Genomic DNA, 165,175 nt, shown 5'->3' on the forward strand with positions numbered 1-165,175 from the left:
GTTAAATAACGGATGAAAATTTAAAAATTCGTAAATTACTTTATATAAACCCTGTTATATGATAAAAACGTTGAATTTTGAATTTGGTGAAATACGGGTTTTTAAAAACTTCGTTGTGGTTGTCATGAATGAGGGAATTACGGTTAAACCCGAATATAATGATGACTTGATTGCTATTTCAGAAAATTATTTTAGGGACAGACCATTTGGATATATAACGTATCGAAAAAATTCCTATTCGGTTAATCCTATGGTTTATTTAAAAACTTCCAAAATCGAAAATTTAATAGCATTTGCAGTTGTGTCGGATGATGCCCTTAGAATCAGGAATCTTGAGGTGGAAAGAAGATTTCTAACTAAGCCTTTTGAACATTTCAATAATCTAGATGACGCAAAAGATTGGGTCAACAAAATGATTAAGGATTTATCTCCTAAACTTTAAAAATTTATTATTTTAAAAGATTTTTTGCTATCCCCCAATCCATTTACTAAAAGAATATACATACCGTTTTGATAATTTGATAAATCAACATTAATTGACTTTTGATTATCATTGGTTATTAATTTAAGTTGTTTCCCAGACAGGTTGAAAATTTTAACACTCTTCACGTTTTGTGCATTACTTAAAACACAAATGCCAGTATTGTTCTGTTTTGAAATTACTACTTCATCTAAATTATGTTTTTTTACATTCAGATGGATCGGTATGCAGTCATTGATAGAATCTAAATTTGCATAAAAAATTTCGGTGTTTTTAAAAAAACAACTTAAGTGGCCGGCACCATTAATATCGGGATTACCTCCGGGGGCATTAATTATAGATAAAGACCCAGCTCCTTCTACCCAAACAGAATTTTCGGTACTTATTGTATTTCCTGGCGCAGGTGAAAAATAAAAATGCCTGTATTCATTACCATCCGCTAAAGGCCTTTCAATTATTGAATCAAGTACAAAATTACCTCCATCCTGCGGAAAGGGGCTATAGGGGTTTAGCATATTGAATGTATCTCCTTCATTCAACGAAAAATCATAAAGCAGAAATTCTTCATTTTGGCCCTGAGCTACAAAATTCAAAAAAACTTTTTTGTTGTTAACCTCTTCGCGAAGCAAAAAAGTACGGGAGATATAATGAAAGCCGTCTAAAATTTTATAATTCTTACCATCAACAATTGTATCTCCGTTTGTATAATAAACGTCTGTCAAACAGCCCGAAAAACATGAAGTTACGTGCCATTCATTCAAATTGTCCAACAATGGTTTGTATGCTTGCGCATAAATACTAAAGCTAAAAAAAGTAAAAATTGAAAATAGTAAAATTCTTTTCATAAGCTGTATTATAAAAATTATCCAAATAATATTTCTGAATCTATATCTAAAGATTGTAAAAATGCTACACTCGCGTGAATATCATCAGCCAAGATTCTATCGTTCTCTATAAATGAAACTACCGAACGGTAAGGCTTTAAAAACGATTCAACAAATGGTGAAGATTTTTTTTCGGTTCTAAAGCTAAGTGCCTGAGAGGCGTTCATTAATTCAATAGATAAAATTGTTTCTATATTGTCAATAACACGTAAACACTTTGTAGCTCCGTTAGCGCCCATACTCACGTGGTCTTCCTGCCCATTTGAAGAAACAATGGAATCTACTGAAGCTGGAGTAGCCAACTGTTTGTTCTGGCTAACAATGCTTGCAGCGGTATATTGTGGAATCATAAACCCACTGTTTAAACCGGGATTATTTACTAAAAAAGCTGGTAAATCACGGAGTCCCGAAACAAGTTGATAGGTTCTTCTTTCTGAAATATTACCCAATTCGGCCATCGCAATCGCTAAATAATCTAATGCGAGCGCCAGAGGTTGTCCGTGAAAATTTCCACCAGAAATAATAAGGTCTTCTTTTACAAATATGTTGGGATTGTCTGTTACTGAATTGATTTCTGTCTTAAATGTTTTATGTACAAAATGCAAGGTGTCTTTTGTTGCCCCATGAACTTGTGGAATGCACCGAAAAGAATAGGGATCCTGAACATTTTTCTTTTCGGAAAGACCCAACTCGCTTCCTTCCAGAAATTCTAAAATCTGCTCGGCAGTTTTTACCTGACCTCTGTGCGGTCGCACTAAATGTACCAAAGCATTATAGGGGCTCATATTACAATCAAAAGCATCTATTGAAATTGCACCAACTAGATCTGCCAAGTAGGATAGCTTATAACTTTTCAAAAGGCAATAAACTCCATAAGCACTCATAAATTGAGTACCATTCAGCAATGCCAATCCTTCTTTTGCTTGTAGCTTAATGGGTTCCCAATTAAAATTTTTCAACATTTTTTCTGAAGAAATTCTTTGGCCGCCAGAATAAACTTCGCCTTTCCCAATAAGGGGTAAAGAAAGATGGGCCAATGGAGCCAAATCGCCCGAAGCGCCTAAACTTCCTTGCGAATATATTACCGGTAAAATATCGTTATTGTAAAAATCAATTAACCTTTGCACAGTTTCAATCTGTACCCCGCTGTATCCATAACTTAGCGATTGTATTTTTAACAAAAGCATCAATTTAATAATGGGTTTTGGAACAAATTCACCTGTGCCACAAGCGTGAGACATTACTAGGTTTTCTTGTAACTGGGAAAGGTTTTCGGTTGAAATTTTCACATTGCACAAAGAGCCAAAGCCTGTGTTTATTCCATACACAGGAGTTTCGTTGTCCTTCATTTTATGAACAAGATATTCTCTCGATTTTTTTATATTTAATTGTGCTTCTTCAGATAGCTCCAGAGTTTTGTGTTTATCAACAATATCTTTAACGGAAGACAAGTCCAAAATTTCTGAACTTATGTAATGAGTTTCTTGCATTTGGAAGGTAAGATTTCCACAAAAATAGTATTTTTTAGTTGTCAGCCACTCTTTCTTTCACCCAAAAGCACTCTGTTTAATTTCTACTAAAATAGGTTCAACAACAAAATTATATCGAAAAATTAACAATGCGTAATGGAAAGAAATATTTACGCTATATGTAATTTTACACTAATCAATTAAAATTTAAAAAGTAATGAAAAAATTGAGTTTAATCGTTTTGGTTTTATTTATCATTTCCTGCAAACAGGAAGAAAAACCACCGTATTCTATAATTAATGGAACTGTTCAAAATAATATCGCTCAGACCGTTTTTGTTCGCGGAAATAATTTTGAATCCCGTATTCAGATTGGTGAAAATGGAACATTTGCAGATACCCTTCGTATAAGTGAAGATGGTTTTTATGAGATGTATGTGGGGCGTGAGCGTACTGGCATCTATCTTGAAAAGGGAAAAAATCTTTCCGTAAATTTAAATGCAGATGAATTTGACGAAACACTTAAATATTCTGGAGATTTAGCTAACATCAATAATTTTTTAGCGGCAAAATATCTTTGGAACGAAACAAATCTTGACTTTAAAGAAGTATTCTCTATGGATGAAGAAAACTTTTTAAAGCAACTGAACAGCAATCAGACAAGTATTGATAGTCTTTATTCAGCAAGCAAAATCTCCAATGATGATTTTAAGAATAAGCTTGCGGAAGAAGACAATTATACGCGTGCAATTATGTTAGAAAATTATAAAGACGCACATCGCTATTATATAGGAGATCAAAGTTTTAGGGTTTCCAGCGATTTTTATGATGAATTGAAAAACATAAATTATAAAGATACTCTTGCATATAGAAATTCAGTAGCTTACCAGAGTTTACTGGATGCACATTTTACTAGGTTAGTAAACGAAGAAACTTTCGAAAGCGGAAATAATAACCAAACCGTAATGTATCTAAAAAAGGTAAATGAAACATTGCCAAATGGATATGCGAAAGATAAAATAATGAGTTCTTATTTACAGTTTTCTTTAAAACCAGATAGTTCTCTTAATGAAGCATATAACATCTATAAGAATAGCAATCCAAATCCTGAAAATCTCGCAAAGATTACAGAACACTACAACAAGTTGAAAGAAATTACGGAAGGAAGCCCCTCTCCTACTTTCAATTACGAAAACCACAAAGGTGGAACCACTTCATTGGCCGACTTAAAAGGCAAATATATTTATATAGATGTTTGGGCCACTTGGTGTGGACCTTGTCTTCGAGAAATACCCTCACTGAAAGAAGTTGAAAAAGATTACAATAATAAAAATGTTCAATTTGTGAGCATTTCCATAGATGAAGCCAAAGATTATGATAAATGGAAAGCTATGGTTGCTGAAAAGCAATTAGGTGGAATACAGTTAATGGCAGATAGCAATTGGAAATCAAAATTTGTAGAAGACTACGCCATAATGGGAATTCCACGATTTATATTGATAGATCCTAAGGGAAATATAGTTTCTGCCGATGCGCCGAGACCTTCAGACCCTGAGTTGAGAAAAACTTTTGATGGGTTGATGTAATCAGCTTTTAGATTAATTTTTTAGCCACGAATTCACGAAGAAATCATTCGTGAATTCGTGGCTAACTTTTTAAATTAATTATTTGTTTATTCTTCATGTTCTTCTCTTGCAAATAGATCTAAATATGCTTCTGCAATACTTTCTATAATATCACCCGCCATTATAGCTTCATGTCCCATCTGCCCCGCAGCAATATCGCCCGCAAGACCGTGCATATAAACCCCAAAAACCGATGCAAGTAAAGGATCGTACCCTTGGGAAAGCAAACCAGTAATTACACCGCTCAACGCATCGCCACTTCCGGCCGTTGCCATTCCAGGATTTCCAGAGGAATTTACATAGAGCTTATCGCCATAAACTGTGATTGTATAAGCACCTTTTATGATCACTACAACTTGATGTTTATCTGAGAACTTCTTTACTTTTTCAAGTTTGTCATAATCGTTTTTCCATGCTCCAATAAGTCGTTTCAACTCGCCAGGATGTGGTGTTAAAATGGAGTTTTTTGGCAGTAATTTTAGCAGTTCTTTATTTTCAGAAATATTGTTTAGTGCATCTGCGTCTATTACAAAAGGAACTTTGCTGTCTTTGAATAGGCTCTTCAAAGCTTCCACTGTAGCTTTATTTTTTCCGATCCCCATGCCAATTCCAATAGCGGAAGGTTCAAAATCCACTGCAACTTTACTTATAAATTCTTCCTCTTTATCTGTAATTACCATCGCTTCCGGAATAGTGGTTTGCAGAATATTGTAGCCACATTTCGGAACAAAAGCCGTTACCATTCCAGCACCAATCCTGAAAGCAGCGGTTGTTGAAAGTACAGCAGCACCAATTTTTCCATAACTTCCCGCAACTATAAATGCGTGACCATAGTTTCCTTTGTGTCCAAATTTTTCTCGTGGTTGATAAAATCGCTGCGCTTCCGATTTTGAAATTATTTGAGCCAAAGGTTCTGTTTTTTGAAAGTATTCTATGTCTAAACCAATTTCCAAAACATCAAAATTTGAAACGAAACTAGCTGTTTCAGGCAAAAAGAATGCGAGTTTTGGCGCTTGAAAAGTCAAGGTGTGATTTGCTTTTAAAACTGCTTCTTTATCTTTCAAAGGCGAATTGGAAAAAAGACCACTGGGAATATCAATCGCCAATTTAAAGGCTTTGCTTTCATTAAGATATTGTATCAATTTTTTTACCCAACCTGAGGGGCACCGATTCAATCCTATTCCAAAAATTCCATCTACAATTATATCTTCACTATTTATCTCTGGAAAATCCGCTTCGCTTTTCATCAAAATGGGCCATTTCTTGGTCACATTTTTAATTTTATCATAATTGAGCAGAAAGTTTTTGGAACGCTTGTCGCTACAATTTACAACGTACACAATCACGTTATAGCCATGTTCAATCAGCAGCCTTCCAAGAACCAATCCATCACCTCCATTATCGCCAATACCACAGAAAATGCGGATGGGCACAGGTGCGCCCTTTAGCCGTTGGTGCAGCCATTGGAATATTTGCGTAGCCGCGCGTTCCATCAATGCTTCTGAAGTGATTTGTTGTTTTTCAACGGTGGCCTTGTCGGCTTCATAGAATTGTTCTGCAGAAAATATTTTCATCTATAACTTATTTTAAAAATTCATTATAATAATTTCAAATTGGCAGGTTTGTTGTTCATTAAGTCAAAGATAACATTCCCTCGCTTTGTTGAAAAGAAGGTTTATAACTAATTGTTCATCCTTCGAAAACACCATAGATAATTTATAATTTTAAAAAAAATACATAATGGAAACAAGAGATAGTATACTTCTTAGTATGCGCCCCGAAATCCCTTCCGCCAAAATCACAACAAATATGTCTGCCGATGAATGTTTTCAAAATAAAACATTACGGCCAGTTGTAAAACTGCAGAAAAATTTATTGTTGGCGGCTTTTAGAAACTACATTGCGAAGCATAAGAATGTATTTTATGATCTTAATGTTGAAAAGAAGTTGGATTATATTGAAAATGCGATTCAAAAGGATATTAAGTTTAGAAATTCGCTAAAAGGAATTATCATTGGGCATTTTACAATTGATGAATTTGAAATTTACATTCAAAATTCATCTGCATTAAACAAAAGGATGATGGATATTGTTAAAGAACGATTAAAAGATAATTTGCTATACTTGGACAGCGTTAATTTATTAATCGCTCAGTAAGAGGAGTCTACAAACCTCAGTGTTTATAAGGGTTTGTTAAATGTTTTGTAAAGTCCGTCTATCATTTGGGCACATTTATATTTGTAGGTACTTTCGCCAAAAAAACCTACAAATATGAAAAAATTAGTACTTCCTTTATTACTTTTAAGCGCTTATTTTCTTTCTGCTCAGGAAGAAAAAAATTATGATTTCAATAAATGGTCTATTGAAGTTTCAGGTGGATTCCACAAACCTTCAAGACCGTTTGCAGATAACTATTATTCAGATACACCAAGTTTTGGACAAGTGAGTGTAGGAACACGGTATATGTTCAACAATCGCTTCGGTCTTAAATTAGATTTTGGGTACAGCACCCTAAAAGAAGGAGATAACAGCCTTCCTTATGAAGCCAATTATTACCGCGGCTCTCTTCAGGGAGTTGCTAATCTTGGCTCTATTATGAAATTTGAAAGCTGGACCAACACTATCGGACTTCTATTTCATGCCGGGGGTGGATATTCACAATTGAGCCCTAAAAAACCCTTTGAGCTTGACGATAATGACGGTATGATGAACATTATTGCCGGTATTACTCCACAAATTAAACTTGGTAACCGCGTTGCTTTGAACACAGACCTTTCCGTTATTGGTAATGTTGGCCAAAATTATACTTGGGATGGAACCCAATCTACCACAAATCGAGGTTTTGATGGAATGATAGTTAATTTTTCGGCTGGACTAACTTTTTATCTTGGTGCAAATGAAAAACACGCTGATTGGTCTCCACAGGAAGATATTTTGAAAGAAAGACTTGTTGATCTTGAAGAACGATTGGTAAAACTGGAAACAGATCTTATAGATTCTGACCAAGATGGTGTGCCAGATTATCTGGACCGCGAACCAAACACTATGTCTGGTGTAGCTGTTGACAGTAAAGGTGTGGCCGTAGATAAAAATAAAAATGGTATTCCTGATGAAATTGAAGCTCCTTTAGATAATCGTTACTTGAAAAAAGGTGATGTAGCGAATCAAAATAACAGTGTAGAAGAACTTTTAAATAAAGGATATGTAAACGTTTATTTCAAGTTTAATAGTGATAAGCCAGAAACCTACTCTTTGGAAGCTATCAATTATTTAATGAAATATATGAAAGATAATGCTTCTGCAAAAGCTGAATTAATTGGCTATGCCGATGAACTTGGTAATCCGGAATACAACCAAACACTTTCAGAAAAAAGAGCAAAAAGAGTTTATGACATCTTAATTGCATCTGGAATTTCCGAAAGTAGATTGACTTACCGTGGAGGCGGTGAAGATTCTACCGTTGATAAATCTTCATCTCCTGCAAGACAGTTGGTGCGCAGAGTAACTTTCAGATTGAAATAGAAAATTTAGAATATTAACAAAAGTAAGAGCCTCCAAATTGGAGGCTCTTTTTATATTTCAGTATTATTATACTTATTCTAGAAGTGAGACACCATTTAAATCTGTAGTCAATACATCGCTCATGTAATTGAAAAACGGGCGTAGAAGTTGATAATGATAAATTAAGTTATCTTTAAAATCTGCGGCAAATACTTCTTCATCGGTGAACTTATGGTTTACAAAAAAACTTTTAAGTCGTATTAAATCAATATTTTGATTTTCTTTACTGAATCCTTTTGGGGCTGTCTTCACGGCATATTCCTGATTGAAATTTCCGAAGGACTCTTTAAATTCTTTTTGAGCTAAAATCGCTCTTATTTCAGAACTATCCATTTCAAATTCTTTACGGATTCTGAGTAAATCCAAAGCATTTGGATCAAAAAAACCTCCAGCCATATAACTATTTCCCGATTCCAAACGCAAGTAATAACCTCCGCGTCTTTGTGCTCCTGTCCTGCTAAAGCTAACGCTTCTGTGAACGTTATAAGGTGTTTTATCATTGCTGAAACGAATGTCTCGGTTTATTCGAAATATTTTTGTTTGGCCAATCTCATCAGTTCTGCTTAAACCATTTTCAACAGCTGCATAAAATTCTTTTAATGCTTTTTCATTCGCCAAATATTCCTTTTTGTGTTCTTGCATCCACTCGCGGTTGTTATTCTTTTTTAGTTTTAAAAGGAATTGAAATGCTGATTTAGGAATGGTAGAATTCATCTTTTTTTAGTAAATATAAAGGTTAATGTGCTAAAGGAAAAGAGAGACTCTAAATTAACTTTCTTTCCTCATCCAGACTTTTTAGTTAGCTTTTAATAAAATCCTGAAAAGTAAATTTTGATAACATTTGAAATAATGAGCTTAATAGAAATCTGTCAGGATTTCATTTATATTATATTGTATATTTATAACAACAACCGTAAAACCAATATATTATGAATGCAACAACAAAACCAAACACGGCATTTTGGATAATCACTGTGCTCGCACTATTATGGAACATAGTAGGCGTTATTTTCTGGTTAATGGAACATTTTTTCATGACCGAAGAATTGAAAGCTGCCTATCCTCCTGAAGAACTTGAATTAATAAACAGTGCCCCATCTTGGGGAATCTATGTTTATGGAATTGCTGTTTTTGGTGGTTTATTGGCAAGTATATTGCTTTTGATTCGCAAAAAAATAGCTGTGGGTATTTTTGGAATTTCATTATTGGCCATTCTGCTTCTCCAAGGTTACTGGATTTTTGGTATGGACATCGTCGGCGTTATGGGCCCAGGATCAATGATTATGCCTATTATTGTTATTGCCATTGCTATTTTTGAATATTTCTATAGCAAAGGAGCTGCACGAAATGGGTGGCTACAATAATTTAAAGGAACAGCATAAAGAAAGCTTTGGAGAAACAAAATTAGTGTCTATCCAAAGCTTTTTATCTGTGCTATTGATTCATAAAATATTAAGCCATAACATTATTTGACTCCAAGACAGTAATATTTGCATTGGGATCAATTTTGTAGATTATATTTTTTACTACTTCTAGCTTCTTGGTATTTCGGGTTACCAAAATCATCTTTTCATTGCTGTCGTGGTGAATCAGTTTTAAGATTCCATCAGTACTTTTCTTGTTTAGCAGAATCTCTTCCTGTATTAACAGGTTTTTGTTTGAAAACACCAAGATGGTTTTATTTTGAACAGATTTCTTCATAAAATATTCAATAGTTTTACTGATGGCAACAATGGCAACAATACTATAAGCCGCCATAGTAAAATCTGCAAAAACAACCGTTCCTAAAAGAATTACAATACCATCAACAATCAAGATAAGTTGATTGTATGGCAACCTTATTTTAGTTGAAAGAATACGCACTAAAATGTCGTTTCCGCCTGTAGTTGCACCTGCATTCATCACAATAGACACAGCCACACCTATGATTACACCCCCAAAGACAGAAGACATCAAAACATCATTTATAAATACTTTTCCTCCAGTTATGGAGCTTATAATATCTATATAGAATGAAACCAAGATCATAGAGAACAGGGTTTTCAATCCTGTTTTGGTTCCCAAAACCCTTGTTCCCCAAAGTAATAATGGAATATTAATCAACAGCGCAATCCAGCCTACAGAAATGCCCGTAAGTTCTTTGATAACAATACTTAAACCTAAAATACCCCCAGGCACGATGTGATGCGGAATAATGAGCAAAGCGTAGGCAACCGATAATAATAAAGAACCCAGAAACACATAGGTATAACTTGTTAGCTCTGTGAGCACAATTTGTTTTTCTAACTTGATGGAGAAAACTCTTTTCATCTTGATTATATTATAAAAAAAAGTCCCTTTAATTTTGTATTTATCAAAGGGACTTTAAAACGGTTATTATGTTTTATCATTCACTTTGAGGTATGGGTATATGCTTGCGACTACGCTTATGCATACGACAATTAAAATAAATTGAATGTGTTGTATTTTTCATTTTTTAATATGTGTTATATAAAAAAAGCGTTCCTCTTTGGGGAGGAACGCTTTTTTATATTTTTTATAATACAATCGCCCTATACCCCGGAAGTTTCTCCGTGCATCTTACAAATATTATATGAGCGAAATTGTTTCATAATTATAAGGGCAAATCTATGACAAAATATTTTAGGTCTAAATATGCTTTGGGAAAAGTTTTTGATTTTTTATTATCTCGTTAAAAAGATTGATTTCAAATTGCCCTGGAAGTGCTTTTAAGCATTCTCCATAGTGCGTTTAGATTTTCTATAAAGATAATTTGGATAAATAGTACGCTTTGCAAAACGGTTCAGCTTATCGCTGTTTACCATTTTTATATAAATTTGTCTGGTTACACCAAAGTATTCATAGGTGTTACCATCTAAATAAGTAATCTCTAAAAGCATTCCTTTGTGCTGAAAGTCGGCAATGCCTGAGTTCGTGATAGTCTCCGTGTATTGTTCAAGATTAGCTTCTTTTGTTTCAGGCGCAATGCTTACCAGAAAATGGTAGCCATCTATAATCTTGCGGCTATTCACCTCAGCTTCTTCACGCATTTCATCACCATCTTGGAACTTGTCGGGGTGCCACTCTTTAACCAAATTTCTATAACTGGTTTTTAGGGCTTTTAACTCTATGTCTTTTTCAACACCAAAGAGTTTTTTGTATTCATTAATGCGTTTCATAAGCGTGTATCTTTTGCGGCCGCGAAAGTAATGTTTAATATTGAAGAAAGAACTATTTTTATAGCTCTATTATTTGAAATTCCTATTGCGTTAAACATTTTGGGTGCTAGTAAAATAAAAAGACCACCTGTTAAGATGGTCTTTTGGTTGTTTACGTTAAGCGTAATTATGTTATAGTAACCTTACTTTTACAGCGCTAAGACCTTTGTCTCCTTGCTCCACATCAAATTGTACTTTGTCATCCTCACGAATATTGTCAATTAAATTTGTAGAATGCACAAAAATATCTTGATCTGTGTCCTTTACTTTTATAAAACCAAAGCCTTTTGCTTCATTGAAAAATTTTACTGTACCTTCTTTCATTACATTTACTTTTTTAGTATTTATTAATTTATTTATAAATTTCTTAAACATTGTTTCTGTATTTTATATAAAAATTGTTGTTTGCTATTTATGGGGTTACCACCGTATGTTTTTTTCCCAATAATTGAAGCATCTTAATATGGTCCACTATAGCTTGGCCAAAGTTTTTTTTCACATGATATTCCATCCCGTACTCTTCAGCAGTTTCTGCAACAATCTTAGTTAGTTGCTTATAATGTATATGGCATACATCTGGCAATATGTGGTGTTCCACTTGGTAGTTTAAGCCACCAATCATCCACGATAAAAAGTTGCTTCTAGGTGAAAAATTTGTAGTTGTCTTAAATTGATGGCTGTACCAATCGTCACTCATATGTCCTTCCCCATTGGGAAGTGGAAATTCATTTTCAGGCATAATATGGGCTACTTGAAAAACTGTACTTACCAAAAGACCGGTAACAAAATGCATGCTAAAAAATGCCAGCAGTATTAACCACCAATCCTGGGGAACCATTATCATTGGTAATACTAATGCGTAAGTATAATATAGCAACTTCCACCCTATCATAGCGCTAAGCACTTTTTTGAATTCATTTTTTTTATTAAAGAACCCCATATTCTTATAGCGTATAAGTCGCACAAAATCTTTTGTGGTAATCCACGATATGGTAGATATCCCGTAAAAAAACCAGATATAAATATGCTGAAAACGGTGCAGCCAATAATGCTTTGCATGAGGTGAAAATCGTAAAAAGAATGGTGCGTTAATATCGTCATCTGCGTGCTCTATGTTTGTATAACTGTGATGTAATACATTGTGCTGTACTTTCCACACCGCATCATTTGCACCAATAAGGTTAAAAGTATAGCCTAAGAGAGTGTTCACCTTTTTATTTCTGGAATAGGAACCATGTATCGCGTCGTGCATAATACCCATTCCAATGCCAGACATGCCAAGGCCTGCTATTAAATAGGCTGCAAAAAGTAACCATACAGATGTAATTAAACCCGTAGATAGAAGTATGATTGGGACAAAAAAGAAAGAAAGCATAACCACAGTCTTGGTTACCATATTTGTATTAGCGTTCCTGCTGATGTCATTTTTTTTAAAATAGGCATTAACCCTACTCCTCAGGGTTTTTGAAAAGGTGGCATTCTGCTCCCTCGAAAATTTTGGGTTATTTATCTTCTTACTCATGGATTCAATTGCTAACATTCCGAAGCTAAGAATAAGTCCTAGAAATATAGGGTCTTAGCATTTATTAATGAATGGTGCAGTGTTCAGGAAATTGTATATGAAGAAACCTTTTGAAGAGAACCATTGTAATTAATCCTACTGGTTTTAACCATAAAACACCTGTTGCACTACGACTGTTAAAGTATAGTAGAAAGCGAAGGATTAATTAAAATTCGGTGGAGATTAAAAAAAGATAAGCTGACTAAATCGTCTATAGTTACAAATGTAGACTAAATTAACAGGCACGCTCTATTTTATATGTTAAAGAATTGATTTTCATACAAATAATCATTGAAAACATTGTGAAGTAAAAACGACTGTCTGTACTCAGCGCAGTCCATATGAGTAAATTGAAAATTCGACTTATTTAATCTCCCAAGGCGGAATTCCCATCATAGCAAACAGCTCCATTTGATTGCCACGCGGGCTCATAATGACGGTTAGTAACTAAAGGATATAAATTCGCACTTTCTTCTTTTTAAGACGGCTATTGTTAAGTTTACCAACCAATTGATTGGCAAGTGCTAACGGCACAGCAACAAACGCACAATCCTGTTTTAGCTCTATAGAACCCAATTGTTCATTTGTAATATTTCCTTGCTTAATAAATAAGCCTGCAATATCGCCTTTAGAAATCTTATCTTTTCTTCCACCCGAAATGAAGAGCGTTTCCCAATATTGAGACACCAATGGCGCTGCTTCGGGAATTTCTATTGGTTCTGTTTTTTCAATAAACTCTGGCAACAACTGGTTTTTCCATTTCAGCACATAGGCAGTACCTTTCTCGTTAACGCGCGCTGTTCGGCCATTTCTGTGCGTAAATTCTACTGCCGAATGAGGCAGCTCGTAATGGATAATAAATTTTAATTCGGGAATGTCAATTCCTCTAGCGGCAAGATCAGTGGCCACTAATATCTGGCTAGTGCCATTTCTAAATTTTATAAGAGCCCGTTCTCTATCTTTCTGTTCCATTCCACCTGAAAAACAGGTATGGCTTATCTTGTTTTTATTCAAAAAATCACTCACCATTTCAATACTGTCTCTAAAATTGCAAAAGATAATTCCAGGTTGATTGCCGAGGTAATGAACAAGTTTCAACAAGGTTTCTAACTTGTCCTTATCAGGAGAAATAATTATTTTAATTGCCAGTTTAGGATCTATCTTTTCAGATAAATAATCGAGTACTGTTGGGCTTTCTAATTTTACAAATTTTGGAATCCCAACTCCTTGTGTTGCAGATGTTAATATGCGCTTACTTACACCTGACAATTCAACAAGTATTTCACTCATTTCACTTTCAAAACCTATCTCTAAAGACTTGTCATATTCATCAAGCACCAAAGTCTTTATACTCGCTTTTGAAAACCGGTCATCGTCAAAATGATCTAAAATTCTTCCTGGAGTACCTATCAAAATAGCTGGAGTATGTTTTAATTCAATCTTGTCTTTGCTCTTAGCTCTTCCACCATATACGGCATTCACTTTAAATCCCGAACCCATATTTCTAATTACCTGTTCTATCTGTATAGCAAGTTCGCGTGTGGGAACCACAATCAAAGCTTGTACTTCTGGATTATCTATATCTAAACTTTTAATTATAGGCAACAGAAAAGCCAATGTTTTACCCGTTCCCGTTGGGGATAACAGGATTGTGTTTGCTGTTTTTCCAATTAAGGCAATAGCTTCCTCTTGCATAGGGTTTAATGCCGCTATGTTGAGCTTTGCTAAAATATCCTGTTGATCTTTTATCTCGTTTGCCATTACTTTTGTTTCTTCTTTTTCTTTATAGGCTTTACTAACTCTTCCACTTTTGGCGGTACAGCAGTAGTTTGTGCTAATTGGTACGCTAATATTTTATCTATAAGTTCGTCTTTAGTCAAATGGTGGAATACTGTACTTATTTGTTCCTTAAACTCCGCTGAAATAGTTCTATTCGGTTTTGTTTTAAATATTTTCTTTGCCCATAGCAGCGTATTATTTTCTTCCGTGCTTTGGGCGTCGGGTTTTTTCATTTCTTTAAAAATAATACCTAACTCTTCTTCAAATTCTGGTATTTCAAAAACCTCTTCTTGTTGAAGAATAGTTACCGAAAGCCCCGTGGCTCCTGCCCTAGCCGTTCGACCGCTTCGGTGCACATACGTTTCATAGGTATCTGGCAAGTGATAATTGATTACATAACTGATTTCCTTAACATCCAGTCCCCGCGCGGCAAGGTCTGTTGCTACAAGTATGTCTATATTTCCTTCCCGAAACTGCCCCATCACCCTATCACGAATGGCTTGAGTTAAACTACCATGGATGGCACCGGAAGAAAATTTATTGATAGCTAGATTTTTTGCCAGTTTATTGACGGCAGCTTTCGTTTTACAGAAAATAATACCTCGTTCCCCTTCCTTACTACTTAAAAAATGTAGCAGCACCTCAAGCTTTTCAATGGGGTCTACCACCATAAATTGATGGTCAATGCCTTGATGGCCCATCGTTTCCATGTTTGCTTCTATATGCAACACATGCTTGCTCATATAGTTTTGCACCAATTGTTTTATCGTGCCGGGCATGGTAGCGGTAAATAGAAGCGTTCTTCTACTTTTTGGAATCTCCCCAATAATGCTATCCAAATCAGTTTTTAGGGCAGTTACCATTTCATCCGCCTCGTCCAGCACCAAATAGGCTACGTTTTTCAGGTCAATAGCGTTTCGGTTTATTAAATCTACCAAACGTCCTGGCGTAGCAACAACTATATGGGTAGTGTTTTTTAACCTTTCTATCTGAGGTTTTATAGGGATACCGCCACAAAGTGAAGCGATGCGTATTTCTGGACTGTGGGTGGCAAAAGCCTCTAAATTGGCGTGTATTTGCTGGCCAAGTTCGCGCGTAGGCGCTAGAATTATGGCTTTTATATTAGTGTTCTTAGGATCAATAAGCTGTAGGAGCGGCAAGCCAAAGGCAGCCGTTTTCCCACTTCCAGTTTTTGCTAATGCAACAACATCCGTGGTTTGAGTTAGAATGATTGGAATTGTTTTTTCTTGAATGTCCGTTGGTACAGCAATGTTTAATTCGGTTAAACTTTGTTGTAATTGGGTATTGATTCCTAAATGTGAAAAGGTATTGGGCATAAAATGATTTTCGGCAAAGATAGTTAGGCTTTTGGTGGTAAAAGTTAAATGTGGCAGGAACTTAACACAGTAACAAGAGGGTTTTTATTAGTTTTTCTATAAAATTTTAACCTCTTGTATTTTTTTTATAGCTTTTCAATATTACTTTTTCAAAACAAAATCTAAGTGAACTTCCCTGATAAGAGTAGTTCGTTCTTCTTGATAAATCAAATTTTTTTAAATTTTCTGCCTATAATTGATTTTTATCATAAAATTTATAATCATACCTCCTTAAATTTGTTTATAAACAGATAGATAATGAAAAAATTAATTATTCTAGGAGCAGGTACTTCGGGTACAATGATGGCCAATCATCTGGTTTCTAAGCTGGATAAAAAGGATTGGAATATCACGATTGTTGATCAGTACGAAACGCATTACTACCAACCCGGTTTTTTATTTTTACCCTTTGATATTTACACTACCAAACAAGTAAAAAAGAAAGGTAAAAAGTTCATTCCGAAGGGCGTAAACTATGTACAGGAGAAAATTGAACTCATCTTGCCGGCCGAGAACAAAGTGACGCTGGAAAGTGGTAAAGACCTCAACTATGATATTTTAATTGTAGCCACGGGTACTAAAACTGCACCAGACGAAACTGAAGGTATGGATGGTCCCGAATGGTACAAAAGCATCTTTGATTTCTATACCTATGAAGGTGCAAAAGCTTTAAGGGATAAATTACGCAAATGGGAAGGTGGTAAATTGGTGATTCATATTACTGAAATGCCTATTAAATGCCCCGTAGCTCCTTTAGAATTTGCTTTCTTGGCTGATTCATTTTTTAAACACAAAGGCATGCGCGACAAGGTAGATATCACTTTTGTTACTCCTCTGGATGGTGCATTTACAAAACCGAAAGCAACAGCTGCACTTCATTATTTATTGGAAGAAAAGAACATTAAGGAAGTAACCAATTTCAATATTGAACGCGTGGATTATGAAAACAACAAGATTATAGATTACGCAGATACTGAAGTTGAATACGATTTGTTGGTCACTGTTCCCACTAATATGGGCGATGCTTTAATAGAACGCTCTGGGATGGGAGACGATCTCAATTATATTCCAACTAATAAAGCAACGCTTCAATCTATTGACAATGAGAATATTTTTGCCATTGGAGATGCTACTAATTTACCAGCGTCAAAGGCAGGCTCTGTAGCTCATTTTGAAGCTGAAATATTAACCGATAATATTCTTCGCTATATAAATGGAGAACCCTTAAAAGAGGAATTTGATGGTCATGCCAACTGTTTTATTGAAACAGGAAACGGGAAAGCGCTTTTAATTGATTTTAATTATACCCACGAACCGGTGGAAGGTACATTTCCTTTCCCAGGCGTTGGTCCCTTGAGTTTATTAAAAGAAAGCAGAACCAACCATATGGGGAAAATGGCATTCCGGTGGATTTACTGGAATATGCTAATTAAAGGCATACACATTCCCTTTGTTTCAGCAACAATGACTGAAAAAGGAAAAAATTATGAAGAAGCTAAATAAATTGAACCTAAATTTTTAAACGATGAAAAAAGTATTAGCAAACAAGGAAATTGATGTAAACGAAGAGGGATACCTTCTAGATTTCACACAATGGAATAAAGAAGTTGGAAATAGTCTTGCTGAAGAGTGCGATATTGTTTTAACCCCTAGACACTGGGAGTTTATTGAATACATTCACGATAAATACAATAAAGAAGAGCCATTGTCTATTCGCGGCATTAAGAAAAGTGGGGAATTTGATGTAAAAGAATTTTACGCCCTGTTCCCCGGAGGCCCATTAAAAAAAGCGACCCTTATCGCTGGAATTCCGAAACCTAAAAGTTGTATTTAAACCTTTAAACTAAAATAAAATGGCTACAAAAGTTAGAAAAATGCTTTTCATATTATCGAAAGCAACGATTGAGAATGCATATGCAGCCTTCATAATGGCAAATGGCGCTCGTATGGAGGGCATAGAGTCAGAAATATTCTTCACGTTTTTTGGGTTGGAGGTAATTCAAAAGAAAAAACTAGCACATTTACATGTAGCAACGGTTGGTAATCCTGCTATGCATATACCTACCATGTTGGGAGGCTTACCCGGTATGGAAGCCATGGCAACCAAAATGATGAAGAAAGAAATGGAGAAACTGGATATGCCACCCATTGGTGAATTTTTAGAGATTCTTTCCGATTCTGGCTGTAAGCTATGGGGATGCAAGTTGGCTGTGGATATGTTTCACCTTGAAAGAAAAGATCTAATTGATGAACTAGATGGCATCTTAACCATTGGTGATTTCTACAATAGAGCCGATCAAGAAGGTTGTCAGTTAGTGTTTATTTAAACCTAAAAAATACTTTTTTTTACAAGTAAAAGAATGTTAAAAATCCGGTATGTGGTATTAACCCTGCATCCCGGATTTTAGCAATTTGGTGAAACTAATTCTGTCAACATATTCTGAACGTTTATTGCTCATTTTTTTTTTGAAGAAATAATCTATTTAGCCCTATGGTACTTCCTATCTGCTTAAAATGATGGACTTACTTCCATATTTTATAATTTATAACCAGCTTCTTTGTTTGAATCAGTTTTCTCCAGTCTATAAATAACAGACAGAAAAGAAGTACTAAGCTTAGTACAAAACTTGCAATTGATTGCCAAGAAAACGTGTTCTCTATTAAATTATCTATATTTTCGGATGCGTATTTACCTAGATGTAATGCAGCTGTATCACTTGTAAATTTACCAATAATAAAAGCTGGTATAATATAAATGGGTTTTAATCTGGAGATGCCACCCCATAAAAAAAGCGGTGTAGTAGGCAATGGCAACAATGAATAGGCAAGAATTATAACTTGTCCCTTCCATTTATTTTCTTTCATTTTAGCACCAAGAAACTGAATATCGTTATTCTTTGATTCTTTTAAATATTTAGTAGCCAATAGTGGCGCATACAAAAGTAAAATATATCTACCCAGTACAGAACCAGCTACTCCTACCAAAATAACAGCCCAAACATTTAGTTCGTAAATGATCTGAAAAAACATCATTATCGTAAACGCAGGTGGGAAAGGAAAAGGTACTATATCAAACAATAAAGCACCTAAAAAAACTAATATATATTGCCACCACATGTTATATTTTTCTTTTACTTGAAATTTCTATTTAATAAGCACCTAAAATATTCTATATAAATAGTTTCATAATAGCCGAAAGATAGCAAATCGTATGAGATTCCGAGTCAATGAAGGAATTAAAAGCCAATAATTTACAGGATAACCTCATAATAAAGAAAACATGGCTGTCTGCCCTGAGCTCTTTCGAGGTTGCTCCATTTGACAGGGTGCAGCTTTAAGTATGATAAAAAGTAGCTTCATGAAATTGCTGCGTTTTATTCGCAATGATTTGTTGTTTCTAAAAAAAAAATTAGACTTCTATTTGTAAACTTATCTTCCTTGTATATATTTCCTTCTGCCCTTAATTAAACCGAACCTAAAATCGTCATAAAAGAGGCTTGCCAATAAAATAACCGCAGCCAGAATTAAAGTGTTGGCCTTCAAACCTATCCCCGAATAAAGAAATCCAGCCGTGATTCCTCCGCAAAAGAAAAAGGAAATAATGAAAATACGAAGTTTAATTGTCGCTTTAATTTTATCAATGTTAGGATGTGTGTGGGGGAAAAACAGTTGCGATAGCTCAATTCCCAAATCTGTAAAAAGTCCTGTTAAGTGGGTAGTACGAACGACCGCGTTAGAAATTTTGGTGACAAATGAGTTTTGTAGTCCCATTGCGAAAAGCAACGAACAAGCTATTACTGCTGGATAGCTGACTCCCGTAATATTATAAAATACAGTAACCGCCAATAAAATGGCAACTTCAAGTAAGGTGGGCAAAACAAAAACATTCAATCGTTTGGTTTCTTTGAACTTTTCTATCAAAAAACTCGAAGCAAAAGAACCAAAGAGGAATGACAGAATAAACAGTAAATATATGGCAGCCTTCCAAAATTTAAAATTCTCAAAGTCAAATATAAAAAGAGCGAAATGCCCTGTAACATTTGTAGTTAATTGTTGGATGGCTAAAAAGCCGGTTACGTTTACAATTCCCGCAACGAAAGATAATACGGTAGCAATTCGTAGATTGTGCTTTAATGTTCTACTTTTTCCTTGATGTCTAAACATACATTTTCATTTGGATAAAGTTTGATCATTGTAAAGATATGTGCGAGAAAGAGAAATACTACTTATTCCTTCAAAGGTATTTAAAAATCAGTTTGGTGAAAGTTTTAGGCGTATTAAAAAAATAAATATCTTCTTCCTTTTTTCTACCTAATCAATATGAGAGTAGTTCGATTATCATAGTCTATAATCCTCTTAAGTAATTAAAAATAAAAACACCTCAAAAATTATTTATATAAATAATTTTTGGGGTGTTAATTTACTTGCTTTCTAAAAGTTTAACTTCTAATTTTTAAGTGAAGCCATATCAATTACAAAGCGATATTTAACATCTGCTTTTATCACTCTCTCATAGGCATCATTTATATATTTGATGTCTATAAGTTCAATATCAGAAACAATGTTGTGTTTCCCACAAAAGTCGAGCATTTCCTGTGTTTCTTTAATACCACCAATTAAAGATCCAGCAATGCGCTTACGTCCCATAATAATACCACCGCCATTAAATGGTTCTAAAGGCTCTATTGCTCCAACAAGCACCATTGTGGCATCAACTTTTAAAAGGCCAATATATGGATCCATCTTGTGACCAACGGGTATAGTGTTTAAAATAAAATCGAAGGTACCATTGTGTTTTGCCATTTCTTCTTCGTTCTTACTAATAAGTACTTCGTGGGCTCCAAGTTTCTTAGCATCCTCTGCTTTAGATGGTGAGGTGGTAATCATAACAACATGAGCACCCAACGCATTTGCAAACTTAACGCCCATGTGACCCAGACCACCCAAACCAATAACGCCAACTTTATCACCTTTATTAACGTTCCAATTGCTAAGTGGAGACCAAGTGGTTATACCTGCACACAATAAAGGTGCTGCGCCAGCTTCATCCAAGTTCTTCGGAATATTAAGAATAAATTCTTGATTCACTACAACACTTGTTGAATATCCCCCAAATGTTTGTTGTCCCTTTATATGCTTATCTTCACTATTGTATGTAAAGGTTGCGCCTTTTTCACAGAACTGCTCTAAATTGTTTTTACATTGGGCACATTCTTGGCAGGAATCTACCATACACCCTACTCCTACCACATCGCCTTCTTTAAAATTTTTCACATTTTTCCCAACGGAAGTAACATGACCAATTATTTCATGTCCAGGAACTACCGGATATGTGGAACCGCCCCATTCATTTCTAGCTGTGTGGATATCGCTATGGCAAACGCCGCAATAGGTAATGTCAATTTTTACATCATCATCGCCTACATCCCTACGCTGGATGTCCATGGGTTTTAAATTGTCTTTTTCGCTTTTTACGCCGTATGCTTTTGTGCTTGTAGCCATCTATCTTTTGTATTTTTTTATTAAATTTCGTAGGGATTAATAAATGTCCCCACAAGTTTTTTGATTTATGTAAAGATATTAAGTTACCTATCCAATTCGGGTTAAGGGTCTGTTAATAACTTGGGAACTCTTTATGATTAATTCTAAATAGAATCACAAAAAACCATTTGAGCTACTTTTATTTTCATATCAGTTAAATACATATCGAATAAAAAATTAAATTCACGCAACTAATAACTTAAACAAAAAAACAATGGGAAACATTTTATGGTTAATTGTAGTCTTACTCATCTTGGGTTGGCTATTCGGTTTTTTTCTATTTCCAGCAATAGGTGGTATAATCCACATACTCTTGGTAATAGCTGTAATTATGATAATTTATAAATTGCTTACTGGAAGACGTCTTTAGTTTTTTCCTATTTTCAAAATTCCAAGGCTTTCAATATGTAATTGAAAGCCTTTTTTATGCGCTTTATGTTGGTGTTGGTTAATACGGCAACTATTCTTTAGGTATTTTAAATAATAAAAACAAAATATCGCCCTATAGTGAAACTGTTGAGAATTATAAAATTAAAGATTTTTTGCTACTAGACGATACTAACAATACAGATCTTGCCATATTCAGTGAAATTTTTCGGCACGAATTGATGGAGGCTCTTATGAGAACTGCCCCAGAAACAACGACAAATATTTTAACTATGAAAAACAGATGTATAGTTCTTTTAGGACGGGTCACAGCCACGGATACTCCATAGCAAAGTCATAGCAAAGTCATGAAAATGTAAGAAAACGTCCTTTTTTTTCTGCAAAATTAATATCCCGCTAGATATTAATCAAATTGAAGGCTTATTCCCTTTTTTTATTCTTCCAGAAAACCGGGGAATTGTAAGTGTAGTTTTGGTAGTATTGATAAAATAAACCCCAGTTAAAAGAATTGCTGCAGCTATTATTGATTGTAGAGTAATTTGCTCATTTAAGATGTAATACCCCAAAATTAGAGCAATAATAGGATTAACATAAGTAGAAGTAGCAACCTTATCTGGCGAAACTGTCTTTAGCAAATAATTGAAGGAAGTGAAGGCCACTATACTTCCAAAGAGAATCAACAGAACCATACTCAACTGTACGGGTTGGCCCCAATTATTTGGTGCAATCCATTCTTCACCAAAAATCAAGCTTGCAAGTGCTAGTGTTATTCCAGCGGTAAACATTTGATAACCCGTGTTGACAAAGAAATTTTTGGGCAGATCTGCTTTTCCCACAAAAAGACTGCCGTAAGCCCAACTTAACATACAGGCAAATATCATTATCATTCCCATAACGGTACCTTCTTTAGTGATAAGCTGTTTTTGGGCGACGAGAAGAAAAATCCCCACAATGCCAAAACCAACACCCACTAAAGACATAGGCTTAATACGTTTACCCTGCAAGAGCCACATTAGTAATAAAACTACCAAAGGTTGTGCAGAAATCTCCAATGCCGCAAAACCACTGTCTACATATTTAAGTGCCCAGACAATCATGCCATTCCCGAAAGATAGAAATAGCACACCCACTATAAAAGCATTTATAAACTGTTTTCGAGTAATGGCAAGACTCTTTCCCATTGCTTTGGAAATTATAAATATTAACAAACCTGCACTGGTAAAACGTATGGATGCTAAAAAGAAAGGTGGCAATTCGCCCACGGACACTTTATTAAGCATATAGGTTGATCCCCAAATAACGTAGATGGAGAAAAAAGCAAGGATTATTAGACTCGTATTTTTGGTTACTTTCATCCAGATTGAGCATGTAATTTTGAAGTTGTGAAGATAGAAATTTTGGACTTTTTATATGCCATTTATAAATTCATAATAAAAATAGATTTTTTCTAGCTTAGTGTACCTTAATAATCTCTTTACTTCTTTTTTAGCATTAATATTAGGATTTTATTGGAAATGAGACAGATAAATAGCTGACAATTTGTAAATTAGTGCAAATATTAGTCTATCCTCACTACACTTTGGGCCAATTTTATTATAACTAAAAGGATATACTATGGCATTAATTCCCGGATATGAATATGATATTTTCATCAGCTATGTGCACGCTGATAATGAATCTGAAACCTTTGAGGAAGAAGGGTGGATAGATCAATTTTATAAATATCTAGATACTAAACTCAACAAACACTCCAAAAACATTAAAATTTGGTGGGATTCAAATAATCTCGATCGCAGCGAGGTTTTTGACAATTCCATAGCAGAGGCAATAGATAAATCTGCTATTATGATCTGTCTGTATTCCAGACTCTATCCTCAATCTGAATATTGCAAAAAAGAATTGGACCACTTCTATAAAAAGGTAACGAAAGAAAAAGTAGGCTTAACAGTGGGTAACCGTTCACGTATTATTCCTGTGTTTATGTCGAATATACCACATACTGACTGGCTGGATAAACTTACCGGCACTAGCGGTTTTCCTTTTCACGACAATGATGATTACGGCGATCCCTTAAAAAACACCAGTCCAGAATTTAGTACTCAGATGATCCAGCTGCGTAATGCCCTAGTGAGAATTTTTGATGATTTCTCAAAAGAAATTACCCCCGTAGAAGAACAAAAAATACTTCCTAAAGAAGAAAAAAAAGATAATGACTTCACTATTTTTATGGCTGAAGTGAATGATTCTCTCATAGACAGACGTGATGGAATTATTGCTGATTTAAAAGAAAAAGGATATAAAATTATAACAGGCGATCCTTCTACCAGCGATGCTGAAACCCATGATAGCTTAACAAAAGAAGCTATTGACCAATCACAATTTTCAGTACATATTTTAGGAAACTTCCCGGGCCGTAAAATTTCTGGAGAAACTGAAGCGCGCTACATTCAAAGACAGACAGAAATAGGTTTAGAATCTGCAACTCCACAGTTAATTTGGGTCTCAAGAGGTACAGATTTCAATAAAACAGAAAATAAGGAATATCAGCAGTTTCTTAGAGGCTTGGAAAATGCAACGCTCTCATCTAAAAAATATGAATTTGTACGTGGTAACGAAGGTGAATTGGCAATGCTGATTGATGACTATGCCAAACAGGTACAACAAGCACATTTACAAAAAATTTCAGAGCAAAAAAATTCAAAGGGAGCTCCTATAAAAGTATTGCTGGACACGCATACCGATGATTTTAAACAAGCCTTTAATCTGAAAAAAATCTTGAACGATTATAATGTAGATTTAATCTTTAATCCAGAGGATGGTGATCCGCAAGAGAATATTAAATCATTATACTCAAATATTAGCGAAGCCAAAAAATTTATTTTTTTATATGGGAATGAAACCCATAAAGATTGGGTAGATATTCGAGTTAAGAATACACTGAAAAAATTAATGGATTACGATCGCTACGGACAAGACATTTTTATATACGTAACCCCTCCCGAAAAAGATATGGAATCTATTAAAGTAGCCCAAAACCCGATGGTGAAATTGGTAGACCATAGTCATAATGCACCCATTGATCAGTCAATATTGGAAGCTTTTTTAAACGACCTAAAAGCTGAGAATCTATGAGTAATTCCTTTAATCCTTATGTGGGACTTAGACCTTTTCGAGATGATGAAAACTTATTATTTTTCGGAAGAGACGAGCAGACTCTAGAATTATTACAGCGTCTACATGCCAACCGTTTTGTTGCAGTAGTAGGAAGTTCGGGCAGCGGAAAGTCTTCTTTGATAAGAGCAGGGTTAATTCCTGCATTAAAAGGTGGTTTTCTTGTGGAAAATAGTAGCCAATGGTTAATAGCAATTATGAAACCGGGACAAAACCCGATGTATAACTTGGCTGCAACTATTATACAACAAATTAATCCTAAAATAGAAATTGCAGAAATCCAGAAATTCGTCAAACGAATTAAAAAAGAAGGTGTTTCTGCTATTTTAGATTTTATAGAACCACTTCGGAAAACTAAAAATTCCAATTTCTTTTTATTGGTAGATCAGTTTGAAGAACTCTTTCGCTTTTCCTTAAAACAAAAGGATCCTTCCTATAAAAACGAAGCTATAGATTTTGTAAATATAATTTTAAAGCTTTCAGAACAAAAACGTATTCCCTTTTACGTAGTACTAACAATGCGTTCCGATTTTATTGGCGACTGCGCACAATTTTTCGGCCTTCCAGAAGCCTTGAATAGAAGTCAATATTTGGTGCCTCGATTAAATAGATTGGAACTTAAAAAAGTGATTGAAGGTCCCGCAAAATTATATGGAGGTAAATTCAATACTGCGCTAACTTCTCAGCTCATAAACGATTTAGGTGAAGTAAAGGATGAACTGCCTTTGGTTCAACACGCCTTAATGAGAATGTGGGAATATGAAAACGAAACAGATAAAAGTGGAGAACTCGATCTACATGATTATAAGCAAATTGGCGGAATAGAAAATGCGCTTTCAATGCATGCTGATGAAGCTCTAAAAGAATTGAAAATTGATGAATTGCCACTGGCTAAAGCACTTTTTCAAGCCCTAACTACCATTGATGAAAACGGCAGAAAAATACGCAGGCCTGCAAAAATGAGCGATTTATTGGAATTGACCAACGCCAATGAAGAAAAGCTATTGGGCGTAATAAATAACTTTATAAAGAAAAACCGTTCCTTTTTAATTATTGACAGCATAGCCGATTCTGACGATAAACTTATAGACATATCTCACGAAAGCCTCATTAGGCATTGGAAAACCCTAAACATTTGGGTTGACGAGGAAAGTGAAGCAGCTCTCCAGTACATGCGTCTTTGCGATGCCTATGTAGCCCACAAGGAGAATAGGAAAGATTTATTGTCTGGAAGGGAATTTGAAATTGCTCAAGAATGGTTTGAAAAATTTAAACCCACAAAAACCTGGGCGGCTCGCTATAATGATAATTTTGATGAAGGAATGAAATATCTTTCAGATAGCGCGCGTGTTTACAACGTTAAAAAGCGAAATGCGAAAAACGTAAAGCGAATTAAAAAAATTACTCTTTACACGGTAATCGCTTTTGCTTTTATTGGCCTTTTTTATTATTTCGCATTACCCAGTGAAGATGAAAAGGCTTGGAAAGTGGCCAATTCAGAATATACAATTGAAAGTTATACCGCGTATTTAGATAGCTATCCTCGTGGAATCTACGCGCTAACAGCAAAAGATTCGCTCGATTCAATGAAATATTTAAAAAGTTTAGAGCTTGCTTGGATTGATGCCAAAAGCCAGGATAATGTAAAAGGTTATGAAAATTATTTAAATCTTGCCGCAATTGAAAAGGATTCTACCAATAAAATCCTTGAATATTCTAAAATGGCGAAAGATACCTTGACTGCCCTAAAAAAAATAGATTCACTGAAATTAAAAGGAAACAATTCAAAACTTGACGAAGCGGCTTGGATAAAAGCAACTGCTGAAAATAGCGTTACTTCTTATTTGGAATACATTCGGAATGAAAAAATTACAGGCGATTATGATATGTTAGCTTTTGTAAAACTTCACGAAATAGGCAAAACAGGCTTTTTGTACTGTGGAAAAATACAAGGAACAAAAATAATCGAACCGGTATTCGATCTGGTTTATAGAAATGAAAGTGGCTTCAAGAATGATGATATTCTCCGCGCAAATGACATTGTAAGAGCCCTGAAAACAAGATATATTTATAGTGATCTTTCAGTAACCAGAAAATCTGGCCATACACTTAAAATAAATGAAACCTATTTAATAAAAAGCGTTGTATTACAGGCAAACGCTGTATTTGTTGAGATTATTTACGATCCGTAAATTTTATTTTCCCTTTTTTCTTTTGTTGTAATTTTTATCTCCTCGCGTTTTGGGCTTCTTGTATTTCTGCTTTATAATACGCTTATACGAACCACCTTGATTTTCCTTTCTGTTCTTTTCTTTCTTTTCATGAAAAGCAGGACCTACTTCCTCTAAGTTATTGGGGTTGTTTATCTCTATAATTTGCGGTTGTTCGTCATAGGTGAGTTGTGTTGCTATTTCAACTTCTTTTGGAAAATCAATGGCTTTAATTTTTAAATCCATCAAGGTTTCTATAGCTTCTTTAGCTTCTTTTTCCTTTTCAGTATATAGTAAAATAGCGGTTCCCTCCTGCTCTGCTCTTCCTGTTCTACCAATTCGGTGCATATAGTTTTCTGGAAATACAGGTGTGTCAAAATTGATTACATGACTAATCTGGTCTAAATCCAAACCCCGCGCCATGACATCTGTAGTTACAAGAATTCTCGTTTTTTCTGCATTAAAGTTTTCTATGGAACGTATTCGATAATTCTGTGTTTTGTTTGAATGGATTACCGCAACTTCACTTCCGAAGAATTCATCCAATATATCAAAAAGCATATCGGCACTTTTCTTATTTGGAACAAAAACCAACACTTTCTTAAAATCACTTTCATTCTGAAGCAAATGTTTTAGTAGATTGGCTTTTGTATAAAAATTAGGAACCGCGTACGCAAATTGCGAAATATTTTCTAAAGGCGTTCCACTAACCGCCACAGAAACGGTGGTTGGTGCAACGAAAAAATCATGAATAAAAACATTCACATCATCGGTCATTGTTGCCGAAAACATAATATTTTGTCGTTTCGCGGGAAGCAGCTCTAAAATGTTTGTAAGCTGAAATCGGAAACCCAAATCGAGCATTACATCTACTTCATCAATTACAACTTTTTTTATGGTTTTCAATTGAATGGCTCGGCTGATTATCAAGTCATATAAACGTCCCGGAGTAGCAACGATTATATCAGTACCTTGCGCAACAGCTTCCTTTTGATTATTGATATTTGTACCTCCATAAATCCCTACTACACGAACTGAAGAGTATTTTCCAAATTTTTCTATTTCTTCTACTACCTGCAAAACCAATTCACGTGTTGGTACTAATACCATCACTCGTGGATGAACTTGTTTTGAAAACTTCAAATCCTGCAAAATAGGAAGCATATACGCAAAAGTCTTCCCGGTTCCGGTTTGGGCAATCCCAACCATATCGGTTCCCGACATAATTACCGAAAAAGACTGTGCTTGTATAGGCGTAGGCTTTTCAAAACCCAAATCTGCAATGGCATATTGCAGTTGTTTGGATATATTAAGCTCATTGAATGATTCCATGCTTGTTTTTATTTACTGCAAAAGTAGCGTTTCAAGCACTAATAATCCACATTTATGTACTTATTGATTCTATAAGTCTTTATCTCCGTTCATTTTTCCTAAAATTTATAGTTACGGGACAGCTTCTTAAAACTTAACGTTTTTAGGTTGTCAGCACAGCTTTAAAATTTGGTTGTTTATTATACAGCGCTCGGGTTCATCTTTTTTAAAGCATCGATTGCATAATTGGAACCAAAGTTAGCGTCAAGGTTTAGTGACTCTTCTCTACCCAAAGTATAGAGCACATGATCCACTCCGGGCTTAGAATAACATACTATCAAATCTGCCAAAATATTATAGGCTCCTTTTGTTTTTTTGGATGAAGTGTTTAGCTCACTGTAAGCTGAAGAAGCAAATTTTGAACAATCCACAAACTGATTTTGATTATTGATATAATTTTTACCAGCAATCACTTGACATCCCGCCGACCAATTAGAGGTGCCAACTCCAGACCAATGGATGTTAATGCTGTTATTTACTTCCAAACTGTTATTACCTCTAATTTTTAAGTCGTTAGGTGTTAAAGCATTGTCCCTGTCTAAGTCCCTTAAAATGATTACTCCTGATGGATCATAAGGTTTTAATGCGCGATAGATCTTTTTTTCTTCAGATATTTTGTGCCAGCCAAATCTATATTTATGTTGCCCTTCTACGAGTGATGGAGGAATATTATTTTTAACCATATTCTTACTTGGATCTGTAGAGCCCCAAAATTTAAATACCATACCATTTACCAGTAAAACAAAAAGGTCATCATTAGCGCGACGTACATCAGCTCTAGCGTCTTGTTTACGACGTATTCCTATTAAATGAATTTCATCTGTTGAAAAATTCCAGTCGTTTACCTTTATGGTTGAATATGTTTTGGGAAGAGCGTTCACGGCCTGCATGATGGGCCCTGGGTTTGCTTTGTAGTGTGCTTTAGCTTGATTTAGCAGTTTTATCCAATCATTGTATTCCTTTGTTGAATTGGCGGTAGATGACTTACCCCAATCTGCTACTTTTCCTTGGCTTTTCCAGCGTTGTACGTGTTGCATTGTTCCATTACCTACTATTCCGTCTGGAACCATGGTTTTATCACCTTCTGGATCCATCGTGCGAATATATTCTTGAAACAGTCTGGCGGCTGCTTGTGTTACATAATCAAAAACTCCATCAATAACCCCTCTAGGCATAAATCCAGCTTTAAAAAGAAATTGTTGTAGTTCTGCTACTTCACTTGTTTCACCTGCCCTAAACGAACGCCAAGTAGTTCTATCGTCATCCCTAAAGGATACTGCAGAAGATGTTAATCCATCTTTATGATATGGAGAAAGAAATTTTTTGCGGTCTGCAGGTACTTTGCCTACATCACAACTACCTAAAAAAAGTGTGCTCATAAAATTATTTTTTAAATTAATATTCAAATAGACCTGAACTTATAGTAAGTCAGATTAATTAAAAGTTTATACTAATCTTGGAAATAATCTAGTGAGGAAAAAAACTGAGTTTTCAATAATAAATGTCCTACTAACTGTAAATCATTTTATTATAGATATATTTTCAGTTTTAAATTTAATAAATTACAATGAGAAAAGAGCTATTATTATAAATTATAGCGAAAAAAAAAGATAAAATTAAATATCATCAAGTCGAAAATCTAATCTTTTGGGGGATGACCGTGGATTTCTTCAAAAACTTCATCAAAATTATCGCGTAGATAACTACGAAGTTTTAAACGATAATCGTCCTTTAACCAACTTATAAAATTGTGGGTGCTTTTGCTGATACATTGCGAATATTTTTCGATGCGGTGATCAATATCATCGCCAAGCATTTTTGCCAAGCCCAAAGCATCGTAAACATCTTCGCTATTTTCAATGCAAATATAAGCGTGATGCGCAATGGAACGCTCTAACACTACTTTTGAAGATTCACCCCGAAATGTTGCTTCTTGATATGTAGATTTTATGTCAAAATAAACCTCTTTGCTTTTTGCGAATTCCGCGCGAAGTTCTTCGGGCATCTCATAACGGAAATTGCTTTCCAGATCTTCATCTGTAAGCAATCTGTCCATGTAATAATCTGGAGATCTAAAAATTGCTTGCCAATCTAATGGTGCTTCCCATGGCCCAAAACGTTGGTAATTGTTCCCCAAATCAATTACAGAGAATCTTGATTTGTTGTTCAAAATTCGAGATCCACGACCAATCATCTGAAAATAAAGGGTTAAGGAACGCGTTGCTCGGTTAAGAATAATAGTATCAATGGTTGGTTCGTCAAAACCTGTAGTCAAAATACTCACGGAAGTCAAGACAGCATCTGGAGTTTCGTGGAACCATCTTAATATTTGTTTTCGTTGTTTTTTTGTAGCTGTATTATCCAAGTGCATAATGGGCAATCCTTCAGCTTTTAAATGATAATATACCTGGATAGAAGTATTTATCCCATTGTTGAAAATCAATGTTTTCTTTCCCTTGGAATGGTTCAAATACGCTTGGTACAATTGATCCAGCATTCCCACTGCTGAATACAGATCATCTGAAGATTTCACGGTATAATCGCCATTGGAGCCGATCTCCAAGGACGTTAACCCCATATTGTACTGAAAAACTTCAACCTCAGCCAAAAATTCGTTTTCAATCAAAGACTGAATACTTTCACCCACAATTAGCTCATTGTAATTGTCCTTCATAGGAAGGTTTCTGTTAGAACTTAGCGGCGTTGCGGTTACACCGAGAATAAAAGATTTCTCAAAAAATTTAAAAAGTTTGGTGAAAGAATTATAGTGAGCTTCATCAATAATAACCAACCCAATATCTGAAATATCAAGTTTGTTATCATTAAGGCGATTGTTCAAGGTTTCAACCATCGCCACAAAACAGCTGTATTTTGCTTGATCTGAAAGGTTTGCGGTACTGTTTACTACTTTGTTAACTACCCCAAAGCTACTAAGCATATCTGAAGTTTGTTTGCAAAGCTCCACACGGTGGGTCATTACAAGCACTTTTTTATTGTGGTGCTTTAAATATTGACGGACTATTTCAGAAAAAATAACGGTTTTTCCACCTCCGGTTGGAAGTTGGTAAAGCAAATGATAATCATCAGGGGCTGTTTCAAATTTCTCAAAAATCCTGTCAATAGCTCCTTTTTGGTAGCTATACAGTTCTTTGTCAGTCTTTTTTTCTTGTATCGCGTCTTTAGCCTCAGTCATAAAATCCCCATTTGTGAAGGTTTGCAAAACTACGTCCTTTTGTAGGTTTTGGACGAATAAATGGAAGATTTATTACGAACGAATTTTCTGATGTTTTATTTGGACTTAGTTTTTAGATAAAGTTGCTCCACTTTTTCACGCGCCCAAGGAGTTTTCCGAAGAAAAGTGAGACTAGATTTTATTGATGGATTACTGTTAAAAGAATTTATTCTAATCTTTTCACCCAGAGTTTCCCACCCGTAATAATCCACAAGATATTCCATTATATCTGCAAGTTTAATACCGTGTAAAGGATTGTTGAGTTGTTCGCTATTCATACTTCTTTTTTTAAAGTCTTTTTTCTTTATTCCTTCAGGTCTATTCTCTGAAAACTACCAATCAATAGGTCTATAATCTTTTAAAAACTTTCCGCTCCAATGTTTTCCAGTGTTTATTCCATCAATTAATGGATCCATAACCCGGGCAGCTCCATCAACAATATCCAAAGGTGGTTGAAAGTCATGAAGCTCCATTTTGCGTTTTGCTAGTTCTATTGGGTCTTCATCGGTTACCCAGCCGGTATCTACGGCATTTATATAAATTCCTTCTTTTGCAAGACTTCCCGCAGCTGTGTGCGTCAACATATTGAGTGCTGCCTTTGCCATATTTGTATGTGGATGACGATCTTCCTTAAAGAATCTGTGAAATTTCCCTTCCATAGCCGAGACGTTTATAATGTGTTTCTTTCCTGTATTTTCCTTCTTCATAATCTCACCTAACCGATTACAAAGTACAAAAGGTGCGATTGAGTTTACTAGTTGAACCTCAATCATTTCAGTTGTTTCAATTTCACCAAGCCTTAAACGCCAACTATTTGTTTTCCGAAGATCAACTTGTTGCAAATCTGCATCCAATTTTCCTTCTGGAAATACCTCTTTCGCGCTTAAGGAGTTATCAAAACTATATGGAATTTGTGAAAGTTTAGCTGAAGCACGAATACCTATTCCAGGTTCAGAACCATGCCAAGTTACAGGTAAATTCTTGTTTGGATTTTTGCCAATATCAGCTGTGAGGGTTTTCAATTCCTGCAAGCAATTTATATGATCGTGCAATAAATCTTTCACAAACTGCGGATGTTCTTCAAAAGGCATTTCCTCCTTCGCCATTAAATGCTGATAAAATCCTGCGGGTCTTCTAACAGTTTGTGCTGCGTTATTTATGAGAATATCGAGATTTTTATATTTCTGCTCTATATAATTACAGAAAATTTCCACACTTGGAATATGCCGAAGGTCTAAACCGTGAATTTTTAAACGATCTGCCCATTGGTGAAAATCTTCCTCTTGTGCAAAACGATACGCCGAATCTGCGGGGAATCGTGTTGTAGCAACAACAGTGGCGCCCGCACGAAGTAACATTAAAGAAATATGATAACCAATTTTTAAGCGGGAGCCTGTCATAATAGCTACTTGACCCGTTAAATCTGTAGTTTGAAAACGTTTAGCATAATTGAAATCACCACACTCAATACACATAGTATCGTAAAAATGGTGAAGTTTTGTAAAAAGGGTTTTGCAAACATAACAGTTACGCGGGGTTTCGAGCTCAAGTTCTTTTTTAGAAGAGTGTTCTGAAGTTTGAAGTAATTTGGGAGCTACAAACACCACATTTTCACGTGCGCTTCTAATCCCAGTTTCTTTTCGCGCAGTTCTATCTTTGTTTGCCTGCTTACGCTTTACTGCTTTCTTTGCATCTTTTTTTCTGCGTGAAAACTCATCGCGATCAGGTCTTGAAAGTTGTCCGGAAGCTTTTATCAAAGCTGTACGCTGTTCTTTGGGAATTTCAAAAATTTGATCGGTATTGGTGTTCAAGTATTCAAGAATAGCAATACATTTCGCTATTTCTTCGGAATTGATTTCTTTGTTTTCAATACTTGGTATATTCTGCTTTGAATTAACCCCTTCTTCCCGCTCGGAAGTTTCCTTTTCAGAAACCTGCTGTGACATAAAAAATATTTTGGCAAATATAGTGACAGTTTGAACGTGCGAAAAATTTATTACAAATCATTCTTATTTGCCAATCCGATCAATAAAAACAAAAAAATGTATATTTATTAAAATTTAACCAATGAAAAAAATACTAACCTCACAAAAGCCTAAACCATACAGCGGTAAATTTTTATTATTAATTCTTTTATTTATTGGAAATACTACCATTGCTCAATGTTGGACGAAAATAGAAAAAGGAGCTTGGCATGCAGTCGCTATTCAAGAAGATGGAAAGCTGTTTAGTTGGGGTCTTAATGAAAAAGGTCAATTGGGAATTGGTAACCTTACTGATATGCTAGCACCCATTCAAGTAGGAACGGACAGCGACTGGAAGTTTGCAGCAGGGGGGCTTTATCACACAGTTGCTCTTAAAAACGATAATACACTTTGGGCTTGGGGTTCAAATGTTCAGGGACAATTAGGAGACGGAACAAACATAGATACTACTGTGCCAATCAAAATAAATACTGATATAGACTGGCAAGCTGTAGGTGTAGGGAATTTTTTTACGGTTGCATTAAAAAATGATGGAACCTTGTGGAGCTGGGGCTTAAACGATCATGGACAATTGGGCGACAATACCATAAATGATAGAAATGCGCCTGAACAAATAGGATTGGATAATGATTGGGAAAGCTTTTCAGTAGGTTTATTTCATGTACTCGCAATAAAAACAGACGGTACCCTTTGGGCTTGGGGCTTAAACGGTTATGGACAATTTGGAGACGGTTCTACCACCAACCAGTTAACTCCAACACAAGTTGCTACAGGTAATGATTGGGAAAAAGTAAATGCTAGCTGGGACCATACGCTTGCACTTAAAAATGACGGTACACTATGGGCGTGGGGGCGCAATGATAAATCACAATTAGGAAATGGCACCTCTAGCCAAACCCTTACACTTTTGCCTATACAGATTGGTGCAGATACTGATTGGAAGAATATAAAAACCTATTATCACCACAATTTTGCACAAAAGATTGATAACACGTTGTGGACGTGGGGATATAATAATTTTGGACAATTAGGGAACGGAACCTTAGACAATATTTTAGAACCTACTCTTTTTGATACCAATACTAACTGGGAAACCACAGCATTGGGTGCTTACAATACCTTTGTAATAAACGATGAAAATATTTTGTCTTCTTGTGGTAGAAATCAATTTGGAGAACTGGGTGATGGAACTACAATAGACCGACTGGAACCTGTTCAAATTGCGTGTCCTTTATTGGCAATTGAAGATTTTGGAATAAGAAATCAAGTACAAGTTTATCCAAATCCTGCAGAAGAAAGCATTCAGATTATTTCACCCCAAAAAGTAACTATTGAGAAAATCAGCATCATTGATCTTTCTGGAAAGTTTGTTATAAAAGACCAACAAATTAGTAATGGAGAATTTAATACACAATTCTTAGATCCCGGAACGTATATTTTGCAAATAGTAGTTGACGGAGAAATCTATAATACGAAATTGATAAAAAAATAAACTTATTTCAATATAACTTTGAGCGTTGCGCTTTTTGTTTCAGATTTTAAGGTTATGAAATAGAGTCCCGATGCTAATTTCGTTCCAGTTTCTGAAGTTCCGTTCCATAATATTTTTTGTTTCCAGGACACAATTTCATCCAGCAATGTGTTAAGCTTTCTACCCCGAACATCAAATACCTCTATCAGTACCTTTTCAGAATTTATTAATGTAAACTCTAAGGATATCTTATCAGTAAAAGGATTGGGATAACTTATTAATTGAAAGTTATTAACCGCTATAGTTTCCACATTCAGTATACCTGAGGGTGATATGCGGGTATAATAAACATCTTGTCCACCATTAAGAGTATTAGCCCAAGCCAGATGGACATATTCGTCATCACTAACCATATCAAAATAGTCTCCCATTTTGTTTTGCTGCGGATAACCAACAGAAGGATCAAAAATTTCAGAAATAGACTCGTTCTCAGACCAGGTTTCTCCTTCATCTTCAGAAAAAGAATAATAGAGCTCTGAATCAATTCCGTTGGTTGCATTGCGTGTATCCAGCCAAACTACATCAATACGACCATTTGGTGCAACCGCCATAGTTCCAAACCATTGATAAGCTTCCGTTCCCGAATCTGTATTAATTCTAACAGGGGGCAGAAATGTATTACCACCATCTGTGCTTTTTGCAAACATAACATCACCAGGATCATTATTTGAAAAACGAAATACCGAAGCAGCCACATAGACATTTCCTTGCCCTGATCCATTAGAAACATCGACGTCTACCCAAGCTTGCCCCATTAATCCCTCTGGATTTACAGGTCTTCGAAATCTTAAATCTCCATCCAGATCTACCTGTGTAACCATATCCCACATAACATTGCTGGACGGATCTTTAGCTGATGTGGATTTTACAAGAATAATTCCTAAATTTGAAGTTCCTGTTAAATATAGTGCCCCTTCAGCATCTACCGCCAGTGTTCCCCAAACAGGATCATCATCAATAAAAATACAATCCTCAAAAGTTTCACTGCCGTCTGTGGAACGCGTAAAGGCACCAATGCAATTTGAAAAGTTTCCATTCCAGTAAGAATAATTATTTGCTTCCCCAATACCATCTGTGCGGTCTATACGCATCCATTGCTTGTCTCCTCCTCTAGCAGACACAGGCGACCCCCAATCATTACCTCCATCTGTTATTTTGTAAACTTCACAGGTAAAATCACCTGTCAGACTATTGTAATAAAAATTACCGTCTTTATCAAAATCAAGCACAGGGTCTGAACGGAATATTCCTGGGTCTAATACACCAGGAAAAGTCCAGCTTAATCCCCCATCTAAAGAATACCCATTACCCGCTTGTCTAAAATTGCTAGTTACGGAATCAAATTGACGCCAACCAATTACTATCCTATTTGGGTTTGTGGGGTCAACAGCAATAGAAGTTTCATTACCAGCATCGCCAACTATATTATTTCCGTTTTCATCCACATTTACTTGACGGGTAAAATAATTAGGCCCTTGTATGTTATATGCCGAATTTCTTTCCATGGATGATGAGTTAACTTGGATATACGGATCATCTAGAATTTCATGATATCTCTCTCTAAAATTTTGACCAAATATAGGTGGGCAGATTATTAAATTTATTAGAAAAATATAGCAAATACATTTTTGCTTGAGAGTATTTTTTTGCATTTCTGAAGTGCTTATTAAAAATGTTTCTTAAATTTACAATAAATTGATTAGAAATAAGATACAAGCAAATACTTAAATTAAAGTAGGTTTCTAAAGAAAAAAAATTGGGAATACTTTTTAAAACTTCATCCTTTAGTATTAAATAAATATTAAAGTCACTTTAGAATTATTCAAGAGGCGACGAAAACCGTACCTTCACATAAACTAAAAAAAAACAACATGAACAATAAAGGAAAAGGATTATTAGCTCTGCTAGGTATAGCAGGTGGCGCATTTGCATTTTGGAAATATAAAAATATGTCGCCAGAAGAAAAACAAAATTTAAAAGATAAAGCAAACGAAACTGGCCGAAAGTTAAAAGAAAAAGCCGGAGAAGTTGAAGGTACAATTTCAGACAAATATGATCAGCTTAAAAATGCTGCAAAAAGAGAAGCAACAGATCTTAAAAATCAAGCAAGCGATCTAACAAAATAGATATTGATTTGGTTAAAAAAAAATCCCGCAATTGCGGGATTTTTTTTATATAAAAACGATGTCTAGATTTTTGTAACCTTCACGGCATTCATTCCGCGCTGGCCTTTTTCAAGTTCAAAAGAAACGTTGTCGTTTTCTGCAATTTCGTCAATGATTCCACTAACGTGGGTAAAATATTTTTCGCTGTTCTCATTATCTACGATAAAGCCAAAACCTTTCGAAGAATCATAAAACGAAACCTTTCCTTTTCTAACAGGATCAAAAGCTTCACGATCACCCTCTTCTTGTTTAGGTATTCCTAATACAATATCTTCCGCGTCAACTTCTACTTTCATAGAAGGATCTGGCGGAGTGTCAACTAAATTTCCATTATAGTCTACATAAACAAAATCAATACCCGGTGTTTTTTCAGATTTTCGGGCTTCCTTTTTCTTTTGTTTTTCTTCACGCTTTTTAATCTTAGCTTTCTCTTTTTCTTTCTTACTGTATGTCTGTTGCGACTTTGCCATTTGTTTTTTTTTGAATAAAAAAAGCCATCCACGGTAGGCGGATGACTTTTGAATTAGTTATATGTTACTTGTAGTTTTATTGGTGTACCTAGGTGGATTTTAATTGTAATTCATCCGAGTTGGTCAAAGGTACAGAAAATTAAATACTTAAAATCATAAAAATGGTTAAAGTAAAGGAATAATAACATTTTATATCACTTTTGCCAGCTAAAATAAAATTTTAAGCCTTTGAAGTTTAATAGTTATTGCAATTTTATCATATTTCAGAAGTGATCATATTATTACTATAATTGATAAATTATAAAATAAATAGAAATTCAAAAAGGATAATTATTCTAATAAAACCTTCCTAGAAAAACTTTCAAGCACTACTAAAATTGAAAAAGTATTTAATCTTGCTTAATAAATTTTAAGGCTGCGGAATTCATGCAATACCTTAAACCTGTTGGTTCAGGTCCATCATTAAAAACGTGACCTAAGTGTAATCCAGTGGATTTTTCAACAATTTCATCTCTGGTCATTCCTAGACTGTTATCTTTTACCCAAATAACCGCATCATCATTAATAGGTTTTGAAAACGAAGGCCATCCTGTTCCAGATTCAAATTTATCATCACTACTAAACAATGGTTCGCCAGTTGCAGCACTCACATAAATACCTTTTTCGTGATTATCATTGTATGCATTGTTGAAAGGAGTTTCAGTTCCTTTTTTTACCATTACCTCATATTGATTAGGTGTAAGTTCTTTTTTCCATTCGGCATCTGACTTTGCTTTTGGAAATTCCGTATTCATAGCCATTTCCTTTGATGAATCCATTAATTCCTCTGTATTGTTCATTACTTTATCAGCATCTTTTTTTTCTTTATTTTGACAGGAAACCTGTGAAAGCCCTACCAATAATCCAAAAGATACCGTAATCGTTTTTAATAAATAGCTCTTCATAATTTTTTTGGTTTATTTTAAAATAATATATTTTTAATACATAATATATACGCACAATATGTCGGTATGGTTTCTATATACTTTCTTAAAAGCTTCACAAAGTTGCCACGTATTTTATTAATAAAAACAGAGCATATTTAATTCTACTGTTCGGTATTTTTAAAAATTTGGCATTTCAAATAAATATTTTTTGAATTCCCCTTGAAATTTATATCTTCGGAAACCATAAAAACATTTCTCAATGCTCAAAAGATTACTCTTCGCACTTGTTATTTTAACTAGCTGCACTCCCCTATTTTCACAAGAAAGACAAATAGAAATTGTTGAAGAAACAAAAGCAAATCGTTTATTTCTTTATGCTTTGAATAAAAATGAACAAGATTTGGATGTTATGATAACCGTAGAGGGAACTAACTTCCGTCAAAGTAAGAGTAAGCCACGATTGATACGCGTTCCTGCAGCTTCTAAAGTATTGCTTACTAATTTGTTTGTGGATAGAGGAAAAAAAGCAAACTATACGTATAATTTGGAAGTTAATGATAGCCTTTCGCGCCGAGCTTTACCACGAGAATCTGAACCTATAAAAATAGAGCCTAAAAAGAAAGTGATTGTATATATACCAGAAAATTGTGTTACTTGCGACAGCCTTATTTCAAATCTTGACAAAAGCAGCTATTTATATTCCTCCTATCGCTTTTCTGAAAAACCTGAATTGAAAAGCCAACTTGCTCCAGCATTTGTAAATTCTACAGTAAAAATAGATTCGTTAACTACACCAATCATTAGCTTGGGCGGTGTTCTTCATGTAAAAATTGAAGATTACGATCAATTACTAGAAGAACTTAACAAATAAAAAACCTATTCTTCGTTAAAAAGGATAGCCAATTCCAAAATTAAAGACGGTTTCGTTTATGTCAAAATTGAAATTTTGCGAATCTGCAGGATCATGGAAAGGCGCCGCAAAGTCAAACCGAATAACAAATCCTTGAACGTCCACACGTAGTCCTACCCCTGCTCCCATTCCTAATTCATTAATAAAATTGGAAGTAAATTTGTCTTTACCATCATAAGATGGATTTGCCTTTGAATTCCAAATATTCCCAGCATCTGCAAAAACAGCTCCTTTAAAAAAGGAAATAATTGGAAAGCGGTATTCAATATTCGCCTCTAAACGTATGTTTCCGGTTTGGTCAAAATAGTTACTATCGGGATTGTTCTCATCATTGTAAGTTCCAGGCCCCAGTGAACGAATCCTAAAAGCTCGCACACTATAAGGTCCGCCAGAAAAATATTGTTTCACATACGGCATTACTTCTGAATTGCCATAGGGAACCCCATAACCACCAAAAAGTCTTGTGGCAATAACTTGTTCTTTTCCAAAATTAAAATGATATCTTAAATCTATATCTGCTTTGGCATATTGTGCATATTCGAGGCCTAAAAACTCTTTTGTACCAGTACCATTATCTTTCCCAAAAATGCTCACGCTATTCCCTGCAATATCCAGTGTGGTGTTCACAAAAAACTGATTTGTTTTTGTGGCATCAACCATCCCATTGTAGGTAAAGGAATAGTTGAGCCCGGAAATAAACTGTTGCTCAAAACTGCGTTTCAAAAATGAATTAGCTTCCAAAATGGCATCAAACTCGGGAGTTGTATTTGAGAGGTTTGTATAGTTTATAGAAATTGGTATTATTTCGTGGGTAACATAACGATTGGCCTGCCACAAATATCCAAAATGTGCCGTTCCGGAAAGCAGTGCATAAAGTTTCGTTCTACTTAAATAATCGATACTTACACTAGTTTTTGTTTTCGGAATAGCATACTCAAAAAAGTTATTGTTTATTTTTAATGGAAAAATTACACGAGGAAAAATAAGTTCCGATTTTAAACCCAGATCGATACTTGTTTTACCACTATTACCGCTACCTCCGGCCTGAACTTCATATCCAACATTTGCAGTGGTATTTATTGTTTCACCCCCATTAAATAAATTTCGGTTGCTTAAAGTGAAGGCCAATCCCGGCCCAGCAAAATTATTAGACTTGGATACTGCATGCAATTCCGCTCGTATGGCTCGCTTATTTAACGGTGAAAGAAAAATATTGGCTTCTAATATTCCCAAGCTATCAGAAAGTAATGAATCTTGCTCTTTGTACTGAATATTTACAAATTTATAGGCACCAATAGAGGAAAGCCTTCTAGCGGTATTCTTTGAATTTTCAGGGCTGTAATACTGTCCTTCTTCTAAGGTGATAAACGGGTCAAGATATTTCGGTTTGAAAAAGTCTTCGCTATTTATATAATTCTTTTGGTTAAAACGTACGGTATCATTTTCTGTAGAATCCTGCACATCATAATTGGCATAAACATTTATTTTTGAAATTTTGTAGGGAACAATTGATTTTTTAGGAACTTCATCTTTCAATCGAAGAAAAAGATCAAATTGTTTTTTATCGTATTGATTGGTGTCGGCCTCAAAAATTAAAAAACTTGGGTTGAAGTTGTAATAGCCATTATTCTTTAAATCGCTATCAATTCGTTCGCGCTCCATTTTCATATTTGAAAGATCAAAACGCATTCCTTTGGAAAGCTTTGTTTGGGAAACACTTTTTTGTATTTCAGAATAAATAGGTTGTGGTAGGGTATCTAATTGATATTGTGCAATTGTATACGGTGATGGTGCAGTAACAACATATTTTGCAGAAGCTTTCTTTTCCTTTTCATCAAATTCTGAGGTTGCATCACTGTAAAAAAAACCTCTGTTTTCCATTCTATTTACTAATATTTCCTCAACTTCATAAGGCTTTACATCACTTTTGTAAACTGGCTCCTCTCCCAATTTTTTATATAGAAACCGATTTATAAAACCTGGATTTTCTTGTTGCATTTTATAATAATAATGAAGACCTAAGCGCATTCCCAAAAATTTCTTATTAGGTTTTGGCCGCAAAGCTTCTTCTAGGACCGATTTCAATTGATCTACATTCTGAATAACGGAATCAGATTTTATTTCTACCGTTGCTCCAGTGTATAATTTTTCTCCTTCTGAAATGTATTTATCTATTGCACAGGACTGCAACAACATAAAAATTGTTGAACAAATAATACCGATTTTATATGTAAATTTCACTCTAATTTTTCTTTATATATTACCTGCAACTATCACTTTTTTAGGCTAAATGACTACTTCTGTTATTTCGTTTCTATAACAGAATCCTTCTTTTTTACTTGCTCAATTTTTTCACTTTCCTTCTTCTGCTCTTCTTGTGCTTTTTTCTCTTTCATTTTTTCGTCGGCCTCTTTTCTAGCTGCTTTTTCCTTTTCTGTTTCACCCCGAAGAATGGCTTGCCACAAGTCATCAAATTTGTTGAATTCCTGTGTAAAAATAAGTGCTATTCCACTAACGATTGTCTGACCGTCAATAACATTTTCAAACTCATTTCTCCTAAATCCTTTTAACCTATACCTGCCATTTTCTGTTAGTAAGTATTCCAGACTCACGTTGCCAATTAGTGGTGCCGGTTCATCTGTGGAGCTGCTTCCCTGTAAATCTACTTCGCTGCCCACACGCACAATCAACCTGTCATCAAACAGTTTTTTCTGTGCTGCAATATCAAGCTGGGTGCGTTCTTGCGGAGATTCACCTTGATAATCAGTGTAACTATCCAAACCAAAATCTAATTCTACACCAGAACTTCCCAAAAGCTTATTCGAAAAAGTATTTAATTGATCGGAAAGCGCGTCGTTCAAATTATCACGAGCTACCGTTGCAAAACCGCCGCCACTACCGTCACTTCCGGGTTCTGGATAAAAACGATTCAATACCAAAAGTGAAAAAACTTGTCTGTTTAATTCGCCTTCCTGTTGGTTTACTTGTTGTAATCTACCATAAACCTGTCCGCCAATCGCCCCCTGTTCATCCTTAGGCATATCAAGATCAAAGGAAATTACAGGTTTGGTAAGTTCCCCATCTACATTTAAATACACGTAAAATGGCAATACTTGGCGATATTTACTTTTTACGGAAGGATCTGATCCAGAACTAATAGGTGCCATCAGCGCAGACGCGGAGGCTTCAACTTTATAAATCGCTTTTATATCCAGCTTGGCATCAAAAGGATCTCCAGACCAACTAACGCGGCTTCCTTCAGAAAGTTCAAAACGGCGATTTACTAGACTATAAAGAGTCATTTCGTAATGTCCGCCAGCAATATCATACACTCCGCTCAACGACATTCTTCCATTCGGATTCATTGTAAAATCAAACTCGCCATCTCCAAAAACTTCAAAATTATCACCAGTTTCCTGATCAATAATAATAGTAACTTTTGCTTTTTTTCCTATTTTAAGAAGTGCATTTACATCAAATCCACTGAGAGTAGCGGTTTCTTGTTTTGTTCGTGTTAAAATAGCGTCTGGATTCTCTCTATTTACAAAAACTACTATTCCGTCACGCTCTTCAATTGCAACTGCAGATGAAGGTAAAATATAAGTAATATCTGTGTTATCGTTAACAGTAATTTTCGCATCCAACTTTGGAATATCTAGATCGCCAGTTAAAGTAGCATTTGCGTTAAATGACGCTGTACCGTATAGAAAATCATTATCATCTTTTGTGGCATTCAACACTTGAAATTTTTCCGCATTTATCTTTAAATCAAATGTTGGATTTATGAAACTTTCCGTGCCAACTTTTCCAGATAGTACCAATTCATTACTATTTTCATCTTGAACGGTAAAGTTGTCCATGTAAAGCCCTTGATTATCTATTCTCAAGGTTTCGCTTGCCAATGTGAAAGGCGCATTGAGTTTTGTTACAGTAAAATCTGCATTGCTAAACTTTAAATTACCTTCATATTTTGGTTTAGTGGGACTTCCGGAGACATCGAATTTTCCAGAAAAACTACCATCAGCATCTTTTATTTCGCCTAAAGAAAGTCCTTCAAGTGCTCGCATTTTAAATTCGTTTATATTCAAATCCAAATTGAGCTGTGCTACAGTTGAAGTAGCGATGTAATCACCGGTAAGATCTAAATCTATATCACCTTCCTTTAAAGCTAAATCAAAATCATAACTATTCCCTCCCTTTGATTTTGCATCAACCGTAAGTTTCCCCATATCTGTATCTAGTAAATTAAATTTTTCAACAGTAAGATCTGCTAAAAGCCCAGAATTTCCGAAGGGTTCAACAACAGTAAGACTTCCATTCAAATTTCCGTGTGCCAATTCTTTTTCCGGATTTAAATAATTTAAAATCTCACTTAATTTGAAATTTTCAAAAGTAATTGCCGCGTGGTTTTGCGAAACGCCTATGAGTTTATGTGTCAATTCCACTACTGAATTATTTCTGCTAAACCGAAAATCAGTAAATTCAATAGTATTTTTTGTTATTAAAACTTCATTGCTTTCGGGAGTTTCCCAAAGATTTCTATCCAATATTAGATCCTCGGGTAAAATATGAAAACGAAGTGCTTCCGAAGTGCCGCTAATCTGTGATTGAATATTAATTAAAGTACTGTCTTTATAAGTGGAATTGAAGCTCAAACTAAGCTCATTGTTTTGCTGGTTTCCAGTAATTTTTGTTTTCGGAATATCCAAAGGGCCGCCTTTTAGATTGTTGAAACCCAAATCGAAAACAAATTTTTCTTTGTCTGTATTCATCGTGAATGCCAAACTATCCAACTCATTTCCTCCATAAACAATTTTGGGCGCGCGGATGTCTGCCTGTAATTTTCGGGCAGCTTCATTAAAATTTACAGCAATTTTTACGGTATCGAGCTTTTTCACATTAACTAAAAACACATCATTTAAAACTGGGGATTCAACAATTTTACCACGTATATCTAGTTTTACGGGACGTTTTATACTATCGGGAAGTTTTGTGTTTTTAGAAAAATAACTGGAAACGTGGCGTTGAACGGCTGTACTGAAAGTTGCAGGATCTGTATTACTTTCCAAACTAAGTTGCACCATTTTATTATCGAGCCAAATAGAAGTGGTATCGCTCCTAACGTGTGCGGTAGCCAAAACATCGCCAAGTAAATAAGTTTTATCATCATAAACCACAACTCCATCGCCGATGGTTGAAATAACGTCAAAGCCATCTTTATTACCTTCAAAATCGGCATCCAATTTTAGGGCCGTTCGCACATCGCGATCTATTAATCCCAATGATTGCAGATTTGCGCCAATGATGTTTAAATGTGCGCTCACTTTTGGAGAAACAGAATCTAAAATTACATCGGCTTTCAAATCTAAATTTAGATTTTGATCTTTATATTTTGAAACCACATCGCCCTTTCCTTCTTTTATTTTTCCGTTTATCGCCAAATCTTTAATGGCATAATTATTAAACTGAAAACTGGAAATATTTGCATCCAAAGTAGCATCCAAGGTATTTATGTCGTTTCCAGAACCATTTGTTTTTAAGATTAAACTCAATGTGCCGAGTTGATCATTTTTCAGCAGTTCATTCAACTTATATTCCTTTATTTCAATATCGGCATCAAAAGCAATTTGCGAATCGTTTTTGAAATGGCCATCAATTGTTGCGATTCCCTGTGAGGTTGTTAAATTCGCTTTTGCATAAACATCTTTCAAGTCTCCTTTTGCACTTCCTTTAAGTGAAACGTCTTGTGGCAAACTGACGCCTAAATCTTTTTCACTTACAAACTGTGTAAGATCGTTTCGCTTGGTTTGTGCGGAAAAACGGGGAATATTAAATTTTAAATTATCAGGATTTGTAGCATTCTGAATAAATCCATTTGCGGAAATGCGCGTTGTATTTCCCCAGCGAATATTCAAATCTGGAATTTCTATTGCAGACAAATAGCCCGAAGCTTCCACATTTCCGGAAACATATTTTTTACTGAGGGTTCTTAAATATTCATTCTTTTTAAGCTCTGGCTGAAATTTGAAAATTTCCTTTAAATCCAATTGAAAGGAAGGAAAGTCTAAAGCAATTTTTGATTGGTCTGGCGTTTCAATTAAATTGGCCAATGCTGAGTAATCCAACCGCGCTTTGCCATTAAGCTGGTTGTTATTTAGTGCAATTTTTAAATCATTTACTTCCAGAAAACTATCTGTAACCTCAAGATTCAGAGCCATTTCTTTCAAATTCAATCCAGAACCTTCTTCAAAAGTTAATGCATCCAATTGCAAACCTGCTTTTTTATCTTTTAGAAAAACATCATTCGCTTTCAAGATAAAGTTTTGAAGTGAAATAGCATTTGGGTTAAAAACGTCCTTTTTCACTTCATTCTTCCCAACAAAATAGCTAATATTATTCCCCTCCAAATTAATATTTGCAACACCAATATTGAAGTTTGGCCACTCAAATTTTTGAATATCCTCTTTTACTTTATCCTTTACTTCTTCCGCTTTTTGAGTAATACCGTTAGTTTCGGTTTCTGTATTTATTTTGATAATTGAATTCTTCAAACGGAAATCACCAATTTCAATATCGTTATTTGTTAAATCTGCTTTCGGCAATTCAAGGTATAAATCTGAAACCTCCAGGTTTGCAGCAATTCTATCCCCATAAGATTGATAGTCAACAAATACATTTTTTAGAGAAAGTTCATCCAAAGCCAAATATGGCAAAGGTGTATCTTCCTTTGGCGTTGGCGGCACGGGAGATTGAATATACTTAATGCGGGCGTTGGCAATGGAAGCTTCGGAAGCGCGGAAATCCATGTTTTCCAAATCGGTTTTCTTCATTTGGAGTCCGAGTCTGCCTATTTGAAATTGGCTATCAATACCCAAAACCGCATCGTTAAAAACAATATTAAAATCCTTAAAATTAACTTCGCCCAAAATAATTTTCATAGGCGTCGAAGTATTATCTGTTGCAACCGTTGTAGTATCTGCTGAAGCAAAAGCGTCAATTAAGAATTGAAAATTATAACCATGTATGGAATCCTTCCGAATTATGTTGGCGCGCAAACCTTGCCAATCCAGATAATTCACACCAATTCCGTTCCCGCGAATAATAGGAAGCAAAGGCACATCTGCTTCCAAAGATTTTGAATAAATTAAAGTATCGCCTTTTTTGTCTTCCAAGTAAAGACCATTCAGCATAATATTTCCGTCGAATGTAATGAAGAGTTTATCTATCTCAACTTTGGTTTGGGTTTTTCCAGAAACATAATTTACGACGCGCTGCACAATAATATCTTGCCCCCAAGGGCTGCGGATGAAAAGCACAAGCAAAATGAACAGGATTATAAGAACCGCGAAAATCCTCGCAATGATTCTTAAAAACCTGTACTTTCTCGATTTTGATTTTTTTTCTTCTTTTTTTTCCAACGCAATTTTTGGTAGTCTTCAAAAGTATGAAAATTCCTTTATACTCTATTCTGCGATACGTTTAAGTAATTGCTCATTTGCCATAAACTTCTGTTAAAAACTATCAGTTAAAAAATCATTGCAAATTTTTAAAATCGAATTTTATATTGAAAATTAAATTTCTGAAATTGAGCACATTTCATTTCTTAACATACATCAATGCGAGACTTTATTCTGAACCATAAATTTGCAGTGTAAATAATTAATAACTTAAAATTTAAAGATATGGAAAACACAAAAACAACTTGGAATATTGATACTACGCATTCCGAAATCAATTTTAAAGTAAAACACATGATGATTTCTACCGTAAGCGGTAGTTTTGAGAAGTTCGAAGGAAAAGTAGAAACTACCAACGATGATTTCAAAAATGGAGCTTTTTCATTTTCTGCAGATATTGACTCGGTCAATACCAATAATAAAGATCGTGACAATCATTTAAAGAGTGATGATTTTTTTGGAGCTGAAAAGAATCCAAAACTAATCTTCAAATCTAAATCTTTTGACGGTGAAAAAATAGTTGGCGATTTGACTATAAAAGGCATTACAAGAGAAGTAACCTTGGACACCGAATACAATGGAACTGCTGTAGATCCTTACGGACAAACAAAAGCTGGTTTTGAATTTGAGGGTCAAATAAACCGAAAAGACTTCGATCTTACTTGGAGCGCAGTTACCGAGGCAGGAAATGTTGTTGTAAGTGATAAAGTGAAGTTAATTGCTTCGCTTCAGTTTATAAAACAATAATTTTAAAATTCAGTACTCCCCTTTTAAGAATCGAGAGCTATATTAATTTAAATATAGATCTCGATTTTTTTTATCGGTCTAATCACTCTTTTCGAATTTTAGTTCACCAATAAACTTCTTATCATACATCAATGTAAAACAGCAATTTACAATGTAATTTTACAGTATAAATAAAAATAATTAAAAATGAAAACACGACAAATAGAACGCGTATTGACACCTCCCCGACCCCACATGGTTGGAGATGGTTTTAGGGTACATCAATATATTCCTTCCGGAATAGAGGAAGGTTTTGAACGGATGGATCCTTTTATAATGATGGATTATAACAGTAAGTTTTACTTTCCTCCTACTGATCAGCCTCGTGGGGTGGGCGTGCATCCACACAGAGGTTTTGAAACCGTTACTATTGCATATAAAGGAAGCGTAGCTCATCACGACAGCGCTGGTAATAGCGGTGTGATTGGTGAAGGCGATGTGCAATGGATGACGGCTGCTTCGGGAATTCTTCACAAAGAATATCACGAAGAAGAATTTAGTAAAGCTGGGGGATATTTTCAGATGGTTCAATTGTGGATAAATCTTCCGGCAAAAGACAAAATGAGCGCACCAAAATATCAGGGTATAACAAATGCTCAAATGAAAAAAGTTCAACTCCCCGATAACGCTGGCATTATTGAAGTAATTGCAGGTGATTATAAGGGAGAAAAAGGACCCGCTTTTACTTTTACTCCAGTTAACATGCTAAATGCAAAGTTGAACAATGGCGGAAAAGCAACTTTCAGTTTTCCTGAGAGCTACAATACCACAGTTTTAGTGATTGAAGGAAATATAAAAGTGAACAATAAAGATGAAATAAAAACTGATAGTTTGGGTCTGCTTGCAAATAAAGGAGAAGAATTTACCATTGAAGCAACAGATGATGCAGTGGTTTTAATACTTAGCGGCGAACCCATAAATGAACCGATTGCTGCCCAAGGGCCATTTGTAATGAACACTCGTGGCGAACTTGCACAGGCTATAAGTGATTTCAACATGGGTAAATTTGGATATTTAGAATAAAAAAGTAATTATCTTAGAGGATGTTTTTGACAAGTCTAGCCCAGTCTAGACCTACCAAAACATCCTTTTTAAATTTAAAACTATGTCAAACCTTAAAACAATAATTCCAGAACGCGCCGCCAACATTGGTAACTTTATGGTTGGTAGGTTGTTGCCTTTCCGCGAAAAAAGAATGGTTGGTCCATTCGCATTTATAGATCATATGGGCCCTGTAAGAATGGATGAAACTCAAAATCTTGATGTTCCCCCACATCCCCATATCGGGCTATCTACTTTAACCTATCTTTTTGAAGGCAGTATTATGCATCGCGACAGTTTAGGATCAGAAGTGGAAATTACACCGGGCGCAGTAAATTGGATGACAGCTGGCAAGGGCGTTGTTCATTCTGAAAGAACTCCGGTAAGTCTTAGGAGAACAAAAAAAACACTTCATGGATTACAAATTTGGGTGGCGCTTCCGAAGCACTTGGAACAAATGGAACCTTCATTTCATCACACTAATAAGCAGGAAATCCCACATTTTGAAAAAGATGGTGTTTCCATAAAGGTTATTGCTGGGGAAGTATTTGGCAAAAAATCGCCCGTTCCCGTTCACAGCAATTTGTATTTTCTTGAACTGAAAAGTGGAAAAAAACGGAAAGTACGTATTGGGGACTATTTGTTTGGCGAAAGCGGTCTTTATATTTTGGAAGGAAATATTTATAGTGAGGGAATTACATACCAACCCAAACAAATTTTAGTGGCAAATGATAGTAAACTCTGCGAATTTGAAATGGCAGAAAATACTACAGTTTACATTTTCGGAGGCGATCCTTTTCCCGAAGAACGCCATATTCACTGGAATTTTGTAGCTTCTGAAAAAGAAACTATTGAAAAAGCGAGAGAGGATTGGAAAGCGCAACGATTTTCAAAAGTACCCGGAGAAACAGAATTTGTACCCCTTCCCGACTAACTTGGTTTAAAGTTTTTATGAGCTAATTCCTTACGAACACGACTCAAACTTTCGGGTGTAATTCCTAAATAGGAAGCGATCATCCATTGCGGTACGCGAAGCAATAAATCTGGGTACATTTCAATAAAACTGAGGTATCTCTTTTCAGCAGTGGCTCCTAATAATAGATTGATACGTTTTTGCATTTGCCGAATGTGGTTATGCAATAACTTATCATTATAACGTCCAAATATAGAACTCACCGTGGCTGCATGGCACATAAAATCTTCACCAATAAAAACAACTTCAGTATCTTCAATCGCTTCAATATAGCTTTCGGAAGGATCATTAAAATAAACGCTGCTTCTATCTACAATAAACCAATTCTCGGGAGCAAACTGTATTACGTGTTCCTTACCCTCCTCGTCCAGCATATAGGATCTTAGAAGGCCTTTTTCAACAAAAAAAGAATGCTTGCAGACATCTCCTCTTTTTAAGAGAATGCTTCCTTTTTTATAGTGCATTCGCTTTAGCGGAAATGACAATTCCTCCGCCTCAGATTTTGGTAAACCACCATTAGTCATCAAATAGGAAATGAAATCTTTTGGGGCTGTATGACTTTCGGTCTTTATCATTTATAAAAGGTTGAAAAGTTTAAAATTACCATTAATCTTTTATTTTTTTGATAATTAAATTATTAATTGATTTTTTTTCATCTCATTAATTTAGAAATTAAATATTTTAACATTTATATCAATTAATTGGTATTTTTACGATAATAAGCGCTTTAATTCCGATTAAATACAAAATTTAACAATAATTAATGGTTACTATTCAAATTAGTGTATAGATTTGTGACCCAAATCTGTATGAAATGACCTACAACACATATTTTTTCCTAGGGTTATTGATGTGCGCTTTTTGTAAAGTTCATTCGCAAGTAGGTATAAATACAACATCACCGCGTAAAGCCTTAGAGGTTGCCGGGAATATGAAAATTTCTGATTCCATAGAAATTTATGAAATCAATGCGCTCAAAGACTTAGATACCTCTACATTTTTAATTCAAGATAATCAACAATTTTTTAAAACACTGGATGTAAGTAATCCCACAGGTACTGCTTTGGGGTATATACAAGTATATTTAATTGAAAACCCAAACCTAGATTGGGTATTGGATTTTGATACTAGGGTAAATGCCAATGATTATGTATTAAATACTATTTCAGCCCATTTTAATAGGGAGCTTATTATGAATACAAACCAAGGGCGCAACTCCAGCATACCATATACCTCGGCTTTTATAAAAAATGGAACTTGGCATATTATTGCGGACTACCCTTCTGCAAATAATAAAAACCCCTCGGAAATTGGTACTTGGACAATAACCACTCTCATTTATTCAAAAGATCTTTCTAAACAATTTGGAACAGTAAACATACCTATGAATAATGGTTCTAACGGAAGTGCAAGCACTCCAATTATAAATTGAACAATATGGATAAAATTACATTTCTACTTCTTTTTATTATAAATATCGGCTTTGCTCAAGTAGGCGTTGGTACGTTAAATCCACAAGCCGAATTAGATATTAATGGTTCCCTTTTAGTACAGAAAGAATTTAAAACTGGGCTTTTACCTACGGTGAAAATCACTGACGAGAACTTTAAATTGTTGACACGTCTTACAAATTCATCTCCAGTTGGGGAAATTACTGTACTCAACGTAGATTCACTTACCGTAGCCCCTATTAATGTAGTTAATTATAAATTCGACAACATACATTTAGATAATCTTACCGATGTAGATTTACAGTTTGATGCCAATAAATATATTGTTGGTGTAGCAAATTTTAGATATTTGGGTGATGCTGTAAAGAAAACCCCAACTGGTTCTACCAACTCAATAGGAGCTTTTGTAACGAGAACTTTTATACAAAATGGCACTTGGCATTTAGAGATTCGAAACAGATTTCTAGATTTTACAAATAATTCCCAAGGAATAAAGTATCATGTAACGTTTATTATTTATGATAAATCTTATTTCAGAAACCTGCCTGTCATAACAACAAATCTGAATGGATCAAATACAGGCGTAGCATCCTCAATACCTAACTTATAAGTAAACATGATGCTTAAAATTAACTGTTTTCTGCTATTTTTTTGTCTGCTGAATAGCGCCATTATAATAGCACAAGTAGGTATTAACAATCCAAACCCTTCTGCTATGCTTGATGTAACGGGAAGCGTTTTGGTGGGAAAGAAGTTGTATTTGGAAAATCCTGGAGATTATCCCGAAATTAGAGGATCTAAACTACTGATTAAAAAAACAGATGAGCAAATTGTTAAATATGATATTGATCAAAGTAAATATGGTCCCATAAATTATGTTCAGTTCGTATTTAAAAATACCAATGCAATTGGACTTCAAAATTATGATTCCAAAATTTCAGCAAATGATTATCTAGTTACTGTACAGGGATTTTATTTTTTAGTGACAGGAACAAACGATACTAATATTACAATCCATAGTAATTTGGCTGAAAGTAATATTGAGGGATATCAAATCTACGCATATATAGATAATACTACTCAAACCTGGCATATAAAAGGCTTTATAAATGACAGCACATTTAGAAATAATGCAGATGTTGACACAGCTATTGATCTTTATATAAATTTGATTATTTTCAGAAATGGATTTATTGCTAAATCCTTGGAAGATGTAAGTGTAGATATGAACAATCAAGAAACCAAAACGGTTCCTCCTCCTTCAGGTTTTTAAATTTTTTATAATAAAATCATCACTTCTTTTACTTGAACTATTCAAATAATTCTTTTAATAGTTTTCTTTATTGAATTAGGAAATTCTCAAAACTATCTTATTGTGGCACTTTTATTGTTTTCTGAAAAGAGAACACAAAAACCATTTTAATTATGAGAAATTCTAACATGCCCTCCGTAAACGCCGGTAGTATGGCCGACATCGCTTTTTTACTTTTGATTTTCTTTTTAGTAACCTCAATGATTCCTAATGATAAAGGAATCGCAAGTAACCTTCCTCAACCTTGTCCGCCCGGTGCTGATTGTAATATTCTCATAAAACAGAATAATATTTTTGCCATCAGCGTAAATGAAAAAGGTGAAATCATGGCTAATGAAACCTATATAACTCTCGAAGAGCTAAAAGATGCCCTAAAAGTTTTCATCGATAATAATGCCGATAACTCTTGTTTATATTGTAATGGCAGAAAGCTTCCAACTTTCTCAGACAATTCTAAAAAAGCTTCTATTTCTTTATCAATCCACCGTGAAGTGCCCTATCAAGAATTCATTTCCGTACAGGATGAAATTGCGAAAGCATATTTTGAGTTGCGTGAAAAATATGTTTCAGAAGTTTTAAAAATCACTGCAAAGGAAATTACTGAAAAAGATTTGAAAAAAATGAAGGAAGCATATCCTTTAAGGATTATTGAATCGACTTTATAATTTTTTTAAAATGAACTATTTAAGTATTACTTTTAAGAAAATTAATACTTTCAATGAGTAACATAAACTGGATATTCGAAAATTTCAAGCCAGCACTCGATGGGTTGACACCACAAGTAAAACAAAAAGCTTTAGAAATTGCACAGCAGTTAATGAAGAAAGGGGGCATTTCAGAAGAAAAAGCTATACAGCAGGCAATTGTAGAGGCTGAGGAATGGTTCTATGATTCAGAAGGTTGATTTTTTTATACATTAAAAAAAAAATGCTTAAATACCGTTGCTAAAATTATTTACATTTTATCTATCACAACGGCGTGGAATCCTATTATGGGGGAAGAGATTTTCGAGGATCGCTGCGAGTTTAACTTTTAAGAAAAATAATTTACGGAACTAATTGGTATTACTCCCTCTCGTGCTCTTCCAAATCCTTTCTTAAATCAAGGTTTCGCAGCTTTGGAAAATATGCGCCAGTACCTAATACGGTAAGTATTGTCATTCCACCGCCAAAAACAACAGCTGTTACGGTTCCCATTAATTTTGCGGTAAGCCCACTTTCAAAAGCCCCCAATTCATTAGAAGAACCAACAAACATAGAATTTACAGAAGCTACACGGCCACGCATAGCGTCTGGAGTTCTAAGCTGTAAAATTGTAGAGCGGATAACCATTGAAATGCCATCTGTAGCACCGCTTAAAAAAAGTGCTATTACAGAAACCCAAAACCACGTTGAAACGCCAAATATTATAATACAGATACCAAATCCCAAAATCGCTGCGAGTAGTTTCAATCCAGCATTTTTATTAAGTGGAAAATGTGCTGAGGTAAACATAATTACCAATGCACCAACTGCCGGAGCAGCTCTAAGTATTCCAAAACCTTCAGGGCCTACTTTAAGAATGTCCTGTGCATAAATAGGCAATAAAGCCACTGCTCCTCCAAATAACACTGCAAACATATCTAAAGTAAGAGCTCCCAAAATCACCCTCGTATTCATAACAAATTTAATTCCCTCTTTCAAACTTTTCATTATTGGTTCTCCAATATTCGGATTTAAAATAGGCTTCTTCGGAATCTGCAATAACAGCAATAAAGCCATTAATGAAAAAGCAAAAACAAAGCACATAGACCAATGTACACCAATCCAATGAATAAAGAAACCTCCCGCTGCAGGACCAACTACAGATCCCATTTGCCATGCAGAACTACTCCAAGTAGCGGCATTTGGATACACTTTTTTTGGAACCAATAAAGAAAATAGTGAAAAGATAGTTGGCCCTAAAAAAGCCCGAACAATTCCGCCAAGAAAAACCAAAAAATAAACCGCATAAAGCACTGTATTAGTTGAAAGGTCACCAACCACCTTGGGCCAAGTAAGCAAGAAAAGTCCAAGACTCACTACAGAAAAACCAAAAATACATTTAAACAACAAACCTCGTTTTTCACGTTGATCCACTATGTGACCAGCAAAAAGAGCCATCGAGACTGCAGGAATAACTTCCATCAAACCAATTATCCCTAAAGAAAGTGGATTTTTAGTGATACTATATACTTCCCATTCAATTACGACAAACTGCATGCTCCATGCAAACACCATCGCAAAACGAACCAAAAGAAAAATATTAAACTCCCGAAATCTTAATGCAGCGTAGGGATCGTTTTTCTTCATTTAAAAGAAATTGGAATTTTAAAAATATAAAGATTTAACATCCAGAGCAAGCTGCTTTGGAATACCAAAAGTACTATAGCAAACTGAATATGGCAATGGCATAAAGGTAAAACCTCACAAAACGAAGCAAACCAAACAATAAATAATTTCTAAATTTATAATGAATGGTGCCTGCCGCCATACTAGTTATGGAATATGGAATGGGCAATAATGCGCCAACAACAATAAGAAAACCACCCCATTTGCGTATTTGCTTCAGATGTTTCTTCATTTTTCCTTCCATATAGGCATAAACACGAGGAATAGTAAAAATCCATTTTCCAATAAAGTAGGAAATAATTCCACCTATATAAGATAAAGTTGCTAAGAGAGACAAATAAAGTATAGGTTCCGGCATCTTATCGCTCCAAGCGATAAATATTTCTGGTGGAACTAGACCCAATAATGATTCAGAAGCAAGAAAAACTAACAGAATATTTATTGGCGCATAGGTTTTAGTAATATAAGTGAAGAGATTACTGAAATCCACAACGTAGAGATCCAGAACTATTAATGCAACAATAACCAAAACTATAGGAATAATAGCTTTTTTAAGACTTTGTCCCACAAAGGAATAGAACCCAGTGTATTTATAATACAAATGGGCACGCTTCAATTTATTTGTTTCGGATTTTCTAATGGTATTCATTGAGATTTTGGGTAATAAAACTTTAATATGGCTGCAAATATATGATGAAACCACCTACCCTGCAACCAATTGGCAACGCTTTAGGGGTTAATGGTATGTTAAACATTTATTCCCATTACTTTATCCCAAAAAATTTTATAAAAGTTAATGTTTCGTTAAATCATTACTTTGTATTGCATAGTACTGTAACAAATATAAAACTCTTGCGTCTTTTAAGTATAACCCAATAAATCAAATTACAATGAGAACTTTAGACAGCAACCTTTTAACTGAAAAAATGAAAACTTCAAAAGCGTATTCTTGGAATATGAAAAGAAGATATCGCTAAAAATAATCCTAAACAATTAAAAATTAAAATATTGAGAACATTGGACAACAACGAAAAACAGCACAGACCAAATAATTCCAAAGCGTATAATTGGAATTTAAAAAGGCGTTTTAAATAACACCATTTCTTAAAACCAAATACAATTAATTATGAAAACCTTACGAAATATTCAAAAGAGAATTAAATGTGGATCGCAAAAACAGCATACATTAAGCTATTTAAACGGAAATCATCATCTGTTTGAAGATCCTACAATCAGAAAAACATGCAGATACGTGTATTAAAAATTAAGACCCCGAAAAGTGAATGAAGCTGAATTAAAGAAATTTAATTCAGCTTTTTTATTTTTTAGGATTGGGGTTATATTTACGAATAGGTTTGGGTTTGGGTTTGTCCTGAACTTTACTTGTCTTCTTTTCTGGCATTGGCCCCCGCAAATGAATCACTAAACCATTTAAGAAATTACGAAGAAACTGATCGCCACATTCCATGTATTTTTCATGGTTTTCATTTCTAAAAATTGCACCTAACTCGCTTTTAGTCACTGCAAAATCCACCAGTGAACATATCTTTACAATGTCCTCATCGCGTAGTTTGTGGGCCACGCGTAGTTTTTTCATTATATCATTATTGGTTAAAGCCATACTTTGTTTTTAAAATGAAACGTTCTGTTCGCGAAGGTATCAATTTAAGCCATAATCCTTAAATACCTGTTATTTTTTATTTAACATGTGTTAAATAGATCCCGGTTTTTTATTATTTCAAATATCTTTAAATTATAAACCTTTTAAAAATATTAATATATGAAAACTTCAGAAAAATCAGAAAAAAACGTTTCAAATAAAAAATCTAAAGAGGAAAAACTTCCTTATAATCCTAATGTGACAGAACACGATAAAGATATGCTTTCCCAAACAAACATTCACGGAGATGGTGGTGACGATCAACAACTTCGGGACCGTAATGAAAAAGTTGACTTTGAAGGAAAAGATTTAGATGTTCCGGGGAGAAACCAGGCAAAAAAATCTAATGGAAATGGTCTGCGTGACGAAGAAAATAAACTTTTCAGCCAAGGTGGAGAAGACAATGAAAATTTAGAGCAGGATAAACCGCTGTAAAGAATACTAAATTTTAGATTATTTTCCCGTTGGTACCATATAAACTGGAATCTTTGTATGCTCTAAAACACTTGAAGCAACTGTGCCCAAGAATATTTTTTCCAGCGTTCCGTGACTGTGGGTTCCCATAACAATTAAATCTGCTTTCCATTCTTCAGCGTATTCCAAAATCGTTTTTGCAGTGTCGCCTTCTGCCAAATGGGTTGAAATATTGTTTCCGTTATTTAAATGCTGTTTAGTTTTTTCAAGATAATCTTGGGCTACTTTCACAAATTCTTCTTGAATTCTATAATCAACAGGAAAAGCATACCCTTCGTAACCCATAAAAGGTTCATATTGCATTCCATAATATCTCACTTCTGAAAGTACGTGAAATAAACAGATTTCAGCATTCATTAGTTTGGAAAGTTCATAACCCATATTCACAACTTTTTCAGAATCTGGATTATAGTCGAGAGTAATCAATACTTTTTTCATTGTAAATTTGTTTAGGTTCAGTAAGCGTTATATATTTCTTTTAGAAATTTTCCCTTCACTATTGTAGGGTAAATTTCTTCGTAGCATTTTATTTCAGTTTCTACTTGCTTAAAGATATAACTTCTATTCAAATCTGAAAGGGTTTTACAACCTGCAGCTGCAAAAAGTTCCAAAAATTCCTTTACCGTTTGACCCTGATAGTTTTTAACACGTTTCCATTTGTCTTCCACCACCAAACCGCGCATCAAGCTTGGGTTGTTTGTGGTTACACCTGTTGGACATTTGTTAGTGTCGCATCTTAAAGCCTGTATGCACCCCAAAGCAAGCATCATTCCGCGTGCCGAATTACAAATGTCAGCACCAATGCAGAGTGCTTTAAAAATATCAAAGGAGGTGAATATTTTTGTGGCTGTAACAATTTTAATGTCCTCCTTCAAACCATACCCGTTTAATGTGTCTACAACAAAAACAAGCGCTTTTTCCCAAGGCATTCCCACATAATTTGAAAAATCTATGGGAGCGGCTCCTGTTCCACCTTCTGAACCATCAACAGTTATAAAATCTGGTTTTATACCCGTTTCAACCATTTTTTCGCAAATGTCAATAAATTCCTGCTTGCTGCCTATGCATAGTTTAAAACCTATAGGTTTTCCATCACTCAGCTCACGCATTTGTTTTACGAATTTTAAAAGTCCTTCGGCATCACTGAACGCACTGTGTCCGGGAGGCGATAACACTGTTGTATGTGGTTTTACACCTCTTATTTCGGCTATTTCCTCATTGTTTTTTACCGCAGGCAAAACACCACCATGTCCAGGTTTTGCACCTTGCGATATTTTAATTTCAATCATTTTTACATTTGGAAGTGCTGCCTTTTCCTTAAATTTTTCAGGAGAAAATTTTCCATCCTCCGTTCTACAGCCAAAATAACCCGTGCCCACTTCATACACCAAATCGCCACCTTTTAAATGGTATTCTGCAATTCCGCCTTCGCCTGTATCGTGAAAAAAGTTTCCAGCTTTAGCTCCTAGATTGAGTGCCATTACAGCATTTTTACTCAACGCTCCATAGCTCATTGCTGAAATATTAAAGATACTCGCGCTGTATGGCTGCTTACAATCTGGTCCACCAACAAGAACTCGTGGTGATTCTTCCAGAAGTTTTGATGGATAAATACTGTGTTTCATCCATTTATAATTTTCGGCTTCCACGTTCAGTTCAGTTCCAAAAGGATGGGTTTCATTTTGAAGTTTTGCCCGCTCGTAAATATAGGTTCTGTGATTTCTGTCTATCGGCTTTCCGTCTGTATCATCTTCCACAAAATATTGATGGATTTCAGGCCCAATCATTTCCAAAAGAAAACGCATATGTCCCAGAACGGGAAAATTTCTGAGAATAGAATGTTTCTTTTGAAACAGATCGTAAATACCAATTCCGAAGATTAAAGCCGCTAAAATAGAAAAACCGTAAATTGGCCAAATGGCGGTGAAAGTGATTATTGCAATTATTATTAAAACTATAAATGTAAATTGGATTGCTTCTCTCATTTTGTAAAGTATGTTTAATTTATTTTGAATTGTGAAAGAATGCTTTTATTTCATCCATCAAATTATTTTTTTGATTTTTATCGCCTTTTACAGAAAGTAGAATTTCCTTCACTTTTGATTTCCCAAAGCCCCAAGCTTCATCAAATGTAATATGAGGCGGTAATGAAAGTTCTCCAGGATTTGTAACGGCATCAATAATAAATGGTTTGGTCGAAGCGAGAGCCATATCAAAAGCTTTATCAATATCTTCTGCTTTTTCTACTCTTATTCCATCGCCTCCACAAAGTTTAGCGTATTCTGCAAAATTTGGGTTTTGAAGATTTAGGGCTTCATCAGACATTGCATAGCCCGCTTCTTCCATTTCAATTTTCACGAAACCGAGTTGACTGTTATTGTAAACTAAAATCTTTACGGGCCAATTATAACGAACTGCGGTAATAAAATCATTCATACACATCCCGAAAGCCCCATCGCCAACTATAGCCCAAACCTGCCTGCCAGGATTTACAGATTGAATACCCATTGCTGCGGGAAAACCGACGGCCATTGAACCGTGATTAAAGGATCCTAACAGTCTTCGCCTTCCATGAAGCGTTAAATGATGCGCTACCCAAATAGCGCTTTCGCCAACGTCAACGGTAAAGCATGCATCATTTGAAGCTTTTCGGTTTAAAACATTCATAAAAAGTTGAGGGTGCAAAGGCTCTTCGTTATTTTTTAAACTACTGCTTTCCTCCTTTTGCTTTTTCCATTTATTAAAGTTCTCAAGCAGATTATCCAAAAATTCAGAATTTTTCTTTGGTAGAATTTTAGAATCTAATTTCTGAAGTGTTGCCAAACAATCCCCTTGAACACCAATGTCAACTTTAGCGCGATTACCAATATTTTCTATGCGTTTGTCAATTTGAATTACTTTTGAATCCTCAGGCAAGAAATTACTGTACGGAAAGTCAGTTCCCAACATCAATAGTACATCTGCTTTCATCACTGCGTGATAACCCGATGGATTTCCAATAAGTCCCGTAAGTCCCACCACATTTTTGTCATAATTATGAATTACGTCCGATGAACGAAGTGTATGTACTATTGGTGCTTTTATTTTTTCTGAAAGTGCTAAGACTTCCTCCCTACTGTTTCTGCAACCAGCACCAGCAAGAATTGTTATTTTTTCAGCTTCGTTTATAGCATTTGCAATTTTATTAACATCTTCATCAGATGGAACCAAGATTGCATTTCCGCGAAATACTGGATGTGTGTAATGATCACCTTTTGCTTCCTCTATCGCAATGTCTACTGGGATTTCAACCCTAACAACTGCACGCTGTTCCAAAGCGATTTGTATGGCTTTCAAAACAACTCTAGGTGCTTCTTCAGCCGATCGTATTACGGCTTGATACTCACACACATCGTCAAATATTTTCGTGAGTCCTACTTCTTGAAAATAGTTAGTTCCAATATTTACACGAGCTACTTGTCCGCTTATTGCCAGCACTGGGACGCGTTCTTTTTTAGCATTGTACAAACCATTAATTAGATGAAGTGTTCCCGGTCCAACTGTTCCTGCACAAACAGCGAGATTATCCGTCATTTGGGCTTCAGCACAGGCTGCAAATGCCCCATTTTCTTCATGACGCACTGCGTTCCATTTTATTTGGTCATCACCCCGAAGAGCATCTGTAAATGTGTTTAAGGCATCGCCAGTTACACCCCAAATCTGAGTTACGCCAACGTCTTTAAGGATTTCGAGTATTTGTTGAGAAACATTCATAAAGCTGTTATTTTCCATAAAATTACAGCGCTTCAAAAGAAATTTAAAGGATATGTAGAGTTATTTCAGTTTAATTAAGGGAAATTTAACTGAGCCGAAAACTAATAATTTAAAAATCGGTTATAAAATATAAGCTGGTTAATCTTTTTCTTCAAGTTTAAAAAAATCATTTACTGGTTTATTGAAAAGCTTTGACAACTTAAGGGATAAAAGAGTTGAAGGAATGTATCGATTTGTCTCAATTGAATTAATTGTTTGTCTGGAGACTCCAATTTCCTTAGCAAGTTCATCCTGTGTTAGATTGAGAATAGCACGTTCTACTTTTAAAGTGTTTTTCATGAGTTTCTCCTTTTTAATGACCAAAATGCCGTTAAATAAACAACCAGAAGGAACCACAGGATTTGAAAATCACCCAAATCCTCATAATTTGTATTCTCAGATTGTAGTATAAGCGATACAAAATAATTTACCACAGGTTGAGCTAACACATAAATAACCCCCAATATAAAAGCCAATGTAAAGGATTTGCTTCTTAGACTTTCAATGAATTCATCTTCAATTTTTTCGCTTGAAATTGTAACAATCAAAAGGCCAATTAGCATTGACTTTTTTAAGATGTTTTTCAGCAAATCAAAATCATCATTTAGAAATTTTATAAATAGAATTAAAGCAAGAGATACAAACAGAATACTCCAGCCTATCTTTTTCCAATAATTAGGCAATTTAAAATTAATGAGCCAGTTTAATCTGCGTTCTTCCGCTTCACAAAATTTTTGTTTGTTCATAGTATTGGGTTTTTTATTAATGTAAGTTTACTTAACAATATGACAAACATACTATTTATTTTGTAAAATACACTTTACATCATAAAAAATTAATTTACATCATTATTTTGAAGTTAAAAGTTTGTGGGATTTATTGCTTAACTAAAATTGCAGTGGCTTTATTACCTGTGAGAAGATTCCATTCATAAGAAGCCAAAAGAGTGCCTATTTCGTCGTAAATATTGAGCTGGGCAGTGTTGGGCCCAGAAGAACCCTGATTTAATGCTTCAAAATCTATTTTATTGAAACCTGATTTCAAAGGAAGGTCAAAACCTCTAAAACTACCCTCTAATCTGGCTTGGGGTATTACAATATCGCCATTAACATATACACGAATCATATCTCCATCCACAAACTCGTGATCGCGGTACATGAAAGTCGCCGTTTTTGCAGTTGTTTTAAAATCTCCAAGATATTGGTCTTTTCCATATTCGGGTTTTTCTTCTTTATCTTTTGTGAAATACTTCGGAGCCTTGTTAGTTCCTGTATACTCCAACAATCCATCCCCATTCTCCATGTCAATCTGCTTTTCTTTTTCTTTTCCAAGATCTGAATTATTCGACGTGTTTGGATTTTTTGTATTAGAAAGTGATGGAGCTTTTACTGCAGGAATTTCAAAACCTGTAGTATTTTCTATATTAGATTCGGAGGAATCAAAACGAACAGAGCTATTAGATAAGTCTATTTGGGAAAATGCAGTTCCGCAAATTATATAAAAACCAAGAGCAACAAAATGCTTCACCATAATATGAAATTTAATAATTGGAGTTACAACAATTGCACCAAAAATAGTAGCAAAAAAGATAAGTTGCTGTTAAATAATTTAAAAGATTATTTATTTGTTTTATTTCTTTTTCCGCGCCAAATAAAGAAAAATAACACGGCACACAATGGCAAAACTATATATATAATTACATCTGCGGGATTACCTAAATCAATTGGTTTTTCGCTTGGTTTAGGAACTTCTGTCGGTTTTTGAGCATAACATGTAGTTATTAGAAGTGTAAATAATACAAAAAGTATATTTTTCATAAATTTCATTTTCATTTTTTCTTGAAAATAGTTAAAATTATTTGGACTATCAAATTTTAACAACTTGTGTTAACTATTTGGAAATTAAAACAAAATGTCTTACTATGCCGTGTTATTATTAAAAACATAAAGAATATATGAGACAACTTAAGATCACGAAGCAAGTAACCAACCGAGAAACCAAATCTTTAAACAGTTATCTACAGGATGTTAGCAAAATAGATTTGATAACGGCCGAAGAAGAAGTTGAGTTGGCCCAACGAATTCGTGAAGGAGATCAAGCTGCTCTAAATAAATTGAGCAGGGCAAATTTACGATTTGTGATTTCCGTGGCAAAACAATACCAAAACCAAGGCCTTAGTCTTCCTGACCTTATTAACGAAGGAAACGTTGGTTTAGTAAAAGCTGCAAAAAGATTTGATGAAACCAGAGGGTTTAAATTTATATCTTATGCTGTTTGGTGGATCCGTCAAGCTATTTTGCAAGCTATTGCAGAGCAGTCACGTGTGGTTCGGTTGCCGTTGAACAAAATTGGTGATATAAATAAAATAAAAAAGGCTTCAATCCATTTGGAGCAAAAATTTGAAAGGATCCCAACTGCTGCTGAAATTGCCAAAGAGCTTGATTTCAGTGAGTCTAAAGTGAAAAGTTCGCTTAAAAACTCTACGAGAAGTCTTTCCATGGACGCCCCTTTTCAAGAAGGAGAGAACGACAACAATTTATATGATGTTCTTAGTTCCGGCGAAAGCCCTAATCCAGACAAAAATTTGTTGCACGAATCTTTGCGCATCGAAATAAACCGTGCGCTTGATACCTTGGCACCTAGAGAAGCAGATGTGGTAAAATTAAATTTTGGCCTTTGTGGACAACCGCCAATGACTTTGCAAGAAATAGGTGATACTTTTGATTTGAGCCGTGAGCGCGTTCGTCAGATTCGTGAAAAAGCGATTCGCAGGTTACGTCAAACCTCAAAAAGCCACATATTGAAGAAATATCTTGGATAAACAAAAAAGTTAAAATATTGAACAGGTCAATATTTTATGAATTTCTTAGGAACGGGTTTTATTTCTGCGGTTATCTTTATAAGATCAACCATCAACCAAAATGACCACAGAAATAATACTCGTTTTTTCTATTCTCTTTATAACTATTATTCTATTTGCTTTTGAAGTCTTTTCAGTAGACAAAATAGCGATGCTGATTATTGCCTCATTAGCCTTAACGGGTTTGGTGAAACCTGAAGAAGCAATTTCAGGTTTTTCAAACACAGCAACAATCACAGTACTTTCCCTAATGATTATTGCCCTAGCGCTAGAAGACAATGGTGTAATAGCTTCGCTGGCGCGTTTTCTTAAAAATCTTCATATTCTCCCCCTCTTTCTATTATTGCCTATCCTTATGTTTATTACGGGTGGTATATCTGCATTTATAAATACTACGGCGGTGGTAATTGTTTTTATAAAAATCATTTCAGAATTATCTAAGCGATTTAATCTTCCCCAATCAAAATTACTTTTACCCATCTCTTTCGCGGGAATCTTAGGAGGAAGTTGCACACTGATGGGAACTTCTACAAACCTTATTGTAAATTCAGTTGCAAAAGATTTGGGCGCGGAACGTTTCAGCTTTTTTGAATTTTCATTCTTTGGGCTTATCTTTCTAATTGTTGGAATAATTGTGGTAACCATTGCCTCAAGATGGCTTCCGAATGATTCTAAGGAAAATTTGCAAGAAGCTTATGATTTGGAAAACTATGTAACAACGGTAGTAATCAATAAAGACTCAGATTTAATAGATAAAAAAATTGAGGACACATTCCTCTATACTAATCCTGAAATTTCTATACTAAAACTAACAAGAAATAAGCAAAATACTAATGCTCCCGGAAGATATATTACTTTAAAGGAAAATGATAAATTAGTACTTATGTGCGATTTAGAAAATTTATCAAAACTTAACGATTCACAAGGATTGAGCATACATAAAACGCAAGAAGATATAGATAAAAGCCAACTTTTAAATGAAGAAGAAACAGAAATACAAAAAAAATCAGAAGATTGGGGTTTTGTTGAAGTACTTATTCTTCCAGGATCAATTTTAATAGGTAAAACATTAAAACAATTAAGGAAACAAACGTTTCAAAATGCATTACCTATAGCCATTAAAAAAAGAAGAAATATTAGAAATACAAAAGAACGACTTATCCGTAAAAACATAAACCAAATAACGCTTAAACCGGGAGACAGATTACTGGTAGAAATTCCAAAAAATGAAATTGGCCAACTCTATGAAATGGAGAACGTAGCCATTTTAAGGGAACACAAAACCAAATCAGTAAATATCAAAAAAAGAACTATCTCCTTCGCTATATTGATTTTGGTTGTTGCATTGGCCGCAAGCGGAATTCTAACTATTTTAATTAGCGCGCTTACAGGTGTCTGTCTTTTACTGCTAACGCGTTGCTTAGATTTAAATGATGTGTATCATCGCATTAATTGGCAAGTAATCTTTCTACTTGCGGGAATGATTCCACTTGGAATAGCAATGAATAATACAGGAGCAGACAAATGGATCTCAGACCATTTACTCAACATACTGAGCGGCCAATCAAACCTTATTGTTATTGGTTTAATATTTTTAATAACAATGTTAATGAGTAGTGTAGTGAGCAACAACGCTACGGCAATTATAATGACCCCAATTGCCATTGCTGTTGCCGTAGGTCTCGATTTAGCCATGAAACCGTTTATTCTATCGGTTTTGTTCGGTGCCAACTTTAGCTTTTTCACCCCAATGGGTTATCAAACAAACACTTTAATATATGGAATGGGCTTTTATAAGTTCAAACATTTTTTTATAATTGGAGGCATTCTTTCCCTGATTCTTTGGGTTTTGGGTACTTTTATGCTTTCCACTCTTTTTTAAATAATATAATATGTCAGAAAAATTTTCAGTAAACGATTCAATTTCAAATTTATGGAACAAGCTTGACGGTTGGCTTGATGCCATCATTCTAAAACTTCCCAACTTCGCTGTGGCAGTATTGGTAATGGTTATATTTTATTTTATTGCCAAAGGATTAAAAAGACTTTCATATAAAATACTTTTTAGGAAAATAGTAGATGAATCCGTAAAACAGATGCTTGCGAAAATAGTAAAGGCTGTGGTTATTCTCATTGGCTTTTTTGTGGCCTTGGGTGTAATGCAGCTGGACAAAATACTTACCTCTGTTCTTGCCGGTGCGGGTGTAGTTGGGCTGGCTATTGGTTTAGCTTTGCAGGGAACACTTAGCAACACTTTTTCGGGACTTATGCTTTCCTTTTTGCCCAAAGTTCGAATTGGAGATTTTATTGATGCACAAGGAAAAAGCGGTTATGTTGATGAAATAAATCTTAGAAATGTAACAATTCGCCAAACGGATAATGAGTATGTTGTAATTCCCAATTCAGTTTTTATAGAAAACCCCTTTACCAATTATTCATGGTCACATCGTTCACGAGTAGATGTAAGCTGCGGTGTAGGTTATGAAAGTAATTTACAAGAGGTAGAGGATTTGGTGGTAAAAGCTATGTCTGAGAATTTTGAGCAAAAGGAAAATGAGGGCGTGGAATTCTTTTTTACTGAATTTGGTGATAGTTCGATAAACTTCGTAACTCGTTTTTGGGTTGAAAGCACTAAACCAAAGCCAAAATTAGAAGCACAACACAAAGCCATAAAACTTATTAAAAAGAATTTTGATGAAGCTGGAATCAACATTCCTTTCCCTATCCGCACTTTGGATTTCGGAAAAAACAAATTGCAGATGGCTCCACGGGAAGAATCTTCAAGTGTTACTTCTGCTAATAAAGAATAAATTGTTAAATCAACCATAAACTATAATTATGAAAAAATTGCTCAGGATATTGCTTGCCGGTTGGGGCGCCAAAAAAATTGGTGGTGGAAAATGCGGCTGTATTGGAACCATAGTGGTATTTATTATACTCTATTGGCTTTTGGGATACGTTTTTAAACTTTTCTGAAGAATTTCTTTTAACAAAACAATAGCATCCATTAACTAATTTTTTGGTGAGGTAGGCGGTTATATTTGCATAACAAACCTTTAAAACTTAAGTATTATGAAAAAAGCTATTGCACTAACCCTGCTGGCAGGAGCACTTTTTGCTACTTCGTGTGTATCAAAAAAGAAGTATGTAGAACTGGAAAATCAATACAATGATACCCGCTCTACACTCTCTAAAACCCAGCTTGAAAAAGAAGAAATTGAAGCCAAATACGCCAAGATTGAAGAGCGCGTTGCTAGCTACAATTCAAAGATTCAATCGTTAACTGACAGTAATAACAGCCGCCTGCAAGAAATTGAAGGTGTTGTAATTTCAGAAAACGATAAAGAGAAAATGAGGAAAGCCCTTGCCAATGTAGATCCCCAAGAATTGGCACAAGCTAAAACCCTTAAAGATTCAATGAATCTTATTGTTTCGCACAATCTTAAAAAGAATCTCGACAGCAGTTTAGTTGGCGAAGGTGAAGAAGATGATATCAAAATTGATATTGATGAAACTGTGGTAATGATTACCATTTCTGATAAATTATTGTTTAAATCAGGAAGTGCAAGTGTTAACTCTAAAGCTAATCCCCTTTTAGAGCGTCTTGCAAATGTAATCAACAGCGAACCTGCTTTGGAAGTTATGGTTGAAGGTCATACCGATAGCCAAACTGTAAAGCCAGGTGCCTATATTAAAGACAACTGGGAGTTGAGTGTTGATCGTTCAACAGCCGTTATCCGTATATTACAAGATAAATATGGCGTGGCTCCTGAAAAGTTGATTGCAGCTGGACGTAGTAGTTTTCATCCATTAACGGAAAATGAAACCAAAGAAGGTCGTGCCTCAAACAGAAGAACACGTATTGTAATTTTGCCAAATCTTGACAAATTTTTGGCCTTGCTTTCTGCAAACTAAAAATAGAGAGTAAATAACTATGGTAAAAAGGCGATTCATTTTAAAATGAATCGCCTTTTTTATACGCTATTTTTAAATATGTAATTTATTTTGAAGGAGGCATAGTTGGTCGCACTTCTATCTTGCTTGGTAGCGTGCGCGGGTTCATTTTCAGTAAATCAACTATTAATTCACCAATATCTTCCTTTTGTATTTTCCAAGCACCTTTCTCATCGGGCTCATTACCAGCAAAATGAGTTGAAACCGAACCAGGCATAATTGTACTCACCTTTATCCCATAATCGCGAAGATCTAGCATTGCAGCTTGTGTAAAACCTGTTAAACCAAATTTACTCGCGTTGTACGCACTTCCACCTTTAAAGAAATTGGTTCCCGCCAAACTGGAGATACTTATAAAATACCCTTTATTTTTTTTCAGTTGGTCAATACTCGCTTTCAAAGAATAGAATGGTCCAGAAAGATTCGTGTCTATGGTCTCCTTCCATTCTTCTATAGTAATATCTTCAACAGAGCCAAAATGTCCCAATCCAGCATTTGCAATTACAATATCAACTCCTCCAAATTTATCAACAGCGTCTTTAACTGCTTTTTGCTGACTTTCATAACTACGGACGTCTGCTTCCAAACCAATGGCTTGTGCCCTATCATTTCCATTGGCGTTTAATTGTTTTGCGGCTTCATCAGCTGTTTCTTTTGTTCTTCCGGTTATAGCAACGTTAATGCCCTCTTTTAGCAAAGCTTCGGCAATTCCATAACCTATTCCTTTTGTACCGCCTGTAACCAGTGCGGATTTTTTTCCTAAATCATTCATGTTTTTTCGTTTTTACCAAAGTTACAAATAGCGAAAGCGAATGTTATTAAATTCTGCTTAAATTTGAGAAATGAAATTGCTAATTATTCTACTTTTCACGGTTTTGCTATTCAGTTTTTCTTCGGAAGAAAAATCTCAAGCCCCCTTGGTCAATCTTGAAACACTTTCAACTGAATTTAACTATGAAATACGCTACGCCACTCCAAACAATTTTATAGGTGAAACCCTGTATGACTGTCCAAAGTGTCTGCTCCAGCCTGACGTTGCAGAAGCTCTTTTACAAGCCAATCAATATTTTTGCAAAAAAGGCTACAGAATAAAATTATATGACTGCTATCGTCCGTTGGACGTGCAAAAAAAGATGTGGGCTAAAGTTCCACGACCAACTTATGTTGGGAATCCTTATGGAAACGGATCTATTCATAATAAAGGTGCGGCCGTAGATATTACCCTGGAAACTTTAGATGGGTGTTATGTTGAAATGGGCAGTGATTATGATTATTTTGGAAAGGAAGCGCATATTGATAATTACAATTTTTCAAAAGATATTTTAGAAAACCGAAAATTGCTTTTTGAAGGCATGCGCAAATTTGGGTTTAATACCATTCGAACTGAATGGTGGCATTTCAGTTTCCGAAAAAACTGGAGCTATAAAACGTTGAATGTACCTCTTCCGTGCGATTAAATTAATTTTCCTTTTTCGGAAGTTCCTTTTTAACTTCTTTGCTCATTCTAAATGGAATTTCGGGCGTGTTTTTATAAAGTTTTAATTCAATAACATCTGATGGAAGATTGAAATCTTTAGCGGCTAAAGCCTCTTTTACTTCTTTGATTACCAAACCACGTAAAACTCTTGAAGCGCGTCGATAGTCAACCGTATCAACCCAAAAATAGACTTTTAAATTTACGGTACTTGCAGCAAGTTCATCTTCAATAACGAAGTTTTCATGAAACTCATCCCTAATAATTTCCTTATTGCTATCCAAAATTACTTGTATCACATTTTTAGCCGCTTCTATATCGTCTTCATAGCCAATACCCACAGTAAAATCTACTCTGTAAAAACCATCTGCTGTATAATTTTCAACCGGTTTTGTAAGTACATCACTATTGGGAATGTAAATATCGCGACCATCAAATGTTTTTATGTGGGAATACCGAAAACTCAAAGCCTTCACTTTTCCGAAGATATCATCAACCTTAATGGTATCGTTAATATTAAAAGGTCTATTGAAAGCAAGAATAACTCCTGCTAAAAAATTCTTCCCAATATCCTGAAAGGCAAATCCCAAAATTATTGCCCCGCCGCCAACTGCTGTTAAAAGCCCCGTGGCAATTCCATCCAATCCTGCTATTCGCAATGCGAGCATAATTGCAATAATAATAAGCACGATTTTTACTGCTTGCGCCAAAAATCTGGACATTAAAGGGTCTTCAGATTTTTTCTGAAATTGTTTTTTATAAAAATTGGTCAATACCTGAGCCAGCAAAACGCCCAAAATTATAACCAATATTGCCAATGCAACACGTGGAAGTATCTTTAAAAATTCATCGTAATAGTTTTCTATAGAATTTTGGATTGTTTCTGTAGGCGATTGTAGCAATGCGAGCATTTTTTTCTTTTAAAGATAATCATTCTTCCCAAAAGAAATCTTCGTTTAAATTAATCTTAAAGTTTAGCAGACAAATATGCAAGGTGTATCTTTGCCAAAAACCAAAAAACATTGGAACTTTCAATAAAATCATTTCGATTAATCAGCACCTTAGAGGCTATATCTTTTCTTGTACTTTTAGGTATTGCAATGCCTTTAAAATATATTTGGAATATGCCGCAAATGGTTCAGATTGTGGGGATGGCTCACGGTGTTTTATTTGTGCTTTACGTTGGTGGCGCAATTTATATGTTCAATAAATTGAAATGGTCAATTAAAGATTTAATCATTGTTATTATGTGCTCTGTACTGCCATTTGGTCCATTTTATGTAGAACGTAAATATCTATAATGAATACAGAAAAGATACAGAAATACAGTTGTTTACTTCAAGAGTATCTTATTGGTGAGGGAATGACTCTTGAATGGGCTATTTTTCTTAATGTAGTTGTAAACTGTATTATAGTTTTTATTGGTGTTTTTATTCTTGATATCGTTTTTAGAAAATTCATCATAGAATCTTTCAAGGCATTTAGCAATAAAACCAAAACTACTTTTGACGATTATCTTGTGAAAAGCAATTTTCCGAGATTTGTTGCCCATATTGTGCCTTTGATCATTTTGTGGCACTTGATTCCAATAATTTTTATTGAGTCACCATTAATGACAAATCTTTTGTTGATTATAGCAAAAGTTTTTTCGGTCATCCTTTTTATCTATATTTTTCGAAGTATTCTGCGAAGCACCCGCAAATTTCTTGAAGAAAGCGAAAGGTTTAAAGATAAACCAATGGAAAGCTATGTGCAGGTGATGATGATTTTTGCTTGGGGCGTAGGTATCTTTTGGATAATTCAACTTCTTACAGGATTTTCAATTGTAAGTCTTACAACACTTGGAGCAGCTTCGGCAGTAATTTTGTTAATTTTTAAAGATACTATCCTTGGCTTTGTAGCAAGTATTCAAGTTTCAGTGAATGATATTGTGCGTATTGGAGATTGGATCACGTTCAGTAAATTTGGTGCAGATGGCTATGTAACCGAAATAAATCTGGCAACAGTTCGCGTCCAGAATTTCGACAATACTTTTACAACTATTCCCACTTACAGTTTAATAGCAGATTCTTTCCAAAACTGGCGTGGAATGCAGGAAAGCGATGGAAGAAGAATAAAACGTGCTATATTTATTAAACAATCTTCCATTCATTTTCTTTCTGAAGAAGATATCGATAAATTAAAGAAAATCCAATTGATTAAGCCTTATTTGGAGCATCGCCAAAAAGATGTGATCAAGTTCAATACGAAAAATGAAATTGATAAAGAATTATTGATAAACGGCAGAAATCAAACAAACCTTGGAGTTTTCCGCTATTATGCAGATGCATTTTTAAATGAAAACTCTGCCATCAATAAAGATCTATTTTTAATGGTGCGCCACTTAGCACCTACTGATAAAGGAATTCCGATTGAAATATTCTGCTATAGTAAAGATAAGAGTTGGGTAAACTACGAACACATTCAGGCAGATATTTTTGACCATTTATTGGCTGCTATCCCTTATTTTGACTTGGAAATTTTTGAGCTGCCCACAGGAAAAGACATTCAAGCTTTGGCATAATGTTATTTTGCCAATCGGTCCTTTACAAATTCAATTTCCATTTTACCATGTGGCAATGGATTTCCAGCCTCATCTAAGCTTACCATTATAATTTTATCGATACTAACAATAACTTCGTGGGTCATTTTGTTTCGAACTTCACAGGCAAGTGTCAAAGAAGTTCTACCAAAATTTATAACTTCTAAACCTATTTCAATTATATCTCCCTTTTTCGCAGAGCTTCTAAAGTTTATTTCACTCATAAATTTAGTTACCGTTCGCGGGTTTTCTATTTGAATAATTGAATAAAGCGCTGCTTCTTCGTCAATCCATTCCAGCAACCGGCCGCCAAAAAGTGTTTCGTTGGGATTTAAATCTTCGGGTTTAATCCATTTTCTTGTGTGAAAATTCATTTAAAATAAAGTATTTGGGTTATCCATTTGTGGAATATGAAGGTCCGTTCCAAACCGTTCATTCGCTTTTTTTATAAAATGTGCCGAAAGCAAAGGGGAAGCTTTTTCAACATTTTGATGTACAAAAAAATAAATGTTCTGCAAACCCTCATCAATCCAAGTTTCCAATCTGTCAATCCAATCATCAAGACGTGTGTAATCACTTCCGTGGTTGGCACCGTTATAGCGAATAAAAGCTGTTGGAGTTGTTAACCGCATATGAAGCAAATCACGCCTTCCGGCAGAATCAACTATGGCGTTTGTAATTTTATATTTCTCAAGAATTTTATAAAGCTCCTCTGCAACTTCTTCATTATTGAACCAGTCTGTATGTCGAAATTCAATTGCAGGTTTTATATCTTTTGGAAGCATTTTGAAAAACGGTTCAAGCCTGTCAATATTTTTTGGTCCAAAATTGTCCGGAAGCTGAACAAAAGGCATTTCCAGCTTTTCTTTCAAATTTGAAGCGTTTAAAATATATTCATTCAAAGTATCTGCACAATCCTGAAGTCTTTTCCAATGTGATATTCCCTGAAAAAATTTCGGGAAAAACCTGAAATCTTCGGGTGTTTTTTCATACCAACCCGCAAAGGTATCAGCTGAAAAAATTCTATAAAATGTGGCGTTCAGTTCAATACTGTTAAACTGTGTTGAATAATAGGTCAATTCATCTTTTGTGCCTCGCGGATAAAATCCTTTTAAGTCAGCTTTGTTCCATTTTGCGCAGCCTACATAAAGATTTGGTTTTTCAGCCTTCTTATGTTTTAAGAGAATTTTCTTAGTTCCGGGATGATCTTTTGGGAGGGTAAAATCTATGTTTTCAGGATGATCAACTTTTCCAAATTTCATATTTATTTATGTTTAAGTAAAGATAACTCTTAAAATTTATCTTCAAAAAATTAAATTGCTGTAACTTTTATATATGCTGTTAGTCTTATCTTTACTAAAACTTAAAATTTTATTTATGAAAATCTTAAAAACACTTACCATCGTATTTTTATTAATTGCTATTTCGCCAGTATCAGCCCAGACGGCAGATGAAATAATAAGCAATTATCTTGAAAACACAGGCGGCAAAGCTGCTTGGGAAAAACTACAAGGTGTAAAAATGACCGCTACTGCAAATGCCCAAGGAATGGAAATTCCAGTTGAAATTTATCAAACTAATGACGGTAAACAGTTGGTTAAAATTAATTTTCAAGGACAGGAAATAACCCAACTTGCATTTGACGGAAACACAATGTGGACAACTAACTTTATGACTATGGCTCCAGAAAAAAGTGATGCAGAAACTACAGAGAATATGAAAAAGCAAATGAAGGATTTTCCAACTCCTTTTATGAATTACAAAGAAAAAGGGTTTGCTGTTGAAATGATGGGCAAAGAAACCAAAGAAGGTACTGAAACTTACAAAATAAAACTTACCCAATCACCTATTATGGTTGATGGAATTGAGCAGCCAAATGTTTCATATTATTACTTTGATACAGAAAATTATGTGCCAATTGTAACTGAGAGCGAAATCAAACAAGGTCCAATGAAAGGCCAAATGAATGTGAGCACTATGAGTGATTATCAAGAGGTTGATGGTTTATACTTCCCTTTTGCCCTTTCAATGGCTGGACAAGGAATTCAATTAAAGGAAGTGGTATTAAATCCTGAAATAAATGAGGCAATGTTTGCTTTTCCCGCTACTGAAACCGATTCAGTAAAGAAAGAATAACAATATTACATATGAAAAAAATCCCTGCTCGCTCGGGGATTTTTTTTTAAATGATTTCTGCCATTTCAACTGAATAACCAAAAACCGACCATTATGAAAACCTCTATTATTACATTTCTTGCAATTGTTTCATCACTAACTTTTGTTCATGCTCAAGAAAACTCTTTAAAAGGAAAAGAGCTCTTTGGCAATATGAAAGCCCGGCATATAGGTCCAGCACTTATGAGTGGCCGTGTTAACGACATTGAAAACCATCCCACAAATGCTCGTATACTTTATATTGGCGCAGCTGGTGGTGGCGTTTGGAAATCTGGCGACGGCGGTGCTACCTTCGCTCCTATTTTTGATGAACACGCACAATCTATTGGCGCTGTAAAATTAGATCCTAAAAATCCGGACGAAGTTATTTGGGTTGGTACAGGCGAGACTTGGACTAGAAACTCAGTGTCTGTTGGAAATGGACTCTATAAATCTACCGATGGTGGTAACAATTGGAAAGAAATTCCAGGTTTTGAAAATTCGGAAAGAATTGCATCTATTGTTATTAATCCAAACAATACAGATGAAGTTTATGTAGGCGTTCTGGGAGCACTTTGGAGCGATAGTGAAGATCGTGGTGTTTATAAAACTACAGACGGCGGAAAAACTTGGGATAAAATTCTATATGTAGGTCCATCAACGGGTGTTTCAGATATTTTGATGGATCCTAAAAACCCAAATGTTTTGCTTGCTTCTATGTGGCAATTCCGTAGAACTGCCTGGGGATTCAATTCTGGAGGAGAAAATAGCGCAATCTACAAATCTACAGACGGTGGAAAAACTTGGAATAAATTGACAAAAGATCTTCCAAAAGGTAATTTAGGAAGAATTGGAATTGCAATGGCACCAAGCGATAGCAAAATAATTTACGCCGTAATTGAAACAGGAGAAAAAAACACTAACGGTCTTTGGAAATCTAACGATGCCGGAAATTCCTGGGAACATTTAAATAGTGATTTTGGACTGACTGTGCGTCCTTTTTATTTTTCAAGAATTACAATCGATCCCAAAAATCCAGACATTATTGCCAAAGGTGGACTTACAGGCTCCATAAGTCGTGACGGCGGAAAGACCTTCAAGAATCTCGGAAATATGCATAGCGACATTCACGATATTGTTTTTGATATTAATAATAGTGATATTATATATTCTGCAACTGACGGTGGCATATACCGTTCTTGGAATGGCGGTTCAACTTTTGAAATAGTTGAAAACCTTCCACTTTCACAATTCTACCACATAAGTGTAGATGACGCTGAACCTTATAATGTTTACGGAGGTTTACAGGATAATGGCTGTTGGTATGGTCCTTCTTCTGCTCCAGGCGGTGTAACTGCACGCGATTGGAATAGTGTTGGCTATGGTGATGGCTTTAGGGTTTTGAAGCATCCTACAAAAAATATTATCTATTCCGAAATGCAGGGTGCGGCAAATGTTTGGCGCTATGATGTAGATCGAAATAGAACAACAACCGTTCAACCACAACCGAAAAAGGGAGACCCTGAATTACGTTTTAACTGGAATGCGCCAATGGCCGTGAGCAACTTCGCTCCAGATAGGTTTTATATGGGAAGTCAATTTGTGCATCGATCAGACGATATGGGAGATAGTTGGACAATTATTTCACCAGATTTAACTACAAACGATAAAACGAAACAGGATCAAGCCAATTCCGGTGGTCTTTCCGTTGATAATAGCGGAGCAGAAAAATATACTACGATTTTTACGATTGCAGAATCGCCTTTGGATCAAAACATAATTTGGGTTGGAACAGACGACGGAAACGTTCAGCTTACAACCGATGGTGGAAAAACTTGGACAAACCTTACCGAAAACCTGGTAGGTATTCCAAAAAACACATGGGTTTATCACATTGAAGCTAGTATTCATGGTAAAGGAACAGCTTATGCGGTTTTTGAAGGACACAGTTCGGGTGATATGAAACCATATGCTTTAAAAACTACTGATTACGGTAAAACTTGGAAATCAATTATTTCAGCAGATATCGATTCAAAATCCTTCGTGAGAAATATTCAAGAAGATTATGTGAATGAAGATTTACTATTCCTCGGAACAGAATTCGGTCTTTATATAACTATTGACGGCGGAAAAAACTGGTCTCAATTCACTAACAATATGCCTCCTGTCGCCGTACATTTCATTGATCTTCAAAAACGCACTAATGATTTAGTGATGGGTACCCACGGGCGTGGCGTTATTATAATTGATAATATAAGCCCATTGCGGGAACTAACTCCAGAAATTTTAAATGAAGAAGTTCACTTTTTTGAAACCAAACCTTTCACAATGACTGAAGATAGCGGCTTCAGCGGAAGTTTTGGCGCAGAAACACAGTTTGTTGGAGAAAATAAAAATACCGATGCCCAAATTGTTTACTATTTGAAAAAACGTCACACTTTTGGAAAGATGGAAATGGAAATCCAAGATATGAATGGAAATAGAATCACTTCCATTGCTCCTGGAAAATCTAAAGGGATCAATATTGTTTCTTGGAATTTCACCGGGACAAATCCAAAAGTTGCGCAAGCTAAAACCCTTGCCTACGGTGGTTTTGCATCTCCAAGAGTTCCTGCTGGAAAGTACAAAGTTGTAATGACGAAGGGAAAAGAAACCTACAGTCACGAGATTGATGTGAAGTACGATGAAAAATCCATCACCACTTTGGAACAACGTAAAGAGCAGGAAGCACTCACCAAAAAACTTTATGATATGGTTGAAGATTTGGCCTATATGGTTTATGAAATAAACGAAACCCAAGAAAAAGCTAATGAAGTAATGGAAAACAATCCTAAAGGAAAAAAAGATGCACAAAAATTATTCAATGCATTGGAAAACCTTCGGAAAGATTTGGTAATTACAACAGGTGATAACTATGTAGCATCAGCTGATCCTGAACTACGGGAAAAAATGGCAGATCTTTATAGCAACATTGCTTCAAATTTCAATAAAGTTTCTGGCGCCTCAAAAGCCAATTTTGAATTGATTACCGACAATTTTTCAAAAGAGAAAAAGAACTACTCCGAAATCATGGAAAAAGAAGGGAAGAAATTCAATTTGTTTTTAGAAAAAAACAATATCCAAAAAGTTGAACTTCAAACTAAAGAAGATTTTTTGAAGAAAGGATAAAAATTGTCTAGTTAAACGCAGTCGAGAAATAAATTTAGAATTTATATCTAAAAATTCTCGACTGCGTTATAGCGGACAAAAATATATTTGTATCTATTTATTGATAAAAACAGTTTTCCTGTTCAGAAATTCATGGATTCCATGTTCACTAAGCTCACGCCCGTAGCCACTTTCCTTGGTTCCTCCAAAAGGTAAACGTGGATCGCTTTTTACTAATTCATTTATAAAAACGGCACCATCGTCAAATTGGAAGGCAAGTTTCTCCGCTTCTTCAATGTTTTTAGTAAAGATGGAAACTCCCAATCCAAATTTTGAATTGTTGGATAGTTCAACGGCCTCTTCTACTGTTTTAAAAGTTGTTACAGAAAGTGCAGGACCAAAGGTTTCTTCTTTAAAAACAACCATTTTTTCGGAAACATTTGTCAATACCGTTGGTTCAAAATAAGCCCTTTGTCGCTTTCCTCCTATTGCCAATTTTGCGCCAGCTTTTATCGAAGCGGTTACTTGCATTTCTAAATCTTTCGCCAAATCTTCCCGAGCTAAAGTTCCAATATATGTTTCCTCATCCATTGGATCCCCGCTTTTTAGTTCGCGCACTTTTACAAGCAATTTTTCAACAAATTCTTCCGAAATGGATTCATCAATTATCAAACGCTTTCCCGCAATGCAGCTCTGCCCCGTATTTTGAAAACGCGCCTGTAAGCAGGTTGCTATGGTTTTGTCCATATCACAATCTTTCATTACAACCAAGGCATTATTTCCACCCAATTCCAAAACAGTTTTTTTTATATTTTTCCCAGCAATGGAAGCTACGGAAGAACCTGCGGGACCACTACCGGTAAGTGTCACGGCTTTTACTTTTTCGTTTTTAATAACTTCTTCCACGACATCACTCCCAATCAATAATGTAGTAAAGCAATTATCTGGAAATCCAGCTCTTTTAAAAACTTTTTCAATATTTAAAGCACTTCCAAAAACGTTTGAAGCATGTTTCAAAACACCAATATTTCCCGCCATAAGTGCTGGAACTGCAAAACGGAAAACTTGCCAAAAGGGATAGTTCCAAGGCATAATTGCGAGCACAACTCCTAAAGGCTCGTAACTCACATAACTTTTATAGGCATCAGTTTTTATCTCTTCATTTCGAAGTTGCTTTTCGGCATTTTCGGCGTAATATTCACACACCCAAGCACATTTTTCCACCTCTGCAATAGCTTGAGAAATTGGTTTACCCATTTCTAAAGTCATCGTTTCGGCGTATTCTTTTTTATTTTTCTTTAATTCTGAAGCAGCAGCAAGCATCAACTTTTTCCGCTCAACAAATGAGGTTTCTCGCCAGCTATAAAAGCGTTTATCGGCTTTATCTATAATTTCCGGAACTTCTTTCTTTGTATGGTTTTTATAGCTTTTAAGTTCCTCGCCTGTATAGGGATTCATTGAGATTGTAGTTGCCATCGTTTTTCTTTTAAAAGTATTGAAAACATTGAGAACAGCGAAGGCGATTAAGATGATTTTAACGTGAAAATTGTTGAAAATAATCCTTTGAAACAATCGTTAACTTTTAAGTATTGTAATACATTTGCGAAAATCTTATTAAAATGAAAAATACAGCACTTTCAAATATACACGAACAATTAGGCGCCAAGATGGTTCCGTTTGCAGGTTATAATATGCCCGTTTCATACGAAGGGGTAAATGCTGAACACGAAACCGTCCGAAGAGATGTAGGCGTTTTTGATGTTTCGCATATGGGAGAATTTTTGGTTACTGGACCAAAAGCGTTGGATTTACTACAAAAAGTATGTAGTAACGATGTCTCAAAAATTGTTAATGGGCAGGCACAGTACAACTGTCTTCCCAACGAAACAGGAGGTATTGTTGACGATTTGATTGTGTACCGTCTGGAAGCTGAAAAATGGTTGCTAGTTGTAAATGCTTCAAATATTGATAAAGACTGGGATTGGATTTCTAAATATAACACCATGGGTGCAGAAATGCGTAATCTTTCAGAAGATTATTCATTACTAGCCATTCAAGGTCCAAAAGCTATAGAGGCCATGCAATCAATAACTTCTGAAGATTTAAGCGCCATAAAATTCTATCATTTTAAAGTTGCTGATTTCGGAGGAATTGATCACGTAATTATAAGCGCAACTGGCTATACCGGAAGTGGTGGTTTCGAGATTTATTGCAAAAACAGCGAAGTAGAGCAAGTTTGGAACAAAGTGATGGAGGCCGGAAAAGAGTTTGGCATTAAGCCGATTGGACTGGCTGCACGCGATACACTTAGACTTGAAATGGGCTTCTGTCTTTACGGAAATGATATAAATGATACTACTTCTCCTTTGGAAGCAGGTTTGGGCTGGATTACAAAGTTCACTAAGGATTTTGTCAATTCAGAGAATCTGAAAAAGCAAAAAGAAGAAGGCGTAAAAAGAAAACTCATCGGTTTCGAACTTAACGAACGTGGAATACCGAGACATGATTACGAAATTGCAGATAAAGACGGCAACAATATTGGTGTTGTTACCAGTGGAACAATGGCACCTTCATTGAACAAAGGAATCGGGATGGGCTATGTTACCAATGAAAACAGCGCTCCAGGCACTGAAATTTTCATTCAGATAAGAAACAAACCCGTTGCGGCAACAGTGGTGAAAACCCCATTTTACAAAGGTTAATGTTGGATTACCAAGCTATATTAGAAGAAATTCACGAGTCACTTAAAAAAGTTGAAAATACGGGGGAAGTTGCATCTTATATTCCAGAATTGGCAAATGTACCCAAAGATAAATTCGGAATACATTTACACCTAATTACTGGCGAAAATTACTCGGTTGGCGATGCTTCGGAAAAATTGTCCATTCAAAGTATTTCAAAAGTACTGTCGCTTGCCAAAGCATTTCAGCTAGTGGGCAATGATTTGCTGGAACGTGTTGATGTGGAACCTTCGGGACACCCTTTCAACCAACTTTCACTTTTGGAACTAGAAGATGGAATTCCAAGAAACCCGCTGATTAATTCTGGAGCCATTGTAATTGCTGATATTTTGCTTTCACATCTTAAAAACCCAAAAGAAGATTTTTTGAACTTTGTGAGGGAATTGGCCCACGACGAAACCATTTCTTATAGTGAAAAAGTAGCCGAATCAGAAAGATTGACTGGTTTCAACAATTACGCTGCCGCCAATCTTTTAAAGGCTTATGGAAATCTTCACAATGATGTGGAAGATGTTTTAGAATTCTATTTCCATCAATGTTCAATAATGATGGATTGCAGGCAACTTACCAACGCTTTTTTCGTTTTTGCAAATAGGGGAAAGTGTTTAAAACATATTCAACACTTAACAGCCAGCCAAGTAAAACGAATTAATGCAATAATGCTAACCTGCGGTTTCTATGACGAAGCCGGTGAGTTTGCCTTTGAAGTGGGTTTGCCTGGAAAAAGTGGCGTTGGTGGAGGAATTGTAGCTTTATTGCCACATTGTTTTACCATTGCAACCTGGGCGCCAGCACTAAACCCAAAAGGAAATTCATATTTAGGTATGCAGGCTTTGGAGCAATTTACTACCAAAACAAAGTTATCCATATTTTAAAAGTTAGGAACTGATTTTAATGAGGAAGAAAGTAGAAAAGCAACGGGTTTTAATTCTGGGCGGTAGTGGCTTTATTGGCAATGCTATTTATAAAGAGCTTCTCTCCTATTTTGAAGTTCACTGTACCTACTGTAAACAATACGGCGCTTTTTCGGAAAATCAAGTTTTCCATAATTTTTGTGTGGAAGAAGATTCGATGCTTTTATTGCTTAACAAAATCCAACCTACAATTATAATTTCGGCAATTAACGGAGATTATAAAAGTCAATTTGAAGCGTATCAACAAATAGTTAATTATGCATTGATAAATGCGGGTTGTTCGGTGCTTTATATTTCTTCTTCAGAAGTATTTGATGGGAAGTTTAGATATCCTTCGTATGAAAATGATATAACATTATCTGAGACTGCTTCTGGGAAATTTAAAATTTCAGTCGAAAAATTATTGTTGGAAACTATTCCCCAACAAACAGCAATTATAAGGCTACCAATGGTTCTTGGCATCAACTCACCCGAGGTTCTGCATTTAAGACAGTGCATACGGCACCAAGCTACTTTTGAGGTATTTCCTAATTTAGTGATTACCACCACGACCATTAATAAAGTGTGCCAACAAATTCATTACATAGTCAACCAATCACTTCGAGGAATTTTTCACTTAGCAAGCATTGATATGGTTCATCACGAAGATCTTTTTCGGGAAATCACTTCAAAAATGGGCGATAAAATGCCTATCTTTAAAAGTGTTTTTAACAGTAATGAAGATAGATACAATGCTATACTTCCGAAGGAAAATAAATTAAAAAATCCACACCAAATGACTGTTGCAGAGGTTATTGAAGAGTGCAGTCTAAACGAAGAGATTATGTCAATTAAATAAAAAAATAAATTATGAAATGTCCTTTCCCCATATATAAATTAAACAAAGATGGGCTATTAGGACATTCCATCATATATTAAAAAACAAAATTACAAACAAATGAAAGCTTTATCAGAAAAACAGATCAACGAAAAATTGAATGAATTTGAAGGTTGGGATTATCACGAAGGTGCATTGCATACTATTTTCGAATTTGAAGATTTTAAGGAAGCGTTTTCCGCTATGACCCGAATTGCTTTTGAAGCCGAAAAAATGCAACACCATCCAGAGTGGAGCAATGTTTACAATTCATTAGAAATATACCTTTCAACCCACGATGCAGATGGTGTTACGGAAAAGGATTTTGAATTGGCAAAGATTATTGATGATCTTATTGGATAATTTAAATTAAAATTTGCAGTGCCAATCAAATTTTTAAATTTGTACTAATTAAAAACCTCTCTACTTCGCTAAAGAAAACATTATTAGATCTGCAGTAGAGAACTTCATAAATATTTTAAATATGGGAAGAGCTTTTGAATTCAGAAAAGCAAGAAAAATGAAGCGTTGGTCTGCAATGTCCAAAGCTTTTACACGCATTGGTAAAGACATAGTAATGGCCGTTAAAGAAGGCGGTCCCGATCCAGATGCAAATTCTAGATTGCGTGCTGTAATCCAAAACGCAAAGGCGGTAAATATGCCTAAAGACAATGTAGAACGCGCTATAAAACGCGCCAGCGACAAAAGTTTAGGCGATTACAAAGAAGTTCTTTTTGAAGGGTACGCACCACACGGTATTGCAATTTTAATAGAAACTGCTACAGATAATAACACACGTACCGTTGCGAATATTCGAAGCTATTTCAACAAATGTGATGGTAATATGGGAACTTCTGGTTCCGTTTCATTTATGTTTGATCATACTTGTAACTTCAGAATACATCCAGAAGGGTTGGATATTGAAGAATTAGAACTAGAATTAATAGACCACGGCGTTGAGGAAATTTTTGAGGACGAAGATGGAATAATGATCTACGCTCCTTTTGAGAGTTTTGGTGCAATTCAATCTTATTTGGAAGAAAATAAAATAGAAATTCTTTCTTCGGGTTTTGAGCGTATTCCGCAGGTTACAAAAAAATTGACTGAAGAAGAAGCTGCTGACGTTGAAAAACTTTTAGAAAAAATTGAAGAAGATGATGATGTACAGAACGTTTATCATACAATGGAAGAATCTTCGGAAGAAGAATAAACCAAATATAAATTCATAAAAAAGCCACCCGATAAGGTGGCTTTTTTATGTTTAAAACTGAATTTTATCTATTGATATAATATAGAGACGAAGCTCCAGGAAATGGAGTACTTAAGTCTGGTACTAAATTACCACCTGCTCCAACATTGTAGAAAAATAAAATTTTACCGCCATCACTAGCTCGCTCTGCAATAAACACTGAATTGTCTGCGCGCACATACGCTACTGAAACTGGATTTCCCAAACCAGTTAAAGAACCTGAAACCCTAACTTGATTTCCAGCTAATTCTAGAGTACCTCCGTTTGGAGTTGCATCAAACTTTGAAACGAAGTTGTTAATAAATTGGAAACCACCATCACTTTCATTTGTTGCATCACCAATGTCTGTAAGTATAACAAAACCTTCATCTTCTGTTATACCATGGGTACGCGTAATTCCTCCAATAGTAATTTGCTTATCAGGAGTTGCTGTTACATCGGTTGTATAAGTTATAATGAAGTTTTTCAAAACCGCAACATCACCAGTTTTATCTACTACGCTATAAAGGTCATTACCTATAAGCTGTATTCCCCAAACTGCATAATCAACTGTTACAATATTTCTTAGGGTATAGCCTGAATTATCACGTGTAAATATGAAAAATCTTCCGTCTGGAGTGTCAGGATTACCATCAACATCTGCGTTATCTGAAACTATATAGAAATTATCCTTTACTGCAATATCACGAGGACTTTCTAATACTGTATCGCTTGAGAGAAATAAACTCAATGAACTACCACTAGCAGTCTCGTCTATGTCACTATAAGTGTTTATAGTAGATTGTGCTCTTGAATTCACAACAAGTTCATTTGCTTCCTTGTTATAAAAAATACCTTCGTTATCATCTGAAGATGTTGAAAATTGTCGCAGCTGAATTCCATTGGCTGTAAAATCAAAAGCAGCGATTGAATTATTTAAATTACTGGTGGCATAAACATTTGCAAATACAGTATTTGGCAATGGTTCGCCGCTTCCTTGATCGTCAGATTCTGTACAGGATATAACTACTAGTCCAAGAACTAACACAGGAATGATTAGTTTTATTTTTTTCATAATTAATTTAGATTTTTATACATATTTAAGCTTAAGATTTGAATACATAAAACGATTTGGTAATGCTTAACTAATTTTTAACAACATGAGTTTGATTTTCAGTGTGTTATAATTATCCTATAGCGTAGTTTTTAACAAATTATTTCAAGAATAGTGCTTATTTTTTCCAACAACACCTTCGAAGAAAGAGCGGAGTTTGGGTGTATCTTCTTCTATATTACCGGTAGGATAGAATGGTTCGGCTATAATTATTTTTTTCTTTTGATAATCAAATGCAACCCTAATTATTGGAATGTTGGCCGCTATAGCCATATAATAATATCCTGTTTTCCAGATAGCTACTTTTTTTCGCGTGCCTTCAGGGGAAAGCGCCAGTCGAAATTCATCCTTTTTCCTAAAAATTTCCGCAATGGCCTCTACCTTATTTTGACCAGGTGTTCTGTCTAATTTAACACCCCCTGTCCAACGAAAATACCAACCAATTGGCCATGTAAAAAGTTCTTTTTTTGCAATGTAATTAATTTGAACTTTCGTTAGTCTACGCGTAAATAATCCGAGATAGAAATCGTGCCAGCTCGTATGAGGAACTACAATTATAACGGCTTTCTTAACTAAAGGATTAAAAGAACCTTCAATTTTCCAACCCATTAATTTTTCAAAAATAAATTTTGTTAAACCCATACTAGTATTTGGGACTACATTTTTAAATACATGGCCCTTAGCTTTGCTGGTGTTATTATCTTTTTCCAATCGCTTCCGAGCGCATTTTCCCAAAGGGGAACCATCCCTAATGCAACAGTAATCATTGTTTGCATTTGCTCTTCGGTAAGGTTTTTACAAATTCCCTTCGGAATTTCAACCCCATGCTTGGTTACCATTTGCTTAAATAATTTAACATCCTTAGGGTAGAACTCTTCTAAATGTTCAAATACAATACAATTACCAATTCCGTGCTTGGTCCCCAAAACATAACCCAAACCATAACTCATAGCGTGTGCTACGCCCACTTGGGAATATGCAATGCTCATTCCGCCATGCCATGAGGCCATCATTAATTTGGCGCGTGATTCTTGTTCAGAAAGGGTATCGCCAAGAAATATTTCCATACAAAGGTCGTAGGCCTTTTCTCCGTAACTCTGGCTAAAAGCATTTAAAAATGTGCCATTCAATGATTCAACACAATGAATAAAACAGTCCATTCCTGTATAAAACCATTGGTTTTTTGAAACGCCTATGGTAAGCTCTGGATCAAGTATTACTTGATCAAATGGGGTGAAATCACTATTAATACCCAATTTACGCACGGGCCCTGTTAAAACAGTGGTACGAGAAACTTCGGCTCCAGTACCAGAAATTGTTGGTATCCCCACGTGATAAACGGCTTTTTTATTTACCAAATCCCATCCTTGGTAGTCAGCAGCGCTTCCATTGTTTGTAAGCATTATGGAAACTGCCTTTGCTAAATCCATAACAGTGCCGCCGCCAATGCCTATAATTCCCGATGGAGTATGTGTGAATTCTGCTTTAATATCATTTACTAAATTATCTACTTGAGAAGTTTTTGGCTCTTCTTCAGCCGATACAAAAATTAATTTGTCATTAAAACGAAGGTTTATTCTATCCAAAAATTCGGTATTATTCTTAAAAACAGCATCTACCAAGAATATAAATGGAGCTTTCTCTTGCTTTTGGGTGGAAAGAATATGTGAAAGTTGATCAAAACATCCTTCGCCAAAAACCACTTTTGGAACCATCGGGAAATTTCGGAATTTGTTGTTTACACTTTCAGATTTATTTTCTTTTAGAATTTTATTAGCCTTTACAAGATCTTCGGGTGTATCAATTTCAACCCCCGTTGTATTTGAAACGGCCATTTTTATATTTTTCCCATATTCCAAATAGCGAATGCATTCTATTTTTTCTACCGCTTCCAAAGAACGCATTGGCAAATGATAAAAATCCATAATTGCTTGCTTTCTGAAAGCGTAAATGCCTTTGTGCTTATAATATTGAATGTCTACATTTTTATCTCTAGGATATGGAATTGGTGAACGGGAAAAATAAAGCGCGAAATTATCTTTATCAACAATAACTTTTACACAATTTGGATCACTTATTTCCTTCCAATCGTGAATTTCGGTCATTAAAGATGCTAAATCTATTTTGTCTGCATCTGGTTCGTTAAATACTGCAAGAACTTTTTCCAGTCCTTCCCTACTTGTGAAAGGTTCGTCTCCTTGAACATTCACAACAATATCAACGTCCATATTTTCAACAGCTTCTGCAATACGATCACTACCGCAATCGTGTTCTTTTTGGCTCATAATGGCTTTCCCGCCATTCATTTCAATTTCCCGAAATATAACGTCGCTATCTGTTACTACATAAACTTCGTCAAAAAGATCTGTGGCTTTTGCAGCTTCATAAGTTCTAACTATTACGGGCTTTCCACCCAAATCCTGCATTAATTTTCCTGGAAATCTAGATGCGCCATATCGCGCTGGAATCATTGCTATTATTTTCAAGGCAAAGTTTTTAAAATGAATTCAAAAATAAGAAGATTAAGTTCTTAGCAATCGTTTTTTTTGAAGCTTTTTATAAAACCTATAAATTACGAAAAACAGGAACAATACATATATAAAAGCTATTGTTGCCACAAAAATAGAAGCGAGTGCCATAACTGTGGTATTGCCTATTTCAAAAGTTAGTCGTGAAATTTATAAAATTATAGAAAAATGAATGCTGAAAACTGCAACGTTACAATTCTTACTTACTTAGTAGTAAATCTTCAAAAAACTAATCTACAAAAAATTCATCCTTAAAACCTATTAGATATAATTTTTCGCGGGCACGGGTTATTGCTGTATAAAGCCAGCGCAGATATTCTTTATCTATTCCATTGGGAAGATAAGGCTGTTCAACAAAAACCGTGTTCCATTGCCCACCCTGCGATTTATGACAGGTGATGGCATAGCTAAATTTAACTTGAAGCGCGTTAAAATATTTGTTGTTTTTTACCGCCAAAAACTTCTTGTATTTTGATTTTTCGTTTACATAATCCTTCATCACTTCTTGATAAAGTTTGTTTGACTCATCATACGTTAGCGAAGGGCTTTCGGAAGTAAGCGTATCTAAAAGAAGCACAGTTTCCAAAGGTTTCATATTTGGATAATCTACCATTCGCATTTTTACTTCAGCAAATCGAAAACCATATAATTCCTTGAAAGCAAATATTTCCAAAACTTCTATAATATCACCATTGGCGATAAAACCAGCTTCACTTGCATTATCCACCCAAAAATAATTATTCTTCACGACCATTAAATAATCGCCCGCCGAAAGTTCCGACTCCTGAAAAAGTATGCGTTCGCGTATGCTTTGATTATATAGGTTTGCCCTTTTGTTGGAGCGTACAATTATAACTGTGTCTTCCTTTCCCAAGGAAGAGTAGCTGTCATTAATAGCATCCATAATTTCTTGTCCATCAGTTGGGCGAATGATGTCGGGAAAATCAGTTCCTGAAAATTTAAAAGCTTCATAAAGTTCATCATCCAAACGCTCCCTGATTCTTGTGGCGTTCTCTAAAATACCGCTATCTTTTTGTTGACGAACCACTTCATCAAGTTCAAGCATTATTACTTCACGGTTGTATTGGTTTTCCAAAACTCGTGCATCTAATGCTGGGCTTATGGAAAGATGTACTGGCGGCAACTGTGCCGAATCTCCTATCAACAGTAGCTTACAATTGTTTCCACTGTAAACATATTGCATCAAATCGTCAAGAAGTGATCCGTTTTCAAAAAGCTTTGAATCTTGATTGATGTCTGGGATCATCGAGGCTTCATCTACAATAAAAATAGTGTCGCGGTGTTTATTTTCCTGTAAATTAAAGGAAACAGAACCTTTTTCACTTTTTGGAAAATATATTTTTTTATGAATTGTGAAAGCCTGTTTATTGGAATAATTACTAATAACCTTAGCTGCTCTTCCCGTTGGGGCCAAAAGTACCGAGCGTTTTTTCACTTTTGTTAAGTTTTTCACTAGAGAACCTACAATGGTTGTCTTTCCGGTCCCGGCATATCCTTTCAGTAAAAAGGTTTCATTTTTGTTCGTGCTTAGCACAAATTTTGCTAACAATTGAAGTGCAATATCCTGCTTTGTAGTGGTAGTATGAGGGAAATCATTTTTTAAAAAACTGTAAAATTCTGGTACATTCATCATTTGCTCCTGTCAATGAGGGTTTAAAGATAGGTATGATTTTTTCGCAATATACTTTTACGAACAAAAAAAAATTGTAGATTTGCGATAGACCTTTTAGTAAATCAACACTTAAATAATATCAATAATGAAATTAGTAATTCAGATTGTTCTTTGGATTGTCATCGTCTTTTTGGGCTGGAAACTGTATAACTCCGTTATGGGCCCGGTAGAGTTTAATAACGTTAAAGAGGCTCGATACGCCAAAGTAATTGAGAATTTAAAAGATATTCAAGCGGCAGAGCTTGCGCATAAAGAAATCACCGGAAACTTTACCGGAGATTGGGATAGTCTTGTTAGATTTCTTGATACTGCCAAGTTTGCCATTACCCAAAGACGCGACACAAGTTATGCTGATGTTGCTAAAAACAAAGCTTTTGGTATTAGCGAAGGTTATTTTCTTGAAAAATCCTTAATTGACACCCTAGGTTTTACTCCTGTAAAGGACTCACTTTTTGGAAAAACGGATAGATACAAAACAATGATGAATGTACCTGTGAAAGGTATAGACGCTAAGTTTGATCTTAAAGCCGGAAAAATTGTTAAGAATGACGCTACATATTCTGTATTTGAAGCAAAAGTTTCAAAAGACGTTATATTGAGCGATCTTAACAAAGATCTTTTGGCTCAGGAAAAACAAGTTCAATCTGTAGATGGCGTTAATGGCCCAGATATTAAAGTAGGCTCTTTAGAAGATGTTAATACTTCTGGAAACTGGCCAAAAATTTATGATGCTGCAAAAAACAAATAACATACAAAATACATTACAACATAGACTGTCCGTTCAAATTTCTTTGAACGGGCTTTCTTTTTTGGTAACAAACCCTGAAAATGAAGAAACTGTATTTTTTCTCAAAAAAATATTGGATCACAGCACTACACCAGAAGAATTATTGATGGATATTGAATCTGTGATGTTCACAAACGATATCCTAAACGCACACTTTTCAGAAGTATCCATTATCTATTCAACACCAGTTTATAGCCTGGTCCCTGCTTCTCTTTTTGATGAAACAAAAGCTAGCGAATATTTGAAATTCAATTCAAAAATATTGGCGAATGATTATATGGCGCACGATGTTTTGGAAAACTTAGATATTGTTATAGTGTATGTACCTTTTATGAACATCAATAATTTTTTCTTTGAAAAATATGGTGCTTTTAATTATTACCATTCCACAACAGTATTGCTGAAAACAATTATTGAAGAGGAAAAATTTTCACTTCCGAAAATGTATTTACACTTTCAGAAAAATAGTTTTGACTGTATTGTTTTAAAAAACGGCGAACTTCAACTTTGTAACAGTTATACATACAAAACGCCTGAAGATTTTATCTATTACACTCTTTTCTGCATGGAACAGTTAAACCTGAATCCCGAAAATCTCCCCGTAATATTTTGTGGCGAAATTGAAAGAGAAGATGATAACTACAAAATTGCTTACACTTACATTCGAAATATTGAGTTTGCAAAAACAAGTAATTCTAAAATAAAGATCAATTCAGAAGATAATCGCCATCGTCACTTCATTTTACAAAACACAATCTAAATGCGTATAATTTCTGGCATCTATAAAGGAAGAAGATTAACTGCTCCAAAAAACTTACCCGTAAGGCCAACTACCGATTTTGCAAAAGAAGCAATTTTCAATATTTTACGTGTACGCTATTATTTTGAAGAGATTACGGTACTAGATCTTTTTAGCGGAACAGGAAATATCAGTTTTGAGTTTGCATCTCGGGGTGTTAAGAATATAACTTCAGTTGATGCACATTACGGTTGTATTCAGTATATTAATAAAGTTTCCGAAGAATTCTCCTTTCCAATTACAGCAATAAAATCTGATGTAAAAAAGTATTTGCAGCAAGCTTCAGGGAAATATGACGTAATTTTTGCCGATCCGCCCTATGATTTCACTGCGGAAGTTTTGAAAGATTTGACAGAAGAAATTTTCAATAATTCTTCGTTGAATACTGAAGGATTGCTTATTATTGAGCATTCAAAACAAAATGATCTTTCTTCATTTCCTCATTTTGTTGAAGCCCGTAAATATGGAAGCTCAGTCTTTAGTTTTTTTGCTTAGTTTGCCCTTATGATTCAACTCCCCTTAAAACTCATTGAACTCGAGTTTGTGAAAATTGAGTTTTATGAACACTATATGATTTCAACCTTTATTGAAGGTATGATATTAAACAATGAAGATGTATACGAAATTCAACAACTTGCTGCAGGATTTTACCAAGACAAGCCATTCGGTTACATCTCAAATAGGGTAAATGATTATTCTAGAAATCTTTCACCAAAATCTTATAATATTCAATTGCCAACTATGTTTGCATTTGCAATAGTTTATAAAACGGATACTTCTCTCAGGGTTGCGAATTTTGAAAAATTCTTTATAAAAGCGCCTTTTAAAACTTTCCAATCTTTGTCTGAAGCAAAAGAATGGATGCGCGAATTATCGGGGTAAATTCAATAAAAAAAGCAGGCCTATAAGCCGGGTTCTGTATCCATCAAAAAGACGAATCCTTATCATTTATCTAGGTATTTCGTTACCAAAACACTCCATCTGCCTACCCTCCTGCATCGGGCGGGCACCCTCAAGCACAGGTTTACGTGGCATTTCACCGCATAGAGTTTACCTGGTTTCACTACAGCATTACCTGTACATACTTTCTGCTGCACTTGTCCTAAAATTCCTGCGAAGGCAGAAATCCCGACGGCCGTTAGCCGCTATGCTTCCCTATGGTGTCCGGACTTTCCTCTCCCGAATTAACTTCGGCAGCGATAAGGCGGCCTGCTGCGCAAAAGTACTCCAATGTTAATAAATATGGGAAAATACGGACATCTATTTTTTTAAAACCCGTTGTACATCTTTATATTTGTTTCCGCACTATGGAACACTTCATTGTATCAGCCCGAAAGTACCGCCCCGCCGTTTTTAAAGACGTTGTTGGGCAACAAGCCATTACCAATACTTTGGAAAATGCCATAGAAAACAATCACCTAGCCCAAGCTTTGCTTTTTACGGGTCCTCGAGGTGTAGGTAAAACCACTTGCGCAAGAATTCTTGCCAAAAAAATAAACCAAGATGGCACCGAAAAGGAAGACGAAGATTTCGCTTTCAATATTTTTGAACTCGATGCGGCATCCAACAATTCGGTAGATGATATTCGTAATCTGATAGATCAAGTTCGAATCCCACCCCAAGTTGGACAATACAAAGTTTATATTATTGACGAGGTACACATGCTGTCTTCTGCGGCTTTCAACGCTTTTTTGAAAACATTGGAAGAGCCGCCAAAGCACGCTATTTTTATATTAGCTACTACTGAAAAACATAAAATAATTCCAACCATACTTTCGCGTTGCCAAATTTTTGATTTTAGAAGAATTGGCGTTCGTGACATAAAAGATCACTTGGCAGATGTTGCCAAAGCTGAAGGAATAGAAGCAGAAGACGACGCACTTCACATAATCGCCCAAAAAGCCGATGGCGCATTGCGTGACGCGCTTTCAATTTTTGATAGAGTTGTAAGTTTTGCCGGAAAAAATCTTACTAGAGAAGCAGTTACGGAAAATCTGAACGTACTTGATTATACTTGGTATTTTCAAATTACAGATTTACTTTTGGAGAACAATATTCCACAGGTTTTGGTTACTTATAATGATATACTTTCAAAAGGATTTGATGGGCATCATTTTATAATGGGCCTTGCTTCCCACTTCCGGGATCTGTTGGTTTGCAAAAATCAAGAAACAATTAGTTTATTGGAAGTTGGTGAACAAGTAAAAACAATGTATTTTGAGCAATCGCAGAAAACAAATCAGCAGTTTTTAATTGATGGCATCGACATTGCGAACACTTGCGATCTAAAATATAAAAACAGTCAAAACCAGCGGCTTTTGGTTGAGTTATGCTTAATGCAGCTTGCTTCTCTGACTTTTCAGGGCGAAAAAAAAAACTCCAATAGCGACCGTTTCGTAATACCTCCCTACTATTTTAAGAGTGAAAAATTTACTACGGAAAAGATTACTTCTGCAGGAAGTGCTGTACCTAAATCTCACAAGAATAGTGACGTTGAAGCAGAAACAAATAAAAGCAATTTAAGAGAATCTTCCGAAGAAATTTCAAAAGCGGAAAATACTTCAGAAAATATTTCTTCCACCCGCGTACCGATTGAAACTTCAGGGGAGGCGCAGGAAAAAGTAACTGTAAATCCAGACAGTGGCGAGCCTCAAAAAGTAATTGAGCGCCCACAAATATTAGCTGAAAGAAATGCTAGAAAAGTCTCTGCGCTCTCACTAAAAAGTATTCAAAAAAAACAGGAGATTAAGCAGGAAATGGTTGCTAATCAACCCGATGCTGAAAACCTTCCCGTCAACGATTTTTCTGAAGAAGATATGCAAGCAGCTTGGACGGAATACACTACGAACATTGAGAGTGACGGGAAATTTAATCTTCTTTCACATTTAACGATGGGCGTTCCAAGGTTAGATGGCGCTATTATTCACCTTGAATTTCCAAACCAAACTATAAAAACCGAAGTGGAACGCGCAAAGTATGAACTCCTCGGATTTCTGCGTGAAAAACTTCAGAATTACAATATAGATCTCGATATAACCGTAAACGAAACCTCAGAAAAAAAATACGCTTACACTACCCGTGAAAAATTTGATAAGATGAAAGAGATGAATCCGTTGATTGAAAAACTACGGAAGGAATTTGATTTGGATATATAGCTTTAAGCCAAAAGACTTAAGCTTATAACTTTAAACTTTTAACTAAAATGCTTGGTTTAAAACTTCCCACAGACCCACGTTGGGTAAATATTGTTGAAAAAAACATAGAAGATATTCTTACTGACCACGCTTGGTGTGAGCAAAAAGCTTCTTCAACAGCAATTTCTTTAATTGTTAGTTTTCCAGAATACACAGATCTTATAGAGGAAATGATTGCTTTGGTAAAAGAAGAAATCAGTCATTTTAAAATGGTTCACGATAAAATCATTGAAAATGGTTGGGTTTTAGGGCGCGACCGAAAAGATGAGTATGTAATGCAAATTGTGCAATTCTTCCCAAAAGGGGGAAGCCGAACAACACAATTAGTTCACAGATTATTGTACGCAGCCTTAATTGAAGCCCGTAGCTGTGAGCGTTTCCGGCTTTTAAGCGAAGAGCTGGAAGACAAAGAACTAGCAGAATTCTACCGAAAACTGATGGTTAGTGAGGCAAACCATTACACAATGTTTCTAGGTTTTGCGCGTCAATACGGCGACAGAAAAGAGGTTGACCAAAAGTGGAACGACCTTCTTTCCTTTGAAGCTGAAGTAATGAAAGATCTGGGCAAACATCAATCTATTCACGGGTAAAAATTTTTAAATTCTTCGAAATGAAATTACAAAGAAGAAGAAAAATCGTTAAATACACAGACATTCTGGATCGTCCCATTCGGTTCAACCCTTTTGTTTTTAGCAGAATGTTCATTCTTTGGGCAATTCTTGGTCTGATTGGTGGTATAATTTCTGGTAGCTATTGGATGGTATTGATGTTTCTAACCGAAGTTTTAGGAGCTTATCAAGGTTGGCTCGTAATTCCCGTAATGGCAATCTGTGGTCTTTTGGCAGGTTTAATTATCTATTTTCTTGGTGATCCTGGCGAAATGCAACTCATTGTTAACAACATTCGCTTCAACAAAGGTAAACTGGATCCTAAAAATAATCCTTCAATGATCCTTTCCTCCCTACTCTGCGTTGCTTCGGGTGGAAGTTTAGGTCCAGAAGCACCATTGGTACAAGTTACGGGTTCAACGGGAAGTTGGTTGGGCAAAATTTTTAGATTAAAAGGTGAAGAATTACGCTCCTTAAGTATTGCTGGTATGGCTTCAGGTTTTACCGCTTTGTTTGGGGCCCCGCTAGGCGGGAGTCTTTTCGCTTTAGAAATTCTTCATCACAAACATGCAGTAGAATATTATAAAGCCATTATCCCTGCACTTGTTGCCAGTGGTTTCAGTTATGTTGTTTTCGCGCTTATTGTACATTTGGGGCTTGGTCCCGCTTGGCATTTACCCGCTTACGAAATGGCTACGGTTTTCGACTTTGTTTGGGCGGTCTTTTTTGCTGTAATTGCTACTTTTATAGGTTGGTGTTTTATTTTCTGTACCAAATTCTTTAAAAATCTCTTCGAAAAACTGAAAACTCCTATTTATGTAAAAACGCTAATTGGTGGGCTTTTACTTGGAACCATCGCTTTTTATATTCCGCTTACAAGATATTTCAGCCATTTTGAAATTGAAGAACTGCTTACAGGCGATCTTACCATGGAGTTTCTGGCTGCCGTACTATTTTTTAAAGTTATTGCCATTGCCATAACCGTAACTTCTGGATGGCGCGGTGGATTTATTATTCCGCTCTTTTTCTGCGGAACTGCACTTGGGTTATTAATTCACAGCATCTTTCCGTCTATAAGTTTATCACTCACTATTGTAAGTTGTATGGCTGCCATCAATGCCTGCGTTACGCGAACACCTATGAGCACTACCATTCTACTGGCGACGCTCACGGGTTTCACCTATTTTATCCCGATACTATTCGCGAGTTTAACTGGTTATTTTCTGGCGCCTCGCATTCCGTTTATTAGTGCGCAAATGGAAGAAAATGAACTGAAAAAAGCAAAGAAAAATAAGTAAACTTAAATCACAGTGCTATGAGTACCTTTTCAATTATTGTTATAAGTATAATAGTACTTCACCTAATTGCCGGCTTTGGTTGGTTAATCTATAAGTTGTCTCCAAGAAAAGAACAGGGGAAGGAGAAGGATAAGGATAAATCTAAAACAGAATTATAATCCATTAAAATAAATGGAAAAAACAAGAAGAAGTTTATTTTTTTCAATACTATCTTCCTAAAAACCCCATAGTTTTGAAACCTTTTAAAGAAGGGTTTTTAGGTTATATTTGAAAGTAAAAATTATATATAATGGCTTTTAATATTGTACTATTTGAACCAGAGATTCCTATGAATACAGGAAATATTGGTCGATTGAGTTTAGCCTCTGGCTCAAGATTACACCTCGTAAAACCATTCGGATTCGAAATAAACGATACTCGATTAAAAAGAGCCGGCTTAGATTACTGGAAGCATATCACTCTCTTTATTTATGAAAGCATTGATGACTTTTACGCCAAAAATAAAGGGAAACAATTTGTCTACTTCTCGAGTCATGGAACTCAAGATTACTGCGCTATTGACTACACAGACGACATGTTCCTGGTTTTTGGAAAAGAATCAGTTGGCTTACCTGAAAATATAGTAGCAGAAAATGCCAATTTAGTATATAACATCCCTATTTACAGTCCTCATATTCGAAGTTTAAACCTGGCCAATGCAGTTAGCATAGTAGTTTATGAAGGCATCCGGAATATAAAAGCGCAGTAAATGTTGGATTTGACTTTATAATCCAATCAATAGGTCACATTTAAAATTTTATAAGCTGTCCAACTAACCATTACCAACAAACTTTGCTCACAGTATTTCAATATTTTCAATAATTCAACCAATGCTAGAGAGTGGGCAGTCCCGTCCGTGTTCCCAAAAACAATCAACCATTTAGATTCACATCTTCTGCTTTGTTAATTTTATAAACAGAATCTAACTACACATAAAATTACTTTCATTGCACACCTCATACCTTTAAGTATTCAAAGCCACAACTAGACAACAAAAAATCATAAACCATTGATATTGTGTATATTTGATAGTAACTAACCAAAAACAAATGAAGTTTGAACGCAAGTGCAACTTCATTTAAAAATTACTATGAAAACATACATAATTAAAAGCGGAGACTCCCTAGGTTCAATAGCATTTAAACAATTAGGAGCTACAGCAAAATGGCGTGAAATTGCAGAATTGAACAATATTGTAAACCCCAGTAAAATTGAAGTGGGCCAAGTATTACAATTACCAATAGAAAGTGAACCCGAAGCCAGTACCGAAAGAGCTGACGTAGTTATTATTGAAGAAGATCCTCGGGTATATTATCAATATCAAAATAATCCCGCCAAAAACTTTTTAGGTAAAAAATTCAGAAAAGGAATTTATAGACGTGGTGTTCATACTACAGAAAAATTTATTGAGGAAAACCCAACACTCTTGGCTGGCCTCAAAATTAGCAAATCAGAAGTAAGTGCTTTATTGGCCACCTCAGAAAATGAAGGCAATCTTGATGCCGTTAACACTTGGGACAATTCCTTTATGAGTTTCGGCATGTTTCAATGGACACTTGGCGCAGCAACCGCCCAAGGTGAATTGCCAGCCCTCATTAAACTAGTAAAAGAAAAATATCCTGATGCCTTTGAGCAGTTTTGTGGTCAGTTTGATGTTGATGTATCTGCAGACACCAATGATACCTATGGTTATTTAATTTATAAAAACAAAAAAGTAAACTCCGCTGCCGATAAACAATTTTTCCGAAGTGATATAGTGGCATATCGTTTCGCTGCTGCAGGCATGGACAATCGAGTTTGTGCTATAGAAGTTTTGCACGCCATTAACCGTTTCAACCTTTTTTATTTCAACAGAACCAATAAATTAGGCGGCAATGCTTTATTTGATTTGCTCTCCTCAGAATATGCAGCTGCTTTGTTCCTGGATAATCACGTAAATAGGCCAGCCTATCTTTGGCCTAGTGTTGCAAAGGCTGTTAGCAAAGCTGGACTTTCCTACGATCAACTAAAAAATGGAGGAAACAGGGAAGAAATGAAGGTAATCAATCAATACCTCAATATACGCGAAACCTATGGCTCATCACCTATGACTGATGCTAAAAATAGAGCTGCCGTAACCAAACGTTATCTTGATGCGGGAAAGATATCTGCTTCAAAAGGAAGTTTTAAATCACACCGGTCATTAAGGTAATATTTTAGAATACTAAATTTTTAGAATATCATTAGTAAAGAATAAAACTTGAAAAATATTGACCTAGGAATTAACCTCCATTTCCGCCGCGATTTTTTCATTATAAAGACTTTTTATAATCCCGTCACTCAGACCAATTTTAGGAACAAACACATTCTTTGCCTTACTCCATTTCATTGCAGAAAGATATATACGAGTTGCAGGAACTACAACATCTGCACGGTCTGGATTCATGTCCAGCTCCGTGATACGCTCATCAAAAGAAAGCGATTTTATAAGTTCATAATATGAAGAAAGGTAAAAATAGCTCAGCGGTTTCCCTATTTTCTTTCCGCTCTTTTTATAGATACTATTAATATTTCCACCACTTCCAATCATGGAGATTTTATGGTAATCCTTGGTTTCTTTCTTGATCCATCGTTCCACATCTTCCCACATACTGTCTTCCACACGATTTTCTATAAGTCTCACAGTACCCAATTTAAAACTTTGTGAAGCTACAATATGTCCATTCGCAAAAACGGTAAACTCTGTACTTCCTCCGCCAACATCTACATAAAGAAAAGCCTTATCGTTCTGAATCAAACTCTTTAAGTCTGTGGAAGCAATAATCGCAGCTTCGTCATTTCCATCAATAATATTTATGTGTAGTCCGCTTTTTTCTTCAATCATCGCAGCTATTTCATGACCATTGGAAGCTTCGCGCATTGCTGAAGTTGCGCAGGCGCGAAAACGTTTGATATTATGGGTTTTCATTAAAAGTTTGAAAGCTATCATGGCATCTACCATTCGGTTCGCATTACTTTCGGAAATTTTTCCCTCTAGAAAAACATCAGCTCCCAAACGAATGGGGACTCGCACCAATGAAGTTTTCTTAAAAAGTGTATCCTTTCCCTCCTGCTCAACTACAGTGGCCACCAGCAGACGTATGGCATTACTACCAATATCCACAGCACCATATTTTTCTATTTTTAACAAATCAATCAGTTTACTTCAAGTTTTTTTAAATAATAATCATACATCATAAATTGAGAGCGCACGGGTGTCTTGTTGTTTTTAAGATAGGCATTGTCGTTTTTGATGCTTATTACACGTGCTTTCACGTTATCGCTCCACCCAATTTCAAAGTTTTCGAGAATTTCCTGCTTAATGTCTGCGTCATAAATAGGACATGTAATCTCTACCCTATTGTCAAGATTTCTTCCCATAAAATCTGCGGAAGAAATATACACTTTCGTCTCGCCTGCGTTCTCGAAAATAAACAAACGCGGATGCTCTAAATATTTCCCCACAATGCTAATAGCTTCAATGTTTTCGCTCATTCCCTTCACGCCCGGAATTAAACAGCAAATACCGCGTACAATCATTTTTATCTTCACTCCTGCCCGACTCGCTTCATAAAGTTTATCAATCATCTTAAAATCTGAAAGACTGTTTAGCTTTAATTTAATACCGCTAGGGAGTCCTGCCTTTTTGTTTTTTATCTCAGCATCAATTAAGTGATAGATGGCATTTCGGGTATAGTGTGGGGAAACTATTAAGTGACGGTATTTCTTCACTTGATAATTCACCTCAAAAAAATCAAACACCTTGTTTATCTCCTTACATATTCTTTGGTCTGCAGTAAAGAGTGTATAATCTGTATAAAGTCGTGCCGTAGATTCATTGAAATTACCAGTACTAATAATGCCGTACCGAACCAATTTATCGTTCTCTAATCTTTCAACAACGCAAGCCTTGCAGTGTACTTTCAAACCTTTCACACCAAAAATAAGTCGCACATCCTCGCTTTGTAATAACTCGGCATATTCAATATTTGCCTCTTCATCAAAACGGGCCTGTAGTTCAATCTGTACGGTTACATCCTTTCCGTTCTTTTTCGCATTTATGAGCGAACTGGCAATGTGCGATACCTCCGCCAAACGATAAATAGTAATTTTTATAGATTTTACTTTTGGATCAAGTGCAGCTTCACGTAAAAATTTCACCACATACATAAATGTTTGGTAAGGCGTGTGCAACAAATAATCTTTGGCTACAATTTTATCAAATAAACTTCCCTGTAAACTCAAGCCAGGTATAGGAAGAGGTTCTTTTGGTTCATACTGAAGATCTGGTCTTCCCAGACGCGGAAAATCCATATAGTCACGACGGTTGTGATAACGCCCACCGGGAATAATACTATCAGTCTTGTCAATGCCCATTTTGTTGAGCAAAAAGTTAAGCGTTTTTTTGTCAATACTTTTGTCGTAAACAAAGCGAACGGGATCGCCCGTACTTCGGTTTTTTACACTTTTTGAAATTTTATCTATAAAGCTTCGGCTCAAATCGCTATCAATATCCAGCTCTGCGTCGCGTGTTATTTTTATCATATGCGCAGAAATAGTTTCATACTTAAAGATGCTGAAAATATTATGTAAACAATGACGTATAAGATCATCTAGTATAATAACAAACTGCTTATCCCCTTCCTGTGGCAATACCACAAAACGATCTATAGTTCGGGGGATTTCAATAAGCGCATAATTATGTTTTGCTTCAAATGTATCATCTTCTTTGCTCATCACCATTGTTATGGCAAGATATGCCGCACTATCGCGCAGGCTTGGAAATTCCTCCAACTCTCCAATCATGATAGTCATCATCGCAGGGCTTACGTACCGAACGAAGTATTCAGAAATAAATTTGCTTTGTTCTGGCGTAACCTCAGTTTCATTAATTATAAAAATATTCTCCTTGCGAAGTTCTTTCTGAATATCACTAAGTATTTTTAAACTGTGTGCCTGTTGTTCTATAACTGTTTGGGTTATTTCTTCCAAAAGATCTTTAGCGGAAATACCTCCTAAAAAATTTCGCCCCATCTTTCCGGCTTCCACAATTCGCTTGATTGTGGCATAACGCACTTTGAAAAATTCATCAAGATTGTTTGAGAAAATACCCAAAAAACGAAGTCGCTCAATTAGAGGGATTTTTTTATCATTCGCTTCCTGCAATACACGAGCGTTAAACTGTAACCAGCTTAATTCCCTATTGTTGTATTTATTGCGAACATGAGGATGTGGTACTACTTTTTCGGTCATTATTTAAGATCCCGAGGGAAAATTGTTTTTACGGTTTTGCCCGTAGTTATATCGCTCCATTTTTTTTCATCAAATTGCAGCATTACAAAGCCGCAAGTGGGAACATTTTCAATATAGCTGTTTCCGAGCATATTTGCAACGGAAGTAAACGCATGATTGTGCCCAACTATCATAACGGTATCCAGATTATCGTCTAACGACTTTATAATTCGCATAACGTTTTGTCCACTAAAATCATAAAGCTCGTGGTTTGTTTCAAAATTTGCATCCGAAATATTCAATGCTTTTTTAAAGAATTGTGCTGTTAAAAATGCGCGCGTTGCATCACTGCTTATTATTTTTTGTGGTGGCTCAACTTCTGCTTTCACCTTTTTTGAAACCAATCTTCCGTCGCGCACACCTCTATCTTTTAGAGGGCGCTTATGATCGTCAACATCGTGTTTCCAAGATGATTTTGCATGCCTGACTAAATATAATGTTTTCATTTATTTTGATTCGTGGTTCGTGATTCTAAAATTATTAGGGGGCTAATCTTTCAATAATCCAATCATTATTATTCAAAGTATACCGTATTCTGTCATGGAGTCTGTTGGGTCTGCCCTGCCAAAACTCGATTGAAATTGGTCTTACCAAAAAACCACCCCAATCATCAGGTTTTGGAACTTCTTTGTTTTCGTATTTTTCTTCAAGATCTTCGAGATTTTTCTCCAAAACTTCTCGAGATTCCACAACTGTACTTTGATGCGAAACCGCTGCCCCTAACTGACTTCCCTTTGGGCGTGAATGAAAATAATTTGTGGAATCTGCCTCTGAAGTTTTTTCAACAGTTCCCTTAATGATTATCTGACGTTCCATGTTTGGCCAAAAAAAGGAAAGTGAAACTTTGTTGTTATTAGCTATGGACTTGCCTTTTTCACTGTTATAATTGGTATAAAAATAAAAACCGTTTTCGTCATATTTTTTCAGAAGAACCACCCTACCTTTAGGATATCCATCTGTTCCAATGGTGGAGATTGTCATGGCATTCACTTCATCTATACCTCCGTTTTCCTTTACTTCAAAAAACCAACTACGGAATTGTTGCATCGGGTTTTCATCTACAGAAGCTTGGGAAAGCGTGCCTTTTTCATAAGATTTTCTATAATCGTGAAGCTTTTCAGCCATAGGTAAAGTTTTAACGCAAGTTAAGAGTTTTAAATAATCTTTAAAACAGTGTCCTATTAAATCTGTATTAAAATTTAAAAAGAAAAACGTTTGCCATCTTCGGCCAAATCAACATTTTCAAAGACTTCCTGCGCCTCTTTTCTGAAAAGTTCCAAATTACCATAACGTCCAGAATAATGGCCAAGAATTAAAGTTCCAACTTTTGCTTTTTTGGCTATAACAGCAGCCTCTTTTGCTGTGCTGTGCTTCGTTTTCTCACAAAGATGATGGTGTTCCTCCAAAAAGGTAGATTCGTGATATAAAACTGTTGCTCCTTCAATTTGCGGAATCATCTCGGGGTTGTAGGCAGTGTCACTGCAATATGCATAGGATTTTGTTGGTGGCGGATCAAAAGTTATATCATTATTCGGGATTAGTTTTCCCGTTTTATCCTCAACATCAAAGCCTTGTTTTATTTTATTGTAGTAGCTCAAATCAATATTGAGTTTTCTAGCTGCTTCCACATTCAGCTTACGTTCATCCGGTTTTTCCTTAAAAAAAAATCCATTTGTATAGACTCTGTGGGCTAAAGGAATTGTTTCCACACTAAGTTTATCGTCTTCAAAAATTATTTGGGGAGAAGTTTCCTCCAATTCATGAAAATACAGTGGATAATTGGTATATGTTTTCCCAAGCTTTAAGAGTAATAAAATCGCTTCTTTTATTCCTTTAGGGCCATAAACATGAAGCTCTGCTTCCCTTCCCAAAAGAAGAAAAGTAGAAATTAAACCAGGTAATCCAAAAAAGTGATCACCGTGCAAATGTGAAATGAAAATGTGTTTGATCCTTGAAAACTTAACTTTATATTTTCGCAACTGAACTTGTGTGCCTTCACCACAATCAATTAAAAATAAATGCCCCTTCATTTCCAAAACCTGTGCAGTTGGATGTGCTGAGGCTGTTGGTGTTGCAGAATGGCATCCTAGGATTGTTAAGTTCATATTCAAGTTTTCAGTGGGTAATTTCAGGGGGGCATTACAGTGTTCAAAAAGAAAATTGCAACTGCAATTACTGCTGAAAATTTAAAACCCTAAGTCCCGCTCAATTTCTTCCATTTCCACAATATCGCCAGCTTCTTGAAGTGTTGGGACCACGATCATTTCAAAAGGAACTTCGTCAATATCGATGGCGTCATTCACAATTACAAATGATTGTTTTGTTTTACGGTGAAGGTTGGAGGTTTTAATAAACTGTAATAAATGTGGTAGTTCTAATGAATCATATTTCAATAAGTTCAAAACTACATTCTGCCCTTTATATTTGGAAGGCACTTGGCTCTCGATAAATGAGGCGAAGTCAATAATATCGTCCTTTTCATCTTCAAGGACCACGAAATTCGGGTGATTCTCAATCTTCATGATTTAATTTTTGATGCCAATAAATAGATTATTGCCATACGTATGGCAACGCCGTTCTGTACCTGTTCCAAAATGATGGACTGTTTGCTGTCTGCCACATCGCTGGTTATTTCTACACCGCGGTTTATTGGGCCTGGGTGCATTATAACAATTTCTTTATTTAATGAATCTAGCAGTTGTTTGTTTATTCCAAATTGCTGCGTGTACTCTCTTGTTGTTGGGAAATAACTTATATCCATCCGTTCATTTTGAACACGTAACATATTTGCTACATCACACCATTCCAAAGCTTTGCGAAGATTGGTTTCAACACCTACATTAAGTTTTTCTATATATTTAGGGATAAGTGTTTTAGGACCGCACACTTTAACAGTAGCTCCAAGTTTTTGAAGTGCGAAAATATTAGATAAAGCAACTCGTGAGTGAAAAATATCACCCACAATTACAATTTTTTTGCCTGCTACATCTCCCAGCTTTTCTCGAATTGAATAACTATCGAGCAAGGCTTGTGTGGGATGTTCGTGAGCTCCGTCGCCGGCATTAATTATACTTGCATCAACGTGTTTTGAAAGAAATACACCAGCTCCCGGATTTGGGTGGCGCATCACTACCATATCCACTTTCATAGAAAGAATATTGTTTACGGTATCAATTAATGTTTCGCCTTTGGTTACAGAAGAACTTGACGAAGCGAAATTAATAACATCTGCAGACAATCGCTTCTCTGCAAGTTCAAATGAAAGCTTGGTTCTTGTACTGTTTTCAAAGAATAGATTGGCAATGGTAATATCGCGGAGCGAAGGAACTTTTTTAATAGGCCGATTGATAACTTCCTTAAAATGATCTGCCGTTTCGAAGATGAGTTGAATATCAGCTTCGGTAATATATTTAATTCCCAATAAGTGGTTTACACTTAGTTCGCTCATTGTTTTTTTATTAAAAACGCCATAGACTGGATGCTTTACGCTTTAGGCCGCCTATTGCATACTGCCTAAAGCTTGTGGCGAAAATTTTAACTTTTAACTAAATACACAGCGTCTTCTCCATCATTTTCTTTCCAACAAACCCGTACCTTTTCCCCATCAAATGCATCTACCTGCCTACCTCGATAATCTGGCTGAATAGGTAAATGACGACTAAAACGGCGATCAATTAATGTAAGTAGTTCAATCTCTGAAGGTCTTCCAAAAGATTGCATGGCCGTTAATGCAGAATTAATACTTCTTCCCGTAAAAAGTACATCATCTATAAAAACAACGTTTTTATCTTCAACAATAAAATCAATCCGGGTTTGATTGGCCTCTAAAGGTTTTTCACTTCTTCGAAAATCATCGCGATAAAAGGTAATGTCTAAATAGCCAAGCTTGATGTTCTTAATTTTATATTCGGTTTCAAGTAATATTTTAAGTCTTTCGGCTAAAAATACACCTCGAGGCTGAATTCCAATAAGTACGGTTTTGGAGAAATCGTCGTGTTTTTCAATCAATTGACAAGCCAAACGGTTAAGCGCAATGTTTATCTCTGTTGCGTTTAGTAACACTTTTTGGCTCATAGGAAGTTCTGAATTGTATTCAGAAAGCAAAAATACATTTTTTTTGGCTTTTAAAAGTGATGTATTTAAAATTGATTTAAATCCAGAAAGCAAAAAAGCCTCTCGTTTCCGAAAGGCTTTTCTTTATTTATAAATGTAACGATTATTTTTTACCGTCCATTTTGTCTTTAAGTGCTTGAAGCGCAGAGTTAGCATCACCTAAAGTGGTTTTTGCCTCTTCCTGTGAAGATGCTTGTTTTTTAACAGCTTCTTTTACAATTTTCGCTTCTTCTTCTTTGTGAAGTATCATATGTGAAGCAACCACTTTCTTGAATTCTTTGTTGAATTCAATAATTTGAAATTCTGCTTCATCACCTTTCTTCAACATAGAACCATCTTCTTTTTCAAGGTGACGGCTTGGTACGAAAGCTACGATATCATCGTTAAAGTTTATTGTTGCTCCTTTATCCACTACTTCAGCAATTGTAGCAGTGTGCTTAGTTCCAACAGCAAATTCGTCTTCGTATTTATCCCAAGGGTTTTCTTCAGTTTGTTTATGACCTAAACTAAGTTTACGGCCTTCAACGTCCAATTCCAATACAACCACTTCAAGTGTGTCACCAATATTGGTAAATTCACTTGGGTGCTTGATTTTCTTGGTCCAAGAAAGATCGCTTATGTAGATAAGCCCATCGATACCTTCTTCCAATTCAACAAAAACACCAAAATTGGTGAAATTGCGAACAATACCTTTATGGCGTGAACCAACTGGGTATTTTTTAGTGATATCAGTCCATGGGTCTGGAGTCATTTGTTTAATACCAAGGCTCATTTTACGTTCTTCCTTATCCATTGTAAGGATTACCGCTTCAACCTCATCACCAACATTCACGAAATCCTGTGCACTACGTAAGTGTGTAGACCAAGACATTTCGCTAACGTGAATAAGACCTTCAACACCTTCAGCAACTTCAATAAATGCACCGTAGTCTGCAATAACAACTACTTTACCTTTTACTTTATCACCAACTTTCAACTCTTCTCCAAGAGCTTCCCATGGGTGAGGATTCAATTGCTTAAGACCTAATTGGATACGTGTTTTATCTTCATCGAAATCAAGAATTACAACGTTCAATTTCTGATCAAGTTCAACAATCTCATTTGGATGGTTGATACGTGACCAAGAAAGGTCTGTAATGTGAACAAGTCCATCAACACCACCAAGATCAACAAATACTCCGTATGAAGTGATGTTTTTAACAACACCTTCAAGTACTTGTCCTTTTTCAAGTTGGCCGATGATTTCTTTTTTCTGCTCTTCAATATCCGCTTCAATAAGCGCTTTGTGAGAAACAACAACGTTTTTAAATTCGTGGTTAATTTTAACAACTTTGAATTCCATTGTTTTACCAACGTAAACATCGTAATCACGGATTGGTTTAACATCAATTTGCGAACCTGGCAAGAATGCTTCGATACCGAAAACATCTACGATCATACCACCTTTCGTACGGCATTTTACGTAACCGTTTACGATTGTAGCTTCGTCGTGAGCCGCATTTACGCGATCCCAAGCCTTAATGGTTCTAGCTTTACGGTGGCTAAGAATTAATTGACCAGTACTGTCCTCACGAACGTCGATCAATACCTCTACTTTGTCACCAACTTTTAAATCTGGATTGTAACGGAATTCATTTAAAGAAACAACACCCTCACTCTTCGCGTTAATGTCAATGATTGCATCACGATCTGTAATGAAAACCACCTTTCCTTCAACAACTTCGTCATCAAGTGTGTCTACGAAATTCGCAGCTACTAGTTTTTCGAATTCTTCCAGCTTACCATCGTCAATAGGATCAATACCCTCTTCGTAGTTGTGCCAGTTGAAATCTGCAAGAAATTTTTCAGGATTGCTTTCCTTTAAAGAAACCTCCTTTGCAGGTTTTTTAGTTTCCTCAGTTTGAGTTTCTTCAGTTGCCATTTCTGCAACTGCATTTTCCTCTTGTTTTTTTGCAGCTTTTTCTTCAGCTACTTCTTTGTTTGCTTTATCAGCCATTTGTTTGTAGAATTGATTTTTTACAGCTCCGAAGTTTCGGCAATACCTTTAAAAACCAATGTTTTGTATTCTGCTTTGTTACAAGATTTTAATGCGACTATCCCACAGAAGGGTTTGTTTTTGTTTTGTTTCAATTCCTCTTATTCTTGACTCGTCGCTAAAAGGGGTGCAAAAATAATGTTTTTCTTTTGAAAATCAAAAGGTTTGGAAACAGAAAGTAAGATTTCTTCTGAAGAAATAAATTAAAACAGGCTTTGTTTAGAAACATCAAAACAACAACCCTTGTCCGCCTTCATCTGTTTTGGAGCCATTATCGTCGTTTGAATCGTTTGCCTCTGAATTATTTTCGACTTCAGGCCCTTCTTCATCTGAAGCCATATCTTCCTCATCCACAACGTCCATCTCTTCTGGCTCAATAGCTGGAGGTGGATCGTAAGGCAAAGGTTCTAAGGTGTTTATTTCCAAAACCTTTTCCTTAGTCAGTTGGTTGCCCATTGCGGTAATTCCTTTTACAGCGATGAATTCTTCCAAATTAAGCTCCATATTTTCATCACGCTCCTGCCCTCTTTTTTTGGCAAAAACAATCTGTGTCATTGGGCGGTAATCTGTAAAAATCTTCTCGAGGTATGAATTGGGGTGCTCAGTGATAATAGTTTCTTCTTTATCTGGATGTTCAATCAAAAAGCGCTTCACATAAAAAAGTTCCTTTTCTCCTTCCCAATAAATGGCACTTAATGGTTTTTTGGGATCCCACTTTTCAAGAATAATCATGTCGTCATCAAAACGTAGCTGAAGATCGGGAACTACTGTTTTAACAATGCCTTTTTGATTTACGATAAGCAATCTATCTTCTTTCCTAAATTCACCTAAAAGCTCCCCGCGTTCATCAACATTTAAGCGCTGCACAGAATCATCAAACCATATTTTTCGGGGTTTCAACGTGGAAAGTCCTTTCTCTTTAAGCTCAATTTTTTTAATGGAATACTTGGTGACAATATTTCCTTTGGAATTTCTTCCTTTAACCAACTGATCGGCAAAATCAAGATCAAATTTCAGTTTTTTGATGCTTCCACTTTGGCGCAAATAAATGGTGACAACTTCGGCTTCACCATTAGCGTTTGCCGTAAAATAAAGTACTTTGGAGCCTTTATTTCCATTGGTCATATCATACTCTCTATCTCTAGTCGTAGAAGTTACCGCAAAGCGCTTCACATAATTTGCACCACGTGCACCATCGCGATATACCATGTTGTATATGGTTCGCTTATCCTTCTTTTTAAATACCGCTACGTGGATAATACCTTTGCCTACAAAAGTTTTTTGGTCCACTTTGGTGACCATCATAACTCCATCTTCGGTGAAAACTATAATGTCATCAATATCACTGCAATCAGTAACATATTCGTCGCGTTTTAAACTTGTACCCACAAAGCCTTCTTCGCGGTTTACATACAGTTTTGTATTTCTGATTATAACTTTCGTTGCTTCTATATCATCAAATGTTCTAATTTCGGTTTTACGTTCCTTTCCGGCTCCGTAATCCTTTTTCAACCTTTTGAAATAGTCAATCGCATATTCAATCAAATTCGCTAAGTGATGCTTTATCTTAGCTATGCTATCTTCCAGCGCATCAATCTTTTGCTGCGCTTTATCAATATCAAATTTAGAAATTCTTTTAATGCGAATTTCTGTCAAGCGCACTATGTCTTCTTCGGTAACGGCGCGCTTTAAATGCTTAATGTGTGGCTGCAAACCTTTATCAATTGCGGCAATTACACCTTCCCAAGTTTCTTCTTCTTCTATGTCGCGATAGATTCTGTTTTCAATGAAAATACGTTCCAAGGAAGCAAAATGCCACTGCTCCTCAAGTTCACCCAATTGAATTTCGAGTTCGCTTTTTAGCAATTCTACTGTGCGGTCCGTACTAACGCGAAGCATTTCGGAAACACCTACAAATAAAGGTCTATTGTCTTCAATAACACAGCCTAATGGCGAAATTGAAGATTCACAAGCAGTGAATGCATAAAGCGCATCAATAGTTTTATCTGGCGATATACCGCTAGGCAAATGAATTTGGATTTCTACTTCAGCAGCAGTGTTATCCTCTATTTTTTTGATTTTTATTTTCCCCTTTTCATTCGCTTTCAGAATGGTGTCAATCAGCGACGAAGTATTGGTTCCAAATGGGATTTCGGTAATTATAAGTGTGTTTTTATCCAGTTGGTTGATTCTGGCTCGACTGCGAATTTTACCGCCTCGCAAACCATCGTTATAATTGGCAACGTCCATAATCCCGCCCGTTGGAAAATCTGGGTAAATCTGAAATTTTTTCCCTTGCAAGTGCTTGATGGAAGCATCAATGAGTTCAAGAAAGTTATGTGGAAGAATTTTAGTAGAAAGTCCAACGGCAATCCCTTCTCCACCTTGATTCAACAATAGCGGAAATTTAACAGGAAGATTGATTGGCTCTTTTCTTCGTCCATCATAAGAAGCCTGCCACCTAGTTACTTTTGGGTGATAAACTACATCCAAGGCAAATTTTGAAAGTCGTGCCTCAATATATCGTGAAGCTGCAGCACTATCACCCGTGAGAATGTTTCCCCAGTTTCCTTGGGTATCTATCAACAAATCTTTTTGACCAATTTGCACCATGGCATCAGCAATACTAGCATCCCCGTGCGGGTGGTATTGCATGGTGTGACCAACAATATTCGCAACTTTGTTATAACGCCCATCATCCAAATCTTTCATAGACTGCATAATACGGCGTTGCACAGGCTTAAACCCGTCCTCAATTGCAGGTACTGCGCGTTCCAAGATTACATAACTTGCATAATCCAAAAACCAGTCGCGGTACATTCCAGTTACCTTTTTTATGGATTCGCCAGACGTATCGTCATTTACGCCCAAGTAGTCTGGGCCCGTGATTTCTTGTTCTTCGTTATTGTCGAGTTCGTCACTCATTATTTATTACCTATTCTTTAATTTTATTTTTTATTCTCTGTGTAACTCTGTGATTCTTTGTGTAACTCTGTGTTATAGCTATTACGACAAGTTGCGCAAAGGTTTCACAGAGATTCACAAAGGTTTTATTTTTGAATTACATACGTATTAAGATCAGGTTGTATTGCTTGTCCATTGACCTGAAATTTCTCAATTTCATAAGTATCAAAGCAAAAACCGTCATTTCTTGCTATATCTATATTTAATATATCCGTTTCTTCAGAATTCAGCTTCAACATATAATCTTGTCCAGATTCCAATAAATCGAAATAAATTTGAATAACCGTAATTCCTATGGATTCATCTTCAAAAAAATCTATAGCAGAAATCTGTTGGCCATCTTTTTCCAAAGAAATTTCGGAAGGTTTATAAACGTTATCTTCTCCAATTAAAGAAACACCATCTCCATCTATAATAGATATAAATGCAATTGGCTGTGAGGGTTGTATACTTTCACATTCATCATTTTTATTGCAAGACAATATTACAAGGCAACTTAAAACTATTAAAATCTTATTTTTCATAAAATTTTTATTTCGTTAAATATAAATTAGACTTTCCGAATATAATGCACGCAATAATTCGCGAACCTACTGCCAACTGCTAATGATTACTGTTCACTACTCCTCAACCCTATCAAGTTCAACCTTCAAATTCTCAATAATAAATTCCTGTCTGTCGGGTGTGTTCTTGCCCATATAAAAAGAAAGTAATTCTTCGATACTCATCGATTTATCGAGCATCACAGGATCCAAACGAATATCATTCCCAATAAAATGTACAAACTCATCCGGTGAAATTTCTCCCAAACCTTTAAATCGGGTGATTTCGGGTTTTGGATTTAATTTTTCTATTGCATTAACCCTTTCTTCTTCGGAATAGCAATAAATAGTTTCCTTTTTATTTCGAACACGGAAAAGCGGGGTTTGCAAAATATACAAATGCCCTTCTTTTATCAATTCAGGGAAAAACTGAAGGAAAAATGTAATCAGCAATAATCTAATGTGCATTCCATCCACATCGGCATCAGTTGCTATAACAATATTGTTGTAGCGCAAATCTTCCATTGAATCTTCAATATTCAATGCGGCTTGCAAAAGATTGAATTCCTCGTTTTCATAAACAATCTTTTTGGTCATTCCGTACGTATTTAGGGGCTTTCCACGGAGTGAGAAAACCGCTTGCGTATTTACATCACGACTTTTGGTAATACTTCCACTCGCAGAATCTCCCTCGGTTATGAAAAGGGTTGACTCAAGATTTCGTTCATTTTTTATATCTGCCAAATGCACACGGCAATCCCGCAATTTTTTATTGTGAAGATTGGCTTTTTTAGCTCGATCCTTAGCGAGTTTACGAATGCCACTTAGTTCTTTCCGTTCTCTTTCAGCTTGGACTATTTTACGCTGAATTCCATCTGCAGCCTCAGGATTTTTATGAAGGTAATTATCGAGCTGTGTTTTAACGAAGTCATTTATAAACGTTCGCACTGTTGGAAGTCCGTCGCCCATATCAGTAGAACCTAATTTGGTTTTGGTTTGGCTTTCAAAAACAGGTTCGGTAACTTTTATACTAATCGCCGAAACGATTGACTTTCGCACATCGCTGGCATCGTAATTTTTATTGTAAAATTCGCGGACAGTTTTTACCAAAGCTTCGCGAAAAGCGGCCAAATGCGTTCCACCCTGCGTGGTGTTTTGCCCGTTCACGAAACTGTGATATTCTTCGCTGTACTGGGTTTTACTGTGTGTCATCGCAATCTCGATATCTTCACCTTTTAAATGAATTATCGGATATGCACTGTCTTCTTCAGAAATGGTTTCCATCAAAAGATCTTTCAAGCCATTTTCAGAATAGAATTTTTCGCCATTAAAATCTATCGTCAATCCCGGATTTAGATAGACGTAGTTTTTCAGCATTTTTTCTACATACTCATTTCGATACTTGAAATTTTTAAAAATACTTTCGTCTGGAATGAAAATTACCTTTGTTCCTTTTCGCTTTGTAGATTCTTCAACCGCAAGGTCATTTTTAAGTTCGCCCAATGAAAACTCAGCAGCTTTCAGCTGATTATCGCGAACCGATTCAACTTTAAAAAATGAAGAAAGTGCATTTACAGCCTTTGTTCCCACACCATTTAAACCAACAGATTTCTTAAACGCACGACTGTCATACTTTCCACCCGTGTTCATTTTGGAGACAACATCGATCACTTTTCCCAGTGGAATGCCACGACCGTAGTCGCGAACTTTCACTTCTTTGTCTTTTATTCGAACTTCAATGGTTTTTCCGGCACCCATTACAAATTCATCAATACAGTTATCAATCACCTCTTTTAGAAGAATATAAATACCGTCATCTGGCGAAGAACCGTCCCCAAGTTTCCCTATATACATACCTGGACGCATGCGGATATGTTCCTTCCAGTCGAGCGAGCGTATGTTGTCTTCGGTATATTGTGTTTCGGCCATAAAGATTTGGTGTAGGGTTGCTAATATAAATATACGGTAGCACTTGTGAAACCAATACTTGGGAAAGTAATTAACAATAAAATGGCCGGGATTGTTAGTAAAATTAAGAAGAAGCTTAATGTATAAAAAAACGAATTACTAAACTTTTGTGAAGAATGAGCATTATCATTGATTCCTTATAATTCTTTTTATAATTTCATTGCGTAAATAAAAACATCAATGGAATTTATAGATTATTACAAAATTCTTGGTCTTGACAAAAGCGCAACTGCAGCAGACATTAAGAAAGCGTACCGAAAACATGCGCGAAAACTACATCCAGATTTAAACCCTAACGATAAAAAAGCGCAAGAAAAATTTCAACAGCTTAATGAGGCGAACGAAGTATTGAGCGATGTTGAAAAGAGAAAAAAATATGACCAATATGGAAAAGATTGGCAGCACGCAGATGCCTATGAACAAGCAAAACAACAACAGGGTTCGCAAGGATTCGGCGGACAACGAACCTATTCTGGTGGCGGACAGGGTTTTGACGAAAGTCAGTTTTCAGACTTTTTTGAATCTATGTTTGGCGGCGGTGGCGGCAGCCGAAGACAGACATCACAGTTTAAGGGACAGGATTTGAATGCAACACTTCGGTTGAATTTAACCGATATTCTTAAAAACCAGAAGCAAACAATCAGCATTGGTGATAAAAAGATTCGATTGACTATTCCTGCTGGTGTTGAAGATGGACAGACTATTAAAATAAAAGGCTACGGTGGCGAAGGAAGAAATGGGGGCCCAAAAGGCGATCTATTAATCACTTTTGAGATATTTAATAATACAGCCTTTAAGCGGGTTGGCAGCGATCTTTACAAAACAGAAAATATAAGTCTTTACAATGCACTTTTGGGCGCCGAAATAACCATTGACACTTTGGATGGTGCAGTAAAATTGAAAGTAAAGCCTGAAACCCAAAACGACACCAAGGTTAAATTGAAAGGCAAAGGATTGCCCATATACAAAAAAGAAGAACAACACGGGGATCTGTACATTACTTACAAGATTGAAATTCCTAAAAACCTTTCAGAAAAAGAAATAGAATTGTTTAATGAACTTTCAAAACTGAGATAATGGCAAGAGAAAAATATATATTGGTAAGTCATTTTTGTAATCATACAGAGATTGAAGTTTCATTTGTTGAGAATCTTCAAGAATATGGGCTGGTGACATTTGAAAAAAGGGAAAACGATCTTTTCATGGGTGAAAAAGATATAACGGAAATAGAGAAGTTGTTTCGCCTTCATCACGACTTAGGGATTAATTTTGAGGGACTGGACGCAATAAAACAGATGCTTAAACGCATGGAAAAGATGGAAAAACAAATGGATTTACTAAAAAAGCAACTGAGACTTTATCAAGAATAAAAATCCAAAAACCATTATAAATAATTTTTAAATATAAGTTAAAGGATATTTTCTCTATTGGCTATCTATATATCTTAGCGCCTATGAAAAAAACCACCTTCCTAATAGCGCTATTATTTATAGCGCACACCTACGCTCAAGACAGCTTAAAGGTCACTAAGACAATTTATAATTTTAATTCGAAAGCTTTAGCTTCACAAGAATCAGATAGTCAATTTAATGATTTTTATGCAGGTCTTGTTCAAACAAATTCTTCAACCGTAAAATCACCCAATACTGATTTTTCGAAAAATATTTCAACTAAAAGTGATAAAAGCATTTCTCCATACGAATGGAAGTGGGTTCGAGATGGAATCTGGACCGGAGCAGCACTTGGAGCGAGCGCTTACGGACTACTTTTAATAAAAAACAAAGAAGATTTCCCTTCAGAAAAAGAAATCAATTTCACTGACCCACAATTGCTGCAAGATAAAATTGACAATCTACCCTTTTTAGATAAATGGGTGGCGGGTAAACACTCAGAAAGTGCAAATAGTATAAGTGATATTCCTTTTGCCCTTTCATTTGTCGCACCTTTTGCATTTCTTTTTGATGATGAAATTAATGATCATACTGGACAATATATAGGTTTGTATATTGAAAGTTTGGCTACGACCGCAGCTTTATACACAATTACTGCCGGTTTAGTAGATAGAAGTCGTCCATATGTTTATGACAATAGTGGCGATACTTCAAACGATAGAAGGTTTAAAAATAATGGCCAGCGTGCTTTTTACTCCGGTCATGTTGCAGCTACAGCCACAGCTACATTTTTTGCGGCCAAAGCTTATACTGATTTCAATCCAGATGCCAATGGAAAAATATTTATTTGGGGTGGAGCTGCCGTTCTTCCCGCAGCTGTTGGAGTTTTTAGAATGGAAGCGGGCCAACACTTTTTATCTGATGTACTTATAGGATATGTTTTGGGTGCGGGAACTGGAATTTTAGTCCCTGAATTACACAAGAGAAAAGTAGATAATTTAGATGTTTACCCGAGCTCTGGGACCAGTTTTAATGGCGATAGTTATAACGGAATGGCTTTTAGATATACTTTTTAGATTTTTAACTACTTCGAATAAATTAAAAAAAAATCCCGCAAGAGCGGGATTTTTTATTTTTATACATTAAAACGGAAGTGCATCACATCTCCATCTTTTACAATATATTCCTTTCCTTCCACCCCCATCTTTCCTGCTTCTTTTACTTTAGTTTCGCTTCCGTAAGTTACATAGTCCTCATATTTAATAACTTCAGCACGGATAAAACCTTTTTCAAAATCTGTATGTATTACTCCAGCTGCCTGTGGTGCTGTTGCGCCCACGGGAATTGTCCAAGCTCTCACTTCCTTTACCCCTGCTGTAAAATAGGTTTGAAGGTTCAATAATTTATAAGCACTACGAATCAATTTTGCCGAACCTGCTTCATCCAGCCCTAAATCTTCGAGGAACATCTGTCTTTCTTCAAAAGTTTCCAATTCGGTTATATCTGCTTCTGTGCCCACTGCTAAAACCAATACTTCGGCATTTTCTCCAGCAACGGCTGCTTTCACTTTTTCAACATATGCATTTCCTGTAGCGGCAGATTCTTCATCCACATTGCAAACGTACATTACAGGTTTGTCTGTAATAAATTGTGCATTCACAATAAATTCTTCACGTTCACTTTCTGTCAAATCTATTGCGCGGACTGAAATTCCGGCTTCCAAACCAGTTTTTACTTTTAGTAAAGCAGTTTCTTCTTTTTGGGCTTCTTTGTTGCCTGTGCGTGCGGCACGTTTTACTTTTTCAAGTTTTTTGTCAACCGTTTCCAAATCCTTCAATTGAAGTTCAATGTCTATGGTTTCCTTATCGCGAATTGGGTTTACATTCCCGTCTACGTGTACAATGTTATCGTTATCAAAACATCGCAACACATGAAGAATAGCATCTGTCTCGCGAATATTACTCAAAAACTGATTCCCCAAACCTTCACCTTTACTCGCTCCTTTTACAAGCCCAGCAATGTCAACAATTTCAACAGTTGCGGGAAGTACACGTTCGGGATTTACCAATTCTTCCAATTTTAACAAGCGCTGATCGGGCACGTTTACCACACCTACATTAGGCTCAATGGTACAAAATGGAAAATTGGCACTTTGTGCCTTTGCGTTAGACAAACAATTGAAAAGAGTGGATTTTCCCACATTTGGTAATCCTACAATACCTGCTTTCATTAAGTTTATTTTTTAGGGCAAACCTTTGCTTAAAATAGCTTCGGTTTACGAAGGCGCAAATATACATCTTCAAAACTGACTTTTCGCAATTGATTAAACTGCTTTTCATAAAAAAGTTTAGGTTTTATTTCACTAAAATTTTACAAGAACTTAACGATTGTAACACTATGTTTACAAGATAAACCTTAATAACCAATAATTATGAAACGTATTTTAATGAGTATTGCTGTTGTTGCCTTATCAATAACCGCAACCCAAGCACAAGTAAATAAAACTGTAAAAGAAGAATCTACCGTAAAACGTGTTATTACCAAAGAAGGAAGTGATGTGAAAATTAAGGAGATTAAAGATACTGATACCGAAAGTGGCGCTGTGATTGTTAAAGATAACAATGAAACTAACCAAGAGTTCAGCGAAACCACAAAAAAAGATTCTGATAAAAAAATAATGGTAGATGAAACAAACGTTGATCTACAAAATGAAGCTATGATTGCTGAAAAAAAATTACAGCAGCAGGAACAGCTTGAAGCTTCAAAAAAGCAACAGGCAGAATTGGCAGCCAAGAAAAAAATGGAATATGAAGCTAAACAAGCCCAGATGCAGAAAGAACTTGCAGAAAGAAGAGCACAATTAGAATCAAGACCGAAAGGAATGTCTAAATTGAAAAAGGACTAAATATTTTTTACATTTTTTAAAAACCGTCTCAATTATATTGAGGCGGTTTTTTTGCAAATTATTTTCTTCAAAAATTTCGCGAAAAGTTAATATGTATTTTTTATTGTTTGGAATTGATATTCCCGTCACAATTTTGTGATTAGGATAAATTTTTTATTTAGAAAGTTATGTGCAAAACCTTGTTTATAAATTCAAAACAAAATCGAGGAATAAATAAATTAAAAACCTAACTTTAACAAATAACTAACACAAAAAACAACTAACAATGAAGAAAATTACATTTCTATTATTTTTTATTTGCGGAATTGCTTTTTCGCAAGTCACCGTTTCTGGATCGGTCACGGATGACACTGGAGTCCCCCTTTCATTTGTAAATGTGGTTGAAAAAGGCACAGCAAATGGAACCACTACTACGATAGATGGTGTTTTTACAATCGAGGTAAAAAACAATGCTACACTAACCTTTAGCTATGTTGGTTTCAACACCCAAGAAATTAAAGTAGATGGACAAACAAATATTAAAGTTACATTATCCGAAGGAGAATCACTGGAAGATGTAATGATTGTAGGCTCGCGAAGCCCAAAAAGAACCGCTGTAAATTCCGCAGTTCCTATTGATGTGATTGATGTGGAAGCCACAACAATGCAAGTAGGTAAAGTGGAAATAAACGAACTTTTGCAATATGCAGCTCCGTCTTTCAACGCAAGCAAACAGTCTGGGTCAGACGGCGCAGACCACATTGATCCTGCTTCCTTGCGCGGTTTAGGACCTGACCAAACCTTGGTCTTGATAAATGGTAAAAGAAGACACCAATCTTCACTTATAAACGTTTTTGGAACTCGCGGCCGGGGAAATACAGGTACTGACCTAAACGCCATTCCGGCTACTTCCATTAAGCGAATAGAAATATTACGCGACGGCGCTTCCGCACAATACGGTAGCGATGCTATTGCAGGTGTTATAAACATAGTGCTCAAGGACAATGTTGATGAATTAACCGGAAGCGTTTCTTACGGAGCATATAGCAACAATGCAGATGTTGACACTAGTGATTTTACGGAAGATGCTTACGGACTTTGGAATACAGACGGGTATCGTCTTGACACCGAAAAGGATGGAAATGCAATTGGAAAGGATAAAAGTTTCGATGGGGGCTCTTTAAAATTTGGCGCTAATTACGGATTTGCGATTGGCGAAAAAGGAGGTTTCGCAAACTTTACAACTGAATATATCAACAAAAATAAAACCCTACGCCCTACTTTCGATTTCAGAAAAGGTTTTGGCGAAGCCGCTATTGAAGGTTTTAATTTAATGGGAAATGTTGGAATTCCCGTAGGTGAAAAAACTGAAGTTTATGCTTTTGGCGGAAGAAATTATAGAGATACCGATGCATATGCTTTCACAAGAAATGATGGAAATCGTGTTGTTGAATCAATTTATCCAAATGGTTACACTCCAAGAATTACCTCGATAATTACAGATAATTCAGTAGTTGCCGGTGTTAAAACCACAGCCGATTCTGGATGGAAAGTGGATATTAGCAACGCTTATGGTATTAACAACTTTCACTATTATATAAAAGGGACATTAAATGCCTCATTGGTAGGTCTGTCTCCAAATGAATTTGATGCCGGAGGCCACTCCTTGTCACAGAACACGGTAAATTTGGATTTTTCTAAATATTATGATGATGTTTTAAGCGGAATGAACTTGGCTTTTGGAGCAGAATACAGAACCGAAAACTTTAAGATTTTTGCAGGCGAAGAAGGCTCTTATGCCACATATGATGTTAACGGAGTTGCTGTAAATGCAAACACGCCCGAAGCAAACATTGTAATTTATAGAGACAATGAAGGCAACCCAATTTTAGACGATGACGGCAATCAAATATTAAGACCGGGAGGTTCTCAAGGGTTTCCAGGTTATGGTCCTACAAATGAGGTGGACAGAAGTAGATCAAATGTTTCTGTATATGCAGACGGAGAATTTGATTTAAGTGAAGCTTTTTTAATAAGCGCAGCGGGACGTTTTGAAAATTACAGCGATTTCGGAAGCACTGTTAATGGAAAGCTTGCAATGCGATTTAAAGCTACAAATAACATAAACGTTAGAGGTTCGCTTAGTACTGGATTTAGAGCTCCATCCCTAGCTCAGAAATATTACAATCTTCGATTCACCAATTTTATTGGTGGCGAAGCAAGCGATCAATTGTTATCTCCAAACAATAGTCCAGTTACAGCTTCTTTTGGTATTGGACAGCTAAAGGAAGAAACATCTATAAACGCTAGTTTGGGTTTTACTGCAAACTTTTCAAAATTTACTGCTACTGCAGATCTTTATTATATAGATGTTAAAGACAGGATTGTTTTAACAGGAAATTTCCCTGCTCCAGATATAGAAAATGTAGATTCTGCACAATTTTTCGTGAATGGAGTAGATACAGAAACCACAGGACTTGATGTTGTACTAACTTATAAAGACAATTTTGATGATAATATTATTGGAGTCTCGGTTTTAGCGAATATCAATAATATGGTAATTAAAGATGTGAAAAACGGCAATCTTGACGAACAAACATTTTTTGGGGAAAGAGATAAAGCTTTTCTATTGGCATCAGCCCCGGAAAGTAAGTTGGTAGGAATTCTTACCTATGAAAGAAATTGGTTAAGTGCCGGACTTACCATTACACGTTTCAGTGAAGTTGAACTTTTAGATTTTCAAATGTTTGAAGATTCTGCAGATTACGGTGGTTTCGAAAATCAAATTATTGCCGCAACAGATACTTACACAGCTAAATTTGTAACTGATCTTAATCTTGGATTTACAGTTTCAGAAAATATAAAATTGAACGTGGGCTCCAATAACCTTTTCAATATATATCCAGACCAGCAAGATGATTGGACGGAAGGAGGCGGATATTGGGATTCTGTTCAAATGGGCTTTGGCGGTGCGTTTTATTATGCTCGCATTAATTACAATTTCTAAAATTTAGAATTTAATTTAACCCTGTTATTGAAATGACAGGGTTAAATTTAAAATTTTATAAAAAAGAGTGAAATTTATATAATTATTTATGAATTTCTTACCATTAATTATTCGACTTTAACTCATTTGAATGGTACCTTTGTGATATTAAACTAATAAACAAACCATTATGAAAAAAGTATTGATGATTTTAGCATTAGCAGCATTTACAACTGGTATTGCACAGGAAAATAAAAATGAAAAAAAGGAAACCGTTGTAACAAAAACCGCGGTGAAAAGTGAAAAAGGAACCGATGTTTCCACAAAAGCAGTAACAAAAACCGAAAAACAAGTGATTACACTAGCTGACAGCGATTCTAACCAAACAAATCAAACGATGACGATGGAGCCAATGAAGGTTAGTAGCGATGTAAGCTATGGTTATGAAGGAAATCGATTTAAATTTATTAGCCAAAAAGATGAAGATGGATATAGGTTAATGACGGTTAAAGACAACGCTACACAAGAAGAATACGCCATTATAAAGCCTACTTCACAAGAGGGCTATTATATTTTAGCTAAAGATGGAACTTCTTCTTTTGGTTATTTTAATGCTGATGGCAACTTTGTTGTAGAACATTATGATGCAGATAAAGATGCAATTGTTTCTAATATCTATAAATTAGAGATGAATAAAAATTAAATATTCCCAATCCCCACAATAGAAATTGCCCCTCAAGCATAATTTGAGGGGCTATTTTTAATATTTTGCTTGAAAAGAAATAATTATTTTAAAAATTTAACCTGTAAAATTCCTACAATTCATTTTTTTTTTAACATTTGTTAAGTATTAGTAATTGTTCTGGTGCACCTCTACATTACAATACAAAAATTTATTATTTAACTTCAAATTTTTGTATTATGAAACACACTCATGATGCCCTTGGTAGTAATATAAATTATCATTGCAACAGTACGGGAGTTTATAATACCTATGACGAAAGTGCTTTGTTAAGAAATTCTTTTGGTTATTCATCAGCAGGTCAAGGAAACTACAACACTACTACTATAAAATCTAATATTCGTGCAAATAAACCAGTAATATTAGCTGGTGGTGGGCATATGTGGGTTTGTGATGGTTTTAAAAATGGTAAGATCTGTTTTGAAGGTGGAGCATCTTGGTATTTATTGCTTCGAATGAATTGGGGTTGGGGTGGTAGCTTTAACGGTTATTATTATTACGATAATTTCAATCCCAATGGTAACAATTTTAATAGTGATTTACAAATGGTATATAATATAAACCCCTAAAAATTATGAAAACAATTGCAACATTAATATTATTGACAATTTTAACATCTTGTAGCAAAAACAATGATGACGAGCCACAACAACAAGCAAATGTTATTGATGTAAATGTGGAATTATCCCTAAAAAGTACAAACGGAGAAGATCTTTTAGACCCGAACAATCCCAATGGTTACAAAGCCGAGGATATTAAATTATATTATTTGATAAATGGTGAAAAACAGGAGGTTTTTGATGCAAATATGGACTATCCCAGAAACTTTTTTATTTTTAAACATGAGTCTGAATATAGAATACGTATTTTCCAAAACCTTGCAGAAACCGAGGCACTTCCAATTACTTATGTTGAATGGAACAATCAAGATACAGACACTTTACAGGCAGAATATCATAGAGCAGACCGTTTAATTCAAGTAATAAAAACTTGGTTTAATGGTGAACTGAAATGGGATGTAGTAAGCAATAAAGAGAATTTTTTTACAATAATTAAATAACATACTTCCAATTTAATGTATAAAAAAGCAACCTTCTAAGGTTGCTTTTTTTATACGTAAAATTCAGATATTATTCTTTGTGCATAAAAGCCTGCTTCGCCAAAAGTGTTTCTTCACTTTCCACATGATCGTCGTCTGGCACGCAACAATCCACAGGACATACGGCGGCACATTGCGGTTCATCGTGAAAACCTTTGCATTCGGTACATTTATCTGCTACAATAAAATAAATTTCATCACTAACTGGTTCCTGCGCTTCATTGGCATCTACCTGTTTTCCATTTGGCAATACAACTTTACCATCAAGGTCAGTTCCGTCTGCGTAGCGCCAATCGTCAGCTCCTTCATAGATGGCGGTGTTGGGGCACTCAGGCTCACATGCACCACAGTTTATACATTCGTCTGTTATAATAATTGCCATGGGATTTACTTTTTCTAACTTTGCGCAAATTTAATGCCTAACAATCGCAACTCCAAACTAAGTATGCAATTAAAACAAAGAATTAACGCTTTTGTCAGTTTAGGAAAATTTCTCCGAGAAATTGACTCAGAAGCTTCGGGAGAAAATACATACATGCACGAATCTTTTTTGAGAAAAGCTGAAGCAGAAAATGGATGGTTCATTCAAGAAAATATAAAATTTGCTTTAAGCAGTTGGAGTAACGCCCTGTCAGAAAAAAACCTCCAACAATGGCTTTCAAATTATAAAATTGAAGAAACCGAACCGAAAACTATTGCAGTCATAATGGCGGGAAATATACCCTTAGTTGGTTTTCACGACTTTCTTTCTGTTTTAATCACGGGCAATAAAGTTTTGGCGAAACTTTCCTCAAATGATAAATCACTTCTTCCTTTTCTTGCTGAATATTTAATTTCAGTGGAGCCGGAATTTAAAAATTACATTGTATTTACCGAAGGAAGACTGGAGAATTTTGATGCAGTTATCGCAACAGGAAGTAATAATACCTCACGGTATTTTGATTATTACTTCGGAAAATATCCAAATATAATTCGTAAAAACAGAAATTCTATAACAGTATTAACTGGAAACGAATCTACCGCTGAATTACAAAAACTGGCTGATGATATTTTCCGTTATTTCGGTCTTGGTTGTCGCAATGTTTCAAAATTATACATCCCAGAAAATTATGATTTTGAATCATTTTTTAAAGCCATGTTCAGTTGGAAAGAAATTATTCACAATCACAAATACATCAATAATTACGATTATAACAAAGCAGTTTATTTGATGGACAGCTTTCCGTTATTGGACAACGAATTTATGCTACTGAAAGAAGATAATGGGTTCTCCTCTCCTATTTCTGTAATCTTTTATGAAAAATATACTTCATTAAATAATTTAAAAGAAGAACTAGAAACACAGTCAGAAAATATTCAATGCATCGTTTCAACCGTAGGTTTACCAAATGAAATTAATTTCGGAAAAGCGCAGCATCCAGAATTATCAGATTATGCAGATGGAATAGATACGGTTGATTTCCTGTTGAAACTTCCTTGATAAATTATTCATAATTGCCACATAATTCGTGGCATAATTCACATCTTTGTACTATAAATTTTCATCGAAATGAAAAAACATAATTTTAGTGCAGGGCCCTGCATTTTGCCGCAATCCGTATTGCAAAAATCTGCTGAAGCAGTTTTAAATTTTAATAATTCAAATCTTTCTTTAATTGAAGTCTCACACAGAGGCAAGGATTTTGTGGAAGTAATGGATAAAGCTCGTAATCTCGCATTGGAGCATTTAGGGCTGCAAAATAAAGGATACCAAGCCTTATTTCTTCAAGGCGGAGCAAGTCTTGAGTTTTTAATGGTTGCCTACAATCTTTTAGAAAAGAAAGCAGCCTATTTAAACACTGGAACCTGGAGTGATAAAGCCATAAAAGAAGCCAAATTATTTGGCGAAGTGGTTGAAGTTGCTACTTCAAAAAGTGAAAATTTCAACTTTATTCCTAAAAATTACAACGTGCCAAAGGATGCAGATTATTTCCACTGCACAAGTAACAACACTATTTTTGGAACGCAGATGCAAAGTTTTCCAGAAACGGAAATTCCAATGGTTTGCGATATGAGCAGTGATATATTTTCACGACAGCTGGATTTTTCAAAATTCAGTTTGATATATGCTGGTGCACAAAAAAACATGGGGCCAGCAGGAACAACATTGGTTATTGTAAAAGAAGATATTTTAGGTAAAGTTTCACGTTCCATTCCTTCTATGTTGAATTATAAAATTCATATTGATAAAGAAAGTATGTTTAATACACCCGCAGTTTTCCCTGTGTATGTTTCTATGTTAACACTAGAATGGTTGAAAGATATAGGCGGCATTTCTGCAATTGAAAAAATAAATAATCAAAAAGCGGAACTTTTATATAACGAAATAGACCGAAACCCACTGTTTGAAGGTTTTGTGGCCAATAAAGAAGACCGATCTAAAATGAATGCCACTTTTAATTTAAGAAATGATGAATTGAAGGCAACCTTTGACGATCACCTAAAACAAGCCGGAATAACGGGTCTAAATGGTCACCGAAGTGTTGGAGGTTACCGCGCTTCTATGTACAATGCATTACCACTGGAAAGCGTGCAAGTTTTGGTAGATGTAATGGAAGCAGTTGAAAAGGGCGCATAACGAAATAAACAATAACTCATTAATTTTTATAGATGAAAATATTAGCAAACGACGGAATTTCAGAAAGTGGAATTACTGCTTTAGAAAAAGCTGGATTTGAAGTATTAACCGTGCAAGTGGCACAAGAACAACTTCAAAATTACATCAATGAGCATAAAATTGAAGTGCTTTTAGTGCGCAGTGCCACAAAGGTCCGGAAAGATATCGTTGACAATTGCCCTTCGCTGAAAATTATAGGTCGTGGTGGGGTTGGCATGGACAATATTGATGTAGACTATGCTCGCGAAAAAGGAATTGAAGTTATAAATACACCCGCAGCTTCCTCTGCCTCAGTTGCCGAATTGGTGTTTGCGCATTTATTTGGTGGCGTAAGATTTTTACACGATTCCAATAGAAATATGCCCTTAGATGGCGACACTAAGTTTAAAGATTTAAAGAAGAATTATGGAGCAGGTCGCGAACTCCGAGGAAAAACTTTGGGTATTGTGGGCTTCGGAAGAATAGGACGCGAAGTAGCAAAGATAGCATTGGGCTGTGGTATGAAAGTAATTGCCAGCGATAATAATATTGGTGAAGCTGACATAACACTCGATTTTTATGATGGGCAGAAAATAATTTTAAAAATAAAGACTGAACCCGTTTCAGAATTGATAAAGCATAGTGATTTTATAACTCTTCATGTACCATCACAAAATGGGTATTTGATTGGTAAAGATGAAATTTCTAATATGAAGAATGGCGTAGGGATTGTAAACGCTGCTCGTGGTGGTGTTCTTGATGAAAAAGCACTTTTAGAAGGTCTTGAAAGTGGAAAAATTTCCTTTGCAGGATTAGATGTTTTTGAGGAAGAACCCACTCCCTCAGTTAAAGTTTTGATGAATGACAGAATTTCGTTAACACCACATATTGGCGCAGCCACAGATGAAGCACAGGACAGAATTGGTGCCGAACTAGCTGAACAAATAATTAATATAATGGCCAATGCTTAGCATTTTTAACTAACTTAGTTACCTAATTTCTTAATTGTAAAGAACATGGCTTCAATATTAGATTTACTAAGTAGTGACATGGGCAAACAGCTCATTAGTGGTGCAAGTGCACAAACTGGTCAGTCAGAAGATAAAACTGCAAATGTATTGAGTATGGCGCTACCCGTCATTTTGAGCGCAATGCAACGCAATGCAACAACTCCGCAGGGAGCGCAAAGTTTGAGTAATGCCTTGGAAGACAAGCGTCACGATGGATCTATTTTAAATCAATTAGGAGGACTTTTAGGAAATGGAGGTCCCGATTCTAATTTGTTGATTGATGGTGAAGGAATATTAAAACACGTACTTGGAGGAAATCAAGAAAAAGTTGAACAAAATATAAGTAAAACAAGCGGAGTTGACGCCAGTTCAGTCGCAAAAATAATTAAAATGGCAGCCCCAATTTTAATGGGAGTTTTAGGCAACCAAAAAAGAAAAGATAATGTCGGGGAAAGTGGCATAGGTGATTTGCTGGGATCAGTTTTAGGAAAAAACACCAACCACGATCAATCATTTATTGAAACCCTTCTCGATGCTGATGGTGATGGTAGCATCATTGACGATGTTGCTGGAATGGTTATGGGCGGCAAGAAAAAAGGCGGTCTTGGCGGACTTTTGGGGGGTCTATTTGGGAAATAAAAAGACTACATAATTTTAAATCAAAGTTAAAAACCCTCTGCTTCGCATTACATTGTTTAACTTTGTAAAAATAATTTCTATGAAAAATTTTTTACTCATCCTCGCTCTTTCGGTTCTCATTTACAGTTGTGGAACTGGCAATAGCGCAATGAACGATTCTTCTTCAGAAACAGTAAAAAATGATACCATCCGTATCGCAAATGATAGCCTAGAATACGAAATACTTATTATTGAGCCTGGCTTTGAGTCTTGGCTCATTTCCCAACCACCACGCGGATTTTATGGACAATCCCTTTTGGAATCTAAAAACCGTTTGTTTGTTTCAGAATATAACAACCGTGTACTGCAGCCCGCCAGATATTCACGAAATTTATATACTGAGCAAATAAACTATGATTCTTCTGTTGACTATGGTTACGAAGTAAATTATCTGCTCTACAACTACTTTGTATATTTTCAGGACAAGTACAATCAAAAATTTATTGGCGCAAGAAATTGAAAAAATTAAAAAAACGGTGGAACATAAAATCCAACGGTCAACTTTTTATAGTATTTCTGGTATTCGCCATTACAGGAAGTTCCGCTGCAAAACTTGCAGCTCCAGTAACTGAGTTTTTTGAAATAAAAAAAGAAATGGGTTGGTATATTTACTGGCCTTTTCGAATTTTAATAATTTTCCCTATTTATCAGCTATTGTTAGTTTTTTACGGTTGGGTATTTGGAGAGTTTACATTTTTTTGGAAATTTGAAAAAAAAATGCTCCGCGGTATGGGCTTGCGGTTTATAATTAAAAAATGAATTTTTTTAAAAAGGAAATAATAAGAATTTTTTCTGCGACACTTTTTTCGTTGGCGTTGCTATTTCCTACGGCCGTAAAATTCGCTCACACCTTTGAAGGCCACGAACACAAAGCCTGCACAGAATTTTCTACCCATATTCACAAAAAACAATTGGATTGTTCTATTTGTGATTTTCACTTTTCAATTTTTAATTTTACTCCTTCGGAGCTTCCGGATTTTGCAATACTGAATGGTTTTCAAAAAACAGAAACTGTTTATTTATTGCCAGAATTCAACCTAAACCCCGTTCATTATTTCTTAAGAGGACCTCCTCAATTTCTTGATTTTCTATCATAATTTTTTAAAAAAATCAATCTTTAAAATCAAGAAAGCATGAAAAACATTCTATGCTTGCTTGCTGTATTTTTGTTATATACAGCAGTGAGCGCACAAAATTCCTTAATAGGAAAAATAACTTCGAAAGAAAAAAATGAACCTGTCTCGGCAAACATTTACATTCCACAATTAGAAAAAGGGACTGTTGCAGATTTTGACGGAAATTACACATTAAATAATATACCCGACGGAAATTACAACGTGGTTTTTTCATCTCTGGGATATGCCACTATTTCGAAAAAAATTACTTTTTCGAACAATCAAAGCGTTACCGAAAATTTTCAATTAGAAGAAAGCGCTGTAGAAATGGAAGAAGTAATTGTTTCCACTCCTTTTCATAAATTACAGAGTGATAACGTAATGAAGGTGGAACGTATTTCTACAGAAGACCTTAATTCATCTGGTGCGGTCACCCTTGCAGATGGTATTAAAAATATTGCCGGTGTAGATCTAATTACCACAGGAACTGGTATTGGAAAGCCTGTTATTCGTGGTTTGAGCTCTAACAGGGTTTTAACTTATACTCAGGGCGTCCGACTGGAAAACCAACAGTTTGGTGATGAACACGGCTTGGGAATTAATGAAGCTGGAATTGAAAGTGTAGAAGTAATAAAGGGACCTGCTTCCCTACTCTACGGAAGCGATGCTCTTGGTGGAGTTCTTTACTTAAATCCAGAAAGATTTGCGATTTCTGGAGAAACCCACGGCGATTTAAGCAGCACCTACTTTTCAAATACTTTAGGAACTTCAACAAACTTGGGGATGAAAACCTCTGGTGAAAAACTGAAATTTTTGGCACGAGGCTCCTTTTCAGAATTTAGTGACTATAAAACAGGAGCTGGTTATCGTGTAACAAATTCGCGATTCAATGAAAAGGATTTGAAAACAGGAGTACAATATTTGGGAACGAAATTTAAGTCTACGCTTCGTTATAATTATAACCGTTCCAATATTGGAATTGCCGAAGAAATTGGCGAGCAAACACGTTCAAAGAGTTTGGAACTTCCGTTTCAGGAAGTCGATAACCACATTTTAAGTTTCGACAATACCTTATTTTTCAATAACTCAAGTTTAGATGTGAAAGCTGGGTATTTATTTAATGATCGCCGTGAGTTTGAAGATGATCCAGCCATAGCCGCCCTTCGCTTAAAATTGAATACTATCAATTATGATGTAAAATATAACTTACCAGAATTGGGTAGATTTGAAACTATAATTGGTTTACAAGGAATGTTTCAAAACAACAAAAACGAAGGTGAAGAAATTTTAATTCCTGATGCAAACACTACCGACGTTGGACTTTTGGCGACTTCGCACTACCATTTAGAAAAAGTGGATTTGCAAGCAGGAATCCGTTTTGATTCACGAAAAATTGAAAGTGAAGCAGCTCGCAATCCTTTGGATAACGATTTTATTCCAGCTTTGAATAAAACCTTTACAAGCTTCACTGCAGCTTTAGGGGCAAAAATGGATTTATTTAAAAATTTTTCCACTCGTGTAAATTTGGCTAGCGGTTTTAGAGCTCCCAATTTGGCTGAACTTACTTCCAATGGCATTCACGAAGGCACAAATAGATATGAAAAAGGAAATGCAGAATTAAATAACGAACAAAACTTTCAAGCAGATCTTTCTTTTGAATACAGAAACGAACACGTTGAGTTTTTCGTCAACGGGTTTTACAATGCGGTAAATAATTATATTTTTCTTTCACCCACCAATGAAACAATTGAAGATACACAAGTTTATGATTATCTTCAAAATGATGCCACGCTATATGGGGGGGAATTTGGGTTTCACCTACACCCCCATCCTTTGGATTGGTTACATTTGGAAAGCAGTTTTGAGACGGTTACCGGAAAATTGAGCAATGACAAGTATTTACCATTAATACCAGCAAACTCGCTTCGGAATACGTTTCGTGTAGAATTGAACGATGGCAAAACAAGAAAAAAGAGTTTTGCGTTTATAACACTTGAAAACACACTCGATCAAAAAAATGTGAGCAATTTTGAAACAAGAACTGGCGGATATTCTCTTTTAAGCGCTGGTATTGAAAGTAGTTTTCAACTTCAAAAAATTGCCTTCAAACTAGGTGTAAATGGAACGAATCTTACCGATAAGGAATATATTTCACATCTTTCGCGTTTTAAACCCGATGGAATTTTAAACATTGGGCGAAGCATCAATGTAAACTTAAAAATAGAGATATAACAAAAAAGCCCCGATTGGGGCTTTTTTTATTCATTTACTCGAATTTTAATAGTTCGTGGTATGGGTTGTTTTTTCCAGACAAATGTGTAAAGCCACATAAGTGTAAAAGTTGGGATAATATCTGTAAAGGGCAATATCTCTTCAAGAAATACGAAAACGGAAGCAATTTTTCCTTCTGTTCCTGTATACATATCATTCATCTTTTTTGCCGCAAATGGTGCCCAGAGTATGTCTAAAAATGGACCTACTACTGGTATTGCCATTGTAGCCATACCTAACACATCATAAATGATTCCTTGACGTAGTAATTTATATTTTTCGTTTTTCATTTTGTTGTCTTTAAATTATTACGAGCAAAAAACATTCCAAAAAAACTATGACAAATCGTTACTTATTAGTTTTAAAAATTCATTTCTTGTTTCAATGGCTTCAAATTGTCCCCTAAAGCCAGAAGTTGTTGTAACACTGTTCTGTTTTTGAACGCCACGCATCATCATACACATATGCGAAGCTTCAATAACAACTGCTACTCCTTTGGGTTTCAATGTATCGTTTATACATTCCAAAATATCGTGGGTTAAACGTTCCTGCACTTGCAATCTTCTCGCAAAAACATCAACAACACGTGGAATTTTACTCAATCCAACAATATAGCCATCGGGAATGTATGCAATGTGTGCTTTTCCGAAGAAAGGAAGAATATGATGTTCACATAAAGAATAAAGCTCAATATCCTTTATAATTACCATATCGTGATAAGCCTCCGCAAACATTGCACTTCTAAGTATTTCTGAAGGGTCCTGTCCATTTCCCGAAGTTAAGAATTGCATGGCTTTAGCTGCTCTTTCAGGCGTCTTGATTATTCCTTCGCGAGAAACATCTTCTCCAATAGTATTTAAAATCTTACTGTAGTTTTCAATTAAATTGTCGGTTACGGGTTGGTCGTATTCTTCAAGGTATCTATATGATGACATTTTTTTTGTTCAAGAATTTAAATTCAAATGTAAACACATAAGTTTGAATAAAAACTATATAACTAATTGGATTGCATTATAGCACTATAAATAGTACTTTCACAAATTAAAATTTTGCTATGATTGAGGCACAAAACATTCATAAATATTACGACAATCTCCACGTTTTGAAGGGTGTTGACCTTCATATAAAGAAAAGTGAAATTGTTTCAATTGTAGGTGCTTCAGGCGCAGGAAAAACTACACTGCTTCAAATTTTAGGAACACTGGATTCTTTGCACGATAACAAAAGTAAATTGCAAATTAACGGAGTGAATATTGGTTCTCTTTCGGGGAAAAAGATGGCAAAATTCAGAAATGAAAATATGGGCTTTATTTTTCAGTTTCATCAATTATTACCTGAATTTACTGCTCTTGAAAACGTTTGTATTCCGGCTTTTATTATGAATACCCCAAAAAACGAAGCTATCAAAAAAGCCAAAGAATTGTTGTCATTTTTAGGGCTTTCGCACCGCGAAGACCATAAACCTAATGAACTATCCGGTGGCGAGCAACAGCGAGTGGCTGTAGCTAGAGCTTTAATAAACAATCCAGCAATAATTCTAGCTGATGAGCCCAGCGGAAATCTTGATACGGAAAGCGCCGAAAATCTACACAATCTCTTTTTTAAATTGCGTGATGAATTTGGGCAGACTTTCGTTATCGTTACCCACAATGAAGAACTTGCGAATATGGCCGACCGAAAGCTTGTTATGCAAGACGGAAAAATTGTAAAATAATACATGAAGAAAAGCGAACTTAAAGATTTTCTTGACGAAAAAGTAATTATTTATAACCACCCAAATTTTATTGAATCCGATCCCATTCAAATTCCGCATTTATTTACGCTGAAAGAAGATATTGAAATCGCGGGCTTTCTCGTGGCCACAATCGCCTGGGGAAACCGAAAGAGCATCATAAATAACGGTCATCGTTTAGTGGAAATTATGGGCAGTTCGCCGTATGATTTTGTTATGAATTTTTCAGAAAAAAATGCTGAATCACTTACTCCTTTCGTACATAGAACCTTTAATAATGAAGATCTTTTTTATTTTTTTAAAGCCCTTCAAAATATCTATAAAAATCACGGGGGAATGGAAAGCCTTTTTGCAAAGTATGGCGAAAAAGATTCTCTGCAGTCTGCAATCCATCATTTCAAAAAAATCTTTTTTGAACTTCCGCATCTTTCTAGAACACAAAAACACGTCAGCGATCCGTTGAAAAATTCAGCTGCCAAAAGAATAAATATGTTTTTGAGGTGGATGGTACGCAATGACAATGCTGGTGTGGATTTTGGTATTTGGAAAAGCATCTCCCCTGCACAACTTTCATGCCCGTTAGATGTACACAGTGGAAATGTTGCCCGAAAACTTGGTTTGCTAAACCGAAAACAAAACGACGGCAAGGCTTTGGCTGAGCTGGATAATTCACTTCGAAAACTAGACCCAAACGATCCTGTAAAATATGATTTTGCCCTCTTCGGATTAGGTGTTTTTGAACGTTTTTAATAAAGAAACTAACCCAATTCGCATTATTTTTTTTGTGTTATCAACTCAATTTAAAATATTGTACATTTACGTTTAATCCATAAATCTCGACCTCTGTCGGATTTAAGAAAAATTAGAGATAAAGCCTTGATAGCACCACAATTCCCAGTTGATGAACCACACCGCATGGCCGCAGTAAAGTCATACAATATGTTGGATACATTACCGGAAAAAGATTTCGATAATATTACAGAATTAATAGCAAGCATATGTGATGTGCCAATATCTTTGGTAACTTTAATAGATGCTGACCGAAATTTTTTGAAATCACACTTTGGTGTCCCTTTTAACGAATCGCCTCGCAATATTTCTTTCTGCGGACATGCAATTTTAGACGAAACCAATATTTTTATCGTTGAAGATGCTCGAAAAGATCCACGATTTAAGGACAATCCATTAGTAAAAGACATGAATGCCATTTTTTATGCAGGTGTGCGTTTAATTAATCCTGAAGGTTACCCCTTGGGAACACTTTGTGTTTTTGATGTAAAACCAAGGTCTCTCACAAAATCACAGAAAAAGGCGCTTATCGCTATGGCATATCAAGTTGTCAACCTTTTTGAGGCCCGAAAACGCAATAGAATATTAATGGAAGTTCAGCAGGAATTGGAAGAAAAGAATGAAGAACTTAAGAATTTTGCGGGTATTGTTTCACATGATATGAAAATGCCTCTTGCAAATATGATTATAACCTCTGATATGTTGCGCAGCAAATATGGTAATCTTTTGGATGATCAAGGAAATGAATATTTAAATTACATAAAACAATCTTCATTTACTTTAAGCGAATATATTACTGGACTTTTGGAACATTACGAAAGCGATAAAACAGCATCTCTAACTGATGAGGTTTTTGACAGTCACGATCTTTTAGAGGAGATGATAGAGCTGCTAAACATCAATATTGATTGTGAGATAAATCTGCCAGAAAAAAATATTGAAATGCACGCCAATAGATCTGCTTTGGAGCAAATTATTCTTAACCTCGTGACCAACAGTTTAAAATATAATGACAAAAAGAGAATAAAAATAGACATTGAATGCACCGAGGCAAACGGGTTTTATAATTTTTCCATTGCTGACAATGGCATGGGTATTCCAAAAAATAAATTGAACCGTATTTTTGATCTTTTTGCAACCACCGGTAAATTGGACAGAAATGGAAAAAAAGGAAACGGCATTGGGCTATCCACAGTTAAAAAGCTCATTAAAAAACTTAATGGTGAAATAGATGTTTCTTCAGAATTGGGAAAAGGCACTACTTTTCATTTTTCTATAAAAAAGAACTAAGCACCAAATCATTATTTGTAAAATCCTGTTAATTCCTTTTTCCGACGAACTTTATCAACCTATATTTATAGACATAAAATTTCCTCATTGAAATATTTTTATGATTTATCCGAAATTCCCAGAAAATGATAAAGAACGGATTGCCGAATTAAAAAAATACAATTTACTCGATACTTTATCCGAAAACGATTTTGACAATATTACAAAACTTATCGCCGCAATTTGTGAAGTACCTATTTCTTTAATAACACTTTTAGATACAGACCGAAATTTTTTCAAATCTCATTTTGGTCTTGACTACAACCAATCACCCAGAAATATTTCGTTTTGCGGTCATGCAATATTGCAGCATGATGATATTTTTATGGTGGAAGACGCAAGAAAAGATAAGCGTTTTAAGGACAATCCGCTTATAAATGATGCTAAGGCAATATTCTATGCAGGCGTTCCTCTTATAAATCCAAAAGGTTTCAAACTTGGAACTCTCTGTGTATTTGACCATAAACCACGAAAACTTACAGAACTTCAAATTATCTCTTTGAAAGCTTTAGCAAAACAAGTGGTAAATCTTTTTGAGCTTAGAAAGAAAAACAATCTTTTAACCGAATTTCAAAAAGAACTGCAAGCAAGAAATGATCGGCTTAATAATTTTGCCCACGTAGTTTCACATGATCTAAAATCACCATTGGGCAATATAATTTCACTCACACGACTTCTTAGGGAAGAAAATCTTGGAAATCTCTCAAAAGATTCAGAGATGTACCTCAATTATATTGAAGAGTCGTCCTCAACTTTAAAGAATTACATAAATGGTATTTTAAAGTTTTACAAATCAGATGAATTATTAGAAACCCAAAAAAGGGATGTTGAACTAAAAGAGTTGTTTGATGAAATAAGCGAAATTTTAGTAACAGATGATATCGTTTTTGAATTCCCAAAAGAAGGCACTTTGAAAAATGTAAACAAGGCCGCCTTGTCACAAATATTTTTAAATTTGGTCGATAACAGCTTGAAATATAATTTAAATGATAAAAGGATGGTTAAGATAGGTTATACCGAGGAGAATGACTTTCATAAGTTTTCTGTTAAAGACAATGGAATGGGTATTGATTTTGGCGTACAGGAAGAAATTTTCAATCTTTTTAAAACAACAGGCATTAAAGATCGTAACGGAAAAGAGGGTACGGGTATTGGTCTAGCAACTGTAAAAAGCTTAGTTTCAAAGCTTGGAGGAAGTATTTTCTTATTATCAGAACCCGGAAAAGGAAGTACCTTTACGTTTACAGTTGAGAAATAGCTTTAATTACGTTCCATTTTTTATCTTTGGACAATATTTATAGGAATGCAGTTCAAAAACCCAGAAATTCTTTACTTTCTTTTCCTACTGCTCATCCCTATATTTATTCATCTTTTTCAACTTCGCCGTTTTCAAAAAGTAGAATTCACTAATGTTGCTTTTCTTAAAAAAGTGACTATTCAAACCCGAAAGAGTTCACAACTCAAAAAATGGCTCACTTTGTTGATACGTATGTTGGCGTTGGCATCTATAATCATTGCTTTTGCACAACCCTTCACTGCTTCAAAAACAGCATTGAATACAAAAAAAGAAACCGTTTTCTATATTGATAATTCGTTCAGTATGCAAGCGAGGGGTGCAAAAGGACCACTGTTGGAACGGGCTTTACAGGATTTATTCGATAAATCTGGTGGTGCAGAAAAATTGAGCTGGTTCACAAACAATTCTGAACGGAAAAACACATCCCCACAAGATTTTAAAAACGAAATCCTTTCAGTTAAATATTCGCAAAACCAGCTAACTCCAAACCAAGTTTTGCTGAAGGCAAATCAACTTTTTTCTAACCAAAAAGGTGTGTTTAAACGTTTAGTATATCTGTCCGATTTTCAGCAGAAAGAAGATTTTCCAGAAATTCCTGAAGATTTAATTGTAGATGCTGTGCAATTAAAACCTGCTAAAACTTCAAATATTTCTATTGATAGTGTATATGTTGCTTCAAAAAATGCTTCAACTACGCAGCTAAAAGTTATTGTTTCACAACTCGGTAATGCAACTTCGGAAGCGCCGATTTCTCTTTTCAACAAAGAAAAATTAATTGCAAAAACTGCAGTAGACTTTTCTGTAAATTCAAATGGAACCGTAACTTTTGATATCGATAATTCCGAAGAATTTATTGGTAAATTGGAACTAAACGACCCCAATTTGCCCTTTGATAATAAATTGTTTTTCAGCATCAATAAGCCTGGAAAAATAAAGGTTTTGGCTATCAATGAATCCGATGGAAATTTTCTGCGTCGTCTTTTTGAAAAAGAGGAATTCCAATTTACGCAGCAAACTTTTAAAACACTTAATTATAACGAAATTCCCGAACAAAACTTCATAGTTTTGAACGAGCTGAAAGAAATTCCTGCATCACTGGCAACTGCGCTAAAGGCTTTTAGCGACGACGGGGGAAGTGTTCTTATTATTCCAGCAGTAAAAGCAGATTTAAACAGCTACAATAATTTTTTATTACCTACGGCTTTAGGAACGCTTACGGAAGAAAAGGTTCAAGAAAAAAAAATTACAAATATTATCTTTTCGCATCCACTTTTTAAAGATGTTTTTGAAAAGGAAGTTGCAAATTTTCAATATCCAAAGGTTAATTCTTTTTATACTATTTCATCAAGTGCAACACCCGCAATTGCTTTTGAAGACAACCAACCTTTTTTACTTCAAAAGAATAATACCTATTTATTCACTTCGGCGATCAATAAAGAAAACTCAAATTTTCAGAATTCGCCTTTAGTTGTTCCCACAATTTATAATATGGCCATCCAGAGTTTGCCATTGACAGACTTGTATTATACAATTGGTACACAAAATTCTATCGCAGTTCCGGTTAAATTAGGGCCAGACGAAATTCTTACTATTAAAGACAGTACCGCAAGGTTCATCCCGCTTCAGCAAACAAAAGCCAATTACGTTTTAATGACAACAACGGACGAACCTAACAACGCGAACAATTATCAAATTGTAAAGGAAAGTGAGTTTTTGGAAAATATAAGTTATAATTTCAATAGAAATGAAAGTGAATTACAATACCTAAATATTGAAGATTGGAAAGGTGCTGAAATATATAAAACCGTAGAAGATCTTTTTGATTCTCTCACTGAAGCAAATTCCATCAATAGTTTTTGGAAATGGTTTGCTATTTTTGCACTGCTCTTTTTACTTTTTGAAATGCTTATTTTAAAATTCTACAAATGAAGATATTACTGAAATCCGCGACCATTGTTGATGCTACAAGCAAGCATCATTTAAAAAAACGGGATGTTTTAATAGAGAATGGTAAAATTTCGAAAATCGCTGTAACCATTCCATCTTCAGAAAAAGTAAAAGAGATTTCCCTGAAAAACCTTCACATTTCGCAAGGTTGGTTTGATAGTAGCGTATCCTTTGGAGAACCGGGTTTTGAAGAACGAGAAACAATAGAAAATGGTTTAAAAACTGCAGCTCTTAGCGGATTTACAAGTGTTGCTGTAAACGCCAACAGCTTTCCGGTAACAGATAGCAAGGGACATATAAAATTTTTAAAATCAAAAGCTGAAGGAAATGCTGTAAATCTCTACCCTATCGGCGCGCTCACAATGGGAAGCAAAGGGATTGATTTAGCCGAATTATACGATATGCAAAATGAAGGAGCGGTTTCATTTTATGATTACAAAAACCCGATAGCGAATGTAAATCTGCTGAAAATAGCACTTCAATACACCCAAAATTTTGAAGGATTGGTACAATCTTTTCCTTTTGAAAAATCCATTGCCCGAAACGGAATGGTAAATGAAGAAGTAAACAGCACACGCTTAGGCTTAAAAGGAATTCCAGCGCTTTCTGAAGAACTTCAAATAATACGTGATTTGTATATTTTGGAATATACCGGCGGAAAACTTCACATTCCTACAATTTCAACCAAAAAATCGGTTGCATTAATTAAAGAAGCAAAGAAAAAAGGATTAAATGTAACTTGTAGCGTTGCAATTTTCAACCTCGTTTTAACAGATGACGTTTTGGAAGGTTTTGATACAAATTACAAATTACTTCCACCCTTGCGTACCACCGATGATAATAAAGCGTTGCTAAAGGGCCTAAAAGAAGGCATTATAGATGGTGTTACAAGCGATCACAACCCGATTGATGTGGAACACAAAAAAACCGAGTTTGACCACGCCTATTTCGGAAGCATTGGCTTGGAAGGGTGTTTCGGAGTGTTAAATATGCTTTTAGGAGTCGAGCATTCAGTTACAGCGCTTACAGGGCTAAAAGAAGCTTTCAAAATTGCTTCGGAAAAAATTGAAGAGGGAAATTCTGCTGAGTTAACACTTTTCAATCCTGATGAAAACTGGGAATATTCTGAAAAAAATATTATTTCAACTTCAAAAAATGCAGCTCTTCTTGGAACAAAGCTAAAAGGAAAAACGTACGGAATCTTAGCAAATAACAAAATAGTATTAAAAAATTAATGAAGAATTCACCTGCAGGAAAATCTACCGCAATAATAGCCTACGCACCTTTTGTGGGATTTTTGATTGCATATTATATCAATAGAGATGAAAGCCATGAATTTGCAACTTGGCATATTAAAAACATGTTCGGGCTTTCCATTTTTTTTATTGTTTCGCTTATAGTGCAATCTCAAATTAATGTAAGGATCGGAGATATTTTATGGCTTGTTTGTCTTGTAATTTGGCTCTATTCTTGGACTATGGCTTTCTTCAACAAAAGGAAAGGTATCCCGTTTTTAAGTGAACTATTTCAAAAATGGTTTACTTTTTTAAATTAAAGTAATGGCTACCTTTAGCTTATAAAAATAACTAACCTAATCTCAAAAAAAATGGAAACAACTACAGACAATGGCAAAACCGTGGCCATCATTTCTTATATCACACTTATTGGATGGATAATTGCTCTTATAATGAACAACGGAAACAAGACAGCTCTAGGCTCGTTCCATGTGCGACAATCGCTTGGGATAATTTGCGTGAGCGTTATTTTAAGTATAATTATAAGTTTTGTTGGCATATCAGTCCTCAGTTGGATTGTTCAACTCGCCATAGTGGTATTTTGGCTTTTAGGATTGATAAGTGCTATTCAAGGTGAAATGAAACCCGTCCCTGTATTCGGTGAACAATTTCAAGACTGGTTTAAAGGCATTTAAAAATTTAAAATATTTTAACAAGACCTTTTATACTGAAAAAGCTTCAGTTTAAAAGGTCTTGTTTATTTTTGCAACTTATGGAAAAGCAAACTTTACTTTTAGAACATAATTATAGACCCGCTAAAAATTCTTCGGAAAATCCACCAGCTATAATAATGCTGCACGGTTTTGGGAGTGATGAAAACGATTTGTTTTCCTTCGCGAGCGAATTGCCTGAAAAATACGCTATCATTTCGTTAAAAGCACCCATCAGATTGGAACCTTACGGAAATGCTTGGTACAACATTTATTTTGATAATTCCCAAGGAAAGTTCAGTGATGATGAGCAAGCTATCGCTTCACGAGAATTAGTGACGAAATGCATTGATGAAATTGTTGAGAAATATAAAGTTGATGGCAATAATATTACACTTCTCGGTTTTAGCCAAGGCACTATTTTAGGTTTTGCCGTTGCATTGAGCTATCCTGAAAAAGTAAAAAATGTGATTGGTTTAAGCGGTTACATCAATGAAGAAATTTTAAAAGCTGGCTATTCTGAAAACGATTTCAGCAACCTCAATATATATACTTCCCACGGAAATGTTGATCAAGTAATTCCGGTGGAATGGGCTCGAAAAACACAGCCTTTTCTTAAAAAATTGAATATTGATTGTACTTATTCAGAATTTCCTGTTGGTCACGGCGTGGCACCACAAAATTTTCATGAATTAAAAAAATGGTTGGAAGAAAATGCTTAATAATTTTATTGAGGATATAAAAAAGAAGCAATTGTATTTAAAACAAGCTCCTTTTTTTCATTGAAAGAGTATTCTAAAATCATTTCGCCCCAATACTTTCCGTCAGTAAAATCTGCCAATATCCATTTGTGATTTAGAAATTTCAACTTGTTGATTTTCATATCACCATTCATACCATCAAAAGGAACCAAAGGGTTGTTGCCTTTTTCAAAATTATATTCGTAGATGGCGTCGTAAACTGTAGCTTCTACGGCAGCTGCTTCAAAACCTTGATTTTCCAAATAAGTCATTGCGTTCTCATTTCCCTGCAGGGTAAAATAATCAAGATTTATAATTTGGTTATTCAGTATTTCAATAGAATCGTTCTGTTTTTCAACTTTTACTCCAAGATTTTCAATTTTATTTTCTTGCGACTCAAAAATACTTTTTTCGTTCATGTATTGATAAATGATAAAAAGTAAAGCGAAAAAAAACAGGTACATAAAAATTTTATTCCTCATAATCAAATTGTTATAGTGAGTGTGTCAAATGCCAAATGCACGTTTTGTGGAAGTTTTTTCTCCACTTCCTCATGAAAGCCCATTATATGGCTAATGTGTGTAAAATATGTTGTTTCTGGTTTTACTTTTTGCACAAAATCAAGTGCTTCCGAAAGGTTGAAATGTGAATAGTGTTCCTCTTCACGGAGTGCATTAACCACCAAAACCTTGGTGCCTTTTATCTTTTCAATTTCTTTATCAGTAATGGTTTTCACATCTGTTAAATATGTAAAACCCTCTACTCGAAACCCTAAAACTGGAAGTTTATCGTGAAAAGCTTCAATTACAATTACTTCCTTCCCTCCTATTATAAAAGGTGTGTCTTTGTCTATTTCAATTTCTTCTACACTAGGCGCACCAGGATATTTGTTTACAGTTTCAAAAATATAGGCAAACCGTTCATGCAATGATTTAAAAACGCGTTTATGAGCATAAAAAGGCATATTGCCCTGCATAAAGTTAAAAGGTCTAATATCATCTAATCCAGCTGTATGGTCGCTATGTTCATGAGTCAATAGAATTGCATCAACTCTTGAAACATTTTCGCGCAATATTTGCTGCCTAAAATCTGGGCCGCAATCTATTACACAAGTAAAATCATCCCAACGCAATAAAACTGAAACTCTTAAACGTTTATCTTTTGGGTCTAAGCTTTTACAAACCGGGTGATTGCTACCTATTACAGGGATTCCCTGTGAAGTTCCAGTGCCGAGAAATGTAACGGTAAATGTTGAATCCATTCTCGCAAAAATACTGGTATTTTTTTTGTTTACCTATTGTATTTGCTACCTTTGTTATTAAGAAAAATAGAACGTTGCTATGCCGGAAACCATATTAGGTGACAAGGAATTTGAAAACATTCCTTCCATAAAAAGTAAGGCTTTACGAATTAATCTGAACGAAAACATTTACGGCACCTTTGCCGAAATTGGAGCCGGGCAAGAAACCGTTCGTAATTTTTTTAGAGCTGGTGGTGCATCAGGAACTATCGCTAAAACAATGTCTGCCTATGATAAAGATTTTAGCGATGCTATTTATGGCATTGAGGAAGACGGCAGATATGTAACCGAAGCACGATTAATAAAGATGCTTTCTCATGAAATAAATTTGATTGAGGAACGTATTATCCGCCAAAAGCATCCAAATAAACTATTCTTCGCCTTCGCAAATACTGTGGCTACCATAGATTTTGCAAAACAATACAAAGGCCACGGCTGGGTGGGTATTCGCTATCAAGTTGATCCAAAAGAAGCTTACAATGAAATAACCCTTCACGTTCGCTTTCACGAAAATGATGCGCAATTGCAGCAAGTTACCTTGGGAATATTGGGCGTAAATCTAATTTATGGCGCTTATTACAAATATGATCAACCTAAAAAATTGCTCCGATATTTGTACGATCATATTGATAAAGACAAGATTGAAATAGATACCATTAACTTTTCTGGTCCCCGTTTTAAAGATGTTGACAACCGTTTAATGAGTCTTCAGCTAATTAAAAATGGAATGACAGATGCGGTTATGTTTGGTTCCGATGGCCATAACATTCTTCCTGCAAGAATACTTTATAAGAAAAATATACTAGCACTTCGCGGAAGCTTTAGACCTGTAACAAAGGTTAATATTGATATGTTTGAACGTTCTTATGAAATGTTTCTAGCAGAAAACAGGGTAGAAAAAGAGCGTACCGAAGTTATTTTTGAAATCACACTTTCTAATCTTAGAGCTGAAGGAGAGATTGATGAAGAGGATTTTATGGACCGCGCAAAACTTCTTTGTTCGCTCGGGCATACAGTGATGATCTCTAATTTTCAGGAGTATTACAAACTTGTTGAATACTTCTCCCGCTATACAAAAATGCGTATGGGGCTTGCAATGGGAGTAAATAATTTGGTGGATATTTTTGATGAAAAATACTATCGTCATCTAAGTGGTGGAATTTTAGAGGCATTCGGTAAACTTTTCTTTAAAGATTTGAAAGTATATCTCTACCCAATGAAAGATCCTGAAACGGGAGAATATACCAACAGTGAGAATCTTAAAGTACATCCACGTATGAAGGAACTATATAAGTTCTTTAAATACAATGGAAAAGTCGTAGATATTACAGATTACAATCCTAAAATTCTTGACATTTTTTCACGCGAAGTCCTTTCAAAAATAGAAAATGGTGACGAAGGTTGGGAAGAAATGCTTCCAGCTGGAGTTTCTGAAATTATAAAGAACAAGCACCTTTTCAATTATAAAGGAACGGCTGAAAAAGTAGATAATTAATCTAATATTTGTGCAGCGTGATCTTTGGTTTTTACCTTATCTATTACGTTTTCAATAATTCCCTTTTCGTTTATTAAGAAGGTTTTTCGGTGAATTCCGTCAAATTCTTTCCCCATAAACTTTTTTGGGCCCCAAACTCCAAAGGCATTGATTACTTCTTTATTTTCATCAGCTAAAAGCGGAAAAGGAAAATTGTATTTCTCTCTGAAGTTTTTTTGACGTTTTTCACTATCAGCACTTACGCCTAAAAGTTCATAACCTTCTTTTTGAAGTTCGCTATAATTATCCCGAAGATTGCAAGCTTCAGCGGTACAGCCGGGAGTACTTGCTTTAGGATAGAAAAAAACAATCCATTTTTTCCCTTTATAATCTGCTGATGAAATAGTATTTCCATCTTGATCATTCACTTTAAAATCTGGGGCTTTATCACCTGCCTTTAATGTTTTCATTATCTTTATTTTTTATAAATGTACTTAAAATGACCAAGCAAGAAAAGGTAACTTTCGTTATTGATACGTTAAATAAATTATACCCGCAAGTTCCAATCCCGTTAGATCACAAAGACCCATACACATTATTGATTGCTGTTTTGCTTTCTGCCCAAAGTACAGATGTTAGAGTAAACAAGATTACACCACTTCTATTTCAAATAGCAGATAATCCGTACGATATGGTAAAACTTACTGTAGAGGAAATTAGAGAAATTATAAAACCAGTAGGGCTTTCCCCGATGAAATCAAAAGGAATTCACGGGCTTTCTGAAATTTTAATCAATAAATATAACGGACAAGTTCCAGCTGATTTTGAAGCTTTGGAATCTTTACCGGCCGTTGGTCATAAAACTGCAAGTGTCGTTATGAGCCAAGCATTCAACATTGCTGCTTTTCCTGTGGATACGCATATTCACAGATTGATGTATCGATGGGGTTTTACTAATGGTAAAAACGTAGTTCAGACTGAAAAGGATGCAAAGCGTTTGTTTCCGATAGATTTATGGAATACACTACATCTTCAAATTATATGGTATGGAAGACATTATTCTCCCGCCCGAGGATGGGATTTGGAAAAGGATATTATTACCACAAATATTGGCAGAAAAACAGTTATCAATGACTATTTGAAAAAGAAAAAGCGGTAAGTTAAATTTTTGAGATTAGATAAAAAAAACCCCGAAAAGCTAATTCCAGGGTTTCTCCAAAGTTTAGTTTAGAAGTGCTTCAAACTTCATTTTATGGTAATCTATAACACTTAAAGCCATCGAATAATCCAGAAGAAATTTTATGGTTTCTTCTTTTGGAACAAGGTTTTTATTCACGTCGTCCACCCGTGAGGTTTTAGAGTAAAATTTTTGCATAAAGCGTTTTTTTGAGGTTTATTTTCAAATAACGCAACAAAAATTATTTTATTGTATCAATTAGTTAATATAATATTATGTTTATCAATCACTTTGCGTAAATTAATCAAGGCATATCGCATTCTTCCTAACGCAGTATTGATGCTAACGCCAGTTTGCTCACTTATTTCCTTGAAACTCATGTCTTTATAGATACGCATCATTAGAACCTCTTTTTGATCGTCTGGAAGTTCTTCAATTAGCCTCCTAACGTCATTTTCAACTTGCCCTTTAATAATTTGCTTTTCAATATTTAGCGCATTATCACTTAAGACTGAAAAGATATTAAAATCGTTATTGCTTTCAAATTTTGGCATTCGGTTATTTTTTCTGAAATGATCTATAACCAAATTATGGGCGATTCGCATTACCCAAGGAAGAAATTTACCTTCTTCATTGTATGCACCTCTTTTTAAGGTTTTAATAACCTTAATAAAAGTATCCTGAAAGACATCTTCAGCGACATCCCTATCAAAAACTTTAGAATAAATAAAACTGTAGATTCTTTGCTTGTGTCGAGTTATTAACTCGCTAAGTGCAGATTCATTTCCGTTCATATAAGCGCTTACTAGAAACGCGTCAGAGCTTGTGCTTTGCTTCATATCAATACTTTTTTTAAAAAATAAACAACTATGGATTTGGTTGCTTAGTTAAAATGTTTATTTGTTAAAAGTAATGATCAGCTATAGGCAATATTTTTTTTATATGACGTTAAGAGCCGTAAATATAACAACAAAGAAATAACAAATGCAAAAAAAAGGTTAAAATTTTCATTAAAAAATAATAATAAGCTCTAAGGTGCATTGCTTAATTCGATATAGTATCTTTGCAAAAAGCTATAAAAAAGGAAAAAAGAAATTGAATACGGAAACGATAGACACAAAAAAAAACATCCTAATACAGGGTGCCAAACTACACAATCTTAAAAACATTTCGGTTGCCATACCACGCAATAAATTGGTGGTTATAACCGGACTTTCTGGTAGCGGAAAATCAAGTTTGGCATTTGACACACTTTATGCAGAAGGCCAGCGCCGTTATGTTGAAAGCCTTTCCAGTTATGCCCGACAATTTTTAGGAAGACTGGATAAGCCAAAGGTTGATTCAATAAAGGGAATTTCACCAGCCATTGCAATCGAGCAAAAAGTGAACGCCACAAACCCAAGATCAACCGTGGGTACATCTACTGAAATTTATGATTATTTGAAACTTCTTTTCACACGAATTGGGAAAACAATTTCTCCTATTTCTGGTAAAGAAGTTAAAAAAGATACCACCACAGATGTTATAAATTTCATAAAAAAAATTTCTGAAGGTGAAAAAGTGCTCCTTCTCGCCCCTATCCATTTGGAAGAAGGACGAACTATGGAAAACAAAATACAAGCACTTGCTCAACAAGGCTATTCCAGAATTAAAATTAAAGATGAAGTTTTACGTATAGATGAATTAAATGCGAAGTCTTTTCCGAAAAAAATTAACTTAGTTATTGATCGAATCATTACAAAGGATGATGAAGATTTTTATAACCGTCTTGCCGATGCTATTGAAATAGCCTTTTTTGAAGGCAAAGGAGAATTATATATTGAGGAACTCTCTTCAAAAAAAACTACAGAGTTTAACAACCGCTTTGAAGTGGATGGAATGGTCTTTTTAGAACCGAACGTGCATCTTTTTAGCTTTAACAATCCATACGGTGCTTGCCCAACCTGCGAAGGCTATGGCAATGTAATTGGTGTTGATGAGGATTTGGTTATTCCAAACACAGCTTTATCAATCTACGAAAATGCAATATTTCCTTGGCGTGGCGAAAGTATGAGTTGGTATCGGGATCAGTTAGTTAACAGTGCCTATAAATTTGATTTCCCTATTCATAAACCTTGGTTTCAACTTACCGAAGAACAAAAACAATTGGTTTGGAACGGCAATAAACATTTTGAAGGCTTAACTTCTTTCTTTTCCTATTTGGAATCGAAAAGTTATAAAATTCAAAATCGTGTGATGCTTTCGCGCTACCGAGGAAAAACCAAATGTACTACCTGTAATGGAAAACGTTTACGTCCTGAAGCCGGATACGTAAAAATAAATGGTACAGCAATTCAGGAACTTGTAGAACTGCCGTTAGACAAAGCAGCTGAATTCTTCAAAAATCTGAAACTCTCCGTCTATGATGAAAAAGTTGCAAAAAGACTCTTGTTGGAAATAAACAATCGATTGAGGTTTTTGCAAGACGTTGGTCTGGGCTATCTAACACTTAATAGAATGTCGAATACACTTTCAGGCGGAGAATCGCAGCGAATCAATTTGGCTACCTCTCTGGGAAGTAGCCTTGTTGGCTCTATGTATATTTTAGATGAACCAAGCATCGGACTTCATCCAAAAGACACCGAAAGACTTATTGTGGTTTTAAAATCCCTCCGCGATCTAGGAAATACCGTCATTGTGGTGGAGCATGATGAAGATATAATGAAAGCCGCTGATGAAATTATAGATATTGGACCAGAGGCTGGGACTTTTGGTGGCGAGGTGGTCGCACAAGGGGATTATGCTGCAATACTGAAGTCAGATTCACTGACTGCTAAATATTTGAACGGGGAAATGGAAATTGAAGTACCCAAAAAACGGCGTATTTCAAAAAACAAAGTCACTATTACAGGTGCTAGACAAAACAACTTAAAAAATATTGATGTCACTTTTCCTCTTAATATTTTCACCGCAGTTACAGGTGTTTCCGGCAGTGGGAAAAGTACGTTAGTTAAGAAAATTTTATACCCCGCCCTATCTCGTGAAATTGGAGGTTATGGAGAAAAGCCTGGCCAATTTTCTGAAATAAAGGGAGATTTTGATACAATAAAAAGTATCGAGTTTATTGATCAAAACCCCATTGGACGTTCCAGCCGAAGTAATCCTGTAACATATATTAAAGCGTATGACGATATTCGGAATTTGTATGCTTCACAAAAACTTTCGGACATTCGTGGATACAAAGCGAAACACTTTTCTTTCAACGTAGATGGCGGCCGCTGCGAAACCTGTAAAGGTGAAGGTGAAGTTACTATTGAAATGCAATTTATGGCCGATGTGCATTTAATTTGCGATGTATGCAACGGCAAACGTTTCAAAAAAGAAGTTTTGGAAGTAACTTTTCAAAATAAAAACATTGATGATATCCTCACGATGACAGTAGATGACGCTGTTGCATTTTTTGGAGAGTACAAGCAAGATAAAATAGCGGCAAAATTACAACCATTGCAGGATGTGGGACTTGGTTACGTTCAATTGGGACAAAGTTCCTCCACCCTTTCTGGAGGTGAAGCACAGCGTATCAAGCTTGCATCGTTTTTAGTAAAAGGAACTTCAAAAGAAAAGACTGTTTTCATTTTTGATGAACCCACTACGGGACTTCATTTTCACGACATTAAAAAATTGTTAGCTTCTTTTTATGCTTTATTGGATAGAGGTCATACGGTGATTGTAGTTGAGCATAACTTAGATTTGATTAAATGTGCAGACTATATTATAGATCTTGGTCCAGAAGGTGGTGAAAACGGTGGGCATGTTGTTGCCGAAGGTACTCCGGAAGAAGTTGTAAAAAGTAAAAAATCATTTACCGCTACCTATTTAAATGAAAAACTTTAAGAGATTATAAATTTTTTTGGCACAATAATTGAAAACTGTTAATTGAAAAATAAGATTTTAGTTTTTTGGTTGGTTAGTTTTTAAAATCCGTTGAAGTGTTTACCACTTCAACGGATTTTTTATTTAATAGCTTTTCAAAATAGCTGTAGTTTTTGTTAAATTCTACAAATACTACTGAAAATCAAACACTTAAAAACTTGGCACGGTCGTTGGTTGTTTATAATCGTACCCAGCTTACCAAAAAATTTAAAGCAGTACGAACCTCTTAAATTTTGAAACTTATGAAAAACATAGCATTTATTTTCAGTATCCTTTTAATGGGATTTTCAGCAAATGCAAATTCCACCGAAAGTGAAAACAACCTCAGGAGAGGTTATAATGGAGATGCTTACATCTTCGTTGAAGGCGATGTAGAATTTTCCGTTTTTCCCGATGGCCAATTCGACTTTGTATATGTTGGGCCACAAACAGGTTCACAAGTTGTGATTAATACTCCCAATGTGAATGTAAGTTTTAATTCAGGTTATGATTATGAAGCTTATGTTCAATATGATGATTACGGTGCTGTGATTCAAGTTGAAGACGTTCCAGTATATTATGATGAGTATGGACGTATCGTTCAAGCGGGAAATGTAGATATTCAATATAACGACAGAAGAGTTGTTCGCGTTGGTGGTCTTCACGTAATATATAATAACTACGGTTATTTTTCACATAGCACAGGTGTTATAAATGTTTTCAATCCATATTATGTATACCGCCCTTGGCATGCTTATTATGCGAGGCCTATTTACAACCATTGTGTAGTATATGATATGCCTTACAGAAGATATTACAGCCCTGTTAGATACAGTTACCACGATCACGTGGTGTACTACAAAAAAAGAAATCACGTAGCTTATCACAATGGCCGTAGGGATTTCTATCGCCCAGGTAGCCGTGTTTATGATAAAAAAGGAAGAGCTTCCGTAAATAAAGATTATAATCCTAACAGAACAAACACAATGGTTGCCTCTAACAATGGACGCAACAATAGCTCAATCCGAAAAAATAATGTGCGAAGTAATACAGTTACAAGAAGTAGCAGTACCAACAGTAAAGGAGCTACAAGAGTTGACCGAAATACCCGCAATTCCGGAAACGTTTCTCGTACTAATACCATTACTTCTCGAGGAGGTAACACATCGCGCTCAAATGATTCAAAAAAGGTGTCAACTGATAGAACAGTTCAGAAACAACAAACACGATCTGTTTCTTCAAATAGTAAAAATAGTTCGGCAAAAAGAAATACAACACAGGCTCCCAAGAGAGAAACGGCGAGCCGCAGTACAGTAAATAAGTCCAGCGCTCCATCACGAGGTAATTCAAGTGCAAAAACTTCAAGAAGTAGTTCCGCAAAGGAAACTAGCTCACGAGGAGGACGCGGATAAAAATAGTTTTTTGGTTGGTTGGTTAAACCTCCGTGATTTGCTTTTGGCGGAGATCGGGGGTTTACTTTTTTAAACTTAGAATTAAGGATGACATTCGTTTTGTCAATTCTTTTCTGCTGTATTTCTCAATACCTTCAGAAGCAATTTTTAAATCTCCATTTTGAAAATGTTCATAGAGACGAAGGATTTCAAGCTTTAATTCATCATCATCCCAATAGCTGAAAAAAGTACCAGATTTAGTTTTAGAAATAATTTCTTCAATATCACTTTCCTTTGGTCCGAATGCAATAATTGGGCGTTTGGCGGCTAAATACTCAAAAAGTTTTCCGGGAATAATAGCCCGAGTTTCGGCGCTATTTATTTCTACTAATAATAGTACTTGACTTTGATGCTGCAATTTTATAGCTTCTTGATGAGAAACATAACCCAAAAATTCACAATTTGAAAATAGCTTAAAACTTTCAAGACTTTTCTTTACTTCTTCACTTACCGCACCAGCAAATTTAAGTCGCAAATCATTTTTGAAGGAATTATTTTCTTTGCAAATTTCAGCAAGCACTTTCCACAAAACTTCGGGATTTCGTTCACTTAAAAGCGAACCTATATGTGAGATAGAAAAGCTTTTATCCTTTTCAAAATGGATTTCTTCCAAAGTATCGTAACCATTTGTAATAACTTCAATGGGAGTTTCGGTAATCATTTCAAACTCCTTCTTTGTGGTCGGGCTGGTTACAGTGATTATGTCTGCCAGTTTTAATACCGATGCTTCCAACTCTTTGTGTTTTCGTTCCGAAGATTTGTTTAAGCGAAGTGATTTGTGATAATGGATCGTAGTCCATGGGTCGCGAAAATCTGCAATCCATTTTACGTTTAGATTTTTTTGAAGTTGCATCCCAATTAAATGAAGGCTGTGCGGCGGACCGGTAGTTATTACAACATCCACAGGATTTTTAGCAATATATTCTGAAAGAAATGCAACGGAAGGTTTTACCCAACCCACGCGTGCATCGGGTATGAAAAAATTACCGCGAACGTAGAGCATCAACTTTTCCATTGCAGAAGCTTCCTTTTTTGAAATAATGCCACTGCTTATTTGCTTAGTTTTCTTTTTTGAAAATAGCTTTGCGAAACGATACGGCTCGCTTATAGGCTGTTTTATAACTTCAATATCAACAGGGATTTCAGAAGAAAAATTTTCATCAATCAAGGGATAGTTTGGGTTTTCCGGGACGTAGACTATAGGTTCCACACCAAATTCTCGAAAATATTTTACAAACTTTAACCATCGCTGTACGCCTGGACCGCCCGCTGGAGGCCAATAATATGTAATAATTAGGGCGCGCTTCATTTATTCTTTCAATTCTTTTTTTCGAAAGGCGAAATACAAGCCGCTCAATAAAATTAAGAGAAAAATAATACTGCTAATTAAAGAGATGGTACTTCCTGTTTGAATTACTTTCGGCTCAAATTTGAACTCTATTTTATTATTTCCGGATGGAATTACCATTGCTCTTAAAACATAATCAGCACGAAAATATTCCGCAGGTTTACCATTGATGTATGCATTCCAGCCTTTTGAATAATAAACTTCTGAAAAGACCGCCAATTGAGCTGATTTTGTGGAAGCTTCGTAAACCAGGTGATTCGGTTGGTAACTGAAAAGTTCAATGGTCGCAGTGCTATCCCTCTCAATTTTTTTACTTGGTATTTTTGAAAGGAACTCCTTATTTATAATCGCAGTTTTTTTGGTATCCAAACTGTCTAAAAGCTGAATTTCTTCATTTGCATTCTCAGCTGGTTGCACATTTTCAACAAACCAAGCATCGCCATTGGCATATGGGTTGCGCTGTGCCACTGGGCCGCCATTTTTGTTTTGGGTAATAATGTAACGAACGTTCATCATATTAAGAATCCCAATATTTCCTTTGCTTATATAAAATTCAAATAAATCTTGCATTCTGCCAGGCTTCGCAGCATGATAACCTCCCAACGCGTTGTGATAATAACTTGCGCGCCCACTATTAAATGCATTTGTGGAAGCATCGTAAACACGGTAATGGCCATCATCCTTCAAAATCTGTTCATCTGCACCATTTTTTTGAAAAGGTTCATCTACTAATTTAGCTTGTACAAAATCATCCTCGTTAACGTATCTTCTATCAACACCTACTAAATCAATTAATACCAAAACACACAACGCGGCAACTGCAAATCCTTTTTTCAGTTTTCCTTTCATAAAAAACCATAAAACAGCAGCGGTTAAAAGTACAAATATCAAAGAACGGATTGCATCAGAAGTGAACAGTGACATTCTATCTTCGCGAATGGTGTCTAAAAAAGGAAGTCCCATTTCATCCCTAAAATAGCTATCGTACGGACTTGCAAAATCAAATAAAGCTGACTTAAACAGAATAAACAATAATGTAATTCCCCCCACAATTCCCGTGGACCAAAGCAAAGCTTTTTTCTTTTCTTCCTCTCTTTCAAAATGACTAAAAAAGTGATGCAGGCCAACGATGGCAAGTATAGGAAGAATCAATTCAATAATCACTTGTATAGAAGAGACGGCTCGAAATTTATTGTAGATCGGTATATAATCAATAAAAAACTCTGTGAGACCACTAAAGTTTTTTCCCCACGACAAAAGCAGTATTAAAACGAAAGTGGAAACCGTCCACCATTTCAATCTTCCTCGTATTAAAAATAGGGCCAAAACGGCTAGAAAAATCATAATTGCACCAATATATGCAGGAGCACCTACAAAACTTTGATCCCCCCAATACATCGGTATTTGGCTCAAAACATTGTTAGCTTCCTGTGAAGAAGCTCCCATACGCATTAAACTTTCAACTGTTTTTGAATCCTTTGGAAATGCTTCCGAAGAGCTACCGCCCATAAAACGAGGAATGAAAAGATTGAAACTTTCCAGCCTTCCATAACTATACTCAGTAATGTAATCGAAATCGAGTCCGGTTTTATTATCCTTCGGCGTTCCATCTGCATTTATGGTCAGTTCTGTTTTGCCTCGCGTAGAAGTATCTGCATATTCCTTGGTTGATAAAATATTTGTGGCATTCAGACCAACGGCTATCAAGACTCCTCCAGCCATTATACCAACCGCTTTAAAGTAATGCGGAAGCACCTTTTTTCTGAAGGCATCAATCAAATAAACGATACCTATTATTACTACCAAAAGCATTAAATAGTACGTCATTTGGAAGTGGTTTGCTACCAATTCCAATCCCATAGAAACCGTCAGCAGTAAAAAACCCCAAAGATATTTTCCTCGAAATGTAAGAAAAATTCCACTTAAAACAAACGGCATATAAGCTATTGCGTGTGCTTTTGCGTTATGACCAACGCCTAAAATAATTATTAAATACGTAGAAAAACCGAATGCCAAAGCACCGAGAAAAGCCAATTTATAATCAACTTTAAGCACTAAAAATAGAATATACATTCCAATAAAATAAAGGAACAGATAGTCCGCAGGTCTGGGCAAAAAGCGAATGGCCAGATCGAGTTGTTTAATGTAATTGTTTGGATATTTTGCGCCTAATTGGTAGGTTGGCATTCCGCCAAAAGCCCCATCAGTCCAATAGGTTTCTTCACCTGTTTCATTTCGGAAATCGTTTTGTTGTTTTGCCATTCCGGTGTATTGTACAATATCACTTTGGAATATTTTTTTTCCCTGCAAAACAGGATTAAAATATGCCAAGGATGCAACGATAAATAAAATAAAAACAACTAAATGGGGAAGAAATTTTTTATAGTTGGACTGCATAATTTTACTTGTAAATATGAAGTGGGGAAATTAGGGCTTTTTTTGGAAACACGAACCACGGCTAAAAGGAAACACGAACCACGACTTTTTGATATACGACTAAAAAAAATGTCTATAAGTCGTGATTCAAAAAAATCGTGGTTCAAGCGTCAAATTTATTCCACTTCCTCAAATTCCACATATTCTCCAACTTTTTTGCTGGATTGCGAATTTTGGGCTGGATTTTTATCAATGGTTATACTTCCCTCCTTCTCGCGCTGCGAATTCATATTTGAATTGTTTCCAAAAAACTGCTCAAACTGTTGCCCAGCTTTTTTCGAAATATAGCGCATTAAATAAGGAGTTGCGAGCCTAATTAAAAACTTAAGCCCAAAATATACCAAAAGAATGATTAATATCGTTTTTAGGAATGTCATCATAACGGTCAAATTATTTCCAAAAATAAGGATTGGTGCATAAAAAGACGAATATTCACTATTAAATTAATGGTAAAATCTTATATCTTTGAACTAAACCCAGCATTCCATGAACGTTAAACTTCCCTTTCTATTCCTACTCTGTTTTATAACCTATTTAAATGCTTCTGCACAATATACCGAAATGATTAATACCAATCGCCCGGGCGGATCGCAAGGAGCGTTTTCGGTAGGTACTAATGTGCTTCAGGTTGAAACTGGGTTCAGTTACGGAAAAGAAAAACACGAACTTTTAAAAACCGAGACAAATGGCTTAGCCATAGACTATTCCATTCGATATGGTTTTTGGAAGGAAAGGCTAGAAGTAAGTCTTATGGGCGAATATCAATCTAATAAAATTACAGATAATCGTTCTGCAGTATCACGGGAATACAAACTTTCTAATTTCAAAAGCAACACTCTTGGAGCCAAATATTTAATTTACGATCCCTATAGAAAACGTGATCTTGAAGGCCCCAATCTTTATAGCTGGAAAGCTAATAATAGAACTCAATGGGCAGATTTAATTCCAGCTATTTCAATCTACGCAGGTGCTAACTTTGATTTTGCCGATAATCCTTTCACGCCAGAAGTTGAAAGCACCATCAGCCCGAAATTAGTTCTTTCAACTCAAAATAACTTTATTGGCGGGTGGGTTTTTGTAACCAATATTATTGTAGATCGTGTTACTACAGATTTTCCAACGTATGGTTATATTCTTACACTCACACACGCAACTAACCGTTATTTTTCTGTTTTTCTCGAAAATCAAGGACTGAAAAGTGATTTCTATTCAGACCAATTACTTCGTGGGGGTGCTGCGGCATTGCTCAACCAAAATTTACAAGTGGATCTTTCGCTAACGTACAGTTTTAAAGATACACCTTCAAAATTTTATGGTCGTGTTGGTATGGCTTATCGCTTTGATATGCACAACAAGGATGAATATTTAGAAGATAAGGTAAACAAAGAGTTAGATGAAAAAGAGAAGAAAGATAAAAAGCAGGAACGTCAAGAAGAATTAACTCCAGAAGATAACGGCGAACAATAGTATTATATGATTACTGTAAAACAAACCACCTCTAAAAGTGATCTTAAAAAATTTATCACTTTCCCCTTTAAGCTATACAAAGACAGCAAATATTGGGTTCCATCTCTTATTAAAGACGAAATGGAAACCTTGGATATTAAAGAAAATCCTGTTTTCAAAAATGCCGAAGCTTGGTATTATTTGGCTTATAAAAATGATAAAATTGTAGGTAGGATTGCAGTTATTTTAAATCACCTTGAAATAAACGAACAAGGAAAGAAAAAAATCCGCTTCGGTTGGCTGGATATGGTGGACGATATTGAGGTAACCAAAGCACTGCTTGAAAAAGCCTACGAAAAAGGTCGCGAACACAATTTAGAATATGCTGAAGGCCCCGTGGGTTTCAGCAATATGGAAAAAGCTGGAATCCTCACTATGGGTTTTGAAGAAATGAATACTATGATTACTTGGTATCATTATCCCTATTACGCCCAGCATTTGGAAACACTTGGTTATGAAAAACAGGCTACTTGGGTGGAGTACAGATTAAGAATCCCAGAAGAAATTTTTGAAAAGGTGGCGAAATTTTCTAAAATTATACGGGAACGCTATAAACTTTCCGTGATTCGTTTTAAGGATAAAAAAGAAATTCTACCTTATGTAGATGCTATGTTTGGTCTGTTGAATAAAACATATGACAATCTTCAAACTTTTGTACCCATTCAGCAATATCAAATTGATTATTACAAAAAGAAATATTTCAGTTTCATTCACCCAGATTACATTTGTTGTATAAAAGATGAAACCGGGAAATTGATTGCTTTTTCCATCGTGATGCCTTCTTTCTCAAAAGCATTGAAAAAAGCAAACGGAAAACTGTTTCCAATTGGCTGGAATTATATACTAAAAGCACAGAAAAAAAATGATACTGCTGCTTTCTATTTAATAGGAATTGACCCCGAATATCAAGGAAAAGGAGTTACTGCAATTATTTTTGAAGAAATGCAGTATCTCTTTAATTCGAAAGGAATTCACACTGTTGAAACCAATCCAGAATTAAAGGAAAATACTGCGGTGCAATTGCTTTGGAAGGATTACAATCCTGTGCAGCATAAAGAGCGGAGTACTTTTAGGAAAAATATTTAAAAAAAATCCACCTCAAAAAGGTGGATTTTTCAATATATAAATATTTAGAATTTAAATTTACTCTCCCATCGCCGCCGCAACAGCCGCAGAAAGACGTTTGTAGGTTCCATTCTCCAATCTTTCACGGATCGCTGAAAAAGCTTCCAAAGTCTCTTCAATGTCCTGTAAGTTGTGTGAAGCCGTTGGAATCATTCTTAAAAGAATCAATCCTTTAGGAATTACTGGGTAAACAACGATTGAACAGAAAATTCCGTGGTTTTCACGAAGGTCTTTTACCAATGCCATCGCTTCTGGAATACTTCCCTTCAAATATACTGGTGTTACGCAGCTTTGCGTTGTTCCAATATCAAAACCTCTCTTTTTAAGTCCGCCTTGCAATGCATTTACATTTTCCCAAAGTTTTTCTTTCAATTCGGGCATTGTGCGAAGCATATCCAAACGCTTCAATGCACCTTCAACTAAAACCATCTGTAATGATTTTGCAAACATTTGTGAACGCAGATTGTATTTTAGGTAATTCATTATTTCCTCATCACCTGCAATAAATGCTCCTGTGCTTGCCATTGACTTTGCAAAAGTGGCAAAATACACATCAATTCCATCCTGCACGCCTTGCTCCTCACCTGCTCCGGCTCCTGTTTTACCAAGTGTTCCAAAACCGTGCGCATCATCTACAAAAAAGCGAAATTTGTATTTTTTCTTAAGTTCAATAATCTCTTTCAATTTTCCTTGCTCACCGCGCATTCCGAAAACACCTTCAGAAATAAGAAGAATTCCTCCTCCTGTTTTTTCAGCAACCTTAGTAGCGCGCTGAAGGTTTTTTTCGATACTTTCCATATCGTTATGCCTGTAAGTAAAGCGTTGCCCCAAATGAAGACGAACCCCATCAATAATGCAAGCGTGGGCATCAACATCATAAACAATAACGTCATCCTTTGAAACTAATGCATCAATAGTTGAAACCATTCCCTGGTAACCAAAATTTAGAAGGTAAGCTGCTTCTTTACTTACAAATGCCGCAAGTTCTCGTTGAAGCTGCTCGTGCAGATCAGTATGGCCGCTCATCATTCGAGCGCCCATTGGATAGGCAGATCCCCATTTTGCACCTGCTTCCGCATCTACTTTTCTAACTTCGGGATGATTTGCAAGGCCTAAATAATCATTGATACTCCAAGTGATTACATCTTTGCCTTTAAATTTCATTCTGTTGGAAATAGGACCTTCCAGTTTTGGGAAAACAAAATAGCCTTCCGCTTGTTCGGCCCATTTTCCCAACGGGCCCTTATCTTTATAGATTTTATCGAATAAATCTTTCATTAAATCTTTTGTTAAAAATGTGGGACAAAATTAATTAAATTATAATAAGATTTTGGATTTTGTGCATTAGATTTTAGATTGTAATAATCTTATTACGAAAAAATCCCGAAAGCGTATCGCTAACGGGATTTTTTCTATTTTATAAACACCATTTTACTTTATGTATTCTATTTGTTGAATTTCTGCAGTTTCAGAATCAAAAAATCCTTGCTGGCTCATCCATTCATCATTGTAAATTTTACTCATGTAGCGTGAACCGTGGTCAGGAAAGATGACAACAATATTACTATTTTCATCAAATTCGCCTTCTTCCTCAAGTTGCTTTATTCCTTGCATTGCAGCGCCACTAGTGTAACCTACAAATAATCCTTCCGTTTTAGCAAGTTCACGAGCTGTATGTGCGCTGCTCTCATCGGTTACTTTTTCAAATTTGTCAATTATATTGAAATCTGTAGCAGTTGGAATCAAGTTTTTACCCAAACCTTCAATGCGATATGGATAAATTTCATTTGCATCAAACTCTTTTGTTTGGTGATATTTTTGAAGAACTGAGCCGTAAGCGTCAATTCCTATTACTCTAATATTTGGATTTTGCTCTTTTAAGAAACGAGCAGTTCCAGAGATTGTTCCTCCTGTTCCGCTACAAGCTATTAAATGAGTGATTTTTCCGGCAGTTTGTTCCCAAATTTCGGGACCTGTAGATTGGTAATGCGCATCAATATTCAATTCATTAAAATATTGATTAATATAAACCGAACCTTTAATTTCGCTATGTATTTTTTTTGCTATTTCGTAATATGAACGCGGATCATCAGCGCTAACGTGAGCAGGACATACATAAACCTTGGCACCCATAGTTTTAAGCATATCAATTTTATCTGCCGAAGATTTTGAGCTTACTGCCAAAATACAATCATAACCTTTAATGATGCTCACCATTGCAATACTGAAACCTGTGTTTCCACTGGTGGTTTCAATAATAGTATCGCCAGGTTTTAGAATGCCTTTTTTCTCGGCTTCTTCAATAATATAAAGTGCAATGCGGTCTTTGGTAGAATGTCCGGGGTTGAATGCTTCAACCTTTGCGAAATAATTACCCTTCATTTTCTGGGTAATCTTATTAAGCTTTATTAATGGCGTGTTGCCTATTAGTTCCAACACGTTATTATAGGCTTTTATTTCTTCTTTCATAAAGAGGTAGTTCGTTATAAAAAATACTCAGCTTGAAACTGAATTTTTCAACCGGACAAAGGTAAGGAAATATTTTTATTACTCAGTGATTCCTTCCAAATCCAATAAAAAGGCGTAATCCATAGCGACTTCCTTCAATGCTTCAAAACGCCCGGAAGCTCCGCCGTGGCCTGCATCCATATTGGTTTGCAAAAGAACAGTATTTTTGTCGGTTTTTAAATCTCTTAGCTTGGCAACCCATTTTGCTGGTTCCCAATATTGTACTTGGCTGTCGTGTAAGCCTGTTGTAACAAGCATATTTGGATATTCTTTTGCCACTACATTATCATACGGTGAATAACTTTTCATATAATTATAATAATCTACTTCATTTGGGTTTCCCCATTCGTCATATTCACCTGTAGTCAGTGGAATTGAATCATCAAGCATTGTAGTTACAACATCAACAAAGGGAACAGAAGCAATAACGCCATGATATAGTTCAGGCGCCATATTCACAATAGCTCCCATTAAAAGCCCGCCAGCAGAACCTCCAGAAGCGTAAAGGTGTTCTTTGGAAGTATAACCTTCGGCTATCAAATATTTTGATGCATCAATAAAATCGGTAAATGTGTTCTTCTTTTTCAGCAGTTTCCCATCCTCATACCATTGTCTGCCCATATACTCCCCACCGCGAACATGCGCGATTGCAAATATAAACCCACGGTCTAAAAGACTTAAGCGTACCGATGAAAAATAAGGATCAATTGTAGCGCCGTATGATCCGTAGCCATAAATTAGCAACGGATTTTTCCCGTCTTTTTTTATTCCCTTTCTATAAATTACCGACATCGGAATTTTTGTTCCATCTGCGGCTGTTGCCCATAAACGTTCGGTTTCATAATTATCTTTATCAAATTTGCCACCCAAAACTTCGGTTTCTTTCAAAAGCGTCTTTTCTTTGGTTTCCATATTGAAATCAATCACAGAAGCTGGCGTATTTAAAGAATTATAGCCATATCGCAATATTTTTGTGTCAAATTCAGGATTCTGGGTTGCGAATGCCGTATACGTTTCATTGTCGAAGGGAAGATAATAATCTGTATCTCCCTTCCATTTTTTTATACGAATTTTTGTTAGACCGTTGTTTCGCTCGCTGATTACCAAATAATCTTTGAAAATATCTATATCTTCAAGCAGAACGTCGTTGCGATGCGGAATCATATCAACCCAATTTTCTTTGGAAGTTTTGTCTTCCGACGTTTTCATCAGTTTAAAATTGAGCGCTTTGTCTTTATTGGTCAAAATATACCAATTGTTTCCATAATGCGAAATGCTATATTCCAACCCTCTTTCACGAGGTTGAAATATTTTGAATTCACCCGTTGGTTTATCAGCATCCAAAACTCTGTATTCTGAAGTAAGTGTGCTATATGAGCCGATTACGATAAATTTTTTCGACTTCGTTTTGTAAACATACGTGCCAAAAGTATCATCTTCTTCTGTGAAAATAAGTTCATCAGTTATTGGATCTGTACCTAAAGTGTGGCGGTAAATTCTATCTGCACGAAGGGTTTTATCGTCTTTTCTGGTATAAAAAAGTGTTTTGTTATCACTGCCCCAAGTTGCACTGCCGGTTGTCAATGGAATTCTTTCAGGATAGATTTCACCAGTTTTCAGGTTTTTTACAAAAATGTCATATTTTCTTCGGCTTAGGGTATCTACGCCAAAGGAAACCAAATTGTTGTCCTCTGATACATTCAAACCCGAAAGATTATAATATGAATAATCTTTCGCCATTTCGTTAACATCAAAAAGAATTTCTTCTTTTGCATCCAACGAACCTTTTTTTCGCGTGTAGATTGGGTAATCTTTTCCTGTTTGATAACGTGTTATGTAGTAATATCCGTTGAATTTATACGGAACCGATTCATCATCTTCCTTAATTCGCGCCTTCATTTCTTCAAAAAGAGCTGACTTGAACTTTTTGGTGTGTTCCGTCATTGCTTCGTAAAACGTATTTTCATCATTCAAGTAATTAATTACTTTTTCATCTTCGGGATTATTGAGCCAATAGTAATTATCAATGCGAACATCGCCATTGGCTTTTAATTCCTTGGCAATTTTTTCGGCTTTAGGGGGAGTAATTTTCATAATAACTTCTGTAGTTTCCTGCGCGTTTATTGATGCGGCAAAAGTAAGACTTGCAATTGAAACAAAGACAAATTTTTTCATAATTGAAGGTTGTTATATAGCTATCCAATTTAGTAAATTTGCAGCAAACTAAAATAAAAAAAATATGTTTGGAGATTTAATGGGAATGATGGGCAAACTTAAAGAAACCCAACAGAAAGTAGATGACACTAAAAAACGCTTGGACACTGTGTTGATTGACGAAGCTAGTAGCGACGGACTTTTAAAAATTACGCTCACAGCAAATAGAAAAATTAAAACAATTGAGATTGCTGACAGTCTTTTGGAAGATAAAGAGCAACTGGAAGATTATTTAATTCTCACTTTAAACAAAGCCATTGAAAAAGCTACAAACGTAAACGAAACTGAAATTGCAGCAGTGGCCAAAGAAGGAATGCCAAACATACCGGGAATGGATATGTTTAAATAGCTGAAGGCTATACTTATAAAAAAAACATTCGCTTACTTTTAAAACTTATTGTTTTTCACGATATTGAGAGTTCAATGATTTATTAAACCTTAAATATCTAATTATGTTTGAACTTAAAAAAAGTGGTGATAAGTTTCACTTTGTGCTAAAAGCAGTTAATGGACAGGTAATTTTAACCAGTCAAATGTACGCCACAAAAGCATCAGCCCTAAACGGCATCGAGTCAGTCCAGAAAAATTGTGGAAAGGACGAAAGTTTTGAAATGAAAACTGCGAAAAACGGAAAAATTCATTTCAATATTAAAGCCACAAATGGACAAATAATTGGTAGCAGCCAAATGTATACTGCTGAAAGCGGCGCCAAAAATGGAATTGAATCTGTAAGAAAAAATGCTCCAGGGGCTAGCGTGAAAGAAGTAGAATAAAAATTATCTTATCACTTACCTTAAACACAAGCTCAGTAATATTTTTTCAAAAAAATATTACTGAGCTTGTGTTTTTATTTAATAAAACTTGAGTATTGGGATTATTCGTTTTTTTTAAAAGGAATGACCCGAAACAAGCTTGTCTCGAATTGTTTTTAATTGCTCACTTAAACCAATTTTATAAGTGTGTGGATTTTGGAACCTTTTATATTCTTCGGGAAGCATAGCTAATCTTTTTTTGGAGTATTCTGCTATTTCAGAAACTTCTCGTTTAGCAATTACGGTTTTTCCCTTTTCCATTACTTTTTCCAATAGCGCCTCTTTCTGAAATCTTTGCAGTTCTAAGTTTTTCGTCGCATCAAAAGGGTGAAGCATTTTTGAGATTCCTTCTTCGGAAGCAAGCCCAATAGCATCAGCTCCGTAAAACATTCCGTTTTCATCTATCATTCTGTAAACCTGCTTTTTGGAAGGGAGGGAAACTTTAATGATATTTTCTGAAAGCTTTATTCGTGGTTCGCCATTATATTCAGAAAGTTTATAGACTCCATCAAGCGCAGCATCAGGCTTTCCGGTAACCAGATTGGTACCCACCCCAAAAATATCGATGGGAGCATGCTGTTCATTTAAACTTTTTATAACATATTCATCTAGCTGGTTTGACGCTACTATCTTTACATATTTCAGCTCTGCATTGTCCAAAAGTTTACGTGTTTCTTTTGCTAAATACGCTAAATCGCCACTATCCAAACGCACACCAAATAGAAGATCTCCCCTACTTTCCATCTGCTTTGCAACCGTTATTGCATTGGGCACGCCGCTCTTTAAAGTGTTGTACGTATCTACTAAAAGAACACATTTTTTTGTGCGTATTCGCGCAAAATCCTGAAATGCCTGCAGTTCATTTTCGTAACTCTGTATAAATGAATGAGCCATAGTGCCCGAAGCAGGTATATTAAAATCTTCAGCAGCCTTTACGTTACTCGTACTATCAAAACCGCCAATTGCTGCTGCACGGGTAGCATAATAACCGCCAGTTGCATGTGCGCGTCTTAAACCCATATCCAGCAAAAATTTATCTCCCGCACTATGGCGAATACGGCTAGCTTTTGTTGCGATAAGCGTTTGGAAATTAAGTATATTCAGTAAAACAGTTTCTACAATCTGAACCTCCATAATATTTCCTTCCACTTGCAGAATGGGTCTATTGGGAAAAACAATATCTCCTTCTGCCGAAGAAAAAATTCTGCCCCGAAATCGGAAATCTCGTAGGTATTCTAAAAAATCTGCTTCAAAACCGTGAATTTTTAGATAATCAATATCTTCATTTGTGAATCGAAGATTTTCTAGAATTTCAAGTATATTCCCTAAACCAGCAAAAATGCTGTAACCACTGCCAAAGGGATTATTTCTAAAATAATAATCGAAAACTGCCTCACTTTTAGGTTTTGTCTTAAAATATACCTGAGCCATTGTCAATTGATACAAGTCTGTATATGACGCTGAAATATGAAGCATAGAAAGAATTATTTAGTGTAGTTTTTTAGAACTTTCAGAAATGTTTCATGCATTTCATCCGTATAATCCAAATGGGTTACTATTCTTAGCTTTCCCTGACCCATGCTGCTTATTTTTATATTTTTCTGAAGCAAATCCTTCATAAACGTTTCTTCGGAAATTTCTTCCGAGAGATAAAATATAATAATGTTTGTTTCTGTGGGCTCAACCTTTTTTACATAAGATTGTTGTGAAAGCATTTCAGAAATTTCAGAAGCCTTTTTATGATCTTCTGCCAAACGTTCCAAATGATTGTCTAAAGCGTAAATACCGGCAGCAGCCATAAAACCTATTTGCCGCATGCCGCCACCCAAAACTTTACGGACGCGCATGGCTTTTTTCATAATTTCACTTTTCCCCAGTAGCACACTGCCCATTGGCGTGCCCATACCTTTACTCAAACAAACGGAAATAGTATCGAACACTTTTCCATAATTTTTAGGATCTTCTTTTTTTGCAACTAGGGCATTCCAAATTCGCGCACCATCTAAATGCAACCCTAAATTATGATTGTTACAAACTTGACGGATTTTTTCAATTTCGGAAAAATCATAGCATGCTCCCCCACCCTTATTTGTAGTATTTTCAAGACAAACCAAGCTGGTTAAAGGACTGTGATAAAAATCTGGGGGGTTTATACTTTCTGCTACTTGGGCAGCTGTAATCATTCCACGATTACCGTCAATCAGTTTACACGAAACCCCACTGTTAAAGGAGACTCCGCCACCTTCGTAATTATAAACGTGTGCCCACTTATCAGCTATCAGCTGTTCTCCGGGCTGGGTGTGCATTTTTATTGCGGCTTGATTTGCCATACTTCCCGTTGGGAAAAATAGTGCGGCATCCATCCCAAACATATTAGCTAACTTCTGTTCCAGTTTATTTGCCGCAGGGTCTTCTTTATAAACATCATCGCCCACTTCAGCACTCATAATGGCATGTAACATTCCTTGCGTAGGCTTTGTTACAGTATCACTTCTTAAATCTATTGTCATACTTTTAGTTTTCACGGAAAAATCTTCCACTTTCTTCAAAATGTTTTATCATTTCTGATATATCGTTATCAAGTTTAATCAATTCTAGTGATTTATTGTGGTCTGCATTTACGTTTTTATATTTTGAATCGTTGGTTAAATCAAATTCCTTAAAGCTTTTTTCAAAAACATCGTTGTTTAAAACAAACTTATATTCCTTTTGGCATGATTTAACGGACAGATTTCCGAATGCATTTTCATCAATTTTTTCACCTTCATAAGGTTTTACTTCGTCTTTCTTTAAAGGTTCCTTGTCTTTTAGAACTTTCTTAATCGTTTTGCTAATGCCAATTGTTAAAGGCATGTAGCTTCCGCAATTGTCAAATTTTTGAACCATCATTCTTTCCTCCTCTACTTTCCAAAAAAGATAAACGGAGTAATAAGTAGATGTAGAAGTACATAAACTTCCATCGGGCATAGTAAACATCTGAATATTACCATCGCAATAATCTTTTCTAAAAAAATATTCAGGATTTTCCTGCATTTCAAGTTCGGCCATTTTTTGGGAAACAAGTGAATCTACAAATGCTTCATCGTTTTGGGCGAAACCAATACAGGTAACAAATAAAATAAAAAGGAAAAATAAGTTTTTCATAAGAAGTAATTTTTTACACATTGGCGATTTGAAATTGCATATTTTTCAGAAAGTATAAAATTAGCCGAAAAATACTTTCCGCTTGCGAAGTTAATAGTATTTTTGCTCAAATTCATACCAAAATATGACTACAACAGACCAAATCAAAGACCTTAAGTCGCGGCTGGATGCCTTAAGGCGCTATCTTTGACATTGCTGGCAAAAGCATAGAGATTACAAACGACGAAGAAAAAACCTTTGACCCTAATTTTTGGAACAACCCGCGCGAAGCTGAAGCTTTTATGAAGGTGTTGCGCACTAAAAAGAAATGGGTTATAGATTATGAAACAGCTACAAATCTTACTGAAGAAGCCGAAATTCTGCTCGATTTTTATAAAGAAGGCGAAGGCAAGGCTGAAAATGTAGATGCGGCTTATGAAAAAGCTGAGAATGCCATAGAAGCACTGGAATTCCGAAATATGCTGGGCGAGGAAGGTGATGATATGAGTGCAGTGCTACAGATTACCGCAGGTGCTGGAGGAACGGAAAGCTGCGATTGGGCACAAATGCTCATGCGTATGTACCTAATGTGGGCACAAAAAAACGGTTATAAAGTAAAGGAACTGAACTTTCAGGCTGGCGATGTGGCTGGGGTAAAAACAGTAACCTTGGAAATTGAAGGCGAATACGCTTTCGGTTGGCTAAAAAGCGAAAACGGCGTTCACCGCTTGGTGCGTATTTCTCCGTTTGATAGTAATGCAAAAAGACACACTAGTTTTGCGAGCGTTTATGTTTATCCCTTAGTTGATGACACTATAGAAATTGACATAAATCCCGCTGATATTTCGTGGGAATTTGCCCGAAGTAGTGGCGCCGGAGGACAAAACGTAAACAAGGTTGAAACAAAAGCCATACTTACCCACCATCCTTCCGGAATCGTAATACACAACAGTGAAACCCGAAGTCAGTTGGACAACCGTGAAAAGGCAATGCAAATGCTTAAATCGCAGTTGTATGAAATTGAGCTTCGAAAACAATTAGCACAACGTGCCGAAATTGAAGACAGCAAACTTGCCATAGAATGGGGTTCACAGATTAGAAATTATGTTTTGCACCCTTATAAGCTGGTTAAAGATGTTCGCACCGCCCACGAAACTGGAAATACAGATGCAATGCTAGATGGAGAGATTGATGGATTTTTAAAAGCGTATTTAATGATGGCTGGGCAGAAGGAGAAGAGTAATGATTTGTAATTTTTTTAATTATATTTAAATTCAAATTTATTTATGAAAACTAAAATATTTTTAGCCTTATTCTTCGCTATCAATCTTTTAAGCTGTAGCAAAGACAGTGGCGATGATGAAAACACAACTTTTACATTTCAAGTAGAAGTTCAGAATGTCACAGATAGGGCTGCAACAATAACCTGGACACGACCCGAAGGTTCAAATATAAGCTACCAAATATTTCTAAATAATGAAATGATAGAAGATAATTTTGGCCTAACCGCTTATACTTTTAGCGGCCTTTCTAGTGAAACAACTTACAATGGAAAAATTACAGCTACTGATGGTAATCAAATTGCTACCGTGGAATATTTTTTCAATACTAATGAATATTTAGCAAACACCAATAACAGTAATGTTTATTTATACACTCAAGAACAGGTAAATGAGTTTGGCACGCATCATTATAACGAGCTTCTATATAACTTAACGGTAGTAGGCTCAGAAATATATGATTTATCTCCCTTAATAGATTTAAAAAAAGTACACGGTTATTTTGAACTTGGACATACACAAGCGCAAACCTTTGAAGGATTGAATAATTTAGAGTTTGTAGGAAATAATTTAAAGATTTATTACAATCGGGAAGTTAAAAATTTAAATTCGCTTCAATCATTAAATCATATTGGTGGTGATTTAATCTTCTATTCTAACCTAGTATTAGAAGATATAAACGGACTTCAAAATTTAAGGGATTTTGAAGGAGGTTTTCAACTTGAGGGATCAAAAATTACAGACTTAAATATTTTAAATGATTCCGTAAAACTTAAAAACTTATATATTGCTTATAATACCGAATTAAAAACAATTGAAGGGTTTCAAAGCCTAACTGAAATTGAGGAATTTTTAGATATAGATTATAATGA

Annotated in this window: 158 protein-coding genes and 1 other RNA gene; 84 read left to right on the plus strand and 75 right to left on the minus strand. The window is 35.5% G+C overall.

Annotation, left to right across the window (positions count from 1 at the left end; genetic code table 11):
* Window positions 1-58 precede the first annotated feature (58 nt).
* The gene (locus AEQU1_RS14430) at window positions 59-442 is read left to right on the plus strand and encodes a hypothetical protein (RefSeq protein WP_111882232.1); all 384 of its coding nucleotides are present in this window, start codon (window positions 59-61) and stop codon (window positions 440-442) included.
* Here AEQU1_RS14430 and AEQU1_RS14435 read toward each other — a convergent pair.
* Both AEQU1_RS14435 and hutH read right to left on the minus strand, forming a co-directional pair.
* Window positions 439-1,326, minus strand: coding sequence for a T9SS type A sorting domain-containing protein (locus AEQU1_RS14435; RefSeq protein ID WP_111882234.1), 888 nt, complete (start codon window positions 1,324-1,326; stop codon window positions 439-441). The two genes, AEQU1_RS14430 and AEQU1_RS14435, sit on opposite strands and share 4 nt — an antisense overlap.
* Before the next feature lie 17 nt (window positions 1,327-1,343).
* Window positions 1,344-2,855 (minus strand): histidine ammonia-lyase, encoded by a 1,512-nt coding sequence (hutH, locus tag AEQU1_RS14440; protein ID WP_111882235.1) that lies wholly within the window; start codon window positions 2,853-2,855, stop codon window positions 1,344-1,346.
* A gap of 196 nt (window positions 2,856-3,051) precedes the next feature.
* Here hutH and AEQU1_RS14445 point away from each other — a divergent pair, with 196 nt between their 5' ends.
* A complete protein-coding gene (locus tag AEQU1_RS14445) occupies window positions 3,052-4,419 on the plus strand; it encodes a TlpA disulfide reductase family protein (protein WP_111882237.1) in 1,368 nt (455 codons plus the stop codon).
* Window positions 4,420-4,505: 86 nt separating this feature from the next.
* On the opposite strand, the gene AEQU1_RS14450 is transcribed toward AEQU1_RS14445, so the two are convergent.
* Window positions 4,506-6,032: an NAD(P)H-hydrate dehydratase gene (locus AEQU1_RS14450; RefSeq protein ID WP_111882238.1), complete on the minus strand. Its 1,527-nt coding sequence runs from the start codon at window positions 6,030-6,032 to the stop codon at window positions 4,506-4,508.
* A 166-nt stretch (window positions 6,033-6,198) separates the two neighbouring features.
* On the opposite strand from AEQU1_RS14450, the gene AEQU1_RS14455 reads away from it, so the two are divergent.
* Together AEQU1_RS14455 and AEQU1_RS14460 are read left to right on the plus strand one after the other, a co-directional pair.
* Window positions 6,199-6,615 (plus strand): glyoxalase, encoded by a 417-nt coding sequence (locus tag AEQU1_RS14455; RefSeq protein WP_111882240.1) that lies wholly within the window; start codon window positions 6,199-6,201, stop codon window positions 6,613-6,615.
* A gap of 114 nt (window positions 6,616-6,729) precedes the next feature.
* Window positions 6,730-7,980: an OmpA family protein gene (locus AEQU1_RS14460; RefSeq protein ID WP_111882241.1), complete on the plus strand. Its 1,251-nt coding sequence runs from the start codon at window positions 6,730-6,732 to the stop codon at window positions 7,978-7,980.
* A 72-nt stretch (window positions 7,981-8,052) separates the two neighbouring features.
* Here the strand turns inward: AEQU1_RS14460 and AEQU1_RS14465 are convergent, their stop codons facing one another.
* Entirely contained in the window at window positions 8,053-8,733 is a 681-nt protein-coding gene (locus tag AEQU1_RS14465) for a DUF2461 domain-containing protein (protein WP_111882243.1), read from the minus strand.
* Window positions 8,734-8,948: 215 nt separating this feature from the next.
* Between AEQU1_RS14465 and AEQU1_RS14470 the strand changes: the two genes are divergently transcribed.
* Complete coding sequence (locus AEQU1_RS14470) at window positions 8,949-9,383, plus strand: hypothetical protein (protein ID WP_111882244.1); 435 nt, start codon at window positions 8,949-8,951, stop codon at window positions 9,381-9,383.
* Window positions 9,384-9,471: 88 nt separating this feature from the next.
* Here the strand turns inward: AEQU1_RS14470 and AEQU1_RS14475 are convergent, their stop codons facing one another.
* The 6 genes from AEQU1_RS14475 to AEQU1_RS14500 all read right to left on the minus strand — a co-directional run bounded on the left by AEQU1_RS14475 (window position 9,472) and on the right by AEQU1_RS14500 (window position 15,914).
* Window positions 9,472-10,329 (minus strand): YitT family protein, encoded by an 858-nt coding sequence (locus AEQU1_RS14475; RefSeq protein ID WP_111882246.1) that lies wholly within the window; start codon window positions 10,327-10,329, stop codon window positions 9,472-9,474.
* 419 nt (window positions 10,330-10,748) lie between these two features.
* A complete protein-coding gene (locus AEQU1_RS14480; protein WP_111882248.1) occupies window positions 10,749-11,198 on the minus strand; it encodes a KTSC domain-containing protein in 450 nt (149 codons plus the stop codon).
* Between the two features lie 171 nt (window positions 11,199-11,369).
* Window positions 11,370-11,561, minus strand: a complete 192-nt coding sequence (locus AEQU1_RS14485) for a cold-shock protein (protein WP_111816101.1) — start codon at window positions 11,559-11,561, stop codon at window positions 11,370-11,372.
* Window positions 11,562-11,649: 88 nt separating this feature from the next.
* Window positions 11,650-12,759 carry an acyl-CoA desaturase gene (locus AEQU1_RS14490; protein WP_111882466.1) on the minus strand — a complete coding sequence of 370 codons (1,110 nt, stop codon included), beginning with the start codon at window positions 12,757-12,759 and terminating at the stop codon, window positions 11,650-11,652.
* 486 nt (window positions 12,760-13,245) lie between these two features.
* Window positions 13,246-14,559, minus strand: coding sequence for a DEAD/DEAH box helicase (locus AEQU1_RS14495; protein WP_111882249.1), 1,314 nt, complete (start codon window positions 14,557-14,559; stop codon window positions 13,246-13,248).
* Entirely contained in the window at window positions 14,559-15,914 is a 1,356-nt protein-coding gene (locus AEQU1_RS14500) for a DEAD/DEAH box helicase (RefSeq protein WP_111882251.1), read from the minus strand. The genes AEQU1_RS14495 and AEQU1_RS14500 overlap by 1 nt, the downstream gene beginning before the upstream one ends.
* A gap of 297 nt (window positions 15,915-16,211) precedes the next feature.
* On the opposite strand from AEQU1_RS14500, the gene AEQU1_RS14505 reads away from it, so the two are divergent.
* From AEQU1_RS14505 to AEQU1_RS14515, 3 genes are read left to right on the plus strand one after another with little or no spacing between them, the layout of a single operon-like run.
* Window positions 16,212-17,456 (plus strand): NAD(P)/FAD-dependent oxidoreductase, encoded by a 1,245-nt coding sequence (locus tag AEQU1_RS14505; RefSeq protein WP_111882253.1) that lies wholly within the window; start codon window positions 16,212-16,214, stop codon window positions 17,454-17,456.
* 22 nt (window positions 17,457-17,478) lie between these two features.
* Complete coding sequence (locus AEQU1_RS14510) at window positions 17,479-17,787, plus strand: TusE/DsrC/DsvC family sulfur relay protein (RefSeq protein WP_111882254.1); 309 nt, start codon at window positions 17,479-17,481, stop codon at window positions 17,785-17,787.
* Window positions 17,788-17,806: 19 nt separating this feature from the next.
* Window positions 17,807-18,280 carry a DsrE/DsrF/DrsH-like family protein gene (locus AEQU1_RS14515; protein WP_111882256.1) on the plus strand — a complete coding sequence of 158 codons (474 nt, stop codon included), beginning with the start codon at window positions 17,807-17,809 and terminating at the stop codon, window positions 18,278-18,280.
* Window positions 18,281-18,476: 196 nt separating this feature from the next.
* Here AEQU1_RS14515 and AEQU1_RS14520 read toward each other — a convergent pair whose 3' ends face one another.
* The 3 genes from AEQU1_RS14520 to AEQU1_RS14530 all read right to left on the minus strand — a co-directional run bounded on the left by AEQU1_RS14520 (window position 18,477) and on the right by AEQU1_RS14530 (window position 21,455).
* Window positions 18,477-19,070, minus strand: a complete 594-nt coding sequence (locus tag AEQU1_RS14520) for a hypothetical protein (RefSeq protein WP_111882258.1) — start codon at window positions 19,068-19,070, stop codon at window positions 18,477-18,479.
* 312 nt (window positions 19,071-19,382) lie between these two features.
* A complete protein-coding gene (locus tag AEQU1_RS14525) occupies window positions 19,383-20,117 on the minus strand; it encodes a YoaK family protein (protein WP_111882259.1) in 735 nt (244 codons plus the stop codon).
* A 282-nt stretch (window positions 20,118-20,399) separates the two neighbouring features.
* Complete coding sequence (locus tag AEQU1_RS14530; protein WP_111882261.1) at window positions 20,400-21,455, minus strand: NAD(P)-dependent alcohol dehydrogenase; 1,056 nt, start codon at window positions 21,453-21,455, stop codon at window positions 20,400-20,402.
* A gap of 253 nt (window positions 21,456-21,708) precedes the next feature.
* Here AEQU1_RS14530 and AEQU1_RS14535 point away from each other — a divergent pair, with 253 nt between their 5' ends.
* Entirely contained in the window at window positions 21,709-21,864 is a 156-nt protein-coding gene (locus tag AEQU1_RS14535; RefSeq protein WP_111882262.1) for a lmo0937 family membrane protein, read from the plus strand.
* A 424-nt stretch (window positions 21,865-22,288) separates the two neighbouring features.
* Here the strand turns inward: AEQU1_RS14535 and AEQU1_RS14540 are convergent, their stop codons facing one another.
* A complete protein-coding gene (locus tag AEQU1_RS14540) occupies window positions 22,289-23,236 on the minus strand; it encodes an EamA family transporter (protein ID WP_111882264.1) in 948 nt (315 codons plus the stop codon).
* Window positions 23,237-23,495: 259 nt separating this feature from the next.
* Here AEQU1_RS14540 and AEQU1_RS14545 point away from each other — a divergent pair, with 259 nt between their 5' ends.
* A complete protein-coding gene (locus AEQU1_RS14545) occupies window positions 23,496-25,013 on the plus strand; it encodes a toll/interleukin-1 receptor domain-containing protein (RefSeq protein ID WP_111882266.1) in 1,518 nt (505 codons plus the stop codon).
* On the plus strand, window positions 25,010-27,244 hold the full coding sequence (locus tag AEQU1_RS14550) for a hypothetical protein (RefSeq protein ID WP_111882267.1): 2,235 nt from the start codon (window positions 25,010-25,012) through the stop codon (window positions 27,242-27,244). Before AEQU1_RS14545 ends, AEQU1_RS14550 begins: the two co-directional genes overlap by 4 nt.
* Window positions 27,245-27,247: 3 nt before the next feature.
* On the opposite strand, the gene AEQU1_RS14555 is transcribed toward AEQU1_RS14550, so the two are convergent.
* The 5 genes from AEQU1_RS14555 to AEQU1_RS14575 all read right to left on the minus strand — a co-directional run bounded on the left by AEQU1_RS14555 (window position 27,248) and on the right by AEQU1_RS14575 (window position 33,811).
* Window positions 27,248-28,594 carry a DEAD/DEAH box helicase gene (locus tag AEQU1_RS14555; protein ID WP_111882269.1) on the minus strand — a complete coding sequence of 449 codons (1,347 nt, stop codon included), beginning with the start codon at window positions 28,592-28,594 and terminating at the stop codon, window positions 27,248-27,250.
* Window positions 28,595-28,773: 179 nt separating this feature from the next.
* Window positions 28,774-30,012 (minus strand): peptidoglycan-binding protein, encoded by a 1,239-nt coding sequence (locus tag AEQU1_RS14560; RefSeq protein WP_111882270.1) that lies wholly within the window; start codon window positions 30,010-30,012, stop codon window positions 28,774-28,776.
* 260 nt (window positions 30,013-30,272) lie between these two features.
* Window positions 30,273-31,826, minus strand: a complete 1,554-nt coding sequence (locus tag AEQU1_RS14565) for a DEAD/DEAH box helicase (protein WP_111882272.1) — start codon at window positions 31,824-31,826, stop codon at window positions 30,273-30,275.
* A 95-nt stretch (window positions 31,827-31,921) separates the two neighbouring features.
* Window positions 31,922-32,143 (minus strand): VF530 family DNA-binding protein, encoded by a 222-nt coding sequence (locus AEQU1_RS14570; protein ID WP_111882274.1) that lies wholly within the window; start codon window positions 32,141-32,143, stop codon window positions 31,922-31,924.
* A gap of 54 nt (window positions 32,144-32,197) precedes the next feature.
* Entirely contained in the window at window positions 32,198-33,811 is a 1,614-nt protein-coding gene (locus tag AEQU1_RS14575) for an SDR family NAD(P)-dependent oxidoreductase (RefSeq protein WP_258455305.1), read from the minus strand.
* Between the two features lie 121 nt (window positions 33,812-33,932).
* On the opposite strand from AEQU1_RS14575, the gene AEQU1_RS14580 reads away from it, so the two are divergent.
* Complete coding sequence (locus AEQU1_RS14580) at window positions 33,933-35,342, plus strand: T9SS type A sorting domain-containing protein (RefSeq protein WP_111882275.1); 1,410 nt, start codon at window positions 33,933-33,935, stop codon at window positions 35,340-35,342.
* 2 nt (window positions 35,343-35,344) lie between these two features.
* On the opposite strand, the gene AEQU1_RS14585 is transcribed toward AEQU1_RS14580, so the two are convergent.
* A complete protein-coding gene (locus AEQU1_RS14585) occupies window positions 35,345-36,886 on the minus strand; it encodes a T9SS type A sorting domain-containing protein (protein ID WP_181566790.1) in 1,542 nt (513 codons plus the stop codon).
* A gap of 366 nt (window positions 36,887-37,252) precedes the next feature.
* On the opposite strand from AEQU1_RS14585, the gene AEQU1_RS14590 reads away from it, so the two are divergent.
* Window positions 37,253-37,507 carry a YtxH domain-containing protein gene (locus tag AEQU1_RS14590; protein ID WP_111882279.1) on the plus strand — a complete coding sequence of 85 codons (255 nt, stop codon included), beginning with the start codon at window positions 37,253-37,255 and terminating at the stop codon, window positions 37,505-37,507.
* Between the two features lie 62 nt (window positions 37,508-37,569).
* Here the strand turns inward: AEQU1_RS14590 and AEQU1_RS14595 are convergent, their stop codons facing one another.
* Window positions 37,570-38,016: a cold-shock protein gene (locus AEQU1_RS14595; RefSeq protein ID WP_111882280.1), complete on the minus strand. Its 447-nt coding sequence runs from the start codon at window positions 38,014-38,016 to the stop codon at window positions 37,570-37,572.
* 389 nt (window positions 38,017-38,405) lie between these two features.
* Window positions 38,406-38,960 carry a peptide-methionine (R)-S-oxide reductase MsrB gene (gene msrB / locus AEQU1_RS14600; RefSeq protein WP_111882282.1) on the minus strand — a complete coding sequence of 185 codons (555 nt, stop codon included), beginning with the start codon at window positions 38,958-38,960 and terminating at the stop codon, window positions 38,406-38,408.
* A gap of 241 nt (window positions 38,961-39,201) precedes the next feature.
* On the opposite strand from msrB, the gene AEQU1_RS14605 reads away from it, so the two are divergent.
* Window positions 39,202-39,813 carry a hypothetical protein gene (locus AEQU1_RS14605; RefSeq protein WP_111882284.1) on the plus strand — a complete coding sequence of 204 codons (612 nt, stop codon included), beginning with the start codon at window positions 39,202-39,204 and terminating at the stop codon, window positions 39,811-39,813.
* 15 nt (window positions 39,814-39,828) lie between these two features.
* Here the strand turns inward: AEQU1_RS14605 and AEQU1_RS14610 are convergent, their stop codons facing one another.
* A complete protein-coding gene (locus AEQU1_RS14610; RefSeq protein ID WP_408730913.1) occupies window positions 39,829-42,093 on the minus strand; it encodes a BamA/TamA family outer membrane protein in 2,265 nt (754 codons plus the stop codon).
* A 62-nt stretch (window positions 42,094-42,155) separates the two neighbouring features.
* Window positions 42,156-47,270 carry a translocation/assembly module TamB domain-containing protein gene (locus AEQU1_RS14615; RefSeq protein WP_111882287.1) on the minus strand — a complete coding sequence of 1,705 codons (5,115 nt, stop codon included), beginning with the start codon at window positions 47,268-47,270 and terminating at the stop codon, window positions 42,156-42,158.
* A 264-nt stretch (window positions 47,271-47,534) separates the two neighbouring features.
* Between AEQU1_RS14615 and AEQU1_RS14620 the strand changes: the two genes are divergently transcribed.
* The 3 genes from AEQU1_RS14620 to AEQU1_RS14630 all read left to right on the plus strand — a co-directional run bounded on the left by AEQU1_RS14620 (window position 47,535) and on the right by AEQU1_RS14630 (window position 50,070).
* Window positions 47,535-48,056, plus strand: a complete 522-nt coding sequence (locus AEQU1_RS14620; protein ID WP_111882288.1) for a YceI family protein — start codon at window positions 47,535-47,537, stop codon at window positions 48,054-48,056.
* A 186-nt stretch (window positions 48,057-48,242) separates the two neighbouring features.
* Complete coding sequence (locus tag AEQU1_RS14625) at window positions 48,243-49,118, plus strand: pirin family protein (protein ID WP_111882290.1); 876 nt, start codon at window positions 48,243-48,245, stop codon at window positions 49,116-49,118.
* An 82-nt stretch (window positions 49,119-49,200) separates the two neighbouring features.
* Complete coding sequence (locus tag AEQU1_RS14630; RefSeq protein WP_111882291.1) at window positions 49,201-50,070, plus strand: pirin family protein; 870 nt, start codon at window positions 49,201-49,203, stop codon at window positions 50,068-50,070.
* Here the strand turns inward: AEQU1_RS14630 and AEQU1_RS14635 are convergent.
* Window positions 50,067-50,684 (minus strand): Crp/Fnr family transcriptional regulator, encoded by a 618-nt coding sequence (locus tag AEQU1_RS14635; RefSeq protein ID WP_111882292.1) that lies wholly within the window; start codon window positions 50,682-50,684, stop codon window positions 50,067-50,069. The genes AEQU1_RS14630 and AEQU1_RS14635 overlap by 4 nt on opposite strands.
* Window positions 50,685-50,923: 239 nt before the next feature.
* On the opposite strand from AEQU1_RS14635, the gene AEQU1_RS14640 reads away from it, so the two are divergent.
* From AEQU1_RS14640 to AEQU1_RS16455, 6 genes are all read left to right on the plus strand, one after another.
* On the plus strand, window positions 50,924-51,541 hold the full coding sequence (locus tag AEQU1_RS14640) for a hypothetical protein (RefSeq protein WP_146743761.1): 618 nt from the start codon (window positions 50,924-50,926) through the stop codon (window positions 51,539-51,541).
* Between the two features lie 5 nt (window positions 51,542-51,546).
* On the plus strand, window positions 51,547-52,170 hold the full coding sequence (locus tag AEQU1_RS14645) for a hypothetical protein (RefSeq protein ID WP_111882296.1): 624 nt from the start codon (window positions 51,547-51,549) through the stop codon (window positions 52,168-52,170).
* Window positions 52,171-52,176: 6 nt separating this feature from the next.
* Window positions 52,177-52,833 carry a hypothetical protein gene (locus tag AEQU1_RS14650; RefSeq protein WP_146743762.1) on the plus strand — a complete coding sequence of 219 codons (657 nt, stop codon included), beginning with the start codon at window positions 52,177-52,179 and terminating at the stop codon, window positions 52,831-52,833.
* Window positions 52,834-52,985: 152 nt separating this feature from the next.
* Entirely contained in the window at window positions 52,986-53,537 is a 552-nt protein-coding gene (locus AEQU1_RS14655) for a biopolymer transporter ExbD (RefSeq protein ID WP_111882299.1), read from the plus strand.
* Between the two features lie 53 nt (window positions 53,538-53,590).
* Window positions 53,591-53,776 carry a hypothetical protein gene (locus AEQU1_RS14660; protein WP_111882300.1) on the plus strand — a complete coding sequence of 62 codons (186 nt, stop codon included), beginning with the start codon at window positions 53,591-53,593 and terminating at the stop codon, window positions 53,774-53,776.
* 59 nt (window positions 53,777-53,835) lie between these two features.
* On the plus strand, window positions 53,836-53,901 hold the full coding sequence (locus AEQU1_RS16455) for a hypothetical protein (RefSeq protein ID WP_111882470.1): 66 nt from the start codon (window positions 53,836-53,838) through the stop codon (window positions 53,899-53,901).
* 35 nt (window positions 53,902-53,936) lie between these two features.
* Here the strand turns inward: AEQU1_RS16455 and AEQU1_RS14670 are convergent, their stop codons facing one another.
* The 3 genes from AEQU1_RS14670 to AEQU1_RS14680 form a co-directional block, all read right to left on the minus strand.
* Entirely contained in the window at window positions 53,937-55,202 is a 1,266-nt protein-coding gene (locus AEQU1_RS14670; RefSeq protein WP_111882302.1) for an MFS transporter, read from the minus strand.
* 73 nt (window positions 55,203-55,275) lie between these two features.
* The gene (locus AEQU1_RS14675; RefSeq protein ID WP_111882304.1) at window positions 55,276-55,890 is read right to left on the minus strand and encodes a YqaA family protein; all 615 of its coding nucleotides are present in this window, start codon (window positions 55,888-55,890) and stop codon (window positions 55,276-55,278) included.
* Window positions 55,891-56,559: 669 nt separating this feature from the next.
* Window positions 56,560-56,862, minus strand: a complete 303-nt coding sequence (locus AEQU1_RS14680; RefSeq protein WP_111882305.1) for a DUF1456 family protein — start codon at window positions 56,860-56,862, stop codon at window positions 56,560-56,562.
* Between the two features lie 159 nt (window positions 56,863-57,021).
* On the opposite strand from AEQU1_RS14680, the gene AEQU1_RS14685 reads away from it, so the two are divergent.
* Window positions 57,022-57,336, plus strand: a complete 315-nt coding sequence (locus tag AEQU1_RS14685) for a hypothetical protein (protein ID WP_111882307.1) — start codon at window positions 57,022-57,024, stop codon at window positions 57,334-57,336.
* Window positions 57,337-57,354: 18 nt separating this feature from the next.
* On the opposite strand, the gene AEQU1_RS14690 is transcribed toward AEQU1_RS14685, so the two are convergent.
* The 7 genes from AEQU1_RS14690 to AEQU1_RS14720 all read right to left on the minus strand — a co-directional run bounded on the left by AEQU1_RS14690 (window position 57,355) and on the right by AEQU1_RS14720 (window position 62,984).
* Complete coding sequence (locus tag AEQU1_RS14690; RefSeq protein WP_111882308.1) at window positions 57,355-57,813, minus strand: universal stress protein; 459 nt, start codon at window positions 57,811-57,813, stop codon at window positions 57,355-57,357.
* A 17-nt stretch (window positions 57,814-57,830) separates the two neighbouring features.
* Window positions 57,831-59,360: an FMN-binding glutamate synthase family protein gene (locus AEQU1_RS14695; protein WP_111882310.1), complete on the minus strand. Its 1,530-nt coding sequence runs from the start codon at window positions 59,358-59,360 to the stop codon at window positions 57,831-57,833.
* Window positions 59,361-59,379: 19 nt separating this feature from the next.
* A complete protein-coding gene (locus AEQU1_RS14700) occupies window positions 59,380-61,146 on the minus strand; it encodes a thiamine pyrophosphate-dependent enzyme (RefSeq protein ID WP_111882312.1) in 1,767 nt (588 codons plus the stop codon).
* A 120-nt stretch (window positions 61,147-61,266) separates the two neighbouring features.
* A complete protein-coding gene (locus tag AEQU1_RS14705) occupies window positions 61,267-61,467 on the minus strand; it encodes a helix-turn-helix transcriptional regulator (RefSeq protein ID WP_111882313.1) in 201 nt (66 codons plus the stop codon).
* Complete coding sequence (locus AEQU1_RS14710; protein ID WP_111882315.1) at window positions 61,464-61,913, minus strand: hypothetical protein; 450 nt, start codon at window positions 61,911-61,913, stop codon at window positions 61,464-61,466. Before AEQU1_RS14710 ends, AEQU1_RS14705 begins: the two co-directional genes overlap by 4 nt.
* A 130-nt stretch (window positions 61,914-62,043) precedes the next feature.
* Entirely contained in the window at window positions 62,044-62,697 is a 654-nt protein-coding gene (locus AEQU1_RS14715; protein WP_111882316.1) for a hypothetical protein, read from the minus strand.
* 86 nt (window positions 62,698-62,783) lie between these two features.
* A complete protein-coding gene (locus AEQU1_RS14720) occupies window positions 62,784-62,984 on the minus strand; it encodes an adenylosuccinate synthetase (protein WP_146743763.1) in 201 nt (66 codons plus the stop codon).
* 137 nt (window positions 62,985-63,121) lie between these two features.
* On the opposite strand from AEQU1_RS14720, the gene AEQU1_RS14725 reads away from it, so the two are divergent.
* The 5 genes from AEQU1_RS14725 (at window position 63,122) to AEQU1_RS14745 (ending at window position 67,942) form a co-directional block, all read left to right on the plus strand.
* Window positions 63,122-63,988 (plus strand): RNA polymerase sigma factor RpoD/SigA, encoded by an 867-nt coding sequence (locus AEQU1_RS14725; RefSeq protein ID WP_111882319.1) that lies wholly within the window; start codon window positions 63,122-63,124, stop codon window positions 63,986-63,988.
* A gap of 100 nt (window positions 63,989-64,088) precedes the next feature.
* Window positions 64,089-65,909: a sodium:proton antiporter gene (locus tag AEQU1_RS14730; RefSeq protein ID WP_111882321.1), complete on the plus strand. Its 1,821-nt coding sequence runs from the start codon at window positions 64,089-64,091 to the stop codon at window positions 65,907-65,909.
* Between the two features lie 10 nt (window positions 65,910-65,919).
* Entirely contained in the window at window positions 65,920-66,837 is a 918-nt protein-coding gene (locus AEQU1_RS14735; RefSeq protein WP_111882322.1) for a mechanosensitive ion channel family protein, read from the plus strand.
* Between the two features lie 28 nt (window positions 66,838-66,865).
* Complete coding sequence (locus AEQU1_RS14740) at window positions 66,866-67,003, plus strand: hypothetical protein (protein ID WP_181566792.1); 138 nt, start codon at window positions 66,866-66,868, stop codon at window positions 67,001-67,003.
* A 96-nt stretch (window positions 67,004-67,099) separates the two neighbouring features.
* Window positions 67,100-67,942, plus strand: coding sequence for an OmpA family protein (locus AEQU1_RS14745; protein WP_111882324.1), 843 nt, complete (start codon window positions 67,100-67,102; stop codon window positions 67,940-67,942).
* An 85-nt stretch (window positions 67,943-68,027) separates the two neighbouring features.
* Here AEQU1_RS14745 and AEQU1_RS14750 read toward each other — a convergent pair whose 3' ends face one another.
* Window positions 68,028-68,753, minus strand: coding sequence for an SDR family oxidoreductase (locus AEQU1_RS14750; protein ID WP_111882325.1), 726 nt, complete (start codon window positions 68,751-68,753; stop codon window positions 68,028-68,030).
* Between the two features lie 70 nt (window positions 68,754-68,823).
* On the opposite strand from AEQU1_RS14750, the gene AEQU1_RS14755 reads away from it, so the two are divergent.
* Complete coding sequence (locus tag AEQU1_RS14755; RefSeq protein WP_111882327.1) at window positions 68,824-69,438, plus strand: M15 family metallopeptidase; 615 nt, start codon at window positions 68,824-68,826, stop codon at window positions 69,436-69,438.
* Between the two features lies 1 nt (window position 69,439).
* Here AEQU1_RS14755 and AEQU1_RS14760 read toward each other — a convergent pair whose 3' ends face one another.
* Window positions 69,440-70,366, minus strand: coding sequence for a mechanosensitive ion channel family protein (locus AEQU1_RS14760; protein WP_111882328.1), 927 nt, complete (start codon window positions 70,364-70,366; stop codon window positions 69,440-69,442).
* A 111-nt stretch (window positions 70,367-70,477) separates the two neighbouring features.
* Between AEQU1_RS14760 and AEQU1_RS14765 the strand changes: the two genes are divergently transcribed.
* Both AEQU1_RS14765 and AEQU1_RS14770 read left to right on the plus strand, forming a co-directional pair.
* Window positions 70,478-70,756 carry a DUF3817 domain-containing protein gene (locus AEQU1_RS14765; protein WP_111882330.1) on the plus strand — a complete coding sequence of 93 codons (279 nt, stop codon included), beginning with the start codon at window positions 70,478-70,480 and terminating at the stop codon, window positions 70,754-70,756.
* Window positions 70,756-72,018, plus strand: a complete 1,263-nt coding sequence (locus AEQU1_RS14770; protein WP_111882332.1) for a mechanosensitive ion channel family protein — start codon at window positions 70,756-70,758, stop codon at window positions 72,016-72,018. The genes AEQU1_RS14765 and AEQU1_RS14770 overlap by 1 nt, the downstream gene beginning before the upstream one ends.
* Window positions 72,019-72,020: 2 nt before the next feature.
* Here the strand turns inward: AEQU1_RS14770 and AEQU1_RS14775 are convergent, their stop codons facing one another.
* Window positions 72,021-72,410, minus strand: a complete 390-nt coding sequence (locus tag AEQU1_RS14775; protein WP_111882333.1) for an acyl-CoA thioesterase — start codon at window positions 72,408-72,410, stop codon at window positions 72,021-72,023.
* Complete coding sequence (locus AEQU1_RS14780; protein WP_111882335.1) at window positions 72,411-73,298, minus strand: DUF72 domain-containing protein; 888 nt, start codon at window positions 73,296-73,298, stop codon at window positions 72,411-72,413. It lies immediately after the preceding gene.
* A 115-nt stretch (window positions 73,299-73,413) separates the two neighbouring features.
* On the opposite strand from AEQU1_RS14780, the gene AEQU1_RS14785 reads away from it, so the two are divergent.
* Window positions 73,414-74,172, plus strand: coding sequence for an outer membrane lipoprotein-sorting protein (locus AEQU1_RS14785; protein ID WP_111882337.1), 759 nt, complete (start codon window positions 73,414-73,416; stop codon window positions 74,170-74,172).
* Between the two features lie 93 nt (window positions 74,173-74,265).
* Window positions 74,266-77,358, plus strand: a complete 3,093-nt coding sequence (locus AEQU1_RS14790; protein WP_111882338.1) for a VPS10 domain-containing protein — start codon at window positions 74,266-74,268, stop codon at window positions 77,356-77,358.
* A 93-nt stretch (window positions 77,359-77,451) separates the two neighbouring features.
* Here the strand turns inward: AEQU1_RS14790 and AEQU1_RS14795 are convergent, their stop codons facing one another.
* On the minus strand, window positions 77,452-78,813 hold the full coding sequence (locus tag AEQU1_RS14795; RefSeq protein WP_111882340.1) for an NAD-dependent succinate-semialdehyde dehydrogenase: 1,362 nt from the start codon (window positions 78,811-78,813) through the stop codon (window positions 77,452-77,454).
* Between the two features lie 143 nt (window positions 78,814-78,956).
* Here AEQU1_RS14795 and gcvT point away from each other — a divergent pair, with 143 nt between their 5' ends.
* The 5 genes from gcvT (at window position 78,957) to AEQU1_RS14820 (ending at window position 83,058) form a co-directional block, all read left to right on the plus strand.
* Window positions 78,957-80,039 carry a glycine cleavage system aminomethyltransferase GcvT gene (gcvT, locus tag AEQU1_RS14800; RefSeq protein WP_111882341.1) on the plus strand — a complete coding sequence of 361 codons (1,083 nt, stop codon included), beginning with the start codon at window positions 78,957-78,959 and terminating at the stop codon, window positions 80,037-80,039.
* Window positions 80,039-80,953, plus strand: a complete 915-nt coding sequence (locus AEQU1_RS14805) for a glutaminase (protein WP_111882343.1) — start codon at window positions 80,039-80,041, stop codon at window positions 80,951-80,953. Before gcvT ends, AEQU1_RS14805 begins: the two co-directional genes overlap by 1 nt.
* Before the next feature lie 19 nt (window positions 80,954-80,972).
* Window positions 80,973-81,830, plus strand: coding sequence for a sugar nucleotide-binding protein (locus tag AEQU1_RS14810; protein WP_111882344.1), 858 nt, complete (start codon window positions 80,973-80,975; stop codon window positions 81,828-81,830).
* 99 nt (window positions 81,831-81,929) lie between these two features.
* Complete coding sequence (locus AEQU1_RS14815) at window positions 81,930-82,211, plus strand: 4a-hydroxytetrahydrobiopterin dehydratase (protein WP_111882346.1); 282 nt, start codon at window positions 81,930-81,932, stop codon at window positions 82,209-82,211.
* Between the two features lie 121 nt (window positions 82,212-82,332).
* Window positions 82,333-83,058 (plus strand): YebC/PmpR family DNA-binding transcriptional regulator, encoded by a 726-nt coding sequence (locus tag AEQU1_RS14820; protein ID WP_111882347.1) that lies wholly within the window; start codon window positions 82,333-82,335, stop codon window positions 83,056-83,058.
* Window positions 83,059-83,122: 64 nt separating this feature from the next.
* Here AEQU1_RS14820 and AEQU1_RS14825 read toward each other — a convergent pair whose 3' ends face one another.
* The 4 genes from AEQU1_RS14825 to AEQU1_RS14840 form a co-directional block, all read right to left on the minus strand.
* A complete protein-coding gene (locus AEQU1_RS14825) occupies window positions 83,123-84,151 on the minus strand; it encodes a hypothetical protein (RefSeq protein ID WP_111882349.1) in 1,029 nt (342 codons plus the stop codon).
* A gap of 144 nt (window positions 84,152-84,295) precedes the next feature.
* Complete coding sequence (locus AEQU1_RS14830) at window positions 84,296-84,832, minus strand: 1-acyl-sn-glycerol-3-phosphate acyltransferase (RefSeq protein WP_111882472.1); 537 nt, start codon at window positions 84,830-84,832, stop codon at window positions 84,296-84,298.
* A 14-nt stretch (window positions 84,833-84,846) separates the two neighbouring features.
* A complete protein-coding gene (gene kdsB / locus AEQU1_RS14835) occupies window positions 84,847-86,661 on the minus strand; it encodes a 3-deoxy-manno-octulosonate cytidylyltransferase (protein WP_111882351.1) in 1,815 nt (604 codons plus the stop codon).
* 286 nt (window positions 86,662-86,947) lie between these two features.
* The gene (locus tag AEQU1_RS14840) at window positions 86,948-88,369 is read right to left on the minus strand and encodes an ATP-dependent RecD-like DNA helicase (RefSeq protein WP_111882473.1); all 1,422 of its coding nucleotides are present in this window, start codon (window positions 88,367-88,369) and stop codon (window positions 86,948-86,950) included.
* A 127-nt stretch (window positions 88,370-88,496) separates the two neighbouring features.
* Here AEQU1_RS14840 and AEQU1_RS14845 point away from each other — a divergent pair, with 127 nt between their 5' ends.
* From AEQU1_RS14845 to AEQU1_RS14860, 4 genes are read left to right on the plus strand one after another with little or no spacing between them, the layout of a single operon-like run.
* Window positions 88,497-89,159, plus strand: a complete 663-nt coding sequence (locus tag AEQU1_RS14845; protein WP_111882353.1) for a hypothetical protein — start codon at window positions 88,497-88,499, stop codon at window positions 89,157-89,159.
* Entirely contained in the window at window positions 89,137-89,958 is an 822-nt protein-coding gene (locus AEQU1_RS14850) for a DUF3822 family protein (RefSeq protein WP_181566793.1), read from the plus strand. The genes AEQU1_RS14845 and AEQU1_RS14850 overlap by 23 nt, the downstream gene beginning before the upstream one ends.
* Window positions 89,959-90,492 carry an RsmD family RNA methyltransferase gene (locus AEQU1_RS14855; RefSeq protein WP_111882356.1) on the plus strand — a complete coding sequence of 178 codons (534 nt, stop codon included), beginning with the start codon at window positions 89,959-89,961 and terminating at the stop codon, window positions 90,490-90,492.
* A gap of 9 nt (window positions 90,493-90,501) precedes the next feature.
* A complete protein-coding gene (locus tag AEQU1_RS14860) occupies window positions 90,502-90,879 on the plus strand; it encodes a hypothetical protein (protein ID WP_111882358.1) in 378 nt (125 codons plus the stop codon).
* A 7-nt stretch (window positions 90,880-90,886) separates the two neighbouring features.
* Here the strand turns inward: AEQU1_RS14860 and rnpB are convergent.
* Window positions 90,887-91,213, minus strand: an RNA gene (gene rnpB / locus AEQU1_RS14865) — RNase P RNA component class A.
* Between the two features lie 91 nt (window positions 91,214-91,304).
* On the opposite strand from rnpB, the gene AEQU1_RS14870 reads away from it, so the two are divergent.
* The 6 genes from AEQU1_RS14870 (at window position 91,305) to AEQU1_RS14895 (ending at window position 97,327) form a co-directional block, all read left to right on the plus strand.
* Window positions 91,305-93,152, plus strand: a complete 1,848-nt coding sequence (locus AEQU1_RS14870) for a DNA polymerase III subunit gamma/tau (protein ID WP_111882359.1) — start codon at window positions 91,305-91,307, stop codon at window positions 93,150-93,152.
* Between the two features lie 47 nt (window positions 93,153-93,199).
* Window positions 93,200-93,781: a tRNA-(ms[2]io[6]A)-hydroxylase gene (locus AEQU1_RS14875; protein WP_111882361.1), complete on the plus strand. Its 582-nt coding sequence runs from the start codon at window positions 93,200-93,202 to the stop codon at window positions 93,779-93,781.
* 20 nt (window positions 93,782-93,801) lie between these two features.
* Complete coding sequence (locus AEQU1_RS14880) at window positions 93,802-95,097, plus strand: chloride channel protein (protein WP_111882363.1); 1,296 nt, start codon at window positions 93,802-93,804, stop codon at window positions 95,095-95,097.
* A 17-nt stretch (window positions 95,098-95,114) separates the two neighbouring features.
* Window positions 95,115-95,255: a hypothetical protein gene (locus tag AEQU1_RS14885; RefSeq protein WP_181566794.1), complete on the plus strand. Its 141-nt coding sequence runs from the start codon at window positions 95,115-95,117 to the stop codon at window positions 95,253-95,255.
* A gap of 131 nt (window positions 95,256-95,386) precedes the next feature.
* The gene (locus AEQU1_RS14890; RefSeq protein WP_111882364.1) at window positions 95,387-95,845 is read left to right on the plus strand and encodes a tRNA (cytidine(34)-2'-O)-methyltransferase; all 459 of its coding nucleotides are present in this window, start codon (window positions 95,387-95,389) and stop codon (window positions 95,843-95,845) included.
* A 381-nt stretch (window positions 95,846-96,226) separates the two neighbouring features.
* Window positions 96,227-97,327: a LysM peptidoglycan-binding domain-containing protein gene (locus tag AEQU1_RS14895; RefSeq protein ID WP_111882366.1), complete on the plus strand. Its 1,101-nt coding sequence runs from the start codon at window positions 96,227-96,229 to the stop codon at window positions 97,325-97,327.
* 63 nt (window positions 97,328-97,390) lie between these two features.
* Here the strand turns inward: AEQU1_RS14895 and AEQU1_RS14900 are convergent, their stop codons facing one another.
* The 12 genes from AEQU1_RS14900 to AEQU1_RS14955 all read right to left on the minus strand — a co-directional run bounded on the left by AEQU1_RS14900 (window position 97,391) and on the right by AEQU1_RS14955 (window position 112,029).
* The gene (locus AEQU1_RS14900) at window positions 97,391-98,305 is read right to left on the minus strand and encodes a Ppx/GppA phosphatase family protein (protein WP_111882368.1); all 915 of its coding nucleotides are present in this window, start codon (window positions 98,303-98,305) and stop codon (window positions 97,391-97,393) included.
* A gap of 5 nt (window positions 98,306-98,310) precedes the next feature.
* Window positions 98,311-100,407: a polyphosphate kinase 1 gene (gene ppk1 / locus AEQU1_RS14905; RefSeq protein ID WP_111882370.1), complete on the minus strand. Its 2,097-nt coding sequence runs from the start codon at window positions 100,405-100,407 to the stop codon at window positions 98,311-98,313.
* On the minus strand, window positions 100,407-100,892 hold the full coding sequence (locus AEQU1_RS14910) for a histidine phosphatase family protein (protein ID WP_111882372.1): 486 nt from the start codon (window positions 100,890-100,892) through the stop codon (window positions 100,407-100,409). The genes ppk1 and AEQU1_RS14910 overlap by 1 nt, the downstream gene beginning before the upstream one ends.
* Window positions 100,893-100,926: 34 nt before the next feature.
* Window positions 100,927-101,571, minus strand: a complete 645-nt coding sequence (pdxH, locus tag AEQU1_RS14915; RefSeq protein WP_111882374.1) for a pyridoxamine 5'-phosphate oxidase — start codon at window positions 101,569-101,571, stop codon at window positions 100,927-100,929.
* Window positions 101,572-101,645: 74 nt separating this feature from the next.
* Window positions 101,646-102,551, minus strand: coding sequence for a ribonuclease Z (locus AEQU1_RS14920; protein WP_111882376.1), 906 nt, complete (start codon window positions 102,549-102,551; stop codon window positions 101,646-101,648).
* Window positions 102,552-102,632: 81 nt separating this feature from the next.
* Window positions 102,633-102,968: a ribonuclease Z gene (locus AEQU1_RS14925; RefSeq protein WP_111882377.1), complete on the minus strand. Its 336-nt coding sequence runs from the start codon at window positions 102,966-102,968 to the stop codon at window positions 102,633-102,635.
* Complete coding sequence (locus tag AEQU1_RS14930) at window positions 102,965-103,894, minus strand: aspartate carbamoyltransferase catalytic subunit (protein WP_111882380.1); 930 nt, start codon at window positions 103,892-103,894, stop codon at window positions 102,965-102,967. Before AEQU1_RS14930 ends, AEQU1_RS14925 begins: the two co-directional genes overlap by 4 nt.
* Before the next feature lie 86 nt (window positions 103,895-103,980).
* Window positions 103,981-104,520 carry a bifunctional pyr operon transcriptional regulator/uracil phosphoribosyltransferase PyrR gene (gene pyrR / locus AEQU1_RS14935; protein ID WP_111882475.1) on the minus strand — a complete coding sequence of 180 codons (540 nt, stop codon included), beginning with the start codon at window positions 104,518-104,520 and terminating at the stop codon, window positions 103,981-103,983.
* A gap of 142 nt (window positions 104,521-104,662) precedes the next feature.
* Window positions 104,663-106,555 (minus strand): 30S ribosomal protein S1, encoded by a 1,893-nt coding sequence (gene rpsA / locus AEQU1_RS14940; RefSeq protein ID WP_111882381.1) that lies wholly within the window; start codon window positions 106,553-106,555, stop codon window positions 104,663-104,665.
* Window positions 106,556-106,822: 267 nt separating this feature from the next.
* Complete coding sequence (locus tag AEQU1_RS14945) at window positions 106,823-109,519, minus strand: DNA gyrase/topoisomerase IV subunit A (protein WP_258455306.1); 2,697 nt, start codon at window positions 109,517-109,519, stop codon at window positions 106,823-106,825.
* A gap of 125 nt (window positions 109,520-109,644) precedes the next feature.
* Window positions 109,645-110,082: a hypothetical protein gene (locus tag AEQU1_RS14950; protein WP_111882383.1), complete on the minus strand. Its 438-nt coding sequence runs from the start codon at window positions 110,080-110,082 to the stop codon at window positions 109,645-109,647.
* 96 nt (window positions 110,083-110,178) lie between these two features.
* Window positions 110,179-112,029 (minus strand): DNA topoisomerase IV subunit B, encoded by a 1,851-nt coding sequence (locus tag AEQU1_RS14955; protein ID WP_111882384.1) that lies wholly within the window; start codon window positions 112,027-112,029, stop codon window positions 110,179-110,181.
* Window positions 112,030-112,248: 219 nt separating this feature from the next.
* Here AEQU1_RS14955 and AEQU1_RS14960 point away from each other — a divergent pair, with 219 nt between their 5' ends.
* From AEQU1_RS14960 to AEQU1_RS14970, 3 genes are all read left to right on the plus strand, one after another.
* Complete coding sequence (locus AEQU1_RS14960) at window positions 112,249-113,145, plus strand: DnaJ C-terminal domain-containing protein (RefSeq protein ID WP_111882386.1); 897 nt, start codon at window positions 112,249-112,251, stop codon at window positions 113,143-113,145.
* Entirely contained in the window at window positions 113,145-113,438 is a 294-nt protein-coding gene (locus AEQU1_RS14965) for a chaperone modulator CbpM (protein WP_111882388.1), read from the plus strand. Before AEQU1_RS14960 ends, AEQU1_RS14965 begins: the two co-directional genes overlap by 1 nt.
* Window positions 113,439-113,521: 83 nt before the next feature.
* Window positions 113,522-114,535, plus strand: a complete 1,014-nt coding sequence (locus AEQU1_RS14970) for a phosphatase PAP2 family protein (protein WP_111882389.1) — start codon at window positions 113,522-113,524, stop codon at window positions 114,533-114,535.
* A gap of 59 nt (window positions 114,536-114,594) precedes the next feature.
* On the opposite strand, the gene ychF is transcribed toward AEQU1_RS14970, so the two are convergent.
* The gene (gene ychF / locus AEQU1_RS14975) at window positions 114,595-115,689 is read right to left on the minus strand and encodes a redox-regulated ATPase YchF (protein ID WP_111882392.1); all 1,095 of its coding nucleotides are present in this window, start codon (window positions 115,687-115,689) and stop codon (window positions 114,595-114,597) included.
* 201 nt (window positions 115,690-115,890) lie between these two features.
* Between ychF and AEQU1_RS14980 the strand changes: the two genes are divergently transcribed.
* From AEQU1_RS14980 to AEQU1_RS15000, 5 genes are all read left to right on the plus strand, one after another.
* Window positions 115,891-116,364, plus strand: a complete 474-nt coding sequence (locus AEQU1_RS14980; protein WP_111882394.1) for a hypothetical protein — start codon at window positions 115,891-115,893, stop codon at window positions 116,362-116,364.
* Window positions 116,365-116,629: 265 nt separating this feature from the next.
* On the plus strand, window positions 116,630-119,350 hold the full coding sequence (locus AEQU1_RS14985) for a TonB-dependent receptor (protein WP_111882395.1): 2,721 nt from the start codon (window positions 116,630-116,632) through the stop codon (window positions 119,348-119,350).
* A gap of 169 nt (window positions 119,351-119,519) precedes the next feature.
* The gene (locus AEQU1_RS14990) at window positions 119,520-120,032 is read left to right on the plus strand and encodes a hypothetical protein (protein ID WP_111882397.1); all 513 of its coding nucleotides are present in this window, start codon (window positions 119,520-119,522) and stop codon (window positions 120,030-120,032) included.
* A gap of 218 nt (window positions 120,033-120,250) precedes the next feature.
* Window positions 120,251-120,640, plus strand: a complete 390-nt coding sequence (locus AEQU1_RS14995; RefSeq protein WP_111882398.1) for a C10 family peptidase — start codon at window positions 120,251-120,253, stop codon at window positions 120,638-120,640.
* 5 nt (window positions 120,641-120,645) lie between these two features.
* Complete coding sequence (locus tag AEQU1_RS15000) at window positions 120,646-121,131, plus strand: hypothetical protein (RefSeq protein ID WP_111882400.1); 486 nt, start codon at window positions 120,646-120,648, stop codon at window positions 121,129-121,131.
* A 70-nt stretch (window positions 121,132-121,201) separates the two neighbouring features.
* Here AEQU1_RS15000 and AEQU1_RS15005 read toward each other — a convergent pair whose 3' ends face one another.
* The gene (locus AEQU1_RS15005) at window positions 121,202-121,552 is read right to left on the minus strand and encodes a 4Fe-4S binding protein (RefSeq protein ID WP_111882402.1); all 351 of its coding nucleotides are present in this window, start codon (window positions 121,550-121,552) and stop codon (window positions 121,202-121,204) included.
* 63 nt (window positions 121,553-121,615) lie between these two features.
* Between AEQU1_RS15005 and AEQU1_RS15010 the strand changes: the two genes are divergently transcribed.
* From AEQU1_RS15010 to AEQU1_RS15045, 8 genes are all read left to right on the plus strand, one after another.
* Window positions 121,616-122,650: an acyl-CoA reductase gene (locus tag AEQU1_RS15010; protein ID WP_111882478.1), complete on the plus strand. Its 1,035-nt coding sequence runs from the start codon at window positions 121,616-121,618 to the stop codon at window positions 122,648-122,650.
* 69 nt (window positions 122,651-122,719) lie between these two features.
* Complete coding sequence (gene serC / locus AEQU1_RS15015) at window positions 122,720-123,787, plus strand: 3-phosphoserine/phosphohydroxythreonine transaminase (protein WP_111882403.1); 1,068 nt, start codon at window positions 122,720-122,722, stop codon at window positions 123,785-123,787.
* A 32-nt stretch (window positions 123,788-123,819) separates the two neighbouring features.
* Entirely contained in the window at window positions 123,820-124,776 is a 957-nt protein-coding gene (locus AEQU1_RS15020; protein ID WP_111882405.1) for a D-2-hydroxyacid dehydrogenase, read from the plus strand.
* Between the two features lie 45 nt (window positions 124,777-124,821).
* Window positions 124,822-125,454, plus strand: a complete 633-nt coding sequence (locus tag AEQU1_RS15025) for a DUF937 domain-containing protein (protein WP_111882406.1) — start codon at window positions 124,822-124,824, stop codon at window positions 125,452-125,454.
* 79 nt (window positions 125,455-125,533) lie between these two features.
* Complete coding sequence (locus AEQU1_RS15030; protein WP_181566795.1) at window positions 125,534-125,953, plus strand: DUF6146 family protein; 420 nt, start codon at window positions 125,534-125,536, stop codon at window positions 125,951-125,953.
* A complete protein-coding gene (locus AEQU1_RS15035; RefSeq protein WP_111882409.1) occupies window positions 125,950-126,252 on the plus strand; it encodes a DUF6787 family protein in 303 nt (100 codons plus the stop codon). The genes AEQU1_RS15030 and AEQU1_RS15035 overlap by 4 nt, the downstream gene beginning before the upstream one ends.
* On the plus strand, window positions 126,249-126,590 hold the full coding sequence (locus AEQU1_RS15040; protein WP_111882412.1) for a hypothetical protein: 342 nt from the start codon (window positions 126,249-126,251) through the stop codon (window positions 126,588-126,590). The genes AEQU1_RS15035 and AEQU1_RS15040 overlap by 4 nt, the downstream gene beginning before the upstream one ends.
* A gap of 36 nt (window positions 126,591-126,626) precedes the next feature.
* Entirely contained in the window at window positions 126,627-128,840 is a 2,214-nt protein-coding gene (locus AEQU1_RS15045; RefSeq protein WP_111882414.1) for a TonB-dependent receptor, read from the plus strand.
* A 26-nt stretch (window positions 128,841-128,866) separates the two neighbouring features.
* On the opposite strand, the gene AEQU1_RS15050 is transcribed toward AEQU1_RS15045, so the two are convergent.
* A complete protein-coding gene (locus tag AEQU1_RS15050; RefSeq protein ID WP_111882416.1) occupies window positions 128,867-129,169 on the minus strand; it encodes a hypothetical protein in 303 nt (100 codons plus the stop codon).
* A 45-nt stretch (window positions 129,170-129,214) separates the two neighbouring features.
* The gene (folE, locus tag AEQU1_RS15055; protein ID WP_111882417.1) at window positions 129,215-129,814 is read right to left on the minus strand and encodes a GTP cyclohydrolase I FolE; all 600 of its coding nucleotides are present in this window, start codon (window positions 129,812-129,814) and stop codon (window positions 129,215-129,217) included.
* A 119-nt stretch (window positions 129,815-129,933) separates the two neighbouring features.
* Between folE and AEQU1_RS15060 the strand changes: the two genes are divergently transcribed.
* The 9 genes from AEQU1_RS15060 (at window position 129,934) to AEQU1_RS15100 (ending at window position 138,640) form a co-directional block, all read left to right on the plus strand.
* Complete coding sequence (locus AEQU1_RS15060) at window positions 129,934-130,593, plus strand: ABC transporter ATP-binding protein (RefSeq protein WP_111882419.1); 660 nt, start codon at window positions 129,934-129,936, stop codon at window positions 130,591-130,593.
* 3 nt (window positions 130,594-130,596) lie between these two features.
* A complete protein-coding gene (locus AEQU1_RS15065) occupies window positions 130,597-131,361 on the plus strand; it encodes a TIGR02757 family protein (RefSeq protein ID WP_111882421.1) in 765 nt (254 codons plus the stop codon).
* 126 nt (window positions 131,362-131,487) lie between these two features.
* Window positions 131,488-132,690, plus strand: a complete 1,203-nt coding sequence (locus tag AEQU1_RS15070) for a GAF domain-containing sensor histidine kinase (protein ID WP_111882422.1) — start codon at window positions 131,488-131,490, stop codon at window positions 132,688-132,690.
* 100 nt (window positions 132,691-132,790) lie between these two features.
* Entirely contained in the window at window positions 132,791-133,987 is a 1,197-nt protein-coding gene (locus AEQU1_RS15075; protein ID WP_111882424.1) for a GAF domain-containing sensor histidine kinase, read from the plus strand.
* A 45-nt stretch (window positions 133,988-134,032) separates the two neighbouring features.
* Window positions 134,033-135,955: a BatA domain-containing protein gene (locus AEQU1_RS15080; protein WP_111882426.1), complete on the plus strand. Its 1,923-nt coding sequence runs from the start codon at window positions 134,033-134,035 to the stop codon at window positions 135,953-135,955.
* Window positions 135,952-137,208: a dihydroorotase family protein gene (locus tag AEQU1_RS15085; RefSeq protein WP_111882428.1), complete on the plus strand. Its 1,257-nt coding sequence runs from the start codon at window positions 135,952-135,954 to the stop codon at window positions 137,206-137,208. Before AEQU1_RS15080 ends, AEQU1_RS15085 begins: the two co-directional genes overlap by 4 nt.
* Window positions 137,208-137,528, plus strand: a complete 321-nt coding sequence (locus tag AEQU1_RS15090) for a hypothetical protein (RefSeq protein WP_111882430.1) — start codon at window positions 137,208-137,210, stop codon at window positions 137,526-137,528. Before AEQU1_RS15085 ends, AEQU1_RS15090 begins: the two co-directional genes overlap by 1 nt.
* A gap of 51 nt (window positions 137,529-137,579) precedes the next feature.
* A complete protein-coding gene (locus AEQU1_RS15095; RefSeq protein WP_111882431.1) occupies window positions 137,580-137,903 on the plus strand; it encodes a DUF4870 domain-containing protein in 324 nt (107 codons plus the stop codon).
* A gap of 77 nt (window positions 137,904-137,980) precedes the next feature.
* Complete coding sequence (locus AEQU1_RS15100; protein ID WP_111882433.1) at window positions 137,981-138,640, plus strand: alpha/beta hydrolase; 660 nt, start codon at window positions 137,981-137,983, stop codon at window positions 138,638-138,640.
* Between the two features lie 5 nt (window positions 138,641-138,645).
* Here AEQU1_RS15100 and AEQU1_RS15105 read toward each other — a convergent pair whose 3' ends face one another.
* Window positions 138,646-139,140 carry a hypothetical protein gene (locus AEQU1_RS15105; protein WP_111882435.1) on the minus strand — a complete coding sequence of 165 codons (495 nt, stop codon included), beginning with the start codon at window positions 139,138-139,140 and terminating at the stop codon, window positions 138,646-138,648.
* Window positions 139,141-139,142: 2 nt separating this feature from the next.
* Entirely contained in the window at window positions 139,143-139,919 is a 777-nt protein-coding gene (locus AEQU1_RS15110) for an MBL fold metallo-hydrolase (protein WP_111882437.1), read from the minus strand.
* Between the two features lie 79 nt (window positions 139,920-139,998).
* On the opposite strand from AEQU1_RS15110, the gene AEQU1_RS15115 reads away from it, so the two are divergent.
* A complete protein-coding gene (locus AEQU1_RS15115; RefSeq protein WP_111882438.1) occupies window positions 139,999-141,453 on the plus strand; it encodes a TonB-dependent receptor in 1,455 nt (484 codons plus the stop codon).
* On the opposite strand, the gene bcp is transcribed toward AEQU1_RS15115, so the two are convergent.
* The gene (bcp, locus tag AEQU1_RS15120; protein ID WP_111882440.1) at window positions 141,450-141,902 is read right to left on the minus strand and encodes a thioredoxin-dependent thiol peroxidase; all 453 of its coding nucleotides are present in this window, start codon (window positions 141,900-141,902) and stop codon (window positions 141,450-141,452) included. The two genes, AEQU1_RS15115 and bcp, sit on opposite strands and share 4 nt — an antisense overlap.
* A gap of 29 nt (window positions 141,903-141,931) precedes the next feature.
* Here bcp and nth point away from each other — a divergent pair, with 29 nt between their 5' ends.
* Window positions 141,932-142,591: an endonuclease III gene (gene nth / locus AEQU1_RS15125; RefSeq protein ID WP_111882479.1), complete on the plus strand. Its 660-nt coding sequence runs from the start codon at window positions 141,932-141,934 to the stop codon at window positions 142,589-142,591.
* 63 nt (window positions 142,592-142,654) lie between these two features.
* On the opposite strand, the gene AEQU1_RS15130 is transcribed toward nth, so the two are convergent.
* On the minus strand, window positions 142,655-142,807 hold the full coding sequence (locus AEQU1_RS15130; RefSeq protein WP_181566797.1) for a hypothetical protein: 153 nt from the start codon (window positions 142,805-142,807) through the stop codon (window positions 142,655-142,657).
* Between the two features lie 56 nt (window positions 142,808-142,863).
* Window positions 142,864-143,448, minus strand: coding sequence for an RNA polymerase sigma factor (locus AEQU1_RS15135; RefSeq protein ID WP_111882442.1), 585 nt, complete (start codon window positions 143,446-143,448; stop codon window positions 142,864-142,866).
* 256 nt (window positions 143,449-143,704) lie between these two features.
* On the opposite strand from AEQU1_RS15135, the gene uvrA reads away from it, so the two are divergent.
* Both uvrA and AEQU1_RS15145 read left to right on the plus strand, forming a co-directional pair.
* A complete protein-coding gene (gene uvrA / locus AEQU1_RS15140) occupies window positions 143,705-146,482 on the plus strand; it encodes an excinuclease ABC subunit UvrA (protein ID WP_111882481.1) in 2,778 nt (925 codons plus the stop codon).
* A 281-nt stretch (window positions 146,483-146,763) separates the two neighbouring features.
* Window positions 146,764-147,912, plus strand: a complete 1,149-nt coding sequence (locus AEQU1_RS15145) for a hypothetical protein (protein ID WP_111882443.1) — start codon at window positions 146,764-146,766, stop codon at window positions 147,910-147,912.
* Between the two features lie 61 nt (window positions 147,913-147,973).
* Here the strand turns inward: AEQU1_RS15145 and AEQU1_RS15150 are convergent, their stop codons facing one another.
* The 3 genes from AEQU1_RS15150 to AEQU1_RS15160 form a co-directional block, all read right to left on the minus strand.
* On the minus strand, window positions 147,974-149,260 hold the full coding sequence (locus tag AEQU1_RS15150; protein WP_111882445.1) for a glycosyltransferase family 4 protein: 1,287 nt from the start codon (window positions 149,258-149,260) through the stop codon (window positions 147,974-147,976).
* Window positions 149,261-151,696, minus strand: coding sequence for a YfhO family protein (locus AEQU1_RS15155; RefSeq protein ID WP_111882446.1), 2,436 nt, complete (start codon window positions 151,694-151,696; stop codon window positions 149,261-149,263). It abuts the gene before it with no gap.
* Between the two features lie 155 nt (window positions 151,697-151,851).
* Window positions 151,852-152,115, minus strand: coding sequence for a DUF4834 family protein (locus AEQU1_RS15160; RefSeq protein ID WP_309300268.1), 264 nt, complete (start codon window positions 152,113-152,115; stop codon window positions 151,852-151,854).
* 106 nt (window positions 152,116-152,221) lie between these two features.
* Between AEQU1_RS15160 and AEQU1_RS15165 the strand changes: the two genes are divergently transcribed.
* Window positions 152,222-153,202 (plus strand): transporter, encoded by a 981-nt coding sequence (locus tag AEQU1_RS15165; RefSeq protein ID WP_111882450.1) that lies wholly within the window; start codon window positions 152,222-152,224, stop codon window positions 153,200-153,202.
* Window positions 153,203-153,208: 6 nt separating this feature from the next.
* Window positions 153,209-154,327 (plus strand): GNAT family N-acetyltransferase, encoded by a 1,119-nt coding sequence (locus AEQU1_RS15170; protein ID WP_111882451.1) that lies wholly within the window; start codon window positions 153,209-153,211, stop codon window positions 154,325-154,327.
* Window positions 154,328-154,384: 57 nt separating this feature from the next.
* Here AEQU1_RS15170 and AEQU1_RS15175 read toward each other — a convergent pair whose 3' ends face one another.
* From AEQU1_RS15175 to AEQU1_RS15185, 3 genes are all read right to left on the minus strand, one after another.
* Window positions 154,385-155,644, minus strand: coding sequence for an aminotransferase class I/II-fold pyridoxal phosphate-dependent enzyme (locus AEQU1_RS15175; RefSeq protein ID WP_111882453.1), 1,260 nt, complete (start codon window positions 155,642-155,644; stop codon window positions 154,385-154,387).
* 153 nt (window positions 155,645-155,797) lie between these two features.
* On the minus strand, window positions 155,798-156,835 hold the full coding sequence (locus AEQU1_RS15180; protein WP_111882454.1) for a PLP-dependent cysteine synthase family protein: 1,038 nt from the start codon (window positions 156,833-156,835) through the stop codon (window positions 155,798-155,800).
* 78 nt (window positions 156,836-156,913) lie between these two features.
* The gene (locus tag AEQU1_RS15185) at window positions 156,914-159,049 is read right to left on the minus strand and encodes a S9 family peptidase (RefSeq protein WP_111882456.1); all 2,136 of its coding nucleotides are present in this window, start codon (window positions 159,047-159,049) and stop codon (window positions 156,914-156,916) included.
* A 64-nt stretch (window positions 159,050-159,113) separates the two neighbouring features.
* Between AEQU1_RS15185 and AEQU1_RS15190 the strand changes: the two genes are divergently transcribed.
* Together AEQU1_RS15190 and AEQU1_RS15195 are read left to right on the plus strand one after the other, a co-directional pair.
* Window positions 159,114-159,437, plus strand: coding sequence for a YbaB/EbfC family nucleoid-associated protein (locus AEQU1_RS15190; RefSeq protein ID WP_111882458.1), 324 nt, complete (start codon window positions 159,114-159,116; stop codon window positions 159,435-159,437).
* Window positions 159,438-159,540: 103 nt separating this feature from the next.
* The gene (locus tag AEQU1_RS15195; protein ID WP_111882460.1) at window positions 159,541-159,861 is read left to right on the plus strand and encodes a YegP family protein; all 321 of its coding nucleotides are present in this window, start codon (window positions 159,541-159,543) and stop codon (window positions 159,859-159,861) included.
* Window positions 159,862-159,975: 114 nt separating this feature from the next.
* On the opposite strand, the gene AEQU1_RS15200 is transcribed toward AEQU1_RS15195, so the two are convergent.
* From AEQU1_RS15200 to AEQU1_RS15210, 3 genes are read right to left on the minus strand one after another with little or no spacing between them, the layout of a single operon-like run.
* A complete protein-coding gene (locus tag AEQU1_RS15200) occupies window positions 159,976-161,376 on the minus strand; it encodes a nicotinate phosphoribosyltransferase (protein ID WP_111882461.1) in 1,401 nt (466 codons plus the stop codon).
* Between the two features lie 8 nt (window positions 161,377-161,384).
* The gene (locus AEQU1_RS15205) at window positions 161,385-162,410 is read right to left on the minus strand and encodes a low specificity L-threonine aldolase (RefSeq protein ID WP_111882482.1); all 1,026 of its coding nucleotides are present in this window, start codon (window positions 162,408-162,410) and stop codon (window positions 161,385-161,387) included.
* A gap of 4 nt (window positions 162,411-162,414) precedes the next feature.
* Window positions 162,415-163,044, minus strand: a complete 630-nt coding sequence (locus AEQU1_RS15210) for a hypothetical protein (RefSeq protein ID WP_111882463.1) — start codon at window positions 163,042-163,044, stop codon at window positions 162,415-162,417.
* Between the two features lie 124 nt (window positions 163,045-163,168).
* Between AEQU1_RS15210 and prfB the strand changes: the two genes are divergently transcribed.
* Window positions 163,169-164,276, plus strand: a protein-coding gene (prfB, locus tag AEQU1_RS15215; RefSeq protein ID WP_111882465.1) for a peptide chain release factor 2 whose coding sequence is annotated in 2 segments (ribosomal slippage) — window positions 163,169-163,231 and window positions 163,233-164,276 — 1,107 coding nt in all. Because the reading frame shifts where the segments join, the coding sequence is not laid out codon by codon here.
* Window positions 164,277-164,309: 33 nt separating this feature from the next.
* A partial coding sequence (locus AEQU1_RS15220; RefSeq protein WP_146743764.1) for a fibronectin type III domain-containing protein occupies window positions 164,310-165,175 on the plus strand: 866 nt, incomplete at its 3' end.

Source organism: Aequorivita sp. CIP111184, from assembly GCF_900489465.1.
Taxonomy (GTDB): domain Bacteria; phylum Bacteroidota; class Bacteroidia; order Flavobacteriales; family Flavobacteriaceae; genus Aequorivita.

Coding starts and splice junctions, on each gene's coding strand:
- AEQU1_RS14430 (WP_111882232.1), top strand. CDS start 59: ATGATAAAAACGTTGAATTTTGAATTTGGTGAAATACGGGTTTTTAAA.
- AEQU1_RS14435 (WP_111882234.1), bottom strand. CDS start 1,326: ATGAAAAGAATTTTACTATTTTCAATTTTTACTTTTTTTAGCTTTAGT.
- hutH (WP_111882235.1), bottom strand. CDS start 2,855: ATGCAAGAAACTCATTACATAAGTTCAGAAATTTTGGACTTGTCTTCC.
- AEQU1_RS14445 (WP_111882237.1), top strand. CDS start 3,052: ATGAAAAAATTGAGTTTAATCGTTTTGGTTTTATTTATCATTTCCTGC.
- AEQU1_RS14450 (WP_111882238.1), bottom strand. CDS start 6,032: ATGAAAATATTTTCTGCAGAACAATTCTATGAAGCCGACAAGGCCACC.
- AEQU1_RS14455 (WP_111882240.1), top strand. CDS start 6,199: ATGGAAACAAGAGATAGTATACTTCTTAGTATGCGCCCCGAAATCCCT.
- AEQU1_RS14460 (WP_111882241.1), top strand. CDS start 6,730: ATGAAAAAATTAGTACTTCCTTTATTACTTTTAAGCGCTTATTTTCTT.
- AEQU1_RS14465 (WP_111882243.1), bottom strand. CDS start 8,733: ATGAATTCTACCATTCCTAAATCAGCATTTCAATTCCTTTTAAAACTA.
- AEQU1_RS14470 (WP_111882244.1), top strand. CDS start 8,949: ATGAATGCAACAACAAAACCAAACACGGCATTTTGGATAATCACTGTG.
- AEQU1_RS14475 (WP_111882246.1), bottom strand. CDS start 10,329: ATGAAAAGAGTTTTCTCCATCAAGTTAGAAAAACAAATTGTGCTCACA.
- AEQU1_RS14480 (WP_111882248.1), bottom strand. CDS start 11,198: ATGAAACGCATTAATGAATACAAAAAACTCTTTGGTGTTGAAAAAGAC.
- AEQU1_RS14485 (WP_111816101.1), bottom strand. CDS start 11,561: ATGAAAGAAGGTACAGTAAAATTTTTCAATGAAGCAAAAGGCTTTGGT.
- AEQU1_RS14490 (WP_111882466.1), bottom strand. CDS start 12,759: ATGAGTAAGAAGATAAATAACCCAAAATTTTCGAGGGAGCAGAATGCC.
- AEQU1_RS14495 (WP_111882249.1), bottom strand. CDS start 14,559: ATGGCAAACGAGATAAAAGATCAACAGGATATTTTAGCAAAGCTCAAC.
- AEQU1_RS14500 (WP_111882251.1), bottom strand. CDS start 15,914: ATGCCCAATACCTTTTCACATTTAGGAATCAATACCCAATTACAACAA.
- AEQU1_RS14505 (WP_111882253.1), top strand. CDS start 16,212: ATGAAAAAATTAATTATTCTAGGAGCAGGTACTTCGGGTACAATGATG.
- AEQU1_RS14510 (WP_111882254.1), top strand. CDS start 17,479: ATGAAAAAAGTATTAGCAAACAAGGAAATTGATGTAAACGAAGAGGGA.
- AEQU1_RS14515 (WP_111882256.1), top strand. CDS start 17,807: ATGGCTACAAAAGTTAGAAAAATGCTTTTCATATTATCGAAAGCAACG.
- AEQU1_RS14520 (WP_111882258.1), bottom strand. CDS start 19,070: ATGTGGTGGCAATATATATTAGTTTTTTTAGGTGCTTTATTGTTTGAT.
- AEQU1_RS14525 (WP_111882259.1), bottom strand. CDS start 20,117: ATGTTTAGACATCAAGGAAAAAGTAGAACATTAAAGCACAATCTACGA.
- AEQU1_RS14530 (WP_111882261.1), bottom strand. CDS start 21,455: ATGGCTACAAGCACAAAAGCATACGGCGTAAAAAGCGAAAAAGACAAT.
- AEQU1_RS14535 (WP_111882262.1), top strand. CDS start 21,709: ATGGGAAACATTTTATGGTTAATTGTAGTCTTACTCATCTTGGGTTGG.
- AEQU1_RS14540 (WP_111882264.1), bottom strand. CDS start 23,236: ATGAAAGTAACCAAAAATACGAGTCTAATAATCCTTGCTTTTTTCTCC.
- AEQU1_RS14545 (WP_111882266.1), top strand. CDS start 23,496: ATGGCATTAATTCCCGGATATGAATATGATATTTTCATCAGCTATGTG.
- AEQU1_RS14550 (WP_111882267.1), top strand. CDS start 25,010: ATGAGTAATTCCTTTAATCCTTATGTGGGACTTAGACCTTTTCGAGAT.
- AEQU1_RS14555 (WP_111882269.1), bottom strand. CDS start 28,594: ATGGAATCATTCAATGAGCTTAATATATCCAAACAACTGCAATATGCC.
- AEQU1_RS14560 (WP_111882270.1), bottom strand. CDS start 30,012: ATGAGCACACTTTTTTTAGGTAGTTGTGATGTAGGCAAAGTACCTGCA.
- AEQU1_RS14565 (WP_111882272.1), bottom strand. CDS start 31,826: ATGACTGAGGCTAAAGACGCGATACAAGAAAAAAAGACTGACAAAGAA.
- AEQU1_RS14570 (WP_111882274.1), bottom strand. CDS start 32,143: ATGAATAGCGAACAACTCAACAATCCTTTACACGGTATTAAACTTGCA.
- AEQU1_RS14575 (WP_258455305.1), bottom strand. CDS start 33,811: ATGTCACAGCAGGTTTCTGAAAAGGAAACTTCCGAGCGGGAAGAAGGG.
- AEQU1_RS14580 (WP_111882275.1), top strand. CDS start 33,933: ATGAAAAAAATACTAACCTCACAAAAGCCTAAACCATACAGCGGTAAA.
- AEQU1_RS14585 (WP_181566790.1), bottom strand. CDS start 36,886: ATGGAAAGAAATTCGGCATATAACATACAAGGGCCTAATTATTTTACC.
- AEQU1_RS14590 (WP_111882279.1), top strand. CDS start 37,253: ATGAACAATAAAGGAAAAGGATTATTAGCTCTGCTAGGTATAGCAGGT.
- AEQU1_RS14595 (WP_111882280.1), bottom strand. CDS start 38,016: ATGGCAAAGTCGCAACAGACATACAGTAAGAAAGAAAAAGAGAAAGCT.
- msrB (WP_111882282.1), bottom strand. CDS start 38,960: ATGAAGAGCTATTTATTAAAAACGATTACGGTATCTTTTGGATTATTG.
- AEQU1_RS14605 (WP_111882284.1), top strand. CDS start 39,202: ATGCTCAAAAGATTACTCTTCGCACTTGTTATTTTAACTAGCTGCACT.
- AEQU1_RS14620 (WP_111882288.1), top strand. CDS start 47,535: ATGGAAAACACAAAAACAACTTGGAATATTGATACTACGCATTCCGAA.
- AEQU1_RS14625 (WP_111882290.1), top strand. CDS start 48,243: ATGAAAACACGACAAATAGAACGCGTATTGACACCTCCCCGACCCCAC.
- AEQU1_RS14630 (WP_111882291.1), top strand. CDS start 49,201: ATGTCAAACCTTAAAACAATAATTCCAGAACGCGCCGCCAACATTGGT.
- AEQU1_RS14635 (WP_111882292.1), bottom strand. CDS start 50,684: ATGATAAAGACCGAAAGTCATACAGCCCCAAAAGATTTCATTTCCTAT.
- AEQU1_RS14640 (WP_146743761.1), top strand. CDS start 50,924: ATGACCTACAACACATATTTTTTCCTAGGGTTATTGATGTGCGCTTTT.
- AEQU1_RS14645 (WP_111882296.1), top strand. CDS start 51,547: ATGGATAAAATTACATTTCTACTTCTTTTTATTATAAATATCGGCTTT.
- AEQU1_RS14650 (WP_146743762.1), top strand. CDS start 52,177: ATGATGCTTAAAATTAACTGTTTTCTGCTATTTTTTTGTCTGCTGAAT.
- AEQU1_RS14655 (WP_111882299.1), top strand. CDS start 52,986: ATGAGAAATTCTAACATGCCCTCCGTAAACGCCGGTAGTATGGCCGAC.
- AEQU1_RS14660 (WP_111882300.1), top strand. CDS start 53,591: ATGAGTAACATAAACTGGATATTCGAAAATTTCAAGCCAGCACTCGAT.
- AEQU1_RS14670 (WP_111882302.1), bottom strand. CDS start 55,202: ATGAAGAAAAACGATCCCTACGCTGCATTAAGATTTCGGGAGTTTAAT.
- AEQU1_RS14675 (WP_111882304.1), bottom strand. CDS start 55,890: ATGAATACCATTAGAAAATCCGAAACAAATAAATTGAAGCGTGCCCAT.
- AEQU1_RS14680 (WP_111882305.1), bottom strand. CDS start 56,862: ATGGCTTTAACCAATAATGATATAATGAAAAAACTACGCGTGGCCCAC.
- AEQU1_RS14685 (WP_111882307.1), top strand. CDS start 57,022: ATGAAAACTTCAGAAAAATCAGAAAAAAACGTTTCAAATAAAAAATCT.
- AEQU1_RS14690 (WP_111882308.1), bottom strand. CDS start 57,813: ATGAAAAAAGTATTGATTACTCTCGACTATAATCCAGATTCTGAAAAA.
- AEQU1_RS14695 (WP_111882310.1), bottom strand. CDS start 59,360: ATGAGAGAAGCAATCCAATTTACATTTATAGTTTTAATAATAATTGCA.
- AEQU1_RS14700 (WP_111882312.1), bottom strand. CDS start 61,146: ATGGAAAATAACAGCTTTATGAATGTTTCTCAACAAATACTCGAAATC.
- AEQU1_RS14705 (WP_111882313.1), bottom strand. CDS start 61,467: ATGAAAAACACTTTAAAAGTAGAACGTGCTATTCTCAATCTAACACAG.
- AEQU1_RS14710 (WP_111882315.1), bottom strand. CDS start 61,913: ATGAACAAACAAAAATTTTGTGAAGCGGAAGAACGCAGATTAAACTGG.
- AEQU1_RS14715 (WP_111882316.1), bottom strand. CDS start 62,697: ATGGTGAAGCATTTTGTTGCTCTTGGTTTTTATATAATTTGCGGAACT.
- AEQU1_RS14720 (WP_146743763.1), bottom strand. CDS start 62,984: ATGAAAAATATACTTTTTGTATTATTTACACTTCTAATAACTACATGT.
- AEQU1_RS14725 (WP_111882319.1), top strand. CDS start 63,122: ATGAGACAACTTAAGATCACGAAGCAAGTAACCAACCGAGAAACCAAA.
- AEQU1_RS14730 (WP_111882321.1), top strand. CDS start 64,089: ATGACCACAGAAATAATACTCGTTTTTTCTATTCTCTTTATAACTATT.
- AEQU1_RS14735 (WP_111882322.1), top strand. CDS start 65,920: ATGTCAGAAAAATTTTCAGTAAACGATTCAATTTCAAATTTATGGAAC.
- AEQU1_RS14740 (WP_181566792.1), top strand. CDS start 66,866: ATGAAAAAATTGCTCAGGATATTGCTTGCCGGTTGGGGCGCCAAAAAA.
- AEQU1_RS14745 (WP_111882324.1), top strand. CDS start 67,100: ATGAAAAAAGCTATTGCACTAACCCTGCTGGCAGGAGCACTTTTTGCT.
- AEQU1_RS14750 (WP_111882325.1), bottom strand. CDS start 68,753: ATGAATGATTTAGGAAAAAAATCCGCACTGGTTACAGGCGGTACAAAA.
- AEQU1_RS14755 (WP_111882327.1), top strand. CDS start 68,824: ATGAAATTGCTAATTATTCTACTTTTCACGGTTTTGCTATTCAGTTTT.
- AEQU1_RS14760 (WP_111882328.1), bottom strand. CDS start 70,366: ATGCTCGCATTGCTACAATCGCCTACAGAAACAATCCAAAATTCTATA.
- AEQU1_RS14770 (WP_111882332.1), top strand. CDS start 70,756: ATGAATACAGAAAAGATACAGAAATACAGTTGTTTACTTCAAGAGTAT.
- AEQU1_RS14775 (WP_111882333.1), bottom strand. CDS start 72,410: ATGAATTTTCACACAAGAAAATGGATTAAACCCGAAGATTTAAATCCC.
- AEQU1_RS14780 (WP_111882335.1), bottom strand. CDS start 73,298: ATGAAATTTGGAAAAGTTGATCATCCTGAAAACATAGATTTTACCCTC.
- AEQU1_RS14785 (WP_111882337.1), top strand. CDS start 73,414: ATGAAAATCTTAAAAACACTTACCATCGTATTTTTATTAATTGCTATT.
- AEQU1_RS14790 (WP_111882338.1), top strand. CDS start 74,266: ATGAAAACCTCTATTATTACATTTCTTGCAATTGTTTCATCACTAACT.
- AEQU1_RS14795 (WP_111882340.1), bottom strand. CDS start 78,813: ATGGCAACTACAATCTCAATGAATCCCTATACAGGCGAGGAACTTAAA.
- gcvT (WP_111882341.1), top strand. CDS start 78,957: ATGAAAAATACAGCACTTTCAAATATACACGAACAATTAGGCGCCAAG.
- AEQU1_RS14805 (WP_111882343.1), top strand. CDS start 80,039: ATGTTGGATTACCAAGCTATATTAGAAGAAATTCACGAGTCACTTAAA.
- AEQU1_RS14810 (WP_111882344.1), top strand. CDS start 80,973: ATGAGGAAGAAAGTAGAAAAGCAACGGGTTTTAATTCTGGGCGGTAGT.
- AEQU1_RS14815 (WP_111882346.1), top strand. CDS start 81,930: ATGAAAGCTTTATCAGAAAAACAGATCAACGAAAAATTGAATGAATTT.
- AEQU1_RS14820 (WP_111882347.1), top strand. CDS start 82,333: ATGGGAAGAGCTTTTGAATTCAGAAAAGCAAGAAAAATGAAGCGTTGG.
- AEQU1_RS14825 (WP_111882349.1), bottom strand. CDS start 84,151: ATGAAAAAAATAAAACTAATCATTCCTGTGTTAGTTCTTGGACTAGTA.
- AEQU1_RS14830 (WP_111882472.1), bottom strand. CDS start 84,832: ATGGGTTTAACAAAATTTATTTTTGAAAAATTAATGGGTTGGAAAATT.
- kdsB (WP_111882351.1), bottom strand. CDS start 86,661: ATGATTCCAGCGCGATATGGCGCATCTAGATTTCCAGGAAAATTAATG.
- AEQU1_RS14840 (WP_111882473.1), bottom strand. CDS start 88,369: ATGAATGTACCAGAATTTTACAGTTTTTTAAAAAATGATTTCCCTCAT.
- AEQU1_RS14845 (WP_111882353.1), top strand. CDS start 88,497: ATGAAATTAGTAATTCAGATTGTTCTTTGGATTGTCATCGTCTTTTTG.
- AEQU1_RS14850 (WP_181566793.1), top strand. CDS start 89,137: ATGATGCTGCAAAAAACAAATAACATACAAAATACATTACAACATAGA.
- AEQU1_RS14855 (WP_111882356.1), top strand. CDS start 89,959: ATGCGTATAATTTCTGGCATCTATAAAGGAAGAAGATTAACTGCTCCA.
- AEQU1_RS14860 (WP_111882358.1), top strand. CDS start 90,502: ATGATTCAACTCCCCTTAAAACTCATTGAACTCGAGTTTGTGAAAATT.
- AEQU1_RS14870 (WP_111882359.1), top strand. CDS start 91,305: ATGGAACACTTCATTGTATCAGCCCGAAAGTACCGCCCCGCCGTTTTT.
- AEQU1_RS14875 (WP_111882361.1), top strand. CDS start 93,200: ATGCTTGGTTTAAAACTTCCCACAGACCCACGTTGGGTAAATATTGTT.
- AEQU1_RS14880 (WP_111882363.1), top strand. CDS start 93,802: ATGAAATTACAAAGAAGAAGAAAAATCGTTAAATACACAGACATTCTG.
- AEQU1_RS14885 (WP_181566794.1), top strand. CDS start 95,115: ATGAGTACCTTTTCAATTATTGTTATAAGTATAATAGTACTTCACCTA.
- AEQU1_RS14890 (WP_111882364.1), top strand. CDS start 95,387: ATGGCTTTTAATATTGTACTATTTGAACCAGAGATTCCTATGAATACA.
- AEQU1_RS14895 (WP_111882366.1), top strand. CDS start 96,227: ATGAAAACATACATAATTAAAAGCGGAGACTCCCTAGGTTCAATAGCA.
- ppk1 (WP_111882370.1), bottom strand. CDS start 100,407: ATGACCGAAAAAGTAGTACCACATCCTCATGTTCGCAATAAATACAAC.
- AEQU1_RS14910 (WP_111882372.1), bottom strand. CDS start 100,892: ATGAAAACATTATATTTAGTCAGGCATGCAAAATCATCTTGGAAACAC.
- pdxH (WP_111882374.1), bottom strand. CDS start 101,571: ATGGCTGAAAAGCTTCACGATTATAGAAAATCTTATGAAAAAGGCACG.
- AEQU1_RS14920 (WP_111882376.1), bottom strand. CDS start 102,551: ATGAACTTAACAATCCTAGGATGCCATTCTGCAACACCAACAGCCTCA.
- AEQU1_RS14925 (WP_111882377.1), bottom strand. CDS start 102,968: ATGAAGATTGAGAATCACCCGAATTTCGTGGTCCTTGAAGATGAAAAG.
- AEQU1_RS14930 (WP_111882380.1), bottom strand. CDS start 103,894: ATGAGCGAACTAAGTGTAAACCACTTATTGGGAATTAAATATATTACC.
- pyrR (WP_111882475.1), bottom strand. CDS start 104,520: ATGAGCCAAAAAGTGTTACTAAACGCAACAGAGATAAACATTGCGCTT.
- rpsA (WP_111882381.1), bottom strand. CDS start 106,555: ATGGCTGATAAAGCAAACAAAGAAGTAGCTGAAGAAAAAGCTGCAAAA.
- AEQU1_RS14945 (WP_258455306.1), bottom strand. CDS start 109,519: ATGAGTGACGAACTCGACAATAACGAAGAACAAGAAATCACGGGCCCA.
- AEQU1_RS14950 (WP_111882383.1), bottom strand. CDS start 110,082: ATGAAAAATAAGATTTTAATAGTTTTAAGTTGCCTTGTAATATTGTCT.
- AEQU1_RS14955 (WP_111882384.1), bottom strand. CDS start 112,029: ATGGCCGAAACACAATATACCGAAGACAACATACGCTCGCTCGACTGG.
- AEQU1_RS14960 (WP_111882386.1), top strand. CDS start 112,249: ATGGAATTTATAGATTATTACAAAATTCTTGGTCTTGACAAAAGCGCA.
- AEQU1_RS14965 (WP_111882388.1), top strand. CDS start 113,145: ATGGCAAGAGAAAAATATATATTGGTAAGTCATTTTTGTAATCATACA.
- AEQU1_RS14970 (WP_111882389.1), top strand. CDS start 113,522: ATGAAAAAAACCACCTTCCTAATAGCGCTATTATTTATAGCGCACACC.
- ychF (WP_111882392.1), bottom strand. CDS start 115,689: ATGAAAGCAGGTATTGTAGGATTACCAAATGTGGGAAAATCCACTCTT.
- AEQU1_RS14980 (WP_111882394.1), top strand. CDS start 115,891: ATGAAACGTATTTTAATGAGTATTGCTGTTGTTGCCTTATCAATAACC.
- AEQU1_RS14985 (WP_111882395.1), top strand. CDS start 116,630: ATGAAGAAAATTACATTTCTATTATTTTTTATTTGCGGAATTGCTTTT.
- AEQU1_RS14990 (WP_111882397.1), top strand. CDS start 119,520: ATGAAAAAAGTATTGATGATTTTAGCATTAGCAGCATTTACAACTGGT.
- AEQU1_RS14995 (WP_111882398.1), top strand. CDS start 120,251: ATGAAACACACTCATGATGCCCTTGGTAGTAATATAAATTATCATTGC.
- AEQU1_RS15000 (WP_111882400.1), top strand. CDS start 120,646: ATGAAAACAATTGCAACATTAATATTATTGACAATTTTAACATCTTGT.
- AEQU1_RS15005 (WP_111882402.1), bottom strand. CDS start 121,552: ATGGCAATTATTATAACAGACGAATGTATAAACTGTGGTGCATGTGAG.
- AEQU1_RS15010 (WP_111882478.1), top strand. CDS start 121,616: ATGCAATTAAAACAAAGAATTAACGCTTTTGTCAGTTTAGGAAAATTT.
- serC (WP_111882403.1), top strand. CDS start 122,720: ATGAAAAAACATAATTTTAGTGCAGGGCCCTGCATTTTGCCGCAATCC.
- AEQU1_RS15020 (WP_111882405.1), top strand. CDS start 123,820: ATGAAAATATTAGCAAACGACGGAATTTCAGAAAGTGGAATTACTGCT.
- AEQU1_RS15025 (WP_111882406.1), top strand. CDS start 124,822: ATGGCTTCAATATTAGATTTACTAAGTAGTGACATGGGCAAACAGCTC.
- AEQU1_RS15030 (WP_181566795.1), top strand. CDS start 125,534: ATGAAAAATTTTTTACTCATCCTCGCTCTTTCGGTTCTCATTTACAGT.
- AEQU1_RS15040 (WP_111882412.1), top strand. CDS start 126,249: ATGAATTTTTTTAAAAAGGAAATAATAAGAATTTTTTCTGCGACACTT.
- AEQU1_RS15045 (WP_111882414.1), top strand. CDS start 126,627: ATGAAAAACATTCTATGCTTGCTTGCTGTATTTTTGTTATATACAGCA.
- AEQU1_RS15050 (WP_111882416.1), bottom strand. CDS start 129,169: ATGAAAAACGAAAAATATAAATTACTACGTCAAGGAATCATTTATGAT.
- folE (WP_111882417.1), bottom strand. CDS start 129,814: ATGTCATCATATAGATACCTTGAAGAATACGACCAACCCGTAACCGAC.
- AEQU1_RS15060 (WP_111882419.1), top strand. CDS start 129,934: ATGATTGAGGCACAAAACATTCATAAATATTACGACAATCTCCACGTT.
- AEQU1_RS15065 (WP_111882421.1), top strand. CDS start 130,597: ATGAAGAAAAGCGAACTTAAAGATTTTCTTGACGAAAAAGTAATTATT.
- AEQU1_RS15075 (WP_111882424.1), top strand. CDS start 132,791: ATGATTTATCCGAAATTCCCAGAAAATGATAAAGAACGGATTGCCGAA.
- AEQU1_RS15080 (WP_111882426.1), top strand. CDS start 134,033: ATGCAGTTCAAAAACCCAGAAATTCTTTACTTTCTTTTCCTACTGCTC.
- AEQU1_RS15085 (WP_111882428.1), top strand. CDS start 135,952: ATGAAGATATTACTGAAATCCGCGACCATTGTTGATGCTACAAGCAAG.
- AEQU1_RS15090 (WP_111882430.1), top strand. CDS start 137,208: ATGAAGAATTCACCTGCAGGAAAATCTACCGCAATAATAGCCTACGCA.
- AEQU1_RS15095 (WP_111882431.1), top strand. CDS start 137,580: ATGGAAACAACTACAGACAATGGCAAAACCGTGGCCATCATTTCTTAT.
- AEQU1_RS15100 (WP_111882433.1), top strand. CDS start 137,981: ATGGAAAAGCAAACTTTACTTTTAGAACATAATTATAGACCCGCTAAA.
- AEQU1_RS15105 (WP_111882435.1), bottom strand. CDS start 139,140: ATGAGGAATAAAATTTTTATGTACCTGTTTTTTTTCGCTTTACTTTTT.
- AEQU1_RS15110 (WP_111882437.1), bottom strand. CDS start 139,919: ATGGATTCAACATTTACCGTTACATTTCTCGGCACTGGAACTTCACAG.
- AEQU1_RS15115 (WP_111882438.1), top strand. CDS start 139,999: ATGCCGGAAACCATATTAGGTGACAAGGAATTTGAAAACATTCCTTCC.
- bcp (WP_111882440.1), bottom strand. CDS start 141,902: ATGAAAACATTAAAGGCAGGTGATAAAGCCCCAGATTTTAAAGTGAAT.
- nth (WP_111882479.1), top strand. CDS start 141,932: ATGACCAAGCAAGAAAAGGTAACTTTCGTTATTGATACGTTAAATAAA.
- AEQU1_RS15130 (WP_181566797.1), bottom strand. CDS start 142,807: ATGCAAAAATTTTACTCTAAAACCTCACGGGTGGACGACGTGAATAAA.
- AEQU1_RS15135 (WP_111882442.1), bottom strand. CDS start 143,448: ATGAAGCAAAGCACAAGCTCTGACGCGTTTCTAGTAAGCGCTTATATG.
- AEQU1_RS15145 (WP_111882443.1), top strand. CDS start 146,764: ATGAAAAACATAGCATTTATTTTCAGTATCCTTTTAATGGGATTTTCA.
- AEQU1_RS15150 (WP_111882445.1), bottom strand. CDS start 149,260: ATGAAGCGCGCCCTAATTATTACATATTATTGGCCTCCAGCGGGCGGT.
- AEQU1_RS15155 (WP_111882446.1), bottom strand. CDS start 151,696: ATGCAGTCCAACTATAAAAAATTTCTTCCCCATTTAGTTGTTTTTATT.
- AEQU1_RS15160 (WP_309300268.1), bottom strand. CDS start 152,115: ATGATGACATTCCTAAAAACGATATTAATCATTCTTTTGGTATATTTT.
- AEQU1_RS15165 (WP_111882450.1), top strand. CDS start 152,222: ATGAACGTTAAACTTCCCTTTCTATTCCTACTCTGTTTTATAACCTAT.
- AEQU1_RS15170 (WP_111882451.1), top strand. CDS start 153,209: ATGATTACTGTAAAACAAACCACCTCTAAAAGTGATCTTAAAAAATTT.
- AEQU1_RS15175 (WP_111882453.1), bottom strand. CDS start 155,644: ATGAAAGATTTATTCGATAAAATCTATAAAGATAAGGGCCCGTTGGGA.
- AEQU1_RS15180 (WP_111882454.1), bottom strand. CDS start 156,835: ATGAAAGAAGAAATAAAAGCCTATAATAACGTGTTGGAACTAATAGGC.
- AEQU1_RS15185 (WP_111882456.1), bottom strand. CDS start 159,049: ATGAAAAAATTTGTCTTTGTTTCAATTGCAAGTCTTACTTTTGCCGCA.
- AEQU1_RS15190 (WP_111882458.1), top strand. CDS start 159,114: ATGTTTGGAGATTTAATGGGAATGATGGGCAAACTTAAAGAAACCCAA.
- AEQU1_RS15195 (WP_111882460.1), top strand. CDS start 159,541: ATGTTTGAACTTAAAAAAAGTGGTGATAAGTTTCACTTTGTGCTAAAA.
- AEQU1_RS15200 (WP_111882461.1), bottom strand. CDS start 161,376: ATGCTTCATATTTCAGCGTCATATACAGACTTGTATCAATTGACAATG.
- AEQU1_RS15205 (WP_111882482.1), bottom strand. CDS start 162,410: ATGACAATAGATTTAAGAAGTGATACTGTAACAAAGCCTACGCAAGGA.
- AEQU1_RS15210 (WP_111882463.1), bottom strand. CDS start 163,044: ATGAAAAACTTATTTTTCCTTTTTATTTTATTTGTTACCTGTATTGGT.